Annotated in this window: 239 protein-coding genes and 2 tRNA genes (2 of these 241 cut by a window edge); 173 read left to right on the top strand and 68 right to left on the bottom strand. The window is 70.6% G+C overall.

All coding sequences use genetic code 11. The features are described from left to right. The 6 genes from AB0I67_RS00555 to AB0I67_RS00580 all read left to right on the top strand — a co-directional run. Nucleotides 1–111: the end of an ABC transporter substrate-binding protein gene (locus AB0I67_RS00555; protein ID WP_357915301.1), read on the top strand. The gene continues 1,467 nt to the left of window position 1, outside the view; only the last 111 of its 1,578 coding nucleotides appear in the window; its start codon lies beyond the left edge, outside the window; its stop codon occupies nt 109–111. 2 nt (nt 112–113) lie between these two features. Continuing rightward, on the top strand, nt 114–1,049 hold the full coding sequence (locus tag AB0I67_RS00560; protein WP_357915304.1) for an ABC transporter permease: 936 nt from the start codon (nt 114–116) through the stop codon (nt 1,047–1,049). Next, nucleotides 1,049–2,863: a dipeptide/oligopeptide/nickel ABC transporter permease/ATP-binding protein gene (locus tag AB0I67_RS00565; RefSeq protein WP_357915307.1), complete on the top strand. Its 1,815-nt coding sequence runs from the start codon at nt 1,049–1,051 to the stop codon at nt 2,861–2,863. Before AB0I67_RS00560 ends, AB0I67_RS00565 begins: the two co-directional genes overlap by 1 nt. Next, a complete protein-coding gene (locus AB0I67_RS00570; protein ID WP_357915310.1) occupies nt 2,860–3,555 on the top strand; it encodes an ATP-binding cassette domain-containing protein in 696 nt (231 codons plus the stop codon). Before AB0I67_RS00565 ends, AB0I67_RS00570 begins: the two co-directional genes overlap by 4 nt. A 63-nt stretch (nt 3,556–3,618) precedes the next feature. Continuing rightward, a complete protein-coding gene (locus tag AB0I67_RS00575) occupies nt 3,619–5,223 on the top strand; it encodes a helix-turn-helix domain-containing protein (protein ID WP_357915313.1) in 1,605 nt (534 codons plus the stop codon). Between the two features lie 72 nt (nt 5,224–5,295). Further along, the gene (locus AB0I67_RS00580) at nt 5,296–6,417 is read left to right on the top strand and encodes a serine hydrolase domain-containing protein (protein ID WP_357915317.1); all 1,122 of its coding nucleotides are present in this window, start codon (nt 5,296–5,298) and stop codon (nt 6,415–6,417) included. Nucleotides 6,418–6,464: 47 nt separating this feature from the next. Here AB0I67_RS00580 and AB0I67_RS00585 read toward each other — a convergent pair whose 3' ends face one another. Beyond that, nucleotides 6,465–7,556 (bottom strand): serine hydrolase domain-containing protein, encoded by a 1,092-nt coding sequence (locus AB0I67_RS00585; protein WP_357915320.1) that lies wholly within the window; start codon nt 7,554–7,556, stop codon nt 6,465–6,467. Between the two features lie 107 nt (nt 7,557–7,663). Between AB0I67_RS00585 and AB0I67_RS00590 the strand changes: the two genes are divergently transcribed. Continuing rightward, nucleotides 7,664–8,695, top strand: a complete 1,032-nt coding sequence (locus tag AB0I67_RS00590) for a pyridoxal-phosphate dependent enzyme (RefSeq protein ID WP_357915322.1) — start codon at nt 7,664–7,666, stop codon at nt 8,693–8,695. Between the two features lie 90 nt (nt 8,696–8,785). Then, nucleotides 8,786–10,030: an amidohydrolase family protein gene (locus AB0I67_RS00595; protein ID WP_357915325.1), complete on the top strand. Its 1,245-nt coding sequence runs from the start codon at nt 8,786–8,788 to the stop codon at nt 10,028–10,030. Here the strand turns inward: AB0I67_RS00595 and AB0I67_RS00600 are convergent. Together AB0I67_RS00600 and AB0I67_RS00605 are read right to left on the bottom strand one after the other, a co-directional pair. Continuing rightward, the gene (locus tag AB0I67_RS00600) at nt 10,027–10,776 is read right to left on the bottom strand and encodes a hypothetical protein (RefSeq protein ID WP_357915328.1); all 750 of its coding nucleotides are present in this window, start codon (nt 10,774–10,776) and stop codon (nt 10,027–10,029) included. The genes AB0I67_RS00595 and AB0I67_RS00600 overlap by 4 nt on opposite strands. A 1-nt stretch (nt 10,777) precedes the next feature. Continuing rightward, entirely contained in the window at nt 10,778–11,341 is a 564-nt protein-coding gene (locus tag AB0I67_RS00605) for a papain-like cysteine protease family protein (RefSeq protein WP_357915331.1), read from the bottom strand. A 149-nt stretch (nt 11,342–11,490) separates the two neighbouring features. On the opposite strand from AB0I67_RS00605, the gene AB0I67_RS00610 reads away from it, so the two are divergent. After that, entirely contained in the window at nt 11,491–12,333 is an 843-nt protein-coding gene (locus AB0I67_RS00610; RefSeq protein WP_357915334.1) for a hypothetical protein, read from the top strand. Here AB0I67_RS00610 and AB0I67_RS00615 read toward each other — a convergent pair. Next, the gene (locus AB0I67_RS00615; RefSeq protein WP_357915336.1) at nt 12,254–12,877 is read right to left on the bottom strand and encodes an XRE family transcriptional regulator; all 624 of its coding nucleotides are present in this window, start codon (nt 12,875–12,877) and stop codon (nt 12,254–12,256) included. The two genes, AB0I67_RS00610 and AB0I67_RS00615, sit on opposite strands and share 80 nt — an antisense overlap. Nucleotides 12,878–12,895: 18 nt before the next feature. Here AB0I67_RS00615 and AB0I67_RS00620 point away from each other — a divergent pair, with 18 nt between their 5' ends. Beyond that, complete coding sequence (locus tag AB0I67_RS00620) at nt 12,896–14,089, top strand: benzoate/H(+) symporter BenE family transporter (protein WP_357915339.1); 1,194 nt, start codon at nt 12,896–12,898, stop codon at nt 14,087–14,089. Here the strand turns inward: AB0I67_RS00620 and AB0I67_RS00625 are convergent. Beyond that, on the bottom strand, nt 14,026–14,406 hold the full coding sequence (locus AB0I67_RS00625) for a tetratricopeptide repeat protein (protein ID WP_357915342.1): 381 nt from the start codon (nt 14,404–14,406) through the stop codon (nt 14,026–14,028). The two genes, AB0I67_RS00620 and AB0I67_RS00625, sit on opposite strands and share 64 nt — an antisense overlap. Nucleotides 14,407–14,489: 83 nt before the next feature. Here AB0I67_RS00625 and AB0I67_RS00630 point away from each other — a divergent pair, with 83 nt between their 5' ends. Further along, nucleotides 14,490–15,800: a hypothetical protein gene (locus AB0I67_RS00630; RefSeq protein WP_357915345.1), complete on the top strand. Its 1,311-nt coding sequence runs from the start codon at nt 14,490–14,492 to the stop codon at nt 15,798–15,800. On the opposite strand, the gene AB0I67_RS00635 is transcribed toward AB0I67_RS00630, so the two are convergent. Then, entirely contained in the window at nt 15,790–16,644 is an 855-nt protein-coding gene (locus AB0I67_RS00635) for a hypothetical protein (protein WP_357915347.1), read from the bottom strand. The genes AB0I67_RS00630 and AB0I67_RS00635 overlap by 11 nt on opposite strands. Nucleotides 16,645–16,686: 42 nt before the next feature. On the opposite strand from AB0I67_RS00635, the gene AB0I67_RS00640 reads away from it, so the two are divergent. Continuing rightward, on the top strand, nt 16,687–16,953 hold the full coding sequence (locus AB0I67_RS00640; protein ID WP_357915350.1) for a hypothetical protein: 267 nt from the start codon (nt 16,687–16,689) through the stop codon (nt 16,951–16,953). Here AB0I67_RS00640 and AB0I67_RS00645 read toward each other — a convergent pair. Together AB0I67_RS00645 and AB0I67_RS00650 are read right to left on the bottom strand one after the other, a co-directional pair. Continuing rightward, the gene (locus AB0I67_RS00645; protein WP_357915353.1) at nt 16,926–17,597 is read right to left on the bottom strand and encodes a hypothetical protein; all 672 of its coding nucleotides are present in this window, start codon (nt 17,595–17,597) and stop codon (nt 16,926–16,928) included. The genes AB0I67_RS00640 and AB0I67_RS00645 overlap by 28 nt on opposite strands. A 25-nt stretch (nt 17,598–17,622) precedes the next feature. Further along, on the bottom strand, nt 17,623–18,330 hold the full coding sequence (locus AB0I67_RS00650; RefSeq protein ID WP_357915356.1) for a hypothetical protein: 708 nt from the start codon (nt 18,328–18,330) through the stop codon (nt 17,623–17,625). Between the two features lie 127 nt (nt 18,331–18,457). On the opposite strand from AB0I67_RS00650, the gene AB0I67_RS00655 reads away from it, so the two are divergent. The 4 genes from AB0I67_RS00655 (at nt 18,458) to AB0I67_RS00670 (ending at nt 25,327) form a co-directional block, all read left to right on the top strand. Beyond that, nucleotides 18,458–20,371 (top strand): hypothetical protein, encoded by a 1,914-nt coding sequence (locus AB0I67_RS00655; RefSeq protein WP_357915359.1) that lies wholly within the window; start codon nt 18,458–18,460, stop codon nt 20,369–20,371. A gap of 70 nt (nt 20,372–20,441) precedes the next feature. Further along, on the top strand, nt 20,442–23,327 hold the full coding sequence (locus AB0I67_RS00660; RefSeq protein WP_357915362.1) for an ATP-binding protein: 2,886 nt from the start codon (nt 20,442–20,444) through the stop codon (nt 23,325–23,327). Nucleotides 23,328–23,391: 64 nt separating this feature from the next. Next, complete coding sequence (locus tag AB0I67_RS00665) at nt 23,392–24,621, top strand: MurT ligase domain-containing protein (protein WP_357915365.1); 1,230 nt, start codon at nt 23,392–23,394, stop codon at nt 24,619–24,621. After that, nucleotides 24,611–25,327 (top strand): glutamine amidotransferase, encoded by a 717-nt coding sequence (locus tag AB0I67_RS00670; RefSeq protein WP_357915368.1) that lies wholly within the window; start codon nt 24,611–24,613, stop codon nt 25,325–25,327. Before AB0I67_RS00665 ends, AB0I67_RS00670 begins: the two co-directional genes overlap by 11 nt. Nucleotides 25,328–25,370: 43 nt before the next feature. Here AB0I67_RS00670 and AB0I67_RS00675 read toward each other — a convergent pair whose 3' ends face one another. Beyond that, entirely contained in the window at nt 25,371–25,733 is a 363-nt protein-coding gene (locus tag AB0I67_RS00675) for a DsrE family protein (protein ID WP_357915371.1), read from the bottom strand. Between the two features lie 40 nt (nt 25,734–25,773). Here AB0I67_RS00675 and AB0I67_RS00680 point away from each other — a divergent pair, with 40 nt between their 5' ends. The 5 genes from AB0I67_RS00680 (at nt 25,774) to AB0I67_RS00700 (ending at nt 28,660) form a co-directional block, all read left to right on the top strand. After that, nucleotides 25,774–26,265 carry an FABP family protein gene (locus tag AB0I67_RS00680; protein WP_357915374.1) on the top strand — a complete coding sequence of 164 codons (492 nt, stop codon included), beginning with the start codon at nt 25,774–25,776 and terminating at the stop codon, nt 26,263–26,265. Beyond that, the gene (locus AB0I67_RS00685; protein ID WP_357915377.1) at nt 26,262–26,555 is read left to right on the top strand and encodes a DUF2470 domain-containing protein; all 294 of its coding nucleotides are present in this window, start codon (nt 26,262–26,264) and stop codon (nt 26,553–26,555) included. Before AB0I67_RS00680 ends, AB0I67_RS00685 begins: the two co-directional genes overlap by 4 nt. A 60-nt stretch (nt 26,556–26,615) precedes the next feature. Beyond that, on the top strand, nt 26,616–26,999 hold the full coding sequence (locus AB0I67_RS00690) for a RidA family protein (RefSeq protein ID WP_357915380.1): 384 nt from the start codon (nt 26,616–26,618) through the stop codon (nt 26,997–26,999). 299 nt (nt 27,000–27,298) lie between these two features. After that, nucleotides 27,299–27,712 carry a Fur family transcriptional regulator gene (locus tag AB0I67_RS00695; RefSeq protein ID WP_357915383.1) on the top strand — a complete coding sequence of 138 codons (414 nt, stop codon included), beginning with the start codon at nt 27,299–27,301 and terminating at the stop codon, nt 27,710–27,712. Between the two features lie 9 nt (nt 27,713–27,721). Continuing rightward, nucleotides 27,722–28,660 (top strand): glycine cleavage T C-terminal barrel domain-containing protein, encoded by a 939-nt coding sequence (locus AB0I67_RS00700; protein WP_357915386.1) that lies wholly within the window; start codon nt 27,722–27,724, stop codon nt 28,658–28,660. 430 nt (nt 28,661–29,090) lie between these two features. On the opposite strand, the gene AB0I67_RS00705 is transcribed toward AB0I67_RS00700, so the two are convergent. Next, complete coding sequence (locus tag AB0I67_RS00705) at nt 29,091–29,759, bottom strand: FadR/GntR family transcriptional regulator (RefSeq protein WP_357915389.1); 669 nt, start codon at nt 29,757–29,759, stop codon at nt 29,091–29,093. A gap of 45 nt (nt 29,760–29,804) precedes the next feature. Here AB0I67_RS00705 and AB0I67_RS00710 point away from each other — a divergent pair, with 45 nt between their 5' ends. The 6 genes from AB0I67_RS00710 to AB0I67_RS00735 are packed head-to-tail and all read left to right on the top strand — an operon-like array spanning nt 29,805 to nt 36,012. After that, nucleotides 29,805–30,959: an amidohydrolase gene (locus tag AB0I67_RS00710; protein WP_357915392.1), complete on the top strand. Its 1,155-nt coding sequence runs from the start codon at nt 29,805–29,807 to the stop codon at nt 30,957–30,959. Next, nucleotides 30,956–32,578 (top strand): ABC transporter substrate-binding protein, encoded by a 1,623-nt coding sequence (locus tag AB0I67_RS00715; RefSeq protein ID WP_357915395.1) that lies wholly within the window; start codon nt 30,956–30,958, stop codon nt 32,576–32,578. The genes AB0I67_RS00710 and AB0I67_RS00715 overlap by 4 nt, the downstream gene beginning before the upstream one ends. Then, complete coding sequence (locus AB0I67_RS00720; protein WP_357915398.1) at nt 32,575–33,504, top strand: ABC transporter permease; 930 nt, start codon at nt 32,575–32,577, stop codon at nt 33,502–33,504. Before AB0I67_RS00715 ends, AB0I67_RS00720 begins: the two co-directional genes overlap by 4 nt. 47 nt (nt 33,505–33,551) lie before the next feature. Continuing rightward, a complete protein-coding gene (locus AB0I67_RS00725; protein WP_357915401.1) occupies nt 33,552–34,295 on the top strand; it encodes an ABC transporter permease in 744 nt (247 codons plus the stop codon). Continuing rightward, entirely contained in the window at nt 34,292–35,230 is a 939-nt protein-coding gene (locus AB0I67_RS00730; protein ID WP_357915404.1) for an ABC transporter ATP-binding protein, read from the top strand. The genes AB0I67_RS00725 and AB0I67_RS00730 overlap by 4 nt, the downstream gene beginning before the upstream one ends. Next, nucleotides 35,227–36,012: an ATP-binding cassette domain-containing protein gene (locus tag AB0I67_RS00735; RefSeq protein ID WP_357915407.1), complete on the top strand. Its 786-nt coding sequence runs from the start codon at nt 35,227–35,229 to the stop codon at nt 36,010–36,012. The genes AB0I67_RS00730 and AB0I67_RS00735 overlap by 4 nt, the downstream gene beginning before the upstream one ends. 1 nt (nt 36,013) lies before the next feature. Here the strand turns inward: AB0I67_RS00735 and AB0I67_RS00740 are convergent, their stop codons facing one another. The 3 genes from AB0I67_RS00740 to dtd form a co-directional block, all read right to left on the bottom strand. After that, a complete protein-coding gene (locus tag AB0I67_RS00740; protein WP_357915410.1) occupies nt 36,014–36,412 on the bottom strand; it encodes a hypothetical protein in 399 nt (132 codons plus the stop codon). Nucleotides 36,413–36,502: 90 nt separating this feature from the next. After that, the gene (locus AB0I67_RS00745; RefSeq protein ID WP_357915413.1) at nt 36,503–37,336 is read right to left on the bottom strand and encodes a hypothetical protein; all 834 of its coding nucleotides are present in this window, start codon (nt 37,334–37,336) and stop codon (nt 36,503–36,505) included. A gap of 10 nt (nt 37,337–37,346) precedes the next feature. Continuing rightward, on the bottom strand, nt 37,347–37,772 hold the full coding sequence (gene dtd, locus AB0I67_RS00750; RefSeq protein WP_357915415.1) for a D-aminoacyl-tRNA deacylase: 426 nt from the start codon (nt 37,770–37,772) through the stop codon (nt 37,347–37,349). A 50-nt stretch (nt 37,773–37,822) separates the two neighbouring features. Here dtd and AB0I67_RS00755 point away from each other — a divergent pair, with 50 nt between their 5' ends. Next, nucleotides 37,823–38,734, top strand: coding sequence for an asparaginase (locus tag AB0I67_RS00755; RefSeq protein ID WP_357915418.1), 912 nt, complete (start codon nt 37,823–37,825; stop codon nt 38,732–38,734). Nucleotides 38,735–38,743: 9 nt separating this feature from the next. Here AB0I67_RS00755 and AB0I67_RS00760 read toward each other — a convergent pair whose 3' ends face one another. Both AB0I67_RS00760 and AB0I67_RS00765 read right to left on the bottom strand, forming a co-directional pair. After that, a complete protein-coding gene (locus AB0I67_RS00760) occupies nt 38,744–39,490 on the bottom strand; it encodes an ankyrin repeat domain-containing protein (RefSeq protein WP_357915421.1) in 747 nt (248 codons plus the stop codon). Between the two features lie 15 nt (nt 39,491–39,505). Continuing rightward, the gene (locus AB0I67_RS00765) at nt 39,506–40,015 is read right to left on the bottom strand and encodes a heme-binding protein (protein ID WP_357915424.1); all 510 of its coding nucleotides are present in this window, start codon (nt 40,013–40,015) and stop codon (nt 39,506–39,508) included. A 174-nt stretch (nt 40,016–40,189) separates the two neighbouring features. Between AB0I67_RS00765 and AB0I67_RS00770 the strand changes: the two genes are divergently transcribed. Continuing rightward, nucleotides 40,190–41,227 carry a sensor histidine kinase gene (locus tag AB0I67_RS00770; RefSeq protein ID WP_357915427.1) on the top strand — a complete coding sequence of 346 codons (1,038 nt, stop codon included), beginning with the start codon at nt 40,190–40,192 and terminating at the stop codon, nt 41,225–41,227. Then, nucleotides 41,224–41,844, top strand: a complete 621-nt coding sequence (locus tag AB0I67_RS00775) for a response regulator transcription factor (RefSeq protein WP_357915430.1) — start codon at nt 41,224–41,226, stop codon at nt 41,842–41,844. Before AB0I67_RS00770 ends, AB0I67_RS00775 begins: the two co-directional genes overlap by 4 nt. A 3-nt stretch (nt 41,845–41,847) precedes the next feature. Here the strand turns inward: AB0I67_RS00775 and AB0I67_RS00780 are convergent, their stop codons facing one another. Then, nucleotides 41,848–43,440: a DUF2207 domain-containing protein gene (locus AB0I67_RS00780; protein ID WP_357915433.1), complete on the bottom strand. Its 1,593-nt coding sequence runs from the start codon at nt 43,438–43,440 to the stop codon at nt 41,848–41,850. Nucleotides 43,441–43,470: 30 nt separating this feature from the next. Further along, nucleotides 43,471–44,205, bottom strand: coding sequence for an alanyl-tRNA editing protein (locus tag AB0I67_RS00785; RefSeq protein WP_357915436.1), 735 nt, complete (start codon nt 44,203–44,205; stop codon nt 43,471–43,473). A 135-nt stretch (nt 44,206–44,340) separates the two neighbouring features. Between AB0I67_RS00785 and AB0I67_RS00790 the strand changes: the two genes are divergently transcribed. Genes AB0I67_RS00790 through AB0I67_RS00815 form a run of 6 tightly spaced genes read left to right on the top strand, consistent with a single transcriptional unit; the run spans nt 44,341 to nt 48,432 of the window. After that, the gene (locus AB0I67_RS00790; RefSeq protein WP_357915439.1) at nt 44,341–44,943 is read left to right on the top strand and encodes an SGNH/GDSL hydrolase family protein; all 603 of its coding nucleotides are present in this window, start codon (nt 44,341–44,343) and stop codon (nt 44,941–44,943) included. A 53-nt stretch (nt 44,944–44,996) separates the two neighbouring features. After that, nucleotides 44,997–45,518: a MauE/DoxX family redox-associated membrane protein gene (locus AB0I67_RS00795; RefSeq protein WP_357915442.1), complete on the top strand. Its 522-nt coding sequence runs from the start codon at nt 44,997–44,999 to the stop codon at nt 45,516–45,518. Further along, nucleotides 45,518–46,021: a TlpA disulfide reductase family protein gene (locus tag AB0I67_RS00800; RefSeq protein ID WP_357915445.1), complete on the top strand. Its 504-nt coding sequence runs from the start codon at nt 45,518–45,520 to the stop codon at nt 46,019–46,021. The genes AB0I67_RS00795 and AB0I67_RS00800 overlap by 1 nt, the downstream gene beginning before the upstream one ends. Then, nucleotides 46,018–47,799, top strand: a complete 1,782-nt coding sequence (locus tag AB0I67_RS00805) for an ABC transporter ATP-binding protein (RefSeq protein WP_357915448.1) — start codon at nt 46,018–46,020, stop codon at nt 47,797–47,799. The genes AB0I67_RS00800 and AB0I67_RS00805 overlap by 4 nt, the downstream gene beginning before the upstream one ends. Next, complete coding sequence (locus AB0I67_RS00810) at nt 47,796–48,212, top strand: S26 family signal peptidase (protein ID WP_357915451.1); 417 nt, start codon at nt 47,796–47,798, stop codon at nt 48,210–48,212. Before AB0I67_RS00805 ends, AB0I67_RS00810 begins: the two co-directional genes overlap by 4 nt. Before the next feature lie 25 nt (nt 48,213–48,237). Continuing rightward, nucleotides 48,238–48,432 (top strand): hypothetical protein, encoded by a 195-nt coding sequence (locus AB0I67_RS00815; protein ID WP_357915454.1) that lies wholly within the window; start codon nt 48,238–48,240, stop codon nt 48,430–48,432. Nucleotides 48,433–48,444: 12 nt separating this feature from the next. Here the strand turns inward: AB0I67_RS00815 and AB0I67_RS00820 are convergent, their stop codons facing one another. The 9 genes from AB0I67_RS00820 to AB0I67_RS00860 form a co-directional block, all read right to left on the bottom strand. Then, nucleotides 48,445–49,188, bottom strand: a complete 744-nt coding sequence (locus AB0I67_RS00820) for a BTAD domain-containing putative transcriptional regulator (protein WP_357915457.1) — start codon at nt 49,186–49,188, stop codon at nt 48,445–48,447. 89 nt (nt 49,189–49,277) lie between these two features. Beyond that, on the bottom strand, nt 49,278–49,586 hold the full coding sequence (locus AB0I67_RS00825) for an acyl-CoA thioesterase domain-containing protein (protein ID WP_357915460.1): 309 nt from the start codon (nt 49,584–49,586) through the stop codon (nt 49,278–49,280). Continuing rightward, a complete protein-coding gene (locus AB0I67_RS00830) occupies nt 49,587–49,970 on the bottom strand; it encodes a DUF2516 family protein (protein ID WP_357915463.1) in 384 nt (127 codons plus the stop codon). A 94-nt stretch (nt 49,971–50,064) separates the two neighbouring features. Next, nucleotides 50,065–50,487 (bottom strand): hypothetical protein, encoded by a 423-nt coding sequence (locus AB0I67_RS00835; RefSeq protein WP_357915466.1) that lies wholly within the window; start codon nt 50,485–50,487, stop codon nt 50,065–50,067. Between the two features lie 3 nt (nt 50,488–50,490). After that, nucleotides 50,491–50,952 (bottom strand): helix-turn-helix transcriptional regulator, encoded by a 462-nt coding sequence (locus AB0I67_RS00840; protein ID WP_357915469.1) that lies wholly within the window; start codon nt 50,950–50,952, stop codon nt 50,491–50,493. 61 nt (nt 50,953–51,013) lie between these two features. Next, nucleotides 51,014–51,916: a M56 family metallopeptidase gene (locus tag AB0I67_RS00845; RefSeq protein WP_357915472.1), complete on the bottom strand. Its 903-nt coding sequence runs from the start codon at nt 51,914–51,916 to the stop codon at nt 51,014–51,016. Then, nucleotides 51,913–52,269 (bottom strand): BlaI/MecI/CopY family transcriptional regulator, encoded by a 357-nt coding sequence (locus AB0I67_RS00850; protein WP_357918326.1) that lies wholly within the window; start codon nt 52,267–52,269, stop codon nt 51,913–51,915. Before AB0I67_RS00850 ends, AB0I67_RS00845 begins: the two co-directional genes overlap by 4 nt. 53 nt (nt 52,270–52,322) lie before the next feature. Next, nucleotides 52,323–53,093: a class I SAM-dependent methyltransferase gene (locus AB0I67_RS00855; RefSeq protein WP_357915475.1), complete on the bottom strand. Its 771-nt coding sequence runs from the start codon at nt 53,091–53,093 to the stop codon at nt 52,323–52,325. Continuing rightward, the gene (locus AB0I67_RS00860; protein ID WP_357915478.1) at nt 53,090–53,827 is read right to left on the bottom strand and encodes an SDR family NAD(P)-dependent oxidoreductase; all 738 of its coding nucleotides are present in this window, start codon (nt 53,825–53,827) and stop codon (nt 53,090–53,092) included. The genes AB0I67_RS00855 and AB0I67_RS00860 overlap by 4 nt, the downstream gene beginning before the upstream one ends. 131 nt (nt 53,828–53,958) lie before the next feature. On the opposite strand from AB0I67_RS00860, the gene mshA reads away from it, so the two are divergent. Beyond that, complete coding sequence (gene mshA, locus AB0I67_RS00865) at nt 53,959–55,188, top strand: D-inositol-3-phosphate glycosyltransferase (RefSeq protein ID WP_357915481.1); 1,230 nt, start codon at nt 53,959–53,961, stop codon at nt 55,186–55,188. Beyond that, on the top strand, nt 55,185–55,661 hold the full coding sequence (locus tag AB0I67_RS00870; protein WP_357915484.1) for a YbjN domain-containing protein: 477 nt from the start codon (nt 55,185–55,187) through the stop codon (nt 55,659–55,661). Before mshA ends, AB0I67_RS00870 begins: the two co-directional genes overlap by 4 nt. On the opposite strand, the gene AB0I67_RS00875 is transcribed toward AB0I67_RS00870, so the two are convergent. Beyond that, the gene (locus tag AB0I67_RS00875; protein WP_357915487.1) at nt 55,628–56,947 is read right to left on the bottom strand and encodes an MFS transporter; all 1,320 of its coding nucleotides are present in this window, start codon (nt 56,945–56,947) and stop codon (nt 55,628–55,630) included. The two genes, AB0I67_RS00870 and AB0I67_RS00875, sit on opposite strands and share 34 nt — an antisense overlap. A 60-nt stretch (nt 56,948–57,007) precedes the next feature. On the opposite strand from AB0I67_RS00875, the gene AB0I67_RS00880 reads away from it, so the two are divergent. Genes AB0I67_RS00880 through AB0I67_RS00890 form a run of 3 tightly spaced genes read left to right on the top strand, consistent with a single transcriptional unit; the run spans nt 57,008 to nt 59,035 of the window. Continuing rightward, nucleotides 57,008–57,769, top strand: a complete 762-nt coding sequence (locus AB0I67_RS00880) for an SAM-dependent methyltransferase (protein ID WP_357915490.1) — start codon at nt 57,008–57,010, stop codon at nt 57,767–57,769. A 10-nt stretch (nt 57,770–57,779) separates the two neighbouring features. Further along, a complete protein-coding gene (locus AB0I67_RS00885; RefSeq protein ID WP_357915493.1) occupies nt 57,780–58,523 on the top strand; it encodes a phosphoglyceromutase in 744 nt (247 codons plus the stop codon). 2 nt (nt 58,524–58,525) lie between these two features. Then, nucleotides 58,526–59,035, top strand: coding sequence for a GNAT family protein (locus tag AB0I67_RS00890; RefSeq protein WP_357915496.1), 510 nt, complete (start codon nt 58,526–58,528; stop codon nt 59,033–59,035). Nucleotides 59,036–59,045: 10 nt separating this feature from the next. Here the strand turns inward: AB0I67_RS00890 and phoU are convergent, their stop codons facing one another. Continuing rightward, nucleotides 59,046–59,690 carry a phosphate signaling complex protein PhoU gene (gene phoU, locus AB0I67_RS00895; RefSeq protein WP_357915499.1) on the bottom strand — a complete coding sequence of 215 codons (645 nt, stop codon included), beginning with the start codon at nt 59,688–59,690 and terminating at the stop codon, nt 59,046–59,048. A 114-nt stretch (nt 59,691–59,804) separates the two neighbouring features. Here phoU and AB0I67_RS00900 point away from each other — a divergent pair, with 114 nt between their 5' ends. Then, nucleotides 59,805–60,986, top strand: a complete 1,182-nt coding sequence (locus AB0I67_RS00900) for an ATP-binding protein (protein WP_357915502.1) — start codon at nt 59,805–59,807, stop codon at nt 60,984–60,986. Continuing rightward, on the top strand, nt 60,983–61,672 hold the full coding sequence (locus tag AB0I67_RS00905) for a response regulator transcription factor (RefSeq protein WP_357915505.1): 690 nt from the start codon (nt 60,983–60,985) through the stop codon (nt 61,670–61,672). The genes AB0I67_RS00900 and AB0I67_RS00905 overlap by 4 nt, the downstream gene beginning before the upstream one ends. A 102-nt stretch (nt 61,673–61,774) precedes the next feature. Here the strand turns inward: AB0I67_RS00905 and AB0I67_RS00910 are convergent, their stop codons facing one another. Further along, the gene (locus AB0I67_RS00910) at nt 61,775–62,356 is read right to left on the bottom strand and encodes a copper chaperone PCu(A)C (protein WP_357915508.1); all 582 of its coding nucleotides are present in this window, start codon (nt 62,354–62,356) and stop codon (nt 61,775–61,777) included. Nucleotides 62,357–62,588: 232 nt separating this feature from the next. On the opposite strand from AB0I67_RS00910, the gene AB0I67_RS00915 reads away from it, so the two are divergent. The 4 genes from AB0I67_RS00915 to AB0I67_RS00930 all read left to right on the top strand — a co-directional run bounded on the left by AB0I67_RS00915 (nt 62,589) and on the right by AB0I67_RS00930 (nt 64,409). After that, complete coding sequence (locus AB0I67_RS00915) at nt 62,589–63,071, top strand: CarD family transcriptional regulator (protein WP_181615762.1); 483 nt, start codon at nt 62,589–62,591, stop codon at nt 63,069–63,071. Between the two features lie 17 nt (nt 63,072–63,088). Further along, nucleotides 63,089–63,556 carry a 2-C-methyl-D-erythritol 2,4-cyclodiphosphate synthase gene (gene ispF / locus AB0I67_RS00920; protein ID WP_357915511.1) on the top strand — a complete coding sequence of 156 codons (468 nt, stop codon included), beginning with the start codon at nt 63,089–63,091 and terminating at the stop codon, nt 63,554–63,556. A gap of 203 nt (nt 63,557–63,759) precedes the next feature. Further along, nucleotides 63,760–64,041, top strand: a complete 282-nt coding sequence (locus AB0I67_RS00925; RefSeq protein WP_357915514.1) for a GlsB/YeaQ/YmgE family stress response membrane protein — start codon at nt 63,760–63,762, stop codon at nt 64,039–64,041. A 92-nt stretch (nt 64,042–64,133) separates the two neighbouring features. Next, nucleotides 64,134–64,409 (top strand): GlsB/YeaQ/YmgE family stress response membrane protein, encoded by a 276-nt coding sequence (locus AB0I67_RS00930; RefSeq protein ID WP_357915517.1) that lies wholly within the window; start codon nt 64,134–64,136, stop codon nt 64,407–64,409. A 78-nt stretch (nt 64,410–64,487) separates the two neighbouring features. Here the strand turns inward: AB0I67_RS00930 and AB0I67_RS00935 are convergent, their stop codons facing one another. Continuing rightward, entirely contained in the window at nt 64,488–65,696 is a 1,209-nt protein-coding gene (locus AB0I67_RS00935; RefSeq protein ID WP_357915520.1) for a DUF2637 domain-containing protein, read from the bottom strand. A 54-nt stretch (nt 65,697–65,750) separates the two neighbouring features. Here AB0I67_RS00935 and AB0I67_RS00940 point away from each other — a divergent pair, with 54 nt between their 5' ends. The 4 genes from AB0I67_RS00940 to AB0I67_RS00955 all read left to right on the top strand — a co-directional run bounded on the left by AB0I67_RS00940 (nt 65,751) and on the right by AB0I67_RS00955 (nt 68,719). Further along, nucleotides 65,751–66,137: a PPOX class F420-dependent oxidoreductase gene (locus AB0I67_RS00940; protein WP_357915523.1), complete on the top strand. Its 387-nt coding sequence runs from the start codon at nt 65,751–65,753 to the stop codon at nt 66,135–66,137. A 42-nt stretch (nt 66,138–66,179) separates the two neighbouring features. Continuing rightward, nucleotides 66,180–67,571 carry a cysteine--tRNA ligase gene (cysS, locus tag AB0I67_RS00945; protein ID WP_357915526.1) on the top strand — a complete coding sequence of 464 codons (1,392 nt, stop codon included), beginning with the start codon at nt 66,180–66,182 and terminating at the stop codon, nt 67,569–67,571. A 112-nt stretch (nt 67,572–67,683) separates the two neighbouring features. Beyond that, complete coding sequence (rlmB, locus tag AB0I67_RS00950; RefSeq protein ID WP_357915529.1) at nt 67,684–68,625, top strand: 23S rRNA (guanosine(2251)-2'-O)-methyltransferase RlmB; 942 nt, start codon at nt 67,684–67,686, stop codon at nt 68,623–68,625. A gap of 21 nt (nt 68,626–68,646) precedes the next feature. Beyond that, nucleotides 68,647–68,719, top strand: a tRNA-Thr gene (locus AB0I67_RS00955). Nucleotides 68,720–69,007: 288 nt separating this feature from the next. Here the strand turns inward: AB0I67_RS00955 and AB0I67_RS00960 are convergent. Next, complete coding sequence (locus tag AB0I67_RS00960; protein WP_357915532.1) at nt 69,008–69,526, bottom strand: hypothetical protein; 519 nt, start codon at nt 69,524–69,526, stop codon at nt 69,008–69,010. 444 nt (nt 69,527–69,970) lie between these two features. On the opposite strand from AB0I67_RS00960, the gene AB0I67_RS00965 reads away from it, so the two are divergent. Continuing rightward, complete coding sequence (locus AB0I67_RS00965; RefSeq protein WP_357915535.1) at nt 69,971–70,468, top strand: CPCC family cysteine-rich protein; 498 nt, start codon at nt 69,971–69,973, stop codon at nt 70,466–70,468. A gap of 501 nt (nt 70,469–70,969) precedes the next feature. After that, nucleotides 70,970–71,323, top strand: a complete 354-nt coding sequence (locus tag AB0I67_RS00970) for a hypothetical protein (RefSeq protein WP_357915538.1) — start codon at nt 70,970–70,972, stop codon at nt 71,321–71,323. A gap of 716 nt (nt 71,324–72,039) precedes the next feature. Here AB0I67_RS00970 and AB0I67_RS00975 read toward each other — a convergent pair. Next, the gene (locus AB0I67_RS00975) at nt 72,040–72,750 is read right to left on the bottom strand and encodes an NAD(P)H-binding protein (RefSeq protein ID WP_357915541.1); all 711 of its coding nucleotides are present in this window, start codon (nt 72,748–72,750) and stop codon (nt 72,040–72,042) included. A 476-nt stretch (nt 72,751–73,226) separates the two neighbouring features. Here AB0I67_RS00975 and AB0I67_RS00980 point away from each other — a divergent pair, with 476 nt between their 5' ends. Then, nucleotides 73,227–74,159 carry an AraC family transcriptional regulator gene (locus AB0I67_RS00980; protein WP_357915544.1) on the top strand — a complete coding sequence of 311 codons (933 nt, stop codon included), beginning with the start codon at nt 73,227–73,229 and terminating at the stop codon, nt 74,157–74,159. A 112-nt stretch (nt 74,160–74,271) separates the two neighbouring features. Here the strand turns inward: AB0I67_RS00980 and AB0I67_RS00985 are convergent, their stop codons facing one another. Both AB0I67_RS00985 and AB0I67_RS00990 read right to left on the bottom strand, forming a co-directional pair. Further along, nucleotides 74,272–74,565, bottom strand: coding sequence for a hypothetical protein (locus tag AB0I67_RS00985; protein WP_357915547.1), 294 nt, complete (start codon nt 74,563–74,565; stop codon nt 74,272–74,274). Between the two features lie 14 nt (nt 74,566–74,579). After that, nucleotides 74,580–75,023, bottom strand: a complete 444-nt coding sequence (locus tag AB0I67_RS00990) for a carboxymuconolactone decarboxylase family protein (protein ID WP_357915550.1) — start codon at nt 75,021–75,023, stop codon at nt 74,580–74,582. A 99-nt stretch (nt 75,024–75,122) separates the two neighbouring features. Between AB0I67_RS00990 and AB0I67_RS00995 the strand changes: the two genes are divergently transcribed. From AB0I67_RS00995 to AB0I67_RS01010, 4 genes are all read left to right on the top strand, one after another. Further along, on the top strand, nt 75,123–77,900 hold the full coding sequence (locus tag AB0I67_RS00995; protein WP_357918329.1) for a BTAD domain-containing putative transcriptional regulator: 2,778 nt from the start codon (nt 75,123–75,125) through the stop codon (nt 77,898–77,900). Nucleotides 77,901–77,910: 10 nt separating this feature from the next. Further along, nucleotides 77,911–81,039 (top strand): BTAD domain-containing putative transcriptional regulator, encoded by a 3,129-nt coding sequence (locus AB0I67_RS01000; protein ID WP_357915553.1) that lies wholly within the window; start codon nt 77,911–77,913, stop codon nt 81,037–81,039. Nucleotides 81,040–81,063: 24 nt separating this feature from the next. Then, nucleotides 81,064–82,287, top strand: a complete 1,224-nt coding sequence (locus AB0I67_RS01005; RefSeq protein WP_357915556.1) for an FAD-dependent monooxygenase — start codon at nt 81,064–81,066, stop codon at nt 82,285–82,287. Between the two features lie 91 nt (nt 82,288–82,378). After that, nucleotides 82,379–84,349, top strand: coding sequence for a translation factor GTPase family protein (locus AB0I67_RS01010; protein ID WP_357915559.1), 1,971 nt, complete (start codon nt 82,379–82,381; stop codon nt 84,347–84,349). 235 nt (nt 84,350–84,584) lie between these two features. Here AB0I67_RS01010 and AB0I67_RS01015 read toward each other — a convergent pair whose 3' ends face one another. After that, complete coding sequence (locus AB0I67_RS01015) at nt 84,585–84,944, bottom strand: ClpX C4-type zinc finger protein (protein ID WP_357915561.1); 360 nt, start codon at nt 84,942–84,944, stop codon at nt 84,585–84,587. Continuing rightward, nucleotides 84,937–85,266, bottom strand: coding sequence for a hypothetical protein (locus AB0I67_RS01020; RefSeq protein WP_357915563.1), 330 nt, complete (start codon nt 85,264–85,266; stop codon nt 84,937–84,939). The genes AB0I67_RS01015 and AB0I67_RS01020 overlap by 8 nt, the downstream gene beginning before the upstream one ends. A 318-nt stretch (nt 85,267–85,584) precedes the next feature. On the opposite strand from AB0I67_RS01020, the gene AB0I67_RS01025 reads away from it, so the two are divergent. The 4 genes from AB0I67_RS01025 (at nt 85,585) to AB0I67_RS01040 (ending at nt 89,967) form a co-directional block, all read left to right on the top strand. Then, nucleotides 85,585–87,405: a glycosyltransferase family 2 protein gene (locus AB0I67_RS01025; protein ID WP_357915565.1), complete on the top strand. Its 1,821-nt coding sequence runs from the start codon at nt 85,585–85,587 to the stop codon at nt 87,403–87,405. Nucleotides 87,406–87,478: 73 nt separating this feature from the next. Then, nucleotides 87,479–88,471, top strand: coding sequence for an energy-coupling factor ABC transporter permease (locus AB0I67_RS01030; protein ID WP_357915568.1), 993 nt, complete (start codon nt 87,479–87,481; stop codon nt 88,469–88,471). Between the two features lie 3 nt (nt 88,472–88,474). Beyond that, complete coding sequence (cbiQ, locus tag AB0I67_RS01035) at nt 88,475–89,233, top strand: cobalt ECF transporter T component CbiQ (RefSeq protein ID WP_357915571.1); 759 nt, start codon at nt 88,475–88,477, stop codon at nt 89,231–89,233. Beyond that, the gene (locus AB0I67_RS01040; RefSeq protein ID WP_357915574.1) at nt 89,230–89,967 is read left to right on the top strand and encodes an ABC transporter ATP-binding protein; all 738 of its coding nucleotides are present in this window, start codon (nt 89,230–89,232) and stop codon (nt 89,965–89,967) included. Before cbiQ ends, AB0I67_RS01040 begins: the two co-directional genes overlap by 4 nt. On the opposite strand, the gene AB0I67_RS01045 is transcribed toward AB0I67_RS01040, so the two are convergent. Continuing rightward, nucleotides 89,948–90,943 carry a potassium channel family protein gene (locus AB0I67_RS01045; RefSeq protein ID WP_357915577.1) on the bottom strand — a complete coding sequence of 332 codons (996 nt, stop codon included), beginning with the start codon at nt 90,941–90,943 and terminating at the stop codon, nt 89,948–89,950. The genes AB0I67_RS01040 and AB0I67_RS01045 overlap by 20 nt on opposite strands. A 73-nt stretch (nt 90,944–91,016) precedes the next feature. Here AB0I67_RS01045 and AB0I67_RS01050 point away from each other — a divergent pair, with 73 nt between their 5' ends. From AB0I67_RS01050 to AB0I67_RS01065, 4 genes are all read left to right on the top strand, one after another. After that, nucleotides 91,017–91,355 carry an STAS domain-containing protein gene (locus AB0I67_RS01050; protein WP_357915580.1) on the top strand — a complete coding sequence of 113 codons (339 nt, stop codon included), beginning with the start codon at nt 91,017–91,019 and terminating at the stop codon, nt 91,353–91,355. A 48-nt stretch (nt 91,356–91,403) separates the two neighbouring features. Then, complete coding sequence (locus AB0I67_RS01055; RefSeq protein WP_357915583.1) at nt 91,404–92,177, top strand: SDR family NAD(P)-dependent oxidoreductase; 774 nt, start codon at nt 91,404–91,406, stop codon at nt 92,175–92,177. 9 nt (nt 92,178–92,186) lie between these two features. Further along, entirely contained in the window at nt 92,187–92,951 is a 765-nt protein-coding gene (locus AB0I67_RS01060; RefSeq protein WP_357915586.1) for a crotonase/enoyl-CoA hydratase family protein, read from the top strand. A 114-nt stretch (nt 92,952–93,065) separates the two neighbouring features. Continuing rightward, on the top strand, nt 93,066–93,692 hold the full coding sequence (locus AB0I67_RS01065) for a rhomboid family intramembrane serine protease (protein ID WP_357915589.1): 627 nt from the start codon (nt 93,066–93,068) through the stop codon (nt 93,690–93,692). Here AB0I67_RS01065 and AB0I67_RS01070 read toward each other — a convergent pair. Both AB0I67_RS01070 and serC read right to left on the bottom strand, forming a co-directional pair. After that, on the bottom strand, nt 93,663–94,244 hold the full coding sequence (locus AB0I67_RS01070; protein WP_357915591.1) for a TIGR00645 family protein: 582 nt from the start codon (nt 94,242–94,244) through the stop codon (nt 93,663–93,665). The two genes, AB0I67_RS01065 and AB0I67_RS01070, sit on opposite strands and share 30 nt — an antisense overlap. 64 nt (nt 94,245–94,308) lie before the next feature. Then, nucleotides 94,309–95,418 carry a phosphoserine transaminase gene (serC, locus tag AB0I67_RS01075; RefSeq protein ID WP_357915594.1) on the bottom strand — a complete coding sequence of 370 codons (1,110 nt, stop codon included), beginning with the start codon at nt 95,416–95,418 and terminating at the stop codon, nt 94,309–94,311. Nucleotides 95,419–95,554: 136 nt separating this feature from the next. Between serC and AB0I67_RS01080 the strand changes: the two genes are divergently transcribed. After that, entirely contained in the window at nt 95,555–98,035 is a 2,481-nt protein-coding gene (locus AB0I67_RS01080; RefSeq protein ID WP_357915597.1) for a hypothetical protein, read from the top strand. A gap of 24 nt (nt 98,036–98,059) precedes the next feature. Here the strand turns inward: AB0I67_RS01080 and AB0I67_RS01085 are convergent, their stop codons facing one another. Then, nucleotides 98,060–99,166 carry a citrate synthase 2 gene (locus AB0I67_RS01085; RefSeq protein ID WP_357915600.1) on the bottom strand — a complete coding sequence of 369 codons (1,107 nt, stop codon included), beginning with the start codon at nt 99,164–99,166 and terminating at the stop codon, nt 98,060–98,062. A 248-nt stretch (nt 99,167–99,414) separates the two neighbouring features. On the opposite strand from AB0I67_RS01085, the gene pdxH reads away from it, so the two are divergent. Then, nucleotides 99,415–100,056 carry a pyridoxamine 5'-phosphate oxidase gene (pdxH, locus tag AB0I67_RS01090; protein ID WP_357915603.1) on the top strand — a complete coding sequence of 214 codons (642 nt, stop codon included), beginning with the start codon at nt 99,415–99,417 and terminating at the stop codon, nt 100,054–100,056. A gap of 10 nt (nt 100,057–100,066) precedes the next feature. After that, nucleotides 100,067–101,308, top strand: coding sequence for an MFS transporter (locus tag AB0I67_RS01095; protein WP_357915606.1), 1,242 nt, complete (start codon nt 100,067–100,069; stop codon nt 101,306–101,308). Here AB0I67_RS01095 and AB0I67_RS01100 read toward each other — a convergent pair. Further along, nucleotides 101,277–101,900 carry a UdgX family uracil-DNA binding protein gene (locus AB0I67_RS01100; protein ID WP_357915609.1) on the bottom strand — a complete coding sequence of 208 codons (624 nt, stop codon included), beginning with the start codon at nt 101,898–101,900 and terminating at the stop codon, nt 101,277–101,279. The genes AB0I67_RS01095 and AB0I67_RS01100 overlap by 32 nt on opposite strands. Before the next feature lie 79 nt (nt 101,901–101,979). Here AB0I67_RS01100 and AB0I67_RS01105 point away from each other — a divergent pair, with 79 nt between their 5' ends. The 3 genes from AB0I67_RS01105 (at nt 101,980) to AB0I67_RS01115 (ending at nt 105,839) form a co-directional block, all read left to right on the top strand. Further along, nucleotides 101,980–102,681: a metal-dependent transcriptional regulator gene (locus AB0I67_RS01105; protein WP_357915612.1), complete on the top strand. Its 702-nt coding sequence runs from the start codon at nt 101,980–101,982 to the stop codon at nt 102,679–102,681. Nucleotides 102,682–102,798: 117 nt separating this feature from the next. Further along, complete coding sequence (locus tag AB0I67_RS01110; RefSeq protein WP_357915615.1) at nt 102,799–105,027, top strand: SpoIIE family protein phosphatase; 2,229 nt, start codon at nt 102,799–102,801, stop codon at nt 105,025–105,027. A 17-nt stretch (nt 105,028–105,044) separates the two neighbouring features. Then, nucleotides 105,045–105,839, top strand: a complete 795-nt coding sequence (locus tag AB0I67_RS01115) for an alpha/beta hydrolase (protein ID WP_357915618.1) — start codon at nt 105,045–105,047, stop codon at nt 105,837–105,839. On the opposite strand, the gene AB0I67_RS01120 is transcribed toward AB0I67_RS01115, so the two are convergent. After that, the gene (locus AB0I67_RS01120; RefSeq protein WP_357915620.1) at nt 105,796–105,960 is read right to left on the bottom strand and encodes a hypothetical protein; all 165 of its coding nucleotides are present in this window, start codon (nt 105,958–105,960) and stop codon (nt 105,796–105,798) included. The two genes, AB0I67_RS01115 and AB0I67_RS01120, sit on opposite strands and share 44 nt — an antisense overlap. A gap of 84 nt (nt 105,961–106,044) precedes the next feature. Then, on the bottom strand, nt 106,045–107,190 hold the full coding sequence (locus AB0I67_RS01125; RefSeq protein WP_357915623.1) for an acyl-CoA dehydrogenase family protein: 1,146 nt from the start codon (nt 107,188–107,190) through the stop codon (nt 106,045–106,047). A gap of 167 nt (nt 107,191–107,357) precedes the next feature. Here AB0I67_RS01125 and AB0I67_RS01130 point away from each other — a divergent pair, with 167 nt between their 5' ends. From AB0I67_RS01130 to AB0I67_RS01155, 6 genes are all read left to right on the top strand, one after another. Then, the gene (locus AB0I67_RS01130; RefSeq protein WP_357915626.1) at nt 107,358–108,752 is read left to right on the top strand and encodes a hypothetical protein; all 1,395 of its coding nucleotides are present in this window, start codon (nt 107,358–107,360) and stop codon (nt 108,750–108,752) included. After that, nucleotides 108,749–109,522: a class F sortase gene (locus AB0I67_RS01135; protein ID WP_357915629.1), complete on the top strand. Its 774-nt coding sequence runs from the start codon at nt 108,749–108,751 to the stop codon at nt 109,520–109,522. The genes AB0I67_RS01130 and AB0I67_RS01135 overlap by 4 nt, the downstream gene beginning before the upstream one ends. 152 nt (nt 109,523–109,674) lie before the next feature. Then, the gene (locus AB0I67_RS01140; RefSeq protein ID WP_357915632.1) at nt 109,675–110,964 is read left to right on the top strand and encodes a hypothetical protein; all 1,290 of its coding nucleotides are present in this window, start codon (nt 109,675–109,677) and stop codon (nt 110,962–110,964) included. Further along, complete coding sequence (locus tag AB0I67_RS01145; protein ID WP_357915635.1) at nt 110,961–111,689, top strand: class F sortase; 729 nt, start codon at nt 110,961–110,963, stop codon at nt 111,687–111,689. The genes AB0I67_RS01140 and AB0I67_RS01145 overlap by 4 nt, the downstream gene beginning before the upstream one ends. A 13-nt stretch (nt 111,690–111,702) precedes the next feature. After that, nucleotides 111,703–112,314: a hypothetical protein gene (locus AB0I67_RS01150; RefSeq protein ID WP_357915638.1), complete on the top strand. Its 612-nt coding sequence runs from the start codon at nt 111,703–111,705 to the stop codon at nt 112,312–112,314. Between the two features lie 87 nt (nt 112,315–112,401). After that, nucleotides 112,402–113,547, top strand: a complete 1,146-nt coding sequence (locus AB0I67_RS01155; RefSeq protein ID WP_357915641.1) for an acetyl-CoA C-acetyltransferase — start codon at nt 112,402–112,404, stop codon at nt 113,545–113,547. A gap of 43 nt (nt 113,548–113,590) precedes the next feature. On the opposite strand, the gene AB0I67_RS01160 is transcribed toward AB0I67_RS01155, so the two are convergent. The 6 genes from AB0I67_RS01160 to AB0I67_RS01185 form a co-directional block, all read right to left on the bottom strand. After that, a complete protein-coding gene (locus AB0I67_RS01160) occupies nt 113,591–114,460 on the bottom strand; it encodes a carbohydrate ABC transporter permease (protein WP_357915644.1) in 870 nt (289 codons plus the stop codon). Further along, on the bottom strand, nt 114,439–115,338 hold the full coding sequence (locus AB0I67_RS01165; protein ID WP_357915647.1) for a sugar ABC transporter permease: 900 nt from the start codon (nt 115,336–115,338) through the stop codon (nt 114,439–114,441). The genes AB0I67_RS01160 and AB0I67_RS01165 overlap by 22 nt, the downstream gene beginning before the upstream one ends. A gap of 69 nt (nt 115,339–115,407) precedes the next feature. After that, nucleotides 115,408–116,694 carry an extracellular solute-binding protein gene (locus tag AB0I67_RS01170; protein ID WP_357915650.1) on the bottom strand — a complete coding sequence of 429 codons (1,287 nt, stop codon included), beginning with the start codon at nt 116,692–116,694 and terminating at the stop codon, nt 115,408–115,410. A gap of 186 nt (nt 116,695–116,880) precedes the next feature. Then, entirely contained in the window at nt 116,881–118,743 is a 1,863-nt protein-coding gene (locus AB0I67_RS01175; RefSeq protein ID WP_357915653.1) for an acyl-CoA dehydrogenase family protein, read from the bottom strand. Nucleotides 118,744–118,801: 58 nt separating this feature from the next. Continuing rightward, on the bottom strand, nt 118,802–119,815 hold the full coding sequence (locus tag AB0I67_RS01180; RefSeq protein WP_357915656.1) for a DUF5685 family protein: 1,014 nt from the start codon (nt 119,813–119,815) through the stop codon (nt 118,802–118,804). Nucleotides 119,816–119,888: 73 nt separating this feature from the next. Further along, entirely contained in the window at nt 119,889–120,620 is a 732-nt protein-coding gene (locus AB0I67_RS01185) for a class I SAM-dependent methyltransferase (RefSeq protein WP_357915659.1), read from the bottom strand. A gap of 119 nt (nt 120,621–120,739) precedes the next feature. Here AB0I67_RS01185 and AB0I67_RS01190 point away from each other — a divergent pair, with 119 nt between their 5' ends. Then, a complete protein-coding gene (locus AB0I67_RS01190) occupies nt 120,740–121,279 on the top strand; it encodes an RNA polymerase sigma factor (RefSeq protein WP_357915662.1) in 540 nt (179 codons plus the stop codon). Further along, the gene (locus AB0I67_RS01195) at nt 121,266–121,985 is read left to right on the top strand and encodes a hypothetical protein (protein WP_357915664.1); all 720 of its coding nucleotides are present in this window, start codon (nt 121,266–121,268) and stop codon (nt 121,983–121,985) included. The genes AB0I67_RS01190 and AB0I67_RS01195 overlap by 14 nt, the downstream gene beginning before the upstream one ends. Here the strand turns inward: AB0I67_RS01195 and AB0I67_RS01200 are convergent. Beyond that, nucleotides 121,974–122,993 (bottom strand): adenosine deaminase, encoded by a 1,020-nt coding sequence (locus tag AB0I67_RS01200; RefSeq protein ID WP_357915667.1) that lies wholly within the window; start codon nt 122,991–122,993, stop codon nt 121,974–121,976. The genes AB0I67_RS01195 and AB0I67_RS01200 overlap by 12 nt on opposite strands. A 55-nt stretch (nt 122,994–123,048) precedes the next feature. On the opposite strand from AB0I67_RS01200, the gene AB0I67_RS01205 reads away from it, so the two are divergent. Then, nucleotides 123,049–123,549, top strand: coding sequence for a SigE family RNA polymerase sigma factor (locus tag AB0I67_RS01205; RefSeq protein ID WP_357915669.1), 501 nt, complete (start codon nt 123,049–123,051; stop codon nt 123,547–123,549). Beyond that, nucleotides 123,546–124,427, top strand: a complete 882-nt coding sequence (locus AB0I67_RS01210; RefSeq protein WP_357915672.1) for a PASTA domain-containing protein — start codon at nt 123,546–123,548, stop codon at nt 124,425–124,427. The genes AB0I67_RS01205 and AB0I67_RS01210 overlap by 4 nt, the downstream gene beginning before the upstream one ends. A 74-nt stretch (nt 124,428–124,501) precedes the next feature. Here the strand turns inward: AB0I67_RS01210 and AB0I67_RS01215 are convergent, their stop codons facing one another. After that, on the bottom strand, nt 124,502–125,704 hold the full coding sequence (locus AB0I67_RS01215; RefSeq protein WP_357915675.1) for a pyridoxal phosphate-dependent aminotransferase: 1,203 nt from the start codon (nt 125,702–125,704) through the stop codon (nt 124,502–124,504). 211 nt (nt 125,705–125,915) lie between these two features. Between AB0I67_RS01215 and AB0I67_RS01220 the strand changes: the two genes are divergently transcribed. From AB0I67_RS01220 to AB0I67_RS01245, 6 genes are all read left to right on the top strand, one after another. After that, a tRNA-Trp gene (locus AB0I67_RS01220) sits at nt 125,916–125,988 on the top strand. A gap of 77 nt (nt 125,989–126,065) precedes the next feature. Further along, a complete protein-coding gene (secE, locus tag AB0I67_RS01225; RefSeq protein ID WP_357915678.1) occupies nt 126,066–126,311 on the top strand; it encodes a preprotein translocase subunit SecE in 246 nt (81 codons plus the stop codon). Nucleotides 126,312–126,366: 55 nt separating this feature from the next. Next, nucleotides 126,367–127,137, top strand: a complete 771-nt coding sequence (gene nusG / locus AB0I67_RS01230) for a transcription termination/antitermination protein NusG (protein ID WP_357915681.1) — start codon at nt 126,367–126,369, stop codon at nt 127,135–127,137. A 109-nt stretch (nt 127,138–127,246) separates the two neighbouring features. After that, complete coding sequence (gene rplK / locus AB0I67_RS01235) at nt 127,247–127,678, top strand: 50S ribosomal protein L11 (protein ID WP_357915684.1); 432 nt, start codon at nt 127,247–127,249, stop codon at nt 127,676–127,678. A gap of 70 nt (nt 127,679–127,748) precedes the next feature. After that, complete coding sequence (rplA, locus tag AB0I67_RS01240; RefSeq protein WP_357915687.1) at nt 127,749–128,468, top strand: 50S ribosomal protein L1; 720 nt, start codon at nt 127,749–127,751, stop codon at nt 128,466–128,468. A 116-nt stretch (nt 128,469–128,584) separates the two neighbouring features. Then, on the top strand, nt 128,585–129,556 hold the full coding sequence (locus tag AB0I67_RS01245) for an NAD-dependent epimerase/dehydratase family protein (protein ID WP_357915690.1): 972 nt from the start codon (nt 128,585–128,587) through the stop codon (nt 129,554–129,556). Here the strand turns inward: AB0I67_RS01245 and AB0I67_RS01250 are convergent. Then, a complete protein-coding gene (locus tag AB0I67_RS01250; RefSeq protein WP_357915693.1) occupies nt 129,546–130,088 on the bottom strand; it encodes a MarR family transcriptional regulator in 543 nt (180 codons plus the stop codon). The two genes, AB0I67_RS01245 and AB0I67_RS01250, sit on opposite strands and share 11 nt — an antisense overlap. 116 nt (nt 130,089–130,204) lie before the next feature. On the opposite strand from AB0I67_RS01250, the gene AB0I67_RS01255 reads away from it, so the two are divergent. From AB0I67_RS01255 to AB0I67_RS01330, 16 genes are all read left to right on the top strand, one after another. Beyond that, nucleotides 130,205–131,116, top strand: coding sequence for an LppX_LprAFG lipoprotein (locus AB0I67_RS01255; RefSeq protein ID WP_357915696.1), 912 nt, complete (start codon nt 130,205–130,207; stop codon nt 131,114–131,116). A gap of 273 nt (nt 131,117–131,389) precedes the next feature. Then, nucleotides 131,390–131,914 carry a 50S ribosomal protein L10 gene (gene rplJ, locus AB0I67_RS01260; protein ID WP_357915699.1) on the top strand — a complete coding sequence of 175 codons (525 nt, stop codon included), beginning with the start codon at nt 131,390–131,392 and terminating at the stop codon, nt 131,912–131,914. A 57-nt stretch (nt 131,915–131,971) separates the two neighbouring features. After that, on the top strand, nt 131,972–132,361 hold the full coding sequence (gene rplL, locus AB0I67_RS01265; protein ID WP_357915702.1) for a 50S ribosomal protein L7/L12: 390 nt from the start codon (nt 131,972–131,974) through the stop codon (nt 132,359–132,361). Between the two features lie 84 nt (nt 132,362–132,445). Continuing rightward, nucleotides 132,446–133,060, top strand: coding sequence for a GNAT family N-acetyltransferase (locus AB0I67_RS01270; RefSeq protein WP_357915705.1), 615 nt, complete (start codon nt 132,446–132,448; stop codon nt 133,058–133,060). A 77-nt stretch (nt 133,061–133,137) separates the two neighbouring features. Beyond that, a complete protein-coding gene (locus AB0I67_RS01275) occupies nt 133,138–134,109 on the top strand; it encodes an ABC transporter ATP-binding protein (RefSeq protein ID WP_357915708.1) in 972 nt (323 codons plus the stop codon). Between the two features lie 3 nt (nt 134,110–134,112). Next, nucleotides 134,113–134,859 (top strand): ABC transporter permease, encoded by a 747-nt coding sequence (locus tag AB0I67_RS01280; RefSeq protein ID WP_357915711.1) that lies wholly within the window; start codon nt 134,113–134,115, stop codon nt 134,857–134,859. After that, complete coding sequence (locus tag AB0I67_RS01285; RefSeq protein WP_357915714.1) at nt 134,856–135,638, top strand: ABC transporter permease; 783 nt, start codon at nt 134,856–134,858, stop codon at nt 135,636–135,638. The genes AB0I67_RS01280 and AB0I67_RS01285 overlap by 4 nt, the downstream gene beginning before the upstream one ends. Further along, entirely contained in the window at nt 135,635–136,684 is a 1,050-nt protein-coding gene (locus AB0I67_RS01290; RefSeq protein WP_357915717.1) for an MCE family protein, read from the top strand. The genes AB0I67_RS01285 and AB0I67_RS01290 overlap by 4 nt, the downstream gene beginning before the upstream one ends. Further along, a complete protein-coding gene (locus AB0I67_RS01295) occupies nt 136,681–137,685 on the top strand; it encodes an MCE family protein (RefSeq protein WP_357915720.1) in 1,005 nt (334 codons plus the stop codon). Before AB0I67_RS01290 ends, AB0I67_RS01295 begins: the two co-directional genes overlap by 4 nt. After that, the gene (locus tag AB0I67_RS01300; RefSeq protein WP_357915723.1) at nt 137,670–138,641 is read left to right on the top strand and encodes an MCE family protein; all 972 of its coding nucleotides are present in this window, start codon (nt 137,670–137,672) and stop codon (nt 138,639–138,641) included. The genes AB0I67_RS01295 and AB0I67_RS01300 overlap by 16 nt, the downstream gene beginning before the upstream one ends. Continuing rightward, nucleotides 138,638–139,603, top strand: a complete 966-nt coding sequence (locus tag AB0I67_RS01305; RefSeq protein WP_357915726.1) for an MCE family protein — start codon at nt 138,638–138,640, stop codon at nt 139,601–139,603. The genes AB0I67_RS01300 and AB0I67_RS01305 overlap by 4 nt, the downstream gene beginning before the upstream one ends. After that, nucleotides 139,600–140,727, top strand: a complete 1,128-nt coding sequence (locus AB0I67_RS01310; RefSeq protein WP_357915729.1) for an MlaD family protein — start codon at nt 139,600–139,602, stop codon at nt 140,725–140,727. Before AB0I67_RS01305 ends, AB0I67_RS01310 begins: the two co-directional genes overlap by 4 nt. Next, the gene (locus tag AB0I67_RS01315; protein ID WP_357915732.1) at nt 140,709–141,191 is read left to right on the top strand and encodes a hypothetical protein; all 483 of its coding nucleotides are present in this window, start codon (nt 140,709–140,711) and stop codon (nt 141,189–141,191) included. The genes AB0I67_RS01310 and AB0I67_RS01315 overlap by 19 nt, the downstream gene beginning before the upstream one ends. Beyond that, nucleotides 141,188–141,670 carry a hypothetical protein gene (locus AB0I67_RS01320; protein WP_357915735.1) on the top strand — a complete coding sequence of 161 codons (483 nt, stop codon included), beginning with the start codon at nt 141,188–141,190 and terminating at the stop codon, nt 141,668–141,670. Before AB0I67_RS01315 ends, AB0I67_RS01320 begins: the two co-directional genes overlap by 4 nt. A gap of 424 nt (nt 141,671–142,094) precedes the next feature. Continuing rightward, nucleotides 142,095–145,571, top strand: coding sequence for a DNA-directed RNA polymerase subunit beta (gene rpoB, locus AB0I67_RS01325; protein WP_357915738.1), 3,477 nt, complete (start codon nt 142,095–142,097; stop codon nt 145,569–145,571). 17 nt (nt 145,572–145,588) lie between these two features. Beyond that, nucleotides 145,589–149,464 (top strand): DNA-directed RNA polymerase subunit beta', encoded by a 3,876-nt coding sequence (locus AB0I67_RS01330; protein WP_357915741.1) that lies wholly within the window; start codon nt 145,589–145,591, stop codon nt 149,462–149,464. A 539-nt stretch (nt 149,465–150,003) separates the two neighbouring features. Here AB0I67_RS01330 and AB0I67_RS01335 read toward each other — a convergent pair. After that, entirely contained in the window at nt 150,004–150,864 is an 861-nt protein-coding gene (locus tag AB0I67_RS01335; protein ID WP_357915744.1) for a hypothetical protein, read from the bottom strand. A 556-nt stretch (nt 150,865–151,420) separates the two neighbouring features. Between AB0I67_RS01335 and rpsL the strand changes: the two genes are divergently transcribed. The 40 genes from rpsL (at nt 151,421) to truA (ending at nt 176,229) form a co-directional block, all read left to right on the top strand. Continuing rightward, a complete protein-coding gene (rpsL, locus tag AB0I67_RS01340; RefSeq protein WP_181615864.1) occupies nt 151,421–151,798 on the top strand; it encodes a 30S ribosomal protein S12 in 378 nt (125 codons plus the stop codon). Next, a complete protein-coding gene (rpsG, locus tag AB0I67_RS01345) occupies nt 151,798–152,268 on the top strand; it encodes a 30S ribosomal protein S7 (protein ID WP_181615865.1) in 471 nt (156 codons plus the stop codon). The genes rpsL and rpsG overlap by 1 nt, the downstream gene beginning before the upstream one ends. A gap of 36 nt (nt 152,269–152,304) precedes the next feature. Then, a complete protein-coding gene (fusA, locus tag AB0I67_RS01350; protein WP_357915748.1) occupies nt 152,305–154,404 on the top strand; it encodes an elongation factor G in 2,100 nt (699 codons plus the stop codon). A gap of 160 nt (nt 154,405–154,564) precedes the next feature. After that, a complete protein-coding gene (gene tuf / locus AB0I67_RS01355) occupies nt 154,565–155,758 on the top strand; it encodes an elongation factor Tu (protein ID WP_357915751.1) in 1,194 nt (397 codons plus the stop codon). Nucleotides 155,759–156,077: 319 nt separating this feature from the next. Continuing rightward, on the top strand, nt 156,078–156,386 hold the full coding sequence (gene rpsJ, locus AB0I67_RS01360; protein ID WP_357918332.1) for a 30S ribosomal protein S10: 309 nt from the start codon (nt 156,078–156,080) through the stop codon (nt 156,384–156,386). A gap of 13 nt (nt 156,387–156,399) precedes the next feature. Then, nucleotides 156,400–157,053 (top strand): 50S ribosomal protein L3, encoded by a 654-nt coding sequence (gene rplC, locus AB0I67_RS01365; RefSeq protein WP_357915754.1) that lies wholly within the window; start codon nt 156,400–156,402, stop codon nt 157,051–157,053. Further along, the gene (rplD, locus tag AB0I67_RS01370) at nt 157,050–157,700 is read left to right on the top strand and encodes a 50S ribosomal protein L4 (RefSeq protein WP_357915757.1); all 651 of its coding nucleotides are present in this window, start codon (nt 157,050–157,052) and stop codon (nt 157,698–157,700) included. Before rplC ends, rplD begins: the two co-directional genes overlap by 4 nt. Next, nucleotides 157,700–158,002: a 50S ribosomal protein L23 gene (gene rplW, locus AB0I67_RS01375; protein ID WP_357915760.1), complete on the top strand. Its 303-nt coding sequence runs from the start codon at nt 157,700–157,702 to the stop codon at nt 158,000–158,002. Before rplD ends, rplW begins: the two co-directional genes overlap by 1 nt. 95 nt (nt 158,003–158,097) lie before the next feature. Then, nucleotides 158,098–158,934 carry a 50S ribosomal protein L2 gene (rplB, locus tag AB0I67_RS01380; protein WP_357915763.1) on the top strand — a complete coding sequence of 279 codons (837 nt, stop codon included), beginning with the start codon at nt 158,098–158,100 and terminating at the stop codon, nt 158,932–158,934. Nucleotides 158,935–158,945: 11 nt separating this feature from the next. Beyond that, nucleotides 158,946–159,224, top strand: a complete 279-nt coding sequence (rpsS, locus tag AB0I67_RS01385; protein WP_357915766.1) for a 30S ribosomal protein S19 — start codon at nt 158,946–158,948, stop codon at nt 159,222–159,224. A 24-nt stretch (nt 159,225–159,248) separates the two neighbouring features. Beyond that, the gene (gene rplV / locus AB0I67_RS01390; RefSeq protein WP_357915769.1) at nt 159,249–159,602 is read left to right on the top strand and encodes a 50S ribosomal protein L22; all 354 of its coding nucleotides are present in this window, start codon (nt 159,249–159,251) and stop codon (nt 159,600–159,602) included. Beyond that, a complete protein-coding gene (gene rpsC / locus AB0I67_RS01395) occupies nt 159,602–160,456 on the top strand; it encodes a 30S ribosomal protein S3 (protein ID WP_357915772.1) in 855 nt (284 codons plus the stop codon). Before rplV ends, rpsC begins: the two co-directional genes overlap by 1 nt. Nucleotides 160,457–160,458: 2 nt before the next feature. Continuing rightward, complete coding sequence (gene rplP / locus AB0I67_RS01400) at nt 160,459–160,878, top strand: 50S ribosomal protein L16 (RefSeq protein ID WP_357915775.1); 420 nt, start codon at nt 160,459–160,461, stop codon at nt 160,876–160,878. Beyond that, nucleotides 160,878–161,117, top strand: coding sequence for a 50S ribosomal protein L29 (rpmC, locus tag AB0I67_RS01405; protein WP_357915778.1), 240 nt, complete (start codon nt 160,878–160,880; stop codon nt 161,115–161,117). Before rplP ends, rpmC begins: the two co-directional genes overlap by 1 nt. Further along, the gene (rpsQ, locus tag AB0I67_RS01410; RefSeq protein WP_357915781.1) at nt 161,110–161,385 is read left to right on the top strand and encodes a 30S ribosomal protein S17; all 276 of its coding nucleotides are present in this window, start codon (nt 161,110–161,112) and stop codon (nt 161,383–161,385) included. The genes rpmC and rpsQ overlap by 8 nt, the downstream gene beginning before the upstream one ends. A gap of 293 nt (nt 161,386–161,678) precedes the next feature. Continuing rightward, entirely contained in the window at nt 161,679–162,050 is a 372-nt protein-coding gene (gene rplN / locus AB0I67_RS01415; protein ID WP_132617254.1) for a 50S ribosomal protein L14, read from the top strand. Between the two features lie 11 nt (nt 162,051–162,061). Further along, complete coding sequence (rplX, locus tag AB0I67_RS01420) at nt 162,062–162,343, top strand: 50S ribosomal protein L24 (protein WP_357918335.1); 282 nt, start codon at nt 162,062–162,064, stop codon at nt 162,341–162,343. After that, nucleotides 162,343–162,912, top strand: a complete 570-nt coding sequence (gene rplE, locus AB0I67_RS01425) for a 50S ribosomal protein L5 (protein WP_181615879.1) — start codon at nt 162,343–162,345, stop codon at nt 162,910–162,912. Before rplX ends, rplE begins: the two co-directional genes overlap by 1 nt. A 5-nt stretch (nt 162,913–162,917) precedes the next feature. After that, nucleotides 162,918–163,103 (top strand): type Z 30S ribosomal protein S14, encoded by a 186-nt coding sequence (locus AB0I67_RS01430; protein WP_357915785.1) that lies wholly within the window; start codon nt 162,918–162,920, stop codon nt 163,101–163,103. Nucleotides 163,104–163,293: 190 nt separating this feature from the next. Beyond that, nucleotides 163,294–163,692: a 30S ribosomal protein S8 gene (rpsH, locus tag AB0I67_RS01435; protein ID WP_357915788.1), complete on the top strand. Its 399-nt coding sequence runs from the start codon at nt 163,294–163,296 to the stop codon at nt 163,690–163,692. Between the two features lie 18 nt (nt 163,693–163,710). Continuing rightward, nucleotides 163,711–164,250, top strand: coding sequence for a 50S ribosomal protein L6 (rplF, locus tag AB0I67_RS01440; RefSeq protein WP_357915791.1), 540 nt, complete (start codon nt 163,711–163,713; stop codon nt 164,248–164,250). A 2-nt stretch (nt 164,251–164,252) separates the two neighbouring features. Next, the gene (gene rplR / locus AB0I67_RS01445) at nt 164,253–164,636 is read left to right on the top strand and encodes a 50S ribosomal protein L18 (protein ID WP_357915794.1); all 384 of its coding nucleotides are present in this window, start codon (nt 164,253–164,255) and stop codon (nt 164,634–164,636) included. A gap of 25 nt (nt 164,637–164,661) precedes the next feature. Beyond that, nucleotides 164,662–165,294, top strand: coding sequence for a 30S ribosomal protein S5 (rpsE, locus tag AB0I67_RS01450; protein WP_357915797.1), 633 nt, complete (start codon nt 164,662–164,664; stop codon nt 165,292–165,294). Between the two features lie 2 nt (nt 165,295–165,296). Then, the gene (gene rpmD, locus AB0I67_RS01455; protein ID WP_181615885.1) at nt 165,297–165,479 is read left to right on the top strand and encodes a 50S ribosomal protein L30; all 183 of its coding nucleotides are present in this window, start codon (nt 165,297–165,299) and stop codon (nt 165,477–165,479) included. Nucleotides 165,480–165,481: 2 nt separating this feature from the next. Next, nucleotides 165,482–165,937 (top strand): 50S ribosomal protein L15, encoded by a 456-nt coding sequence (gene rplO / locus AB0I67_RS01460; protein ID WP_357915800.1) that lies wholly within the window; start codon nt 165,482–165,484, stop codon nt 165,935–165,937. A 164-nt stretch (nt 165,938–166,101) separates the two neighbouring features. After that, complete coding sequence (gene secY, locus AB0I67_RS01465; protein WP_357915803.1) at nt 166,102–167,412, top strand: preprotein translocase subunit SecY; 1,311 nt, start codon at nt 166,102–166,104, stop codon at nt 167,410–167,412. Next, nucleotides 167,413–168,063 (top strand): adenylate kinase, encoded by a 651-nt coding sequence (locus AB0I67_RS01470; RefSeq protein WP_357915806.1) that lies wholly within the window; start codon nt 167,413–167,415, stop codon nt 168,061–168,063. It abuts the gene before it with no gap. 118 nt (nt 168,064–168,181) lie between these two features. After that, nucleotides 168,182–168,994: a type I methionyl aminopeptidase gene (gene map, locus AB0I67_RS01475; protein ID WP_357915809.1), complete on the top strand. Its 813-nt coding sequence runs from the start codon at nt 168,182–168,184 to the stop codon at nt 168,992–168,994. A gap of 18 nt (nt 168,995–169,012) precedes the next feature. Further along, on the top strand, nt 169,013–169,441 hold the full coding sequence (locus AB0I67_RS01480) for a DUF1707 domain-containing protein (protein ID WP_357915812.1): 429 nt from the start codon (nt 169,013–169,015) through the stop codon (nt 169,439–169,441). Between the two features lie 112 nt (nt 169,442–169,553). Further along, nucleotides 169,554–169,949, top strand: coding sequence for a hypothetical protein (locus AB0I67_RS01485; RefSeq protein ID WP_357915815.1), 396 nt, complete (start codon nt 169,554–169,556; stop codon nt 169,947–169,949). A gap of 152 nt (nt 169,950–170,101) precedes the next feature. Continuing rightward, nucleotides 170,102–170,635 (top strand): hypothetical protein, encoded by a 534-nt coding sequence (locus AB0I67_RS01490; protein ID WP_357915818.1) that lies wholly within the window; start codon nt 170,102–170,104, stop codon nt 170,633–170,635. Nucleotides 170,636–170,639: 4 nt separating this feature from the next. Then, nucleotides 170,640–171,287 carry a class F sortase gene (locus AB0I67_RS01495; RefSeq protein WP_357915821.1) on the top strand — a complete coding sequence of 216 codons (648 nt, stop codon included), beginning with the start codon at nt 170,640–170,642 and terminating at the stop codon, nt 171,285–171,287. Between the two features lie 219 nt (nt 171,288–171,506). Next, nucleotides 171,507–171,728 (top strand): translation initiation factor IF-1, encoded by a 222-nt coding sequence (gene infA / locus AB0I67_RS01500; protein ID WP_030508344.1) that lies wholly within the window; start codon nt 171,507–171,509, stop codon nt 171,726–171,728. Between the two features lie 20 nt (nt 171,729–171,748). Beyond that, a complete protein-coding gene (gene rpmJ, locus AB0I67_RS01505; protein ID WP_003956441.1) occupies nt 171,749–171,862 on the top strand; it encodes a 50S ribosomal protein L36 in 114 nt (37 codons plus the stop codon). A gap of 188 nt (nt 171,863–172,050) precedes the next feature. Next, nucleotides 172,051–172,431: a 30S ribosomal protein S13 gene (gene rpsM, locus AB0I67_RS01510; protein ID WP_357915824.1), complete on the top strand. Its 381-nt coding sequence runs from the start codon at nt 172,051–172,053 to the stop codon at nt 172,429–172,431. Nucleotides 172,432–172,476: 45 nt separating this feature from the next. Then, nucleotides 172,477–172,881: a 30S ribosomal protein S11 gene (gene rpsK / locus AB0I67_RS01515; RefSeq protein ID WP_020542285.1), complete on the top strand. Its 405-nt coding sequence runs from the start codon at nt 172,477–172,479 to the stop codon at nt 172,879–172,881. 18 nt (nt 172,882–172,899) lie between these two features. Continuing rightward, nucleotides 172,900–173,526, top strand: a complete 627-nt coding sequence (gene rpsD, locus AB0I67_RS01520; protein ID WP_357915827.1) for a 30S ribosomal protein S4 — start codon at nt 172,900–172,902, stop codon at nt 173,524–173,526. 103 nt (nt 173,527–173,629) lie between these two features. Next, nucleotides 173,630–174,646 (top strand): DNA-directed RNA polymerase subunit alpha, encoded by a 1,017-nt coding sequence (locus AB0I67_RS01525; RefSeq protein ID WP_357915830.1) that lies wholly within the window; start codon nt 173,630–173,632, stop codon nt 174,644–174,646. An 86-nt stretch (nt 174,647–174,732) separates the two neighbouring features. Continuing rightward, complete coding sequence (rplQ, locus tag AB0I67_RS01530) at nt 174,733–175,296, top strand: 50S ribosomal protein L17 (protein WP_357915833.1); 564 nt, start codon at nt 174,733–174,735, stop codon at nt 175,294–175,296. A gap of 78 nt (nt 175,297–175,374) precedes the next feature. Next, on the top strand, nt 175,375–176,229 hold the full coding sequence (truA, locus tag AB0I67_RS01535; protein ID WP_357915836.1) for a tRNA pseudouridine(38-40) synthase TruA: 855 nt from the start codon (nt 175,375–175,377) through the stop codon (nt 176,227–176,229). A gap of 38 nt (nt 176,230–176,267) precedes the next feature. Here truA and AB0I67_RS01540 read toward each other — a convergent pair whose 3' ends face one another. The 3 genes from AB0I67_RS01540 to AB0I67_RS01550 form a co-directional block, all read right to left on the bottom strand. Then, entirely contained in the window at nt 176,268–178,829 is a 2,562-nt protein-coding gene (locus AB0I67_RS01540) for a hypothetical protein (protein ID WP_357915839.1), read from the bottom strand. Between the two features lie 1,318 nt (nt 178,830–180,147). Continuing rightward, the gene (locus AB0I67_RS01545; RefSeq protein ID WP_357915842.1) at nt 180,148–180,963 is read right to left on the bottom strand and encodes a hypothetical protein; all 816 of its coding nucleotides are present in this window, start codon (nt 180,961–180,963) and stop codon (nt 180,148–180,150) included. A gap of 376 nt (nt 180,964–181,339) precedes the next feature. After that, entirely contained in the window at nt 181,340–182,101 is a 762-nt protein-coding gene (locus AB0I67_RS01550) for a CAP domain-containing protein (RefSeq protein WP_357915845.1), read from the bottom strand. A gap of 493 nt (nt 182,102–182,594) precedes the next feature. Between AB0I67_RS01550 and rplM the strand changes: the two genes are divergently transcribed. From rplM to AB0I67_RS01580, 6 genes are all read left to right on the top strand, one after another. After that, entirely contained in the window at nt 182,595–183,038 is a 444-nt protein-coding gene (gene rplM / locus AB0I67_RS01555) for a 50S ribosomal protein L13 (protein WP_357915848.1), read from the top strand. A gap of 19 nt (nt 183,039–183,057) precedes the next feature. Further along, entirely contained in the window at nt 183,058–183,582 is a 525-nt protein-coding gene (gene rpsI / locus AB0I67_RS01560; protein WP_357915851.1) for a 30S ribosomal protein S9, read from the top strand. Between the two features lies 1 nt (nt 183,583). Then, on the top strand, nt 183,584–184,984 hold the full coding sequence (gene glmM, locus AB0I67_RS01565) for a phosphoglucosamine mutase (protein WP_357915854.1): 1,401 nt from the start codon (nt 183,584–183,586) through the stop codon (nt 184,982–184,984). A 147-nt stretch (nt 184,985–185,131) separates the two neighbouring features. Further along, nucleotides 185,132–186,226 carry a hypothetical protein gene (locus tag AB0I67_RS01570; RefSeq protein WP_357915857.1) on the top strand — a complete coding sequence of 365 codons (1,095 nt, stop codon included), beginning with the start codon at nt 185,132–185,134 and terminating at the stop codon, nt 186,224–186,226. Then, the gene (locus AB0I67_RS01575) at nt 186,223–187,302 is read left to right on the top strand and encodes a hypothetical protein (RefSeq protein ID WP_357915860.1); all 1,080 of its coding nucleotides are present in this window, start codon (nt 186,223–186,225) and stop codon (nt 187,300–187,302) included. Before AB0I67_RS01570 ends, AB0I67_RS01575 begins: the two co-directional genes overlap by 4 nt. A 2-nt stretch (nt 187,303–187,304) precedes the next feature. Further along, nucleotides 187,305–188,753: a class I adenylate-forming enzyme family protein gene (locus tag AB0I67_RS01580; protein WP_357918338.1), complete on the top strand. Its 1,449-nt coding sequence runs from the start codon at nt 187,305–187,307 to the stop codon at nt 188,751–188,753. On the opposite strand, the gene AB0I67_RS01585 is transcribed toward AB0I67_RS01580, so the two are convergent. From AB0I67_RS01585 to AB0I67_RS01605, 5 genes are read right to left on the bottom strand one after another with little or no spacing between them, the layout of a single operon-like run. Next, complete coding sequence (locus AB0I67_RS01585) at nt 188,737–189,456, bottom strand: ABC transporter permease subunit (RefSeq protein ID WP_357915863.1); 720 nt, start codon at nt 189,454–189,456, stop codon at nt 188,737–188,739. The two genes, AB0I67_RS01580 and AB0I67_RS01585, sit on opposite strands and share 17 nt — an antisense overlap. Further along, nucleotides 189,453–190,370, bottom strand: a complete 918-nt coding sequence (locus AB0I67_RS01590; protein WP_357915866.1) for an ABC transporter ATP-binding protein — start codon at nt 190,368–190,370, stop codon at nt 189,453–189,455. Before AB0I67_RS01590 ends, AB0I67_RS01585 begins: the two co-directional genes overlap by 4 nt. Further along, nucleotides 190,367–191,230 carry an ABC transporter permease gene (locus AB0I67_RS01595; RefSeq protein WP_357915869.1) on the bottom strand — a complete coding sequence of 288 codons (864 nt, stop codon included), beginning with the start codon at nt 191,228–191,230 and terminating at the stop codon, nt 190,367–190,369. The genes AB0I67_RS01590 and AB0I67_RS01595 overlap by 4 nt, the downstream gene beginning before the upstream one ends. Then, entirely contained in the window at nt 191,223–192,131 is a 909-nt protein-coding gene (locus AB0I67_RS01600) for an ABC transporter ATP-binding protein (RefSeq protein ID WP_357915872.1), read from the bottom strand. Before AB0I67_RS01600 ends, AB0I67_RS01595 begins: the two co-directional genes overlap by 8 nt. Before the next feature lie 40 nt (nt 192,132–192,171). After that, nucleotides 192,172–193,107 carry a DUF389 domain-containing protein gene (locus tag AB0I67_RS01605; protein ID WP_357918341.1) on the bottom strand — a complete coding sequence of 312 codons (936 nt, stop codon included), beginning with the start codon at nt 193,105–193,107 and terminating at the stop codon, nt 192,172–192,174. A 73-nt stretch (nt 193,108–193,180) separates the two neighbouring features. Between AB0I67_RS01605 and AB0I67_RS01610 the strand changes: the two genes are divergently transcribed. Beyond that, entirely contained in the window at nt 193,181–193,318 is a 138-nt protein-coding gene (locus tag AB0I67_RS01610) for a hypothetical protein (RefSeq protein WP_357915875.1), read from the top strand. Here the strand turns inward: AB0I67_RS01610 and coaA are convergent. Then, nucleotides 193,290–194,192 carry a type I pantothenate kinase gene (gene coaA, locus AB0I67_RS01615; RefSeq protein WP_357918343.1) on the bottom strand — a complete coding sequence of 301 codons (903 nt, stop codon included), beginning with the start codon at nt 194,190–194,192 and terminating at the stop codon, nt 193,290–193,292. The genes AB0I67_RS01610 and coaA overlap by 29 nt on opposite strands. Before the next feature lie 146 nt (nt 194,193–194,338). Between coaA and AB0I67_RS01620 the strand changes: the two genes are divergently transcribed. The 14 genes from AB0I67_RS01620 to AB0I67_RS01685 all read left to right on the top strand — a co-directional run bounded on the left by AB0I67_RS01620 (nt 194,339) and on the right by AB0I67_RS01685 (nt 206,246). Then, nucleotides 194,339–195,754, top strand: a complete 1,416-nt coding sequence (locus AB0I67_RS01620; RefSeq protein WP_357915878.1) for an alkaline phosphatase PhoX — start codon at nt 194,339–194,341, stop codon at nt 195,752–195,754. Between the two features lie 47 nt (nt 195,755–195,801). After that, the gene (locus tag AB0I67_RS01625; RefSeq protein WP_357915881.1) at nt 195,802–196,152 is read left to right on the top strand and encodes a holo-ACP synthase; all 351 of its coding nucleotides are present in this window, start codon (nt 195,802–195,804) and stop codon (nt 196,150–196,152) included. Nucleotides 196,153–196,162: 10 nt separating this feature from the next. Beyond that, nucleotides 196,163–197,599: an NAD(P)H-hydrate dehydratase gene (locus AB0I67_RS01630; RefSeq protein ID WP_357915883.1), complete on the top strand. Its 1,437-nt coding sequence runs from the start codon at nt 196,163–196,165 to the stop codon at nt 197,597–197,599. A 17-nt stretch (nt 197,600–197,616) separates the two neighbouring features. Then, entirely contained in the window at nt 197,617–198,738 is a 1,122-nt protein-coding gene (alr, locus tag AB0I67_RS01635; RefSeq protein WP_357915886.1) for an alanine racemase, read from the top strand. A gap of 4 nt (nt 198,739–198,742) precedes the next feature. Further along, nucleotides 198,743–199,792 carry an alpha/beta hydrolase gene (locus AB0I67_RS01640; RefSeq protein ID WP_357915889.1) on the top strand — a complete coding sequence of 350 codons (1,050 nt, stop codon included), beginning with the start codon at nt 198,743–198,745 and terminating at the stop codon, nt 199,790–199,792. Continuing rightward, a complete protein-coding gene (gene tsaE / locus AB0I67_RS01645) occupies nt 199,789–200,241 on the top strand; it encodes a tRNA (adenosine(37)-N6)-threonylcarbamoyltransferase complex ATPase subunit type 1 TsaE (RefSeq protein ID WP_357915892.1) in 453 nt (150 codons plus the stop codon). Before AB0I67_RS01640 ends, tsaE begins: the two co-directional genes overlap by 4 nt. Before the next feature lie 175 nt (nt 200,242–200,416). Further along, nucleotides 200,417–201,040, top strand: a complete 624-nt coding sequence (locus tag AB0I67_RS01650; protein WP_357915895.1) for a hypothetical protein — start codon at nt 200,417–200,419, stop codon at nt 201,038–201,040. A 3-nt stretch (nt 201,041–201,043) separates the two neighbouring features. Continuing rightward, complete coding sequence (locus AB0I67_RS01655) at nt 201,044–201,583, top strand: class F sortase (protein ID WP_357915898.1); 540 nt, start codon at nt 201,044–201,046, stop codon at nt 201,581–201,583. Further along, nucleotides 201,580–202,488 (top strand): aminoglycoside phosphotransferase family protein, encoded by a 909-nt coding sequence (locus AB0I67_RS01660; RefSeq protein ID WP_357915901.1) that lies wholly within the window; start codon nt 201,580–201,582, stop codon nt 202,486–202,488. Before AB0I67_RS01655 ends, AB0I67_RS01660 begins: the two co-directional genes overlap by 4 nt. 11 nt (nt 202,489–202,499) lie before the next feature. Next, a complete protein-coding gene (gene tsaB, locus AB0I67_RS01665) occupies nt 202,500–203,138 on the top strand; it encodes a tRNA (adenosine(37)-N6)-threonylcarbamoyltransferase complex dimerization subunit type 1 TsaB (RefSeq protein WP_357915904.1) in 639 nt (212 codons plus the stop codon). An 11-nt stretch (nt 203,139–203,149) separates the two neighbouring features. Next, a complete protein-coding gene (gene rimI, locus AB0I67_RS01670) occupies nt 203,150–203,581 on the top strand; it encodes a ribosomal protein S18-alanine N-acetyltransferase (RefSeq protein ID WP_357918346.1) in 432 nt (143 codons plus the stop codon). After that, nucleotides 203,574–204,605 carry a tRNA (adenosine(37)-N6)-threonylcarbamoyltransferase complex transferase subunit TsaD gene (tsaD, locus tag AB0I67_RS01675; RefSeq protein WP_357915907.1) on the top strand — a complete coding sequence of 344 codons (1,032 nt, stop codon included), beginning with the start codon at nt 203,574–203,576 and terminating at the stop codon, nt 204,603–204,605. The genes rimI and tsaD overlap by 8 nt, the downstream gene beginning before the upstream one ends. A 198-nt stretch (nt 204,606–204,803) precedes the next feature. Continuing rightward, the gene (locus tag AB0I67_RS01680) at nt 204,804–205,121 is read left to right on the top strand and encodes a type II toxin-antitoxin system RelE/ParE family toxin (protein ID WP_357918349.1); all 318 of its coding nucleotides are present in this window, start codon (nt 204,804–204,806) and stop codon (nt 205,119–205,121) included. A 30-nt stretch (nt 205,122–205,151) separates the two neighbouring features. Then, nucleotides 205,152–206,246 (top strand): HigA family addiction module antitoxin, encoded by a 1,095-nt coding sequence (locus AB0I67_RS01685; RefSeq protein WP_357915909.1) that lies wholly within the window; start codon nt 205,152–205,154, stop codon nt 206,244–206,246. A gap of 232 nt (nt 206,247–206,478) precedes the next feature. Here the strand turns inward: AB0I67_RS01685 and AB0I67_RS01690 are convergent, their stop codons facing one another. After that, complete coding sequence (locus AB0I67_RS01690) at nt 206,479–207,087, bottom strand: 1,4-alpha-glucan branching protein (RefSeq protein ID WP_357915912.1); 609 nt, start codon at nt 207,085–207,087, stop codon at nt 206,479–206,481. A 127-nt stretch (nt 207,088–207,214) separates the two neighbouring features. Between AB0I67_RS01690 and AB0I67_RS01695 the strand changes: the two genes are divergently transcribed. Continuing rightward, the gene (locus AB0I67_RS01695; protein WP_357915915.1) at nt 207,215–207,826 is read left to right on the top strand and encodes a DUF998 domain-containing protein; all 612 of its coding nucleotides are present in this window, start codon (nt 207,215–207,217) and stop codon (nt 207,824–207,826) included. Nucleotides 207,827–208,473: 647 nt separating this feature from the next. Here AB0I67_RS01695 and AB0I67_RS01700 read toward each other — a convergent pair. The 3 genes from AB0I67_RS01700 to AB0I67_RS01710 all read right to left on the bottom strand — a co-directional run bounded on the left by AB0I67_RS01700 (nt 208,474) and on the right by AB0I67_RS01710 (nt 212,255). Then, on the bottom strand, nt 208,474–210,321 hold the full coding sequence (locus AB0I67_RS01700; protein WP_357915918.1) for a hypothetical protein: 1,848 nt from the start codon (nt 210,319–210,321) through the stop codon (nt 208,474–208,476). Between the two features lie 212 nt (nt 210,322–210,533). Then, nucleotides 210,534–211,730: a methyltransferase domain-containing protein gene (locus tag AB0I67_RS01705; RefSeq protein ID WP_357915921.1), complete on the bottom strand. Its 1,197-nt coding sequence runs from the start codon at nt 211,728–211,730 to the stop codon at nt 210,534–210,536. A gap of 21 nt (nt 211,731–211,751) precedes the next feature. Continuing rightward, entirely contained in the window at nt 211,752–212,255 is a 504-nt protein-coding gene (locus AB0I67_RS01710) for a MarR family transcriptional regulator (protein WP_357915924.1), read from the bottom strand. A 102-nt stretch (nt 212,256–212,357) separates the two neighbouring features. On the opposite strand from AB0I67_RS01710, the gene AB0I67_RS01715 reads away from it, so the two are divergent. The 5 genes from AB0I67_RS01715 (at nt 212,358) to AB0I67_RS01735 (ending at nt 216,583) form a co-directional block, all read left to right on the top strand. Further along, entirely contained in the window at nt 212,358–213,194 is an 837-nt protein-coding gene (locus tag AB0I67_RS01715; protein WP_357915927.1) for an NAD-dependent epimerase/dehydratase family protein, read from the top strand. A gap of 161 nt (nt 213,195–213,355) precedes the next feature. Then, entirely contained in the window at nt 213,356–213,670 is a 315-nt protein-coding gene (gene groES, locus AB0I67_RS01720) for a co-chaperone GroES (protein ID WP_203953588.1), read from the top strand. 75 nt (nt 213,671–213,745) lie between these two features. Further along, complete coding sequence (groL, locus tag AB0I67_RS01725) at nt 213,746–215,368, top strand: chaperonin GroEL (protein WP_357915930.1); 1,623 nt, start codon at nt 213,746–213,748, stop codon at nt 215,366–215,368. A gap of 379 nt (nt 215,369–215,747) precedes the next feature. Beyond that, entirely contained in the window at nt 215,748–216,383 is a 636-nt protein-coding gene (locus AB0I67_RS01730; RefSeq protein WP_357918353.1) for a sigma-70 family RNA polymerase sigma factor, read from the top strand. Beyond that, entirely contained in the window at nt 216,380–216,583 is a 204-nt protein-coding gene (locus AB0I67_RS01735) for a hypothetical protein (protein WP_357915933.1), read from the top strand. The genes AB0I67_RS01730 and AB0I67_RS01735 overlap by 4 nt, the downstream gene beginning before the upstream one ends. Here AB0I67_RS01735 and AB0I67_RS01740 read toward each other — a convergent pair. Both AB0I67_RS01740 and AB0I67_RS01745 read right to left on the bottom strand, forming a co-directional pair. Then, entirely contained in the window at nt 216,544–216,921 is a 378-nt protein-coding gene (locus AB0I67_RS01740) for a DUF5319 family protein (protein ID WP_357915936.1), read from the bottom strand. The genes AB0I67_RS01735 and AB0I67_RS01740 overlap by 40 nt on opposite strands. A gap of 81 nt (nt 216,922–217,002) precedes the next feature. Beyond that, complete coding sequence (locus AB0I67_RS01745) at nt 217,003–218,037, bottom strand: LuxR C-terminal-related transcriptional regulator (protein WP_357915939.1); 1,035 nt, start codon at nt 218,035–218,037, stop codon at nt 217,003–217,005. A gap of 507 nt (nt 218,038–218,544) precedes the next feature. Here AB0I67_RS01745 and guaB point away from each other — a divergent pair. Continuing rightward, a complete protein-coding gene (guaB, locus tag AB0I67_RS01750) occupies nt 218,545–220,026 on the top strand; it encodes an IMP dehydrogenase (protein WP_357915942.1) in 1,482 nt (493 codons plus the stop codon). Nucleotides 220,027–220,036: 10 nt separating this feature from the next. Then, nucleotides 220,037–220,469, top strand: partial view of a GuaB3 family IMP dehydrogenase-related protein gene (locus tag AB0I67_RS01755; protein WP_357915945.1) — the 5' end (the start) only. It continues 689 nt past the right edge of the window; 433 of the gene's 1,122 nt are visible here — the first part of the coding sequence; it begins with the start codon at nt 220,037–220,039; its stop codon lies off the right edge, out of view.

Here is a 220,469-nt window from a genome sequence, read left to right on the forward strand (position 1 = left end):
GACCTCCTGCCGATCGTCGAGCGGACCGCCCTCATCGCCACGCGAGGCGCGAGCATCCGCTTCGCGGGCGGCGCGCTCGTCCCCTCCAGCATCCGGCTGCTGAAGGGCTGACGATGGCCTTCGTGCTCAGACGGCTCTGCCGCCTGCTGCTCTCCCTCGCGGTGGTGGTCACGGCCTCCTTCGGCATGATGCACCTCATCCCCGGCGACCCGGTGCGGGCCGCGCTCGGCCCCACCGCCTCGCCCGAGCTCATCGAGGCGCGCCGGGCCACGCTCGGGCTCGACCTGCCGCTGCACGAGCAGTTCTGGAACTACCTGACCGGGCTGTTCCGGGGTGAGCTCGGCGTCTCGATCGCGACCGGCGAGCGGGTGTCCGACATCGTGGGGGAGCGGCTGCCCGCCACGCTGGAGCTGGCGTTCGCCGCCGTGCCGCTCACGTTGCTGCTGGCCGTACCGCTGGGCATGTGGCTGGCGGCGCGCACGGAGAACGGCCGGCGGCGCGGCACCGAGCTGGTCTTCACCACGGTGTCCGGGTTCGTGCTGGCGCTGCCGGAGTTCCTGGTGGCGATCGGGCTCGTCGTCGTCTTCTCCGTCACCCTCGGCGTGCTCCCGCCCGCCGGGCGCGGCGACCCGTCCACGTACGTGCTGCCCGTGGCCGCGCTCGTGCTCGGGCCAGCCGCGCTCATCACCCGGCTGATCAGGCTGGAGACGCTGCGGGTGCTCGGCGAGGAGTACGTGCGGGTGGCCAGGGCCAAACGGCTCGCGCCCGCCCGGCTCTACCTGCGGCACGTGCTGCCGAACACGCTCACCGCGACGCTCACCATCGCCGGGCTGCTGCTCGCCGGGCTGATCGCGGGCAGCGTCATCGTCGAGAACGTCTTCGCCTGGCCGGGCGTCGGCTCCCGGGTGGTCCAGGCGATCGTCAGCAAGGACTACCCGGTCGCGCAGGGCATCGTGCTGCTCTACGGAGCGGTCGTGCTGGTCGTCAACATCGGGGTGGACGTGCTGCTCGGCCTCGCCGACCCGCGGTCCCAGATCAGGAGGCACTGATGGCCCGCCGGATCTCGCCCACCGGCCTCCTGGGCGCGGCGCTCATCGCCGTCGTCCTGCTGCTCGCGATCGCCGGCCCGCCGCTCTGGGGCGAGGCCGCCGCGCGGATGGACACCGGCGGCATCAACGCGCCCGCCTCGGCCGAGCACTGGTTCGGGACGGACGCGCTCGGCCGCGACGTGTTCGCGCGCACCATGGTCGCCGCCCGGCTCTCGCTGCTGCTCGCCACCCTCGCCACGCTGCTCGGCGTCGGCGCGGGCATCGTGCTCGGCGCCCTGCCCATGGTGCTCGGCCGGCGGGGCGCCCGCAGCATGACCACCGTCGTCGAACTGCTCGTCGCCTTCCCGGGGCTGCTGCTGGCGATGGCGCTCGCCGTCGTGGTGGGGCTCGGGTCGCGCGGTGCGGTGCTCGGGCTGGGGTGCGCGATGGCGCCGGGGTTCGCCCGGCTCACCCAGACGCTCGCCGCGTCGGTCGCCGGGTCCGACTACCTGGCCGCGGCGAAGGTGCTGGGGGTGGGGCGCCGGCGCAGGCTGACGCACTACGTGCTGCCGAACATCGCCGAACCGCTCATCCTCAACCTCACGGTCTCGCTCGGCCAGTCGTTGCTCGCGCTCGCCGGGCTCTCCTTCCTGGGGCTGGGCGTGCAGGCGCCCGAGTACGACTGGGGCCGGCTGGTCAGCGACGGCATGACCGGGGTGTACATCTCGCCGATGACCACGGTCGGCCCCGCCGCGGCGATCTGCGTGGCGGCGCTGGGGTTCACCCTGTTCGGCGAGAGCCTGTCGCAGGCGGCCTCCGGCCGGCGTGCCGCCCGCGGGCGCTCCGCCGTACGCGAGCACGTGTCGCTGCCTCCGGAACCGGGTGCGGTGCTGCGGGTCGAGGAGCTGACCGTCACCTTCCCCGGCGGCCTGCGGCCGGTCCGGCGCCTGTCCTTCACCGTACGGCAGGGCGAGATCGTCGGCATCGTCGGCGAGTCCGGCTCGGGCAAGAGCCTGACCGCCTCGGCCGTCGCCGGCCTGGTGCCGCACCCGGGCACGGTCACCGCCAAGCGCCTCGAACTGGCCGGGCACGACCTGCTCGGCCTGGGCGAGCGGCAGCGCAGGCACCTGCTCGGCACCGAGCTCGCGATGGTCTTCCAGGACCCGATGAGCGCGCTCAACCCGGCCCTGCGGGTGGGCGCGCAGCTCGCCGAGGTCGCCACCACGCACCGGGGCGCGAGCGCGGCACAGGCCCGTGAGCTCGCCGTGGAACGCCTGGGCGAGGTCGCGCTGCCCGAACCGGCACGGCTGGCCCGGCAGTACCCGCACGAGTACTCGGGCGGCATGCGCCAGCGGGCGGTGATCGCGATGGGGCTCATGGCCGAGCCCGGCCTGATCGTCGCCGACGAGCCCACGACCGCGCTCGACGTGACCGTGCAGCGGCAGATCCTGCGGCTGCTGCGCGAGGTCACCGACGGGCGGGCCGGCGTGCTGATCTCGCACGACCTGGCGGTGGTGGCGCAGCTCTGCTCGCGGGTGCTGGTCATGTACGCGGGACGGATCGTGGAGGAGCTCACCGTCGAGGAACTCCGGGCCGGGCCCGCGCATCCCTACACGCGGGCGCTGCTCGACTCGCTGCCGACCCTCGACAGCGACCGGTCGAAACCGCTGCGCACGATCCCCGGCCGCCAGCCGGGACCGGGCGAGCGCCTGGACGGCTGCCCGTTCGCGCCACGCTGCGAGGCGGCGAGCGACCGGTGCCGGGCAGAACGCCCCTCGCTCACCGGCGGCGTCGCCTGCCACCACCCGCTGAAGACGAAGGAGGCCGTGCGATGACGCTCGTGGTCGAGGGGCTGAGCGTCCGGTACGGGTCCTTCCTGGCCGTCGACGACGTCAGCTTCTCCGTGCCGCCCGGCGGCGTGCTCGGGCTGGTCGGCGAGTCGGGCTCGGGCAAGTCCACCGTCGCCCGGGCCGTGGTCGGTCTCGTCGAGCCGTCGGCGGGCACCATCACCGGCGCCGCGCGCAGGCAGCTCGTCTTCCAGGACCCGTACGCCTCGCTGAACCCCAGGATGACCGTCGGCGCCGCGCTGGCCGAGGCGGCCATGCTGGCCGGGGTGCCGCGCGCCGGGCGTCCGGCGGAGATCGCGCGCCTGCTCGACCTGGTCGCCCTCGAACCCGCCACCGCCGCCAGGCACCCGCGCGAGCTGTCCGGCGGCCAGCGCCAGCGCGTCGCCATCGCCAGAGCCCTCGCCCTCGATCCCGGCGTGCTCATCGCCGACGAGATCACCTCGGCGCTCGACGTGTCCGTGCAGGGCGCGGTGCTCAACCTCGTCCGTGACCTGCGCACCGAGCTGGGATTGTCGATGCTCTTCATCTCGCACAACCTCGCCGTCGTGCGGTACGTGTGCGACGAGGTGGCGGTCATGCGGCGCGGGGCGATCGTCGAACGGGGACCGGTCGCCCAGGTGCTCGCCGCGCCCGCGCACGACTACACCAGAGAGCTCGTCGAGGCCGTTCCCACCCTCTAGGAGGAGCGATTGCGGCCACTAGGAGGACTGGGGATGAACATGGAGGAACCTAGCGTCGAACCTGTGAGCGCCCCGCGTCCCCGGCTGGGGAGGATTCTCGGAGATCTGGGTTCGACCCTGTTCGACAGCGTGATCGGCACCCCCGACCCCACCCGCGAGGTGGGCGGGGTGGTCATCCACGACCCCCAGGACGACCCGTCGAGCTGGCGCGACTCGGTCGTGCTCGGCGTCGGCGTCCACGGCCCCGACCACGTCGCCGAACTCGTCCGCCTGGCGGGCAAGCTCGCGGCGGCGGCGGTCATCGTCCGCTCGCCCGCGCTGCGCCCCGGCCACGCCGACGAGGTGCGCGAGGCCGCCGACCAGGCGGGACTCCCCGTGCTCTCCCTGGTCAGGGGCGCGTCATGGACCCAGGTCGCGGCGCTGCTGCGGACCGTCCTGTGGGTCGACGAGGCGTGGCCGAAACCGGGCGAGTCGCCAGGGGGCATCCCGTCCGGCGACCTGTTCGCCCTCGCCAACGCCGTCGCGGCGCTCATGGACGCGCCCGTCACCATCGAGGACCGCGACAGCAGGGTGCTCGCCTTCTCCCACCGCCAGGACGAGGCCGACTCCTCCCGCATCGCCACCGTGCTCGGGCGGCAGGTGCCGTCCGAGATCAGACGGGTGCTGGAGGCGCAGGGCGTCTTCCGCACCCTCTACCAGAGCGGCGCGCCCCTCTACCTCGACGGGCTCAGCTCCATGCCGCGGGCCGCGATCGCGGTCAGAGCGGGCGACGAGATCCTCGGCTCCGTCTGGGCCGCCGTCTCGGGGCCGCTCTCGCCCGAGCGGGAGAACGCGCTGCGCGACGCGGCCAAGCTCGTCGCCCTCCATCTGCTCAGGTTCAGGGCCGACAGCGACGTCCAGCGCAGGCTGCGGGCCGACCTGCTGGCGACCGCGCTCGAAGGCGGGCCCACCGCCGCGGACGCCGCCGTACGGCTGGGGCTCGACGCGCGCACCTCCTGCTGCGTCCTCGCCCTCGCGCTCACCGGCGACCCGCTCGCCGCCGACCGGGTGGCCGACGAGCAGCGGATGGCCGACGCGCTCGCCGTCCACCTGTCGGCCATGCACCACGGGACCGCCACCGCCCTGCTCGACGGCGTCGTCTACGCCGTACTGCCCAGCCCGCCGGGACGCGTCGACGCCGAACGCCGCGCCCTGCGCATCGCCGAAGGCTTCGTCTCCAGGATCGGCGAGCGCGTGCCGGCCGTCATCGGCGTCGGACGCGCCGCCACCGGACCCGCGGAACTGCCGCTCTCCAAAGCCGGGGCCGACCGCGCCCTGCGCGCCTTACGCAGGGGCAGGCTCCCGCGCCGCGTGGCCTCCTTCGGCGAGGTCTACATGGAGTCGCTCCTCGCCGACCTGGCCGAGCGGGTGAGCGACGAGGAACTGCCCACGCTCGGACCCATCGTCCGGTTGCGCGCCTACGACGCCAGGCACCAGACGCGGCTCACCGAGACCCTCGCCGCCTGGCTCGACGCCTTCGGCGACGTCAACGCCGCCTCCCACGCCGTCAACGTGCACCCCAACACCTTCCGCTACCGGCTGCGCCGGCTCACCGAGGTCGGCGGCATCGACCTCGACGACCCCGACGCCCGCTTCAACGCGATGTTCCAACTGCGCCTGGGGCGCTGACACCAAGGTTCCGCCGTTCCTTCAGCGGCCGCGATGAAGCCCGCAACCGCAGGTCAGAGCGACGATCCAGGCATGAGATCACGCATCGTCGCCACCGCGGCGGCCCTCACACTCCTGACGGTGGCGACCCCCGCGCACGCCGGCCAGACCGACCCCGCAACCCTCCAGCGGGCCGCCGACGAGATCATCGCCCGAGGTGGCGGCTCGACCGTCCTGCAGGTGCTCAACGGCAACCGCCGCACGACCGTCACGTCGGGGATCGGCAACCTCCAGACCGGCGAGCCCATTCCGGCCGGGTCGCTCTTCCGGGTGGGGAGCATCTCCAAGCCGTTCATCGCCGTCACCGTCCTGCAGCTCGTCGGCGAGGGCAGGATCGACCTGGACGCCTCCATCGACCGCTACCTGACCGGGCTGGGCCTGCCGTACTCGTCGGAGGTGACGGTGCGGGGGCTGCTCGACATGAACGCGCGGGTGGCCGACTTCGTACCCGCCTACTGGGCTCTCCACCAGGACGACCTGGCCTGGCTCAAGACCCACCGGTTCCGCTCGTGGAGCACGCAGGAGCTCGTCGACCTCGCCAAGACCCTGCCCAGGCCCGCGGGATACGCCTACTCCAACACCAACTACGTCATCCTCGGGATGCTCATCGAGAAGGTCACCGGCCGGCCGTACCAGCGGGAGGTGGACGAGCGCATCGCCAAGCCGCTCGGCCTGCGCGACACGTACTTCCCCTATGAGGAGGTCGCCATCCGAGGGCCGCACGCCCGGCAGTACGCGATCAGCCCCCAGGACCCCGGCACCCACCACGACATCAGCGACCAGAACACCACCTACCTGGGCGCGGCCGGCGCCCTGGTCAGCACGCCCGCCGACCTGATCACCTTCAACCGGGCCCTGCTGAAGGGCAAGCTCCTCGGCAAGCGGCTCCTGCGGCAGATGATGACCTTCGCCACCGTCGCCGACGATCCCACCAAGAGCATGGGACTCGGCTACATGAGCTGGACGCTGCCGCCCTGCGGCAAGACGATCTACGGCTTCGGCGGGCGGGTGCTCGGCACGTACTCGGCCCTCTTCGGCACCGGCGACGGCAAGGACGAGCAACTGGCCCTCAGCCTCGCCTCGCACGACAGCAATGCCACGGCCCCCCAGAACGCGAGGGTCCGCGAGCTCGTGTACGAGACCTTCTGCGACTGACCGCACGCCAAGAGGCCCTGCCCCGACCGGACAGGGCCTCTTCGGGGTCAGGAGCAGAAGGCCGCGTCGACCATCTTCTGGGCGTTCGCCATGCTGGCCCCCTTGGAGCCGCCGGGGGTGAACGCCACGGCGAACTGACGGCTCCCGTCACGGGTGCCGAACATCATGGAGTAGACCCCGATCGCCGCGCCCGTGTGGCCGAACAGGTCCTTCCCGCAGGACGTCTTCCAGAACTCGATCCCGAGCCCCCACTCGGCGCCCGTGACCATCTGCCGGAGCAGGTGCGCGGGGAGCAGCGCGCCGGAGAGCAGCGCCTGGGTGAAGGCGGCCAGGTCGGCGGGGGTGGAGATCAGCTCGCCCGCCGCGTTGAACGCCGACGGGTTCCAGTCGGTCACGTTGGCGAGCGGCACGTCCGGGCCCACCGGGATGTACGCCTCGGTGTGCGGGCCGACGATCGTCGGGTCGGTGCCCGGGAAGTAGGTGTCGCTCAGCCCGAGCGGACGCAGGACGCGGCGCGTGACCTCCTCGGCGTAGGCGCGTCCCGTGACCCGCTCGATGACGAGGGCGAGCAGCGTGTAGTTGGTGTTGGCGTAGCCGAACGAGCCGAACGGAGGCACGTCGTCGGTGCTCTTCCTCGCCAGCTTGAGCACGTCCCGCAGGGTGTAGGTCGTGTAGCGCACGCGGTCGAGGAGGTCCTGGATGTCCTTGGCGTCCTGGTAGAGCTCGCCGTCGTAGTCGGGGATGCCGGAGGTGTGGTTGAGGAGGTGGCGGATCGTGATGGCGCGGTTCTTGAGCAGCGGGTGCGGGAAGTAGCCGCGCGCGGGCGCGTCGAGGTCGAGGCGGCCCTCGTTCACCAGTTGCAGGACGACGGTGGCGACGAAGCTCTTGGTCGTGCTCCCGACGCGGAAGCGCGCGCGGTCGGGCACGGGCGGCTTGGCGGGGTTCATCGGGTCGGCCACCCCGGCCTTGAAGTCACGGACCTGACCGCCGTCGACGATGCGGGCGGCGAGCCCGCCCACGCCGGCCATCTCGTCCAGCACCTGCTGGATCCGGGTGTCGTCGGGGGTGGCGGCCTCGGCGGTGACGGGGAGCAGCGTCAGGACGGTCGCTGCGGTAGCGAGGATGAGGCGGAGTTTCATGGGTGCATGGTGCGAGCGCCCGCCCGGGCGATACTTCGGCCTGCGCGCCCAAGCCTGCGCGAAAGCGTCGTCCCCGCGCACCAGGGGTGTTGTGCTTGCATCGGCGCATGACACTTCCGAACTACACCTGCGCCTGCGGCCTGTCCCACGAGGTCGTCGCTTCGAGGTGGCGTTGCGACTGCGGCGGGCTGCTGGAACTGCCCGAGCACGAGCTGGTCTGGAAGCCGGGCGGCGAGGGCTCGATGTGGCGCTACGCGGCCGACATCGCCGGCGGCGCGCTCGACTGGGCCGCGCTCAGCCTGGGCGAGGGGCGCACGCCGCTGGTCGAGGAGCGGCCCGGGCTGTTCCTGAAGCTGGAGTACGTGGCGCCCACCGGGTCGTTCAAGGACCGGGGGGCCGTCGTCCTGGTGGCGCTCGCGCGGCTCGCCGGCGCGGACAGGCTGGTCGCCGACAGCAGCGGCAACGCGGGTACGGCTGTCGCCGCCTACGCCGCCCGCGCCGGCATCGAGGCGGAGATCTTCGTGCCCGCCGGCACGAGCGAGAAGAAGCTCACCCAGGTCAGAGGCCACGGCGCGCAGGTCACCGTGGTCCCCGGCACGCGTGAGGACACCGCCGCCGCGGCGATCGAGCGGGTCGAGGAGGGCGGCGCGTTCTACGCCAGCCACGTGTACAACCCGTTCTTCCACGAGGGCACCAAGACCTACGCCTATGAGCTTGTCGAGCAGCTCGGCCGGGCTCCCGGCACCGTCGTGCTGCCCGCGGGGAACGGCACGCTCGTGCTCGGCGCCCACCGCGGGTTCGCCGAGTTGCGGGCCGCCGGGGTGATCGACCGGATGCCGCGCGTCGTGGCCGTGCAGGCCGAGCGGTGCGCGCCGCTCGCCGGGCGGACCGGCTTCCTTCCCACGGTGGCGGAGGGGATCGCGATCGCGGACCCGGCCAGGCGCGAGGGCATCCTGCGGGCGGTCGACGAGGTGGTGACGGTCACGGAGGCGGAGATCGGGGCGGCGCGGGCCGAGCTGGCGCGGCGCGGCCTCTGGGTGGAGCCGACCGGCGCGGTGGCCTATGCGGCGGCCGCGCGGGCACGGCACTACGAGGGGCCCGTGGCCGCGCCGCTCTGCGGCTCGGGGCTCAAGCACTGAGCGCGGGCTGCGCCGGGGCACGGCGGGTGTCCGAATCCTTGGTGCGCCGCGACATCGTCACCGTCGCGCCCGCTTCCTAGCGTGGCGGGCATGAGGACAGTACTGCGGGCGGACCGGGTGTTCGACGCCGAGCGCGGCACCATGCTCACCGGCACGGACGTCGCCGTCGAGTCCGGCCTGATCACGGCGGTCGGCCCCGACCTGGACGGCGGGCAGGTCGTCGAGCTGCCGGGACGGACGCTGCTGCCGGGCTTCTTCGACGTCCACGTGCACCTGACCGGCGTGTGGAGCCACGCCGACGAGGTCAGGGAGCCGGACGGCGACGTGCTGGCGGTGCGGGCCGCGGTGGACTGCGCCAGGCTCCTGGAAGCCGGGTTCACCACGGTCAGGGACTGCGGCTCCATGATCGCGCTCAGCCTGCGCGACCTGGTGGCCGGCGGGACGATCCGCGGCCCCAGGATCGTCGCGGCGGGTCCCGTGCTGTCGCAGACCGGAGGGCACGGCGACCACCACCACCTGCCGCTCGACCGGGCGCGCCTGGTGCGGGGCGCGGCGATCGCCGACGGGCCGTGGGCGTGCCGGAGCGCGGTGCGCGAGGCGGTGCGGGCGGGCGCCGACTTCATCAAGATCTGCACGACCGGCGGGGTCAGCTCCGAGCGCGACCATCCCAAGGACGAGCACTACACGCCCGAGGAGATCGCCGCCATCGTGGCGGAGGCGCACCGGCTCGGGCGCAGGGTCGCCGCGCACGCCCAGGGCCGTGCCGGGGTGCTCAACGCGGTCAGGGCCGGGGTGGACTCGATCGAGCACGGCTACTTCCTCGACGAGGAGTGCGTGCGTGAGATGGCCGCGCGGGGGACCGTGTACGTGCCGACCTTCGACCTGCGGCGCTTCTTCGAGCGCGACGATCCGGCGTTGCCGGAGTGGCGGCGGGCCAAGCAGCGGGAGGCACGGGTGGCCATGCGGCGCTCGCTGCTGCTGGCCTACGAGGCGGGCGTGCTCATCGCCGCGGGGTCCGACTATTACGGCGTGCCGTACCGCGCTCACGGGGACAACGCCGACGAGCCCATCGAGATGGTCAGGGCCGGGCTGCCCCCGGTGGCGGCGTTGCGGGCGTTGACGCTGAACGCGGCGCGTGCCCTCGGGATGGCCGGGGTCACCGGCAGCGTCACCGAGGGCAGGCAGGCCGACCTGGTCGCGGTCGAGGGTGATCCGCTGGCCGACGTCACGGCGCTTCGACGGGTCGCTTTCGTCATGAAGGCCGGAGTCGAGGAGACGGCCGGGCGGAGGCTGGGGTGTCGTCCGGCCGTCTCTGATCGTGGGGCCCGGTTCTAGCGGGTGCCTCTTCTGAGGGCGAAGCCGCCCGCCGTCATCAGGGCGAGGGCCGTTGCCCCGGCGGCCAGCCACAGGGGCCAGCTCGGGGCCGGACCGTCCGGGGTGGGGGCGCCGTAGCCGCCGGCGTAGCCCTCGGCCGCGTAGGACGAGCCGGGCAGCTTGGCGGCGTAGCGCTCGTGGACGAGCCGCTGGTAGTCGGCCACGGGCAGGCCCGCCGCGCCGACCGATGAGGTCGCCTCGCCGTTCAGGGGGACGACCATGCCGTCGCGCAGGGCGTACCAGGCGTTGAGCTGGGGCTCGCGGAAGACGGTGCCGGGTTGCGAGCCGTACTTGTGCTCGTCGTCGCCGCTGGCGATGTTGCTGACCGTCCAGCCGCCGGAGGGGGTGCGGGTGGTCCAGACCGAGGCGAGCTGGCCGTCGGCGGCGCGGGCCCGGGTCGAGAGGAAGGCGAAGCGGGCGATCTGCGGGGCCTGCCCGGCGACGAAGGCCGGGTTGAGGTCGTAGACCGGCACAGGCCGGTCGGCCAGGCGCGAGGAGACGGTGGCGTCGCTCGCCGGTCCGCCCTTGGCGCCGAAGAACCGGCCGAGCGTGGTGCGCGACTTGGCGACGGCGGCCTGGGCGGCGCTGAGGTCGGCCGCGGAGGGCGGGGCGGGGTCGGCGGCGACCGAGGCCGGGTCGGGGTCGGCATGGGCGGTGCCGGAGAAGAGAGCGAGCGCGACGGCGGTGAGCAGGAGGAGTCGCTTCATGTCAGGCCCCGATGTAGTTGAGCGAGTGGGTCCAGAAGAAGGAGCCGTTGGAGACGTAGTAGTTGTACGTCGTCCAGTTGTAGCGGGTGCTCGACGGCCAGGGGTTGCTCCAGTAGACCAGCGACTGGCTCTGGTCGTAGCCGTAGATGATCTCCATGTGGCCGCCGCCCGAGGTCCACTGGATGCGCGTCATGATCGGCCGGTCGGCGTCTATCTCGCGGATGATCGCCGCGTAGGTCAGGTAGTTGTAGACGTAGGTGCCGGGGTTGATGCCGATCTGCCGGAAGGCGTTCTGGTCGTTGGCGAGGGTGGCCTGGTTGTTCGGGCAACTGGAGTTCATCGACCGGTTGAAGGCCAGGTTGCAGAACTGGTTCTGCGAGTAGGAGTAGCCGTACCACGCCGCGATCGAGTTGCCGGTGGCCGCCCAGCACCAGTTGGAGTACTGCTGGGCCTGCTGGGTGAAGTTGAGCCGGCGCCACGTCCACGCGTGCGCGGGTGCGGTGGTGGCGAGCAGGGTGAGCGCGGCCAGGGCGAGCGCCACGGCCAGGCGGAAGAGCCTCCGCATGAAGTGCTCCTTCGGTTGGGGGGTGTTGCCTGGCATGGTGCGCCGGGCCGCGAGAGCCGTACAAGACGGGTCAGAACGGGCGCACGGCTACTGTGAAATTCAGGAGGCCGCGAGCTTGTGGAGCTGTGAACGGGTGGGAAAATTCACCTGTGCCGGAGTTCCACACCACGTTGCGCGCGGCGGTCGAGGCGCGCGGGCTGACCCTGGAGCGGTTACGTCACCGGCTGGAGGAGCGGGGGCTCAAGGTCGGCGTGACCAGCCTGAGCTACTGGCAGTCGGGGCTGCGCCGCCCCGAGCGCGAGGAGTCGATCCGGGCGGTGACGGCGCTGGAGGAGATCCTCGCGCTGCCGCCGACCGCGCTGACCTCGCTGCTGAGACCCCGCCAGCGCGGGCCGGCGCCCTACTCGACGATCATGGAGCCGGCGGCGGCGCTGGCCGGGATGCTGGAGGAGCTCGGCGCCACCGCCGACGACCGGCGGCTGCACATCAGCGGCATGTTCGAGAACGTGCGGATCGGACCCGACCGCAGCATCGCGCGGCGCGAGACGCTGCAGGTGGTGCAGGCGCACGAGGAGCGCGCCGACCGCTACATCATGATCTACCGCGCCGACGCCGGCTGCCGGGTGGACCAGGTCGAGGTGCGGGCGCTGGAGGACTGCCGGGTCGGCCGGGTGCGCCGCGACGGGCCGACCCACCTGGTGGTCGCCGAGCTGCTGTTCGACCGGGCGCTGGCGGTGGGGGAGACGCACGTGCTGCGCTACGAGCTGACCGACGCCAGCGGCGCCGAGGCGCGCGAGTACGAGCGCGGCTTCCGCTTCCCGGCCGGTCACTACACGCTGCGCGTCGCCTTCGACCCGGCCGCGCTACCGGTCAGGATCCGCCGGTACGGCAGGCGCGAGGAGGAGCTGACGCTCAGCGCGCACCGCTCGGCGCATCTGGCGGAGAGCTCGCTGCCGCCCGGCCTGGTCGGTCTGAGCTGGGACTGGCCGTGAGCTCCGCCTGCGGCGCGACGTAACGCATCAGCAGGCTCGCCTCGACGACCTCCTCGCCCAGCGCGGCGTAGGTGTGCGGCTCGTCGGCGGTCCAGGTGAGGTACTCGCCGGGCCCGGCGGTCATCGGCCGCCCGGGAGGACCGGCGCGCAGGGTGCCGCGGAAGACGGTGATGTGCTCGGTGACCCCGGCGTGGTGCGCGGGCGAGGACTGCGTGACGCCGGGCGGGACGCGGATGCGGTAGAGCTCGTAGCTCACCTCGCCGTCGTCGAAGACCTGCAGCAGCTTGGCCTCGACGGCGGTGCCGTACACCTCGCCCTGGCCTTCGAGCAGCGCGGTCAGCGGGACGCCGAACTGGGCGGTGATCGCCCAGAGCGTCTCCAGGGTGGGGTTGCGGGTGCCGTTCTCGATGCCGGACAGGGTGGCCTTGCCCAGGCCGGCCCGGCGGGCGAGCTCGGACAGGGACAGTCCGCGCGCCTCGCGCAGCCGCCGGACGTGCCGGCCGAGTTGTGCGGGATCGGAGGGTCTTCCCGGCTCGCCGGTCATGCGACTAGTGTTCCGTAAATGGAACGCCTGCAGCCGCTCATCGCCGGCCTGGTCACCGCGGTGGTCGGCTTCGCCAGCTCGTTCGCCGTGGTGCTGGCCGGCCTGCGGGCGGCCGGGGCCGACGAGCGCCAGGCGGCCTCCGGCCTGATGGCGTTGTGCGTGTCGGTGGGCGTCGTCGCCATCCTGCTCGGGCTGTGGCTGCGCATGCCCATCAGCATCGCATGGTCCACACCCGGCGCGGCGCTGCTGCTGACCACCCCGAACACCGACTTCGCCGCCGCGGTCGGGGCCTTCGTCGTCTGTGGCGTGCTGATCGTGCTGGCCGGGTTCTTCCCGCCGCTCGGGCGGCTCATCGGGGCCATTCCCAAGCCGATCGCCAGCGCGATGCTCGGCGGGGTGCTGCTCAAGCTCTGCCTGGCGCCGGTCGCCGGACTGACGCAGGCGCCACTGCTCACCGTCCCGGTCATCCTGGTCTGGGCGCTCCTCTACCGCGTCGCCCGCACGCTGGCCGTACCCGGCGCGCTCGTCGCGGCGATCGCCGCCATCGCGCTCACCACCGAGGGACTGGGCACGCTGGACCCCTGGCCGCCGGTCGAGTTCACCGCCCCGGTCTTCGACCTAGCGGCCGTGGCCGGGATCGGGGTGCCGCTCTTCCTGGTCACCATGGCCTCGCAGAACGTGCCGGGCATGGCCGTGCTGTCCGGCTTCGGCTACCACCCGCCGCTGCGGCCGGTGCTGCTGGCCACCGGCGCCGCCTCGGTCGCCGGGGCGGCCTTCGGCGGGCACGCGATCAACCTGGCCGCGATCACCGCGGCGCTGGCGGCCGGGCCGGACGCCTCGCCCGACCCGGGGCGCCGGTGGATCGCCTCCGTGACCGCCGGCGCCTCGATGATCGTGCTCGGGCTGCTGTCGGGGCTGGCCGCGGCGCTCATCGTGCTCTCGCCGCCGGTCCTCATCGAGGCGGTGGCCGGGCTGGCGCTGCTGGGCGCGATGAGCAACGCGGTGCTGGAAGGCTTCCGGCAGGCCGAGGGGCGGGAGGCGGCGGTGGTGACCTTCGTGGTCACCTTCTCCGGGCTGTCCTACCTCGGCATCGGCTCAGCCTTCTGGGGGTTGCTGGCGGGCGGGCTGATGCACCTGCTGCTCCGCCCTCAGCCTGCTTCGGAACCGGCCTCGCCGAGGGAGCGGGTCACGCGCGCGACGGAGTCGGAGTAGTCCGGCTCGGGCGCCATCGCCGCCGCCATCCGCAGATGCGGCAGCGCCTCGCGTGCCCGGCCGGCCCGCTCCAGCGTCCGCCCCAGCAGGAAGCGCGCGTAGTGGTCGCTCGGATCGCGCTCCACCAGCGCGGTCAGTGCCTCGCGGGCGCGGCCGAGCTGGGCGGAGTGGTAGTAGGCGCGGGCGGCCAGGAGCTGGACTCCGTGGTCGTCCCCGTGCTCGTGCAGCAGGGGCTCGAGAAGCCGGAGAGCGCCGAGGGCATCCCGCTGGGCCAGCAGGCGCTCGGCGAAACGGTAACGGTCGACGTGGGTGCTCATGGTTAGTTGAACAATAAACTATCGCCACGGCATTCCCCCTGTTGCGGCTGCGACATATGGGACAGACCGCTACCATTCACGGGATGTCCGGTTCGTCGGGAGTGATGGCACCTCCTCAGCCCGCCCAGCGGATGCCGTCACCGTACTCGCTGCCCCTGCACGCCCTGCGCCTGGCGGGCAAGTGCGCGCTGCCGCTGATCCTGTGGTTCTCCTGCGGGGAGTTCCTCCGCTGGGGCCTGCTCTACCTGGCCACCGAGATCTCCCACGGCGACTACCGCCAGGCCCGCCTGGTCGCCACCGTCACCCTGATGACCTGCATCGTGCTCCTGTCGATGGTCATCACCGCCGGGACCTTCCACGCCCTGCGCGGCGCCATGTGGGAGCACAAGGCGCGGATGGCAGCCGGCGAGGAGGACGAGCGCTTCTGGTCGGTCCTCAACCGCGTCGCGCCCACCTTCGCGGTGATCTACCTGGCCTGGAGCTTCCACGTCACCGACGTGGCCGCCTTCCGCGACATGGACCGCTTCCACAACCTGGACGACAACTTCTGGGTGCCGATCCTCACCAACGTCGCCAACAACAACGACGCCGAGGAGACCACCCTGGCGCGAGGCCTCATGGACCTCGACTGGCGGCTGTCCCTCATCGCCTCGGGCGTCGCCTTCGGCCTGCGCTTCCTGTTCAGCAAGCTGGTCGAGCGCGGCGGCAACAAGTACGCCGGCGTCGGCATGGCCTTCGCCGAGTTCGCCTTCATGTTCTGCGGCCTGAACGCGGTCCTGATCCTCAGCCGGCTCCGCGGCGGCTGGACCGAGCACCGCGCGGTCGTCGCCGGCGCCAAGGACCAGCTCGAACAGGCCAAGTCGACGATTCCCGGCTGGGAGACGGTCTCCGACTTCCTCGCCACCGTCTGGCCGTACGTCATCGAAGCCCTGATGACCCCCTTCGCCTGGCTGGCCCTGGCCATCCTGGCGTACGGCGGAGCCGTGGACGACGCCCGCCGAGCCTTCCGCGGCAGCCGCATCGAAGCCGGCCTCCAGCGCCTCGAAGGCAGCCACGCCCTCACCCAGCGCTCGGCCAACCGGGTGATCGGCGGCTTCCAGGACCGCTGGGTCCCCGTTCTCAACGCCTGGCGCGTCACCAACCGGGGCGGCCTGCCGCTGTTCGGCATGGTCTGCCTGCTCTACGTCGGCCTGCGGGTCGGCGCCGACTACGGCGACCGCGCGGTCCGCACCCTCATCGGCTCGGACGTCGAGTTCATGTGGCTGGTGGTCAGCTACCCGGTCACCTTCGTCAAGGGCCTGCTGCTGACCAGCCTCAGCTTCTGCGTCCTGGCCGCCGCCTACGACATCGCCGCCACCCGGGCCCGGATGCGCGGCGAGGACCTCAGCGCTTGAACAGCAGCAGGTGGTTCTGGAGCTCCATCTCCTCCTCGGTCGCCGGGCGCATGAGCTCCGACGTCGGCGTGTCCGCCCGGTAGGTGCTCGGCCGCAACCGCAGCCGCACCTCGTCGGCCACGTCGGCGGGGACGATCGCCAGCGCCTCGTAGGGGTAGGGCCGGCCGATCTCGTGGTTCTCCAGCGGGACCTTCTTGTCGTCGGAGATCTCCACCTGCCAGCGGCGGCCGCGCAGGTCCTCGAACTGCAGTTCCGGAGGGCCGATCAACTGGGCGCCGTCGGCGTCGACGGCCTTGCGGGTGATCACGGCCTTCAGCCACTGCTTGCCCGGGTCCACGACGGTGCCGGCGGGCGGGACGAAGCGCTCGACGCTGGCCTGCCAGGAGACGTGGTTGAACGTCACCTCGCCGCCCGGCTCGGCGACGTGCACGATGTCGGTGGGCTGGCCGGACTTGTAGAACAGGTACCGGTCGGCGGTGGGGGCGCCGAGGGCGACGACCAGGGCGGCTACGGCTGCGACGCCGTACAGGGCCTTGCGCCTGGGGCGCTCGGGGGTCGGCGCGGCGGGCTCTTCGGCCGCGGGCGGCTCCGGCGGGACCGCGCCCTGACCGCCCTGGCCGCCCTGGCCGCCCTGACCGCTCTGACCGGTCTGCGTGGCGGGGGCGGGCTGCTGGGCCGGGGTGAACAGCGGGCCGGCGCTGGGCAGCGCGGGCATGGGCTGCGTGCTGCTGCCCACGGGCTCCCGGGCGGCCGGGGGCCACACCTGGTGGTCGGGCCGGATGGCGGGCCGCCGGTAGTTCGGCAACTGCTGCGGCGGCGCGGGCCGGGCCGGCCGCTGCGGCAACGGCCCCCCAGGCTGCTGGCCAGGCTGACCGGGCTGCCCAGGATGGCCAGGCTGACCGGGGTGCTGGCCCTGCTGTCCGGGATGGCCAGGCTGGCCGGGATGGCCCTGCTGACCGGGGTGCCCAGGCTGGCCCGGGTGCTGGGGAGGGCCCCAGGCGGGTGGTTGCGGGCGGCGCACGCCCGGCGGGGGACCGGCGGGGTCGGGCTGCGGCTGGGCCGGGTCGGGCTGGGCGGGTCCGCCGGCCGACGGCGCGAACCAACCGCGCTCGGGGTCGTTACTGCTCATCTTCTCTTCTCCGCCAGCGGATAGACGTCCTTGGGCGCCGCGGTGAGCTGCTTGGCCTTCTCCTCGTCGAGCCCCAGGTCGAGCTCGGCCTCGGGGGTCAGCGGCTCACTGTAGATGGCGCTGTTCGGCGCGGAGACGATCACCTTCGAGCCGGGCAGCACCGCGGGCGGCACCTCGAAGACGACCCGGCCCTGCGCCCACCAGCCCGGCTGGATCCACCGGTTGGCCAGGGTGAGCGTCGAGTCGACCCGCTTGGTGGCCGCGAAACGCTTGCCCTCGGCGGTGAGCAGGATCGCGGGTGCCGGGTCCTTGGTCAGCTTGATCGGCTCGTCGGGGACGGTCGCCGAGAGGGTGACCACGAGGAAGATCTGGTCGGTCGCGACGACCCCGTCCGACTGCTGGATGCCCTTGGCGGTCTCGACGTTGTCCACCCGGGCGGAGAACCGGCCGGCGTCGACCTCCTCGCCGCGGTCACCGGTGTAGGTGAGCGGCAGGGCCATGTCGTCGGAGTCGAGCGCGAGCGACTGGATGCCGACGGCCCCGCCGGCGAGGGCGAGGCCGACGAGCACGCCCAGGAACCCGGAGCCGCGCCGCTCGCGCCGCCGGGACCGCGAACGGCGTCCGGCGGGCGCGGCGCTGCGCGGCGCCTCCTGCTGGGTAGCGGTCACTGCGGGACCTCCTGCCGGCTGGCGGTCACTGCTGGACCTCCTGCTTCACCTTGAGCGTCACGGTGGCCACGGAGGAGACCATGTTGTACATCTGCGGCCGGCCGTCCCCGGTCAGCGGAGCGGTGAGGCCCTCGACGGTGAGCGGGTCGGGCTTGGTGACCTGCTCGCCGGCCAGGTCCCAGTAGGCGTGCCCGTCGAACTCGTCCTCGGCCTCCTCGAAGGCGGCCACCTTGAGCGCCACCTGCGCGGGCGGCTGGGCGGCCACGTCGAGCTCGTAGCGGACCACGACGGTGGCGGGCACGTCGGGGAAGAGCTGGCTGGTGCGCTCGGGGTTGTCCACGTACGCCATGACGTCGGTGAGCCCCTGCGGCTCCATCAGCCGCACGGACTCGCCCCAGCCGCTGCCGCGGGTGCTCTCGCTGACCCACGGCTTGCCGACGTACTCGGTGGAGTCGGTCTTGTTGGTGACCTTGACCAGCACGTCCAGGTAGCGGTGGTCCTCGGCGAACTCGTTGGGCGCCTTCTGCAGGACGGACCGCGCGCCCAGGAACTCGGTCTCGAAGCGCACCTGGTCCACCTTCGCCCCCTCGGCCAGCTTCGCCGGAGGGTCGGTCGGCACCTCGGCGAGCCCGCCGAACAGCGCCGTGATGCCGAGTGCGGTGGCGGCCAGGAGGGCCACCACGGGCACCGCAACGGGCCGCTTCGGGGTGGTGCCGCCGTCGGGTTCCGTCATGGGTATGCATGCTAATGGCCACACCCGCCCCATTCATCCCAGACGCTTGGGGAAAAGCTGCGCGATCCATGGCTTAGCTCTTAGGCTGTTGGCCTACTAATGGCATAGGGCCGGCCGGAGGGTTCACGTGGCGGACGTGCATCCCGAGCATGCGCAGCTCCAGGCGGACCGCATCTACCTGGGCTGGCAGTACGTCCTGCTGCACCCCGACCCGGGACCTCCGCCCAAGCGGCCCTCCCCGGTGGAGGAGCAGCCGCCGAGCGACGAGCCCGATCCGGAGCTGCTGCGCCGCGAACGCCTCCAGGAGGACATGCTCAACCGGCCGGTGCGGATCTTCCGCTGGCTGATGGTGCTGCTGGCCGTGCTCATCCTGGGCCTGGGCCTGTCGGGGCTGCTGACCTGGTCGTTCGCCATCATCGGCATGGCCGCCACCGGCGGCGTGGCCGGGATCTGCACCTACGCGCTGCTCCAGGGCGACCGCGCGGTGCGCTACCGGGTGCTGGAGCAGCAGGCCAAGGACGACCGGGTCCGGCAGGAACGTGACAAGGAGCTCTTCCACGCCCAGGAGGAGCACGCGGCCCGCTACCGCGAGTGGCAGGAGAGCAAGGAGCGCCACGAGCAGCAGATGACCTGGTACGCGGTAGCCGTACCGGACGAGATCGACCGGGTGGACGTCGCGGGCGGCACGCTGCCGGGCTGGTCGGCGCTGATCACGCTGCTGGGCGCGACCCGGCTGTACTCGGGCGGCCACCTGACCGTGCTCGACCTGTCGGAGGGCGCGATCGCCACCGACCTGATCGAGCTGGCCCGGCGCGGCGGCGACGACCCGCTGGTGTGGGTGCTGCCGGTGGACCTGCCGCGGCTCGACCTGGGCGCCACGCTCAAGCCCGAGGCCTTCGCCGACGTGCTCGCGCACGTGGTGAGCGTGAGCGAGGAGGACCGCACCGACCTGAGCTTCGACCACGCCATCCTGGAGCGGGTGCTGGAGGTGCTCGGCGAGAACGTGACCATCGCCCAGGTCAACGCCGCCCTGCGCGCGCTGGCGCAGGTCGGCGACCCGCGCGAGGACATCAGGTTCGGCCTGATCAGCCCGGCCCAGCTCGAGAAGCTCAGCACGCTGTTCGGGCGCGGCGTCAGCGACCAGGTCGTCATCAAGCGCGCCTGGGCGCTGGAGTCGCAGCTCCGCAAGCTGGAGAACCTCGGCACCGAGGCGGTACGGCTGCCGCCGGCCCGGCTGCGCGTGGTGAGCATGGACCGCCAGGCCGGGGTGTTCGGCAACCGCGTGCTCGGCACCTACATCGCCACCGCGCTCACCCACATCCTGCGCCAGTCGCCCGCCTCCGACCGGCCGTGGTACCACACGATCATCGTGGCGGGCGCGGACAAGCTCCGCGGCGACGTGCTCGACCGGCTGATGGACGCCTGCGAGACCTCCCGCACCGGCCTGGTGCTCACCTACCGGTCGCTGACCCCGACCGTGCGCGAGCGGCTGGGCCGCGGCCACGCCGCCGTCGCCTTCATGCGCCTGGGCAACGCCGAGGACGCCCGCGTGGCCAGCGAGCACGTCGGCACCGAGCACCGCCTGGAGCTCGCCCAGCTCACCGAGACCATCGGCGCCACGCTGTCCGGCCTGAACGGCGCCTACACCTCGACCATCGCCGACGAGCACCCCGAGGCGACCGGGGAGAACCGCAGGGAGGACCTCAAGGAGGACATCGCCGAGTCGACCGTCTGGGGCCAGACCATCGGCGAGACCGAACGCGTGTTGCAGCGCTCGCGCGAGTTCCTGGTCGAGCCGCACCAGCTCCAGCAGCTCCCCACCACCGCCGTGATCGTCACCGACGCCACCGCGCAGGGCCGGCGGGTCCGGCTGGCCGACGCCAACCCGGCGATCCTGGCCTTCCCCAAGACCACCCTCGGCGAGCTGGAGGACTGCCGCGACGCCGTGCTGGCGCTGGCGCCCAAGGCCGACGCCGACGAGCCCCCGCCCAATCTCGGCCCGCCCCCGCCGCGTCTGGACTGGCGCAAGAACCGGCAATGAGCCCGCCAAGACCGGGGTGGTGACTTGATCATCGGCGGACTTTACTGGGGGACGAACATGGGGGGATGGCATGCATCTGAGCGGACCCTGGTATCGGATCCAGTCGATCGCGGCGGCCTCGCGCGGACCTTCGGCGGAGGGTGACTTCGTCTCGGTCCTGCCCGCCGCCCTCTCGGCGGCCCAGCAGGGCAGGCCCTTCGTCATCGGCTGGTTCTCGCGCGGTTCCGGATCGCCACTGGAGCTGATCACCAACGCCGGGCCGCTCACCCAGCCGCCCCGGCACGCGCCGAAGGCCGCCACCGCCGACCCGCTGCTCTTCCCGGCCGGCGCCCGCGGCACCCTGCTGGCCGAGGAGCGGCTCGCCGACCTGGCCGACCTGGTGTGGGCGCCGTGCCCCGGCCGCCAGGCGCCGGTCTTCGGCCCGCGCGAGCCCGGCGACCCGGGCCAGCCCTCGCTCTTCGAATCCACCCTCGTCACCCTCATGTCCCGGCCGTTCGCCTGGCTCGTCGTCGCCGAGCCGTCCGACCAGCTCGACGCCGAGGTGGCGCACCTGCGCACCCAGCTCACCGTCCTGCGGCAGTACGGCGAAGCCTCGGAGCGCTCACGCTTCGACGCCGAGCGGGCCGAGCGGCGGCTGCAGGAGCTCGACGCCTTCCGCGAGGCGGGCCTGTGGAACGTCCGGGTGCTGGCCGGCGCGGCCACCGCCGAGGAGCTGCGGCGCATCGCGCCCGTCCTGGTGGGCTCGGCCGAGCTCGCCCACCACCCGTACCGGCTGCGCAGCGCGGGCGGGCAGGTGCTGGCGCTGCCCGAGGCGCTGACCGCGGTGCTCCAGGACGCCGGGGACGGCGCCGCCGTACCGTTCGCCGCGACCGCCGGGGCGCTGGCGGCGCTGGCCGGGCTGCCGCGGCGCGAGGTGCCCGGCGTGCGGGTGCTGGAGACCGGGTTCTTCGACGTCACCTCCGAGACGCTCGGCGGCGAGCTCGACCTGGGCGCGATCCTCGACGGCCAGGACCGCGCGGTCGGCGCCTTCCAGGTGCCGCTGGCCACGCTCAACCGGCACGCCTTCGTCGCCGGGGCCACCGGCTCGGGCAAGTCGCAGACCGTTCGGCACCTGCTGGAGCAGCTCACCGGCAGCGGCATCCCGTGGCTGGCCATCGAACCGGCCAAGTCGGAGTACGCCGCGATGGCCGGCCGGGTGGACGCGCCGGTGACCGTCGTGCGGCCCTCGGCGCCGGAAAGCGTGCCGTTCAGCGTCAACCCGCTGGAGCCCGAGCCCGGCTACCCGGTGCAGGCGCACATCGACATGGTCAGGGCGCTGTTCATGGCCGCCTTCGACGCCGAGGAGCCGTTCCCGCAGATCGTCTCGATGGCCCTGCAGCGGCTCTACGAGGCCAACGGCTGGGACGTGGTCACCGGCGGCGCGGCGCCGGGGGCGAGCGTGCCGCCCACCGTGCCGACGTTGGAGCAGCTCCAGCGGCACGCGATGGACGTGATCAAGGAGATCGGCTACGGCCGCGAGGTCCAGGCCGACGTGGAGGGCTTCATCGGCGTGCGGCTGCGCTCGCTGCGGGTCGGCTCGGCCGGGCGGTTCTTCGAGGGCGGCCACCCGGCCGACATCGGCGGGCTGCTGCGGCGCAACGTCGTGCTGGCCATCGAGGACGTGGCCAACGACGAGGACAAGGCCTTCCTCATGGGCACGCTGATCATCCGGATCGTGGAGCACCTGCGGATGCGCGCCCGGGTGGCGAAGACCACCGAGCTGCGGCACGTCATCGTCATCGAGGAGGCCCACCGCCTGCTGCGTGACCGGGGACACGGCCGGGCCGCCACCCACGCCGTCGAGCTGTTCGCCGGCATGCTCGCCGAGATCCGCGCCTACGGCGAAGGGCTGGTGGTGGCCGAGCAGATCCCCACCAAACTCATCCCCGACGTGGTCAAGAACACCGCGCTCAAGATCGTGCACCGGCTGCCCGCCGCCGACGACCGTGAGCTCGTGGGCGCCGCCATGAACCTGGGCGAGGAGCAGTCCCGCCAGGTCGTCTCCTTCCCGCCGGGCATCGCCGCGGTCTTCGCCGACGGCATGGACCGGCCCCTGCGCGTGCGCGTCCCGCTCGGCGAGGACCGCGAGCGCGTCCTGCCCAGCCCGCCGCCACCGGTCCGCGGCCGGCGCTCGGCCGCCTGCGGGAGCGACTGCCGGAGCGGCCAGGCGTGCACGCTGGTCGAACTGCGCGAGGCGGACGTGCTGGCCGACGCGCCGGAGTCGGCCTGGCTGCGGGTCTGGATCGAGACCGTCGTGCTGGCCTACGTCGCCAACCGGCCGCTGCCCGGCGTGCCGCGCTCGCTCGCCACCACCTGGGCCGAGCTGCCCGCCCGGCGGCGTGACTGCCTGCTCGCCACGCTGGTCGACCGTGCCGTGCGCCGCCGTGCCTGGGCGCTGCGCTCGTGGTACGACCCGGCCCTGCTGGTCGAGCAGGCCGCCACCGCCGCCGCGCGGCTGCTGGCCGGCGAGACGGGCGGGGGCGCGCTGCCCGGCCACCCGTGGGTCATCCCCCAGGTGCGCTGGCTGCACGAGGTCGACCGGCTCTTCCCGTACGGCAGGCCCGCCCCCGACCTGCGCAGCCCCGCGCCGCCCCTGGAGTACGCGCTGCTGGCCGCCAACGGCAGCGAGCTGCTCGGCCACCGGGCCCGGTCGTTGCGCCACCACCCGCTGTCCATGGAGGTCGAGCGCAACCGGGAGCTGGCCTGGCGGGCCGTACTCGGGGAGGACGAGGGCGAAGCCCTGCTGGCCGACATCACCACCGTCGCGATCGGCGTGGAGGCGGCCGGCCGGGTGCGGCACGTCGGGCAGACCATGGGCGCCGGATGGCTGGAAAGCGTCCTGGCCTGGCCTCGGCGCTTCGTCCTGCCCTTCGACCACGACGGCGAGCCGGAGCTCGCGTTCGCCGAACCGGGGTGAGCGCGGCACGCGCCTGCGCCCGGTGACCGCTCCCAGGCCCCGCTGGCGACTATGCTCGGTCAACATGACGCAGCTTCCCCTGCGGGCTCAACTCGCCAGCGCGCTGGGCCGCAGCGCCGCCACCCTGTCCCGCCTCACGGGCCGCGGCGACGGATCGGTCATCGGCGGGCGGGTCGGCCTCATGCTCGAACCAGACCTCCTCCGCAAGCTGGCCCAGGACAAGAAGCTCGCCCTCGTCAGCGCGACCAACGGCAAGACCACCACCACCCGGCTGATCACCTCGGCCCTGCTGGAGATGGGCGAGGTCGCCACCAACGCCTTCGGCGCCAACATGCCCGCCGGGCACGTCTCGGCGCTCTCCCAGGGCAAGCACGCCCCGTACGGCGTGCTGGAGGTGGACGAGAAGTACCTCCCCGAGGTGCTCGAGACCACCGGCGCCAGCGTGCTCTGCCTGATGAACCTCAGCCGCGACCAGATGGACCGCGCGGCCGAGATCTGGCTGCTGGCGCAGAAGTGGCGGCGCGCGCTGTCCGGCAAGCCCACCCACGTCATCGCCAATTGCGACGATCCCCTGGTCACCTGGGGCGCCTCCACCGCGGCCAAGGTCACCTGGGTGGCCGGCGGGCAGCGCTGGAAGGAGGACTCCTGGTGCTGCCCCGAGTGCGGCGGACCGCTCGACCGCAAGGGCGACACCTGGGCCTGCCGCGAGTGCACCTTCCACCGGCCCGAGCCGCACTGGGTGCTCGACGACACCATCGCGATCGACCCGGCCGGGCAGCGCTGGCCGCTCGACATCCAGCTCCCCGGCCTGGCCAACCGCTCCAACGCGGTGATGGCGCTGGCCGTCGCCGCCGCCTTCGGCCTGCCGCCCGAGCGGGCGCTGCCCAGGCTGCGCGAGGTCAAGTCGGTCGCCGGCCGCTACACCACGGTCATCCGCGACGGGCGCGAGGCGCGGCTGCTGCTGGCCAAGAACCCGGCGGGCTGGCTGGAGGCGTTCGACGTCTCCGACCCGTCGCAGCCGATCATCCTGTCGGTCAACGCGCAGGGCCCCGACGGGCGCGACACCTCGTGGTTGTGGGACGTCGACTACCGCATCCTGCGCGGGCGGCCGGTCTGCGTCACCGGCGAGCGCCGGCTCGACCTGGCGTTGCGGCTCGACGTCGCCGACGTGCCGTTCACGCTGGCCGACACCTTCAACGACGCGCTGGCGAGCCAGCCGCTCGGCCGGGTGGACGTGATCGCCAACTACACCGCCTTCCAGCAGATCCGACGGGAGTTCGACCGTGCCGTCTGACAGCACCCTGCGCATCGTCTGGATCTACCCCGACCTGCTCAGCACCTACGGCGACCAGGGCAACCTGCTCGTCCTGGAGCAGCGCTCGGCGCGGCGCGGCATCCCGTTCGAGTCGATCCGGGTCCGCTCGGCCGACCCGGTGCCCGAGTCGGGCGACATCTACCTGATCGGCGGCGGCGAGGACCGGCCGCAGATCCTGGCCGCCCAGCGGCTGCGCCGCGACGGCGGCCTGCACCGCGCGCTCGACCGGGGGGCCGCGATGCTCGCCGTCTGCGCCGGTTACCAGATCATGGGCTCGACCTTCGGCGGCGAGGAGGGGCAGCCGGTCGACGGGCTCGGCCTGCTCGACATCGCCAGCGGGCGCGGCAACGTGCGTGGCGTGGGCGAGCTGGTCGCCGAGGTCGACAGCGCGCTCAACCTGCCGACCCTCACCGGGTTCGAGAACCACATGGGCGTCACCCGGCTCGGTCCCGGCGTCAAGCCGCTGGCCAAGACGGTCGTCGGCGTGGGCAACGGAGACGGGTACGAAGGCTGCTACGCCGGGCACGTCGTCGGCACCTACCTGCACGGCCCGGCGCTGGCCCGCAACCCCGCGCTGGCCGACCTGCTGCTGCGCTGGGCCACCGGCGCCGACCAGCTCGCCCCGCTGGACGACTCGCGTTACGAGGCGCTCCGCCGGGAACGCCTCGCCGCCGTCGCTCCCTAGCCTTCCGCCGGGCGCCCACGAGTTGCTGTGGGCGCTCGGGCGGTCAGTAGACGAGGGCCTGGGCGCCCTCGGCGACCGCTTCCTCCACGAACGTGGGCGCACCCGCGATGCGGACCCCGTCGATCACGTCGTCGACGGTGATGTCCCGCCGGGCGGCGCACTGCGTGCAGACCGTCAGGCGCCCGCCCACCAGCACCGCCTGCAGCAGGTCGTCCAGCGGCGCGGCGTGCGGGAGGCTGAACTCCTTGGCCTTGCCCGGCAGCGCGAACCACGAGGCCTCGCCGGTCAGCCACATCGAGACCGGCACCCCGCTGGCCAGCGCGGCCGCGGCCACGGTGAAGGCCTGGTTGCACCGCTCCGGCGCGTCGGCGCCCGCCGTTACTTTGATCACCAGTGATCGAGCCATGCGGTAACCCTACGCCAGCCCCGCGTTAGGGTTGGTGACCATGGAGGCAGCACCTGAGGTACATCCCGACCTGCAGCACCTCTCCTTCCTGCTCGGCCGGTGGGAAGGCGCGGGCGTGGGCGGCTATCCCACGATCGACAGCTTCAACTTCGGCCAGGAGATCGAGTTCGGCCACAACGGCAAACCGTTCCTGACCTACACCAGCCGCACCTGGCTGCTCGACGAGGCCGGCGAGAAGGTCCGCCCGCTGGCCACCGAGACCGGCTACTGGCGCGCCCAGCCCGACCGCCAGGTCGAGGTACTGCTCGCGCACCCCACCGGGATCGTCGAGATCTACGTCGGCGAGGTCGTCTTCCACAAGATCGAGCTCACCACCGACGTGGTCGCCCGCACCACCTCCGCCAAGGAGTACACCGCGGGGCACCGGCTGTACGGTCTGGTCAACGGGAACCTGATGTGGGCCTACGACATGGCCGCCGAAGGCCAGCCGTTGACCTCCCACATGTCGGCCGAGCTGAAGAAGGTGGCATGAGCACTCCGTTCACCCCCGACGTCGTCGCCCAGATCAAGCGGCACATGAACGACGACCACACCGACGACGCCCGGCTCATCGTCCGCGCCCTCGGCGGCCGGCCCGAGGCCGCGGAGGTCACCACCGTCGACGTGGACGGCGAGGCGATCCACTTCCTGGCCGACGGCGAGCCCGTCCGGGTGCCGTGGGGCGAGACCCTCACCGAGCGCCCCCAGGTCCGGGTGGCCGTCGTCCGCCTCTACCAGGAGGCGTGCGCCAAGCTCGGGGTCACGCCGCGCGGCGAGCACTGAGATTCCGGGGACTGAGACCGTGTTGCCCGTCAGGCCGCCGGACCACTAGCGTCCGCGGCCATGACGGAACGACGTGCAATCCTGAGTGGTTCGACCTTCGAGGAGCAGATCGGTTACGCCCGGGCCGTGGTCATGGGCGACCGGGTCTACGTGTCGGGCACCACGGGCTACGACTACACCACGATGACCATCTCCGACGACGTGGTGGAGCAGGCCGAGCAGTGCCTGCGCAACATCGGGGCCGCGCTCGCCGAGGCGGGGTGCGGCTTCGGAGACGTGGTCAGGGTGCGGTACCTGCTGACCGATCCGGCCGACTTCGAGCCGTGCTGGCCGGCGCTCCGCCGTACTTTCCAGGATGTACGGCCGGCGGCGACGATGCTGGTGTGCGGGCTCGCCGACCCCAAGATGAAGATCGAGATCGAGGTCGACGCCCGGAAGGCGTGAACCGGGGCCGAGGCACGGGCCGTGAACCGGGTCGAGGCATGAAAAGAGCCCCGGGTCTGCTCCGTCGAAGACGGGCTGGATGGACCATGAACGGCACTGGTGTGCCGCCCTCCAGCGACCCGGGGCCCCGGTGGCTGTCTCGTATTCGCCTGTCGGAGGCGCGAGACGACTCGCGCCCTTAGCGGACGGCCACCTCGCTAGCCCAACTATGAATCACCATTGTCAGGACCACCTCCTTTCCGCGTACTCCAGAAGCTATGCGAAGCCTCCGAGGTGCGGCAAGCGATTATTCTCGGGGCATGGTCGAGACGTCATGGCACGAGGAACTTCGGGCCAGGGGGTACCGCGTCACCCCCCAGCGGCAGCTAGTTCTCGAAGCGGTCAAGGCGCTTGAGCACGCCACCCCGGAGGAGATCTGCACCCGGGTGCGCGAGACCGCGCGGGGGGTGAATATCTCGACCGTCTACCGCACGCTGGAGCTCCTGGAGGAGCTCGGCATGGTGACGCACACCCACCTCAGCCACGGCGCCCCCACCTACCACCTCACCGCCGACGCCGACCACGTGCACGTGGTCTGCCGCGCCTGCGAGAAGGTCTTCGAGGTCAGCCCGGAGCTGGCCGAAGGGCTGGTCAAGAGCCTGGACGAGCAGTTCGGCTTCACCGCCGACGTGCATCACCTGACCGTCTTCGGCCGCTGTTCCGACTGCCGGTAGCCTGGGGGCATGCGCAGCCCTCTGCTCAATCTCCCCGGAGCCGTGGCGGCCGAGGCCCCCGACTCCGACGTCGCGGCACACTACGGCGACCTGTTCGCCGAACAGCGTGCCCTGCTCAAGGGTGAGGCGATCGTCGACCGCAGCAACCGTGAAGTGGTCCGGATCGCCGGGGCCGACCGGCTGAAATGGCTCAACGACCTGACCTCGCAGAAGCTCGACACGCTCAAGCCCGGCGAGTGGACCCAGACCCTCATCCTCGACCTGCAGGGCCGGGTCGAGCACCACCTGACGCTGGTCGACGACGGCGAGGCCGTGCTGGCGCACGTCGAGCCGGGCACCTCCGAGGCGCTGGTCGGGTACCTCGACCGGATGCGGTTCATGTTGCGGGTGGAGGTGTCGCACGAGCCGGAGCTGGCCGTGCTGTCCAACCGCGACGAGGACTTCGTCGTGCCGCGTGCCGAGCTCGCCGAGCACCTGGGCCGGCCGCTGGCCGGGCTCTGGGCTTTCGAGGCGCTCCGTATCGAGGACCATCGGCCGCGGCTCGGGTTCGAGACCGACCACAAGACGATCCCGCACGAGGTCGGCTGGATCGGCGATGCCGTCCACCTGACCAAGGGCTGTTACCGCGGGCAGGAGACCGTCGCCCGGGTGCACAACCTGGGGCATCCGCCGCGGCGGCTGGTGTTCCTGCACCTCGACGGCAGCGTCGACACCCTGCCCAAGCACGGCGCTCCCGTTGAGCTCGACGGGCAGCAGGTCGGTGAGGTGGGGTCGGCGGCGCGGCACCACGAGCTCGGGCCCATCGCTTTGGCGGTCGTCAAGCGCACCGTCCCGGTGGACGCCACCCTGCTGGCCGGGGGTGTCGCCGCCGCCCAGGAGGTTGTCGTGCCCCCGGACGCCGGACGCAACGTCCAGATCGACCCGGCCTTGCGCCGCCGCATCCGCTGACCTCTTTCGGAGGGACAAGAGACCGCTGCGGCTGAGACTCCTTCCGGCGGCCACCAGACCACCGCCCCGCATCCGCTGACCCTTCCGCGGGGCACCAGACCACCGCCGCCGCACCCGGTGGCCCCCACCGACCACCCCCGCGGCGCCGTCCTCCTGCAGGTGGAGGAAGGTGGACGGGGTGGCGGGCGGTCCTCCTGCAGGTGGAGGAAGGGGGATGTGGGGGCGGCCCTCCTGCAGGTGGAGGAGGGTTGCGGGGGGAGTGCGGCCCTCCTGCAGGTGGAGGGCGAGGTGGCGGAGGGGTGCTCGCCCCCTGGCCGGGCCTCCCGCGGGCCAGGGGGGTCTCCTGCAGGCCGGGTGGGGGTCTCCTGCGGGTCGGGTGGGGGTCTCCTGCGGGTCGGGGGTCTCGGCTGGTCGTGAGATCGGCCAGCGGTCAGAGGTCGCTTTCCTGTTGGTCCAAGATGCCCAGGGCGGCGGCCACTGCGGCGGCCTGGTCGCCGCGTTCGATGGCGGCCAGCAGGTCCTCGTGGCTGCTCTCGCCAGGCCGCACCGCCCGTTCCAGGCAGTGGTCGTCGCGCACGCTCTGCCGGATCGACTGGTGGAGGCTGCGGTAGAGGTCGCCCAGCACCGGGTTGTGCGCGGCATGCGCCACCCGCAGGTGAAAATCCACGTCCGCGTCGGCGAACTCGTCGAGGTCCCCGGCCCGTGAGGCCGCCGCCCGCCGGGCCCCGGCCTCTCGCAGCCCGGCCAGGTCGGCCTCGGTCCGCTTGGCCGCCGCCAGCCGCGCGGCCACCAGGTCCAGGCCCCGCCGTACGTCGATGATGTCGAGTTGCGCGGCGCGTTCGAGCCGCCGGGTGAGCGCCACCTCCGACTCGTCGGTGGCCACCACGTAGGTGCCGTCGCCCTGCCGGGTGGACAGCAGCCCGGAGTGGACCAGCACCCGCACCGCCTCCCGCACGGAGAGCCTGCTCACGCCGAGCGCGGCGGCGAGCTGGTGCTCGGTGGGGATCTTCTCGCCCACCGGCCAGTCACCGCTGTGGATCTTGCCGCGCAGCTCTGCGAGCACGCTGTCCACAATCGACGGCTTCGCAACGCTTCGCATCGATCCCCTTCTCCAAACATCAGATGTCTGATAAATCTAAGCGCCGTGACCCAGGTGCTCTACACAAACGTCCGGCCCCACGACCTGCTCGTCGAGAATGGTCGCATCGCCGACCCCGTTCTGGCACGTCCGGGGGCCGAGACGGTCGACTGCGGCGGCGGGCTGGCCCTGCCGGCGCCGGTCGACGCGCACATCCACCCGGACAAGACCACCTGGGGGCAGCCCTGGCTGAGCCGGGAGCCCGCGACCACCCTGCGCGAGCTCATCGACGGCGACGTGGCCGCCCGGGCGCTCATGACCGCACCGGTCGCCGAGCGCGCCGGCGCGCTCATGGACCACGCCGTCACGCGCGGCGCCCGCGGCTGGCGCGCCCACGTGGACGTCGCCCCGGTCTACGGGCTGGCCAACGTCCACGGCGTACGGCAGGCCGCCGACGCCCGGCGAGACCTGCTGGACGTGCAGATCGTGGCCTTCCCCCAGCTCGGCCTGCTCAGCCGCCCCGGCACCGCGGCCCTGCTGGAGCAGACGCTCGACGAGGGCGCCGACGTGCTCGGCGGCCTCGACCCAGCCGGCGTCGACGGCGACCTGCACGGCCACCTCGACCTGCTCTTCGGCCTGGCCGAGGCCAAGGGCGTGCCGCTGGACATCCACCTGCACGACCGCGGCGAGCCGGGCCTGGCGCAGGTCGCCGAGATCGCTCGCCGTACCAAAGAGAGCGGTCTGCCGGTCACCGTCAGCCACGCCTTCTGCCTGGAGCACCGCGGCGACCTGGGCGAGCTGCTGGCCGAGTCGGGTGTCTCGCTCACCACCTGCGCGCTGGGCGCCGACCCGGTGCTGCCGGTGGCCGAGCTGGTCGCCCGGGGCGTGCTGGTCGGGCTCGGCTCGGACGGCGTCCGTGACCCGTGGACCCCGTTCGGCGACGGCGACATGATCGCCCGCACCCACCTGCTGGCCTACCGCACCGATGCCCGGACCGACGAGGAACTGGCGGCCTGCTGGGCCACCGCGGCGCACGGGGGCGCCGACCTCCTCGGCCTGGAACGTTCCGGCCTGCGGCCCGGCGACCCGGCGGACTTCGTCGTGGTGCCCGGCGAGTCGCTCGCGCAGGTCGTCGTGGACCGTCCGGTCCCCAGCCACGTCGTGCGCGGCGGCCGTGTGGTCGCCCGTGACGGACACCTCCTCGAAAGGACCCCCCGATGATCCGCCGAACCCTCCCGCTCGCGGGCCTGGCCCTGGCGCTGACCGCCTGCGCCGGCGTGCCCCAGCAGCAGCAAGCCCAGCAGCAGGCGCAGCAACCGGCCGCTCTGGACCTGAAGTACACGACTCCGGCCGCGAGCAAGGGCCTGGACGAGATCAAGTGGAACCTGCCCTACGAGCCGGCCACCCTCGACGCGGTCCGCGCCTCCAACTACGCCGAGAACACCGCGCTGGCCAACCAGTGCGAGAGCCTGCTCCGGATGACGCCGGAGATGAAGTCGGAGCCCGGCCTGGCCGAGAAGGCCGACAACCCCGACCCGACCACCTGGGTCTACACGCTGCGCGCCGGCGTGAAGTTCTGGAACGGCAAGGAGGTCACCGCCGAGGACGTGGCGGCCAGCCTCAACCGCAACCTGGTGCCGGAGAACGGCACCCTGTGGGGCGCGTACTACACGCACGTCGAGTCGATCAAGGCGACCGGTCCGCTGCAGGTCACCGTCAAGCTCAAGCAGCCCGACGTGCTCTTCAACCAGGCGATGGCCACCCCGGCCGGCGTGGTCATGGAGAAGGCCTTCCTCGACGCGGCCGGCAAGGACGTCGGCACCGCGGCCAAGGGCGTCATGTGCACCGGGCCGTTCAAGCTGGAGAGCTGGAAGAGCGGCGAGTCGATGACGCTCGTCCGCAACGAGGACTACTGGGGCGCCAAGGCCAAGTCGGCCAAGCTGCGCTTCAGCTTCATCGCCGACGAGACCACCGCGGTCAACGCGCTGCGCGCCGGGGAGGTGGACGGCCAGTACTTCTACCTGCCGCCGGCCGCCGTCGGCCAGCTCATCGACTCGCCCACCGGCTCGGTGACGCTGGGCCAGTCGCTGGTCTTCTGGGCGCTGCTCGGCGCGGCCAAGGAGGGCCCCTACGCCGACCCGCGGGTGCGTGAGGCGCTCTCGCTGGCCCTCGACCGGGCGGCCATCGCCAAGGTCGTGCTCCAGAACACCTCCCAGCCGCAGCGCGCCATGGTCGGCCCCGCGTACTGGACCTACGCTGAAGACGCCTTCAAGCAGGCCTACGAGGCGCTCCCCGCCGAGAAGCAGGACCTCGCCCGGGCCAAGCAGCTCCTGACCGAGGCCGGCTCGCCCACCGAGCCGATCACCATCGCCGTCCAGGGCAGCTCCTCGGTGCACGAGCAGACCGCCAACCTGATCAAGGCCTCCGGCGAGGCGCTCGGCCTCAAGATCGAGCTCAAGGTGGTCCCGGTCGACCAGTACGGCAACCTGTACGGCGCCGACCCCAAGGCCCGCGAGGGCATCGACGCCTTCTTCTCCACCTGGTACGGCAACCTGCCCGACCCGCTGGACGTGTACTCGGTCTTCACCGACGGAGCCCGCACCAACTTCAACGGCTTCCAGGGCGTCTCCGCCGACCTGGCCAAGGCCCGCGCCGAGTACGACGACCAGGCCCGGGCCGGGCTCATCACCGGTATCCAGGAGAAGGTCACCCGGGGCGTGGCCTGGACGCCGATGACCAACCTGTCGGTCGTGCTCTACATGAACGACCGCATCACCGGCGCCGTCCCGTCCTTCGCCTTCCTCTACGCCCCGTGGGCCGTCGAGCTGGGCGCCAAGTGAGGTTCCTCGCCAAGCGGCTGGCAGGACTGGTGACGGTCCTGCTGGTCGCCTCCTTCTCCGTCTACGGGCTGCTCTACCTGGTGCCCGGCGGCCCGCTCGGCGTGCTGCTCGGGCCGCGCACGCCCAGCCCCGAAGTGGTGGCCGCGGTGAAACGGGAATGGCGGCTGGACGAGCCCTTCCTGGTGCGCTACTGGCTGTGGCTGACCGACGCGGTCGGCGGCGACCTCGGCCGCTCGATCGTCTACAAGAGCGAGGTGGCCTCGCTCATCGGCTCGCGGGCCACCACCACCGGCCTGCTCGTGCTGTACGCCATCACGTTGATCGTGCTCGGCGGCGTGCTGGCCGGGACGGTCGCGGCGTTGCGCGGCGGCTGGGTGGACACCGCGCTGTCGGCGCTCTCCTCGGCGGTGCTGGCCGTACCGGCCTTCGTCGTCGGCGTCGTGCTGGTGATCGTCTTCGCGCTCACCCTCGGCTGGTTCCCCGTCTTCGGACCCGGCGACGGGTTCGGCGACCGGATCTACCACCTGACCCTGCCCGCGATCACCCTCGCCCTCGGCATCGGCGGCTACCTGGCCCGCATCACCCGGACCTCGGTCGGCGGCGAGCTGCGCAGCGAGCACGTGGAGACCGCGCGCAGCCGGGGCCTGCGGGAGAGCACGATCGTCCGCCGGCACGTGCTGCGCAACGCCGCCATCCCCGTGGTCACCGTGACCGGCGTCAACGTGGCCGGGCTCATCGCCTCCTCGGTGGTGGTGGAGAACATCTTCGCGCTGGACGGCCTGGGCTCCCTGTTCGTCCGCGCCATCCTCCAGCGCGACTTCGCGATCGTCCAGGGCGTGGTCCTGGTCCTCGTGACCGCCTTCGTCCTCGTCAATCTCCTGGTGGACCTGTGCTGCAAAGCTCTCGATCCGCGCCTTTCGCTCTGACCGGGGGGCGCGCCGGGACCGTCGCGGCCGCCTTCCTGCTGGCGCTGGTGACCGCGACGATCCTGGCCCCGGTCGTGGCCCCGCACGACCCTGACCTGCCCGACCTGTTCAACGCCCTGGGCGGCAGCACGGCCGCGCACCCGCTCGGCGGGGACGCGCTCGGCCGCGACGTCCTGTCCAGGCTCCTGTACGGCGGGCGGACCACCCTGCTCGGCCCCGTCCTGATCATCGCCGTCTCGACGGTGCTCGGCACCGCCCTGGCGATCACCGCCGCCTGGTGGGGCGGCAAGGTGGACGCCGTCGTCTCCCGCGTGCTCGAAGTGCTCTTCGCCGTGCCGGGCATCGTGTTCGCCCTGGTCACCGTGGCGGTGCTCGGGCCGGGCATCCCCGGCGTGGTGACCGGCCTGGCCGTCGCCTACACCCCCTACGTGGCCCGCGTGGTCAGGGGCGCCGCCCTGCGCGAACGCAACCTGCCCTACATCGCCGCCGCCTGGGTCCAGGGCCGCTCCGGCTGGGCGATCTGCACCCGGCATCTGCTGCCCAACCTGCGCCCGCTGATCGTCGCCCAGTCCGTCTCCGGGCTCGGCTTCGCCATGGTGGACCTGGCCGCCATCTCCTTCCTGGGGCTCGGCGTGCAGCCGCCCGAGGCGGACTGGGGGCTCATGGTCAAGAGCGGGCTGGACAGCGCCATGCGCGGCAACCCGATGGAGGCGCTGGGCGCGGGGCTGCTGATCGCCCTCGTCGTGGCCTCGGTCAACGTGCTGGGCGACCGGCTGGGGAGGCAGTCATGACGTTGCTGACCATCTCGGAGCTGAACCTGGCCGTCCCGGCCGGGCGCGGCCAGTGGCGCACCCTCGTCGAGCAGGTCGGCCTGAGCATCGGGCCCGGCGAGGCCGTCGGGCTGGTGGGGGAGTCGGGCTCCGGCAAATCGATGACCGCCCGCGCGGTCATCGGCCTCACCCCGCCCGGCGCCCGGCTGCAAGGCTCGATCCGCTTCGGCGGCGCGGAGATCCTCGGCCTGCGCGGTCGGGCGTTGCGCGAGCTGCGGGCCAGGCGGGTCGCGATGATCTTCCAGGACCCGCGGGCGCACATCAACCCGGTGCGCAGCGTCGGCGACTTCCTCACCGAGGCCATGACCGCCCACCTCGGGCTCACCGCCAAGGCCGCGGCTGCGCGTGCCGTACGGCTGCTCAAAGAGGTCGGCATCGGCGACGGGGAGCGGCGGCTGCGGCAGTACCCGCACGAGCTCTCCGGCGGGCTGCTGCAACGCGTCATGATCGCCTCGGTGCTGGCGGTGGAGCCCGAGCTGATCCTGGCGGACGAGCCGACGACCGCGCTCGACGTGACCACCCAGTCGGAGGTCATGGCCATCCTGGACGAGTCCAGGCGCGAGCGCGGCACGGCCATGCTGCTGATCACCCACGACCTGGAACTGGCCGCGGCCACCTGCGACCGGCTGGCCGTGATGTACGCCGGACGGATCGTCGAGCACTACACCGAGACGCCGCGCCACCCCTACACCGTCGGGCTGCTGCGCTCGCGGCCCGACCTGTTCGTGCGGCCGGACCGGCTGCACGTCATCCCCGGCCGCCCCGTGGCGGCCTTCGAGGCCGGAGCGGGCTGCGCCTTCGCGCCGCGGTGCCCGCACACCCAGCCGGTCTGCCTGGAAGCACGGCCGCCATTGGCCGGCGACGTGGCCTGCGTGCGCGTGGAGGAGCTGGCATGAGCCCGGTCGTGGAGGTCAACGAGCTGCGCAAGGTCTTCGGCCAGGCGGTCGCCGTGGACGGGGTCTCCTTCTCCGTCGCCGAGGGCGAGTCCTTCGCGGTGGTGGGGGAGTCGGGGTCGGGCAAGACCACGGTGGCCCGCATGCTGCTGGGGCTGGAGACGCCGACCGGCGGCACGATCGCGGTCTGCGGCCGGGTCCGGCCGGCCGGTCGGCCCTCCTCGGCCGAGCGCCGGCGGCGGGCCAGGGAGATCCAGATCGTCTTCCAGGACCCCTACTCCTCGCTCGACCGGCTGCAGAAGGTCGGCGAGGTGATCGCCACCAGCCTGGCGCTGCACTTCCCGCTGACCGGCGCCGCGTTGCGCGCCCGCACGCTGGAGCTGCTGGAGTCGGTGGGCCTGGCCGAACGGCACGTCTCGATGCTGCCCGCGCAGTTGTCCGGCGGCCAGCGGCAGCGGGTGGCCATCGCCCGGGCCATCGCGGTCGAGCCGCGGGTGCTGGTGCTGGACGAGGCGGTCGCCGCGCTGGACGTCTCGATCCAGGCGCAGATCCTCAACCTGCTGGCCGACCTGCGCGAACGCACCGGGATGAGCTACGTGTTCATCTCGCACGACCTGGCGGTGGTCAACCAGATCAGCGACACCGCCGTCGTCATGCACCAGGGCCGGGTCGTGGAGCGGGGCCGCACCGCCGACCTGCTGCGCGAGCCCAGGGAGGACTACACCAAGGCCCTGCTGAGCGCGGTGCCGCGACCGGGCTGGAAGCCCGCCCGCCGGCCCGGCTAGCTCAGGCCTCGCCGCAGTCGAGGTCCTTGCAGGTGACCGTGCCCGAGTAGCGGACCTTCGTGCCCGCGGGCACGGTCACGGTGTAGGCCGCGTCGCAGTTCTCGGCGCAGGTGAAGCCGGCGGTCAGCCGGTCGTCCTGCCAGGACTCGTCCTGCTGGCGCGTGCCGGTCCAGCGCAGGGCGCGCTCCACGAAGACCTTGCCGCCGGGGCCGGGCACGACGGAGATGCGCACCGCGCCCTTGGCCTCCAGCGTCAGCTCTTCGCCGGTGAAGTCGTAGACGGCGCTGGTCCGCTCGCTCTCGGCCGTGGGCTCGGGGCCGGGGTCACGGCCGTTGGAGTAGATGAGGCCCGCGGCCCCGGCGAGCACGAGCGCGGGCACAGCCCAGAAGATCTTCCGCATACCCCGACGGTACGGCGGAGCCCCCGCCCGGAGCGATGGCGCAGCGTGCCGACTCCAGGGTGGTGCAAGCTCCACCCCGCCCCCTCCGGCCTACTCGGCCAGCCGCAGGTAGTGCGCCCAGTACCCCTGCCAGGGCCCGTAACGGGCCGCCTCCTTGCGCAGGTCCCGCTCGCTGAACGGCCGCCCGTAGACCCGCTCGGCGGCGGCCATGAGCTGCCGCTCGACCGGCGTCTCGTCCATCCGCCCGAGCCCGCGCACCAGGATGAACGAGGCCGACCACGCCCCCACCCCGGGCAGGTCAAGCAGGAAGCGCTTGACCTCCTCGTAGGGCGCCTCGCGCAGCCAGCTCTCGTCCGCCTCGGCCCAGGCCCGCAGCACCTCGTGCAGCCGGGGCCCCTTGACGCTGTGCCGGACCAGCTCGGCGAGGGTGCCGGCGGACAGCGACAGGAGCTGGTCGAGGTCGGGGAAGGCGGCGTAGGCGTTGCCGACGTGCGCGCTGATCGCCGCCTTGGCCTTGGCCGCGCCCGCCGACCGGGTGCGCTGGACCAGGATCGCCCAGACCAGGGCCTCCAGCGGGGAGGGGAACTTGACCTGGTGGTAGCCGCGCAGGTGCTCGACCACGTCCGCGAAGACCCCGTCGGCCAGCTCGTAGAAGCCGGTCAGGTCGTCGTCGAGGCTGAGGTGGAAGCGCACCCGGTCGGCCGCGGCGGCGACCACCTCCGGCGTCAGCCGGTCCCCCTCCAGCTCGCAGCGCAGCCCGCCGGGCGCCGCCGACACCCGGGCCAGCACGTCCTGCCCGGCGACGCGGAAGCCCTTGACCAGGCTGGAGTCCGTGACCTCCTGCTCGCCAGTCGTGGGCGGGAAGCGGGCGATGAAGCGCAACGCCGGGGCGAAGTCGAACGGCTGGACCGCCTTGAGCAGCATGGACGCCAGCCTAGAGGTCGATGACCAGAGTGATCGGCCCGTCGTTGACCAGCGACACCTTCATGTCCATCCCGAAGCGCCCGGTCTCCACGTGCGCGCCCAGCGCCCGCAGTTCGGCGACCACCGCCTCGACGAGCGGCTCGGCGACCGGGCCGGGGGCGGCGGCCTGCCAGGTGGGCCGGCGGCCCTTGCGGGTGTCGCCGTAGAGGGTGAACTGGCTGATCACCAGGAGCGGCGCCCCGACGTCGGAGCACGACTTCTCCCCGTGCAGGATGCGGAGCCCCCACAACTTGGCCGCCAGCTTCGCGGCCTGCTCGCGGCCGTCGTCGTGCGTCACGCCGACCAGCACCATCAGCCCCGGCTCGGTGATCGCGCCGACGATCGCGCCGTCCACTTCCACCGAGGCCGAACTCACCCGTTGCACCACAGCTCGCATGGGAGCCCATTTTGGCCCACCCATAGACTCACGGTGAAAGGGGACAGGAAATGTCGTTGGTTGTAGAGGTTGTCCGTTCCGGGTTCGTGGAGTCCACGCATCAGGCGAGGATGCTCGCCGTGGGGGCCGACGGCCGCCCGGTGCGCGTGCACGGAGCCGTGGACAGCCTGGTCTCGCCGCGGTCGTCGATGAAGCCGATCCAGGCGCTCGCCATGCTCCGCCACGGGCTCGCCCTGGAGGACGAGCTGCTGGCGCTGGCGTGCGCCTCGCACTCCGGCGAGAGCTTCCACGTGGACGGCGCCCGCAAGATCCTGGCCGGGGCCGGCCTGGACGAGGGCGCGTTGCGCTGCCCCGAGGACTATCCCGAGGACCGCGCGATCAGCGAGAAGGCGCGGATCTTCATGAACTGCTCCGGCAAGCACTCGGCGATGCTCGCCACCTGTGTGGTCAACGGCTGGCCGGTGGAGACCTACCTGGAGCCGACGCATCCGCTGCAGCGGGCCATCCGGGCGACCGTCGAGGAGTTGACCGGCGAGCGGGTCGCCGCGACCGGGGTGGACGGGTGCGGCGCGCCGCTCTTCTTCGTCTCGATGCTCGGCGTCACCCGCGCCTTCCGGACCATCGCGCTGGCCGAGGCGGACTCGCCGGAGGGGCGCATCTTCGGGGCGATGACCGGCTTCCCCGAGTGGACCTCCGGGACCACCCGGCCCGAGGCCAAGCTCATGCGGGCCGTACCGGGACTGCTGGTCAAGGTGGGGGCCGAGGCGTTCGACGCCTTCGCCCACCGCGACGGGCGGGCCGGGGCGGTCAAGATCGAGGACGGCGGCCAGCGGGCCCGGACCCCGGTCACGGTGGCCGCCCTGCGGGCGCTCGGGCTGGACGCGCCCGAGCTGGACGAGCTGGCCACCGGCACGCTGTTCGGCGGCGGCCGTCCCGTCGGCGAGGTCCGGCTGCGGGCCTGACCCGGAGGTTCAGCCGCGCAGGATCGCGGCGACTTCCTTCTGCCCGCGCTGGACGGCGTGCTCCAGCGCGGTCACCCCGTCCTTGTCGGCCAGGCCGCGATCGGCCCCGGCGGCCAGCAGCAGGCGGACGATCTCCTGGTAGGGCGCGGAGCCGTCGCCCAGGATGACCGCCTCCAGCAGGCCGGTCCAGCCCAGGTCGTTGACGTGGTCGACGTTGATGCCGGTCTTCAGCACCTCGCGCACGTAGTCCACGTGCCCGCGCTCGCAGGCCGGGATGAGCGAGATGCCGCCGTAGCGGTTGCGGATGGTGAGGTCGGGCTTGGCCGGCAGCAGGGCGCGCATCATCGCGACGCTGCCGGTCACGCCGGTCACCAGCCACGGGGTGTCGTGCTGGAAGTCCAGCGCGTCCGGGTCGGCCCCGGCGGCGACCAGGATCTGCGCCACCTCCACGTGGTCGGCGGAGGCCGCCAGCAGCAGCGCGGTGCGCCGCTGGCCGTTGCGCGCCTCCAGGTCGGCGCCTTCGTTGACCGCCTCGCGGACGGCAGCCGCGTCACCGGCCGCGGCGGCCTGGAGCAGTTGTTCGTTGAGCACGGTTGATCCTTTCACGGGCCCCGGCGTCGCGCTCGGCGACCCCTGGGCCGTGCCCGGGGCGCCCGGACCCCGCGTGCCGTCCTGGGCGCACCCCGAGGCGCCCGCCAGGATCGCGGCGAGGAGTCCGGACACCAGCACGGTCCGGCGTGTCATCGGGCTGCTCATGGGCGCACCTTACGGTCAGCGGAGCTGCCCGGCGACGGCCTGGAGCCCGGCGTTGGCGATGGCCTCGTCGATGTCGCCGCTGGGCGCGCCGCCGACGCCGATGCCCGCGATGGGGGCGCCGCCCGAGGCGACCGGCACGCCGCCGGCCAGCAGGAGGGTGCCGGGGATGGCGGCCAGCGCCTGGTTCGAGCTGAGCTTGCTGGTGGGCTGGCCGAAGGAGACGGCGGTGAAGGCCTTGCGCTTGGCCGACTCCTCGGTCTGCGGGCCGGCGCCGTCACCCTTCAGGATCAGCCGGGTCGCACCCGAGCGGTCCACGATGGCGACGGTCACACGCTGCTTCTGCTTGACGGCCTCCTTCTGCACCGCCTCGGCGATCTTCAGCGCGGCGTCGGCGGACAGGGTGTTCGTCTGCACGACCGCGGGGCCGTCGGTCTTGGCGGCCATGGCGGGCACCGCCTGGGTGGCGGTCAGGCCGCCGGCGAGGGCGAGACCGGCGACGGCGACGGCGAGCTTGCGAACGTTCATGGTGTTCCTCCAGGTCAGTGCGGTTCTTACGGTCTCCACTCTGCCGTCGGGAAACGCTCGTGCCATCGGGAGAGAGATCGAGCTGTGGGAGAGAATCGGGGGAGGTCAAGCTCAACCGATCGGTTGATGCCCGCCTGCCGTACCTGACCTAGCGTCGCGGGGAGAGGGGGATCTGTGGAGCGAGTCTGGTTGAACCGCGCCATGCACGCCGGCTTCTACCTGCTGCTCGCCGCCTCGGCCTCGCGGCTGGTGGTCCGGCACGAGCTGGACGCCAAGACCGTGCTGAGCCTGGGCGTCGCGGCGGCGCTGGCGGTGGTGTACGGCGTGGGCGTGGTGTGGTGGGAGCGGCTGAGCCACCGCTGGCTGGTGGCCTGGCTGGTCGTGGTGCTGGCCTGCTGGCTGGTGCTGGTGGAGCTGGCGCCGTCCTTCTCGTGGTGCGCGATCCCGCTGCTCTACCTGTGTCTGCGGCTGCTCAGCCTGCGGATGACGGTGGTGGCGGCGGCGGTGCTGACGCTCGCGGTGATCGTGGCGCAGATCGCGCTGAGCGACCGGTTCGACCCCAGCCAGGTCCTCGCGCCGATCGCCGTCGCGGCGATGACCGTGGTGATCTTCTGGGAGCTGAGGAGGGCGGGCATGATCCAGGAACGGGAGCGGCTGTCGCGGGAGATCCACGACACCCTCGCCCAGGGGCTGAGCAGCCAGCGCATGTTGTTGCAGGCCGCGCAGCGGGTCTGGTCGAGCAACCCCGCCCGCGCCCTGGCCTACGTACGGCAGGCCGAGCAGGCCGCGGGCGAGAACCTGGAGGAGGCCCGCCGCTTCGTCCGCGACCTCGGCCCGGCGGTCCTGCACGACCGGTCGCTGCCCGAGGCGCTGCGCCGGCTCACCGACGAGGTCCACGTCGAGGGCGAGGAGTACGCGCTGGGGGAGCAGGTGCAGGCCGTGCTGATCCGGGTCGCGCAGGGCGCGCTGGCCAACGCCCGCGAGCACGCCCGCGCCTCGCGCGTGGTCGTCACCCTGTCCTACCTGCCCGGCGAGGTCACCCTCGACATCGTCGACGACGGCGTCGGCTTCGACAGCGCCGCGCCCGTCCCCGAAGGCCGCGGCTACGGCCTGCGCGCCATGCGGGACCGGCTGGCCGAGGTCGGCGGCACGCTGGTGGTGGAGAGCCTGCCCGGCGAGGGCACGGCCGTGGCTGCGAGGATTCCGGTATGAAGCTCTTCCTGGTCGACGACCACCCGGTGGTCCGCGCCGGCATCAAGGCCCTGCTGGAGGGCGAGGCCGACATGGAGATCGTCGGCGAGGCGGCCAGTGCTGAGGAGGCGGTCCGCGGCGTCGCGCTGCGCGAGCCCGACGTGGTGCTGATGGACCTGCAGCTCGGCGACGGCCCCGACGGCGTGGAGGCGACCAGGCGTGTCCGCGAGTTGCCCGGCGGGCCGAAGGTGCTGGTGCTGACGACGTACGAGACCGACGCCGACATCGTCCGCGCCATCGACGCCGGCGCGACCGGCTACCTGCTCAAGGCCTGCCCGCCGGACGAGCTGTTCCAGGCGATCCGGGCCGCGGCCCGCGGCGAGAGCGTCCTGTCGCCCAAGGTCGCCGCCAAGATGATGCGCCGCATGCGCGACCCCGGCCCGGCGCTGACCGCCCGCGAGATCGAGATCCTCGAACTGCTGGCGCGCGGCGCGGGCAACAAGGAGATCGCCAAGGCGCTGTTCATCACCGAGGCCACCGTCAAGACCCACCTCAACCACGTGTACGGCAAGCTCGGCGTGGACACCAGGACCGCCGCGGTGACGGCGGCGGTCGAGCGCGGCCTCATCCGGCTCTAGCGGCTACAACGAGCGCAACTGCCGGGTGGCCGAGATGGCGCCGGAGGTCGTGGTGGTGAAGGTCCGCATCGACCCGGCGAACTTCGACAGGTCCCACTCGGCCGGCCCGTGGTACCAGTAGAGGTTGTCGCCGCGCTGGGTGATCGAGGCCACCACCCGCGACCAGTGCTCCACGCCGTCGAAGATGACCGCGTAGGGCAGGTAGCGCGAGAACAGCTCCACCCGGTGCTGCTCCGGCACGTTGCCGAGCTCGCCGGAGAACAGGTAGTCGCGGAAGGCCAGCGTGTGCGCGAGCGCGGCCGAGCCCTTGGCGGTCTTGGCCGGCATGTACTGCCCGCCCACCGCGAGCGCGGCCCCGGCGACGATGACGGCCAGGCCGAGCAGCCCGTAGCTGGTGAACCAGGCCAGGGCCACCGTCGCGGCCAGGCCCACGGCGATCAGGATCACGCCGACCGTGGTCCAGCGGGTGCGTTCGGTGTCGGGCCGGCGGGCGAACCAGCCCTGGGTGACCACGTCGGCGTACAGCGCGTCCCGCACCGCGCCGAGGTTCTTGGCGAAGGAGCCGGACAGGTCGGACAGCAGCACCGCGTCGCGGCCGTCGAAGATCGCGTCGTACAGGGCGCGCTCGTAGGGCAGGAGCGCGTTCACCGGCGCGTTGGGCCGCTTGACCAGCATCCAGTCGGGCGCGTCGTAGGCGCCGCGCTCCTGCTCGTCGATGCGCAGGTAGCCGCGCACGGCCAGGTCCACGATGGTGGCCGTCACGTCCACCACGTCGGCCTGCTCGTCGACCAGGGTGCCGATCTGGCCGGGCCGTACGCCGTCGGGCGGGGAGAAGTGCCCGTCCTGGACCGGCTGGACGCTCGCGCCCGCGCCCCGGACCCGGGCGTCGCGCCCGCGCGTCCAGTAGAGCAGCCCGACGCCGCCGAGCAGCACGATGAGCAGTCCGGTGAGCGCGCTCGCGGTCACCCCGTTCAGCGCGAACGCGCCGGCCAGCGAGAAGCGCCGCTCCAGCAGCGGCGTCGCGCCGGTGGCGCCCTTCGGGTAGCCGACCACGACGGTCAGCGCCTCGCCGGCGGCCAGCCCCTGCTGCTCGAAGTCGGCCTGGACGCCGGTATGGTCCATGGAGGCCGCGGTGCAGCCGATGGCCGAGGTGAGCGCGCCGGCGAAGCACGACAGGTTCTGGAGCTGCCCGGGCCCGGTCACCTTGACGGTCGCCTTCTCCACCGGGACGTTCCACCCGCTGACCGCGAACCAGCGCAGCTCCTCGATGTCACCCGCCGGGGCGACCGCGCCCTTCACGTCGTACTCCAGCGTCGCCGGGGCGGTCACGGTCAGCACGTCGCCGTCGAGCTTGCCGCCCTTCACCGCACTGACCTGGTAGAGCCGGTCGTGGTCGTCGTCGAGGCGGGTCCTGGTGAGCAGCGTGCGCTTCAGCTCGCCGCTCCCGGTGAGCTTCTCCGTCACGTGCAGCGTGCCGTCCTTGCGCAGCTCCAGCGTGACCTCGTCGGTGATGGCGCCGTCCGCCGAGGCGGGCGAGGAGATCAGCGCCAGGACCGTGGCCCCCAGGACGGCCAGCGTGAGCCTGATTCCCGTCATGGGGGCAGATCGTATCGGTTCCTCCCGAGATCAGGCGGTGATGGCGATGCGCAACCGGCGGAAGCCCCGGCCCTTGCTCTCGATCTTGGCGACCTTGATCCGGCCGATCTGCCGGGTGGAGCCGACGTGCGTGCCGCCGTCGGCCTGGGTGTCGAGGCCGACGATGTCCACGATCCGCACCAGCTCCACGTCCTCGGGCACGAGGTTGGTGGCGGTGCGGATGATGTCCGGGATGCCGAAGGCCTCCTCGCGCGGCAGAACCTTGATGTCGATGCGCCGGTCGGCGACGATCTCGGCGTTGCACGCCTCCTCGACCGCCTCCTTGAAGCCGGGCGGGATCTCCGGGAGGTTGAAGTCCATGCGCGCGGTCAGCACGTCCATGTTGCCGCCGGTGACCAGCGCGCCGTAGTCGCGGAAGACCACCCCGCACAGCACATGCAGCCCGGAGTGGGTGCGCATCAGCGCGCTGCGCCGCTCGTCGGCGACCGCCCCGGTGACCGTGGTGCCGACCGGCGGCAGCGGGTCGCCCTCGGCGGGCAGCAGGTGGAGGTCGTCGCCCTTGCGCACGCCGACGATGCGGGTCTCCACGCCGAGCCAGAGCAGAACTCCGTGATCCGGTGGCTGGCCGCCGCCTCCCGGATAGAATGCCGACCTGCTCAAGACGATCCCCTCGGGTGACGACTCTAGGACGACCGCCTCGAAGGAACGCACCTTCTGGTCGGCGAGTTCGAGCCGCTGCGTACGCCCGTGGAGATCGAAGCTCATGTCCGGCAGCCTAGAGCCCTCGAGGTGGTCATGCGCGGCCTGTTGCGTCGTCCGTTGAGGACACCGGCCGCGGCAGTCCTGATGATTTGTTGCGCTATTTCGGGATGCGCGGGGGTTGCGGAGGAATCGGCGCCCATGCGAGCTCCGGCCGGGGAGTCGCGCGCCCCGGTCATGATGGCGGTGGGCGACAGCTTCACCGTGGGCTCCGGCCCGGTGCCGGCCTGGCAGAGCTATGCCGCGGCGGCCGCGCGCACGCTGCGGTGGCAGCCGGTCATCGCCGGAGCGGGCGGCACGGGCTTCGTCAGCCGTGGCCGCGTGGGGCGCAACTTCCGCGAATCGTTCGAGGCCGAGCTGGCCTGGCGTCCGGCGCCCGACGTGCTGATCATCTCCGGCGGCCACAACGACCGCCGGTGGAGCACCCAGCACGTCCGGCGGGCGGCCTCCAGCCTGCTCTGGCTGGCCCGGGCCCAGTGGCCGCGGACCAGGATCGTCGTGATCGGGCCGATCTGGCTCGACACCCCTCCGCCCGGGGCCAGCCGGGTGCGTGACGCGCTGGCCGAGGTCGCCGGGCGGGAAGGCGTGACCTTCCTCGACGCGATGGCGCAGCGCTGGATCACCGGCGATCCGGCGGCGGTGATGCTTCCCGACGGCGTCCATCCCACGCGCGGCGGCCACGCCCGCATCGCCGCCTGGCTCGTGGACTCCCTCGCCAAGGCGGGCTTCACCGCCCCGGCCTGACCGCGCTACACCCGCGCTACGTCGGCGCTACCGCCCGATCGCACTGTTGGCGCATGGCTTACGTGCTCGTGGCCTGCCAGGTCCTGCTCGGCGTGGTGTTCGCGGTCTCCGCGATGACCAAGCCGGTGGGCTGGAAGGCGTTTGTCTCATCGCTGCGTTCCCTGCGCCTGCTGCCCGGCGGGCGCGGCGCCGCTGCCGCCGCGGCAGCGGTGGTGGCGGCGGAGGCGGTGTGCGTGGGGGCGGTGGCGGTCTGGCCGCGGCCGGGGTTCGCGCTCGTGGTCCTCATGCTGGTCGCCTTCACCGGCGCGGTGGCGCTTTCGCTGCGTCGCGGCATCCGGACCCCGTGCCGGTGCTTCGGCGCGTCGACCACCCCGCTCGGCCGGGTCCACCTGGTCAGGAACACGTTGCTGGGCGCCGTGGCCCTGACCGGATGGGGGGCGGCATCGCCGCAGGCAGGGACGACGACCGTAGCGGGCGCAGCCGTGGCCGTCCTGGCCGGAGTGGCCGGAGCGGTCGTGCTGATCGCTCTCGATGACCTCGTCGTCCTGTTCGCCGAGCCCGTAAGGAGCGCCTGATGGTGTACCTGACCGCCGCCGTCGTCGTGCTGAGCCTGCTGACCTTACTCAACCTGCTGCTGACCGTCGGGGTGATCCGGCGGCTGCGCGCGGAGGCCGCCTCGCGCCGCGACGAGCTGGGCGGCGTGCGGGTGGGAGCCGTCGTGGGCGAGTTCGCCACGACCGATGTGGACGGCAGGCCGATCTCGCGTGGCCGGCTCAACGAGCGGACGCTCGTCGGCTTCTTCACCCCGGGCTGCGAGCCCTGTGCCGAGCTGTTGCCCCGCTTCGTCGAGCGCGCCGGGCAGGTGCCGTACGACGTGATCGCCGTGGTGTCAGGACCCGCGGAAGACTACGTGCGGGAGCTGGCGCCGGTCGCCGCCGTCGTCGCCGAAGGCTCGACCGGAGCACTCCAGGAGGCCTTCCGCGTCATGGCCTTCCCCTCGGTCTACCTGATCGACGGCAGCGGCACGGTCGTGGCCGAGGGGCTCGACGCCAGCCTCGCCGAGCCCGTCCCGGCATGAGGACCGCGGCCACGGTGGCGTGGCGGTGTGCTCGCCGGCAGGTCGCCGCCTACGCGCTGATGGCACTCGCGCAGGCCGCGGGACCGGTGGCGATGACCTGGCTGACCAAGGCCGTCCTCGACGGCCTCAGCCTGGGCACGGGCTCGCTGGTCGGTCCTGCCGTGGCGCTGGCGGTCGTGGGCGTGGCGACGGCGGCCATGCCGCAGGTCACGGAGTACCTGGGCCGCCAGATCAGCAGGGCCATGACCGCACACATGACCGATCGGCTCTTCGCCGCCACCACCGCCTTCGTGGGTCTGCGCAGGTTCGAGGAGCCGCGCTTCCTCGACGGGCTGCGCCTCGCGCAGGAGGGGGTGACGCAGGCGGGCACGGTGGTGACCGGGGTCTTCGCGCTGGCACGGTCGGCGCTCACGCTCACGGGCTTCACCGTCTCCCTGCTGATCATCAGTCCGGCGATGACGGCGATCGTGCTCGTCTCGGCCGTGCCCGCGTTGCTGGCCTACCTGCGCCTGTCCCGGCGGCGGCTGGCGATGCTCTGGGCCGTCAGTCCCGTCGAGCGACGGCAGTTCTTCTACGCCGAGTTGCTCAGCACGATCGAGGCGGCCAAGGAGATCAGGCTCTTCGGCAGTGGGGGGCTGCTGCGCGAGCGCATGATGACCGACCTGCGCGGCGCGGACCTGGCCCGGCGCGCGGTGGACCGCCGCGAGCTGTCCACCGAGGTGGGGTTGGGGCTGCTGGCCTCGGTCGTCGCCGGCGGCGGGCTGGTCTGGGCCATCGGCGCGGCGACGGCCGGACGGCTCACGCCCGGCGACGTCTCGCTGTTCATCGCGGCGGTCGCGGCCGTGCAGGGCGCGCTGCTCGCGCTGCTGGGCGGCATCGCCGACGCGCATCACGGGTTACGGCTGGTCGGCCACTACGCGCGCGTCCTGCGCGAAGAGCAGGACCTGCCCATCGCCGGAGCCGCCGTGCCGCTGCCGCCGCTCCGGGATGGCATCGAACTTCGCGACGTGTGGTTCCGGTACAGCGACGAGCACCCGTGGATCCTGCGCGGCGTCTCCCTCTACCTGCCGCGCGGACAGGCCGTGGCGCTGGTCGGGAGCAACGGCGCCGGCAAGAGCACCCTGGTCAAGCTGCTGTGCCGCTTCTACGACCCGACCAGGGGGTCGATCCTGTGGGACGGCGTCGATCTGCGTGAGGCCGATCCGGCCGGCCTGCGGGAGCGGATCACCGCGGTCTTCCAGGACTACATGTGCTACGACTTCTCCGCCCGCGACAACATCGCCATCGGCGAGGTCACCGCGATGGCCGACCTGGACCGGATCCGTGCCGCCGCGGGCGAGGCGGGCCTCGATCGAGTGCTGTCGGACCTGCCTCGCGGCTACGACACCCAGCTCACCCGGATGTTCGTGAGCGAGGAGGAGCGCACCGACGCCTCGACAGGTGTGGTCCTGTCGGGCGGCCAGTGGCAGCGCAGCGCGCTGGCTCGGGCGTTCTTCCGTCACGGCCGCGACCTGATGATCCTCGACGAGCCGAGCTCCGGGCTGGACCCGGGGGCGGAGGCCGAGGTTCACGCCCGGGTGCGCCGCTATCGCGAGGGCCGGACCAGCCTGCTCATCTCTCATCGGCTGAACACCGTGCGGGACGCCGACCAGATCGTCGTGCTCGAGGACGGGGTGGTGGCCGAGCAGGGCTCCCACGATGCTCTCCTGGCGCTCGACGGCGTCTACGCCCGGCTCTTCCGCCTGCAGGCCAGGGGGTTCGAGGTGGTGGGGTCGTGATCGCCGCGCTGGCCGCCGTCGCCGCTGTCCTGCTTGCCTGGGTACGGCTGCGCCGTACCTTCACCGTGGTCGTCGTCCAGGGCATCAGCATGGCGCCGACCCTGCGCCGGGGTGATCGGCTGCTGGTGCGCCGGGCCCGTGAGGGCGCCCTGCGCACCGGCCAGATCGCCGTCCTGCGCGACCCCACCGGAAACGGGCACCTGATCAAGCGGATCGCCGCCGTCCACGGCGAGCCGGCTCCAGCGTCGGTGCCCCACGAGGGGCCGGTGCCCAGCGGGGCTCTGGCGGTGCTGGGTGACAACCCCGAGGTGAGCTACGACTCCCGCCACTGCGGCCTCGTCAGGGAGTCGGACGTGCTTGGCGTAGTGATCAGGCCGCTACGCCACGGCCAGAACCGGCCGGAAGGTGCCTGAGGCGTTTCGAAGAAAGGAAAGGTCCATGTCCCGTTTGAGCGCGATCGCCGACCGTCTCGTCGGCCTGCTCGTCCCGACCGTGGAGGCCAAGGCGGCGTGCACCCCGCACTGCGGCGCCTGGAGCACCCCCTCGTGCTCGGGCGGCATCTGCTGCGTCCGCCGCAGGTGCGTGCGGAGTGACTGCAGCACCTGGTACGACAAGCAGTGCTTCGCCGCCTGAGCACTCCTGAGGTCACACCGGCTCGCCCCTGAGGATGCTGCGCTGCAGCAGCACCAGCTCGGGGGCGGGTCCGGTGCCGAGTTCGACGGCCAGCAGCGAGCGGACGCGCGTCCAGGCGGACAGGGCGTCCGCTCGCCGGCCGGATCGGGCCAGCGCGGTGATGAGGAGGCTCCACAGCGCCTCGCGGAAAGGGTGCTCGCTCACCAGCCGTTCGAGGTCGGCGACCACCTGCCGATGCCGGCCGCACCCGAGCTCGGCCTCCAGCCACAGCTCCCGCGCGCACAACATGGTCTCGTGCAGCCGGTCGCGCTCACCGCGGACCAGGTCGATGTCCATGTCGGGCAGCATCGCGCCCCGCCACAGCGCCAGTGCCGCGCCGAGCCGCTCGGAGGCCCGGCAGTGCTCGCCGCGCTCCAGCGCGAGGCTGCCCTGGCCGAGCAGCCGCTCGAACTCCGCCGCGTCGAGCAACCCGGACGGCAGGCAGAGCCGGTAGCCGAATCCGCAGGTGGACAGTCTCAGCCCGGTTCCGGCCAGCGGGCGCAGGTGCCGGCGCAGCCGGTAGACATAGGTGCGCAGGCTCGCCCCCGCCGTGGGCGGCACGGCCTGCGGCCACAGTTCGGTGATCAACTGGTCGGTGCTGACCGGCCGACCGGCGCGCAGCAGCAACATCGCCAGCAGGGCCCGTTGCTTGTGTGCGCCGATATGGACGGAGGAACCGGGAAAGTCGAGCTCAAGATGACCGAGAACGCGAAACACAGCCTCACCTCCACTCGGCGGGAGGCTACGCGGCCGCGCTTTTGATCTACTATGGCGCGGCTACCAGGGCCGTGGACCAAGGTCGCCGCCTAGACCGGCACGCCGAGGTGGGCGGGCAGGGGGACGGTCCGTCCGCCTCGCACGCAGACGTAGGTGACGGTGGCGGCGGCGACCACGTCGGCCGCGCACCGCACCGTGAAGGCGAGCGTGATCGACGTGGTGCCGACGCGCTCCGTGTGCACGGCGATCGTCGCCGGCTCGGGCCGGATCGGCGCGAAGAACTCCCAGCTCGCGGCCCGGACCACCAGGTCGACCGCCGCACGCCGCAGCGCAGAACGCCCGCCCCGGGCGTCGAGCCAGCCGAGGAAGGCTTCCTCGACCAGCTCGCGTAGGGGCATCTACCAGGGCCCGTAGGGGCCCATGTGGCCGCCGCCGCGCCCGCCCATGCCCTTGACCGCGGGCTTCACGTCCACGATGTAGACGGTCGCGGCGATGACCGAGGCGATGGAGAAGATGCTGATCGCGCCGAGCCCGATGAACCCGGACAGCCCGAGCGCCCACATCTGGCGCAGGTCCTGGAAGAAGGCGAAGCCGCCGCCCGCCGACAGCAGGGTGGCCAGGCCAAGGATGAGCAGCCAGATGTTCTTCTTGAGCTTGCCCGCGGCGACGAACGCGTTGGCCGGCACCCGCAGCGCGTGGACGAACGCGTAGGCCGACATGCCGAAGATGGCGATGGCGAGCACCAGGAAGAGGATGTTCAGGCCGCCGCTGATCAGACTCATGTTCGCTCCGCCCTCTAGCTTGACGACCCCCAGACTATACGGGCGGACATGGATGCGGCCCGTCTCGATCGAGACGGGCCGCATCGCGGGAAGGTCAGGCCTTGGTGGTCGGGGAGGCCTTGGTGGTACGGGTCTTCTTGACCGGCTGGACCGGCTCGGCGACGGGCGGCTCGGCGGCGGTGGAGACCTCTTCGAGCTCCAGGGCGGCCTCGCCGCTCACCCGGCTGACGACCTTGCGGCCGCGGTTGACGGAGGCCTCGTAGACCTCGGTCGCCCGGACGCCGATCAGGTCGGCGTAGCCGCGGGCCTTGACCGGCAGGTCGCGGACGATCTCCTCGGCCTTGCCGGCCGCGGTGCGGGTGCGCTCGGGCAGCTCGCGGGCCAGGTCGGCCGAGGACAGCTTCTGGAGCTGGGCCGGGAGCTCGCGGAGCTTCTCGACGACGAAGTCGCCCGCGCCCGCGACGGCGTAGAAGGGCTTGGTCTCGGTGAGCTTCTTGACCTCGGTGGCGAGCGTCATGGGTTAACCTTTCTCGGTTTCCTGGTTGACGTAGCCGTTGCCCGAGAGCCATTCCCCCGGCAGCGGCGGTTCGTCGTCCGATTCGGAGTCCGTCTCCGGCCGCGTCGAGGGCTGCTCTCCCTCGGCGCGGTTCTCCTTGCGGAACGATTCGTAGATGTCGATCAGCACCTGGCGCTGGCGGCCGCTGAGTCCCGCGTCCGCCCTGATCGCGGCGATGACGTCGCTGGGCTGCTCGCGGTCCTCCATCAGGCCGGCCTGCACGTACAGCGCCTGGGCGGAGATGGACAGACCTTTGGCGATCTGGTTGAGGATCTCCGCGCTCGGCTTGCGCAGGCCGCGCTCGATCTGGCTCAGGTAGGGGTTGGAGACCCCCGCCTGTTCGGCGAGCTGGCGCAGCGAGATCTTCGCCTGCTGCCTCTGCTCGCGGATGTATTCGCCGATCGAGCCGACCTTCGGTAGTGCCATGCCTCTAGCATGCCTCGCGGTGCTTGCAATTGCAAACGCGATGGCTAACCCCAGCAAGCGGTCAAGCTGGGATGACCCACAGGAAGGGGGCGGCAGTGGTCAACGTCACAATGAGCGCGAACACCGCATACCGCAACGAACGCGACAAATCGGGAATCGGCTTGATCAGGCGATCGACCCTGGCCATCACGTGGGACTGCATGCCGAGCATGCCGTGCGGGGCGGGCATGGCGCCTGCCGTACCGAAGCGGAGCAGGGCGGTGGCCAGCCGGCGGGCGGAGACGTAGCGGCGGGCCCGGTCGTCGGCGGCCATCTCGACCAGCAGCTCGACCTGCGCCTGCGCCTCGGAGACCGTCTTCGACCAGGGGAGCGCGGCGCGCAGCGCGCCGAAGGGCAGGATCACCAGGTCGTGCCGCTCGCGCACGTGGGCCGCCTCGTGGGCCAGCACCGCGGCCAGCTCGTCCTGCGACAGCAGCGCCATCGTGCCCGCGCTGATGACCACCTCGGAGTTCCAGCCGGGCACGCAGTAGGCCGCCGCGCCCGGATGGTCGAGCACGCGCACGCCGGGGATGCCGGGCTCCTCGCGGGCGATGAGCGACAGCAGGAGCCGGTGCCGCCGCCGGGCCCGCAGGGTCTGCACCCCGGCGGTGGCGGTGACCAGGATCAGGACGGCCAGCAACGACAGCCCGGCGATCATCGCCAGCACGTGCGGCACGTCCCAGGGCTCGTTCGGCCGGACCCCGCGGGCGAAGGCGATCAGCCCGTGGAGCACCCCCCGGTCGTACGGCATGATGGCGAAGGCGAGCAGGGTGCCGATGCTGGCCAGCCCCCAGGTGAGACCGAGCGCCTGCCACAGCAGGATGGCCATGCGGGGGGAGCGATAGGTCCAGCGCGCGGAGGTGAACCGCCAGGCGCCGAGCGCGCAGCCCAACGCCAGCGTCGCCAGCGCGGCCGCGGTGATCACTCTTCCTCCAGCTCCTGAAGCGCTCTGCGCAGGATCTCCGCTTCGTCGCCGGAGACGGCCTTGGCGAAGCGGGCGAGGGCGGCAGAACGGTCGCCCGTCAGATCGAGCGCCTCCAGCATAAGCTCGGCGACGTACGAATCGCGGCTTTCCGCGGGTTCGTAGCGCCAGGCCCGCCCGTCGCGGGTGCGCCGCAGGAAGCCCTTGCGGGTGAGCCGGTCGAGCACGGTCATGACGGTGGTCGGCGCCAGGTCGCGGTCGGCGATCAGCCGGCCGACCTCGCGGGCCGTCAGGGCCGAGGATTCGGCCCAGAGGATGTCCATGATGCTGCGCTCGAGTTCGCCAAGACCCTTCACACTCACCAGCGTAGTACTACGTACTGTCGAGTAAGCAGGTGGGGAGACGAATCTCACTCCCCGTCCACAGCCGACCAGGGCAGCGTCAGCTCGCCCAGCCGCCACCGGGCCCGGCCGCCGAGCGGCGGGTGCGTGAAGATCGGCCAGTGGCCGGACAGCGTCCGCGCCGCCTCCAGCCACCGCTGACGCCGTCCGTGGCTCTCGTACGGCGCGGCCACCGCCCAGGCGCGGTCCCAGTCGCGCAGGAAGGCGTGCACCCGCTCGCCCGGCACGTTGCGGTGGATGAGCGTCTTGGGCAACCGGTCGGCCAGGTCGGAGGGCTTGTCGAAGGCGTCGAAGCGCGCGGCGAAGGTCAGCGTCCGCGGCCCCTCAGCGGTCAGGCCGGCCCAGACCGCCCGGTGGCCGACCTCCGAGCACGTCCCCTCGACCAGGAGCCCGCCGGGCGCCAGCTTGCCGCGCAGCACCTCCCAGTAGTGCCACGCCTCCGCCTCGCCGTACTGCCTGAGCACGTTGAAGGCCCGGATCAGCATCGGCGGCCGTGGCACCGGCAGCTCGAAGCCGCCCAGCGCGAAACGCAGCCCGGGCCGCTCGTACGGCTTGGCCGCGGCCACCCGCGCCGGATCGATCTCCAGCCCGAGCACCTCCACCCCTGGACCCAGCCGGTCGGCCAGCTCCAGCGTGGTGACCGGCGAGGCGCCGTAGCCGAGGTCCACGGCCAGCTCGCCGGGCATCCGGCGGCCGTGCACGGCGACGGTCCACCGGTCGGCCCGCCTGAGCCGGTTGACCCCGGTGGTGCCGCGGGTGATGGCGCCGACCGGCTTCACACGCGGTGCACCTTGTGCTGGGCGGCCTGGGCGCGCGGCCGGATGACCAGCCGGTCCACGTTGACGTGCGAGGGGCGGGTGACCGTCCAGGCGATCGCGTCGGCGATGTCGTCGGCCACCAGCGGGCCGGGCACGCCCTCGTAGACCTTGGCGGCGGCGTCGCCGTCGCCGCGGAAGCGGGTGAGCGCGAACTCCTCGGTCCGCACCATGCCGGGCACGATCTCGATGATGCGCAGCGGCTGGCCCACCAGTTCGAGGCGGAGCGTCTCGGTCATGGAGGTCTGGGCGTGCTTGGCGGCGCAGTAGCCGCCGCCGCCCTCGTAGGAGACGATCCCGGCCACCGAGGTGACCATGACCAGCACCCCGTCACCCGAGTCGATCAGCGCGGGCAGCAGCGCCTGGGTGACCCGCAGCGCGCCGAGCACGTTGATGTCGTACATGCGCTGCCAGTCGTCGAGCCGGCCCTGCGCCACCGGCTCCAGGCCGAGCGCGCCGCCGGCGTTGTTCACCAGCACGTCGCAGCGCTCCAGCGAGGCGGCGAGGGCGTCCACCGACGGCTGGTCGGTCACGTCGAGCGTCACCGGGGTGATCCCCGCCACCTCGGCGGCCAGCTTGTCCAGCCGCTCGCGCCGCCGGGCCGCCGCCACCACCTGGTACCCCTCGGCGGCGAGCCGCCGCGCGGTCGCCTCGCCGATGCCGCTGCTCGCCCCGGTCACCACTGCCGTCTTCGTCATGCGCCTATCCTGCCAGCAGCGCGAAATGTGATCTTTAACCGGGAATGTCATCGCGAAAAGGGTGGTTATAGCCCTTTCGGAGGTGATGCCCGGTGAGGCGACGCCGAGTCGGCCGGGTCGCGACTGTCAGCATGCACACGTCTCCGCTCGATCAGCCGGGAACCGGCGACGCGGGCGGCATGAACGTGTACATCGTCGAATCCGCCAAGCGCCTAGCCCAGGCGGGCGTGGAAGTCGAGATCTTCACCCGGCAGACCGCACGGGACCTGCCGCCGGTGGTCGAGCTGACCCCCGGCGTGCTCGTGCGGCACATCACCGCCGGGCCGTACGAGGAGCTCGACCGCGGCGACATGCCCTCGCAACTGTGCGCGTTCCTGTCGGGCGTGCTGCGGACCGAGGCGATGTACGAGCCGGGCCGCTACGACGTCATCCACTCGCACTACTGGCTGTCCGGCCAGGTGGGCTGGCTGGCCAAGGAACGCTGGGGCGTACCGCTGGTGCACACCATGCACACCATGGCCAAGGTCAAGAACCTGCTGCTGGCCACCGGCGACAAGCCGGAGCCGCAGGCCCGCGTGCTGGGCGAGGAGCAGGTCGTGGAGGTCGCCGACCGCCTGGTCGCCAACACCTCCGACGAGGCCCTGGAGCTCATGGACCTGTACGGCGCGCCGAGCGACCGCGTCGAGGTGGTCAACCCCGGCGTGAACCTCACCGTCTTCCAGCCCGGCTCGCAGGGCGCCGCCCGCCACCGGCTGGGCCTGCCGCAGAACGCGCACGTGCTGCTCTTCGTCGGCCGCATTCAGCCGCTCAAGGCCCCCGACGTGCTGCTGCGCGCGGCCGCCCGGATGCTCATCGAAGACCCCTCGCTGCGCTCCCGGCTGGTCGTCGCCTGCGTCGGCGGCCCCTCCGGCAACGGCCTGTGCCAGCCCAACATCCTCGCCGAGCTCGCCACCGAACTCGGCATCACCGACGTGGTCAGGCTCCTGCCGCCCGCGCCGCAGCACGAGCTGGCCGACTGGTACCGCGCCGCCGACGTCACCGTCGTGCCCTCCTACAACGAGTCCTTCGGCCTGGTCGCCCTGGAGTCGCAGGCCTGCGGCACCCCGGTCGCCGCCGCCTCGGTGGGCGGGCTGCGCACCGCCGTCGCCGACGGCGTCTCCGGCGTCCTGGTCGACAGCCACGACCCGCACGAGTGGGCCCGGGTGCTCCAGCGCTTCGTCGCCAGCCCGCGCTGGCGCGACGGGCTCTCCTCCGGTGCGCGGGCGCACGCCGCGGGCTTCGGCTGGTCGGCGACGGCCGCCAAGCTCATGGACGTGTACGGCGAAGCCGTCGCCAACCGTGCCCTTAAGCTGGCCGTATGAGGCAGATCCTCGAAAGCGCGCTCAAATCGCTCGACGTCGGCTTCGAGGAGCCCCGCCCGGGCGCCTTCCTGGTCAAGCTGCCCGGCACCCACAAGCTCGCCACGATGACCTGGCTGATCGTCAACGACCAGGCGTTGCACGTCGAGGCGTTCTTCTGCCGCCAGCCCGACGAGAACCACGCCGAGTTCTACCGCTGGCTGCTGACCAAGAACGGCGGCATGTACGGCGTGCACTTCGCCCTCGACCCCGTGGGCGACGTCTACCTGGTCGGCCGGATGCCGCTCCAGGCGCTGTCGGAGGAGGAGGTCGACCGCCTGCTCGGCTGCGTGCTCACCTACGCGGACGAGGGCTTCGACAAGGCCCTGGAGCTGGGCTTCGCCTCCTCGATCCGGCGCGAGTGGGCCTGGCGGCTGTCGCGCGGCGAGTCGACCGCCAACCTTCAGGCCTTCGCCAGGTTCGCCGACCCCTCCTGACCCTCGTGCTCGGGGTGCGGCACGACCTTGTTGCGCACCACGAGCCCGAAGGCCACCACGACCAGTCCCAGCGAGCCGGCCACCACGAAGGGCGCGGCCGGGATCCACACGTCGTAGAGCCAGCCGCCCAGCATCGACACGACCATGATCCCCAGTGCCCCGCAGAGCGAGTGCAGCCCGAAGGCCGAGCCGCGCACCGCGGCCGGCACCTGCTGGCCCAGGAGCGGCCCCGCGGTGTTGATCCCGGCGATCTCCCCGACGCCCACCAGGCAGGCCACGATGATCATCGCCGGGCCGAGCGGGTCGGACACCAGCAGCGTCGACAGGTAGGACAGCGCGGCCACCAGTTGCGCCACGATCACCAGGTTCTGCCGCTTGACCCGGTCGCCCAGCCAGCCGAGCAGCGGCGAGACCAGCAGGGCCATGGTGTGCGCGATGCCGACGATCATGCCCGCCCTGGCCAGCGCGGCCGCCTCGGACAGCCCGGCCTCCTGCGCCGCGTGGTTGACCCAGAGCGCCATGAAGCCGGAGACGACCGCCAGGTCCGCACGGGCCACGAAGGCGGCGGCGTAGGCGAGCGCGACGCCCGGGTCCCTGGCCAGCCGGGTGCCGGTGGCGATGAGCTGGGTCAGCGGGATGTGCCGGCTCTGGTCGCTGACCCGCGCCTTCGACAGGCCGGCCCGCATGATCAGCCCGGCGACCACGAGCAGCACCGCCACGGTCAGGAAGCTGGCCCGGGCGGCGTCGGCGGCCGACAGGCCCTGCGCCTCGAAGAGCTTAGGCAGCCGCGCCAGCGCGAACACCGCCAGCAGCCCGCCCAGCCCGGTCGTGACGCCCAGGACGCCGTAGGACTTGCCGCGCGAGGAATTGGTCGCGTAGTCGATGGCGATCGTGCCGAACATGCCGCCCAGCGCGGCGGTGCCGAGCGCCAGCAGCACCCGCAGCGCCACCAGGACGCTCGCGTTGCCGGCGAAGGGGAAGAGCACCGCCCCGAGCGCGCAGATCAGGAAGCCGGCGACGACGATCGGCCGCCGCCCGTGCCGGTCGGCCAGCGCCCCGTACCAGGCGAGGCTGAGCACCATGGTGATCTCGGCCACCGTCCCGAGCAGCCCCACCACGCTGCCCTGGCTCTCCTTGGGCAGGCCGAGCACGGCCGAGAGCAGGTAGGGCTGCATGGTCGGGATGAAGACCACGAACATGGTCGTCGCGAAACCCACCGACCAGGCGGCGATCATGTTCTTCCGGGTCACGCCGGGCGCGAGTTGGACGCCGAGGATTTTGGCCACGATCCTGATCATTTACTAGGAAAAATCATAAGATCAAGTGTTGTGACCTTTGATCCGAAAGTGCCGAATGTTGCCCGGATGTACGACTACTTCCTCGGCGGCAAGGACAACTTCCCGGCGGACCGCGAGGCGGCGGAACAGGTCCTCAAGCACGTCCCGTTCATCCCGGTAGGAGTGCGGGAGAACCGCGCCTTCCTCGGCCGCGCGGTCGAGTACCTCGCCGGCCAGGGCATCCGCCAGTTCCTGGACATCGGCGCCGGCCTGCCCACCCAGCGCAACGTGCACCAGGTCGCCGCCGAGCACGCGCCCGGCGCGAAGACCGTCTACGTGGACAACGACCCGCACGTGCTCAGCCACGCCCGCGCCATCCTCCAGGACAGCCCCGACGTCGCCGTCCTGGAGGGCGACCTGCGCCGCCCCGAGGAGATCCTGGCCGCCGCCCGCGCCGAGCTCGACTTCACCCGGCCCGTCGCCGTGCTCCTGCTGGCCATCGTGCACTTCGTCCAGGAACGCCCGCGCGAGATCCTGGACACCCTGCTGGAGGCGCTCCCGCCCGGCAGCCACCTGGTCCTGTCGCACGTGTGCAACGACATCCAGCCCGAGGCCCAGCCCGGCGTCGAAGCCGTCTACCAGGGCGCCTCCGCCCAATTCACCGCCCGGTCCTCCGCCGAGATCCGCGCCTTCTTCGACGGCCTCGACCTCGTCGAGCCCGGCGTCGTCAACCTGCCCGACTGGCGGCCCGAGATCCCTGAGCTGCAGCCCTTCCGCGACGTCCGCCCCGCTTACTTCCTCTGTGGAGTCGCCCGCAAGAGCCACCCCTAGGATTGGTCCCATGGCGACTTTGGTGCTCGTACGGCACGGCGAGAGCGAATGGAACCTCAAGGGCCTGTTCACCGGCTGGGTGGACGCGCCCCTGTCCCCGCGCGGCGAGGCCGAGGCCCGGCGCGGCGGCGAGCTGCTGATCGAGGCGGGCATCCGGCCCGACGTGGTGCACACCAGCCTGCTCAACCGGGCGATCCGCACCGCCAACCTCGCGCTGGAGGCGGCCGACCTGCAGTGGCTGCCGGTCAAGCGCTCCTGGCGGCTCAACGAGCGCCACTACGGCGCCCTCCAGGGCAAGGACAAGGCCCAGACGCGCGCCGAGTTCGGTGACGAGCAGTTCATGCTCTGGCGGCGCTCCTTCGACGTGCCGCCGCCGCCGATCGCCGACGGCGACGAGTACTCGCAGGCCGGCGACCCGCGCTACGCGTCTCTGCCGCCGGAGCTGATGCCGCGCACCGAGTGCCTCAAGGACGTCATCGACCGCGCCCTGCCGTACTGGTACGACTCGATCGTGCCGGACCTCGCGGCCGGCCGTACCGTCCTGGTGGTGGCGCACGGCAACTCGCTGCGCGCGCTGGTCAAGCACTTCGACGGCATCTCCGACGAGGCCATCGCCGGGCTCAACATCCCCACCGGCATCCCGCTCGTCTACGACCTGGACGAGTCCTACCGTCCGGTGACGCCCGGCGGGCGCTACCTCGACCCGGACGCCGCCCGCGCGGCCATCGAGGCCGTGGCCAACCAGGGTCGCTGACCATGGACCGGGTGCGGCTGCGGCCGGTCGTCGAGAAGGACCTGGTGATCTTCGAGGAGGAGTTCGCCACTCCCGAGGGCACCGGGCCGTTCCAGTGGTTCGGTTTCCGCGACCCGGTGCGGCAGCGCCGCGCCTTCTACGAGACCGGCCTGCTCGGCGACGAGGCCGGCACCCTCACCGTCTGCGCCGACCACGACGTGGCCGGCCGGATCGACTGGTTCAAGGGCTACTGGGGCCCCGGCCCCAGCTCGTGGTGCTGGACCATCGCCATCGCCCTGCGCCCGGCCTTCCAGGGCCGGGGCATCGGCACCGAGGCCCAGCGCCAGCTCGCCGCCTACCTGTTCGCGCACACCCGCGCCCACCGCATCCAGGCCTTCACCGACGTGCGGAACCTCGCCGAGCAGCGCGCCCTGGAGAAGGCCGGCTTCACCCGCGAGGGCGTGGTACGGCAGGCGCAGTGGCGCGACGGCCGCTGGCACGACCAGGTCCTCTACTCGCTGCTGCGCCCCTGACCCCGCGGGGTCAGGCGGGCCTCGAACCGGTCACCAGGTAGACCACGTCCCGCGCGATCCGCACCGCGTGGTCGGCGTAGCGCTCGTAGTAGCGGCCGACGAGGGTGATGTCGATCGCCGGCTCGACGCCGTGCTGCCACTCCTTGGCGAGGATCTCCCGGAACAGCTTCCGGTGCAGCCGGTCCATGGCGTCGTCGTCGCCCTCCAGCTCCAGCGCCGACTCCACGTCGCGGCGCGCGATGCAGCTCCCGGCCTTGGTGACGATGTTCTCCGCGATCTGCCCCATCTCCAGGATGGTCGGCCGCAGCTCGACCGGGATGGCCGAGTCGGGGTGGCGGAGCCGGGCCACCTTGGCCACGTGCTCGGCGAGGTCGCCCATCCGCTCCAGGTCGGTGCCCATCCGCAGCGCGGTGATGATCATACGGAGGTCGACCGCGACCGGCTGCTGGCGCGCCATGAGCTCGAAGATCGACGCCTCGATCTCGGCGAAGAGGCGGTTGACCTCCTCATCGCGGGAGATGACGCTCTCGGCGAGCGGCAGATCGGAGTCGAGGAGCGCGGTGGTCGCCCGGGAGATGGCCGAGCGGACCAGGCGGGTCATCTCGACGAGCTTCACCGTGAGGGCGTCGAGTTCTTCATGGTAGGCGTCACGCATGGCCTCCACGGTATGTTCCGCGCGATGAACGACCCCCTACCGCGAAGTGAACTTTGCGGGAAGCGTCCAGGTCGGGGGTCGGGTGTCCGGAAAAGCCCACCTACCATCGAAGACATGAGTGAGATGGCCATGAGCTTGGCCGCCCTGGCCGGATTCGTGGTCGGCGCGTTCGCGGTGTTGTTCTACCGCAACCAGATCGAGACGCCGAACAGGACCGACGGTTCCGACGATGGCGAGGTGGGGGCCCTGCCGCAGGGGGTCGCCTCGGTGCTCGCCGTACTGCCCAGCAGCGCAGTCGTCCTCGACGCCCACGACCGCGTGCTGCGCGCCAGCTCGGCCGCACGCGCCTTCGGGCTGGTGAAGGGCGACCGGCTGATGGCCGCCGAACTGCTCGCCCTGGCCAGGCAGGTGCGCAGGGACGGCGAGATCCGCGAGAGCGAGATCGAGGTCGCGGGGCACCGCTTCGGCCAGGAGTCGACCAGCTTCGCCGTCCGGGTGGCCCCGCTGGGCTCGCACGGCCAGGTGCTGGTGCTCGCCGAGGACCAGACCGAGCGCCGCCGCGTCGAGGCGGTCCGCCGCGACTTCGTGGCCAACGTCTCGCACGAGCTCAAGACCCCGGTCGGGGCGCTGAGCCTGCTGGCCGAGACGATCCAGGACGCCGCCGACGACCCCGAGGCGGTCACCCGCTTCGCCGGCCGCATGCAACTGGAGTCGGCCCGGCTGACCTACCTGGTGCAGGACCTCATCACCCTCTCCAGGATCCAGGGCGCCGAGCCCATCCCCACCCCCGGCCAGGTGCCGATCGACGAGATCGTGCACGAGGCCATCGACCATTCCACGACGAAGGCCGCGGGCAAGGACATCACCCTGGTCTCCGGCGGCACCGAGGGCCTGCGCGTCTGGGGCGACGACGAGCTGCTGGCGACCGCGCTGCGCAACCTGATCGACAACGCCATCGCCTACAGCCCCGAGCACACCCGGGTCGTGGTCAGCACCCGCCCGGCCGGCGAGTCGGTGGAGATCAGCGTCAGCGACCAGGGCATCGGCATCCCCGAAGAGGCCCTGGAACGCATCTTCGAGCGTTTCTTCCGGGTGGACGCCGCCCGGTCACGCGCCACCGGCGGCACCGGCCTCGGCCTGGCCATCGTCAAGCACGTCGCCGCCACGCACGGCGGCGAGGTGACGGTCTGGAGCAAGGAAGGCTCCGGATCGACCTTCACCCTGCGGCTGCCCGCCTTCGGCGGCACCGCGGTGGCCGTACCTACTGCGAAAACCCTCACGGAGGTTCCCTCATGACCCGAGTTCTCGTGGTGGAGGACGAGGAGTCGTTCTCCGACGCGTTGTCCTACATGCTGCGCAAGGAGGGGTTCGAGGTCTCCGTGGCGTCCACCGGCCCCGAGGCGCTGGAGATCTTCGACCGGAGCGGCGCCGACATGGTGCTGCTCGACCTGATGCTGCCCGGCCTGCCCGGCACCGAGGTCTGCCGCTCGCTGCGGCAGCGCTCCAAGGTGCCGGTGATCATGCTGACCGCCAAGGACAGCGAGATCGACAAGGTCGTGGGGCTCGAACTGGGCGCCGACGACTACGTCACCAAGCCGTTCTCCTCGCGCGAGCTGGTCGCCCGCATCCGCGCGGTGCTGCGCCGCCAGGGGGACGCGCTCGACGAGCCGGAGAGCGCCATCCTGGCCGCCGGGCCGGTGCGCATGGACGTCGACCGGCACATCGTCTCGGTCCGCGGCCAGCAGGTGCAGCTCCCGCTCAAGGAGTTCGAGCTGCTGGAGGTGCTGCTGCGCAACGCCGGCCGGGTGCTGACCCGCGGCCAGCTCATCGACCGGGTCTGGGGCGCCGACTACGTGGGCGACACCAAGACCCTCGACGTGCACGTCAAGCGGCTGCGCGCGAAGGTCGAGGCGGACCCGGCCAACCCGCGCTGCATCCTCACCGTGCGCGGGCTGGGCTACAAGTTCGAGCCCGCCGAGTAGGACCCCGAACGTACCTGAGGGGCGGTACGGCTCGCGCGAGCCGTACCGCCCCTCAGGCGTTGTGCGGGGACCGGCGGTCAGGTGGCCTCGCCGGAAGAGGACTCAGTGGCCGCCGGAAGAGGCCTCAGAGGGCGTAGGAGTGGCCGAGGGCGTCGGGGCGGGGGTGGCGCCCGGCGGCATCGGGTAGGCGGTGTACTCGCGGCTACGGGTCACCACGGGCACGGTCAGGTCGACCTCGCCGGCGGTGGCGAAGCGCAGCTTGATGCGGGCGCTCTCGCCGCCTCGCAGCGCCTTGGTCAGACCGGTGATCATCAACTGCGGCGTGGGCTTGCCGGTGTCGACGAGCTTGCCGGCCGGGAGCTGCACCGGGGCGGTCACCTTGATGGTGCCGAGGTCGCTGGCGGCGTCCTGGAGCGTGTCGCCCGCGTAGGAGAGCAGGTTCAGGTAGAGCGGCGCGGAACCGCCCTGGGTGAGCTGCGCGCCGGAGTCGGGGCCGAGGACGAAGGCCTGCGGGATGCTCAGGCCGCGCGAGCCGTACGCGCTGCCGTCGGCCTCGATGAGGGCGGCGCCTTCGACCGGCTGGTACGGCTTGTTGGTGTTGGCATCGAATCCGGCGGAACAGCCGGCCAGAACCGGGGCTGCCAGGAACGCGGCGGCGGCGATAATCCAGCGTCGGCTGGTCACGGACTCTCCTTACCATGGAGCGGAGTTGGCACCGCCAACCTTATCCATGAGATCCCATGGTCATTTACGCGCCCCTGCAGGTCATTAGCTATGCCAGCCTTTGCGATTCATAGAGTTGTAGGCTTGTCAAGCCCTAATATGCGGCTTTGACCTGCAGTTATGGTGATTTCACTGTTCCGGGAGACTCTGGATGCGTGGTACCCTGGAGTACAGCGGAAGGGGTACTTGTCACATGACTTTCCAGGTCGGCGACACAGTCGTCTACCCCCACCATGGGGCTGCTCGGATCGAAGAAATCACGACCCGAACCATCAAGGGTGTGGAAAAGACCTACCTGGTGCTCAAGGTCGACAAGGGCGACCTTACCGTCCAGGTGCCAGCGGAGAACGCAGAACTCGTCGGTGTGCGCGACGTTGTGGGCCAGGAAGGCCTTGAGCGCGTTTTCGACGTCCTGCGCATGCCTCACACCGAGGAACCGACCAACTGGTCGCGTCGTTACAAGGCCAACCTTGAGAAGCTGGCTTCGGGTGACGTCAACAAGGTCGCCGAGGTGGTTCGCGACCTTTGGCGGAGGGACCGTGAGCGCGGTCTTTCTGCGGGCGAGAAGCGCATGCTGGCTAAGGCACGGCAGATACTGGTAAGCGAGCTCGCGCTCGCCGAGAAGACGAACGAGGATAAGGCGGAAGCGCTTCTCGACGAGGTGCTGAACTCCTGAACGCGAACTTTCCACGGGTGGGCGTCGGTGTCGACGTCCACCCGTTCGCATCTGGGCGTCAACTGCACCTCGCCGGCCTGCACTGGCCGGACGAGACCGGCCTCGAAGGCCACTCCGACGCCGACGTCGTCTGCCACGCGATCTGCAACGCGTTGCTGTCCGCGTCCGGTCTCGGCGACCTGGGCGCGGTCTTCGGCACGTCCGACCCGCGCTGGGCGGGCGCTTCAGGCGCGGACCTGGTCGAGGAGGCCGTCCGCCTCGTCGGCGAGGCCGGCTTCCTGATCGGCAACGTGGCGGTCCAGGTGGTCGGTAACCGGCCCAAGCTGGCTCCCCGGCGCCAGGAGGCCGAGAAGGTCCTCTCGGAGCTCGTGGGGGCCCCTGTGAGCCTCAGCGCGGCCACCACCGACGGGCTCGGCTTCACCGGGCGCGGCGAGGGCCTCGGCGCGATCGCGACCGCACTCGTGGTGAACCGAACCGCCGACTAGCGCGTCTTCTTTGCGGGATGCGTGAGGGTGTCCCGGCGGGCGGTGCCGTAAAGCCCGCCGAGTACGGGGACGGCGGTTCGTCACTGGCGCGGTACGAGCCGCCGTCCCTGCTTTTCCCGGAGAGCGGCATGAGCCGCCGTCCCTGCTTTCGCGGATAATCGCAGGTGAGGCCGGGTAGATCTCTCCTCAGAGGGGGGATTCACATGATCGGTTCCATCATCTGGGCCATCGTCTTCGGCATCGTCATCGGTGCGATCGGCCGGCTCATCGTGCCCGGCAAGCAGAACATCTCGATCGGGATGACCTGGCTCGTCGGCATCGTCGCGGCTCTGCTCGGCACGCTCGTGGCCTATTTGCTGGGCCTGTCCGACACGCGTGGCATCAACTGGTGGGAACACATCATCCAGGTGCTGTTCGCCGTGGTGGGAGTGTGGCTCGTGGTGTCACGGGGATCCGGGACGCGAGGCGCACGTCCTACCGCCTGAGCTGCGCGTTCGTAAAGAACGCGCATAAAAGTGTGGCACGGGGTATGTCGCTCGCCGGGAGAGTGAAGGTGTCACTTTCGCGGGGAGGTTTCATGACCATCCAATCCATTCTCGGTGCGATCGTCATCGGTGCCGTGATCGGTGCCATCGGGCGCCTGCTGCTTCCTGGCAAGCAGGCCATCGGGTGGATCCTGACCATCGTCGTCGGCATCGTCGCCGCGCTGATCGGAACGGCTATCGCCCAGGTCATGAACGTCGAGACGACGGCTGGGATCGACTGGATCGAACTGGTCATGCAGGTCGTCCTGGCGGTTGTCGGTGTCGGCCTGGTGGCCGGCCTGCGGCGCGGTCGAAGCAGCAGGCTGTGACACCCATGACCTTGTGACGGAACGCAGAAGGCAGGGCGCCCTTGGCTGGGGTGCCCTGCCTTCGTTGTTGTGTCCTGCCTATTCGGCGTCCTCGTCCTCCGGTGGGAGGGGGGTGCTGCGGCGCCTGCCCGAGGGGGCCTCGCCGTACGGCTGCCGCCGCCCGTGCGGGGGATCGGCGGCCTCGGGGCCGTGCTCGGGGTCGGGGTTGTCCTTGAACACCCGGACCGGCTGGGTGTCGGCGTCGCGCTCGCTCACCGTCTCGGGGCGGGGGTGGACCAGGACGTCGCTGGGCTCGGGCCTGGTCAGGTCGCCCCAGCGGACGGGGCGACGCTCTTCGGGTGGTTCGGCGGGTGGTTCGGCGGGCGTCTTTGCGGGCTCGGCTGTTACGGCGGGTTCCCGGTTTTCGGCGGGTTCGCGCTTTTCGGCTGGCTCCGGGAGTTCGGCGGGCTCGTGCACCGGCTCCCGCGTTTCGGCGGCCTCGCCGATTTCGGTGGCGTCGCGGTCTTCGGAGGGCGCGGGTGTCTCCGGCGTGTCGGCTGGCTCGGAGCGCTCCAACTCGTGGTCCGCCGCCACCTGGGGCCGAGCAGGCTGGTCCCGGAGGTCTGGAACCTCTTCCCGATCCTCCGGAGCCTCCCGAGGTTCGGGAACGGTCGCCGGGACGAAGACCGGCAGCGGCTCGGTCCGAGCCGTCTCCTTGACGATGGGCAGCGGCGGCGTCTCAGGCGCGGGTGTGGGGCCGACAACCGGGGTGGGCTCGTGTTCGGTGACCTCGAGCTCCTCCCCATCCGCCGGAAGCGGAGGCGGCGCCGCGGCGTCCCGCCGGAACGGCACGAGGTCCTGCTCCGCCGTACTCCTGGAGTCGGCCCGCCGCTCCTGCACATGCTTGATCAGCACGAGCCACATCCACAACGCCACCGCCAGCATGACCCAGGGCGCGACCGCGGCGACGATCGCCGCCTGCCGTACGTCCACCTGGAAACCGGTGGCCGACGCGACGTTGACGACGGCGGCGCCCACGATCAGGAGCACCAGCACGAGCGCGGCCTGGAGCCGCGCGAGCAGCCCCCCCGAGGTCAGCAGGAGCACGCTGACCAGGGCGACGACCAGGAGTGCGTCGAAACCGACCGGGTAGAGAAAGGCTAGTTCGGGGCTGACCCGCGCCTGGAGGGCGAGGTCGCGCAGGTCGTGGAAGGACAGCGCGCAGGCGGTCGCGGTGAGCGCGGCGACGCCGAGCCCGGCGAGGGCCACGCCGAGCCGGCGCAGGGTGGAGGGGGGAGTCACGTCCATGGCGTTTCGAGCCTACAGAAGAATGAGACGTGAAACCGATCAAGGGGAGATGAGATGACCGAGCTGCCCGAGGGCGTGCGGAAGCTGTACGACGCGCCGAACTACGCGACGGTGACCAGCCTCAACCCGGACGGCGGACCCCAGTCCACCGTGGTGTGGGTCAGGACGGACGGGAACGACATCCTGTTCTCGACGGTCAAGGGGCGGCGCAAGCACCGCAACTATCTTCGCGACCCCCGGACCACGCTGCTGGTCATCGACCCGGAGAACCCGTACGTCTACGCGGAGGTCCGTGGCACGGTGACCATGGAGGACGACCCCACCGGGGACCTGATCCAGGAGCTCTCGCGGCAGTACACCGGCCAGCCGTGGCAGGAGCCGGAGGGGAACGAGCGGGTAGTCGTTCGTGTACATCCGGACAAGGTGCTTCTGCGGGGCTGATAAACAACGTGAGACAAGCCCGGAGGCGTTAGCCTTGCCTACGTGAGCCTGCGCCTTTACGACACCAGCACCCGCACCGTTCGCGAGTTCGTCCCGCTCCAGGCGGGACATGTGTCGATCTACCTGTGTGGGGCGACCGTGCAGGCTCCTCCGCACATCGGGCACATCCGCTCGGGCGTCAACTTCGACGTGCTCCGCCGTTGGCTGCTGCGGAACGGCTACGACGTGACGTTCTGCCGCAACGTCACCGACATCGACGACAAGATCATCCGCGTGGCCGCCGCGGACCAGGTCCCCTGGTTCGTGGTGGCCGAACGCAACCAGCGCGCCTTCACCTGGGCCTACGACCAGCTCGGCTGCCTGCCGCCCACCGTCGAACCCCGCGCCACCGGCCACGTGCCCGAGATGATCACGCTCATGGAGCGGCTCATCGAGCGCGGCCACGCCTACGCCTCCGGCGGCGACGTCTACTTCAGCGTCAGCTCCTGGTCCTCGGAGTACGGCAAGCTCTCCAACCAGAAGCTGGAGAACATGCGCGCCGCGGGCGACACCGACGACGAGTCGTGCAAGCGCGACCCGCGCGACTTCGCGCTCTGGAAGGGCGAGAAGCCCGGCGAGCCCACCTGGCCGACCCCTTGGGGCCCCGGCCGGCCCGGCTGGCACCTGGAGTGCTCGGCCATGGTGACCAAGTACCTCGGCCCCACCTTCGACATCCACGGCGGCGGCCTCGACCTCGTCTTCCCGCACCACGAGAACGAGCTGGCCCAGTCCCAGGCGGCCGGCGACGCCTTCGCCCGCTACTGGATGCACAACGGCATGCTCAAGATCGGCTCGGAGAAGATGAGCAAGTCGCTCGGCAACTCCCTGCTCATCCCCGACCTGCTGCAGAAGGTCCGCCCGGTCGAGCTGCGCTACTACCTGGCCACGCCGCACTACCGCTCCTCGATCGACTTCTCCGAGGACTCGCTGCTGGAGGCGGCCGCCGCCTACCAGCGCATCGAGGGTTTCGTCACCCGCGCCGCCGAGGTCATCCACGACGTCGACGCCGACGCCCCGCTGCCCCAGGCCTTCAGCGACGCGCTCGACGACGACCTGAGCACCCCGCAGGCCGTCGCCGTCATCCACGAGGTCGTCCGTGAGGGCAACGTCGCGCTGGGCCGGGGCGGCAAGGAGGCCGTCGCGCGGCTGCTGGCCGAGACCCAGAACATGCTCGACGTCCTGGGCCTCGACCCCCGCTCCCCGCAGTGGCGTACGGCTGGCACCGACCTCACGCCCGTGGTGGACGCCCTGGTCAAGGTCGCCCTTGAGCAGCGCGCCGCTGCCCGGGCCCGCAAGGACTACGCCGCCGCGGACGCCATCCGCGACTCCCTCACCGCGGCGGGCATCACCGTCGAGGACACCCCGCACGGCGCCCGCTGGGAACTCTCCCGCTGACGTCGCGCTCCCTTGATGTACGGCGAGACGGCCCCGCGTAGGGCAGCGGCCACCCCTCGCCGTCGTCCCGGTATGGGGCGAGTCGGATCTGAGGCGCTAGTACCCTGGATGCATGAGGAAACGGGGACCGCTCAAGGGCAGCGGCGGAAAAGTACGTCGCGGCCTGGCCGGCAAGGGCGCGACCCCGCCCGCCGAGGCGCGTCACTGGTACAAGGACAAGGCCAGGGCCGAACGCCTGGCCCGCGAGGAGCGCACCGGCGGCGCCTCACCCTCGCCGCGCCCGGCCCCCCGCCAGCGCCGCTCCGAGGACTCCCCGGAGTACATCGGCGGCCGTAACCCCGTCCTGGAAGCCCTCCAGGCCGGCGTCCCGGCCTCCGCCCTCTACGTCGCCACGCGTATGGAAGCCGACGACCGCGTCCGCTCCTCCCTGCGCGTCGCCGCCGAGACCGGCCTGGCCGTGCTCGAAGTCAGCCGCGACAAGCTCGACCGCCTCACCGAGGGGGCCGTGCACCAGGGCATCGCCCTGCAGATCCCGGCCTACGACTACGCGCACCCCAGCGAGCTCATCGAGATCGCCCAGGACGCCGCCGAGGTCCCGCTCATCGTCGCCCTCGACGGCGTCACCGACCCGCGTAACCTCGGCGCCATCGCCCGTTCCGCCACCGCCTTCGGCGCCCACGGCCTGCTCGTCCCCTCCCGTCGTGCCGCCGGCGTCACCGGCGGCGCCTGGAAGACCTCGGCCGGCACCCTCGCCACCATGCGCGTCGCCCGAGCCTCCAACCTCACCGCCGCCCTCCGTGAGTACCGTGACGCCGGCCTCTTCGTCGTCGGCCTCGACGGCGGCGCCGACGCCACCGACCTCGCCGACGTCACCCTCCTCGAGGAGCCGTTGGTCGTCATCGTCGGCTCCGAGGGCAAGGGCCTGTCCCGCCTCGTCCGCGAACAGTGCGACGCCCTGGCCCGTATCCCCATGCAGGCCGCCGCCGAGTCCCTCAACGCCGGCGTCGCAGCGGGCATCGCGTTGTACGAGGTCGCTCGTCAGCGACGACGCTGAGCGTCTAGACTGGGTGGCTGTGCCGACTTAGCTCAATCGGTAGAGCATCTGTCTTGTAAACAGAAGGTCAGGGGTTCGATTCCCCTAGTCGGCTCTGCTGCTCAAAGGCCCTTCCTGGAGATCCGGGAGGGCCTTTGTGATCTCCGTACAGCAACACCCGCTCCAATGCCCGGGCCGGAGGGATGGACCAGGCGCGTGAACGAGGTCTCGCTTTGTGGATGTAGGCCCCAGCAGGAGCCGGCCAAGGGCTCGGGAACGGAGCGGAAGAGCGGCAGGCCTGCATGGCCGGCAGCTCGATGTGCGAGCGCATATGGAGTCCTTGGACTCGGCTCACAGTCCGATGCGGAGCCTAAGCGCCTCGGTTGACGGCGTCTCGGGCTGATCATGGGCGGATGACGATAGTGCTGATGGTGCCGTTGCCCCAAACCGTGGTGGTCAACATCATGCGCCCGTCCAGGGACGCCATCGTGAACTCGGGCACGAAGCGTTCTGTGAACAGTCCCGCCATGTAGCTGCGCAGCAGATCCACTTCACTTCCGACGAGATCCCACGCATCGAGCAGACGCACTCGAATCCAGGCGATGTCATCGTCTCCGGTGCCAGTTTCCCAGTATTGCGCGTAGCAGACTGAGAGTAAGAACTCGCGGTCTTCATTGAAGAGGCCGTACTCGGTTGCCATCCGGAACCAGCCTGCGTTGACCTTGTCAGGCATGTTTGCATGGTCGACGTCGACTATCTCGTCTGGACGGGAATCGAACCGTCCATGCTCGGGTTCTGCACTCGCCACTGAGTATCCCGGTGGCAGGCGAGGCAAGCGGACGCTCTCTTGGTTCACACGCTTGACGAACAGCAGGCCGACTGGTGCGAGAAGATCGGCCACATCGGTATCGGTGAGCGTCACAGCCATACGGTAGCTCCCGTGGTTGGATCTTGTGAACTACGCATCTGGGGAGGATGACGACGCTTCCTGCGACGGCTGTAGGGGGCGTGCGAGCGAGGCCGTAGCCAGCGGGGTTGCACTTGCGCAAGCGGTCGATGCCATGGGGCAGGAGGAGAAGGTTCACGAAACCAGCCATGGAGTGGGTAGGACGGTTCCTTGCGGTCTCTGTCCGAGCGTGAGCCGTGACCGGAAGCGGGGCCAGGCTTCCGCGTCCATTCCTACCTATTCGTCGCTGGCCCGGTGGCCTGTCCCGGAGAGGACGTGAGCGAAGTGCGGCACTTCCGGCGGGAGTGGGACGAGTGCCGCGACGATGAGAATGCGAGCTGGGGCACGTCCACGTAATATCTAGCGCTCGACGACGAGGGGGACGCATGCGTCCAAGCTGAGGCCTACGCCGACGGCACAGTGACCGCCTACGACATCGAGCACGTGGAGAACTCCTATGGCGGCCTGACGTACGCTCAGCTTGATCTCGAGGAGTTCGCTGCGTACTACGAGGGTGCGAGACGGCCGGAGCACCTGGACCCAGCGAAGGGCGGGAACGCAGGTCGACATCACCCTGTATCACCGGTTCAGGTGATCTATGAGCTGATGAACGGGGACGCTACCTTGCTGTGGGTGACGTTCGTGAACATCACCCACAGCAGGGGCAACGAACCGTATCCGTGTCCGTGCTGTGGGTTGCTCACTCTCGACGAGCAGGGCATGCACGAGATCTGCCCTGTGTGCTTCTGGGAGGATGACGGGCAGGGCGACCATGACGCTGACGAGATTCGTGGTGGTCCCAACCGCGGGTTGAGTCTTACCCGGGGGCGACGAAACCTCGCTGCGTTCGGTGCGAGCCACAAGCGGGATGTCGGCAAGACCCGCGATCCGCTCCCGCACGAGTACGCGATAAAATGATCTTGCTAACAATAGGCCTGAACGGCCGGTTAACCATGGACCGCGAGATCCCGTAGAGCCTGATTGGCCAGGACCGGAGAGCAGCGGTGGACGGTCCTGGAAGGCTCCATTCGGCTGGTGGATGGGAGGTCAGGGATTCGATTCCGCTAGTCGACTCCATGCCAGCGCCCTATGTGGAGACCATTCGGGTGAGGCCTGACGCTTCTCTAGGCAATGATCTTCCTCTGCGGGCTCTGTTATTCCTCGGCCGCTTCTGCGGGCGAGTCTCTCCTCCTGGGGTGGTGAGGTGAAGCCCCGCACTTCTCCTCCGGAGGGCAGGCGGGGCTACTGACTTGCCCCGAGGCTTGCGTTTCGGCAGCATGATCGTCCTAGCAACGGAGGGTGAGATGGCCACATCCCGCAAGCTGGTCATCTTCGGACTCACGCTGGCGCTTCTGGTCTATGGGGTGCTGTCGGTCGTTTACGGGGTGACGCTCGCACCATCAGGACGAAGTGAAACGAGTGAACCCGAACCTTTTTCCTGAGTTACGAGCTGTCGGCGAGGTCGTCTCTGAGTCCAGCACGGAGGGCCACCTCAAAGACAATTTCTACATCGAGTTCGTGACCATCGTGACGCACATCGACGGGGCAGGCGTCGATGTCGCCGAGGAGGCTGCGGACCGCCTAGGCCCAAGTGGGTGGTGCGTCTGGGACGCTCTCGATCAGGGGATCAAGTTGCAGTCGCCCAAGTGGCCTGGCGCCTTTGTCACGGTGGAGCAGCTCGGAGTGTCCCAGAACACAGATCAAGACCTGCGGGAGGCTGCGGCGACGTCGGGTCTGCCAGTAGGCGAGCTTGTGTCAATCACGATCCAGTGATGATGACCCTGCGCCGGATGCGGTGAGGGCGTGAACCGCAAGCCAATCCGTGTTCTGGGCGCCATTCTGGAGCGGATTCGGAACGAGCAGGTCTGTTACCTCGCTGCCAGCCCGCGACGGTGCGGCCCCTCGAGTCGACGCTGGAAGTGCTCTTCCCCAATGAGAGACGGGCGGCTGCTAACGGGCGCGAGGCCCGGCGTAGGAGCGCTGGGTTGACCCGACGAAGGCCAGGGCCGCTCCGCAAGAGGGACGGGCGTTTTCGTCTGGCAGTCGGTCACGTGAGAGGACCAGGCGGTGACCTATTCGGAGGGTCCTCCCAGCCGCCAGTCCTCTTGGGAGCGACAGGGATGGCGCTCAGCCCGTCTTGCCCGAGGGGCCGTGGCATAGATCAAAAATCGCCACTGAAGCGACGCCCCGGACCGGCTCGATCGAGTGGCTCCGCAGCGGGACTTCGACGCAGCCAGCCGGCGGGCCAGCAGATGAATGAGCGCGAGACGCGCTTCGTTGTGCCAGCCCGCGCTTGAGCGGATGGTTCCTGCTCTGGGCCTTCGTCCGTCGGGTTCAGGGGATGGGGCGCACGAGGGTCCGCAGGGTGTCGTGGAGTTCGGTTGGGCAGGGGATGTGGCGGTTGCCGGTGGGGTGGAGGAGGCCGGCCTGTTCGGCGGTGTACAGGGCGGTGAGTTCGGCGGCGAGGGCGGGTGGGAGGCCGCTGTCGATCAGGAGGGTGGTCCAGTCGGACTCCGGGATGGGGAGGACTTCGAGGGGTTTGCCGAGGAGGGCGGAGAGTTCCTTGGCGACCTGGCGTTCGGTGTAGTGAGGGGGTCCAGGGCGAGGATGTCGTCGGCGGGAGAAGGAGTGGTGAGGGCGGCGGCGACGATACGGCCGATGTCGCGGGTGGCGACCATGGGGATGGGGTGGTCGGCGGAGTCGGCGAAGACGGGGTAGATGCCGAGGTCGCGGGCGGTGTCGAGGAGAGTCTCGACCTTTTCCTGGAAGTGGGGGGCGCGGATGGCGGTCAGGGTGACGCCGGTGCGCCGGAGCTGGGTTTCCAGGTGGTGGAGCCAGCGGATGGGGCCGGTGCCGTCGGGGAGTTCGGCGCCGATGGAGGAGAGCATGACGACGTACGGCACGCCGCTGTCAGCAACGGCGCCGGCGATGGAGTCGGCGAGGTGGCGGTGGCCGGCGTCGGGGTCGGGGAAGGACGGGTCGGTGGGCAGCATGACGAAGGCGGCACGGCAGCCGCGGAAGGCGGCGGTGAGGGCGGTCCGGTCGGCGAAGTCGGCGAAGGCGATCTGGGCGCCGGCCTGAGTCCAGGCTTCGGCCTTGGCGGCGGTGCGGATGATGGCGCGGACGGGTTCGCCGTGGGCGAGGAGTTCGCGGGCGGCTGCGCCGCCGACGTGGCCGGTCACTCCGGTGATGGCGTACATGGGGTGCCTCCGGTATGAGGGGTCTGGGTGATGTGGACCCAGAACTTCCCCTGGTATGAGGGTCTGGGTGGTGCGCACCGAGGACTCCGTCCGGTATGAGGGGTCTGGGTGGTGCGGACCGAGGACTCTGTCCGGTATGAGGGGTCTGGGTGGTGCGCGCCCAGGACTCCGTCCGGTATGAGGGGCGGAGTGGTGTGCCCCTGCGTTCCCTCCGGTGCGAGGGGTCTGGATGCACCACCCAGCACTCCCTCTGGTGCAAGGGCCTGGGTGTACACCACCCAGCACTCCCTCTGGTGCAAGGGCCTGGGTGTACACCACCCAGCACTCCCTCTGGTGCAAGGGCCTGGGTGTACACCACCCCGAACTCCCTCAGGTCCAAGGGGTCTGGGTGGTCTGTATCCCAGTGAACGCGGCCCGGCGTAGACGATCCATATTTCGTCCGCTCGATTGCATGTCTGTGCGTCTACACTGGCGGCGTGGACCCGCTGGCTGACCTGCTCGATGGTGTCCGTGCGCGCAGCGCGGCGTTCTGCCAGGCCGTACTGGAACCGCCGTGGTCGTTGCGGATCGCCGACGAGGCGGCGCTGGCGCTGGCGACGGTGTTGCGCGGGCACGCCTGGGTGGTGCCGGATAAAGGGGAGCCGGTGCTGATGAGGGTCGGGGACGTGACCATCGTCAAGGGGCCCGCGCCGTACACGATCTCCGACGATCCGGCGACGCCTCCGGACGTCGTGGTGAAGCCGGGCAACCGGCTGATCAGCATGGACGGCGTGGATGTGACCGAGCAGCTACGGCTGGGGCCGAGGACGAGCGGGTACAGCCCGGACGGGTCCGCGGTGGTGGCCAGCGGGACCTACCAGGTCACCGGGGAGGTGAGCGCGCGGCTGCTCAACGCGCTGCCGGAGGTCGTGCTGGTACCCCGGTCGAGCGTGCAGTCGCCGATCATGGAGCTGTTGGCGCAGGAGGTCAACGGGGAAGGGCCGGGGCAGCAGGTGGTGCTCAACCGGCTGCTGGACCTGGCGTTGATCGCGACGCTGCGGGCGTGGTTCGCCCGGCCTGAGGCGCGGGCGCCGGGCTGGTACCAGGCGCAGAGCGATCCGCTGATCGGGCCGGCGCTGCGGCTCATCCACGGTGACCCGGCGCATCCCTGGACGGTGGGGCTGCTGGCGGACAAGGTGGGGGCTTCACGGGCGGCGTTCGCAAGGCGGTTCGCCACGCTGGTGGGGGAGCCGCCGATGGCCTATCTGACCGGGTGGCGGATGGCGCTGGCGGCGGATCTGCTGCGGTCGTCGAGTGTCACCATCGATGAGGTGGCGCGGCAGGTGGGGTACGCCAATCCTTTCGCGTTGAGCGTGGCTTTCAAGCGGGTGCGGGGCATGTCGCCGAGCCGGCATCGCTCCGGCGGGTGACTCCTGGGGAGTACCGGAGGGGCCGCACCGAGCGTGCGGCCCACGCGGCCGGTAACCCCGAGAAGGCCGAGAAGGCCGATCACCCCGAGAAGGCCAGAAACGGGCCCGAAGGTCAGTGGTTGTCGTCGATGACGGTGCCGTTCTGGGCGGTGGCGTCCTTGGTGAGGGCCATGGTGAGCGGCGCCTCGGGGAAGGTCGGGATGGCCGCCAGCGCGGCGCCCATCTGCGCCCCGCTGGCCCAGTACCAGGTGTCGCTGTAGGTGCCGTCCTCCAGCTTGATCAGGAGGGTGCGGGTGAGGCCGGGGTGGCTGTCGCGGATGGTGCCGATGAGGGAGGCCCGGCGGGCGAGGAACTCCTCGAGGTCGGCCGGGGCGACGGAGTAGGTGTGGGTGCGGACGACGGACATGGAAGGCTCCTCCGTTACCAGGTGCCGGCGATCTGCCGGATCGGGGCGTTGAGACGGTTGAACAGGTTGGTGGTCGCGATCATCAGCAGGATCGCGGCGAGCTGCTGCTCGTCGAAGTGGTCGGCGGCGGCGTCCCAGACCTCGTCGGAGACGTCGGCGGGTCGCTCGGTGACGGCTTCGGCGAGGGCGAGGGCGGCGCGCTCGGCGTCGGTGTAGTACGGGGCGTCGCGCCAGGCGGCCACCAGGCCCATGCGCTCGGTGCTGACGCTGAGCTTGCCGAGCTTCTTCACTCCGGCGTCGACGCAGAAGCTGCAGCCGTTGATCTGGCTGACCCGCAGGTGGACCAGGTCCAGGAGTTCCTCGGAGACGCCCTGGCCCTGGGCGGACTTGGCCAGGCCCATGATGGGCTGCTGCGCCGCGGAGATGACGGTGGCGGGGTTCTTCATCCGTGCTTGCATCGTTTTCGCGCTCCCTGGTCGAGGTGCTGACAAGAACGAGGATGTGTGGGTGGATTGATAGATTCGCGATGCGTTGACGATGGGAGGCGAATCGTGAAGATGCAGTTCGCGCTGCTGGGGCCGGTGCAGGTGCTCGCCGACGGCGAGCCGGTCCAGGGCATGGCGCCGCGGCATCGCGCGGTGCTGGCCTACCTGCTGCTCAACGCGGGCCGGGTGATCAGCATGGAGAAGCTGATCGACGCGATGTGGGGCTACGACCAGCCGGACACCGCCCGCTCGCAGATCCACGCGGCGATGACCGCGCTGCGCAAGAAGGGCGTCGATCTCATCGAGACCCGCGCGGGCGGCTATGTCGCGCAGCCGCAGCCGGGCCAGCTCGACGTGCAGGTGTTCAACGACCTGGTCGGGAAGGGCGAGTTCCGGCAGGCGCTGGAGTTGTGGCGGGGCGACGCGCTGGCCGACGTGAGCGCCGCGTACGCGCCGGGCTCGCGGGCGTTGCTGGACGACCGGCGGCTGACCGCGCTGGAGCGGCTGATGGAGGCCGAGCTGGCCGCCGGCCGCCACCTCGACGTGCTGGACGAGCTGGCCGCCCAGGTCGTGGCCAACCCGCTGCGCGAGCGGCTGGTCGGGCACCTGGTGCTGGCCCTGCACCGCTCCGGACGGCAGGCCGACGCGCTGGCCGCGGCCCGGAGCTACCGTACGGCTCTCGCCGACGAGCAGGGCCTCGACCCCGGCCACGCCTTCACCGAGCTGGAGCGCGCCGTCCTGGCCGACGACCCGAGCCTGCGGCCCGAGCAGCCGGCCGCGACACCCGCGCCGGCCGGGAAGCCGCAGCCCAGGAAGAGCTTCCTGCCCTACGACATCCCCGACTTCGCCGGCCGTACCGGAGAACTGGACAAGCTGGTCGAGCAGAGCCGGCACCCGATCGTGACCATCGACGGCATGGCCGGCATCGGCAAGACGACGCTCGCGGTGCGGGCGGCGCACCGGCTGGCCGACCGCTACCCCGACGGCCAGCTCTTCCTCGACCTGCAGGCGGGTCGCGACCTGTTGCCGGCCGCGGCGGCGCTGGAGGCGCTGCTGCGCCAGCTCGGGCTGACCGACATCCCGGCGACCGAGGCCGAGCGCAGCGCGTTGTGGCGGGCGGAGCTGGCGCAGCGCCGCATCGTCGCGGTGCTGGACAACGCGCAGGACGCCGAGCACGTACGCCCGCTGCTGCCCGGCGTCTCCGAGAGCCTGCTGCTGATCACCAGCCGGCGACGGCTGGTCGGTCTCGACGGCGCGCACGCGTTGTCGGTCGAGGTGCTGCCGGAGAAGGACGCGCTCGCCCTCTTCGCCGGGGTCGTGGGCGAGCGGGCCGCGGCCGAGCCGGAGGCGGTCACCGAGGTGCTGGAGCTGTGCGGCTACCTGCCGCTGGCGTTGCGCATCTCCGCCGCCCGGCTGCAGCACCGGCCCCGGTGGACGGTGTCCTACCTGGCCGGCCGGCTGGCCGACGAGCGGCGGCGGCTGGCCGAGCTGTCCACCTCCGAGCGCAGCGTCGCGGCCGCCTTCACCGTCTCGTACGAGCAGCTCGGCGAGGACGAGCAGCGCATGTTCCGGCTGCTGGGCCTGGCGCCCGGCCGCGACATCGAGCCGCACGCCGCCGCCGCGCTGGCCGGTGTCTCCGTCTTCGAGGCCGAGGACCTGCTGGAGAACCTCCTCGACGCGCACATGCTCCTGCAGCGCGAGCCGGGCCGCTACACCCTGCACGACCTGCTGCGCGAGCACGCCCGCTCGCTGGCCGCCGACGACGACGCGCTGATGCGCCTGCTCGTGCACTACCTGCACCGCTCGCGCTCGGCGGTCAAGCAGCTCTTCCCGCACAGCGTGCCCGACCGGCCGCACATGCCGCCGGTGCTCACCCCGGTGGAGCCCCTGACCGGTACGGCGGAGGCCATCGGCTGGCTCGACGCCGAACGCGCCAACATCATCGCTACCGTGGTGCACGGCCCCAACGTCTGCATCAGCCACCTGGCCTTCGCGATGCGCCCCTACCTCGACCGGCAGGGCCACCACGACGACGCCCTGACCCTGCACTCCATCGCCTTGCAGCGCAGCCTCGCCCTCGGCGAGCGCGCCATGCCGCCCGGCCGGGCCCTCGCCGACCTGGCCTGGACCTACTGGCGGCGCGGCGACTACGAGCAGGCGGAGTCCTTCGCCCAGCGGGTGCTCGACACCTGCGAGGACAACGACGAGCGCTCGCTGGCTCTCAACGCGCTGGGCAACGTGGCGTGGCGTCGCCGGGAGAGCGCCAAGGCCGAGCAGTACCTCAAGCAGTCGCTCGACCTGACCCGCATCGCCGGGGACTGGTCGCGGGAGGGCTTCGTTCTGGCCGACCTCGGCCGTCTGCTCGACCAGATGGGGCGGCCGGACGAGGCTCGCCGTCACCTTGACCTGGCGCTGGCCCTGCACCGCAAGGAGGGCGACCAGCTCGGGGAGGCTCGGGTCCTCAACTACCTCGGCTCGGCGTTGCGCAAGCAGGGGCAGACCGAGCAGGCCATGGCCCGGCACCGGCAGGCCGGTGAGCTTTATCGGGCCATGGGCAACAGCAGTGACGAGGCCGCGGCCTGCAACGGGCTCGGCGAGGCGGAGCTGGCGCTCGGCGATCCCCAGCGGGCTATCGCTGAGCACACGGCCGCGCTGGGGCTGGCCGTACGCAACCGGCCCGAGCAGGCTCGTGCGCACGACGGGCTGGCTCGTGCTCACCGGCGTCTTGGGCAGGACGAGCTCGCCCGTGAGCACGGGGCGCAGGCCCTGCGGCTGTACGAGGAGCTGGGTGTTCCGGAGGCCGACGAGGTTCGCGCCTTCCTGGCCGGTCCGGCTGGACAGGAAGCCTGACCCGCTTCTCATGGCCGAGCTCCCGCAGGATCCGGCGCCGCGGTTCGGCATCCTCGGCCCCACCCGGGCGTGGGGGCCGGACGGCGCCGCGGTGCCGGTCGGGGGGCCGGCGGCGCGGGCTCTGCTCGCGTTGCTGTTGTCCCGGTTCGGTCGTCCAGTGCCACCTGAGGTCCTGATCGACGAGCTGTACGGCGAAGCCGCCCCGCCGGGGGCGGCCCACGCGCTGCAGTCGCAGGTCTCCCGGCTGCGTAAGGCATTGCCTGGAACGACCATCGAGACGGTTCCCGGCGGTTACCGCCTGGCCGTCTCCGCCGACGAGGTGGACGCGGGGCGGTTCGAGGGGCTGGCCGAGCAGGGCGCTCGGGCTCTGCGTGCGGGTGAGCATCGGGCCGCTGCTGCGCTTCTGCGCCAAGCTCTTGCGCTCTGGCGTGGGCCGGCTCTGGCCGATGCGCCGGACAGCGCGGTGGCGTCCCCTCTGGCCACCCGGCTGACCGAGCTCCGGCTGGCCGCGCTGGAGGACCGCATCGAGGCCGACCTGCGGGCGGGTGAGCACCCGGTCGCCGAGCTTCGCGAGCTGGTTGCCGGTCACCCGCTGCGTGAGCGGCTGCATGCCCTGCTGATCCGGGCGCTGGCCGCCGAGGGGCGGCCGGCTGCGGCGTTGGAGGCTTACGAGCAGGTCAGGCGGCTGCTCGTGGCGGAGCTTGGCACGGATCCCGGTCCGGAGTTGGCTGAGCTGCATCTGGCGTTGCTGCGGGCGGAGCGTCCGCGTCCCAGCGGGCCGCCCGCGCAGTTGACCAGCTTCGTCGGCCGCGACGCCGACCTCGACGCCGTCGCGCGACTGCTGAGCCAGGCCAGACTGGTCACCCTCCTCGGCCCGGGTGGCGCCGGCAAAACCCGCCTGGCCGTCGAGGCCGTCACCAGAGCCGCGGCCGAGGTCTGTTTCGTCGAGCTCGCGCCGCTGCGGGAGCCGGACGAGTTGCCCATGGCCCTGTTCACCGCCCTCGGCCTGCGGGAGCGGGGGCTGGGTGGGGTGACCGAGGCGCCGGTGGACCGGCTGGTGCACGCGCTGGCCGAACGCCCGGACACCCTCCTCGCGCTGGACAACTGCGAGCATCTGGTCGGTGCGGTGGCCGAGTTGGTGGCCCGGTTGCTGGCCGGTTGTCCGGAGTTGCGGATCCTGGCGACCAGCCGCGAGCCGCTCGGCCTCACCGGCGAGCACCTGTGGCCGGTTGGCGCGCTCGCGCCGGAGGCGGCGGTCCGGCTCTTCCACGACCGGGCCAGTGCGGTGCGCCCGGGCTTCACGGCCGATCCGGAGGAGGTCGGACGGTTGTGCGCGGCCCTCGACCGGCTGCCGCTGGCGATCGAGTTGGCCGCCGCCCGCGCCCGCACCCACGAGCTCCCCCACCTGGCCGCCCGGCTGTCGGACCGCTTCGGCCTGCTGTCGCGCGGCAGCCGTACGGCGGAGCCCCGCCACCAGACGTTGCGCGCGGTGGTCGCCTGGAGCTGGGACCTGCTGGACGAGCAGGAGCGAGCGACCGCCCGCCGGCTGACCGTCTTCGCCGGCGGCGCGACGGCGGAGGCGGCGCAAGCGGTGTGCGGAGGCTCGGACGAGGTGCTCGACTCGCTGGCCGACAAGTCGTTCGTCGAGGTGACCGGGGGCCGTTACCGCATGCTGGAGACGATCCGCGCCTTCTGCGCCGAGCGCCTGGCCGAGGCGGGCGAGACCGAGGCGGCCAGGCGGGCGCACGCGGAGCATTTCCTGGCCGAGGCCCGGCAGAGCGACCCGCCCTTACGCGGCCCCGAGCAACTGCGGGTGCTCGCCAGGCTGGCCGCCGAGCACGACAACCTGCTGGCCGCGCTGCACCGGCTGACCGAGGCCGGCCGTACGGAACAGGCGGTGCGGTTGCTGGGAGCGCTGGCGCCGTACCTGTGGATGCGCGGGATGCGCGCGGCGGTGGCCGGCCCGGCGACGGTCCTGCTGGACCGGCTCGGCGCGGACCCGGACCCCGGCCTGGGCGACGACTACGTGCTGGTCGCGCTCACCGCCGCCGCCAGCGCCGAGGGCCGGGCGGCCTGGCTGCGGCACCGGCCGGCCGCCGAGCGGCTGGTCCGGCGGCGTGACCCGGCCGCGCGCCGGGCGCTGGTCAGCCTCGCCTGGCCGATGATCAACTCGGGCGAGGGCGACCCGGCCGTCGTGCTCGCCGTCCTGGACCAGGCACATGACGGCGGCGACGCCTGGGAGCAGGGCATCTTCCACTTCGTCCGCGGCTACCCGGCGATGGCCGAGCGCGACTGGGACGCCGCCGAGCGCGAGTTCCGCCGCTCGCTCGCGGTCCTGCGCGAGGTGGGCGACCGTTGGGGCTGCACACTGGCCCTGGACGCCCTCGCCGGGCTGGCCGCGCTCCGCCGGGACTGGGACCGGGCCGTCGAGCTCACCGACGAGGCCATCACGCTCGCCGAGGAGCTCGGCGCGGACGAGGACCTGGCCGACCTGCTGTGCAGCCGGGGCGACTACCTGGCGCGCGGCGGCCGGCCCGGGGCGCGCCGCGACTACCTGCGCGCCGCCGAGACGGCCCGGCGGGCGGGCAGCCCGACGCTCGACGCCGCCGCGTTGCGCGGGCTGGCCGACCTGGCCCGCGAGGCCGGCCGGCTCGGCGAGGCCGACGAGCTCTACACGAGAGCGCTGGAGCGGTTCGACCCGCACTGGATCAGGAACGTGAGCAACCGGGTGAGCGCGCTGATCGGCAAGGGGTTGGTCACCGCCGCGCGGGGCGACCTCGCCGGGGCGCGTGCCGTACTGGTGCAGGCGGTGGAGGCCGCGACCGCGGCCGGCACGCTGCCGGAGAGCGCGCGGGCCGCGGAGGCCCTGGCCGGGCTCGCCCTGACCGGCGGCGACCCCGCCCTGGCCGCCCGGCTGCTCGGCGGGGCCACGACCCTGCGCGGCCTGGACACCGAGCCCGCGCCCGAGGTGGCCGCGACCGCCGCCGCCGCGCAGGCCGCCCTCGGCCCCGCCCGGTACGGCGAAGCCCGGGCCGAGGGCCTGCGCCTGACCCCGGCCGAGGCCCTCCGCCTGCTCGGCGCCGACCCGCGGGTCATCGACCGCCGCCGGGCCGGTGAGGTCGTGGTGAGGGAGCGGTGAGCGCCCCTCGGCATACTCGCCCCCATGACGACCACCAAGCACGTCCTGATCTCGGGCGGCGGCATCGCCGGCCCGGCCCTGGCCTACTGGCTGCACCGGCACGGCTTCGCCGCCACCGTCGTGGAGAAGGCCCCGGCGCCGCGTGACGGCGGCCACGCCGTGGACTTCCGCGGCGAGGTCCACCTGTCCCTGCTGCGGAGCATGGGCCTGCTGGAGGGGATCGAGCGGCTGCGCACCGGCATGGGCCCGATGACCTACGTCGACGCCCGCGGCAAGCGCCTGGTCGACTCGCCCGCCGACCTGTTCTCCGGCGACGTGGAGATCCTGCGCGGCGACCTGGCCGGGCTGCTGCACGAGCGCACCAAGCCCTTCACCGAGTACGTCTTCGGCGACTCGATCACCTCGCTCACCGAGGACGCGACCGGCGTGCACGTCACCTTCGAGCGTGGTGCGCCCCGGCGCTTCGACCTGGTCGTGGGCGCGGACGGCATCCACTCCGGCGTCCGCCGCCTGGTCTTCGGCGAGGAGGCCCGCTTCATCAAGCACCTCGGCCTGCACTACGCGATCTTCACCGTCCCCAACTACCTCGGCCTCGACCACGCCGGCCGGATCTACACCACGCCCGGCAAGCTGGTGTCGTACTACACCGCCCGGCGGAACACCGAGGCCAGGGCGGTCTTCTACTTCGCCGCCGGCGAGCTGCCGCACGCCCGCCGCGACACCGCCGCCCAGCGGGCGGTCCTGCGCGAGCACTTCGCCGGCGTCGGCTGGGAGAGCGACGAGCTGCTGCGCCGCATGGACCAGGCGCCCGAGCTGTTCTTCGACCAGATCGCCCAGGTCAAGCTGGACTCCTGGGCGCGTGGCCGGGTCGTGCTGCTGGGCGACGCCGCCTGCTGCGCCTCGCCGCTGTCGGGGATGGGCACCGGCCTGGCCATGATCGGCGCCTACGTCCTGGCCGGGGAGCTCGCCGAGGCCGGCGGCGACCACCGCACTGCCTTCGCCCGCTACGAGGCCGAGCTGCGCGAGTACGCCGAGGGCTGCCAGAAGTCCGCCGACGGGGTCAGCGGCTTCCTGGTGCCGAAGAGCCGCCGGATGGCGTGGCTGCTGCGCCAGCAGCAGCGCCTGCTGCCGTACCTGCCGGGCAAGAAGCTGATCGCCAAGAGCGTGCGCAAGACCGCCGAGGCCATCACCCTGAAGCCCTACGCCGGAAAACCCGTTGCCCCGGCCGGCCCGCGTCTGGTCGACTGACCGGAGCCGTCCCCTGGAAGGAGCACCGAGATGAGGCAGACGTTCATGTCCCCGCTTATCCCGGTTCGCACCCATCCAGAGGGCATGACGCTTGCAAAGACACCTCAACCTGGGCATTCTGGCCCACGTCGACGCCGGTAAGACCAGCCTGACCGAACGGCTCCTGCTCGACGCGGGAGTCATCGACCGGCTCGGCAGCGTCGACGACGGCGACACCCAGACCGACTCCCTGGCGCTCGAACGGCAACGCGGCATCACCATCAAGTCCGCGGTCGTCTCCTTCGCCGTCGGCGACCTCACCGTCAACCTGATCGACACCCCCGGCCACCCCGACTTCATCGCCGAGGTCGAACGCGTGCTCAGCGTGCTCGACGGCGCGGTGCTGGTCGTCTCCGCGGTGGAGGGGGTGCAGGCGCAGACCCGCATCCTGATGCGCGCCCTGCGGCGGCTGCGCATCCCGACCCTGCTGTTCGCCAACAAGATCGACCGCTCCGGCGCGCGCTCCGGCGGCCTGCTCGACGAGATCGCCGCCAAGCTCACCCCGGCCGTGGTGGCCGCCGGAACCGTGCGCGAGCCCGGCGCCCGCACCGCGAGCTTCCACCCGTACGGCACGCCGTCCGGCGATCCGGCGCGCCTGGCGGAACGGCTGGCTGAGGCGGACGACGCCTTCCTGGCCGCCTACCTCGCCGACGAGCGGGCCGCGCTCGCACCGGACCGGCTGCGCGCCGAGTTCGCCCGGCAGGTCGGCCGGGCCCGGCTGCATCCGCTGTACTTCGGCTCCGCGATCACCGGGGCCGGGGTGGCGGAGCTGACCCGGGCCGTGCGCGAGCTGCTCCCGGCGGGTGGCGGCGACCCGGACGGGCCGCTGTCCGGCACGATCTTCAAGATCGAGCGCGGCCCGGCGGGGGAGAAGGTGGCCTACGTCCGCCTGTTCGGCGGCACGCTCCGCACCCGGGACCGGCTCCTGTTGCAGGGCCGGGAGGCCAAGGTCACTGCCCTGGCCGTGTTCGACCGGGGCTCGGCCGCACCGAGGGGTGAGCTGCCCGCCGGGCGCATCGGCAAGGTGTGGGGGCTGGAGGCGGCGCGGATCGGCGACACCCTCGGCGCGGCCCGCACCACCGAGGCCCGCCACTTCGCGCCGCCCACCCTGGAGACGGTGGTCGTGCCCGGCCGGCAGGCCGAGCGCGGCGCGCTCAACGTCGCGCTCACCCAGCTCGCCGAGCAGGACCCGCTGATCGGCCTGCGCCAGGACGACGTGCGCCAGGAGACCTCCGTCTCGCTCTACGGCGAGGTGCAGAAGGAGGTCATCCAGGCGACCCTTGCCTCCGAGTACGGCCTGGACGTCACCTTCCGCGAGACGACCACCATCTGCGTCGAGCGGCCGGCCGGCACGGGCTCGGCGGTGGAGTTCAACGGCAAGGCGCCCAACCCGTTCCTGGCCACCGTCGGGCTGCGCGTCGATCCGGCGCCGCCGGGCAGCGGGGTGCGCTTCCGGCTCGGCGTCTCGCTGGGGGCCATGCCGTACGCCTTCTTCAAGGCGGTTGAGGACACCGTCCTGGAGACCCTCACCCAGGGCCTGTACGGCTGGCAGGTCGCCGACTGCACGGTGACGATGACGCACAGCGGCTACTCGCCCCGGCAGAGCCACGCGCACGCGCGCTTCGACAAGGCGATGTCCAGCACTGGCGCCGACTTCCGCGGGCTGACCCCGCTGGTGCTGATGGCGGCGCTGCGCCGGGCGGGCACGCGGGTGCACGAGCCGATCCACCGGTTCCGGCTGGAGTTCCCGGCGGACACGTTGGGCGCGGTGCTCCCGGCGCTGGCCAGGGTGCGCGCGGTGCCGTACGGCATGGGCGCCACCGTGCTGGAGGGGGAGATCCCCGCCGGCCGGGTGCACGAGCTGCACCTCGAACTGCCGACGCTGACGCGCGGCGAGGGCGTGCTGGAGAGCGCCTTCGAGCGCTACGAGCCGGTCGCCGGGCCACCCCCGGCCAGGCCGCGCACCGACCACAACCCGCTGGACCGGAAGGAGTATCTGCTGCACGTGCTGCGGCGGGTGTGAGCGAGGCCCCCAACTCCTGCTCCCCGGGGGTGCGTTCCCGGGGAGCAGGAGCCCGTTCATTCGGCGGCGACGAGCCGCTCTGCCTCCTCGTGCAACGCCACGACCAGGAGCATCTCCAGTTGGAGCTCCGCCAGATCGGGCGCCGCGAGGCCGTCGACGACCTGCATGGTGGGCCTCCCTGGTGATAGGACGCCTCTTGAGTCACACAGGTTTACCCGTGGAACGCGGAAATCATTCAGACGGTTTTGAACCGCTCCCAGGCCGACTGCCGCGACATGCTCAGTGCGGCGCCGATGCGCTCCCAGCTCACCTCCCGCTTGCGGAGGGCGCCGACCCAGTCGCGCAGGTTGCTGTCGATCTGGGACTGGACGTTCACGATGTTGGGCAGGTGGTCGAGGATCTGCTCGTCGGTCAGCGACTCCCACATTGGCAGCCGGGGCTCGGAGGTCTCGCGGAGTTCCTCCGAGCTCAGGATGTCGTTGCAGAGACCGACGCAGGCATTGCAAATGTAGACGCCGGGGCCCGCGATCAGCTTCTGGACCTCAGCCGCCGGTCGCTGGCAGAAAGAGCAGTACAGGTGCTCGTTGTCAGGCATGACCTGACACTAGACCGTCAGGCTGACCCTGACAACCCTTCAGGATCGCCAACCGCTCGTCGTTGATGCGGCGGCAGATCGACAGGTAGGCGTTGACGATGCGGCAATAGGCGGCGTGCGCCTCCTCAAGCTGGGACGCGCAGGCGTCGACGCGCGAGGGCTCGCCGTCGATGACCGCCTCCACGTGCAACGCGCGGGCCTGGTTCACGATCTCCTCCGCGCGCAGCCGCGTACGGCGGAGCAGCGCGGAACACTCCTGCAGTTCCTTGAGTCGTGCTGAGGAGACGATGAACTCAGCTTCACGCACGAGATCAGTTCTCATTACCGACACCTCCCCGGTCAAGGTCGCCTAAGCGTAGACGCGCGGCCTTGGCCGCCGGATCACTCCGGAGGCGGAGGGGGTAGAGCACTGTTCCCTGCGGGTTGGATATCTCCCACCGGGAGGAAAAAGCGCAGCCCTGAAGCTCGTTCGGTGTCTGAAGAGCCCCGGTTCGGCCACCGTAGCAGCATTTTTCGGGGCAAGTCGGGAATCTGGGGTTCCAGAAAAAGCCGGTTCAAGAAGACCGCCGAACCCCCTGCACGACTTGAGCTCTGGTCACATACTGAAATCATCGAGAAGCACATAGTGACGGGGCGTGCTGTGTCTGGACTGACGGAGGACTCGACGAACGCGGTGGACGTGAGCGTGATCATCCCTGCGCACGACTGCCGGCCGTACCTGGACAGAAGCCTGACCTCCGCCCTGGTGCAACGGGTGCACAAGGAGATCGTCGTGGTGGACGACGGCTCCACCGACGGCAGCGCCGAGCTCCTGGAGCTGTACGCGACCTATCACCGGGGGACGGTCAAGGTCATCCGCCAGGAGCACTCGGGCGGCGCGGGCCGCCCGCGCAACGTCGGCCTCGACCACGCGACGGGCCGCTACGTCTTCTTCTGCGACGCCGACGACTACCTCGGCGACGAGGCGCTGGAGCGGATGGTCGCGATGGCCGACCGCAACGGCTCCGACATCGTGCTCGGCAAGGTCGTCGGGCACGGCCGCCGCGCGCCCGCCTCGATGTTCCGGCAGAACGCCGAGCGGGTGAGCCTGGCCGACAGCGCGGTCTACAACAGCCTGAGCTGCTGGAAGCTGTTCCGCCGGCAGATGCTGGTCGAGCACGGCATCCGGTTCGGCGAGGACCGGCTGGTCGGCGAGGACCTGCTGTTCACCGTGCACGCCTACTGCCACGCCGAGGTGATCTCGGTGGTGGCCGACTACGACTGCTACCACCTCACCGCGCGCCCGGACGGCACGAGCATCATGCAGCGCCCCGACAGCCGCGACCCGATCGCCTGGCTGCACATGATCCGCGACCCGATCCAGCTCATGGCCGCGCACGTGCCGCCGGGACCGCTGCGCGACCACCTGCTGCGCCGGCACTTCAGACTCGACGCCTTCGCCCAGCTCGGCGAGGCCTTCCTGGCCGCCGACGAGGTGCGGCGCAAGGACATCGCGCAGGAGGTCGCCGCGCTGTGCGACGAGTGGCTGACCCCGGGCGTGGTCGAGCTGCTCAACCCCGCCGACCGGCAGCGGCTGGCCGCCCTGGGCGACGTCGAGCGGCTGGTCCGGCTGGCCGGGATCGAGGCGGCCACCGTGCACCGGCGGCTCACCGACCTGCGCTGGGAGGGCGAGCGGCTGCTGGTCTCCGGGGTGGCCGGGCTGGAGGGCCTCGCCGAGTACGACGGCGTCGCCCTGCTGCTGCGCTCGCGCCAGGATCCGGGGCGCGAGCTCGTCGTGCCCGCCGAGCTCGACGGCCCGGAGTTCACCGCGCGCATCGACGTGGGCGAGCTGTCCTCGGGGGTGTGGGACCTGCTGGTCACCATCGAGCTGGAGGGCGTGCACCGGCAGGGCCGGCTGGGCGCCGAGCGCGACCGCGAGCTGCCCTGCCCGTCGCCCCGGCTGGTGGGGGAGTCGGTGGCGCTGCCGTACTTCACCCGCAGCGGCGGCAACCTCAGCATCGACATCGGCGGGCACGTGCTCAGCGTGCCCGGCTCGGCCCGGCTGACCAGCGCGCGCTGGGCCTTCGGGCACCGGCTGGTGCTGGACGGCCACGTCACCGTCACCGGCGCCGCGCCGGCCGAGAACGCGGTGCGCCGGCTCGTCTGGCGCGAGCGCAACACCGGCGACGAGCGGATCGACCGCGTGGTTGGCCTGCCCGGCGGCGCCTTCGAGGCCAAACCCTCGGTCGGCCGCCTGGTGCCCGGCACCTGGGACGCCTACCTGGAGCTGGAGCTCGGCGGGCCGCCGGCCCGCTTCCGCATCGAGACCACCTCGACCCAGTTGTTCGCCGGCCCGCGCCGGTGGTGGCAGGGCGCGGTGCTGCGCTCGGTGCGGCCCTACGCCACGGCCGGCAAGGGCCGGCTCAGCACGGTGGTCAAGACGCTGACCCCGAAGGCGATCATCAGCCGGCTGTTCCAGTAACTGCCACAAATATGCAGGTGCAAGACAATGTCTTAATGTGAGGTGGTTGGACACCCCTCATGGAGGCCTGGTCGTGCACGTACCCGATGGCTTTTTCAACGTGGCCGTATCCGTCTCCACCGGCGTCGTGGCCGCCGCCGGCGTCGCCGTCTGCCTGCGCGGCGCCAAACGCGAGCTCGACGACCGGACCGCGCCCATGGCCGGCCTGGTCGCGGCCTTCGTCTTCGCCGTGCAGATGCTCAACTTCCCGGTCGTCGCCGGCACCAGCGGGCACCTGCTCGGCGGCGCGCTGGCCGCCATCCTCGTCGGACCCTATACCGGCGTGCTCTGCATCGCCGTCGTGCTGCTGGTCCAGGGCCTGTTCTTCGCCGACGGCGGGCTGACCGCGCTCGGCGTCAACATCACCCTCATGGGCCTGGTCACCGTCCTGGTCGGCTGGGGCCTGTTCCGGCTGGTCACCCGGCTGGCCCGGGGCAAGGCCGCGGTGGTCGCCGCCGCGTTCCTGGCCGCGCTGATCTCCGTCCCCGCCTCGGCGCTCGCCTTCACCCTGCTGTTCTGGCTCGGCGGCACCGTGCCGATCGAGGTCTCCTCCGTCGCCGCCGCGATGGGCGGCGTCCACCTGCTCATCGGCATCGGCGAGGGGCTGATCACCGCCGCCACCGTCAGCGCCGTCCTGGCCGTCCGCCCCGACCTCGTGTACGGCTACCGCGGCCAGGCCCCGGCCCTGGTGGTCAACGGCAAGACCGCCGCGACGACGCCCGCCGCCGAGGCGCCCCGCGGCAACGCCAGGCCGTTCCTGCTCGGCGGCCTCGGCGTCACGCTGATCCTGGCCGGCGTCGTGTCCTTCTTCGCCTCCGCCGACCCCGACGGCCTGGAGTCGGTCGCCGCCGAGCGCGGCTTCGACGTCGGCGTCGACCACCTGTTCGCCTCCTGGGCGCTGGCCGACTACGGCGACGTCGGCGGCATCCCGGTCGGCGTGGCCGGCATCGTCGGCGTCGGGCTGACCCTGCTCATCGCCGGCGGCCTGGCCTACGCCGCGCGCCGCCGCACCACCGTGAGGGCCTGAGCCGTGGGCGCGGGCCACCACCACGACCTCTACCGCCCGGGCGACAGCCCGGTGCACCGGCTGCCGCCGCAGTGCAAGCTGCTCGCGGTGCCGGCCTTCGCGATCGTGGTGGTGGCCACCCCGCGCGAGGCGGTCTGGGCCTTCGCCGGCTACGCGGTGCTGCTGGGTGGAGTCGCGGCGGCCGCGAGGGTGCCGCCGGGCTTCATCCTGCGGCGCATGGTGATCGAGGTGCCCTTCGTGCTGTTCGCCTTCCTCATCCCGGTCATCGGGCTGGGCGAGCGGGTGCAGGTCCTCGGCCTGTCGCTGAGCCTGCCCGGGCTCTGGGCGGCCTGGAACATCCTGGCCAAGGCCACCCTCGGCGTCGTCGCCTCGATCCTGCTGGCCGCGACCACCGAGCCGCGCATGCTGCTCCTGGGCGCGCAGCGGCTGCGGCTGCCGCCGCTGCTGGTGCAGATCGCCATGTTCATGCTGCGCTACCTGGACGTGATCGTCGGGGAGATGCGGCGCATGCGCGTCGCCCGGGAGTCACGCGGCTTCCAGGCGCGCAACCTCCGGCAGGCGCCGGTCATCGCGCGCTCGGCCGGAGCGCTGTTCATCCGCTCCTACGAGCGCGGCGAGCGCGTCCACCTGGCCATGCTCAGCCGTGGCTACACCGGGCGGCTGCCCGTCACGCAGGAGCTGACGGCCTCCGCGCGACAATGGCTGACCGCGGGCGCGCTTCCGGTGCTCGCCCTGGCCGTCCTAGGAATGACCATCGCATGAACTCCCTCGAAGTGCGCGAGCTCGCCTACGCCTACCCCGACGGCACCCAGGCGCTGTTCGGCGTCGACCTGACCATCGCCCGCGGCGAGCGCGTGGCCCTGCTCGGGCCGAACGGCGCCGGCAAGACCACCCTGGTCATGCACCTCAACGGTATCCTCACCCCGGGCCACGGCACCGTGCGCGTGGCCGGCGTCCCGGTCGTCCGCGACCACCTCCAGGAAGTACGGCAACGCGTCGGCCTGGTCTTCCAGGACCCCGACGACCAGCTCTTCATGCCGACTGTCCGCGACGACGTGGCCTTCGGCCCGGCGAACATGGGCGTGCGCGGCGAGGACCTCGAACGCCGGGTCAAGGACGCGCTCGACCGGGTCGGCATGCTGGAGGCCCTCGACCGGCCGCCGCACCACCTGTCCTTCGGCCAGCGCCGCCGCGTCGCGGTCGCCACCGTGCTGGCGATGGAGCCGGAGATCCTCGTGCTGGACGAGCCCTCCTCCAACCTCGACCCGGCCGCCCGCCGGGAACTGGCCGAGATCCTGCGCTCCCTGGAGGTGACCGTGCTCATGGTCACCCACGACCTGCCGTACGCGCTGGAGCTGTGCGAGCGGGCGCTCATCCTGTCCGGCGGCGTGGTCGTCGCCGACGGGCCGACGCGCGAGCTGCTCGCCGACGCCGAACTGCTGGCCCGGCACCGGCTCGAACTGCCCTACGGCTTCGCTATTCCGGAACGTGGATGACGACGAGGCGGTCGCCGCGGTCCAGGACCTCCACGTCGGCGTAGGTGCGGACGCGGCCCTCGCGCACCACGGCGACGACGATCTCGTCGCCGTCGGCCGGCGGGTGGCCCACCTCCGACTCCTTCACCGGCCGCTCGTACAGGTCGAGGCCCTTGCCGTAGACCAGGAAGTCCTCGATCAGCGCGCTGACCGCCGGGCTCTGCGTGGCGACGCCGAGCATGCGGCCGGCCGCGTCCGAGGAGGTGATCACCACGTCGGCGCCGCTCTGCCGTACCAGCGGGTCGTTCTCGGCCTCGCGGACGGCGGCGACGATGGTCGCGGTGGGGTTGAGCTGGCGGCCGGTGAGGGTGACCAGGGCGGTGGTGTCGTCGCGGTTGACCGCGATGATGATCTCGTTGGCCTCCCGCACGCCGGCCCGCTGGAGCACCTCGCTGCGGGTGGCGTCGCCCAGGACGGCGACGAAGCCGTCGTTGTTGGCCTCGCGGACGTTCTCCGGGTTGGGGTCGACGACGACGACCGACTCCTTGGCCCGCTCGTTCTCCAGCAGGGTGCGGACCGCGGCGCGGCCCTTGGTGCCGTATCCGGCGATCACGGTGTGGCCGCGCAACCTGGACCTCCAGCGTCTGATCAGGATCTGGTCGCGGGTGCGCTGGGTGAGCACTTCCAGCGTGGTGCCCACGAGGATGACGAGGAAGATGATCCGCAGCGGCGTGACCGCCACGATGTTGACCAGCCGCGCGGCCGGCGACACGGGGGTGATGTCGCCGTACCCCGTCGTGGAGACGGTGACGGTGGCGTAGTAGAGCGCGTCGAGCAGGCTCACCTTGCCGTCGAAGCTGTCCTTGTACCCGTCGAGGTCCAGCGCTACCAGGAGGAACACCGCCAGCAACGCGGCCCACGCATAAAGGACGCGGCGCAGCACCGCTCTGAACGGGCTGACCGCGATGTGCGGGAGCCGGATTCCGACCTCCTCCATGAAGGTGATCGTAGTTTGTCTGGGTCCGGTAGCTGGGGATGGGAAGTACAGTGGCTCATCGAGGAGGGGCCAAATGAAGCTGCGCCTGAAACGGCACGCGATGGGGGATGCCGTCGTCGTGGTCGTCGAAGGAGAGCTGGACCTGTTCACCGCGCCCTTCCTGAGGGACGAGGTGCGCGACGCCATCAAGCAGGACGGCGCCCGCCTCGTGCTCGACCTCCAGCAGTTGTCCTTCATGGACTCCAGCGGGCTGTCGGTGCTGATCGAGGCGTGGCGGCTGGCGACCGGCGAGGGCGGCGGCGTGTCGCTGGCCGGGCCGCAGGCGCCGGTGGCCAGGATCCTGCGCACCACCGGTCTCGACCGGCGCATCAAGGTCTATCCGGACGTGGACGCCGCCGTGGGTGAGATTTAGCCCACCCGTCGTAGAACTTCATTCGGTTCTCGCGTTAAGGTCCGTGTCATGGACGTCAATGGTGCAGTAGCAATCATCTCCGGCGGGGCGAGCGGCCTGGGTGAGGCCACCGCCCGCGAGCTGGCCTCACACGGCGCGCACGTGGTGATCGCCGACCTGAACGAGGAGCGCGGCAAGGCGATCGCCGACGAGCTCGGCGGGCTCTTCGTCAAGACCGACGTGTCGGACTCCGACCAGGTCCAGGCCGCCGTGGACGCCGCCGTGGCGACCGGCAAGCCGGTGCGAGTGATCGTCAACAGCGCCGGCATCGGCTGGGCCGAGCGGACGGTCAACCGCGAGGGCGCCCCGCACACCGAGGCGACCTACCGCAAGGTCATCGAGGTCAACCTGATCGGCACCTTCAACCTCATGCGCATCGGCGCGGCGGCCATCGCCAAGACCGAGCCGGTGAGCGAGGACGGGCACCGCGGCGTGGTCATCAACACGGCCTCCGTGGCCGCGCTGGAGGGCCAGACCGGGCAGCTCGCCTACTCCGCCTCCAAGGGCGGCATCGTGGGCATGACCGTCCCGGCCGCGCGCGACCTGGCCGCGATCGGCGTCCGCGTCAACACCATCTGCCCCGGCATCATCGACACCCCGATCTACGGCTTCAACCCCAACTCCGCCGAGTTCAAGGCCAAGCTGGTCGCCCCCGTGGTCTTCCCCAAGCGCATGGGCCAGCCCGCCGAGTTCGCCCACCTCGTGCGCTCGCTGATCGAGAACGACTACATGAACGCCGAGACCATCCGCTTCGACGGCGGCATCCGCTTCCAGCCCAAGTAGTGAGGTCCCGTGTCTGACGAAGTTCTCGTCGAAGTCGCGGACGGCGTAGCCGTCATCACCATCAACCGCCCCCAGGCCCGCAACGCCGTCAACGGCGCGGTGGCCAGGGGCATCGCCGGCGCGCTGGACGAGCTCGACGCGCGTGCCGACGTCTCCGCCTACGTCCTGACCGGCGCGGGCGGCTACTTCTCCGCCGGCATGGACCTCAAGGGCTTCCTGACCGGCGACTTCCCGCACGTCGAGGGGCGCGGCTTCGGCGGCATCACCGAGGCGCCGCCGCGCAAGCCGCTGGTCGCCGCGGTCGAGGGCTACGCCCTGGCCGGCGGGTTCGAGCTGGTGCTCTCCTGCGACGTGGTGGTCGCCTCGGCCGAGGCCAAGTTCGGGCTGCCCGAGCCCAAGCGCGGCCTGGTCGCGGGCGCCGGCGGCGTCATCAGGCTGCCCCGGCGCATCCCCTACCACGTGGCCATGGAGATGGCGCTGACCGGCGACCACTACCCGGCCTCGCGGCTGTACGAGCTCGGCCTGGTCAACCGGATCACCGAGCCAGGCCAGGCCCTTGAGGGCGCGCTGGAGCTGGCCCGCAAGATCGCCGCGAACGCCCCGCTGGCGCTGGCGGCGACCAAGAAGGTGATCGTCGAGTCCCAGGACTGGACCCTCGACGAGATGTTCAAGAAGCAGGGCGCGATCATCAACCCGGTCTTCGGGTCGAAGGACGCGATGGAGGGCGCGGCGGCCTTCGCCGAGAAGCGCGCCCCCGTCTGGAAGGGCGAGTAGCCCCGAGGACCTGACGCCCGCCCGCTCTCCCTGGCGGGCGGGCGTCACTTTTAGCCCGCTCATAGGGTTTCCCGCATACTTTGGAGGGGAGAAGCATCCCCCTGGGAGGGCCACATGAGCGGATACTCGACCCCGCCGTCGGGGTGGCGCGCGGTGCTGTCCGGAGCTCTGGGGGCGTTGCTCCTGCTCGGCGGCATGCTCGCGGTGATGTGGGTGCTGGAAGGCATCGACTACGTCCTCGGCGGATCGCTCGACTACTACGGCATCCGCGCCTGGGACGCCGAGGGTCTGGTCGGGATCCTGTTCGCGCCCTTCCTGCACGTGGGCTTCGGGCACCTGATCGCCAACTCGATCCCGCTGCTCGTGCTCGGCTTCCTCGCCGCGGTCCGCGGCCTCGGCGCCTTCCTGTGGGCGACCGTCATCATCATGCTGATCGGCGGCTTCGGCACCTGGCTGACCACCCCGCCCGGGGTCATCGCGGTGGGCGCCAGCGGGCTGATCTTCGGCTACTTCGGCTACGTCCTCGGCCGGGGCCTGTTCAACCGGCAGATCGCCGACATCCTCATCGCCATCGGCGTCGGTGTCGCGTACTACTCGATGCTGTGGGGGCTGCTGCCGAACCAGCCCGGCATCTCCTGGCAGGGCCACCTGTTCGGGCTCATCGGCGGCGTGGTGGCCGCCTGGGCGCTGCGCCGCAGGCGGCCCGCGGCCCTAGTGAGCCCTGACCCGCTCGGCCGGTGAGGACGACAGCAGCCGGTCGATCCACGCCAGGCCGATCGCGGAGACGACGAACGCCAGGTGAATGATCGTCTGCCACATCATCTTGTCGTTGCTCACGTGCTCGGCCTTGATGAAGGTCTGCAGCAGGTGCACCGAGGAGATCCCGATGATCGCCGTCGCCAGCTTCACCTTGAGGACGTTGGCGTTGACGTGCGAGAGCCACTCCGGCTCGTCGGGGTGGCCATCGAGGTTGATGCGCGACACGAAGGTCTCGTAGCCGCCCACGATCACCATGATCAGCAGGTTCGAGATCATCACCACGTCGATGAGTCCCAGCACGCTGAGCATCACCACGATCTCCGGTGAGCTGTTCACGAGGCTCTCGGCCACCGGCGAGTGCGTCATATCGCCGGTGACGACCGCTTGGAGCAGGTGCCATAGCTCGACCAGGAACTGCCAGACATAGACCCCCTGGGCCACGATCAGGCCCAGATAGAGGGGTAGCTGCAGCCACCTGCTGGCGAACATCAGATAGCCGAAGCCCTTCGGCCGGACCCCCGTAACGCTGGACACGTCGTCAACTCCTGTAACTCCGAACGAGAACAGCAGCCAACTCTAGGGGGCCCGGCCGGGCGGGTCAGACGCGCTCGACCACGTAGTCGATGCAGCGGGTGAGCGCCTCGACGTCACTCGGGTCGATCGACGGGAACATCGCGATGCGGAGCTGGTTGCGGCCCAGCTTGCGGTACGGCTCGGTGTCGACGATGCCGTTGGCGCGCAGCACCGCGGCGACCTTGGCCGCGTCGACGGTCTCGGCGAAGTCGATCGTGCCGACGACCTGCGAGCGGAACTCGGGGGCCGCGAACGGGGTGGCGAACTCCGACTTCTCGGCCCAGCCGTACAGGCGGGCGGCGGAGTCGGCGGTGCGGCCGGTGGTGAAGGACAGGCCGCCGCCGGCGTTCATCCAGTCGAGCTGCTCGGCCAGCAGGAACAGCGTCGCCACCGCGGGGGTGTTGTAGGTCTGGTCCTTGGAGGAGTTGTCGATCGCGATCGGCAGGCTGAAGAACTCGGGGACGTAGCGCCCGGAGGCGGCGATCTCCTCGACGCGGGCCAGCGCGCGCGGTGACATGATCGCGATCCACAGGCCGCCGTCGGAGGCGAAGCTCTTCTGCGGCGCGAAGTAGTAGACGTCCGTCTCGCCGATGGAGACGGGCAGGCCGCCGGCGCCGGAGGTGGCGTCGACCAGCACCAGCGCGTCGTCGCCGCCGACGCGGGAGATGGGCATGGCCACACCGGTCGAGGTCTCGTTGTGGGTCAGGGCGTAGACGTCGACGCCCTCCTCGGCGACGGCGACCGGGTGGGTGCCGACCTCGGAGGAGATGATCGTCGGCTCGGCCAGCCACGGCGCCTTCTTGACGACCGCGCCGAACTTCGAGGAGAACTCGCCGAACGACAGGTGCTGGGACTTCTCGCGGACCAGTCCGAAGGCGGCGATGTCCCAGAAGGCGGTGGTGCCGCCGTTGCCCAGGACCACCTGGTAGCCCTCGGGCAGGGAGAACAGGTCGGCCAGCCCGGAGCGCACGCGGCCGACCACGTTCTTCACCGGCTTCTGCCGGTGGGACGTGCCCATGATGCTCGCGCCGGTGGCGGCGAGCGCCGCCAGCTGCTCGGGTCGGATCTTCGAGGGCCCGCAGCCGAACCGGCCGTCGGCGGGCTTGAGGTCAGCGGGAATCACGATGTCAGCCACCTGCCCGAGCCTACCGACCTCGCCGAACGGCTTGACCCCAGGTCCGGATTGTGAGATTCGCCGGACGAGTCCATGATCAGGAGAGAAACTGCACTGGGGATGACTCGGGGGGGTCCGAAGGCGAGGGGGCTGCCGTATGGAGCCGATCGAGTTCATCAGAGCGCTGCGTCGCAGGCCGCGCGGTGGGCACGGGGATCGTGACCTGCCCATCCTGCTGGTGAGCGACCTCACGGGGTTGGCCAGGGAACCGGAGCCGCGCGCCGTCGTCAGCGGGGCCGGCGACGACGTGGCGGGACTGGTCGGGAAGATCGCGAGAGAGCTGCACCGCTCCCGCACCGGCGAGCGTCCGCTGCGGTTCCAGCTCACCACCAAGGCCCTGCGAGTGATCAGTTTCACGCCGAGCCCCGACGGCCACGACCCGGAGGGCGAGGCGCGCAGGCATCTGGCCGCGCCGGGACGGACCGAGTTCGCGCCGCCCGAGCAGGGGGGCGGCTCGGCGCTCGCCAAGTGGCAGGACTTCCAGACGTACGGCTTCGCCACCTTCAGCGGCAGCGCGATCCTCGGCGCCATCGCGACGGCGGGGCGAGTGACCAGCACGCTCGTCTACGGGGTGATCGCCGTGGTCAGCGGTGTGGCGGCGCTGGCGCAACTGGTGTTCAGGGTGCGGGACGCGCCCTGGTATCCGCGCTACCGGTGGTTCACGCGGCAGCCGTACCTGGAGGCGGAGGGCGCCTCGCTGGTGGGCTTCACGGTTTCGGTGGCGAGGGAGGCGCAGGAGACCGACCGGGCCCGGCTGGTGGTGGCGGCGCTCCTGGAGGACCTCGCAAGGGCTTACAGGCGGCCGTGGTGGCGCCGGGTCGGCTGGGCGAGGGTCACCTACCCCATGGTCGTTCTGGAAGACGCCCACGATCCTGCGGGAAGCGGTTTCCTCGCTCTGGTGGAGCAGGTGCGCAACCGGCGTGGCGGTCACGACCCGCTGCTCGTCGTGGCCCGCGCGTCCCTCGGCCCGCCGTCGGGCGACGCCTACACGGGCTTCAGGTCGCGCATGGCGTGGGGCCGCCGGGCCGACGGAGACCACTTCGTCGAGCTGCACCCGGCGGGCACGCACGCACGGCCTTCGCCGCCAGGGCGGACGCGCAGGCCGCGGCTCGCCCACCCGCTCCTGACGTGGATCACCGGCCTGGCGCTGCTCGCCGCGACGGTGACGGTCGTCGCGCTCGACCGTGACCTGCGCTGCGCGCAGACATGGATCCGCAAGGAGGGCGGGCAGTGCGTGGGCTTGATCAACGCCTCGGGCCTCACCCCGGACGGCTTCGTGCACCCGAACCTGCGCGAGATCGTGGGCAGCATCGACCGGCGCAACGTCACCGTCGCCGACCAGCGCAGCTTCGTGACCTTCGGCGTAATGGGCGAGTTCACGCTCGCCGGCGAGCACCGCAGGGACAGCCGCCTCGCCGGGGCCTTCGGCGAGCTGGTCGGCCTGTGGCATCTGCAGATGACCGTGGAGAAGCCGTCGGTCCGCCTGCTCCTGGTGAACGCGGGCGACAACTTCGCCCATGGCGAGCGCGCCGCGAAGCTCGTGGCCGACTACGCCCGCACCGATCCGACGTTCGCCGGGGTGGTCGGTCTCGGCCGCAGCGTGGAGGGCGTGAAGCGGGCGGTCGGCGTGCTCGACGCCGCCAAGATCCCGATGGTGATCACCTCCGCCACCGCCTCCGACGTCGGCGGCACGTCGCGTTACGCCTTCCGGGTGGCGGCCACGAACGAGCGTGAGGGCGCTCTGCTGGCCCGTTACGTCCGTCGCCGGCTGCTCGCCGAGGTGGCGGCTCCGAAGGCCGTCGTAGTGTCCGACAAGGGCCCAGGAGAGGTCTACAGCGGCGATCTGGCGCGCGTGGTCAGCGAGGAGTTCGCGAAGGAGACCGGGGGGAGCAAACCGCTCCACGTCGACTACACCGATCCCGGCCAGCTCACCAGGGCGGCGGGCGCGGCCTGCGACGCTGCGCCCGACGTGTACTTCTTCACCGGGCGGGGCCCTGAGCTGCCCACCTTCCTCAACCGGCTGGGCACCACCACGTGCGGTTCGCCGAAGGGCAGGCTGGTGGTGGCGGGCGACGACGCGTCGAAGGAACTGGCCGACAACCCGAAGCTGGGTCAGGACACCGGGATGACACTGGTGTACGCGACGTTCGGCGAGCGTACGGCGGTGCCGGGCGCACCAGAGTTCGTGAAGATCGCCGAAGACCTCTTCCGCGACAGGAAGATGCCGCTCAGCGTGCGCCCGTCCGGGAGCAACGCGGCGATCGGCTTCGCGGGCGGCACGCTGCTGCACCACGCGGCGAGCCAGGCGAAGACGCCGGACGCCCCTGTCGCGCTCGGCGACGTCCTGTACTACCTGTCGACGGTGCGTGAGGACAGGCCGCTCTACAGCGCGACCGGCATGCTCGCCTACGCGTCGGGAGAGCCGCACGACGGCGTCGACAAGCTCGTCACCGTCGTGAACCTCGAAAACGCCGAGCGGGTGCACTGCGGCAGGGCGCGCAGCCAGACCAAGCTCGAAGCCGACGAGCTCTGCCTCGACCTGCCCGGTTCTTCGGAGACGGCGACGGCGGGCCGGTGAGGGCCCGCCGTCGTCCGGGAGAACCTAGAACTTGCCGGAGACCTCGTCGGCGGCGGCGAGCTCGCTGAGCGGGCGCGAGGCCGGGCCGATGTAGTTCGCGCTGGGGCGGACCAGCCTGCCCGTGCGCTTCTGCTCCAGGATGTGCGCGGCCCAGCCGGCCGTGCGGGCGCAGGTGAACATGGAGGTGAACATGTTCGAGGGAACCTCGGCGAAGTCGAGGACGACAGCCGCCCAGTACTCCACGTTGGTGGCGAGCACGCGGTCGGGCTTGCGCGCGTGCAGCTCCTCCAGAGCGGCCTGCTCCAGCGCCGCGGCGACCTCGTAGCGCGGGGCGCCGAGTTCCTTGGCGGTACGGCGGAGCACGCGGGCCCGGGGGTCTTCGGCGCGGTAGACGCGGTGCCCGAAGCCCATGAGGCGCTGGCCCTTGTCCAGCTCGCCCTGGACGTACTTCTTGGCGTCGCCGAGCTGCTCGACGCCCTCGATCATGTGCAGCACGCGGGCGGGCGCGCCACCGTGCAGCGGGCCGGACATGGCGCCGACCGCACCCGACAGCGCCGCGGCGACGTCGGCGCCGGTGGAGGCGATGACGCGGGCGGTGAAGGTCGAGGCGTTCATGCCGTGCTCGGCGGCGGAGGTCCAGTAGGCGTCGATCGCCTTGACGTGGCGGGGGTCGGGCTCGCCGCGCCAGCGGACCATGAACCGCTCGACGATGCTGGTGGCCTGGGCGACCCGGCTTTCCGGAACCATCGGCAGGCCGAGCCCGCGCGCGGACTGCGCGACGAACGACAGGGCCTGGACCGAGGCGCGGGCGAGCTGGTCGCGGGCCTCCTCGTCGGAGATGTCGAGCAGCGGCTTGAAGCCGTAGGCGGGGGCCAGCTGGGCCAGCGCGCTCTGCACGTCTACGCGGATGTCACCGGAGTGGACAGGAATGGGGTACGGCTCAGCCGCGGGGAGCCCCGGCTGTAGCGCGTTGTCGACCAGCAGGCCCCAGACGTTCCCGAACGGGACGCGGCCGACCAGCTCCTCAATGTCGACGCCCCGGTAACGGAGGGCGCCCCCTTCTTTGTCCGGTTCCGCGATCTCGGTCTCGAAAGCTACTACGCCTTCGAGGCCGGGTTTGAAGTCGGACATTCTCGGCCGCCTCCCTTTCTTGCCGATGGCAATTTCGTGCCTGCTGTCGCGGCCGCCCCGGGCTGTGCTGGCATCGGATCGTGCCTCGCGCCCACAGCCAGAGCTCCTCCGCTTTCTTGATGTCGAGATACCGGCGGGTCAATTTAACCCCCTCCGGCGACATGCTCTGACTCCGGGCACGCCGAACGGGCATCCGCGCTGGTGGGGCGAGTGCGCAAGACCGGAGCAAGCGCGCAACAATACCGCTCGTGGACGCTACCTCGCTTCCGGGTCTCCGCCGCTCCTACGAGGGCCTGCCCCTGCTCGAGTCGGAGATGGCCGCCGACCCCTTCGCGCAGTTCGCCATCTGGTTCCAGGAGGCGCTGGCCGCCGGGCTCCCCGAACCCAACGCCATGGTCGTCGCCACCGCCTCCGCCGGTGGCCGGCCCAGTGCCCGCACCGTCCTGCTCAAGGGCTACGACGAGCGCGGGTTCGTCTTCTACACCAACTACGAGTCGCGCAAGGGCCGCGACCTGACCGAGAACCCCCGGGCCTCGCTGCTGTTCCCCTGGCATCCGATCCGCCGCCAGGTGCGCGTCGAGGGCTCGGTCGTACGGCTGACGCAGGCCGACTCGGCGGAGTACTACAACTCCCGCCCGTACGGCTCGCGCATCGGCGCCTGGGCCTCGCGCCAGTCGGCCGTGGTCCGCTCCCGCGAGGAGCTGGACGAGCGTTACGAGAAGCTGGCCGCCCGCTGGCCGGAGGAGCCGCCGGTGCCCGACTTCTGGGGCGGTTACCGGGTGATCCCCAGCGAGGTGGAGTTCTGGCAGGGCCAGACCGACCGGATGCACGACCGGCTCCGCTACCGGGCGGCGCATCCCGGTTGGGTGTTGGAGAGACTTGCCCCTTAATGTGCTGTAAGTGGCATTCGGGGACATCGTCAAACGTTTTCTGGTCGACACGAGGCCGCTGAAGGTCCCCGCGTACCGGCGGCTCTGGATCGGACAGGTCGTCTCGTCCGTGGGCGTCTCGGTGACCGTGATCGCCGTCTCGCAGCACGTCTGGGAGCTCACCCACTCCTCCTTCTGGGTGGGCATGCTCGGCCTGGCCAACCTGCTGCCGCTGGTCGTCTTCGGGCTGTGGGGCGGCGCCATCGCCGACGCGGTGGACCGGCGCAAGCTCCTGGTGGTCGGCTCGGCCATCGCCTGGGCCAGCGTGCTGTTCATCCTGCTGATCGCGCTGTTCGACGCGGCCAGCGTGCCGATGCTGCTGGCCGCGGTGGCGGTCGGCGCGACCGGGTTCGCGATCAGCTCGCCCACCCGTGGCGCGATCATCCCCAGGCTGCTGCCCGCCGAGCTCGTGCCGGCCGCCAACGCGCTCAACTCGCTGGGCATGATGGGCATCGTCGTCGGCCCGATGATCGGCGGGGTGGCGCTGGCCGTCTCCGGCTACGCCGCCGCCTACGCGGTCGACTTCGTCCTCTTCGCGGCCAGCGTCTACGCCGCGCTCCGGCTGCCGGCGCTGCCGCCGCAGGGGGTCGTCACCCGGCCCGGCGCGCGGGCGATCTGGGAGGGGCTGCGGTTCATCGCGCACACCCCGATCCTGCTGATGTCCTTCGTGGTGGACATCATCGCCATGGTCTTCGCGCTGCCCAGGGCGCTGTTCCCCGAGGTGGTCGACGCGCGCTTCGGCGGCTCGACGATCGCGCTGGGCTGGCTGACCTCCGCCATGGCGATCGGCACCGTGCTGGGCGGGCTGTTCTCCGGCTGGGTCGGCCGGGTGCGGCGCCAGGGGCTGGCGCTGACGATCGTGATCGCGGTGTGGGGGCTGGCGGTGGCCGCCGCCGGGCTGGTGCACGAGCTGTGGCTGGTCGTGGCCTTCATGGCGGTGGGCGGCGTGGCGGACATGGTCTCGTCGGTGTGGCGGCAGTCGATCCTGCAGCTCTACGCGCCCGACGAGATGCGCGGGCGGATGCAGGGCGTCTTCATGGTCGTCGTCGCGGGCGGGCCACGGCTGGGCGACCTGCGGGCCGGCGGCACGTCCGAGGCTTTCGGGCTCACCACGGCGTGGGTGGGCGGGGGACTGGCCTGCGCGGCGGCTGTGCTCGTGGTCGGGCTTGCCGTACCGGGGTTTAGGAACTACCGGCCCCAGCGGCAACCTTGAGGTCGGCGAGCAGGCCCGCGTAGGCCTGCTCCCGGTCGGGCGCGCGCAGGACCGCGGAGGGATGGATGGTCGCCACGGCGAGCGCGTCGTGGAAGGGCAGCACCTGGCCGCGCTGGCGGGTGACGCGGAAGGAGCGCCCGAGCAACGACTGGGCGGCGGTGGCGCCGAGGAGGACGACCACGCTCGGCTGGATCACCGTGAGTTCGGCGTCGAGCCACGGGCGGCAAGCGTCGATTTCCGCCGCGGTCGGTTTCTGATGAATCCGTCTTTTACCTTTCATCGTGAAAGAGAAGTGTTTGACGGCATTAGTGACATAGGTCTCCTCGCGCGCGATGCCCGCCTCTTCCAGCGCGCGGTCGAGCACCCGCCCGGCCGGGCCCACGAAAGGCTCGCCCCGGCGGTCCTCCTGATCGCCCGGCTGCTCGCCGACGAGCACGTAACGAGCCTTCGCCGGCCCCTCGCCGAAGACCGTCTGGATCGCGTCGCGGTAGAGGCCGCAGCCCTCGCAGCGCGCGGCCGCCTCGCGCAACGAGCCGAGATCCGGCTCGCCGGGAAGGAACTGGGCCGCTCCGGTGTTTCCGTCCGTTGCCATCGCCGGTCGTTCTCCCAATAGGGTTTCTCGGGGGAGTCCCCTGCCCGACGACCGGCACAGCATTCAGGAGGGAGGAGCCTTGACCGCACACGGCTTGATCGACACCACGGAGATGTACCTCCGGACGATCTACGAGCTCGAAGAGGAGGGGATTGTTCCCCTTCGTGCGCGTATCGCCGAACGGCTCCAGCAGAGCGGCCCCACCGTGAGCCAGACCGTGGCCCGGATGGAGCGTGACGGGCTGGTCCGCGTCGAGGGCGACCGGCACCTGTCGATGACCGACCTGGGCCGCACCCTGGCCGTCCGGGTCATGCGCAAGCACCGGCTCGCCGAATGCCTGCTCACGCAGGTGATCGGCCTGCCCTGGGAAGAGGTGCACATCGAGGCGTGCCGCTGGGAGCACGTCATGTCGGAGTCGGTGGAGACGAGGCTGGTCTCGCTGCTCGACAACCCCACGGTCTGCCCGCACGGCAACCCGATCCCAGGACTGGCCGAGCTCGGCGCACCCGAGGGACTGGAGGCCGAGAGCGTGCTCCGGTCGATGACCGACGTCGCGGGACCCAGAGATATACCCGTTGTCGTCCGCCGAATTAGCGAACAAGTGCAAAGCGATCCCGCTGTGATGCTTAAACTCAAGCAAGTTGGGATACAACCCGGACGCGAGGTGACGCTCGCGGCGAGCGACGACGGTGTGCGGGTGACAGGTGACGACGAGGCGCAGAATTCTCTCGCGGAGCTTCCGCGTGAGATCGCCGCGCACGTTTTCGTCTCGGCCCGCTGACCGGCGAGGTCGGCGGTCCGATCCCGAAGGGGAGCCCCTCCACTCCCGGAACACGACTGTTGCAGGAGCGCCCGTGGTTCGCTTTGTGCACATGCACCTTCGAGGAGTGGTCTCCGGATGAAACGGTGGGGAGACCTGTCCCAGGACGCGCTGGACCACCTGTCCGCCGCGTCCGTGCTGGACAACGCTGAGATGGCGGTGGTCGTCACCGACCGGTTCAGCAACCTGCTCTACTGGAACCCGTTCGCCGAGAAGCTCTTCGGGCGCTCGGGCCGGCCCTCCGCCCGGGAGCAGTCGGTTCTGTCGCTGGGGATCATGGAGAAGGACCATCCCCTGGCGATCGAACTGGCCAAGCACGTGCTCAAGGGCGGCGTGTGGGAGGGCACCTTCGACGTCCGGCGCGGCGACGGCACGATGATCTACGTCCGGGCTCAGGCGGTGCCCCTGCGGCACTCCTCGGGCTCGGCCACGGGCATCGTGATCATCGCCCGCGAGGCGATGCGCTCCAACGAGCGGGAGAAGGACCGGTTCGGCCTGCTGGAACGGATCGGGGAACGGCTGGCCGGCTCGCTCAACGTCGAGGAGACGTTGAAGCGGGTGGCCGAGATGCTCGTCCCGCAGTTCGCCGACCACTGCTTCATCGAGCTCATGGAGGGCGACCGGCTCGTCCGGCGCGTCTCCCAGCACGTCCAGGGCTGGACCCCGCCGCCCGGCACGTGGAAGCAGGTCGGCTCCGAGATCAGCTACCAGGCCGGCCACTACGCCGACACCGCGATGCGCCGCCAGGAGACCATCCTGGTCGAGGACTTCGCCTCCAGCAGCTTCCCCAGCCCCGGCGAGGGCAGCGCCCGGCTCTGCGGCGAGGTCGGGATGACCTCGGCGATCGTGGCCCCGCTGTGCGTGCGCGGCGAGACGCTCGGCCTGATGTACCTCGGCCTGTCCAACCTCACCGACCGGCGCAGCCCCCACTACGACGCCTTCGACCGCGACTTCGTCGGCGCCATCGCCACCCGCGTGGCGCTGGCCATCGACAACGCGCTGCTGTTCGAGGAGGAGCGGCACACCGCCGAGTCCTTCCAGAAGCACCTGCTGCCCCGCGCCCTGCCGCAGCTCGACGGCCTCGACATCGCCGTCCGCTACTACCCGGCCGCGCCGCTGGCCTCGCACGGGCAGGGCATCCAGACCCAGGTGGGCGGCGACTGGTACGACGTGATCCCGCTCTCGGCGGGCCGGGTCGGCATCGTCATCGGCGACGTCGAGGGCCGTGGCGCCAAGGCCGCGGCGATCATGGGGCAGCTCCGCGCCGCGCTGCGCGCCTTCGCCCAGGACGACAAGCCGCCGGCCGACATCCTGGCCAAGCTGGACGAGTGGACCCGGGTCATCTCCACCCCGGAGTACGACGAGAGCGGCGCCGAGATCAGCGTCCCGCCGATCGTGACCTGCCAGTACCTCGTCTACGACGCCTGGTCGCGCGAGCTGTCCTTCGCCAACGCCGGGCACGCCCCGCCGCTCGTGCTGCGGGACGGCGCCTGCGAGGAGCTGGAGATCAAGGAGGTCGGCCAGCCGCTCGGCGTCCGCGCCAAGGGCATGCACGCCGACCTGGTCTACAAGGAGGAGACGCTCACCCTGCCGTCCGGCTCGGCGCTGCTGCTCTACACCGACGGCCTGGTGGACCGCCGTCCCGGCCGCGAGTCCGGCGGCCGCATGCCGAGCGACGAGGAGACGCTGGGCGTGCTCTGCGAGCAGCTCGCCAAGGTCGCCGACGCCCCGGTCGAGCGGATCGCCGACGCGGCCACCATCGCCGTGCCCGGCGAGATCGACGACGACATGGCGATCCTGGTGATCCGCTCCAGCGACACCGACCTGCACGTCGAGCAGCGCACCTTCCCCGCCCAGCCGATCATGGTCGGCGAGGCGCGGCGGATGGCCGCCGACGCCTTCACCGAGTGGAACGTCCCCGAGGAGCGCGCCGAGCTGGCCTGCCTCCTGGTCTCCGAGGTCGTCACCAACGTCGTGCTCCACGCCGCCAGCGCCAGCATCCCGCGCCGCGAACTGGTCATGGAAGGCCCGCCGCTGCCCTTCGAGGAGTCGTGGGACGTGCCCGGCTTCGAGGAGGAGGCCATCGGCGAGAAGGAGTTCACCCTCCGCATCCGGCGCGGCGAGGAATCGGTGTGGGTCGAGGTCTTCGACCAGGACCTCCGCCTGCCGCGCATCCGCAGCGCGGGGGAGAACGACGAGGGCGGGCGCGGCCTCTACCTCGTCGACCAGCTCGCCAAGCGTTGGGGCTCGCGTCCGACCAAGGAAGGCAAAGCCGTCTGGTTCGAGATTCCCACCCGTAGCCGCTGAGTGGTTCACTCGACGGCATGGAGCTGGCATTCGAGCGCCGCGGATCCGGACCGGCGCTGATCCTCGTCCACGGCATCGGCCACCACTGGCAGGCCTGGCGGCCGGTCCTCGACCGGCTCGCCGAGCACCACGACGTCATCGCGGTCGACCTGCCGGGGTTCGGGCGCTCGCCCGGGTTGCCGGCGGGCGTGCCGTACACCGCCGAGAGCCTGGCCGACGCGGTCGAATCCTTCTGCGCGCTGCTCGGCGTCCGCGAGCCGCACGTGGCGGGCAACTCGCTCGGCGGCTACATCGCGCTGGAGCTGGCCTCCAGGGGTGGAGTCAGTACGGCTACCGCCCTGTCGCCGGCCGGGTTCTGGTCGCGCGCCGAACTGGTGTGGGCGCAGTCGGTGCTGCGGGCGATGCGCGCCTCGGCCCGATCCACCGATCCCCGGCTCGCCGGCCGGCTGGCCGAGAACCCGGCGGGACGGGCGCTGTCATCCGGGTTGCTGGTGGCGCATCCTGCCCGGCTCACGCCCACCGCGCTGGCCGAGGCCACGCAGGCGCTCGCGGAGTCGACCGGCTTCGACCGGACGCTCGCCTCCTTCGGCGGGCTGCTGCCGCCCGCGCCACCGAAGTCGCCGATCACCATCGCGTGGGGCGAGCACGACCGGCTGCTGCTGCGCCGCCAGGCCGTACGGGCGGCCAAGTGGTCGGGGCAGCGGGTCAAGCTGCTCAAGGGCTGCGGGCACGTGCCGATGAGCGACGATCCCGCGCTGGTGGCCGGGGTCATCCTCGAAGCGTCTGCCCCCAGATCAGCAGCATGGCGATGATGAAGACGATCATCACGCCCGCGTAGCCGACCGGGCCCAGCCGCAGGGCCCGCCGCACGCGGTTGAGGCCCCAGGCGAACAGTAAGGCCAGGAAAACCAGGAGGATCAGGCCGCCGTCCATATTCTCCAGTTTGTCAGAGAATCCGGCGCGGCGGCCTGCTGCCGGGGGTCAGAGATTTCGGTGCGGCTCTTTTGGCGTCGGCGGTCAGAGGTTCAGGGACCGGCCGATGATCTCCTTCATGATCTCCGTCGTCCCGCCGTAGATGGTCTGGACCCGGCCGTCCAGCCACGCCTTGGCCACCGGGTACTCCAGCATGTAGCCGTAACCGCCGTGCAGTTGCAGGCAGCGGTCGATGACCTTGTTCTGCAGCTCCGTGGTCCACCACTTGGCCTTGGCCGCGTCCACCACCGTGAGCTCCTTGGCGTTGAGCGCCACGATGCACTTGTCCACGTAGTGCCGGGCGATCTCCACCTCGGTGGCCAGCTCGGCCAGCACGAACCGGGTGTTCTGGAACTTGCCCAGCGTGCGGCCGAAGGCCTGCCGGGTCCGGCAGTACTCCAGCGTCATCTCCAGCACCGCCTCGGCCGCCGCCACCGCGACCACCGCGATCGACAACCGCTCCTGCGGCAGGTTGTTCATCAGGTGGAAGAAGCCCTCGCCCTCGTTCGGGCCCAGCCGGTTGGCCACCGGCACCCGGACGTTCTCGAAGAACAACTCCGCGGTGTCCTGCGCCTTCAGCCCGACCTTCTCCAGGTTGCGGCCCCGGGTGAAACCCTCCATCCCGCGCTCCACCACCAGCAGCGTGATGCCCCTCGCGCCCTCCGCCGGATCCGTCTTGGCGACCACGACGACCAGGTCGGAGTTGATGCCGTTGGTGATGAAGGTCTTCTGGCCGTTGACCACGTAGTGGTCCCCGTCGCGGATCGCCGTCGTCCTGACCCCCTGCAGGTCGCTGCCCGCACCCGGCTCCGTCATCGCGATCGCCGTGATCAGCTCGCCGCTGGCGAAACCCGGCAGCCACCGCTGCTTCTGCTCCTCGTCGGTCAGCTCCACCAGGTACGGCGCGACCACATCGTTGTGCAGCCCCCAGCCCAGACCCGAGGCGCCACTCCGGATGATCTCCTCGATGATCACCGTGTTGTAGCGGAAGTCGGTGATCCCGGCCCCGCCGTACTCCTCGGGCACCGAGAACCCGAACATCCCGACCTCGCCGGCCTTCTTCCACACCTCGCGCGGGATGATGCCGTCCTTCTCCCACTGGTCGTGGTGAGGGGTGACCTCGCGCGCCATGAACTCCCGCACGGTCTCCCTGAACAGCAGGTGCTCTTCCTCGAAGAGGTCTCTCCGCATCGCTCGCCTCCAGGCCGGGATCAGTTGGTTCAGAATATCGTTCTGGTGCTTCCCGGGCCGAGACACGGGTTCATCACAAGTCGTGGAGAGGGTCCTGTTTGGTTTCGTTTCGGCCTCTAAGATCTACCTTTGGTTTACTGGTGTGATCGGAGTGTTCCGTGAGTCGCATGCGTCTGGCATTGGCCGCCTCCGCAGTCGGGCTTTCCGCGGCCACCGCGCTGGTCGTGGCGTCGGCTCCCGCGCAGTCCGAGGCGTCGCTCATCTTCAAGTACCACTGCACCGGCGGCGTCGCCGGCGCTCAGGGTGTGACCGTCGAGGCGGCGATGACACCCAAGGTCACCAACGGCACCCTGGCCGTGGAGTGGGCGCTCACCTACGCCGACGGGCGCCGCTTCGGCTCGCCCGACTACTTCCGTCCCGGCGCCCGCCTCGACCTGCTCGGCTCGGTCAACATCACCGGCGCCTGGGACGGCATCCTCCGCCCCCGCGGCGGCGTGACCCACGACAAGGTGCTGGTGCCCGGCGACTACCTCGACGCGCCCACCGGGCTGTCCGACTCGGGGATCTTCACCCGCTTCGGCAAGGTACGGCTGGAGCCCAAGGGCCTGGAGGTCAAGTTCACCCCCGCCGAAGGGGAGGTGATGATCAACAGCAAGTACGAAGAGGACTACTTCGCCCAGGTCGAGTTCCCCGGCGGAGTCTGGGACTGGAAGTACACGCCGCAGTCCGAGGGTGACCACCTCAGCGACGTCCACTACACCAACGGCATGGGCGCCAAGGCCAAGCTGACCTTCCGCGGCACGCAGGTGTCCTACATCGCCCGCCGCGCCCCGGGTCTCGGCCCCGTCAAGCTGTACCTCGACGGCAAGCTGGTCACCGACCCCGCGGTGGAGCCCGGACGTGACACCAACGGCGTCCCCATGACCGGGCTCAAGTCCAAGGAAGTCCTCTGGACCTCGCCCGTCTTCCCGTACGGCGAGCACACGCTTGAGGTCGAGAACCAGGAGAACAAGCTGGCGTACCTCGACGCTTTCCGGGTCATCACCGGCAAGATCGAGACGCCCCCCGACTACCTCAAGGCGACCTGTGTCCCGGTCGGCGTGCCCGGGGCGATCGAGCTGAACATCGGCAACCCCACCCAGCCGCCCACCAGCCCGCCCCCCACCTCGCCGAGCCCGACCAACACCCAGACCACCCCGCCCCCCACCAGCACGACCACCCCGCCCCCCAACCCGGGCAACCCCGACGACGACGACGACCACGATCACCACCAGAACCCGTACCCGATCATCCAGCTCCCCGAGCGGGCGGTCGGGCAGCGGCAGGGGACGACGACCACCACCACCCCGACGCCCACGCCCAAGCCCACGAAGACCACCTATGTCAAGGCCCAGGTGCTCAAGACCCCCAAGGGCGGCGTGGCCTCGGGTGAGGCGCCCGATCCGGGCAGCGAGCCGTACTACCTGCTCCTGGGCGGGAGCGTGCTCCTGGTCGGCAGTACGGCAGGCGGACTGATGATGCGACGGCGCCGCGTGGCGCTCCCGAAGGGGATCCAGGCATGAGCAAGAAGCTGCTTCCCGGCCTGATGGTGGCCGGTTCGCTGGCCGGTGTCGGCGCGATCATGGCCGGGCTCCTGATGCTCGTGCCGCCGGTGGACGACGGTTCGCGGGTCTCGCCCCTGGCCGCGCAGGGCGTGGTCAAGGTCGACGTCCAGAACGCGGGCGCGTTCCAGCTCCCGGCGTCGGTCGGCCCGGGCGGGCTCGGCACGGACGGCCAGCCGCTCCCGCTGACCGCCGCCCAGCTCCAGGCGCCGCCGCCGCCTGCCGCGGACCCGAAGAAGATCACCAAGCCCTTCGCCACCACCGCGCGGGGCAAGGTGCGTCCGCTCCGGATCCGCATCCCCAAGATCAAGGTCAACGCGCCCGTCGGCCGGGTCAGCGTGAACGAGAAGGGCGACCTCGGCGTGCCCTCGCTCGCCAAGCCGAACCTCACCGCCTGGTACCGCTTCAGCCCGGTCCCCGGCGCGGTCGGCCCCGCGATCATCAACGGCCACGTCAACACCCGCAAGGGCGCCGCGGTCTTCAACCGGCTGCGGGAACTGTCCAAGGGCGACAACATCTACGTGTCGCGTTCCGACGGCAAGGTCGTGCGCTTCACCGTCAGCGGGATCGAGCAGGTCAGCAAGTCGTCCTTCCCGACCGACCGGGTCTACGGGAACACCTCCGACTCGCAGCTCCGGCTGATCACCTGCGGCGGCGTGTACAACGCCGCCGACCACAGCTACACGGACAACATCATCGTTTACGCGACGTTGTCACTGAAGAAAGGTTGATGCCGGGTACATCTGGTGACCTTGTGACGGTTTTTGCGGTTTCCGGGCAATTCCCAGGGACAGTTCGTAGGATCTCAACCTAACTGTGACCCACGACTGGAATCCTGGATCGCCTGTTGAACCGGTCATCTGTGCTGAAACGGAGATTGACAGTGTTGACGTCCAAGGCGTGGCTTCGCCGCTTCGCCCGCAAGAGTTCCGCCTTGGGCATCGCGAGTGTGCTTGGACTCTTCGCCGGCTCCACCTTCGCTCTCCCAGCGCAGGCCAGCTCTGCGGCCCTGGTAAAGGAGGCGACGTTCACCTACTCGTGCGCGGCGGGCCTCCTCCAGGCGCAGACCACCATCGAGGTCAAGATCAGCACGCCCGACACCGTCTCCGGCACTGCGACGGTCACTTGGTCGCTGCCTGCGCTCACTCTCGCCCAGGCACCGGCGGCCGGCAGCAACGCGCATCTGAAGGTGTCCGGCAAGCTTGCGGCCACTCAGGGCGGCACCCCCGCCGACCTGGCCTACACCGGCACCGCTGCCATCACCACGACAGCGGTGGCGGCGACCACGATGACCAGCACCGTAACCGTGTCAGGCACCAGTGGCAGCAACCTGATCCTCAAGCCGCACACGGACCCGCTCATCCTGTCCCTCAGCACGACGGGCGCGCCGACGTCGAACTGCACCACGACTGACACGGACACGCTCACCGTTCCGATCGGCACTGGTGGCGGGACCGGGGGAGCGGAGAACGAGGTCTGGTACAAGTGCACCGGCGTCAACACCGGTGACGAGGACGTCGAGCTCAACGTCACTCTGACCATGCCGACCTCCGCCAAGGCCAACGAGGAGACCTCGATCGGCTGGAGTGCCACGAACGCCACGACGGACGGCGGTCAGCTCAAGGCGCCGACGGGCATGACAGGCGCGCAGAAGGTGTTCGTCGAGCTCTCCGTCGTCGGTGCCGGACTGTCGACCGGCACAGGTGAAGGGTCGATCACGGCCGTCACCGCGGGTTCGCCGATCACGCTGCCGAGTGTCTCGGTCAAGGTGAAGCCGACGACCACGGGCACGGTGACGGTGAAGCCCGGCCCGCTGAAGATCGGCACGTCCGCGACGGCGGCGACGATCAACTGCGCGCTGGACACCGCACAGACCAACCTGAAGTCCTACACCTTCACCGTGGCGGCGGGCACCGGCGGCGGCAGCACCACGACCCCGACTCCCACTCCCACCACCCCCCGCCCCACCACGACCAAGACCGTGGTGGTGACGGAGACGCCCAAGACGCCGATCGGGAAGGTCACCAAGACGCCGAAGGCTGGGGCCGAGACCGGTGGCGGTGGGGAGATGGGGCCGGATGGGCGGAACTTCGTGATGGCGGGCACCGCGATGATCCTGGCGGCCGGGGTCGGTGGGCTGATGATGCGGCGTCGCCGTAGCGTCCGAGGGTGACCGTGGAGACCAGCAGCAAGGTACTCAGGTCGACGCTGATCTTCGCGGCGGTCCTGGGCGTGGTGACGGTGGTCGTCGGGCTTCTGATCATGGTGATGAACCCGGCGGAGTACGGCCTGGCCAGCGAGCGCGACTCGCTGAGCGTGGACGCTCAGCCGCAGCCCCAGGCCGAGGGCCAGGGCCCGGCGAAGCAGGTGTTGTGGTCGGCCCCGCCCACGGCCCCGCCGCCGCTGCCGCAGGTGGTGCCCGCACCGCCGATGCAGCCGAGCACGCCCAAGCGTCTGATCATCAAGCGGCTGGGCGTGAACGCCCCGATCCGCGACGTCGGCATCGACAAGAACGGCGCGATCGAGACCCCGCCGGCTGACAACACGAACCTGGTGGGCTGGTACCGGCACGGTCCGACCGCCGGGCAGAACGGTCCGGCGGTGATGCTGGGCCACAAGGACACCAGGACGAAGAGCGCGGTGTTCAGCCGGGTCGGGGAGATCCGCAACGGTGACATCATCGAGGTGCAGCGCTACGACGGCACCACCGCGGTGTTCACGGTGGGCGGCGTGGAGCAGATCGGCAAGACGGTGTTCCCGACGGAACGCGTGTACGGGGATCAGGAGAACGCGCAACTGCACCTGATCACCTGCGGCGGCACGTACAACAGGAAGACCGGGCACTACACGGACAACATCATCGTCTACGCGACGATGACGAGCTCTTATAGGTCGTGAGGGAGAGGCCGGCATGGGCTGGTTGGCGAAACGACGTATCAAGACCGGCCCTACTGCGATATTTCCGAAAAAGCCGGAAAAATCGCAGCTCCTGGCCCTGATCCTCCTGGCCGACCCCGAAGCCAGGCAGGACCGCGACGACATCCTGGCCGCCGACTGCCGCATCCACGCCCCGGTCGAGGTCGAGCCGGAGCTGACCGGCGGCGAGTTCGACACCCCGTGGGCCTGCCGGGTCGAGGCCGAGGGCCCGCTCCCGCTGGACTTCTTCGACCGCTACCTGGCCGAGGGCCTGGCCCTGCGCCTGGAGGGCCTGACGGTCTGCCGCGGCGAGGTGGTGGACCCGGCCGACGAGGACGAGAAGTTCCTGGTCCTGCTCCCGGTCCGCCCCGAGCCCGAGGAGCTGGAAGAGCTGCTCGGCGAGGCCGAGGACCGCGACTACGGCGTCGTGGAGTACAAGGACGCCGTGCTGATCCCGGCCGCCGACCCCTCGCCGGCGGGCCGTACGCTCGAGCCGTACAGCTCCGAACCCTGCCGCATCGAGCTGGAGGACCGGGAGGTCGCGCTGGCCCTGGCCGAGCGCTTCCAGGGCATCGCCGTCGACCGCTGGCGCTTCCGCATCGACTGACCCGCGGGGCCGAGGCCCGTGCGCAACTAGAACGTCGCTCTGGGGGAGTGTAGGCTGCCACTTACCGAATGAAGTTCTGGAGGCATCGTGGCAGAGGCGTACATCGTCGGAGCGGTCCGTACCCCGGTCGGCAAGAAGAAGGGCGGGCTGTCCACCGTCCACCCGGTCGACCTCGCCGCTCACACGCTGAAGGCGCTCATGGACCGCACCGGCGTCGACCCGGCCGCGGTCGAGGACGTCATCATGGGCTGCGTCATGCAGTTCGGCCCGCAGAGCATGGACATCGCGCGCAACGCCTGGCTGTCGGCCGGCCTGCCCGAGACGACCGCAGGTGTGACCATCGACCGGCAGTGCGGTTCCTCGCAGCAGTCGATCCACTTCGCCGCCCAGGGTGTCCTGTCCGGCACCCAGGACCTGGTGGTGGCCGCGGGTGTGGAGTCGATGAGCATCGTCCCCATGGGCTCCTCGATCACCGCCGCGCTGGAGAAGGGCATGCCCTTCCCGTTCGGTGACGGCTGGGTGGAGCGGTACGGCAAGCAGGAGATCTCCCAGTTCCGCGGCGCGGACCTGATGAGCCAGAAGTGGGGCCTGGAGCGCCCCGAGCTGGAGCGCTTCGCCTACGAGAGCCACCAGCGCGCCGCCAAGGCGATCGCCAACGGCTACTTCAAGGACCAGATCGCCCCGATCAACGGCGTCGAGGACGACGAGGGCCCCCGCCCGGACAGCACGCTGGAGAAGATGGCCGAGCTCCAGCCCGTCCCCAACCGCACGCACATCACCGCGGCGACCGCCTCGCAGATCTCCGACGGCTCCGGCGCGGTGCTGATCGCCTCGGAGCAGGCGGTGCGCGAGCACAACCTGACCCCGCGGGCCCGGATCGTGCAGCTCGCGCTGATGGGCGACGACCCGGTCTACATGCTCACCGCGCCCATCCCCGCCACCCAGCGGGCGCTGAGCAAGGCGGGCCTGAGCATCGGCGACATCGACGTCACCGAGATCAACGAGGCTTTCGCGCAGGTCCCGCTCGCCTGGATCAAGGAGCTCGGTGCCGACCCGGCCAAGGTCAACCCGAACGGCGGCGCCATCGCGCTGGGCCACCCGCTGGGCGCCACCGGCGCGATCCTGATGACCAAGCTGCTGCACGAGCTGGAGCGCACCAGCGGCCGCTACGGCCTGCAGACGATGTGCGAGGGCGGCGGCCAGGCCAACGTCACCATCATCGAGCGCCTTTAGAAAGCAAAAAAAGAGGGGCCCCCTGATCCAGGGGGCCCCTCTTCTACTTGATGGAGCCCGCGGTCAGCCCGCCGACGACCTTCCGCTCGATGAGCGCGAAGAGGATGATCACCGGAATGGTGGCGATCACCGAGCCGGCGAACAGGTGCTGCCAGTCCACCTGGTACTGACCGATGAAGGAGTTCAGCGCCACGGTCAGCGGCTGGTTCTCCTTCGAGGTGGCCAGGACGAGGGCGACCACGAACTCGTTCCACGCGGCGATGAAGGTGAAGATGAGCGCGGTGATGACGCCCGGCATCGCCAGCGGGAGCGTCACCCGGAACAGCGCGCCGAAGCGCCCGTTGCCGTCGATGAAGGCGGCCTCCTCCAGCTCGCGCGGGATGGAGGAGAAGTAGGCGTTCAGGATCCAGACCGCGAACGCCAGGTTGAACCCGCCGTTGACCAGGATCAGCGACCACACCGAGTCGACCAGCCCGAACTGGAAGAACTCCCGGTAGATGCCGACGAGCATCGCGGTCGGCTGGAACATCTGGGTGATCAGCACCAGGATCAGGAAGCCGGTGCGGAAGCGGAAGTTGTGCCGCGCGGTGTAGTAGGCCGCGGGCAGGGCCACCAGCAGCACCAGCACGGTCGAGCCGCCGGCCACCTGGAGGGTGACGACGAGGTTGTCGACCAGGCCGCTGGTGAAGAAGTCGGTCAGGTTGCCCCACTCCCACACCGGGGGCAGGATCGTCGCCTCGCGCAGCGACTCCTGGGAGCGCAGCGAGGTGAGCAACATGATCACGTACGGGAAGATGAAGATCAGCGCGATCACGTAGGCGACCGCGGCGACGATCACCGTCTTGATCTTGGGCAGTTGCCGCCGCGGGCGGTGGCTCAGCGCGTGGGCCATCACGCGACCTCCGTCTTCCACTTGGAGACCTTCAGGAAGATGACGGTCAGCACGATCACCATGCCGAAGTTGACCACCGACATCGCGGCCGACTCGCCCAGGTCGGAGCCCTTGAGCACGTACATGAAGATCGTCGAGGTCGCCGTCTGGTAGCTGGGCCCGCCGCCGGTCATCGACCAGATGATCGGGAAGCTGTTGAAGACGTTCATGACGTTGATCAGCGCCGCCACGGTGAGCGCCGGGCGCAGCAGCGGCAGCGTGATCGACCAGTAGATGCGCGGCTTGCTCGCCCCGTCCATGCGCGCGGCCTCGTAGATGTCCGAGGGGATCGTGGCCAGGCCGGCGATCAGCGCATAGGTGGTGAAGGGCACCGAGACGAAGACCGCGACGAAGATCAACCACGGCATCGCCGTCGAGGGGTCGCCGAGCAGGTCGGCCTCGGCGCCGCCCATCGCGGGCAGGAAGCCGAGCTTGACGCGGATGATGTTGATCAGCCCGACCTCGGGGTCGAGCATCCAGCGGAAGATGATCGAGGTCATCAGCACCGAGGCCGCCCACGGCGCGATGAGCGCCCAGCGGGCCACCTTGCGGCCGGGGAAGCGCTGGTTGAAGAGCTGGGCGAGAGCCAGCGAGACGAGCACGGTGAGGCTGACGACGGCCACGACCCAGACCACGCTGCGCCCCATGATCGGCCAGAAGTTGGGGTCGTCGAACAGCTTCTCGTAGTTCTTCGTGCCGTTGCCGCCCGAGACCACACCGAACTTGCTGATCTTCAGGAAGGACGACCTGACCATTTCGATGATCGGCCAGATGACGACCAGCGCGATCAGCACGACCGCCGGTCCGACCCAGGCCAGGGGCTCGAGGGCGCGCAACCCCTTCGCTCTACGCTGCATCATTCTGCTTCCTTCGTGCGAGAAGGCACGGCAGGCGGAGTCGTGCCTCCGCCTGCCGTACCTTCACCAGGGTCAGCTACCGTCGGCGATCTTCTGCAGGTTGTCCAGGGTCCCGTTCGGGTCCTTGACGATGTTGCCGATCGTCTGCTGGGTCTGGGTCTTGACCTCTTCCCACTTGGGGTCGGTGAAGGGGTAGAAGGTGGCGTTCGGGAGCACGTCGAGGAAGGGCTTGAGCTTCTCGTCGCTGCTCAGCGCGGTGGCCGCGGACTGCGTCACCGGCGTGAACTTGTAGGTGTCGATGATCTTCTTGGAGGCGTCGGGGGTGCCGTAGAAGAAGTCGAAGAACTTCTTGATCTCTTCCTTGTGGCCGTTCTTGTTGAAGGCCATCATCCAGTCCGCGACACCGAGGGTGGTGGTCAGCGGGCCGGACTTGCCGGGGGTCACGGTCACGCCGTACTTGCCGTTGACGGCGCCCTTGTCGAAGCCGGGCATCGCCATGGGGCCGCCGTTGACCATGCCGATCTTGCCGGCGGCGAAGTCGGCCCAGACGTCCTTGCGGTTCTTGGTGCCGGGGTTCGGGGTGGTGAGCCCGGCGTCCACGAGGCCCTTCAGGAAGGTGAAGGCCTCCTTGTTCTGCGCGGAGTTGATGGCCCACTTGCCGGAGGCGTCGGTGTAGCCGCCGCCGTTGCCCATCATCCACAGGAAGGACTCGGCCTGCGCCTCCTCCTGGCCCAGCGGGAGACCGTACGGCTGGCTGACGCCGGCGGCCTTGAGCTTCTCGGCCGCGGCCTTCAGCTCGTCCCAGGTCTTCGGCGGCTCGGCGATGCCGGCCTTCTCGAAGAGCTCCTTGTTGTAGAACAGCGCGCGCGCCGAGGAGATGAACGGCACGCCGTACATCTTGCCGTCGGCCTCGCCGAGCTTGGCGAAGCTGGGCAGGATGTCGCTCTTGACGTTCGGCGACATGACGTCGTCGATCGGATAGAGCAGCCCCTCCTTGACGTAGCCGGCGTAGCCGCCGAGCTGCAGGATGTCGGGGACCTGGCCGTTCTGGATCAGGGTGGCGACCGCGTCGTCGATGCCGGTCCAGCTCAGGACCTTGACGTCGACCTTGATGTTCGGGTTGGCCTTGGTGAAGGCCTCGGAGATGCCCTTCCAGAAGGTCTCGCTGGAGTTGGGCGCGCCCGGGCCGTCGCCGTACTCGGCCGCCACCAGGCTCAGGGTCACGGGCTCGCCGCCCGCGGCCTTGGTCTCGCCGCCGCCTGCCGGGGCGGTTCCGGAGCCGGAGCCGGAGCCGCAGCTGGCGAGGGTGAGCACTGCGGCGAGGGCCAGAGCCGCCCCGCCTACGAACTTCTTGTTCACCGTCTAAACCGCCTTCTCGTCGGGCGCGCGTCTGGTCTATACCACCGCGGGAAGCCGCCCAGGGATGGGGTCGCGAGAGCCACTGCTCCACGCGTTTGCGTCAGCGTAGGCCGCTGTTCAACACGCGGTCTATACCGGTGCATATCGGTTTGAAAACGGAAGAGCAAAACCGGTCTAGACCGCCACTTACGTGACGGATCGCCGCACGTTCTCCCCGCCGGTCGGCGCGCCGATCCACGGGCCGTCCGTGGAGGGGTCGAGAATGCCCTCCTCCAGGAAGGCGTAACGGCCCTCCAGCACGTACCGCGCCAGCCGTACCTCCTGCTTGTCGCTGTTGTCCCACAGCCGGGCGAGCAGCGCGTCCACCCGGCGCCTGGCCTGGAAGCAGAAGGTGTCCGCCAGCTCGTACGGCCGGCGGCCCAGCTCGCGGGCGTCCTCCTCGGCCTTGACGATGACCGCGGTCATGGCGAACAGCTCGGCCCCGATGTCGACGACCCGCCCGAGGAACCCCTGCCGGTGCTCCAGCCGCCCCTGCCAGCGCGACATCCCGTAGAAGGTGGACCGGGCCAGCTTGCGACTGGTCCGCTCCACGAACCGCAGGTGCCGGGCGAGCGGCCCGAAGTCGCCGTACCCGGTGGGCAACTGGCCCGCGCCGGTGAGCAGGGAGGGCAGCCAGCGCGCGTAGAAGGCGCCGGCCCGCTTGAGCGCGCGGGCCCGCTCCTGGCGGCCGGCGTCCGGCTGGATCAGCTCGCCCGCGGCGGCCAGGTGCGCGTCCACGGCCTCCCGGGTGATCAGCAGCTTCATGATCTCCGACGAGCCCTCGAAGATGCGGTTGATCCGCAGGTCACGCAGGATCTGCTCGGCCGGCACGCCCCGTTCGCCGCGCGCCGCCAGCGACTCGGCGGTCTCGTAACCGCGCCCGCCCCTGATCTGGACCAGCTCGTCCACCGCCTGCCAGGCCATCTCGCTGGCGTAGAGCTTGGCCAGCGCCGCCTCGATCCGGATGTCGTTGGCGGCGTCGTCGGCCATCCGGCTGGTCAGCTCGCAGATCGCCTCCAGGGCGTAGGCGGTGGCCGCGATGAAGGCGATCTTCTTGGCGACCGCCTCGTGCTCGCCGACCTGGCGTCCCCACTGCACGCGGGCAGTGCTCCACTCGCGGGCGACCTTGACCGCCCACTTCGCGTTGCCCGCGCAGGTCGCCGGGAGCGCCAGCCGCCCGGTGTTGAGCGTGGTCAAGGCGATGCGCAGGCCGTCGCCCTCGCGGCCGATCAGGTTGCGCGCCGGCACGCGCACGTCCTCGAAGGTGGTCACGCCGTTCTCGATGCCGCGCAGGCCCATGAACTGGTTGCGCCGCTGCACGGTGATGCCGGGGGAGCCGGCCTCGACCACGAAGGCGCTGATCCGCTCGCCGGTGCGGGCCATCACGACCAGCAGGTCGGCGATCACGCCGTTGGTCGTCCACAGCTTGACGCCGTTGAGGACGTAGTCGTCGCCGTCGCGCACCGCCGTGGTGGACAGCCGCGCCGGGTCGGAGCCGACGTCCGGCTCGGTCAGCAGGAACGCCGAGATCTCGCCGCGGGCGCAGCGGGGCAGGAACTCCCGCTTCTGCTCCTCGGTGCCGAACAGCTTCAGCGGCTGCGGCACGCCGATCGACTGGTGCGCGGAGAGCATGGTCGCCAGCGCCGGGCTGTAGGAGCCGACCAGCATCAGCGCCCGGCAGTAGTAGAGGTACGGCAGGCCGAGCCCGCCGTACTCCTCGCTCGTGGTGATCCCGAAGGCGCCGAGCTCGGCCAGCCCGCGGACCACCTCGTCGGGCACCAGCGCATCCCGCTCGATGCGGGCCGGGTCCACCTTCGTGTCGAGGAACCTGCGGACCGCCCGGACGAACTCCTCACCCCGCTTGGCCGCCTCCTCCGGCAGCGCGGGCGCCGGATGCACCAGCCCGAGCTGGAAGTCCCCGAGGAACAGTTGCTTGGCGAAGCTCGGCCGCCGCCACTCCTTCTCCCTGGCTTGCTCGCCGAGCTCTCTTGCCTTGGCGTACTCGCTCATGGCGTCCTCCCGCCGACGTTACCTCTCGGGCCGGAAGGCGACTACCCGCATCTCCGCGCTAGTTGCACCCGCAGTCGCAGCCGTTGCAGCAGCCGTCGCCGTCGGAGTCGCCGCAGCACTTGCAGCAGTCACAGCACTGGCAGCAGTCGCAGATGCCGTCGCAGTGGGAGCTCTGCTGCTTGTTCGGGTCCTGCTCCTGCTTGGCCGAGGCCACGTGCCGGATGCCCGCCGCGCCGTCCATGGCGTGGGTGGCGGCGCGGGCCACCTCGCGGACCAGCAGCGTGCGCGCCAGGGCGGGCCGGGCCAGGTCGAGCTCGGCGAAGGCCACCTCGATGCCGTAGCAGGCGTCCTCGCACAGCCGCCGGGCCTCGGCCAGGCCGGTGCCGGTGGCCAGGAGCGGGTTGAAGGCGCCGCGGCGGCGGTCCTCGGCCAGGTCCTCGGCGGCGTCCACGAGATGCACGATCCGGCCGAAGAAGCGGCCGATGTCGCCCAGCGCGGCGGCGTTGTGCGGCTTGCCGGCCAGGACCGCGGTGTGCGCGAAGGCGGCGGCGACCGCGGTCTCGGTGGGTTCGGTGAGCTCCAGCAGGCCGCGGGTGGGGTCGGCTTCGAGCGCGGCCTGCCGTGCGACGGCGTCGGTCAGGACGGAGGTGTCGAAACCGACCGCCGAGCCGCCCCGCGCGCCGGCGGCGTCCCAGCGCGTGGCCATCCGCGCGGCCGAGGCGGTGACCAGCCGCCGGCCGTCACCGTCGGCGGCGTGGTCGCGAGCCTTGGCGGCGGCCAGCACGAGCGAGACGGCCGCGGCCAGCCGCGCGCCCTCGTCGTGCGCGCTGAGCACGTCGGCGCCCTTGAACCCGCGCAACGCGCAGGCCATCGCGCGGCGGCGGGGCGAGACCTCGGGGCGCTGCGCCTCGACGAGGACCGAGATGAGCAGCCCGTCGTAGTTGGTGACGAGCCGGCTGAGGTGGCCGTGCTCGTCACGCAGGGTCAGGCAGAGTCCGCACAGGTGGGACATCCACTCGCGATGGAGGTTGCCGCAGAGGCGATGACGGCACGGGCGGACAATTCCGAACATTCCCGGTATTTAACCGGGAATGTCGGTCCGGCAGAAGGGCGGATGTCCGATTCAGCGAGGAACGCGGGCGACTTCAACGGGGGACGCGGGCCACGCAGAACACCGTCTGGCCGAACGGCGGCCGGATGAAGCGCTCGATCAACCGGGTCGCGGGCACCACCGTGCGGTCGTAGATCTTGACCAGCCTCGGGTCGGGATAGCCCACGCCGCCCCGGCGCACCGCCGCCCACCAGGCGATGCCGCCCAGGAAGTTGATCGGCTTGAGCACGTCGATGTCGAGCCCGGCCTTGGCGACCGTGGAACGCAGCGTCTTGGGCGTGTACCGCTGCACGTGGCCGACCTTGCGGTCGAAGTCGCCGTAGAGCTGCATGTAGCCCGGCACCCAGATGACGATCCGGCCGCCCGGCTGGGTGACGCGCGCCAGCGAGCGCAACGCCTCGGCGTCGTCCTCGATGTGCTCCAGGACGTTCATCATCACGACCGTGTCGACCTTGTCCTCCAGCGGGATGTCGGTCGGCAGCCCGAACTGCAGCACCCCCACGTCGGGGTTGTCGGCGAAGCGCTTGCGGAGCTGCTCCACGCAGTAGGGGTCGAAGTCGCTGACCACGAGCCGGTCGAGGCGCGGCAGGAACTGCTCGGCGAAGTGCCCCAGGCCCGAGCCGATCTCCAGCAGCGAGCGGCCCACGTGCGGCGCGACCATGTCGAACTCGTACTGCCGGTAGTTCTTGGCCTCGTCGCCACCCAGGTGGTTCTCCAAGGCCTCGTCACCGGCGGCCGGTTGTACTACGCGGTCGTAGCCAGACATGCGTTACGGTCCTTCGCGAGAGGTCACGGATTGCCAGAGTCTAATGCCCGGGACCGACCCCGGTTCACCAAAAGCCCTTCCCCCAAGCCTGCCCCATGCGATGGAATCCTGTCGCTGCCATGGACGACGAAGAGGCCGTTGCCCGCTCGCTCGCCGGCGACCTGGGCGCCTACGAGGCGCTGGTCGCCCGCTACAGCGCGCTCGCCCATCGCACCGCCGCCATGCTCGGCGCCGGCGACGAGGCCGAGGACGTGGTGCAGGAGGCCTTCGTGAAGGCCTACCGCCACCTGGCCGGCTTCCGCCGCGACGCGCCCTTCCGCCCGTGGTTGCTGCGCATCGTCGCCAACGAGACCCACAACCTCACCCGCTCGCGCGGCCGCCGCTCCGACCTGACCGTACGGCTCGGCGCCCAGGCCCCGGTGACCGCGCCCGACGACCCCGAGGGCAGCGCGGTGGCCGCCGACCGCCGCACCCGCCTGCTGGAGGCGGTGCGCCGGCTGCCGGAACGGGAACGCGAAGCCGTGGTGTGCCGGTACTTCCTGCAGTTGTCCGAAGCCGAGACCGCCCAGGTGCTGGACTGCCCGGTGGGCAGCGTCAAGTCCCGCACGCATCGCGGGCTGGCCCGGTTGCGGGAGGAGGTGGGCCATGACCTCGCGTGACGATCGCGACCTGGAGGCCGAGCTGCTCGCGCTCGGCGACCTGCTCGACGTGCCCGCCCCGCCGCCCGCCGAGACGGCGGCAGCCGTACGAGCCCGGCTGGAGCGGCCGGAGCCCGAGCCCCGCCCGGCCGGCCGCGTGCCCGCGCGACGCCGGTGGGGACTGATCGCGGTGATCGTCGCGGTCGTGCTCGCGCTGGCCGCCGCCGCGACGATCTGGGTGGTGCGCTCCACCGGCGTGGAGATCCGCGTCGGCGACCCCGGCCGGACCCCGACCGCCACCGCGAGCCTGCCGGCCGAGCGCGAGGCCACCCTGGAAGAGGCCCGCCGCGTCGCGCCCTTCCCGCTGCGCCTGCCCGCCGAGCTCGGCCCGCCCGCCCGGGTCCGGGTCGCCGAGTGGGGCCGCATCGTCACCATGACCTGGCCGGACGGCGTCCGGCTCGACCAGTTCGCCGGCGGGATCAGCCCGATGTTCCTCAAGCGGATGGGCGGCGCCGACTGGCCGGAGGAACTCGTCATCGGCGGCGGCAGCGGCTGGTGGATCGCCAAACCGCACGTGTTGTCCTACCTGACCCGCCAGGACGGCCGCGAGGTGCCGCTCCGGGTGGCCGACGCGACGCTCGTGTGGGGCGAGGGCGAGGTCGGCCACCGCCTGGAGGGCGTCAAGGACCGGGACCGCGCCCTGGAGGTCGCCCGCTCACTGCGGTGAGACGAGCCAGTCGTCGATCTCCTTCAGCACGTGCTTGCGCATCGACTCCGGCGCGGCCGACGACCTGATCGACTGCCGCGCCAGCTCGGCCAGCTCCGCGTCGCGGAAGCCGTACACGTGCCTGGCCAGCTCGTACTGCGGCAGCAGCCGCGCACCGAACAGCAGCGGGTCGTCGGCCCCGAGCGCCAGCGGCACCCCGGCGTCGAACAGCCGCCGCACCGGCACGTCGGCCGCCTGCTCGACCACGCCCAGGCCGATGTTGGAGGTCGGGCAGACCTCGCAGCAGATCTGCCGGTCGGCCAGCCGTTCCATCAGCCGCGCCGACTCCGCCGCCCGCACGCCGTGCCCCACCCGGTCGGCGCGCAGGTCGTCGACGCACTGCTCGACGCTGCGCGGCCCGAGCAGTTCACCCCCGTGCGGTACGGCCAGCAGCCCGCCCCGCCTGGCGATGCGGAAGGCCGCCTCGAAGTCACGCGCCTGCGCCCGCCGCTCGTCGTTCGACAACCCGAACCCCACCACCCCCTTGTCCACGTACTGCGTGGCCAGCCGGGCGAGGGTGCGGGCGTCGAGCGGGTGCCGGGTGCGGTTGGCCGCGACGATCACGCCCATGCCGATCCCGGCCGCGCGCGCCGCCTGCTCGGTGGCGTCGAGGACCAGCTCCAGCGTGGCGGTCAGCCCGCCGAACCGCTGGGCGTAGCCGGACGGGTCCACCTGGATCTCCAGCCAGCGCGACCCCTCGGCCGCCTCGTCCTCGGCCGCCTCGCGCAGCAGCCGGTAGACGTCCTCGGGGCGGCGCAGGACCGAGCGGGCGATGTCGTAGAGCCGCTGGAAGCGGAACCAGCCGCGCTCGTCGGTGGCCCGCAACTTGGGCGGCCAGTCCTCTTCCAGCGCGTCGGGAAGGTGGATGCCCTGCTCGCGGGCGAGCTCGATCAGCGTGGAGTGCCGCATCGAGCCGGTGAAGTGCAGGTGCAGATGGGCCTTGGGCAACGTGTGCAACGGTCGTTCCATATTGCCTCTCAACCTTATGCCCTGCGGCCGCGTTGGGAGGGCGAAAGGGGAGTCCATGACCGATGAAGACGAGGCGGCCTTCGACGAGTTCGTCGCCGCCAGAAGCACCTCCCTGCTCCGGACCGCGGTCCTGGTCTGCGGCGCTTCCGTCCACGACGCCGAGGACCTGGTGCAGCACGCGCTGGAGAAGGTCTACCGGCACTGGGCGCGCATCCGCGAGGACAACCCCGAGGCGTACGCCCGCCGGGTCGTGGTCAACGCGGCCATCTCGCGCTCGCGCCGGCGCCGGGTGATCCAGGAGATCACCTTCGCCCGGCTGCCCGACACCCCCGCCCTCGGAGCCGATCCCGACCTGCGCGACTCCCTGCTCGGGGAGCTGCGCCGCCTGCCGCCGCGGATGCGCGCGGTGCTGGTGCTGCGCTACTGGGAGGACCGTTCCGAAGCCGACACGGCCGCGTACCTCGGGTGCTCGGTCGGCACCGTGAAGAGCCAGGCCGCACGGGGGCTCGCCCGCCTCCGCGAGCGCGTCCTCGACCTGGAAGGAGCACTGCGATGAGCACCGTGGAAGACCTGCTGCGCGAGGCGATGAGCCGGGAGGTGGAGGACGTGCGCGGCCCCGAGGGCCTGGCCGCGGCGGTACGGCGCGGCAGCCGTGCCCGCCGGCTGCGCGCCCGCGCGGTCGGCGCGGCCCTGGTGGTCGCCGCCTTCGGCGGGGGCGCGGCGTTCCTCCTGGTCGAACCGGAGCCGGCGGGCAAGAACGCCGCCACCTCGGCCAGCGTCGTCACCGAGGTGGCCGTCCCCGACGTCGTCAAGATGCCCCCCGAGCAGGCGTCCGCCAGGCTGGAGCAGGCCGGGCTCAAGCCGGTCCTGCGCACCGATCCCGGCGAGGTCACGAGTCAGGACCCGGCGGCCGGCACCCTGGTCAAGCCCGGCACCGAGATCCAGCTCTACTCCGCGCGGAAGCGGGCCCAGCACCTCGGCGACCTCGGCGACGGCCGCGCCTTCGGCGGGATCCGGCTGACCTACCTGCCCGACGACCTCAGGTGGGGGAGGTGGTCGGTCAAGGACACCTTCGGCGTCACCAGCTACTCGACCACCTACGACGAGCCGGGCCACCCGCAGGGCTACTACGGTCTCCAGGTCTTCGTCTTCGAGGGGAAGGCCACCGAGGACCCGGCGAAGCTCCTGGAGAAGATGGACGACCGGGTCGACGTGGGCTCGGCCGAGGGCGGGATCGCCAGCGTCCACGAGACCGGCAGCCTGCACGACCTCGGCGTCACCGGCGAGCTCCAGACGCCGACCGTGGTGTGGCCGCTCGGCGACCTGTGGGTCCAGATCAAGATGAGCCCCGACCGCGCCGCCAAGCTGGGCGGCACCGACGCGGTCAAGGAGGAGCTCCTCAAGGTCGCCAGGGGAGTGGAGCGGACCGGCTGACCGGCGGACACGCGAACGCCCCGGCCGGTATGGACCGGCCGGGGCGCACGTCGTGTCCGCGAAACCGCGTGCGGCTAGCGGGCCTCGGAGAGCAGCTTGGCCAGCCGGCTGACGCCCTCGGCCAGGTCGTCGTCGCCCAGCGCGTAGGACAGCCGGAAGTAGCCCGGCGTGCCGAACGCCTCGCCCGGCACCACCGCGACCTCGGCCTCCTCCAGCACCAGCTCGGCCAGCTCGGCGCTGGTCTGCGGGCGGCGGCCGCGCAGCTCCTTGCCGAGCAGCGCCTTGACCGACGGGTAGACGTAGAAGGCGCCCTCGGGCTCGGGGCACAACACGCCCGGGATCTCGTTGAGCATCCGGACCATCGTCCTGCGGCGGCGGTCGAAGGCGGTCTTCATCTCCTCGACCGCGTCCAGGTCGCCCCTCACCGCGGCCAGCGCGGCCACCTGGGCCACGTTGGAGACGTTGGAGGTGGCGTGGGACTGCAGGTTGGTGGCCGCCTTGACGACGTCCTTCGGGCCGATCAGCCAGCCCACCCGCCAGCCGGTCATCGCGTAGGTCTTGGCCACGCCGTTCAGGATCACCACGTGGTCGGCCGGGACGTGGTGCGCGATGCTGGTGAACTCGGCGTCGCCGTACACGAGGTGCTCGTAGATCTCGTCGGTGACGACCCACAGCCCGTGCTCGGTGGCCCAGCGGCCGATCGCCTCGACCTGCTCGCGCGAGTAGACCGCGCCGGTCGGGTTGGAGGGCGAGACGAACAGCAGCACCTTGGTGCGCTCGGTGCGGGCCGCCTCGAGCTGCTCGACCGTGGCCAGGTAGCCGCTGGTCTCGTCGGTGACCACGTCCACCTGCACGCCGCCGGCGAGCTTGATCGCCTCGGGGTAGGTGGTCCAGTACGGGGCCACCACCAGCACCTCGTCGCCCGGGTCGAGCAGCGTCGCGAAGGCCTCGTAGACCGCCTGCTTGCCGCCGTTGGTGACCAGCACCTGGTCGGCGGTGACCTCGACGCCGGAGTCGCGGCGCGTCTTGTCGGCGATCGCCTGCTTCAGCTCGGGCAGGCCGCCGGCCGGCGTGTACTTGTGGTTCTTGGGATCCTGCGCCGCCGCGACGGCCGCCTCGACGATGTAGCCGGGCGTGGGGAAATCGGGCTCGCCGGCGCCGAAACCGATGACCGGCCGGCCTGCGGCCTTCATGGCCTTGGCCTTGGCGTCCACGGCCAGGGTCGCGGACTCCGAGATCGCGGAGATTCGTGCTGAGACACGGGGTCGGGTGGACATGCGCCCATGCTTTCACAGGCGGCTCCGCGGCTTTCACAGGCGGCTCGGCTGCTTTCACAGGCGGCTCCGCGCCCGATGAGCAGGGCGATCAGGTTCTGGTTCGACGTTTCGGTCAATCACCCGTACACTTTGGCCTCGGCTGAGCGTTCGCATGTCGTGACGCGCGAAGGTTCGGTCAGCGGCGGCAACCGGGTAGGCTGGTTGACGACATAGGGCAATGGCGCAATTGGTAGCGCTCCGGTCTCCAAAACCGGCGGTTGGGGGTTCGAGTCCCTCTTGCCCTGCGAGTTGCGGTCCGCGCATGAAGGCGTGAAAGCGCGCCGCGATGTGCTGGATACGACGACAGATTCAGGTGAGGACTGTGGCGATCGACACTCGCGGCGAGACCGCAGACAAGCCGAGTGGTGAGAAGAAGTCCAGGACTACTCCCGCGCTCTTCTACCGGCAGGTCGTCAACGAGCTCCGTAAGGTCATCTGGCCGACACGCAGAGACCTCGTCACCTACACGACGGTCGTTCTGGTATTCGTTCTGATCATGGTCGGGATCGTCTACGGGCTCGACTGGCTCTTCGGTGAGGGTGTCCTGCGCATCTTCGGCGGGAAGTGATCCCAGCACCGAACTGGTGCCGACATTCGCATTCGACGGAAGAGGAAGAGTCATCGTGTCCGAGTCTTCATTGCCGGCCGACGAGTCCCGGGAAGAGTGGGACGAGGAGACCGTCTCGGAAGAGACCACCGAGGACGCCGAGCTCTCCGCCGAGGATGCGGACGAGGACGTTTCCGAGGACGAGACCGACGCCGTTTCCGAGGACGAGGCTGACGCCGAGGACGAGGAAGAGGTCGAGGTCGACCCCGTCGAGGAGTTCAAGCAGTCGCTGCGCGGCCAGCCTGGTGAGTGGTACGTCATCCACTCCTACGCGGGTTACGAGAACCGGGTGAAGTCCAACATCGAGACCCGGACCGTCTCCCTCAACATGGAGGACTACATCTTCCAGACCGAGGTGCCGACGCAGACCCGCGACGAGTTCAAGAGCGGCAAGAAGGTCCCGGTCCGCGAGCGCGTGCTGCCCGGCTACGTCCTGGTCCGCATGGAGCTGACCGACGAGTCCTGGGCCGCCGTCCGCAACACCCCGGGCGTCACCGGCTTCGTCGGCCTGTCCAACAAGCCCAGCCCGCTGAGCCTCGACGACGTCGCCAAGCTGCTGGCTCCCGAGCCGAGTGCCGAGGTCAAGCAGGCCAAGGCCAAGGCCGCCGGCCCCTCGGTCGAGTTCGAGATCGGCGAGTCCGTCACCGTCATGGACGGCCCCTTCGCCACGCTTCCCGCGACGGTCAACGAGATCAGCCCCGAGTCGCAGAAGCTCAAGGTGCTGGTGTCGATCTTCGGTCGCGAGACCCCGGTCGAGCTTTCGTTTAACCAGGTCTCCAAGATCTGACATACACTAAGTCGTTCGGTCCCCGTCCCTCGCGAAGGGCGGGGTTCCGACATGTCTGGCCACATCCGTGGTACGGACTGCATCACCCAATCAGGACCCGGAGTAGGAAATGCCTCCGAAGAAGAAGATTGCCGCTCTGGTCAAGGTCCAGCTTCCCGCTGGCCAGGCCACCCCGGCGCCCCCCGTCGGTACCGCCCTCGGTCCGCACGGTGTCAACATCATGGACTTCGTCAAGCAGTACAACGCTGCGACGGAGGCCCAGCGGGGCAACATCATCCCCGTTGAGATCACCATCTACGAAGACCGCAGCTTCACCTTCGTCACCAAGACGCCGCCCGCGCCCAGGCTCATCCTGAAGGCGCTCGGCATCGACAAGGGCAGCGCGGTCCCGCACAAGGACAAGGTCGGCAAGCTCTCCCAGGAGCAGCTCACCCAGATCGCCGAGACCAAGATGCCCGACCTCAATGCCAACGACATCGAGGCCGCCAAGAAGATCATCGCCGGCACCGCCCGGTCGATGGGCATCACCGTCGCCGAGTAAGACCTGTCCGACCCCGTGGGAGGGCCACGCGCTGGCCCGGCACCACAGACTCCTCTTTCTGGAGATTCACATGAAGCGCAGCAAGGCGCACAAGGACGCGGCGGCCAAGGTCGACCGCAACAAGCTGTACTCGCCGGCCGAGGCCGCGAAGCTGGCCAAGGACACGGCCACCACCAAGTTCGACTCCACCGTGGAGGTCGCCCTCCGCCTCGGCGTCGACCCTCGCAAGGCGGACCAGATCGTGCGTGGCACGGTCAACCTTCCGCACGGCACCGGTAAGACCGCCCGGGTCCTGGTCTTCGCGACCGGTGACCGTGCCGAGGCCGCCCGCGAGGCGGGCGCCGACATCATCGGCGCCGACGAGCTGATCGACGAGATCGCCAAGGGCAACCGGCTCAACGAGTTCGACGCCGTCGTGGCCACCCCGGACCTCATGGGCAAGGTCGGCCGTCTCGGCCGCGTCCTCGGCCCGCGTGGTCTGATGCCGAACCCCAAGACCGGCACGGTGACCCCCGACGTGGCGAAGGCCGTCACCGAGATCAAGGGCGGAAAGATCGAGTTCCGCACCGACCGGCAGGCGAACCTTCACTTCATCATCGGCAAGACCTCCTTCGACGAGCGTCAGCTGATCGAGAACTACGCCGCCGCCCTCGACGAGGTGCTGCGTCTCAAGCCGTCCGCGGCGAAGGGGCGTTACCTGAAGAAGGTCACCTTCTCGACCACCATGGGCCCTGGCGTCCCGGTCGACCCCAACCTGGTGCGCGGCCTCACCGCCGAGCTCGAGGTCTGAGACCGCTAGGTCGTTTCACGAACCGCCCCGCCGGAGTCCTCCGGCGGGGCGGTTCTGTTTTGCGCTGGAAGTGAAGCGGCTGTGGGGTTCGCCCCCGGGTGGACGAGGATGAGGGCATGCGGACGCTTGTTCTAGGCGGTACCAGGTTCTTGTCCAGGGAGATCGCGCGGCAGGCTCGCGAGCGCGGTCACGAGGTGGTGTGCGCGGCTCGCGGGATGGCGGGGGATCCGCCGGCCGACGTCGAGTTCGTCCGGGTGGACCGGAGTCTCGACGACGGCCTCGCCGCGGTGCGGGGTGACTTCGACCTGGTGGTCGACGTCGCTCGCCAGCCGAGCCACGTACGGCGGGCCGTCACCGAGCTGGCCGGCCGGGTGGGGCACTGGACGTTCATCTCCTCCGCCAGCGTCTACCGCGACTTCGGCGTCGCCGACCAGAACGTCTTCGAGCCGCTGGCCGCCGACGCCGACGAGGCGGACCCGGCCAACTACGGCCCTGCCAAGGTGGCCTGCGAGCAGCTCTTCGGGCCGGGCGCGTTGCTGGTGCGAGCCGGGCTGATCGTGGGGCCGGAAGACCTCTCCGACCGGTTCACCTACTGGGTCGAGCGGCTGGCGCGCGGAGGGCCCGTCCTGGCTCCGGGCTCGCCCGGCGATCTCGTGCAGCTCGTGGACGTGCGTGACCTGGCCGCCTGGTCGCTCGACGCCGCGCAGGCGGGGCTGGCCGGGCCGTACGACGGGATGTCGATGCCCTTCACGCGCGGGGAGCTGCTCGCGCAGATCGCCGCCGGGGTGGGGGTCGAGCCCGAGCTGGTGTGGGCCGACCAGGAGTTCCTGGTCGAGCAGAAGGTGGAGGCGTGGATGGGGCCGCGGTCGCTGCCGATGTGGGTGCCGCTGCCGGAGTACGCGGGCTTCATGGCTCGTGACACCTCGGCGACCATCGACGCCGGGCTGCGCATCCGGCCGGTCGCCGACAGCGCGCGCGACACCCTGACCTGGCTGCGTGAGTCGGGCCACGTGGTCAGCCGCTCGGGACTGACCGCCGAGGAGGAGGCCGAGCTGCTGTCCCTCCTCGGCGGCCGGGCTACCGGCTGAGGTGCTCGGCGAGGCGTTGCTGGTTGGCGGCCAGGCGCAGGCACAGGTCGCGGAAGGCGGTCAGCTCGTCGGGGGAGAAGCCCTGGAAGAGCGCGCGCATGGCGAGCTGCGCGGGCTTGCGGAAGGCGGCGATCCACTCCTGGCCGGCCGGGGTGATCTCGGCGAGCACCGCCCGCCGGTCGGCCGGGTCACCGGTACGGCGGGCCAGCCCGTCGCGCTCAAGGGTGTCGACCAGGCCGGTCACGTTGCGCGAGCTCACCCCGGCGGCGCGGGCCAGCTCACCGATGCCGACGCCACGGCCGGCCGTGTTGAGCCGTACCAGCAGGTCGAGTGCGCCGGCGCTGACCCCGCGGCCTTCCGAGCCGCGCGCGCGCAACCGTTCCACCGCGTGGTAGGCGGTGCGCACGGCTCCGCTGGTCTCCAAAGCGAGCAGGTCGGCGGGGGAGTCGGCGAGCCGGCTCATGGCCTCGCGGACGCGGGGGTCGAAGAGGGTGCCGTCGGGATCGCGGTCAAAAGTAGTTACGTCATTCATGGTAAGAAAACATATTAGTACGTGCTTCACGATCTACCCAGGGGTGACCCTGGGGTTTCCCTGAGATCCAGTCGGGCAGACGCCGAAAAGTGAATCCTCCACGTAGGGTCGAAAACATGGTGAAGCGCAGGATCATTCTCGCTGCCGCCGCGACAGGCGCTGCCGCGCTGTTCGCGGTGGCGGGTTGCGGTACGGCCACCCAGCCGCTCCAGGTGAACCTGGCGGCTTCGGAGGTGTTGCAGCAGGCCGCGCAGAAGACGCAGCAGGTGTCGAGCTACACGGTCGACGCCGTGGTGAACGTCACGCATCCGCAGCAGGGCGCCGGCAAGGTTCAGGGCCGGATGCTCTACCAGAGCCAGCCCGAGCTGGCCGTGGACGTGACCCTGGACACCGTGGACTTCGGCGGGCAGCAACTGCCCGGTGGGGTGCGCGCCGTCCTCAAGGGCGACACGGTCTACATCAAGGTCGAAGCCCTGAAGCAGATCATCAACTCGTCGAAGCCCTGGATCCAGGTCAAGCTGAACGAGGTCGGCCCGGCCGCCGAGGTGCAGAAGTACCTCGACCAGGTGCGCCAGTTCGATCTCGCCACGGTGACCAAGCTGGTGACGGCTTCCAAGGACGTGAAGTCGGTCGGCACGGAGACCGTCGACAACGTCGAGACCACGCACTACAGCGGCACGTTCCCGGTCGAGCTCGCGGTGCTGACGCTCCCCGCCGACCAGCAGGAGCGCGCGCGCCAGAACCTGGCCGAGCTGAAGGACGTGAAGTTCGACATCTGGGTCGGCGCTGACGGGCTGCCGCGCAAGCTGGCGCTCAACGGCTCGAAGGAGGGCGGGACGCTCGACGCCACGCTCTTCTTCAAGGGCTTCAACGAGCCGGTGACGATCACCCCGCCGCCGGCCGACCAGGTCGGTGACCTGCCGCAGGGCGGCCCCGCGACGGGCACCCCGGCGCCGGCCTCGCCCGACACCTCGGCTCCGCCGGCCCCGGAGACCTCGGCGGTTCCGTCGCCGAGCGCCACCGGCTGACCGGTCCCGACAGGGCGGTAGCAAGGCGAACCAGTTCGGCGTCCGGCCTCGGCCGGGCGCCGATTTGGTTTCTTGACAGTCCTGCCCTATTCTGACTTGTGCCAAAGACCGCCGGTCGTCTTTCAGGTGTGTCCTGAGAGACCGAAGGTTCCACGTCAGGTGGACGGCCCGCGTAGGTGTGATGTGAGATTCCGCCCGGATTCCGGGTCGAGCCCCGCTGCGCCTGCGCACGGGGCGTTTTTCATGTCCGGCGGCACATCTGGAAGGAGGCCCATGGCGAGGGCGGATAAGGCGACAGCCGTTGCCGAGCTCAAGAGCGAGTTCGAGGGCAGCAGCGCCGCCGTTCTGACCGAGTACCGCGGTCTCACCGTCGCACAGCTCAAGCAGCTTCGTGTGGCGCTCGGTGGGAACGCGAAGTTCGCCGTGGCGAAGAACACTCTGACCAAGATCGCCGCCTCTGAGGCCGGCGTGACTGGTCTGGACGACCTCCTGGTCGGCCCGACCGCCGTCACCTTCGTTACCGGTGACGTCGTCGAGGCGGCCAAGGGTCTGCGCGACTTCGCCAAGGCCAATCCCCTTCTGGTGATCAAGGGCGGCTTCATGGAGGGCAAGGCCCTCAACGCCGCGGAGATCACCAAGCTCGCTGACCTTGAGTCCCGTGAGGTTCTCCTCGCGAAGCTGGCCGGTGCGATGAAGGCGAAGCAGTCCGCTGCTGCCGCCATGTTCGCCGCGCTGCCCACGCAGATGGCTCAGCTCGCGGACGCGCTGCGCGCCAAGCGCGAGCAGTCCGGCGAGTAATCCCCGGGGATTGCTGCAACTTTCACCCTTTAGTTAGTTCATTACGGAGGAAACATCATGGCGAAGCTCAGCACCGACGAGCTGCTCGACACTTTCAAGGAGATGACCCTCCTTGAGCTGTCCGAGTTCGTGAAGCTCTTCGAGGAGACCTTCGACGTCAAGGCTGCCGCCCCGGTCGCCGTCGCCGCCGCTGCCGGCCCCGCGGGCCCCGCTGCCGAAGAGGCCGCCGAGCAGGACGAGTTCGACGTCATCCTCGAGGCCGCCGGCGACAAGAAGATCCAGGTCATCAAGGAGATCCGCGCGCTGACCTCCCTCGGCCTGAAGGAGGCCAAGGACCTGGTCGACGGCGCTCCGAAGCCGGTCTTCGACGGCAAGGTTAACAAGGAGCAGGCGGAGAAGGCCAAGGCTGCCCTCGAGGGCGCCGGCGCGACCGTCTCCGTGAAGTAGTCCTTACTTCGCTTCGGAAAGGGAGCGGCCACACCCAGGTGCCGGGTGTGCCGCTCCTTTTTCATGTTTGTACGCTGTCGCGTCATGAATGAACTGGTGCGCGACTGGGTGATGGGCTGGGCGGCGTCGCGGTCGACCGAGACGCCGGTGGCGGAGCCGTGGGGCTGGCTCATGGAGGTGGGCGCGCCCGGGCAGGTGCGCCGGTTCGTGGTCACGGACCTGCCCTGGCTGGCCGAGCTGGTGCCGGGGGTGGACGAGCCCGGGACGTGGCTGAAGATGTTTGTGCCCGAGGCGGAGGCTGTGCCGTACCTGGTGCCGGGGTGGGAGGTCGCGCCGGCGGGCTACATGATGAGCACCCCGCTGGAGCGGGTGCCGGTGGCCGCGCGCGAGGGGTACGAGGTCGAGATCGAGGACGCCGGGGCGGCCACGTTCGTGCGGGTGACGCACGGCGGCGAGCCCGCCGCCCGCGGGCAGTTCGGGCTGGCCGGCCCGGTCGCGGTGATGGACAAGGTCGAGACCGACCCCGCCCACCAGCGGCGCGGCCTCGGGACGCTGGTGATGCGCACGCTGCAGAACCACGCGATCGAGCGGGGCGCCCGCAAGGCGGTCCTGGGCGGCACCGAGGACGGCCGCGCGCTGTACGAGACGCTGGGCTGGCGAGTGGAGTCCCCGCTGACCTCGATCGTCTACAAGGGCTGAACCGATTCGCCGGATTTCCGCGGGACGGGGACGGTAGTGTGCTGGCCACGTTACCCCCTGTGAGTGGAAGGTGACCGGTGGGCGTCGAAGTCGTCGTGGAAGGGCTGACCAAGTCGTTCGGCCGGCAGGTCATCTGGTCGGACGTCTCGCTCACCCTTCCCACCGGGGAGATCTCGGTGCTCCTCGGGCCGTCCGGCACCGGCAAGTCGGTCTTCCTCAAGACGCTGGTCGGGCTGCTGCGCCCCGACCGCGGGCACATCTGGATCGACGGGCACGACCTGGCCGCCTGCGGCGAGAGGAAGCTGTACGAGCTGCGCCGGCTGTTCGGGGTGCTGTTCCAGGACGGCGCGCTGTTCGGCTCGATGACCCTCTACGACAACATCGCCTTCCCGCTGCGCGAGCACACCCGCAAGAGCGAGGCGCAGATCCGCCGGATGGTGCTGGACAAGATCGAGCTGGTCGGCCTGATCGGCGCGGAGAACAAGCTGCCCGGTGAGATCTCCGGCGGGATGCGCAAGCGGGCCGGGCTGGCCCGGGCGCTGGTGCTCGATCCGGAGATCATCCTCTTCGACGAGCCCGACTCGGGGCTGGACCCGGTCCGCACCGCCTACCTGAACCAGCTCATCGTCGACCTCAACGCCGAGACCGGGGCGACCTTCCTGATCGTCACGCACGACATCAACACCGCCCGGACCGTGCCCGACGCCATCGGCCTGCTGTTCCGCCGCGAGCTGGTCATGTTCGGTCCGCGCGAGCAGCTCCTGTCCAGCCAGGAGCCGGCCGTACGGCAGTTCCTCAACGCGCGGCGGCATGGCCCGATCGGCATGTCGGAGGAGAAGGACGTCGCCGAACTGGCCGCGGAGGCCGAGCAGGGCCACGAGCCCGGCCCGCTGCCGCCGATCCCGCCGCAGCTCATGCCCACCGGAGGCCGGGTACGGCAGAGCATGCGAGCCCCGGGCGCGTGGCTGGCCGCCAACGGGATCGCCGCCCCGCCCGGCTCGTTCGTGGACGAGCGCGGGCGCAACTGGCTGCTGGACGGGGTCCACTAGCCCATGAGAGCCGTGCTGGTCGTCGGCGAGTTCGTCGCGCTCTCCCTCGACACCGCCAGAGCCGGGCTCAAGCGCCCGTTCCACTGGCGCGAGACGCTGCACCAGGCGTGGTTCATCGTCACGGTCAGCGCGTTGCCGACCGCGCTGGTGGCCATCCCGTTCGGCGCGGTCCTGGCCCTGCAGGCGGGCAACCTGATCCGCCAGTTCGGCGCCCAGTCCTTCACCGGCGCGACGGCCGTGCTCGGCATCGTCCGCGAGGCGGGACCGGTGGTGACCGCCCTGATGGTCGCCGGCGCGGCGGGCAGCGCCATCTGCGCCGACCTGGGCGCGCGCAAGATCCGGGAGGAGATCGACGCGCTGGAGGTGCTGGGCGTCGACCCGCTGCACCGGCTCGCCGTCCCCAGGGTGGTGGCCTGTGCGCTGGTCGCGCCCCTGCTCAACGGCCTGGTCACCACGGTCGGGTTGGTGGCCAGCTACCTGTTCAACGTCGTCGCGCAGGGCGGCTCGCCCGGCGCCTACCTGCAGTCCTTCACCGCGCTCGCCGAGCCCTCGGACCTGTGGGTCGCCGAGCTCAAGGCGCTGGTCTTCGGCGCGAGCGCCGGGCTGATCGCCACCTACAAGGGCCTGACCGCCAAGGGCGGCCCGAAAGGCGTCGGCGAGGCGGTCAACCAGACGGTGGTCTTCTCGGCGCTGGTGCTGTTCGCGGAGAACTTCCTGATCAGCGCGATCCACGCCCGGACGGCGGCATGAACGAGCTGAGCCGGCAGGGCGAGTTCTACGCACGGGCGCTGGCCGGCCTCCCGGCGTCCGCGCGCTACCGCAAGGAGGTCGTGCGGCTCCTGGCCGAGGTGAGCCTGGGCACCGGCGGGCTGGCGGTGGTCGGCGGCACGGTGACGATCGTCGCCTTCATGACCTTCTTCACCGGCACCGAGGTCGGCCTGCAGGGGTATGCCGCGCTCGACCAGATCGGCACCGCCGCCTTCACCGGCTTCCTGTCCAGCTACGTCAACACCCGCGAGATCGCCCCGCTGGTCGCCGCGATCGGGCTGTCGGCCACGGTCGGCTCGGGCTTCACCGCGCAGCTCGGCGCGATGCGGATCAGCGACGAGATCGACGCGCTGGAGGTGATGGGCGTGCCCGCCCGGCCCTTCCTGGTGGGCACCCGGCTGATCGCCGGATTCGCCGCGATCATCCCGCTGTACGTGCTGGGCCTGCTGGCGTCCTACACCGCGACCAAGCTGATCGCGACCCGCTTCCACGACCAGTCGGCCGGCACCTACGAGCACTACTTCGGGCTCTTCCTCGTGCCCTACGACGTGCTGTGGTCCTTCGGCAAGGTGCTGATCTTCTCGGTGCTGGTCATCCTGATCCACTGCTACTACGGCTTCCACGCCTCCGGCGGCCCGGCCGGCGTGGGGGTGGCGGTGGGGCGGGCCGTACGGACCGCGCTGGTGGCGGTGAACGTGGCCAACGTCCTGCTCGGGCTGGCCATCTGGGGGACCACCACGACCGTGCGGGTGGCCGGATGAGACAGCACGTGTACGGCATCGCGCTGGCGACCGTCATCGCGGCCTTCGCCACCGGCACGATCGCGGTGTACGGCAAGGCCTTCTCCTCGGCGACCGAGGTGGTCCTCCGCACGCCGCGCGCCGGGCTGCAACTGGGCCCCCGGGCGGACGTGAAGGTCAGGGGCGTGCTGGTCGGCGAGGTGAGCGCGGTCACCGCCACCCCCGACGGCGCCGACCTGGTGCTCGCGCTCGACCACCCGGTGGACCGCGCCTCCACGGCGAGCCTGCGGCCCAAGACGTTGTTCGGCGAGAAGTACGTCGAGCTCACCCCGCCCGGCCGCCCGACCCGGCCGCTTCGCGAGGGCGAGACGATCACCGCCGCGAGCGCGCCCGTCGAGACCGGCCAGGTCCTCGACCGGCTCCTGCCGCTGCTGCGCGAGATCCACCCCGAACGGCTCAACGCCGCGCTCACCTCGCTGGCCACCGCGCTCGACAACCGGGGCGCACGGATCGGCGGCACGCTCGACCAGGCCGACGGCTACCTCCAGACCCTCGCGCCGCACCTCCCGGTGCTCCAGCGCGACCTCAGTCTGCTGGCCGACGTGGTCGGGCAGTACGGCGACGCCGCCCCCGACCTGCTGCGTTCCCTCGCCCACGGGGCGAAGCTGAGCGACGTGCTGACCGCGAACGAGGCGCAGCTCGACCGGCTCGGCACCGGCCTGACCCGCACCACGGGCAAGCTCGACCGGCTGCTCACCGAGAACGAGACCGGCCTGGCCGGGTTGCAGCACGTGTGGCGGCCGACGCTGGCGCTCGCGGCCCGTCACGCGGTCACCGTGCCCTGCGTCTTCCAGGGCATCGAGCGGCTGCAGCCGCGCCTCGACCGGGCCTTCGCCGGCGGGCGGCTGCGGGCGGTCATCGAGCTCGTCCGGCCGCGCCCGCCGTACCGGCCGGGGCGGGACGAGCCGCAGTACGCCGACCGGCGCGCGCCGAGCTGCCACGGCCTGCCGGGACGGGTGCCGGTGCCCTTCCCCGAACCGCGCTTCGCCGACGGGAGCCGGCGGTGAACCGGGCGGGCGGCACGCTCGCCGTGGCGCTGAAGCTGGGGCTGTTCGTGATGCTGACCGGCGCCTGCGTGGCGACGCTCGCGGTCACCATCTCGGGCGTGCGGTTCGTGGCCGCCACGACCTACCGCGCGGTGTTCACCGACGCGGGCGGCATCGCGCCGGGGGACGAGGTGCGCATCGCCGGTGTGCGGGTCGGCCGCGTCGAGACCGTCGCACTCGACGCGCGGGCCCGCGCCGAGGTCGCCTTCACCGTCCAGGAACGTCACCGGCTGCCCAGCGGGGTGGTCGCCGCGATCCGCTGGCGCGACCTGGCCGGCGGGCGCTACCTGGCCCTGTCCACCGGCCGGGGCGGACCCGGCCACCTCCCGCCGGAACGGCCGATCACCGACACCCGGCCCGCGCTGGACGTGCACGCGCTGTTCAACGGCTTCCGCCCGCTCCTGCGCGCGGTCGACCCCACGCAGGTCAACCGGCTGAGCTGGGAGATCGTCCAGGTGCTGCAGGGCGAGGGCGGGACGGTGGAGAGCCTGCTCGGCCACATCGGCTCGCTCACCGGCACGCTGGCCGACCGCGACGCCGTCATCGGCCGCGTGATCGACAACCTGACCGTCGTGCTGGGCGAGGTCGCCGGCCGGGAGCAGCAGTACGGCAAGCTCGTCGACGACCTGCACGCGCTGGTCGACGGCCTGGCCGGCGACCGGAAGGCGATCGGCGGCGCGCTGGAGTCGCTCGACCGGCTCACCGGGGTCACCGCGGGCTTCCTCGGCCGGGCCCGGCCCGACGTAAAGGCCGGTCTCGCGCACGCCGGGAACGTCCTGGAGCGGCTCGACGCCGACAGCGAGCTGGTCGAGCGGGCCATCCAGGAGCTGCCATTGCGGCTCAACCAGCTCACCCGGGCCTCCGCCTACGGCTCGTGGTTCAACTTCTACCTCTGCTCGCTCCAGGCCCCGCCGGCCGGAGTGCGGGCCGGGAACGCGAGCGCCCGATGTTCCGCCGGCTGAACCCGCGCCCGCTCGGCCTGGCCGCGCTCGCCGTCGCGGCGGCGCTGGTGGCGGCGGCACTCGGGCTCGGGAACTGGGCGGGCGGCTCGCCGTACACCGCCTACTTCGCCGAGTCGGCGGGGCTCAGGGCAGGGGAGCCGGTGCTGGTCGCCGGGGTGCGGGTGGGCTCGGTGCGCGCGGTCGAGCTCGACGGGGCGCGGGTGCGGGTGGACTTCCGCGCCGAGGGGGTGCGGCTGGGGTCGCTGACCCGGGCGCACATCCGGCCGGTCACGTTGCTCGGCGCGCACGCGCTGGTCCTCGAACCCGCCGGGCCCGGAGGGCTGGCCGCGCCCATCCCGATCGCGCGTACCAGCGTGCCGTACGAGCTGATGCCGGCGGTCGGCGACCTGGCCCGCACGGCCGCGAAGATCGACCCGGTGGCGCTGGAACGGGCCATGCGAGCGGTCAGCCAGACCCTCGACGGCTCCTCGGCCGAGATCGCCGCCGCGCTGAGCGGCCTGAGCCGCCTGTCCCGCACGGTCGCCGAGCGCGACGACCGGCTGCGGGAGCTGGTACGGCGAGGCCGCACGGTCACGAGCCTGGCCGCCGGGCGCACCGACCGGCTGCGCGACCTGGCCCGCGACGGCGACCTGCTGCTGCGCGAGCTCACCCACCGGCGCGCGGTCATCCACAGCCTGTTGACGAACACGCTCGCCCTGGCCGAGGAGGTGGACGGCCTGATCGCCGACAACCGGGCCGAACTCGCGCCCGCGCTGCGCGACCTGCGCCGCCTGGCCGCGCTGCTGCGCCGCAACGAGGCCGACCTCGACCGCTCGCTGAAGCTGCTGGTGCCCTTCACCCGGCAGTTCACCGACGTGACCGGCAACGGGCCGTGGTTCGACGCGATCATCCAGAACCTCGTGCCGTTGCCGGTCGCGCTGGAGCCGGACGCGACGCTCGGCGGACTGGTGCGATGAGGGCGGCCCTGGCGCTGGCGGCGCTCCTGACCGCCGCCGGCTGCGGATTCCAGGGCGTGGCGTCGCTGCCGCTGCCCGGCGGGGCCGACCTGGGCCCTAGGCCCCGCGAGGTCACGATCGAGTTCGCCGACGCCCTGGACCTGGTGCCGCGCTCCTCGTGCAAGGTCAACGACGTCACCGTGGGCGAGGTCGTCTCGGTCGAGCTGTCGGCGAGCTGGCACGCCGAGGTGGTCTGCGCGGTGCGCGGCGAGGTCGGCCTGCCCGTCGACAGCACCGCGGCCATCGCCCAGACCAGCCTGCTGGGTGAGAAGTACGTCCGCCTGGAGCCCGCGGGCCAGGGGCCGCCCGCCACCCGCATCCCGCTGGCGGCCACGACCGCCACCGCCGAGGTCGAGCAGGTGCTCGCCGCCGCCTCGACGGTGCTCAACGGCGGCGGGCTGGAGCAGCTCGCGACCATCAACGCCGAGCTGAACCAGGTGCTCGGCGGGCGCGCCACCCGGGTGCGCGGGCTGCTGCGGCGGCTCGACACCTTCGCCGCCGCGCTCGACGGCTCGAAGGGGGAGATCGTCCGGCTGCTCGACGGGCTCGACCGGCTGGCGGCCACGCTCGCCGCGCAGAAGCGGACGATCGCCGACGTGGCCACCCGCATCGGCCCGGCCGTGTCGCAGCTCCGGCGGCAGCGCGCCGAGCTCACCGGCCTGTTGCGCGGCCTCGACCGGCTTGGCCGGACCGCCACGCGGGTGCTGGAACGCTCGCACAAGGACACCCTGGCCAACCTCCGTGACCTGCGCACCGTGCTGGCCGACCTCGACCGCGCCGGGAGCAGCCTGGCCCGGGGGCTCGGGACGGCGCTCACCTTCCCGTTCCCGCCGTCGGCGACCGGCCTGCTCAGGGGCGACTACGGGAACGTGGACGTCACCCTCGACCTCTCGCCCGGCACCACCCTGGAGAACATCCGATGAACCGGCTCAAGCTGCTGCTCCTGGCGCTCGTCACGGTGGCGGCGGGCGCGTACACCGCGGTGGAGTACGCCGAGCTGGTGCCTCGCGGCTACCGGGTGGGGGTGGAGCTCGCCGAGGCGGGCGGGCTGTACGAGCGGGCCGAGGTGACCTACCGGGGGGTTCCGGTCGGGCGGGTGGAGGCGCTGGAGGTGACCGCAGACGGGGTGCGCGCGACGCTGCGGCTGGAGGCGCCGGTGCCGAAGGCGGGCGTGCGGGCGGTCGTCGCCAACCGGTCGGGGGTGGGGGAGCAGTACCTCGACCTGCAGCCCACGGGGGCGGCTCCGCCGTACCTGGAGGAGGGGGCGGTGATCGGGCGCGAGCGCACGCGGCTTCCGGTCAGCACCGCGAAGCTGCTGGGCGACGCCGAGGCGCTGCTGGCGTCGGTGGATCCGCACGACGTCGGCACGGTCGTCACCGAGCTGGAGCGGGCGATCGGCGGGCCGGAGCTGAGGCGGCTGATCGAGGCGGGTTCGGAGGTGGTGGACGCGGCGGCGGAGGTGGCGCCGGAGACGGTCGCGCTGATCCGCGACGGCGAGACGGTGCTGGAGACGCAGCGGGGTTTCGGCTGGAAAGAGTTCTCGCGTGACCTGGCCGAATTCACCGAGGCGGTGGAAACCGGAGCGGTGAATCGCGTCATTGATGGCGCTGTGTTGGTTTCTCCGCCGGTGGGTGGAATGGTGGACGACGTGCAGCCATTCTTGCGGCCTTTGGTGCGGAATGCGGTGATCGGTGGGCAGGTGTTTTCTGCCCGGGAGAGTGCTTTGCGGCAATTGTTGCTCGGGTATCCGGCGGGGGTCGCCGGCGCCTTCACCGTCGTCGGCGAGGACGGGCTGCATTTCGGTCTCAACCTGAACCTCAACGTGCCCCCGCCGTGCAAGGAGGGGTACGGCACGCCGTGGCGCCGCCCCCAGGACCTCTCGGTACGGCCTGCCGTACCCGACAGCCACTGCCGGGCGCCGGCGGGTGGGGCGACCGGGGTGCGTGGTGCGAGGAATGTGCCCGAAGCGGGCCCCACGCCCGGGATTCCAGGGTTGCGGGAGTGGCTGGGCGATTATGATCCCGTGACATGGCCCGACGGCTCCTGATCCCCGTGCTGGCGGTGCTGGTCGCGCTGCTGGGCGGAGCCGCGCTCTGGATCGGCGGGCAGGCGCGCGAGGCCCACGCCCGCGCCGACGACCGGCAGGCCGCGCTCGACGCGGCGGGCACGCACGCCATGAACCTGCTGGCGCTCAACCACTCGACCATCGACGCCGACATCAAGCGCATCCTGGACACCTCGACCGGAGCGGCCCGCACGGAGTTCTCGGCCAACGCGGCCCGGCTGAAGGAGACCACGCTGGCCAACAAGGTGGTGCAGACCGGGGTGCTCCGGGCGAGCGGCGTGGAGACCATCACCTCCGGTGAAGCCTCGGTCCTGGTGGTGGCGGACGCCGACATCCGCTGGGAGGGCTCCAAAGCCCCGCCGGAGAAGCGGCGCTTCCGCTGGGCCATGCAGCTCACGAAGATCGGCTCGGGCTGGCTGGTCTCCAAGGTGGTGCAGGTCTTGTGAGATGGGTCCTCACGGGGGTGCTCGGGCTGGCCGCGCTGGCGCTGGCCGCGGCGGTGCTGGTCATGGGCCTCGACCTGCGGCGGCTCGACCAGGCGGAGGCGGCGGGCAAGGAGGCGCTCGCCGCCGCGCGGGCGGTCGCACCGGACCTGCTGTCCTACAACTACCGGACCATCGAGCAGGATCTGGAGCGCGCCGCCGAGCACACCACGGGCGAGCTCACCAAGCACTACCGCGAGCTGCGCAACGGGCCCTTCGCCGGCCAGCGGCGCGCCGAGCAGAAGGTCCAGCAGACGACCGTCGTGCGCGCCGCCGTGGAGCGCGCCGGGCCCGACCGGGTGGAGGTGCTCGTCTTCGTGGACATGGGCATCGCGACCGGAGGCCGCCAGGAGTTCCGACAGAACCGGGCGCGGCTGGTCATGGTGCGCGAGGACGCCCGCTGGCTGGTCGCGGAGCTGTCCACGCTGATCGGCAAGGCCTGAGACACGGGCGCGTCGCGTACTGCAATTGTTATTAAAATCGAGGTTTGGCGAAGCCTTCGCCGCGGGTAGATCAGTCACAGTTCCACCGGGGTTCCACCTTGGGTGTGACGCTGCGTTAGCCGACTCCGATCGCGGGTATCGTCTGGGGCCTGACGGTAGGCGTAGTGTCACTCAGGGAAGAAATCCCAGCGTCCAGGGCATGAAACACGCGAAAGTCGGGCTCACGGGCTTGACGTTTGCGCCCGGACGGGCGATGCTGCGAGCAACGTGGAGCATGCAGCGAGAGTGGACTGGACAGGCGTGTGCCGATCGGCTACACTGCCCCTTTGCGCTGCCCTTTGACGACCCGCCTGCTTTGCTCACAGAGCGAGGTTGTCTGGCGTGCGTGTAGTCAGTCCGCCGCGAGCCCTCGGAAGGACATCTGTTGGCAGCCTCGCGCAACGCCTCCGCCGTATCCGGTCCCCGTCGCGTCACCTTTGCGCGCATCCAGGAGCCCCTTGGGGTTCCCGACCTTCTGGCCCTGCAAACCGAATCGTTCGACTGGTTGCTTGGCAACGAGAAGTGGAAGGCCCGGGTCGAGGCGGCTCGCCAGGCCGGGCGAAAGGACGTCCCGACCCAGTCGGGTCTCGAAGAGATTTTCGAAGAGATCAGTCCCATCGAGGACTTCTCGGGGACCATGTCCTTGTCGTTCCGCGACCACCGGTTCGAGCCGCCGAAGTACTCCGTTGAGGAGTGCAAAGACAAGGACATGACCTACTCCGCCCCCATGTTCGTCACGGCGGAGTTCATCAACAACGAGACAGGTGAGATCAAGAGCCAGACGGTGTTCATGGGCGACTTCCCGCTCATGACCCCGAAGGGCACCTTCATCATCAACGGCACCGAGCGTGTCGTGGTTTCCCAGCTGGTCCGCTCGCCGGGCGTCTACTTCGACCGCAGCGTCGACAAGACCTCCGACAAGGACCTGTTCGGCTGCCGGGTCATCCCCTCGCGCGGGGCCTGGCTCGAGTTCGAGATCGACAAGCGCGACAGCGTCGGTGTGCGCATCGACCGCAAGCGCAAGCAGGCCGTCACCGTGCTTCTCAAGGCACTGGGATGGACCAACGAGCAGATTCTCGAGCGCTTCGGCCAGTACGAGTCCATGCGCGCCACCCTGGAGAAGGACCACACGGCCGGCCAGGAAGACGCGCTGCTCGACATCTACCGCAAGCTGCGCCCGGGCGAGCCGCCGACCAAGGAGTCGGCGCAGACCCTGCTGGAGAACCTCTACTTCAACCCGAAGCGGTACGACCTGGCCAAGGTCGGTCGTTACAAGATCAACAAGAAGCTCGGGGTCGACTCCGAGATCACCCAGGGCACGCTGACCGAAGAGGACATCGTCGCCACCATCGAGTACATCGTCCGCCTCCACGCGGGCGAGGAGTCGATGCAGGGCGCCGAGGGCCGTGACGTCATCGTCGAGACCGACGACATCGACCACTTCGGCAACCGTCGTCTCCGCAGCGTCGGCGAGCTCATCCAGAACCAGGTCCGCCTGGGCCTGGCCCGTATGGAGCGCGTCGTCCGCGAGCGGATGACCACGCAGGACGTCGAGGCCATCACGCCGCAGACCCTGATCAACATCCGCCCGGTCGTGGCGTCGATCAAGGAGTTCTTCGGCACCTCCCAGCTCTCCCAGTTCATGGACCAGACCAACCCGCTGGCCGGCCTGACGCACAAGCGGCGTCTGTCCGCGCTGGGCCCCGGCGGTCTGTCCCGTGAGCGGGCCGGCTTCGAGGTCCGAGACGTGCACCCCTCGCACTACGGCCGCATGTGCCCGATCGAGACGCCGGAAGGCCCGAACATCGGTCTGATCGGCTCGCTCGCCTCCTACGGGCGGATCAACGCCTTCGGCTTCGTCGAGACGCCGTACCGCAAGGTCGTCGACGGCAAGGTGACCGACCAGATCGACTACCTCACCGCCGACGAGGAGGACCGCTTCGTCAAGGCGCAGGCCAACACGGTGCTCAACGCCGACGGCACCTTCGCCGAGGACCGCGTCCTCGTCCGCACCAAGGGCGGCGAGACCGAACTCGCCCGCGCCTCCGAGGTGGACTACATCGACGTGTCGCCGCGCCAGATGGTGTCGGTCGCCACGGCGATGATCCCCTTCCTCGAGCACGACGACGCCAACCGCGCGCTCATGGGCTCCAACATGCAGCGCCAGTCGGTCCCGCTGCTTCGCAGCGAGGCCCCGCTGGTCGGCACCGGCATGGAGTACCGCGCCGCCACCGACGCCGGTGACGTCATCACCGCGGAGAAGGCCGGCGTGGTCGAGGAGGTCTCCGCCGACTACGTCACCGTGATGAACGACGACGGCACCCGGATCACCTACCGCGTCGCCAAGTTCAAGCGCTCCAACCAGGGCACCTCGTTCAACCAGAAGCCCATCGTCGCCGAGGGCGACCGCATCGAGGTCGGTCAGGTCGTCGCCGACGGCCCCTGCACCGACATGGGCGAGATGGCGCTCGGCAAGAACCTTCTCGTGGCGTTCATGCCGTGGGAGGGCCACAACTACGAGGACGCGATCATCCTCTCCCAGCGTCTGGTGCAGGACGACGTCCTCTCCTCGATCCACATCGAGGAGCACGAGGTCGACGCCCGCGACACCAAGCTGGGCCCCGAGGAGATCACCCGCGACATCCCCAACGTCTCGGAGGAGGTCCTCGCCGACCTCGACGAGCGCGGCATCATCCGGATCGGCGCCGAGGTCGTGCCCGGCGACATCCTGGTCGGCAAGGTCACGCCCAAGGGCGAGACCGAGCTGACCCCGGAGGAGCGCCTGCTCCGTGCGATCTTCGGCGAGAAGGCCCGCGAGGTCCGCGACACCTCCCTGAAGGTGCCGCACGGCGAGTCCGGCAAGGTCATCGGCGTGCGCGTCTTCAGCCGCGAGGAGGGCGACGAGCTTCCCCCCGGTGTCAACGAGCTGGTCCGCGTCTACGTGGCCCAGAAGCGTAAGATCACCGACGGTGACAAGCTCGCCGGCCGTCACGGCAACAAGGGCGTCATCTCCAAGATCCTGCCCGTCGAGGACATGCCGTTCCTCGAGGACGGCACGCCGGTCGACATCATCCTCAACCCGCTCGGTGTGCCCGGCCGTATGAACGTCGGCCAGGTTCTCGAGACCCACCTCGGCTGGATCGCGGCCCGGGGCTGGGACGTCACGGGGATCAAGGAGGCGTGGGCCGAGCGGCTCACCGAGGCCGGCTTCGGCGAGATCGAGCCCTTCACCAACGTGGCCACGCCCGTCTTCGACGGCGCCCACGAGGAGGAGATCGTCGGTCTGCTCAAGAACACCCTGCCCAACCGCGACGGCGACCGCATGGTCCAGGAGACCGGTAAGGCCAAGCTGTTCGACGGCCGCTCCGGCGAGCCGTTCCCGTACCCGATCTCGGTCGGCTACATCTACATCCTCAAGCTGCTGCACCTGGTCGACGACAAGATCCACGCGCGTTCGACCGGCCCGTACTCGATGATCACCCAGCAGCCGCTGGGCGGTAAGGCGCAGTTCGGTGGCCAGCGCTTCGGTGAGATGGAGGTGTGGGCGCTCGAGGCGTACGGCGCGGCCTACGCGCTGCAGGAGCTGCTCACCATCAAGTCCGACGACGTCCTCGGCCGCGTGAAGGTCTACGAGGCCATCGTCAAGGGCGAGAACATCCCCGAGCCCGGCATCCCCGAGTCCTTCAAGGTCCTCATCAAGGAAATGCAGTCGCTGTGCCTGAACGTCGAGGTGCTCTCCAGCGACGGCATGTCCATCGAGATGCGGGACACGGACGAGGATGTCTTCCGCGCAGCGGAAGAGCTCGGCATCGATCTGGCAAGGCGTCCCAATGAGGGCGCGATGTCCGTCGACGAGGTCTGATCAAAAAGGGGAATCAAGTGCTCGACGTCAATTTCTTCGACGAGCTACGCATTGGCCTCGCCACTGCCGACGACATCCGCCAGTGGTCGCACGGCGAGGTGAAGAAGCCGGAGACCATCAACTACCGGACTCTCAAGCCGGAAAAGGACGGACTCTTCTGCGAGAAGATCTTCGGCCCGACCCGCGACTGGGAGTGCTACTGCGGCAAGTACAAGCGCGTCCGCTTCAAGGGCATCATCTGTGAGCGCTGCGGCGTCGAGGTCACTCGCGCCAAGGTGCGTCGTGAGCGGATGGGCCACATCGAGCTGGCCGCGCCCGTCACGCACATCTGGTACTTCAAGGGCGTGCCCTCGCGCTTGGGCTACCTGCTCGACCTGGCCCCGAAGGACCTCGAGAAGGTCATCTACTTCGCGGCCTACATGATCACGCAGGTCGACACCGAGATGCGTGAGCGTGACCTGCCCTCGCTGGAGGCCAAGGTCTCCGTCGAGCGGCAGCACATCGAGCAGCGCCGTGACGCCGACATCGAGTCGCGCCAGAAGAAGCTCGAGTCCGACCTGGCCGAGCTCGAGGCGGCCGGCGCCAAGGGCGACCAGCGCCGCAAGGTGCGTGAGGGCGCCGAGCGCGAGATGCGTCAGCTTCGCGACCGCGCCCAGCGTGAGCTCGACCGCCTCGACGAGGTGTGGAGCCGGTTCAAGAACCTCAAGGTCCAGGACCTCGAGGGCGACGAGATGCTCTACCGCGAGATGCGCGACCGCTTCGGCCGCTACTTCAAGGGCGGCATGGGCGCGCAGGCGATCCAGGAGCGTCTGGTCAGCTTCGACCTCGACGCCGAGGCCGAGAACCTGCGCGAGACCATCCGCTCGGGCAAGGGCCAGAAGAAGGCCCGCGCCCTCAAGCGGCTCAAGGTCGTGTCGGCGTTCCTGAACACCACCAACTCGCCCAAGGGCATGGTGCTCGACTGCATCCCGGTCATCCCGCCGGACCTGCGCCCGATGGTGCAGCTCGACGGTGGCCGGTTCGCGACCTCCGACCTCAACGACCTCTACCGTCGTGTGATCAACCGGAACAACCGTCTCAAGCGTCTCCTCGACCTCGGCGCGCCCGAGATCATCGTGAACAACGAGAAGCGGATGCTCCAGGAGGCCGTCGACTCCCTGTTCGACAACGGCCGTCGTGGCCGCCCGGTGACGGGCCCCGGCAACCGGCCGCTGAAGTCCCTCAGCGACATGCTGAAGGGCAAGCAGGGCCGGTTCCGCCAGAACCTGCTGGGCAAGCGAGTCGACTACTCCGGTCGTTCGGTCATCGTCGTCGGCCCGCAGCTCAAGCTGCACCAGTGCGGTCTGCCCAAGCAGATGGCGCTGGAGCTGTTCAAGCCGTTCGTGATGAAGCGTCTGGTCGACCTCAACCACGCCCAGAACATCAAGTCGGCCAAGCGGATGGTCGAGCGGGCCAAGCCGGTCGTGTGGGACGTCCTCGAAGAGGTCATCACCGAGCACCCGGTGCTGCTCAACCGTGCGCCCACGCTGCACCGTCTGGGCATCCAGGCGTTCGAGCCGCAGCTCGTCGAGGGCAAGGCCATCCAGATCCACCCGCTCGTCTGCACCGCGTTCAACGCGGACTTCGACGGTGACCAGATGGCCGTGCACCTGCCGCTGTCGGCCGAGGCCCAGGCCGAGGCCCGCATCCTGATGCTCTCGACCAACAACATCCTCAAGCCGGCCGACGGCAAGCCCGTGACGATGCCCACCCAGGACATGGTCATCGGCCTCTACTGGCTGACCACGCAGAAGGACGGCGCGATCGGCGAGGGCCGCGTGTTCGGCTCGGTGGCCGAGGCGCAGATGGCCTTCGACCGGCGCGAGCTGGAGATCCAGGCCAAGATCCAGATCCGGATGAAGGACGTCCTGCCCCCGCGCGAGTGGGTGGCCCCGGACGGCTGGGAGCCCGGTGACCCGATCCGCCTGGAGACGACCTTCGGACGCCTGCTGTTCAACGACACGCTCCCGGCGTCCTACCCGTACGTCAACTTCCAGATCGGCAAGAAGCAGCTCTCCTCGATCGTGAACGAGCTGGCCGAGACCTACCCCAAGGTCGAAGTGGCCACCGCGCTCGACGCGCTCAAGGACGCAGGCTTCCGCTGGGCCACCCGTTCGGGTGTCACGATCTCCATCGAGGACGTCGTGGCGCCGCCGAACAAGGCCCAGATCATGGAGAACTACGAGCGCCGGGCGGACAAGGTCCAGCGCGAGTACGAGCGTGGTCTGATCACCGACGAGGAGCGCCGTCAGGAGCTCATCGAGATCTGGACCCACGCCACCGCGGACGTCGAGACCGACATGGTCAACGCGTTCCCGGCCACCAACCCCGTGTGGATGATGGTCAACTCCGGTGCGCGTGGTAACAAGATGCAGGTGCGGCAGATCGCCGGTATCCGTGGTCTGGTGTCCAACACCAAGGGTGAGACCATCCCGCGGCCGATCAAGGCCTCCTTCCGCGAGGGCCTGTCGGTGCTGGAGTACTTCATCTCCACCCACGGTCAGCGAAAGGGTCTGGCCGACACCGCGCTCCGTACCGCCGACTCGGGTTACCTGACCCGTCGTCTGGTGGACGTGGCGCAGGACGTCATCGTGCGTGAGATCGACTGCGGCACCGACCGCGCGGTCCCGCTGCACGTCGGCGAGCGGGACGTGTCCGGCAACCTGGTCAAGGCGGAGAACGCCGAGTCCAACGTGCACGGCCGCATCCTCGCCGAGGACGTCGAGGTCGACGGCAAGGTCATCGTGCCGGCCGGTGTCGACATCAACGACAACCACGTCACCGCGCTGGTCGAGGCGGGCATCGAGACCGTCCGCACCCGCTCCGCGCTGGTGTGCGAGGCCAAGATCGGTGTCTGCGCGACCTGCTACGGCCGCTCGCTGGCCACCGGCAAGCTCGTCGACGTCGGCGAGGCGGTCGGCATCATCGCCGCCCAGTCGATCGGTGAGCCTGGCACCCAGCTGACGATGCGGACCTTCCACACCGGTGGTGTGGCGGGCGCCGACATCACCCACGGTCTGCCCCGTGTCCAGGAGCTCTTCGAGGCGCGTATCCCCAAGGGTGTCGCGCCGATCTCGGAGGCCTCCGGCCGCGTGCGGATCGACGAGACCGACAAGACCCGCAAGGTCGTCATCACTCCCGACGACGGCTCCGAAGAGGTCGCCTACCCGGTCTCGATGCGGTCGCGGCTGCTCGTCTCCGAGGGTCAGCCCGTCCAGGTGGGCCAGCAGCTCATCGCCGGTGCGGTCAACCCCAACGAGGTGCTGCGCATCCTCGGCCCGCGTGCGGTCCAGCTCCACCTGGTCGCCGAGGTCCAGCAGGTGTACCGCTCGCAGGGTGTGTCGATCCACGACAAGCACATCGAGATCATCGTTCGGCAGATGCTGAAGCGGGTCAACGTGCTGGAGTCGGGTGACACCGACCTCCTGCCCGGTGAGCTGGTCGAGCGTCCGCGCTTCGAGCAGATGAACCGCGAGACCGTCGCCGAGGGTGGCTCGCCCGCCTCCGGCCGTCCGGTGCTCATGGGTATCACCAAGGCGTCGCTGGCCACCGAGTCGTGGCTGTCGGCGGCCTCCTTCCAGGAGACCACCAGGGTCCTGACCGACGCGGCGATCCACGCCAAGTCGGACTCGCTCCTGGGCCTGAAGGAGAACGTGATCATCGGTAAGCTCATCCCGGCCGGTACGGGCATGCCCCAGTACCGCAACGTGCGGGTCGAGCCGACCGAGGAGGCCAAGGCGGCCATGTACACCGTCGGCGGGTACGACGGGTCCGCGGCCGACTACACCTTCGGCACCGGCAGCGGCGAGGCCGTTCCGCTGGAGGAGTACGACTTCGGGCAGTACAACCGGTAGGTCTGATCGGCTGGGGTTCCGGCTGACAGCTTTGAAGAGCGCCCAAGGGGTTTCCCTTGGGCGCTCTTCCGTTTTCTGCTGTCAACGGCGTGGTCCCTCGCCCTGCGGGCTCGGGCTCCGCCTTGTGGGGGGCCGCCTTCGTCGTCCCCCCACACCCCCCGATGGGAGGGGCCTACCGGCCCCTCGCGCTCCCCGGGAGTGGGGCTGCTTCGGGAGGAGGGGCAGTGGGGCTCGTCAGGATCGGAGCCGTTGAGACGGCCTGTGCGGAGCCGCCAGAGGGGACACCGGCCTGCCTAGGACGGGGCGCCTCAGAGTTGCCTGGCCTGGCCACGAGCTACGGGGAAAGGCGTGGCCGTGCTCACCGCCCAAGTGGGGGCCTAAACCGGCACGCGGCGCAACTCGGCGGGGGCCATCGAGGCCACCAGGCCCCATGCGGGACGGCCGCATAAGGATGACGGCGGGGACGGCGTGGCGGTTGGGGAGCCACGCCGTCCCCGGTGGGAGGGGGTGGGTGCTGAGCCGTACTCGAAGAGAGGGGGTCAGCGGAGGATGGGCTTCTCGCGGGGGAACGGGCGGGGCCTCAGGGCGGCGCGGGGCTTGGTGGCCTCGGTTTCGGCGCGGCCGGTGCGGGGGCGGGGGCGGACGGGGGTCTCCCGGGGCGGCTTGACGGAGGGCGGGCGGACCGAGGGCGGGGTGGGCGGGGTGAAGACCCGGGTGGGACGCGGCAGGAGGTAGCCCTGGCAGTCGCTACGGCCGCCGCTGGTGAGCCAGTAGCTGCCGGCACTGGCGGCGCCGATGTCGAGCTTGGGGTCGATGGTGGTCCAGTCCGGGCAGCGCAGGCCGGGGTAGGTCTGGGCGTCACGGACGGGGGCGCCGGCGGGACGGCCCTCGGTGACGCACCAGACGAACCGGGCGCTCCGGGCACGGGTGTCCGGGGTGCGGTAGTCGGCCAGGGTGCTGACCACGTACGCCAGCCGGGCCTGGTCACGGGCGGACAGCGCCTGACGGGCCCCGGCCGAGCCGGCGGGGACGAGCGGGGCCTCGCCACAGGCGTCAAGGTCGTGGTTGAGGCAGAAGACCCACGTGGGGGCGACGGGCTTGCCGTCGGGCCCCAGGTGCGTGGCGCACATGGGGGTGCCGCGGAATGAGCCCTGGGCGGGCGGCGGGGCGGCCAGGTACGGGTTGACGACGCCCTCGTTGTTGGTGATCAACGCCAGCTTGCCGCCGCTCAGCCAGGCCGGGTCGATGCGCACGGTGGGCGGGGTGCCGGGGCGCGTGGTGTCGGAGTCGCAGGCCACGACGGTGTACGGCGCGCGGGCCGCGGGCCCGCCGGGCACGAGGTCCGTCAGGTCACCGAAGGTCGGTACGGCAAGCAGGGCCGCCAGCACAATCTTGCTCATGGTGGGCATGGTGGCACCGACGGTGACGACCGCGGGCCGATCAGACGGTATGCGGAGGGCGCCTGGGGCAGTTCATGACCCGTCGCGGCCCGAAGCCCCTGACGAGGTGCCCGCCGGGAGGCCCGATTTCCTCGGTGAAAACCGGTCGGGAGATGTCGAGGGTACGGGTAGACTGGGCGAGGGTCTCATAGCGGCCGGGTTAAGCGCCGGTCGCCCCACACGACACGAAGTTGCGGCCGTCCCGGCGGCGGTCGAGGAAACGCGGCCGTTTTGACGTGCCGCGCTGGGCTGGGTAGTCTTGCCCTTCGTGCCCGTGGGTTCATGGGCCTTCACGCATGCGCGCTGAACATCTCGTGAGAGATGGGGGCCGCGGCGTGGTCCTCCCCCGGTTGATCGACCGCGAGGGGTGTGGCTCTGAAGAGCGCGACACGCCCGACCGCGTGGGTCGAAGCGGGGGAGAAAACAGCAGGTCATGACACCGGCAGTGCCTGCGAAATGCTCGACCAGCGAAAGCTGGACATTCGTATTACCGGCCAAAGCACGAAATGGAGTGGCAGTGCCCACTATCCAGCAGTTGGTCCGAAAGGGCCGGCAGGACAAGGTCTCCAAGACCAAGACTCCTGCCCTCAAGGGGAGTCCGCAGCGACGCGGCGTCTGCCAGCGCGTCTACACGACCACGCCCAAGAAGCCGAACTCGGCTCTGCGCAAGGTGGCTCGTGTTCGCCTCACCAACGGCATCGAGGTCACGGCTTACATCCCCGGTGTGGGTCACAACCTCCAGGAGCACTCGATCGTGCTCGTGCGTGGCGGTCGTGTGAAGGACCTGCCGGGTGTTCGCTACAAGATCATCCGCGGCACGCTCGACACCCAGGGTGTCAAGAACCGCAAGCAGGCTCGTTCCCGTTACGGCGCGAAGTTGGAGAAGAAGAAGTAATGCCTCGTAAGGGTTCTCCTGGCCGCCGCCAGCTCATGGCCGACCCGGTCTACAGCTCGCCGCTGGTCACCGCGCTGATCAACAAGGTCCTGCTCGACGGCAAGCGCTCGATCGCTCAGTCGATCGTCTACGGCGCCCTCGAGGGCTGCCGTGACAAGACCGGCAACGACCCGGTCGTCACGCTGAAGCGCGCGCTCGACAACGTCAAGCCGACCCTCGAGGTCCGCAGCCGCCGTGTCGGTGGCGCGACCTACCAGGTCCCGGTCGAGGTTCGCGCCTCCCGCAGCACCACTCTGGCGCTGCGCTGGCTGGTGCAGTACTCCCGGGCCCGCCGCGAGAAGACCATGACCGAGCGCCTCATGAACGAGCTCCTCGACGCCAGCAACGGCCTCGGGGCGAGCGTCAAGAAGCGCGAGGACACCCACAAGATGGCCGAGTCCAACAAGGCCTTCGCCCACTACCGCTGGTAACAGCGGTTACGACGAGACGACGAGGACGCGAGAGAAGTGGCCAGCACAGCTGCCCTTGACCTGGCCAAGATCCGCAACATCGGGATCATGGCCCACATCGACGCGGGCAAGACCACCACGACCGAGCGCATCCTGTTCTACACCGGTATCAACTACAAGATCGGTGAAGTCCACGACGGCGCTGCCACGATGGACTGGATGGAGCAGGAGCAGGAGCGCGGCATCACGATCACGTCGGCCGCGACGACCTGTGAGTGGCTCGGTCACACCATCAACATCATCGACACCCCGGGTCACGTCGACTTCACCATCGAGGTGGAGCGTTCGCTCCGCGTCCTCGACGGCGCTGTCGCCGTGTTCGACGGTGTCGCCGGTGTCGAGCCGCAGTCGGAGACGGTGTGGCGTCAGGCTGACCGCTACGGCGTGCCCCGCATCTGCTTCGTGAACAAGATGGACCGGGTCGGCGCGGAGTTCCACCGCTGCGTCGACATGATGATCAGCCGTCTGGGTGCGACCCCGGCTGTCATCCAGCTCCCCTGGGGCGTTGAGGCCGGCTTCAAGGGCGTCATCGACCTGGTGAAGATGAAGGGTCTGCTCTGGCCGGAAGAGGCGGCCAAGGGCGAGATGTACGAGACCGTCGACATCCCCGCCGACCACGCCGAGACCGCCCGTGAGTGGCGCGACAAGCTGGTCGAGACCGTCGCCGAGAACGACGACGAGCTGATGGAGCTCTTCCTCGAGGGCACCGAGCCCACCGAGGAGCAGCTGGTCGCGGCGATCCGCCGCGCGACGCTGTCCAGCGCCATCAACCCGGTTCTCACCGGCACCGCGTTCAAGAACAAGGGCGTCCAGCCCCTGCTCGACGCGATCGTGGCCTACCTGCCCGCGCCGCTCGACATCCCGGCCTTCAAGGGTCACGCTGTCGGCGACGAGGACGAGGTCATCGAGCGTCACGCGGACGTCAGCGAGCCCTTCTCCGCGCTTGCCTTCAAGATCATGAGCGACCCGCACCTGGGCCGTCTGACCTACATCCGCATCTACTCGGGCACGCTCGAGACCGGCACCGCGGTGATCAACTCGGTGAAGGGCAAGAAGGAGCGGATCGGCAAGATCTACCAGATGCACGCGAACAAGCGCGAAGAGCGCCCGGTCGCGCACGCTGGTTCGATCGTCGCCGTCATGGGCCTGAAGGACACCACGACCGGTGACACGCTGAGTGACCCGGCCAACCAGGTCGTCCTCGAGTCGATGACGTTCCCGGCCCCGGTCATCAACGTGGCCATCGAGCCGAAGACCAAGGGCGACCAGGAGAAGCTGTCCACCGCCATCCAGCGTCTGGCCGAGGAGGACCCGTCCTTCCAGGTCCGCCGCGACGAGGAGACCGGTCAGACGGTCATCTGGGGCATGGGCGAGCTTCACCTGGAGATCCTCGTCGACCGTATGCGTCGCGAGTTCAAGGTCGAGGCCAACGTCGGCCGCCCGCAGGTCGCCTACCGCGAGACCATCCGCCGCAAGGTGGAGAAGGTCGACTACACCCACAAGAAGCAGACCGGTGGTTCCGGTCAGTTCGCGCGGGTCATCATCGACCTGGAGCCGCTGGGCGAGGGCAACGACGGCTACGAGTTCCAGAACAAGGTCTCGGGTGGTCGTGTCCCGAGGGAGTACATCCCCTCGGTCGACGCGGGCGCCCAGGAGGCGGCCGAGTTCGGCGTGCTGGCCGGCTACCCGATGGTGGGCGTGAAGGTTACGCTGACCGACGGTGCCGCGCACGACGTCGACTCCTCGGAAATGGCCTTCAAGATCGCCGGATCGATGGCCTTCAAGGAGGCCGCTCGTAAGGCGGACGCTGTGCTCCTTGAGCCGATGATGGCCGTCGAGGTCACCACGCCCGAGGACTACATGGGTGACGTCATCGGTGACCTCAACGGTCGCCGCGGGCAGATCCAGTCGATGGACGAGCGCGCCGGCGCCCGTGTCATCGCGGCGCTCGTGCCGCTCTCTGAGATGTTCGGCTACGTGGGTGACCTGCGTAGCAAGACGCAGGGACGCGCGAGCTACAGCATGCAGTTCGACTCCTACTCGGAGGTGCCGCCCGGCATCGCCAAGGAGATCGTCGCGAAGGCCCGGGGCGAATAGTCCTGGTGATCCGGCGGGCCATCCGCCCGCCGGGCATCGGGACCACCACCCTGGTCCCTGACGGAGGTCCCGCGAGGGATCTCCGTCGCTCAGGGGTTCGGGATCACCCGGGCCCGAGTGTGAAGACGAAAGTCAGTCAGATTCTCTAAGGAGAGAACCAGTGGCTAAGGCCAAGTTCGAGCGGACTAAGCCGCACGTGAACATCGGCACCATTGGGCACATCGACCACGGCAAGACCACTCTGACCGCGGCGATCACCCAGGTGCTCCACAAGCGCTACCCGAACCTCAACGAGGCGACCCCGTTCGACAAGATCGACAAGGCGCCCGAGGAGAAGGCTCGTGGTATCACGATCTCCATCGCGCACGTCGAGTACCAGACCGAGAAGCGCCACTACGCTCACGTGGACTGCCCCGGTCACGCCGACTACGTGAAGAACATGATCACCGGTGCGGCGCAGATGGACGGCGCGATCCTCGTGGTCGCCGCCACCGACGGCCCGATGCCGCAGACCAAGGAGCACGTGCTCCTGGCCCGCCAGGTCGGCGTCCCCTACATCGTCGTGGCTCTGAACAAGTCCGACATGGTGGACGACGAGGAGATCCTGGAGCTCGTCGAGCTCGAGGTCCGTGAGCTGCTCTCGGCTCAGGAGTTCCCCGGCGACGACCTGCCCGTCGTCCGCGTCTCCGCGCTCAAGGCTCTTGAGGGCGACGAGAAGTGGGAAGACAGCATCATCGAGCTGATGACCGCTGTCGACGACAACGTTCCCGAGCCGGTCCGTGAGACCGACAAGCCGTTCCTGATGCCGGTCGAGGACGTCTTCTCGATCACCGGCCGCGGCACCGTCGTCACCGGCCGTATCGAGCGTGGCATCGTCAAGGTCTCCGAGACCGTCGACATCATCGGCATCCGCCCGGAGAAGACCACCACCACGGTCACCGGCGTCGAGATGTTCCGCAAGCTGCTCGACGAGGGCCAGGCGGGCGACAACGTCGGTCTGCTCCTCCGTGGCATCAAGCGCGAGGACGTCGAGCGCGGCCAGTGCATCATCAAGCCGGGCACCACGACCCCGCACACCGAGTTCGAGGCCCAGGTCTACATCCTGAGCAAGGACGAGGGCGGCCGTCACACGCCGTTCTTCAACAACTACCGTCCTCAGTTCTACTTCCGTACGACTGACGTGACCGGTGTGGTGAACCTCCCCGAGGGCACCGAGATGGTCATGCCTGGCGACAACACTGAGATGCGCGTCGAGCTCATCCAGCCCATCGCCATGGAGGACGGCCTCAAGTTCGCCATCCGTGAGGGTGGTCGGACCGTCGGCGCCGGCCGAGTCACCAAGATCATCAAGTAGTTGGGAAGCGGCCGGTTCCACCAGGGGCCGGCCGCCTCTCACTGTGCGAGGCCCGTCGTCCGGTACGGCAGGCCTCGCGGCACAGACCTCGCATGAGGGCCGTGATCCAGCAGTTAGCTCGGTCACATCGACCGAGATGACTGCCGGATCACGGAAGAAACGACAGATCAACGACGTCTGTCATGTGGGGTCAACCAGGGTGACGCGAACCTGGCCGGAGCACCTGCTCACAGCGGGTAATCTGGTAGGTCGACTCACCCACGCGGCATCCTGCCGCTCGTTACTTTTTCAGACGACAGTGAAGGACACCGAGGCCATTATGGCGGGACAGAAGATCCGCATTCGGCTCAAGGCCTATGACCACGAGGTCATCGACATCTCGGCTAAGAAGATCGTCGAGACTGTGACGCGGACTGGCGCGAAGGTCGCGGGCCCGGTGCCGCTGCCGACCGAGAAGAACGTGTACTGCGTCATCCGCTCGCCGCACAAGTACAAGGACAGCCGCGAGCACTTTGAGATGCGCACGCACAAGCGGCTGATTGACATCATCGACCCGACGCCCAAGACCGTCGACTCGCTCATGCGTCTCGACCTTCCGGCTGGCGTCGACATCTCGATCAAGCTCTGAGGGACACACTGACATGGCTAAGACGATCAAGGGCGTCCTGGGCAAGAAGCTCGGCATGACCCAGGTCTTCGACGCGGACAACCGGCTGGTTCCGGTCACCGTGGTCGAGGCCGGTCCGTGTGTGGTGACCCGCATCCGCAACGCTGAGAAGGACGGCTACTCGGCCATCCAGCTCGGCTTCGGCCAGGTCGACCCCCGGAAGGTCAACAAGCCGCTCGGCGACTACCTGCGTAAGCACGACATCACCCCGCGCCGCTACTTCGCGGAGATCCGCACGGACGACGCGGGCGACTACACCCTGGGCCAGGAGCTCCTGGCCGACACCTTCGAGGCCGGCCAGTACGTCGACGTGACTGGCAAGTCCAAGGGCAAGGGTTTCGCGGGTGTCATGAAGCGCCACGGTTTCGGTGGCCTGGGTGCCTCGCACGGCACGCAGCGCAAGCACCGCTCGCCGGGTTCCATCGGTGGCTGCGCCACCCCGGGACGCGTTTTCAAGGGTCTGCGCATGGCCGGTCGGATGGGTAACGTCCGCACCACCGTGCAGAGCCTCAAGGTTCACGCCGTCGACGCCGAGAAGGGTCTCATCCTGATCAAGGGTGCGATTCCCGGCGCGAACGGCAGCCTGGTCCTCGTCCGCACCGCTGCCAAGAAGGGGGCTGCCAAGTGACCAGCATTGACGTCCTCGACGCCAGCGGCGCCAAGGCCGGCTCCGTCGACCTGCCCGAAGACATCTTCGGTGCCAAGGTCAACGTTCCGCTCATCCACCAGGTGGTCGTGGCCCAGCTCGCCGCTCGCCGGCAGGGCACGCACAAGGCCAAGACCCGTGGTGAGGTCCGTGGTGGTGGCAAGAAGCCGTACCGCCAGAAGGGCACCGGCCGCGCCCGTCAGGGTTCGACCCGTGCGCCGCAGTTCACCGGCGGCGGCGTCGTCCACGGCCCGGTTCCCCGCGACTACTCGCAGCGGACCCCCAAGAAGATGAAGGCCGCCGCTCTCCGCGGCGCGCTGTCGGACCGCGCGTCCGGCGGCCGCGTGCACGTGGTGAGCACCCTGGTCACGGGCGAGACGCCCAAGACCAAGGCGGCCCTCGACGCACTGCGCAAGATCACCCAGGGCCAGCGGGTCCTCGTCGTGGTTGACGAGACCGACCAGCTCACCTGGCTGAGCCTGCGCAACGCTCCCGAGGTCCACCTGCTGGACGCCGGGCAGCTCAACACCTACGACGTGCTCTGCAGCGACGACGTGGTCTTCACCCAGGTGGCGTACGACCAGGTCGTGGCTCGGCTGAGCCAGGGCGCCGGGAAGGAAGACGCCTGATGGAGAAGATCGCCGACCCGCGCGACATCATCATCAAGCCCGTGGTCTCCGAGAAGAGCTACGGCCTGATCGATGAGCACAACAAGTACACGTTCCTGGTGCGGACGACCGCGAACAAGACCGCGATCAAGATCGCGATCGAGAAGATCTTCGAGGTTAAGGTCACCAGCGTGAACACCATCAACCGGACGGGCAAGCGCAAGCGCACCCGCACCGGTTACGGCAAGCGTCCCGACACCAAGCGCGCGGTTGTGAGCTTGGCCGAGGGCGACCGCATCGACATCTTCGGTGCTGTCGGTTAATTCCGCGCCTGCCGTACATAGCTAGGAACGGGCGAACCGCCGCACGAGAGTGCGGCGGGTTCACCCATGTAACCGACAAAGGATGAACGAAAAAGATGGGCATCCGTAAGTACAAGCCGACGACCCCGGGTCGCCGCGGCTCGAGTGTCTCGGACTTTTCCGAGATCACCCGCAGCACGCCGGAGAAGTCGCTGCTTGCTCCCCTTCACAGCAAGGGCGGCCGTAACGCTCACGGCCGAGTCACCGCCCGCCACCAGGGCGGCGGTCACAAGCGCGCCTACCGGATCATCGACTTCCGGCGGCACGACAAGGACGGCATCCCGGCCAAGGTCGCTCACATCGAGTACGACCCCAACCGCACCGCCAACATTGCTCTGCTGCACTACGCCGACGGCGAGAAGCGCTACATCATCGCGCCGACCGGCCTCAAGCAGGGCGACCGCATCGAGAACGGCCCCGGCGCCGACATCAAGCCGGGCAACTGCCTCCCGCTGCGCAACATCCCGACCGGTACCTTCATCCACGCGGTGGAGCTCCGTCCGGGCGGTGGCGCGAAGCTGGGCCGGTCCGCGGGCGCTCAGATCCAGCTGCTCGCGAAGGAAGGCCAGTACGCCACCCTGCGTATGCCCTCCGGCGAAATGCGTATGGTCGACGTCCGCTGCCGCGCTGCGGTCGGCCAGGTCGGCAACGCCGAGCAGGGCAACATCAACTGGGGCAAGGCCGGCCGTATGCGGTGGAAGGGCAAGCGCCCGACCGTCCGTGGTGTCGCGATGAACCCCGTCGACCACCCGCACGGTGGTGGTGAGGGCAAGACCTCCGGTGGTCGCCACCCGGTCAACCCCAAGGGCAAGCCCGAGGGTCGTACCCGTCAGGCGAACAAGGCCAGCGACAGGCTGATCATCCGCCGTCGGTCCAAGAGGAAGAAGCGGTAGGAGCAGCCAGAATGCCACGTAGCCTTAAGAAGGGTCCCTTCGTGGACGAGCACCTTCAGAAGAAGGTGGACGCCCAGAACGAGAAGGGCACCAAGAACGTCATCAAGACGTGGTCGCGGCGCTCCATGATCGTGCCGGCCATGATCGGCCACACGATCGCCGTCCACGACGGCCGCAAGCACGTGCCGGTGTTCGTCACCGACTCGATGATCGGTCACAAGCTGGGCGAGTTCGCGCCCACGCGCACGTTCCGCAGCCACGTCAAGGAAGACCGCCGCAGCCGGCGGTAAGCGTCTCGGAAGTAGGAGAAAGCGATGGAAGCCAGGGCTCAGGCGCGGTTCGTCCGTGTCACGCCCCAGAAGGCCCGCCGCGTGGTGGACCTCATTCGCGGGCTGCCCGCTTCGGAGGCGCAGGCCGTGCTGCAGTTCGCTCCCCAGTCGGCGAGCGAGCCGATCTACAAGGTGCTCAGCAGCGCCGTGGCGAACGCGGAGCACAACTTCGACCTCGACCCGGCCACGCTCGTCGTGAGCCGCGCGTGGGTCGACGAGGGCCCGACGCTGAAGCGGTTCCGTCCGCGCGCCCAGGGTCGTGCCTACCGGATCAACAAGCGGACCAGCCACATCACTGTGATCGTGGAATCCCGCGAGCCGAAGGGAAGGACCCGATAGTGGGCCAGAAGGTTAACCCGCACGGGTTCCGCCTCGGCATCACGACCGACTTCAAGAGCCGGTGGTACGCCGACAAGCTCTACAAGTCGTATGTCGCTGAGGATGTCGCCATCCGCCGCATGCTCCAGAAGGGCATGGAGCGGGCCGGCATCTCCAAGGTCGAGATCGAGCGCACGACGGACCGCGTCCAGGTGGACATCCACACCGCGCGTCCCGGCATCGTCATCGGCCGCCGCGGCGCCGAGGCGGACCGTATCCGTGGCGACCTCGAGAAGCTGACCAAGAAGCAGGTCCAGCTCAACATCCTCGAGGTGAAGAACCCGGAGATCGACGCTCAGCTCGTCGCTCAGGGTGTCGCCGAGCAGCTGTCGAGCCGCGTCTCGTTCCGCCGTGCCATGCGCAAGGCGATGCAGTCGGCCATGAAGTCCGGCGCCAAGGGCATCCGTGTCCAGTGCTCCGGTCGTCTGGGCGGCGCCGAGATGTCCCGCTCGGAGTTCTACCGCGAGGGCCGCGTGCCCCTGCACACGCTCCGCGCGGAGATCGACTACGGCTTCTACGAGGCCCGCACGACCTTCGGCCGCATCGGCGTGAAGGTCTGGATCTACAAGGGTGAGGCTCCCACCAGCCGCGCCGAGCGCGAGGCGGCTGCCGCCGGTGCTCGTGCCGGTCAGCGTCGCGAGCGCGACGACCGTCGCGGTGGCGGCGGCGACCGTCCGCGTCGTGGTGGTGGCGACCGTCCGCGCCGTGGTGGCGCTGCCGGTGGCCGCGGAGACCGCGCCCCCCGTACCGAGGCGGCCTCCCAGGCTGCCCCCGAGACCGGCCCGGCCACGCAGCCGGGTGCTGAAGGGAGCTGACCATGCTGATCCCTCGCAGGGTCAAGCACCGCAAGCAGCACCGGCCTGACCGGAGCGGCGCCGCCAAGGGCGGCACCAGGGTCACGTTCGGCGAGTTCGGCATTCAGGCGATTGAGCACTCCTACGTGACCAACCGCCAGATCGAGTCCGCTCGTATCGCGATGACCCGGCACATCCGCCGTGGCGGAAAGGTCTGGATCAACATCTACCCGGACCGTCCGCTGACCAAGAAGCCGGCCGAGACCCGCATGGGTTCCGGTAAGGGTTCGCCGGAGTGGTGGATCGCCAACGTCAAGCCCGGGCGCGTCATGTTCGAGCTGTCCGGTGTCGCCGAGCCGATCGCCCGTGAGGCGCTCAAGCGGGCGATCCACAAGCTCCCGATGAAGTGCAAGATCGTTAAGCGTGAAGTGGGTGAGGCGTGATGGCTAAGGGTCTGACCGCCGGTGATCTGCGTGAAGAGGACCAGGACTCCCTGGTCACGAAGCTGAAGGAAGCCAAGGAGGAGCTCTTCAACCTCCGCTTCCAGGCTGCCACCGGTCAGCTTGAGAGCCACGGGCGGCTCCGGGCTGTCCGTCGAGAGATCGCCCGAATCTACACCGTGATGCGCGAGCGTGAGCTCGGGATCGTCACGGTTGTCGAGAAGGAGTCGAGCGATGTCTGAGGCCACCGAGACCACCGCGCGTAACTACCGCAAGACCCGTGAGGGCCTGGTCGTCAGCGACAAGATGGACAAGACCGTGGTCGTGTCCGTCGAGGACCGCGTCAAGCACCCGCTGTACGGCAAGGTTATCCGCAGGACGAAGAAGTACAAGGCGCACGACGAGCAGAACACCTGCGGCGTCGGCGACCGCGTCCTTCTGATGGAGACCCGTCCGATGTCCGCCACCAAGCGGTGGCGCGTCGTGGAGATCCTCGAGAAGGCCAAGTAGTCCGTTGAGCCGGTGTGCTTGTGGTATAGAGCACGCCGGCTCTACCGGTAAGCTGGGCATTCGCGCCTCCGTGGCGGGCTAGCCCCCGGGGAGGCGCATCGCGCCTGCGTGGGGGCCTTCCCCATGGAGGCGTCCAAGGGCGGAGCCGCTGGCTCCGCCGCCTGCGGGGCGATCCGCTTCCGGTACGGCATGCCGTACGGGAAGAGGGGTTGTCGCCGGAGGACCAAGACCATGAAGTTCCGCAAGGCTCGCGCCCAGGCGCCGAGAACCGGCGGAGACCAACAGGAGAAGACGTGATCCAGCAGGAGTCACGACTCAAGGTTGCCGACAACACCGGTGCGAAGGAAATCCTCTGCATCCGTGTCCTCGGCGGCTCGGGTCGGCGCTACGCGGGTATCGGCGACATCATCGTCGCCACGGTCAAGGACGCCCTCCCCGGTTCGACCGGTGTGAAGAAGGGTGACGTCGTCAAGGCGGTCGTCGTGCGCACGACCAAGGAGCGCCGTCGTCCCGACGGTTCCTACATTCGCTTCGACGAGAACGCCGCCGTCATCATCAAGGACAGCGGCGACCCCCGCGGCACCCGCATCTTCGGCCCGGTGGGCCGCGAGCTGCGCGACAAGAAGTTCATGCGCATCATCTCGCTCGCTCCGGAGGTGCTGTGATGCCGAAGTCCCTGCACGTGAAGAAGGGTGACCTGGTTCAGGTCATCGCCGGCAAGGACAAGGGCGTCAAGGGCCGTGTCATCGCCACCAACCCGCGCGAGGACCGCGTGGTTGTCGAGGGCGTCAACATGGTGACCAAGCACGCCAAGGAGAACTTCCAGGGCCCGCGCGGCGCCAAGCAGGGCGGCGTGCAGCGGATGGAGGCTCCGATCCACGTGAGCAACGTCAAGAAGCTCAAGGACGAAAAGCCTGCCGACAAGAAGAAGGACGAGTCGGAAGGTGAGGACAAGTAATGACTGAGACGACTGTCGAGCGTCCCACCCCTCGCCTGAAGACGAAGTACCGCGAGGAGATCATCGCCAAGCTCCGCGAGGAGTTCGGCATCGAGAACGTCATGCTCGTCCCGGGCCTGACCAAGATCAAGGTCAACATGGGTGTCGGCGAGGCCGCTCGCGACTCCAAGCTGATCGAGGGCGCCGTCCGCGACCTCACCGTCATCACCGGCCAGAAGCCGGCTGTCGTCCGCGCCCGCAAGTCCATCGCGCAGTTCAAGCTGCGCGAGGGCATGCCGATCGGCGCGCACGTCACGCTGCGTGGCGACCGCATGTGGGAGTTCCTCGACAGGCTGCTGTCGCTGGCCCTCCCGCGTATCCGCGACTTCCGCGGCCTGTCGCCCAAGCAGTTCGACGGCAACGGGAACTACACCTTCGGTCTGACCGAGCAGGTCATGTTCCACGAGGTCGACCAGGACAAGGTCGACCGGCCCCGCGGTATGGACATCACGCTGGTGACCACCGCGAAGACCGACGACCAGGGCCGGGCGCTGCTCAAGCACCTCGGTTTCCCGTTCAAGGAGGCCTGATCTAGATGGCTAAGACGTCTCTGAAGGTGAAGGCCGCGCGGAAGGCGAAGTTCGCCGTGCGCGCCTACACCCGGTGCTCCCGCTGCGGCCGTCCGCGCGCCGTTTACAAGAAGTTCGGCCTGTGCCGCGTGTGCTTCCGTGAGATGGCGCACCGCGGCGAGCTGCCGGGCATCACCAAGTCCAGCTGGTGACCTTCCCTTCGGGGAGGTGACCGCTTCCGCCCCGGGACCTCGTGTCCCGGGGCATATGCCCGGAGGGTTCGCCCGCCGGGACGCTATGTAAATCAGGTCGCCCGCCGGGCGACCGTGACCACGCTGTAGGTCCCCTCGGCAGAGTTTCACTCGGCTGGGACGGAAACCGCCGCGAGGAAGGCCGTTGGCCATGACGATGACCGACCCGATCGCAGACATGCTGACTCGTCTGCGGAATGCGAATTCGGCATATCACGACTCCGTGTCGATGCCGTATTCCAAGATCAAGGCGCACATCGCCGAGATCCTCCAGCAGGAGGGCTACATCCAGTCTTGGACCGTCGAGGACGCCAAGCCTGCGAAGCAGCTCGTTCTGGAGCTCAAGTTCGGGCCGAGCCGTGAGCGTTCGCTCGCGGGGCTGCGCCGGGTTTCCAAGCCCGGGCTGCGTGTTTATGCAAAGAAGGACAACCTGCCGCGGGTTCTGGGTGGGCTGGGCGTCGCGATCATCTCGACGTCGGCCGGGCTCATGACCGACAAGCAGGCCGGCAAGCGTGGCGTGGGCGGGGAAGTCCTCGCCTACGTCTGGTAACGAGGGGAGGAACACAGCATGTCGCGTATCGGACGACTGCCGATCCCCGTGCCAGGCGGAGTCGAGATCAAGATCGACGGCCAGCTCGTCGAGGTGAAGGGTCCGAAGGGCAAGCTCAACCACAACGTGGCGGAGCCCATCACCGTGGCCCAGGAGGACGGCAGCGTTACCGTCTCCCGCCCGAACGACGAGAACAAGGTCCGCGCTCTGCACGGCCTGTCTCGCACGCTGATCGCCAACATGGTGACCGGCGTCACGCAGGGTTACACCAAGACGCTCGAGATCGTGGGTGTCGGTTACCGTGTCGCGGCCAAGGGCCCGACGCAACTGGAGTTCGCTCTGGGCTTCAGCCACCCCGTGATCGTGGACGCCCCCGAGGGCATCACCTTCCGGGTCGAGAAGCCGACTCTCTTCCACGTCGACGGCATCGACAAGCAGAAGGTCGGCGAGGTCGCCGCGAACATCCGCAAGCTCCGCAAGCCCGACCCGTACAAGGGCAAGGGCGTGCGGTACCAGGGTGAGCAGATCCGCCGCAAGGTCGGAAAGGCTGGTAAGTAGCGATGGCTGGCAAGATCGCGCACGGCAAGCACACGGCTGGTCGCGCCGTCTCGCGGGCCCGTCGGCACAGCCGGATCCGCAAGAAGGTCTTCGGTACGGCGGAGCGTCCTCGCCTCGTCGTCAACCGCTCGACCCGTCACCTGTTCGTCCAGATCGTGGACGACAACGCCGGCCACACGCTGGTGAGCGCCTCCACCATGGACGCCTCCCTGCGCACGGCCGAGGGCGACAAGACGGCGAAGGCCAAGAAGGTCGGCGAGCTCCTCGCTCAGCGGGCCAAGGAGGCCGGTATCAGCTCGGTCGTTTTCGACCGTGGCGGTAACCGGTACGCCGGTCGCATCGCGGCCCTGGCGGACAGCGCTCGCGAAGGCGGGCTCGAGTTCTGATGGCAACTGAGAAGAGGAACCACTGATGGCTGCAGCTCCGCGTCGCGGTGGCGGCACCGGTGGCGAGCGGCGGGACCGTCGTGACGATCGCCGCGGTGGCGCCGCTGACAAGGGCGTCTCGTACATCGAGCGTGTAGTGAAGATCAACCGAGTGGCCAAGGTCGTGAAGGGTGGTCGTCGCTTCAGCTTCACCGCCCTGGTTGTCGTCGGTGACGGCAACGGCCTGGTCGGCGTCGGTTACGGCAAGGCCAAGGAAGTCCCCGCGGCCATCGCCAAGGGTGTCGAGGAGGCGAAGAAGCACTTCTTCCGCGTCCCGCGCATCCAGGGCACCATCCCGCACACCGTGCAGGGTGAGGAGGCGGCCGGCGTCGTCTTCCTGCGTCCGGCCTCGCCCGGTACCGGCGTCATCGCCGGTGGTCCGGTGCGCGCCGTGCTGGAGTGCGCCGGGATCCACGACGTGCTGTCCAAGTCGCTCGGCTCGGACAACCCGATCAACATCGTCCACGCCACCGTGGCGGCGCTGAAGGGTCTGTCGACCCCCGAGGCGATCGCTGCCCGTCGTGGCCTGGCGATCGAGGACGTCGCGCCCAAGGCCATGCTCAAGGCTCGCGCCGAGGGCATCGCCGAGGCTGCCGCGTTGGCGAAGGCGGTGAGCTAGTCATGGGTCGCCTGAAGATCACTCAGGTCCGTTCCAAGATCGGTGGCAAGCAGGACCAGCGTGACTCGCTGCGTTCGCTTGGCCTGAAGCGAATCGGCGACGTCGTGGTCAAGGAGGACCGCCCGGAGATCCGCGGCATGGTCCACAAGGTCACGCACCTCGTCGACGTGGAAGAGGTCGACTAGTCATGACTGACAAGGCTCCGCTCAAGATTCACGACCTCCGTCCCGCCCCCGGCGCCAACAAGGCCAAGGTCCGCAAGGGCCGTGGCGAGGCGTCCAAGGGTAAGACGGCCGGTCGCGGCACCAAGGGCTCGCGGGCCCGTACCACGGTTCCCCTCGGTTTCGAGGGTGGCCAGGTGCCGCTGCAGCGTCGCCTGCCGAAGCTCAAGGGCTTCAGCAACGCGCTGTTCAAGACGACCTACCAGGTCGTCAACCTGGACAAGCTCGGCGAGGCGTTCCCCCAGGGTGGCGAGGTCACCGTTGAGGGGCTCATCGCCAAGGGCCTGGTCCGCAAGAACCAGCCGGTCAAGGTCCTCGGCACTGGCGACATCTCGGTCGCGGTGAACGTGACGGCGCATGCCTTCTCGTCCTCCGCGAAGGAGAAGATCGCCGCTGCCGGTGGTTCCGCTACCGAGCTGTAACAGCTATTACGAGGCGCGAGGGTTCGTCAATGGGCCCTCGCGCCCGTAGTGCGTTAGAGTTCGCCGAGACGGTAGTAATGCCGTCTGTCTGACCCGAGATTTCAGATGGCAGACCCCCGCACCATCGCAGACTCATATCGCCTGAAAGGCGCGCAGGAGGGACCGTGCTGACCGCGTTTACCCGGGCGTTCCGGACGCCGGACCTGCGCAAGAAGTTGCTCTTCACGCTGGGCATCATCGCGCTGTTCCGACTCGGCTCGGTTCTCCCGACTCCGGGTGTCGACGTAAACAACATTGCAAAGTGCTACGAGGTCGTCCGTCAGGGCGACGCCAGCAACATCTACGGCATGGTGCAGTTGTTCAGCGGCGGCGCTCTCCTGAAGCTGTCGGTGTTCGCGCTGGGCATCATGCCTTACATCACCGCGAGCATCATTCTCCAGTTGCTCGTGGTCGTGATTCCGCGGCTCGAGGCCCTCAAGAAGGAGGGACAGTCCGGCCAGGCGAAGATCACGCAGTACACGCGTTATCTGACCATCGGTCTGGCGATCCTCCAGTCCACCGCCTTCATCGCGCTGGCCCGTAGCGGCCAGCTCTTCCAGGGCTGCAACGAGGAAGTCCTCCTCGATCCCGACAACGTCTTCAGCATCGTCACCATGGTGATCATCATGACGGCCGGCACCTCGGTCATCATGTGGCTGGGCGAGCTCATCACCGACCGTGGCGTCGGCAACGGCATGTCCATCCTGATCTTCACCCAGGTCATCGCGGTGTTCCCGTCGGAGCTGGCCAGCATCTTCCAGAAGAGCCCGTTCACCTTCTCCGCGGTTCTGGTGGTCGGCGTCTTCATGATCGCGGCGGTGGTCTTCGTCGAGCAGGCGCAGCGCCGGATCCCGGTGCAGTACGCCAAGCGGATGGTGGGTCGCCGGATGTACGGCGGCACGTCCACCTACATCCCGCTGAAGGTGAACCAGGCCGGCATCATCCCGGTCATCTTCGCCTCCTCGCTGCTGTACCTGCCGCAGCTGCTGACCTCGTTGTTCGCCAACACCGAAGACCCGAACGTGGTCATCCAGTGGATCGCGACCAACCTGGCCACCGGCACCGGCCCGTGGTACATGGGCATCTTCTTCGCACTGATCATCTTCTTCACCTACTTCTACGTGTCCATCACCTTCAACCCCGTTGAAGTGGCGGACAACATGAAGAAGTACGGTGGGTTCATCCCGGGCATCCGCCCGGGTCGGCCGACAGCCGAATATCTGGGCTACGTGCTCAACCGCCTGACCGCCCCGGGTTCGCTCTACCTGGGTCTGATCTCCATGGTCCCGATCATCGCGCTGTCGATCGCGGGCGCGAGCCAGAACTTCCCGTTCGGAGGGACGAGCATCCTGATCATGGTCGGTGTTGGACTTGACACGGTGAAGCAGATCGAAAGCCAGCTCCAGCAGCGCAACTACGAAGGTTTCCTGCGGTAGATGCGTCTGGTTCTGGTCGGGCCCCCCGGAGCGGGTAAGGGGACACAGGCCCAGTACATCGCCTCTAACCTGTCGATCCCGAAAATCTCGACAGGCGACATCTTCCGTGCCAATGTGTCGGGCGGCACGGAGCTCGGCAAGCTTGCCAAGTCCTACATGGACCGTGGTGACCTCGTGCCCGACGAGGTCACCGTCGCCATGGTTCGCGACCGGCTCTCCGAGGACGACGCGCAGGACGGTTTCCTGCTCGACGGCTTCCCCAGGAACGTGCCCCAGGCCGAGATCCTGAAGAAGATGCTCCTCGACTGGGGTCATTCGCTGGACATCGTCCTCAACCTGATCGTCGACGACGACGAGGTGGTCCGCCGGCTCGCCGGCCGGCGCACCTGCAGCCAGTGCGGTCGCATCTGGCACGTCGAGTTCGACGACAAGCAGGACGACAAGTGCGACGCGTGCGGGGGCGCGCTGTTCCAGCGGGACGATGACAAGGAGGAGACCGTCAGGCACCGCCTGGAGGTCTACCAGGAGCAGACCGCTCCGCTCATCGAGTTCTACGCCGACGAGGGCATCCTGGTCGGGGTCGACGCCACCGGCCCGGTGGAGGAGATCACCCGCCGCGCGATGGATGCGCTGCGGCCCTACGCGGACTGATTTTGCTGCCTTGAGAGGTCCCTCGCGGTATCCGCGGGGGACCTTTCCTTTGGTGCCGCTTCGGTGGGGACTCGCCGTTATTGTTGGGGGAATTAGCCCGTTGGGGGGTGGCCGCAAGGTGTTCAAGAAGAACAGACACGGAATCCAGATCAAGTCGCCCGAGCAGCTCGACAAGATGCGGGCGGCCGGGCTGGTCGTCGGGCGCACGCTCCAGCTCCTGAAGGAGTCGGTCCAGCCGGGCATGACCCCGCTCGACCTGGACGCGATCGCGGAGAAGGCGATCCGCGAGGAGGGCGCGATCCCGTCCTTCAAGGGCTACCAGGGCTTCCCGGCCACGATCTGCGCGTCGGTCAACGACGAGGTCGTGCACGGCATCCCGGGTAGCGCGCGCAAGCTGCAGGAGGGGGACATCATCTCCATCGACTGCGGCGCGATCCTGGACGGCTGGCACGGCGACTCGGCGATCACCGTCCCGGTCGGGGAGGTCGACCCGGCGCTGACCGAGCTGATGCGGGTGACCGAGGAGTCGATGTGGCGGGGCATCGCCGCGCTGACCCCGGGGCGCCACCTGTCCGACATCGGGTATGAGATCGAGAAGTACGTGCGTTCGCAGGGCAAGTTCGGCATCCCTCAGGAGTACGGCGGGCACGGCATCGGCACCGAGATGCACATGGACCCGTGGGTGGCCAACCACGGCCGGCCGGGTCGCGGCCCGGTGCTGGAGGAGGGCATGTGCCTGGCCATCGAGCCCATGGTCAACCTCGGCACGCACCGCACTCGGGTGCTGGCCGACGACTGGACCGTGGTCACCATCGACGGCAAGGCCTCCGCGCACTTCGAGCACAGCGTCGCCGTGACACATAATGGTCCTTGGGTGCTAACTGCCATAGACGGTGGCAAGGAGCGCCTTTCGCACCCGCAGAAGAGCTGACCCCCGGGAGTGGTAGCGATGGCGCAGAGCCCCGAGATGCGAGCTTCCGACGTCGATCGTGATCGGGTGGCCGCGGTCCTGCGCGAGCACACCGCTCAGGGCCGGATCACCGTCGAGGAGTTCAACGAGCGGCTCGAACAGGTCTACGACAGCAAGACGTACGGCGAGTTGGCCCGGGTGACCTCCGACCTGCCGGACGTGGACCTGCGCGCCCAGCCGGCCCGGTTGCCGGCCGCCGCCTCGGCCAAGCCGGCCGTGCACAACGGCATGAAGGCGGCGTGGGCCGCCTGGGCCGCCGCCAGCGCGGTCAACTGGGTGATCTGGCTGATCATCAGCCTGTCGACCGGCGACTTCATCTACCCGTGGCCGTTGTGGGTCATGGGCCCGTGGGGCGCGATCCTGCTGGTCAGCACCCTGTTCGGCGGGGAGCAGCACAAGCGGGGTTAGCCGCGAAGGTGCACAAATACGATCTGTGCATTCGTGCGCAGAAGGTTCGGCGCCGGCTCCGTAGCTTGGGCGATGTCAGGGCGCACCACCCGACATCACCCAGGAGGATCAAGTGCGTAAGTTTCTCGCCGCCGCCGCTCTCGCCGGTTCGGTACTGACCGGGCTCGCGGTCGCCGCTCCCGCCCAGGCCGCCACCGAATCCGCTTCCGCCGGTGGCTGGGGCAAGCATTTCTCCAGCGACGGCAAGGCCTACACGTTCGGGACCACGTTCAAGGCCCACGGCAAGGTCTACACCCACTGGTACGGCGTCGACCGTCCCGGCGGCAAGCACGGCTACGTGTGGTTCTGGTACTTCAAGAACGGCCACTGGAACAAGAAGGTCTACCAGTGGGACGGCAAGACCGGGAAGAACGCGTGGTCCGGTCACGGGATCAAGAAGATGTACAGCTACACCTGCTGGGGCGGCAAGTTCGACAACTGCGGCAAGAAGCACTGGATCTACAAGTGAGTTAGCCGCTCGCCAGCCCCGCCACGGCCCGCCTCCACGAGGCGGGCCGTTCTCGTGTCTGGCTATAGACGCACTCTTTACCGCTCGTCGTAGTTGGTGGAGATCGGTCCGGGTAGACGATCTTTGTTGGCAACCGTCGTATGGGGGGAACGATGGGCGCAGTCGTTCGCGTCGCGCTGGGTGTGGTGGCAGGGGCCACGTTCGCGACGGGAGCCGCAGCGGCCGCCGAGTCCCGGGTGACGATCTACCCGCCCAACGCCCGGGCGGGTGACCAGGTCAGCATCTACGTCAGTGAGTGCGGCGCCGCGACCGGGGGCGTCACCGCTTCTTCGATGGCCTTCGAGGGCCGGCACGTACGGCTGACGCGATCGAGCCAGGGCGGGTGGACCGGACGCGTGGAGATCGACGACCGGGCTCGGGCGAGCGCGCACGAGGTGGTCGTGCGGTGCGCCGACGGGCTGGTCAAGGCCTACCTCAGCGTCGACGGGCGGGGCCGGCCGTACCCTCGGGTGGGGCCGGACACCGGGGGCGGCGGGCTCGCGGTGCGCGCCGAGCCATGGGAGCGGGCCGAGGAGCCCGGCGGCGCGGGGCGGGCGTTGTGGCTGGCCGGGGCGGTGGGCGTGCTGGCGCTGACCGCGGGCGCGGGCGTCGTGGCCGTGCGGCGCCGGCGCGGATCGGGCCAGTAGCGCGGTGCGCCGGCTCGGCTGGGCGGCAGGTGCGCTGGTGCTCGCCGCGGCGACGGGCTGCCTGCCCGGCGGGTACGGCATGCGCGCCGTACCGGAAGAAGCGGCGGTGCTGCCCGCGCGGGTCGCCGGGACGGGCGGCTGGCCGGTGCCGTACGGGGGAGAGCTGGGGCGGGCGGAGCCGAACCGGGTGCTGATCCCGCGGCTGAAGGTGGACGCGCCGCTCGTTGTGCTCGGGATGGCCGAGGACGGGACGCTGGCCGTGCCGCCGCTGGAGCACGCGAACGTGGCGGGCTGGTTCGGCGGCGGGCCGACGCCGGGGGAGAAGGGCTCGGCGGTCCTGGCCGGGCACCTGGACACGCGCACCGGACCGGCGGTCTTCGCCCGGCTGGGCGAGCTGGTCAGGGGCGACGTGGTCGGCGTGGTGCGCGGGGACGGTACGGTGACAGTGTTCGCGGTCGAGCGGCTGGAGCGGGCGCCGAAGACGGACTTCCCGGCCGATCGGGTCTACGGGCCCTCCGAGCGGCGCGAGCTGCGGCTGGTGACCTGTGGCGGCGCGTTCGACCAGGCCAGGCACTCCTACCGCGACAACGTGATCGTCCACACGGTGTTCAGGGCGGCGTATCTCGCCAGGGACTTCCGCCAAGTGAAGTGAACAACCCGCAGCGTGGGGTAGCCTTAGACATGGTTGTGTCGGGACACCTGGCGCGCGTTTCGCGTTTTTCACCAGAGTGTCGTACACTCCTTAGTCGGCTCACTATGACCATTGTGCGCAAGTGACTGTGGCACGTCACCGCTCTCTGAACGAAGCGCATGGTCGCGGCTGCTAGTGATCCGATGCCTCAGACGACCGATCAGTGAAACGCGAGGGATTTTGGCCAAGAAAGACGGCGCCATCGAGATCGAGGGCACTGTTATCGAGTCGCTCCCGAACGCCATGTTCCGGGTGCAGCTCGACAACGGCCATAAGGTCCTGGCCCACATCAGCGGACGGATGCGGATGCACTACATCCGGATTCTGCCCGACGACAGGGTTGTCGTGGAGCTGAGCCCCTACGACCTCAGTCGTGGGCGGATCGTCTACCGGTACAAGTAAGTCTGAGGATACGAAGGACTATGAAGGTCAAGCCGAGCGTCAAGAAGATCTGCGACAAGTGCAAGGTGATCCGCCGGCACGGTCGCGTCATGGTGATCTGCGACAACCTGCGCCACAAGCAGCGTCAGGGCTAAGTCGCTTTCCAAGGCTTCTTCGGAGTCCGCTCTTCGTAGCGGGCTCTACGCATGAGGAAGCCTGACTGTTGTCACGCGTCACACCACTTCGGTGGACACCCCCGGTCGGAGGCCGGGGCCCTCACCCCGGGCATGGGGAGGGGAGTGAGGCGTAGGACCTCCGCCGAAACGAAGGAGAATGCCCGACCATGGCTCGCCTGGTTGGCGTCGACCTCCCCCGCGAAAAGCGGCTGGAGATCGCTCTCACCTACATTTACGGCATCGGCCGTACCCGCGCCCTGGAGATCCTCCAGGCCACCGGCATCAGCGGCGACCTCCGGGTCCACCAGCTGAGCGACACCGAGCTCGTCCCGATGCGTGACTACATCGAGGCGAACTTCAAGATCGAGGGTGACCTGCGCCGAGAGGTTCAGGCCGACATCCGTCGCAAGATCGAAATCGGTTGTTACCAGGGCATCCGGCACCGGAAGGGTCTTCCCGTCCACGGCCAGCGCACCCAGACCAACGCGCGTACCCGTAAGGGCAAGAAGAAGACCGTCGCCGGCAAGAAGAAGCCCGGTAAGAAGTAGTCCACGCAGCCGCGGGACCGACAACCTCAGGAGTGAAGGCAAAGAATGCCTCCTAAGAGCCGTCAGGGCGCACCGAAGAAGGTGCGTCGCAAGGAAAAGAAGAACGTCGCTCACGGGCACGCCCACATCAAGAGCACGTTCAACAACACGATCGTTTCGATCACCGACCCGAACGGGAACGTGATCTCCTGGGCCTCGGCCGGCCACGTGGGTTTCAAGGGCTCTCGTAAGTCCACCCCGTTCGCCGCGCAGATGGCTGCCGAGAACGCCGCCCGCCGCGCCATGGAGCACGGCATGCGCAAGGTCGACGTGTTCGTCAAGGGTCCCGGCTCCGGCCGTGAGACCGCGATCCGTTCGCTGCAGGCGACCGGCCTCGAGGTTGGCTCCATCCAGGACGTCACCCCCGTGCCGCACAACGGCTGCCGCCCGCCCAAGCGCCGCCGCGTCTGACCCAGGAGAAATTGAGAAATGGCTCGTTACACGGGTGCGGACTGCAAGCTCTGCCGCCGGGAGAAGACCAAGCTCTTCCTCAAGGGCAAGAAGTGCGAATCCGCCAAGTGCCCCATCGAGATCCGTCCTTACCCCCCGGGTGAGCACGGTCGCGGTCGTCCGAAGGAGTCTGAGTACCAGCTCCAGCTTCGTGAGAAGCAGAAGACCCGCCGCATCTACGGCATCCTCGAGAAGCAGTTCCGCAACTACTACGAGGAAGCCAACAAGAAGGGCGGCAAGACCGGCGAGAACCTTCTCCAGATCCTGGAGAGCCGTCTCGACAACGTGGTCTTCCGCGCCGGCTTCGCCGAGTCCCGCGACGCCGCTCGCCAGCAGGTCCGTCACGGCCACATCCTGGTGAACGGCAAGAAGGTCGACATCCCGTCGTACCGCGTTCGCGAGCACGACATCGTCGAGGTTCGTGAGAAGTCGCGCAACCTGCTGCCCTACGAGGTCGCCCGCGCGACCGCCGGCGACCGCGGCATCCCCGCGTGGCTCGGCGTCGTGCCGGACAAGATGCGCATCCTGGTGCACCAGCTGCCGGTCCGTCAGCAGATCGACACGCAGGTCCAGGAGCAGCTGATCGTCGAGCTCTACTCCAAGTAGCAGCTCGCTCTGAATGGGGTACGGCATGCCGTACCCCATTTAGGCTGTCTATCGGAGTGGCGTCATATAGCGGGCGTCACCTGACCAAGGGGAGAACCCAACCATGCTGATCGCTCAGCGCCCGACTCTTCTCGAGGAGTCGATCGACGAGTTCCGCTCCCGGTTCGTGATCGAGCCGCTGGAGCCGGGCTTCGGCTACACCATCGGCAACTCGCTGCGGCGCACGCTGCTGTCGTCCATTCCGGGCGCGGCCGTGACCTCCATCCGCATCGAGGGCGTGCTGCACGAGTTCTCGACCGTTCCGGGCGTCAAGGAAGATGTCACCGACATCATCCTCAACCTGAAGGAACTGGTCGTCTCCTCCGAGCACGACGAGCCGGTCGTGATGTACCTGCGCAAGCAGGGCCCGGGCGAGGTCACCGCCGCCGACATCGCGCCTCCGGCCGGTGTCGAGGTGCACAACCCCGACCTCAAGATCGCCACGCTGAACGGCAAGGCGAAGCTGGAGATGGAGCTGACCGTCGAGCGCGGTCGCGGCTACGTCTCCGCCGCCCAGAACAAGCAGCCCGGCCAGGAGATCGGCCGCATCCCGATCGACTCGATCTACTCCCCGGTGCTCAAGGTCACCTACAAGGTCGAGGCCACCCGAGTCGAGCAGCGCACCGACTTCGACCGCCTCATCCTGGACGTCGAGACCAAGCCGGCCATGAAGCCCCGCGACGCGGTGGCCTCCGCCGGTAAGACCCTCGTCGAGCTGTTCGGTCTCGCCCGCGAGCTGAACGTCGAGGCCGAGGGCATCGACATCGGCCCGTCGCCGACGGACGCGGCCCTGGCCGCCGACCTGGCGCTGCCGATCGAGGAGCTGAACCTCACGGTTCGTTCCTACAACTGCCTCAAGCGCGAGGGCATCCACACCGTGGGTGAGCTCGTCGCCCGCAGCGAGCAGGACCTGCTGGACATCCGCAACTTCGGTGCGAAGTCCATCGAAGAGGTCAAGCAGAAGCTGCACGAGATGACTCTGGCCCTCAAGGACTCCCCGCCCGGGTTCGACCCGAGCGCGGTGGCCGGCGGCGGCTACGACGACGACGACTCCGCTTACGTGGAGACGGAGCAGTACTGATCACCAATGGGAGCTCCGTCCGGAGCTCCCAGCCCGACCTGAGTACCTAAAACGGCTCAGGCGGGTTCACTCTCAAGGAGAACGAAATGCCCAGGCCCACCAAGGGTGCTCGTCTCGGCGGCAGCCCGGCGCACGAGCGGCTCATCCTGGCGAACCTCGCCACCGAGCTCTTCAAGCACGGGAAGATCCGCACCACCGAGGCCAAGGCCAAGCGCCTTCGCCCGCTGGCCGAGAAGCTGATCACCAAGGCCCGCAAGGGCGACATGCACAACCGTCGCCAGGTGCTGACCGTGGTCAAGGACAAGGGCGTCGTCCACCACCTCTTCACCGCGATCGCCGAGCAGATGGCGGAGCGTCCCGGTGGCTACACCCGCATCACGAAGATCGGTCCGCGTAAGGGCGACAACGCCCCGATGGCGGTCATCGAGCTCGTGAGCGAGGCGCTCAACCCGGTTCGCGTTTCCAAGGCCGCTCCGGCTGCCGCGGCTCCGGCCGCCGCCGAGACCGAGACCGAGGAGACCACCGAGGCCCCCGCGGCCGAGGAGGCCAAGGCTGAGGACACCGCTTCGGCTTCGGCCGAGGAGTCGGCTCCGGCTTCGGCCGAGGAGTCCGCTGAGGACAAGGCTGAGGACAAGAAGGACCAGGCCTGATCCGTCAGGCTCGGTGACACTGGCCCGGTGCCCCCTTCGTGGGGTGCCGGGCTTTTGTTCGCTCTTGAGAGGAATCACGTGGTACGGCTCCGCCTCGATCTGGCCTACGACGGCACCGACTTCTCCGGCTGGGCCCGGCAGCCCGGCCGGCGCACCGTGCAGGGGGTGCTGGAGGAAGGGCTAGGGCGCATCCTGCGGCTCGGCGACGGGGTCGACCTGACCGTGGCCGGCCGTACTGACGCGGGGGTGCACGCGCGGGGGCAGGTGGCGCACGTCGACGTGGAGGTCGAGGCGCTGGAGGCCGTGGTGGGCAACCGGGCGGCGAGCTTCCCGCCCGGCATCGATGAGCGGCTCGCTGCGCTCGTCCGGCGGCTGGGTGGGGTCCTTGACCCGGATGTACGGGTTTACTCGGTCAGCGTGGCTCCTGAGGGCTTTGACGCCCGGTTCTCGGCGATGTCGCGGCGGTACGCCTACCGGGTTTGCGACGCGCCCGGCGGGGTGGACCCGCTGCGGCGGCGTGAGGTGCTCTGGTACACCCGGCCGCTCGACGTCGGGCGGCTCAACGCCGCCGCGGAGCGGTTGCTGGGGGAGCACGACTTCGCCGCCTTCTGCAAGCGGCGGGAGGGCGCCACGACCATCCGGGAGCTGCAGCGGCTCGACTGGGTGCGGGGCGAGGACGGCGTGCTCGTGGCGACCGTGGTGGCGGACGCGTTCTGCCACTCGATGGTGCGGGCGCTCGTCGGGTCGCTGCTGGCGGTGGGCGAGGGGCGGATGCCGGTGGACTGGCCCGGCGAGGTGCTCACGCGTGCCGTACGGGACTCGGGGGTGCATGTCGCGCCCGCACACGGGCTGTGCCTGGAGCACGTGGCCTACCCGCCGGACGAGGAGCTCGCCCGGCGGGCCGCGATGACCCGCCGGGTGCGCACGCTCTAGCTTCCCCGCGTTTCCGCCTTCTAGGAGCCGAGTGACTTCTAGGAGCCGGTGACGCGGCGCTCCAGGACCAGCGCGGTGTGGTCGCGGAAGGCGCCGCTCACCGTGCTCAGGCCCTTCTCCTCCGGCTTCGGCGTGTGCCCGTCGGCGTAGGTGGCGTAGCTGAACACGATGTAGCGACCCCACACCATGCCCGCCGCGTACCCGCCCGCGATGTGCACGCGCTCGCCCCCCGACCCCGACGGGCCGGGCAGTGCCCGGAACCACAGGTTGCGGCCCAGATCCTTGGCCTGGTCGGCCTGGAGCGCGGCGTCCTTGGTCGGGAGTACGGCGAGGCCGGTCGTGACCGCGTACCGCCGTTTCGCGTCCACGTACGTCGCGCGCAACACGCGGGTGCACTGCTGGTCGCGCAACGCGTCGGCGAACGGGCCGGAGGCCGCCTTCGAGCAGTCCTGGGACAGCTCGGTCTTCACCCGGGTGTAGACCGTCTTGCCGACCTTGATCTTCTTGGCCGGGAAGGCCTCGCTCAGGGCCATCGCGCGGGGGTCGGTGTCCTCGGAGTTGAGGACCGTCGTGCCCTCCGGCTCTGACGTGGCGGACGGCGTCGGGGTGGACGAGACGGCCAGCGTCGGGGTCGGCTGGGCGACGACCGCGCCGGAGGCCTCGTTCGGGGTGTTCATCGAGCGGTACACGAAGAACCCGCCCGTTGCCACGCCCACCACGATCAGCACCCCGAGCCCGGCGAACAGCAACCGCTTCGTCTTGCCCGGCGGTGTGGGCGGTGGGGGCGCCCACTGCGGCGTGGCGAACCCCTGCTCGGTCGGGGGCTCCGGTGGGGGGAAGCCGTGGGGTGGCGTGGAGACGTTGTCCTGCTTCGGCCCCCACACGTCGGAACTGAACGGGAGATCGGGCAGCCGCTGCGGCTCCTCGGTGGGGGGCGGTTGCAGCGGGGGCCACACCGGCACGTCACTCGGCTCAGCCGGCCGTACCACCTGCGCGGTTACGGACGGGTCCTGGGCCTTGGCGGCATTCTCTTCCCGGTGGGCGGCCGCGTCGGCTTCGGCGTCACCCTCTCCTCGGGGGTGGGTGTCACCGTCCCCGTCTTCGTGGTCGTCCTCGCCTGGGCGTGCGGCGTCTCCGCCAAGGGAGCCGCCGCCTCCGGGCGTCAGGCCCACGCCGCGAGCGACCTCGTCGCCAACGCTGGCCCCCTCGACCGCCTCAGCGGCCGACTCTGCTGCGCCGTGGTCCGCCCAGCGGCCGGTGGGCGACTGCTCGCCGTCCTCGTGGCTGGGGTTGGCCGGGGGCAGGGCGAGGCGCCCCGGCTGGGTGACGTTCGGATCCAACTCGTCCGCGTGGGGGGCGGACCAGGTGGATTCGGCGGATCCGGTGGGGTCGGTGGGGTCGGTGGTCCAGGGGGATTCGGCGGACCCGGCGGGGTCACCGGACCACGTGGAGTCGCCGGAGCTGGTGGGGTGGGCCGACCTGGTCGCGTCGGCGGATCCGGTGGGGTCGGACGGGTGCTCTTGGAAGCCCTCGTTACCGCCCGCGTGCTCGGTGCTGGCCGCGCGGGCCGCCTCCGTCACCGACTCACCGGTCGCCGCCGGCCAGGGTGGCATGGCCGGACTGTCCGACACCGGTGCCGGCCACACCCGCAGCCCTGCCGCCGCGGCGGTGAAGCCGGTCGGGGGCTGCCAGCCGGCCTGTGCGTCCACCGGGTCGGCGAACCAGTCGTACGGCGGCGCGTCGGCCCCGGCGACCTCCCATGGGTAGGCCGGCGCCTCGCCCTCGCCCTGGGGTTCCCCGAAGGCGGGGTTGTGGGCGGGGAACTGGGGACGGAGGTCGCGGGTCTCGTGAGCTTCGAGGGTGTCGCCTGGGCCGTGGTCGGCCCACTCACTCACGGGATGGTGAGCGGTCTGCTCGGCCCCGGAGTGGGTGGGCTGCCCGGGGTCGGGGTGCCGCGAGGACTGCTCGTCCTCGGGGCCGTGGGCGGCTTGCTCGCCGCCGGCGTGGTGCACGGGCTGGTCGCCGCCATGGCGGAAGGACCGGTCGCCCTCGGGGCGATGGCCAGGCTGGTCATCGCTGGAGGGGGGTGCGGTCGGGTCGCCGTGGGGTGTGGACGGGCCACCGTGGTGCGCCGGCCAGTTGCCGTCGTCCTGGGGGACCGGCGGTCGGCCCCTGAGGTCCCGCGTCTCGTACGCGGCCTCCGGGTCGCCACCCATGTCGTCGCCACCCGGCTCCGACTGGAAGTCCCGCCGGTCCGGTGAGGACGGGGCGGAGGACTGGTTGGCCAGGGCGGCCAGCACGTCCGGACGGAAGTTGCGGGTCTCCTCCGGGGAGACCGCCTCGTCCTGTCCGGACGGCGGCTCGTCCAGCAGGTCGCCGCCATGCCCGGCCGGTGGGCGGAAGTCGCTCAACGGGCGCGGGTCCACCGGCGGCGTGAAGTCGTGCGCGGCGTGGGGGCTAGTCGGCTGAGCGAAGTCGTTCAGCGGCTGCGGGTCGGCGGGTGGCCTGAAGTCGTGCAGCGGGCGCGCGCCTTGCGGGGGCGGCGGGAAGGGACGGGGACCGGCCGGCCAGTGGGGCACCTCGCCGAAGTCGCCTGCCACGGGAGGGGCGGGGTGCTCCGCTCCTGGGGGTGGCGGGGGGGATCCGGCGCCAGGGGGTGGGAACTCGTCCCCGGACGGGGATGAGAAGCCTTCGCCTGTCGCCGACGGGAACCCGTCACGCGGAGGGGGCGGGAAGCCGCTCCCAGATGGGGGCGGGAAACCCTCACTGGGAGGTGGGGGGAAGCCGTCCCCGGCGGGTGGCGTGCCCCAGGCAGCCGCAGGGGGCGGGACCGGGAAGTCGGGGCCAGGGGGTGGGGGCGGGAAGCCGTCCGTGGAGGGCGGCGGTGGGTAGCCGGCCTCCGGGTGTGGCGGGTGGGGGGCGCCTGCGGCCGGGGGTGCCGGGAAGTCGCCGCCTGGTGGGACGGGGAAGTCGCGTGGGGGGAGGACCGGCTCCGACACGGGTGGGTAGCCCTGGCCGTTGATCGGCTCGCCGTACGCCTGCTGCTGTCCGGGGCCGGGGTGGCCGGGGAACGGGGGCTGCTGGTCGGCGGGGGGGAAGCCTTGGCCCGCACGAGGGAAGCCGTGGTCGGGTGGGTGGACTGGCGGCGGGAAGCCGTGGTCGGGCACGACTGGGCCGCCGGAGTGGGCGTCGGTGACCGAGGGGTGGTCGGACAGGACGTCGTCCGGCTGGGGGAGGCCCGGGGGCGGGCCCTGGTAGATGGGGATCGGCGGGCGCTGGTCTGCCGCGCCGAACGGGGGAGCCCAGGCGGGCTCACCTCCGGGCGCGGCGAACGCGGTGGGCGGCTCTGCAGGCGGGTAGCCGGGCTCTGCGCCCGTTCCAGAAAAACCTGGGGTGGGCTCTGCGGCCGAGTAGCCGGAGGACGGCTCCGGCCCTGCGCCGGGGAACCCGTGATGGGGCTCTGCCCCAGCGCCGGGGAACCCGTGATCGGGCTCTGCCCCAGTGCCGGGGAGCCCGTGACTGGGCTCTGCCCCAGTGCCAGAGAGCCCGTGACTGGGCTCGGCTCCCCCGTGGAGCGAGGCCGGAAAGGGCTCTTCGCCTGAGGTGGGGGAGCTTGGTGGGGGGTCGGTGACGGGGAAGGGGGGTGGGGGGTCGGTCCCGGGGGTGGAGAAGCCGGGAGACGGCTCGGACCGGGGCGGGAGTTGGCCGAAGCTCGGCGGTGGCGTCGCCGGTGCGGCCGAGCCGTCGGTCACGTCACGCTCGTGCTCAGACCCAGATTCCTGGCCACGCATAAACGGGAGCCTAGCGAGAGTCAGAAGATCGTCATGCCGGTATGACTGTTCCCGGTGGAATCAGTCGTCCCGTTCATGCCGGTTTCTGGGGAAAAAGTGGTCGGGTCGGCCGGGGCAAGTGGGCGGGTCAGCCGGGGTAGCCGGTGAGCGAACGGGACTGCATCGCCTTGAAAACGGTGGCGTTGGTGATGTCGGTGGCCGCCTGGAAGAGCTGGGCGGTGCCCTTCTTGTCCGGCTTGCTGCCGTCCTTGAACTGGAACCAGACGAGCACGGCGTAGTGGCCGTGGACCCAGACCTTGGCGCCGGCCTCGCCGGAACCGAGGAACTTGGTGACCTCGTCCTTGCCGGGCAGCGGCTTGATGTAGTCCTCGCGCGCGCCCTTGCCGCTGGTGGCGGCGACGACCTTCTCGGAGGCCTTGGTGTTGAGCAGGTTGGCCACGCCGACGGTGCCGATGACCTTGCCCTTGGCGTCACGGAAGCTGGCCCGGATGATCATGTTGCACTTGCCGGACTTGAGGGCCTTCTCCAGCTTCTTGCCCTCGACGGCCTCGGCGCACTTGGTGTCCTTGCGCGAGGTGGTCATGGAGTAGGTGCGGCCCTCGTGGGTGATCTTCTTGGCCGGGAAGAGCTCCTTGACGGTGAGCGCCTTGGGGTCGGTCTCACGGGCCTCGGCGAAGGCGAAGGTGCCGCCGGGAGCGGTCGGCAGCGGGGCGGAGCTGGGGCGGGTTTCCGAAGCGGCCGGGGTGGGGGCGTCGGCGTTGAACATGATGACCAGCACGGTGGCGAGCAGGCCCAGGACGCCTACGCCGCCGATGATGAACCAGAACGGGCCACGGGTGCGGGGGCCCTCGTCGTAGGGGCTCCACATCTGCCGCTGGGACTGCTTCTGCTGCTGCCCTTCCTGCGGCGGGGACTGTGGCTGCGACGGCTGCATCGGGTGCATCGGCTGCATGGGGTGCGGCTGCTGCGGCTGTGGCTGTCCCGGCTCTGAGCTGGATTCACGTTTCTTGGGAAAACCCATGCGGAGAGATTAGCCGGTCGGGGGGGTCGGCAGGCTTCCCTCGTGGGCTGAAGGGCGGGGATCTTCGGGGCCCCTGGCGGGGACGGAGGTCCTGCGGGGGCCGGAAGGGGCGGTCGGAAGGGGTGGTCGGTAGGTCAGGGGGATCTGCGGGGCCCGATCGGAGGGGTCGGAACCTCCCGGCTGGCCCGGCCGGGGAGAAGCCGGAGGGGCTGAGAACCTTCCGGCTGGCTCGGCGGGAGACGCCGGAGGGCCTGGGATCCTCCCGGCTGGCTTAGCTGGGGAGGCCGGCGGGGCGGGGTTACTTGTAGCCGAAGTCCTGGGTCCACCAGGGGCCGCCGGCGCCTAAGGCGACGCCGACGCCGATGGCGGCGATCTCGCAGTTGAGGATGTGCTTGCGGTGGTCGGCGCTGGCCATCCAGCCGCGCATGGCCTCCTCGGCGCTGGTGTAGCCCTGGCCGATGTTCTCGGCGGCGCCGGCGTCGTAGCCGGCGCGGCCCATGCGGTCCCAGGGGGAGGTGCCGTCGGGGGAGGCGTGCGAGAACTGCCCGGAACGACCCATCTCCAGGGAGTGCTCCTGGGCCGAGCGGGTGAGGCGGCGGTCGATGCGGAGGGGCGCGCAGCCGCGGCGCTCGCGGGCGTTGTTGGTGAGCCTCACGACCTGGGCGGCCAGGGGCGCTGAGAGCTCCAGGTCGGCGGCGCCGTACATGCCGGCGGGGTGGTCGGTCTCGTAGGCGCCGGGGAACTGGTTGGGGTCCTGGGTGGGGACCGGGGAGGTGGGGCGCGCGGCGGCGGAGGCGGTGCCGAGGGGCTGTTCCCGGGCGATCTTCTCGACCGCCTGGGCGGGCGGGCGGGGGCTCGGGGAGGTGGTGGCCTTGCCGGCGGCGGCGGGCGGGGCGGTGTTGTTGAGGTAGATCTGCGGGGCGTCCTCGCCGGCCCGGGTGGTGAGCCGGCCGATCAGCACGCCGACGAACAGGACCGTCAGCAGGCAGAGCAACGGGCCCAGGAAGCTTCGGCGCCTGGCGCGCGTCCTGGTCAGCCGGGTGTGAGGAGGCTGCCACATACCGCAGTCAACGATAGGGAAGGGGGAGGGTGGGAAAGAAGGGATTGCAGGGAACCGAAATCGAACCGTTCTGTCGGGCTGCGACGCCCCTCGCCCGGCCGCCCCGCAGGAGGCGGCCAAGGCGGGCGGCCGAGGGCGGTGAGAGGGCGGCCGGGAGGCGGCCAACGGGGCGGCCGAGGGCGGTCGAGGGGACGGTCGGGTGGCGGTCGAGAGGGGCGGCCGGGAGGGGATCCGGGTGGCGGGCGTCGCCGGTTCCGGTCCGTCCTTCGCGGGGTTTCGTCGGTTCGTTTTGACCTGGGTCAACTGCGGAGGTAACCTGGCTGACGTTGTGTGCATAGGTCCCGCGTGACCGATGCGCGGCGCGTCCGGCGTCATCTCCCATCATTCTCTCAGGGAGACGGAAGGTCCGGGCTGTCGTGCGCCCGCACCGACCGAACTCAAGCTGTCAGTTCCCGACAGCGCCGTAGACGCAAGCAAGATAAGGCTTACGACCGTGCGCACGTACTCAACTAAGCCCGCCGACGTCGAACGTCAGTGGTTCGTCATCGACGCGACCGACGTCATCCTCGGCCGGCTGGCCAGCCATGTCGCGGCCCTGCTCCGCGGCAAGCACAAGCCGATCTTCGCCCCGCACGTTGACACCGGTGACTTCGTCATCATCATCAACGCGGACAAGATCGCGCTGAGCGGCAACAAGCTCGAGCAGAAGAAGGCCTACCGTCACTCCGGCTACCCGGGCGGTCTGCGCTCGGTGACCTATGGCGAGCTCATGGCCAAGCGCCCCGACAAGGCGGTCGAGAAGGCCGTCAAGGGCATGCTGCCCAAGAACTCCCTCGGTCGCCAGATGGCCAAGAAGCTGAAGGTCTACGCCGGGTCCGAGCACCCGCACCAGGCCCAGAAGCCCGTGCCGTTCGAGATCACCCAGATCGCCCAGTAGAAGGATTTGAGGAATAACCGTGGCTGAGACCACCGGTATCGAGACGGCCGTCGAGGCCGCCGAAGTGGAGGACTTCTCCGGCGAGGAGTTCCCGTCCGAGTACACCACCGAGTCCAGTGCGCTGGCCGACGCCCCCGTGCGTCGCCCGGTGACGACCGGCAACTCGTACGGCACCGGCCGCCGCAAGGAGGCCATCGCCCGCGTGCGCATCGTTCCGGGCACCGGCAAGTGGACGATCAACGGTCGTTCGCTTGACGTGTACTTCCCGAACAAGGTGCACCAGCAGATCGTCAACGAGCCCTTCGTGGTGCTCGGCGCCGAAGGTGCGTTCGACGTCATCGCCCGCATCGACGGTGGCGGCGTGACCGGCCAGGCCGGTGCGCTCCGCATGGGCCTGTCCCGCGCGCTGGCGATCCTCGACGTCGAGAACAACCGCCCGCCGCTGAAGAAGGCCGGCTTCCTCACCCGTGACGCCCGCGCCACGGAGCGGAAGAAGTACGGCCTCAAGAAGGCCCGTAAGGCTCCGCAGTACAGCAAGCGCTAAATTGGGGCGCCTTTTCGGCACCGACGGCGTCCGTGGGGTCGCGGGTCGCGACCTCACGGCGGAGCTCGCCATGGACCTGTCCGTGGCGGCCGCTCACGTTCTCGGCGAGATCGGCATCGGGGTGGACCTCGGTGCCGACTCGCCCGCACGCCGTCGGCATGCAGGCGCAGCCACCGCGACGGGCCTGAAGAGGCCTGTCGCGGTCGTAGGCCGGGACCCCCGGGCTTCAGGAGAATTCCTGGAGGCCGCGGTGGTCGCCGGCCTCGCGTCGTCCGGGGTGGATGTGCTCCGCCTGGGTGTGTTGCCCACGCCCGCGGTGGCGTACCTGACCGGAGCGCTCGGCGCCGACCTCGGCGTCATGCTCTCCGCCTCGCACAATCCCGCCCCTGACAACGGCATCAAGTTCCTCGCCCGCGGGGGGCTCAAGCTCTCCGACTCGGTCGAGGACGAGATCGAGGCCCGCCTGCGCGAGCCCTGGGAGCGCCCGGTGGGTTCCCAGGTCGGTCGCGTCCGGGAGGCGTACGGCGAGGCCGACCGCTACATCTCGCACGTCCTGGCGACCATCGAGGGCAGCCTCGAAGGTCTCAAGGTCGTGGTGGACTGCGCGCACGGCGCCGCCCACATGGTCGCGCCGGAGGCCCTGGTGCGTGCCGGGGCGACCGTCGAGGCGATCGGCGCGCGTCCGGACGGGCTCAACATCAACTCCGGTGTCGGCTCGACCCACCTGGACAAGCTCCAGCAGGTCGTGGTGTCGCGCGGCGCCGATCTGGGCCTGGCCTACGACGGCGACGCCGACCGCTGCCTGGCCGTCACGCACGACGGGCAGGTGGTCGACGGCGACCAGATCATGGCGATCCTGGCGCTCGACCTGCATTCGCGGGGCGAGCTGGCCAGGGACACCGTGGTCGCGACGGTCATGTCCAACCTGGGCTTCAAGCTGGCCATGCGCGAGGCCGGGATCACCGTGGTCGAGACCGCGGTGGGCGACCGGTACGTGCTGGAGCGGATGAAGGCCGACGGCTTCAACCTCGGTGGTGAGCAGTCGGGGCATGTGATCATGCTCGACCACGCGACCACCGGTGACGGCCTGCTCACCTCGCTGCACCTGGCTTCGGTGGTGGCGCGGTCGGGCAAGTCGCTGGCCGAGCTGGCGTCGGTGATGACGTTGCTGCCGCAGGTCCTGATCAACGTCAGGGACGTCGACCGGGGCAAGGCGGGGGTGGCCGAGCTGGCGCGGGCGGTGTCGGAGGCCGAGGACGAGCTGGGCGAGAGTGGCCGCGTGCTGCTCCGGCCGAGCGGCACCGAGCCGATGATCAGGGTCATGGTCGAGGCGGCGTCGGAGGAGCAGGCGACCAAGGTCGCCGAGCGGCTCGCCGACGTGGTCCGCGTGGCCTGCGTCTGACCGGCCGGGCTCCGGCTCGCGGTTGACCGGGTTTTTCGCAAAGGGGTACGGCAAGCTCGCCGTACCCCTTTCGCGTGGGTACGGCAGGCTGCCGTACCCCTTTCGCGTGCAAGCGGGCGACAAGCCGGTGGATCTAGGGTGGGCGGCATGAGTCGGCTGCGGGGCACCACGGTGCTGATCACCGGGGGCCGGGCGCCGGTGGCGCTCGATCTGGCGCGGAAGTTCGCCGCGTGCGGTTCGCGGGTGCTGGTCGCCGAGAGCGCGCCGGCGGATCTGTGCCGCCGGTCGAAGGCGGTGGCGGCGACGTTCCGCGTGCCGCCGCCGAACCGGGCGCCGGGGGCGTTCGCCGAGGCGCTGGCGGGGATCGCCAAGCGGGAGGCGGTGGATCTGCTGGTGCCGACCTGCGAGGAGATCTTCTGGGTCGCGCGCGCGCTGGACGTGCTGGAGCCGCACTGCCGGGTGCTGGCCGAGCCGCTCGAGCGGCTGCGCGGGCTGCACAGCAAGTGGGAGTTCGTCCGGCAGGCCGAGGCGTTCGGGTTGCCGGTGCCGCGGACGGTGCGGGGGGCCGGGTTGCGCCTGCCGTACGTGGTGAAGCCGGTCTTCTCGCGGTTCGCGACGAAGGTCCGGGTGGTCACGGCGGAGGAGCCGGCGCCGGACGAGGCGTGGGTGGCTCAGGAGTTGCTGACCGGGCGGCAGGTCTGCACGTATTCGGTGGCCGCGGCGGGCAGGCTGGTGGCGCACGCCGCCTACGAGGTGGAGTTCACCGCCTCGGGGGCGTGCGTGAACTTCGCGCCGATCGACGATCACCCCATCGAGCAGTGGGTCACGAAATTTCTGGAAAAGTCGGGCTTCACGGGGCAGATCGCGTTCGACTTCATCGACGGCCTCCCGCTGGAGTGCAATCCGCGCGCGACCAGCGGCATCCACCTGTTCGGCCCGGAACTGGCCGAGGTGCTGTACGGCTGCGCCACCGGCGTCCTGCCCGGCCAGCCGCTGCGCCCCGACCCGGAACGGCGGGCGATGCTCGGCCTGGCCATGCTCGGTTTCGGACTCGGGCAACACGGCCTGGCCCGCTGGTGGCGCGTGCTGCGCGAGTCGGCGGACGTGATCGCCGTCCCCGGCGACCGAGGCCCGTTCCGGTCGCAGCTCGACGTGCTCTGGCACACCTGGCTGCGCTCGCTGTGGACCCGGCGGTCGATGATCGAGTGCTCGACCTACGACATCCAGTGGGACGGCCGGTGAGGGTCGAGCTGCACACCCGGGACGTGCCCTGGCCGGACACGCCGGACGGCGCCTTCGCCCGCGCCTACCTCGAACCGCTGCTCGCCGGGCCGGTCGAGGCGTTCGTCCACAACGTGTGGACGGAGGTGGCCGTGCTCATCGTCGACGGGCGCACCGTCCTGCCGATCACCGTCAACGACGACGAGCGCGGCAACGCCTGGGTCTGCTCGCCGTACACGCACTATGTGACGTATGCGAAGGAGGAGCTCTACCTCCTCGACAGCCGCGCCACGAGGGCGGTGCTCGGCGTGGCGCTGGACGCGCTCGGACTGCTGGCCCGGTTCTCGCGGCTCGACCGGGTGGTGACGGTGAACAACTGGCTGCTGTCCACCAACCTCTACCCGGCTCTCGAACCCGGACAGATCGCCGCGGTCGTCGCGTTCCTCCGCGAGCGTTTCCCAAGTCACGCGATCGTCTTCCCGTCGGTCAACGAGCCGTTCGCCGAGGGCGGCCTGCTGCACGTGCCGGGCCGGCAGGTCTACCTGATCGACCCGGGCCGCAAGGCCGGCCGCTCGCGCAAGCGGTGGCGGTACGACCTGCGGTTGATCGAGCGGCACGGCTACGAGGTAATCGAGCCGGACGACCCCAAACGGGTGGTCGAGCTCTACAACCTGCTCTACCTGGACAAGTACTCCCGCAACAACCCGCAGTTCACCGAGCGCTTCGTCGGCGAGCTGCCCTTCACGCTGCGCGGCCTGGCGAAGGACGGGCGGCTGGACGCGGTGCTCGGCTACTACGAGCGCGACGGGGTGATCACCACGCCGATCTTCGGCTACGACACCGCGCTCCCGCGCGAGCTCGGGCTCTACCGGATGCTCAGCGCGCTGCTCTACCAGATCGCCGTGGAGCACGGCTGGCAGGTGAACGACAGCGCGGGCGCGGGGGAGTTCAAGCGGTTGCGCGGCGCCGAGCCGTGCATCGAGTACCGCGCGGTGGGTCTCGACCACCTGCCGTGGCGGCGGCGGGTGGCGTGGGTGGGGCTGGAGCAGGTGCTTCGCCGGGTGGCGGTGCCGATGATGCGCGAGAAGGGACTGTGAGCATGGATCTGGTCGCCGAGGTGCTGGCCTCGTGCGCCCGCACGCCGCGGGCGACGGCGATCATCGATCCGCGGGGCCGTGAGCTGAGCTTCGGCGCGTTGCGCGAGCGCGTGCTGCGCATCCGCGACCGGCTGGCGGGCGCGGGCTTCGAGCCCGGCCAGAGCGTGCTGTACGCGGTGCAGCCCTCGCCCGACGCCATCGCGGTCGCGCTGGGCGCGGTCGCGGCGGGCGGCACGCTGGTCTTCGCCGACCCGGGCCTGGCGCCGGGCGTGCTGGAGGCCCGGCTGCGGCTGGCCCGGCCGGGCTGGGTGGTCGCCGAGTCCTTCCTCTACGCGATCACCGCGACCGCCGCCGGCCGCGCGCTGGTCCGCCGCCGCGGCGTGCTGCTGCCCGCCCTGTCCCAGGCCGCGGTACGGCATGCGTACACCGGACGATGGCTGCCCGGCGTGCCCTCCGGGGCGGTCCGGCTGCACGGCCTCGACGCCCCCTTCGACGCCGCGCTCGGCGAGGCCGACCTGGACGCGCCCGCGGCGGTCATCTTCACCTCCGGCACCACCGCCCACCCGAGAGCGGTCGTGCACACCCGGCGCTCGCTGGCCGCCGGGCTCCAGATCTTCATGGACCGCTTCCCGCTCGGCCCCGGCGACGTCGTGCACACCGACGGGCTGATGCTGGGCCTGCCCGCGCTGATCGGCGGGGCGACCTGGTCGATGCCCGGCTCCCTCGACGGCCGGGGCGTCACGCACCTGTACCAGGTGCCGGTCGAGGCGGCCCGGCTCACCGAGCTGCCCGGCACGGTCCGGCACCTGTTGCTCGGCTCGGCGCCCGCGCCGCCTGCCGTACTGCGCAGGTGCCTGGAGATCTGCCCCGGCGAGGTCCACAGCGTCTACGCGATGACCGAGGCCCTGCCGATCGCGCTGGCCAGTGCGGAGGAGAAGCTGGCCTACTCCGGCGGCGATCTGCTGGGCGAGCCGCTGCCGGGGGTGGGCGTGCGCTTCACGGCCGATCGGGAACTCGTGGTCAGCGGCCCGCACGTCGCCCGCGGCTACCTGGGCGAGCCGCCGGTGACCGAGGTGCCGACCGGTGACCTGGCGCGCCTGGACGAGCAAGGGCGGCTGGTGCTGCTCGGCCGCAAGAAGGACATGTTGCTGCGCGAGGGCTTCAACATCTACCCGAGCCTCTACGAGCCGTCGATCGCCGCGCTGCCCGGGGTGCGGGAGGCGGCGCTGATCGGGCTGCCCGATCCCGCGACCGGCGACGAGGAGGTCGTGCTGGCGCTGGTGCCCGGCGACGGCTTTGAGGAGCAGGCGGTCCGGCGCCGGTTGCCCGAGGTGATGGACGCGGGCGCCCTGCCCGACCGGATCCAGGTCTTTCCCGACTTCCCGCGAGCCGGCCGCTCGCACAAGCTCGACCGGCCGGCCCTGCGGGATCAGCTCACTCGTCCCCGGTGAGGGAGAAGGACCGCAGCCGCTGGCCGGCCCAGACGACCGCGCCGACGATGACGACGAGCAGCGCCGGCACGGCGAAGCCCAGACTGACGTCGGCCTTCAGGAACGGCGAGGCGGAGATCTGGTCGGCGATGGTCTGCGCCCACTGCTGGATGGAGAAGGTGCGCGCGCCGGGCAGGAAGTTGCCCACCACGCCCTCCCACAGCAGCGCGTAGAGCACGCCGATCGCCACCGAGTGCCGGGTGACGACGCCGAGGAACAGGAACACCGCGGCGTAGGCGATCCCGGCGACCAGCGCGCCGGCCGCGAAGCCGACGGCGATGTCGTCCTCGTTCCCGACCAGGATCCAGGCCGCCAGGTAGGTGGGCAGCGCCGCGAACAGGGCGAGCAGCGAGGCGGCGACCACGAACTTGGTCTGCGTGATCACCGGCCGCGCGATCGGCTTGGACAGCAGGTGGATGATGGTGCCGTCGTCGATCTCGGGGGCGATCACGCCGGTGCCCGCGATCAGGCCCAGCAGCGGCAGCAGGGTGCCGATGGCGAAGGTCCGCATGAGCAGGACGGCCGTGCGCTGGTCGTCGCTGCCGAGCACGCGCAGCAGGACGGCCAGGCCGAGCAGGGCGACCGGGAGCAGGATGAGCAGGATGAGCCGCCGCCGGCCGAGGATGGCCCGGTAGGTGATCCCTGCGACCACGGTGTTCATCATCGGGAGCTCCGGGTGATCAGGTAGGCGAAGACGCTCTCCAGATCCTCGTCGGCCGGCGAGACCTGGTGCAGGTGGATGCCGTTGGCGCGGGCGACGCGCGGCAGCAGCCAGGTGAAGCGGCGGAACTCGGCCGCCTGGACCTCCAGGCCGTCGGGGCCGAGGGTGACGCCCCCGGCGCTGCTGTCCACGATGAGCGCGGCGGCGAGCTTGCGGTCGTCGCTGGAGCGGATCCGGAACAGGTGCGGCCGGTCGGTCATCAGCCGGCGGATCTCGCGGAAGTCGCCCGAGGCGGCGTTGCGCCCGGCGACCAGCACCTCGATGTGCTGCGCGACGCGCTCGACCTCTTCGAGGATGTGCGAGCTGAACAGGATGGTCTTGCCGGCCGCGCCCATCTGCCGGATCAGGTCCATCAGGTGCATGCGCTGGCGCGGGTCCATGCCGTTGAACGGCTCGTCCAGCAGGAGCACCTGCGGGTCGTGCACCAGCGCGGCGGCGACCTTGACGCGCTGCTTCATGCCCTTGGAGTAGGTCTCGACGCGGCGGTCCTTGGCGGCTTCCATGTCCACCGTGGCCAGCGCCTTCTGGGCGGCGCCCGCCGGGTCGGACAGGCCGTGCAGCCGGGCGGCGGACAGCACGAACTGCCAGCCGGTCAGGAAGCCGTAGACGCCCTCGCGCTCGGGGACCAGCCCGATGCTGCGGTAGATCTGGTGGTTCTTCCAGATCTTCGCGCCGTCCAGGGTCACCGATCCGTTCGACGGCGCCAGGAAGCCGGCCATCATGTGCAGCAGCGTGGACTTCCCCGCGCCGTTGGGGCCCAGCAGGCCGGTGACACCCGGCCCGATGGTCATGGTGACGTCGTTGACCGCCACCACGTTGCCGTACCAGCGCGAGACCTGGGCGAGCTCCAGCTTCATCGGGCGGCCGCCTTCCGGTAGCGCAGGGCGAGCCCGCCGACCAGCACCACGATCAGCGCGAGCGCGATCAGCGCCGGCCCGGGGCCGTCGGGATAGGTCATGCCGGCCGTGCCGCCGCCGAACAGCCACACCCGCACCGCGTCCACCAGGCTGACCGGGTTGACCAGCACCGCCCAGGAGGCGGCGGTCATCCGGCCGAGAGACTCGAAGGCGCCGTAGAGCGCGACCGCGACCGCCGAGGTGAGCAGGTAGACCGCGATGACCGAGGCCACGCCGAGCCCCCGGCGCGGGGTGAGCGAGGCCAGCAGCAGCCCCAGCGCGGCCAGCAGCACGCTCAGCAGCAGGCCGCTGACCATGGCCGCGACGTACTGCATCGTCTCCGGCGGCCCCGGCAGGTCCACCAGCAGCTCTCCCACGTACATCAGCGTCAGCGGCACGCCGATCAGCAGGAAGAGCGCCAGCGTCATGGCCGCCAGCTTCGCCACCACGTACTGCACCACGGTGACCGGGCGCGACAGGTAGAGCGGCAGCACCTTGTAGCGCAGGTCGGGCGCGACCACCGTGGGCGACTGCGAGGCCAGGAAGATCGCCAGCACCGGCTGCATGAAGACCGCGAGCTGGGTGTACTCCATCGTGCGTTGCTTGACCATCGCGAGGATGGCGATGGAGACCACGGCCGGGAGCAGCATCACCAGCGCGAGGAAGATCGGGATGACCTTGCTGCGCGCCGGCCGGCCGAGGCCGAAGATCCCGCGCAGGCTGTAGGCGAACAAGGCCCGGGTCGCGTAGCCGGAACCCAGCCGCGGCCCGTCGTAGTGGCGGTATCCGATGTCGTGGATGACGCCCGCGGACTCAGACACCGGCCACCTCCTCCCTGAAGACGTCCTCGATGCGGTGCCGGCCCTGCTCCAGCCGGATCAGGCAGAGCTCCAGGTCGGCGGCGGCGTCGCGGATCGTGTCGTAGGTCTGCGGGCCGCGCACCCGCACCAGCAGCACCCGGCCCTGCGGCGTGACGTGCTCGCCCGCCTCGGCCAGCCGGGCGGCCAGCGCCTCGGTGCCCTCGTCGACCTCGACGGTGAGGACCTGCGTGGCCTGGGTGAAGTCGGTGATCGCGCTGGAGCGCAGCAGCCGCCCGGCGTCGATGACGATGACGTGGTCGCAGATGCGTTCGAGCTCGCCGAGCAGGTGCGAGGTGACCACCACGCTGATCCCGAACTCGGTGCCGATCCGGCGGATCAGCGCGAGCATGTCGTCGCGGCCCTGCGGGTCGAGGCCGTTGGTGGGCTCGTCGAGGAAGACCAGCCGCGGGTCCTGCACGAGCGCCTGCGCCAGCTTGACGCGTTGCTTCATGCCGGTGGAGTAGCCGCCGATCGGGCGGTAGCGCTCCTCGTAGAGGCCCACGTGCCGCAGGGTGTCGGCCGCCCGCTCCCGGGCGGCGGCCCGGGGCAGCCCGGACATCTGGGCGAAGTGGATGACCAGCTCGGTGGCGGAGACGTCGGGCGGGAGGCAGTCGTGCTCGGGCATGTACCCGACCAGGCGCCGGATGTCGGCGCCGCGGGTGGCCACGTCGAGGTCGAGCACCTGGGCGGTGCCGGCGGTGGGCGGGAGCAGGCCGAGCAGCATCTTGATCAGCGTCGACTTGCCCGCACCGTTCGCGCCCACCAGGCCGGTGACGCCGGGGCCGGCGCTCACCGTCAGCCGGTCGAGCGCGGTGACCCCGGGAAAGCTCTTGGTCAGCCCCTCGGTCGCGAGGATGTGCATGATCCGGACACTATCCCCCGGACCGGTGGCAGAGCCTCGTTCACACGGAGGATTTCCGAGCTCGTCCTGCGGTTTGACCCACCTGGGGCCAGAAGGTCCGCTGGAGGAGGAGAGTGACCACCCCCGCGATGATCATTCCCGCGATGTTGACCGCGAGCTGGGCCGCCGCGCCGCCCACCGCGCCCCACTCGCCGAGCGCCAGCGCCACCGCGGCGTAGCCGGCCGCCGGGATGGTGGTGACCGAGATGAAGACGCCGACCAGCGCCGACGACTTGCCCGCGGTGATCGAGAGCACCCCGGCCGTGCCCGCCAGCAGCGCGACGATGAAGGAGAACTTGTCCGGCAGCACGATGAAGCGGACCTCGTTGTTGATCTCCAGCATGTGCCGGTCCACCCAGCCGAGCAGCTTGGAGACGAAGGCGCAGGCGAAGGTGACCGCGATGCTCAGCGAGAAGCCCACGACCAGCGTGCGCACCGATTCGGCGATCAGCCGGACCCTGCCGCGCAGCAGGCCGAAGCAGACCGCCGCCACCGCGCCGAACTCCGGGCCGAGCACCATCGCGCCGACGATCAGGATCGGCGAGTTGAGCAGCACGCCGATCGCCGCGAGCTGGGTGGCGATGGCGAAGAAGACCAGGTAGGCCCAGGTGATCCTGGAGTCGGCGTGCACCCGCTGGGCGAGATCGGCCCAGATGACGGTGTCGTCCCCGTCGCCCGGCGCCTCCTCCTCGGCCTTCTCCGCCACCCGCGACAGCGACAGGTCCACCTGCTCGATGGCGATCGAGCCGCACTCCTCCAGCCACTTCAGCCGGCCGATCACGATGTTGGCCGACTCGCGGGCGAGGTCGCAGAAGACCAGGTCGCCCGCCGGCCGGACGGCGACGCCGGGCAGCACCGCGACGTTCGTGACGCCCGTGCACTCGTCCAGCGCCGCCAGCACCTCGGCCGTGCGGTCGGCCGGGCTGACCAGTCTCATGTGCAACACGGCGACCATTCTCGTCCATCGCTCGTTGAGGGAACGTTGACGGCCCTCGGCGAGGCTGCCGGGCATGACGAAGCACCGTTGCCACGCCGAGGGCGAGCCGTGCTGGTTCGCCGACATAGACGACCGCGAGTGCCTGGGGCGCTTCGCCGCCTACGTCTTCGCGGAGACCGGGTTCAGGTACGGCGAAGCCGTACCCGCCTGATCGAGTGGTCGGCGCCCTTGCGCAGCACGAGCTGGGCCCGGGCGCGGGTCGGGGCGATGTTCTCCACGAGGTTGCGCTCGTTGATGTCGCGCCAGACGTTCCTGGCGAACTCGGTCGCCTCCTCGTGCGACAGGTCGGCGATGAAGCGGAAGTAGGACTTGGGGTCCTCGAAGGCGGTGCGCCGCAGCTTGTGGAAGCGGTCGACGTACCAGTCGCGGATGTGCTCGACCTTGGCGTCGACGTAGATCGAGTAGTCGAAGTAGTCGCAGACCGCCAGCGAGGTGGGCGGCGCGGGCTGCAGGACGTTGAGCCCCTCGACGATGAGGATGTCCGGGTTCTTCACCACCTGCTGCTCGCCGGGGACGATGTCGTACTCCAGGTGGCTGTAGACGGGCGCGCGCACCTCGGCCGCGCCCGACTTCACCTCGGCCACGAACCGCACCAGCGCGCGCCGGTCGTAGCTCTCCGGGAAGCCCTTGCGGTGCATGATGCCGCGCTCTTCGAGCACGGCGTTGGGGTAGAGGAAGTTGTCGGTGGTCAGCAGCGCCACCTGCGGGTGCTCCGGCCATCTGGCCAGCAGCGTGTGCAGCAGCCGCGCGGTGGTCGACTTGCCCACCGCCACGCTGCCGGCCACCCCCAGGATGTACGGCACGCGCCGCTCCGGTTCGCCGAGGAAGGCGTTGAGCGTGCTGGCCCGCTGCCGGGAGCCGGTGAAGTGCAGGTTGAGCAGCCGGGTGAGGGGGAGGTAGATGTCGGTGACCTCGGCGAGGTCGATGGGGTCGTCGAGGCCGCGCAGGGCCTCCAGCTCGTCAGCGGTGAGAGTCAAGGGCGTGTTCTTGCGGAGTTCGCTCCACTGCTCCCTGCTCAGGTCCACGTAGCCGTTGTTCACCCCGGAAGCCTAACCACGGTGCCGGAGTGCGCCCGCAGCCAGGTTTGGCGAATTACGACATATGGCGATCTGTAGGGGGCGGATTAACGTTCGGTGAACAGCCCCGAGCTGCTCACCCGAAAGGTTGGCGCATGGATCGTCGCAACTTTCTCACCGGAGCCGGTGTCTCCCTTCTGGCCGTCGCCGGACCCTTCGCGGGCGTCGCCCAGGCCGGCGTGAACGGCGGGACCCGGCCCGGTCCCGGCTACGGGCCGCTCCGGCCGGTCGCCGACGAGCGGGACGGCGTGGTGCGGCTGCACCTGCCCGACGGATTCCGGTACCGCTCGTTCAACGCCGCGGGGGAGCCCTTCACCGAGGGCGGCCTCACCCCGGGCCGGCACGACGGCATGGCCGCCTTCCACGGGCGGCGTGGCCACGCCGTACTCGTGCGCAACCACGAGGTCAACGGCCCGGTCGGCGCGTTCGGCGACCCGGCCAAGGCCTACGACCCGGCGGCGGGCGGCGGCACGGCGACCCTGGAGGTGACGCGCTACGGCGAGGTCGTGCGCAGCGGGCCGTCGCTGACCGGCACCATGATGAACTGCTCCGGCGGCCCGATGCCGTGGGGCTCCTGGGTGACCTGCGAGGAGACGGTCAACGGGCCGGACGTGGGCAACGACTTCTCGGGCGGCGACAACTCCAAGCTGACCCAGAAGCACGGCTACATCTTCGAGGTGCCCACCCGAGGCGCCGCCTCGGCGCAGCCGATCCGCTCGGCCGGGCGCTTCGCGCACGAGTCGGTCGCCTTCGACCCGCTGTCCGGCGCGCTCTTCCTCACCGAGGACAACTTCGCCTTCCCCAGCGGCTTCTACCGCTACCAGCCGCCGCGCAACCCGCTCGCGGCGCGGCGCCTCCTCGACGGCGGCAAGCTGCAGATGCTGGCCGTACGCGACGAGCCGGGCAAGGACCTGTCGGTCGGGTTGCCGGTCGGCAGCACCTTCCGGGCGACCTGGGTCGACGTGGACGACCCCGATCCCACCTTCACCGGCACGCCCAGCAACGACACCGCCATCCAGGCCGTCGGCAACCAGGGACGGGCCAAGGGCGCGGCGCTGTTCTCCCGGCTGGAGGGGGCGATCTACCACCACGGCACGGTCTACTTCGTCTCCACCCAGGGCGGCGCGACCGCGCCCGGCGACACCCCGCCCTCGGGCTTCGGCAAGGGCCGCGGCCAGATCTGGGCCTACGAGACGTGGTCCTCCACGCTCAAGCTGGTCTACGAGTCGCCCGGCTCGGCCGTGCTCGACCTGCCCGACAACATCACCACCAGCAACCGCGGCACCCTCGTGCTGTGCGAGGACGGCGGCGCGGACAACTACCTGCGCGGCCTCACCCGGCGCGGCGAGATCTTCGACTTCTCCCGCCTGGTGCCTGTCGCCGGGGACAGCGGCGCCGAGTTCGCCGGCTCCACCTTCGGGCCCGGCGGCCACACGCTCTACGTGAACGTGCAGTCCAGCAAGGGCGTCTCCTTCGCGATCTGGGGCCCCTGGCACCGCGGCGGCTTCTGACCGGCCCGCGCGGCCTCCCGCGGTCAGGCGTTGGTTACGCTGGGTCGATGATCCTCGGCATTGGGGTGGACCTGGTGGACGTCGCCCGGTTGGAGGCCGCGCTGGGGCGGACGCCGGGACTGCGCGAGCGGTTGTTCACCGAGATCGAGCGCGACCTGCCGGCGCGGTCGCTGGCCGCGCGGTTCGCCGCGAAGGAGGCGGTGGCCAAGGCGCTCGGCGCGCCCGAGGGGCTCGGCCACCTGGAGGCCGAGATCCGCTGCGACGAGGCCGGCCGGCCGCACCTGTCGGTGTCGGGCCGGGCCGCCGAGGTGGCCAGGGACCTGGGCGTCAAGCGCTGGCACGTGTCGCTGACGCACGACGGCGGGCTGGCCATGGCCTACGTGATCGCCGAGGGTTAGGTTCGATCCCATGCGCACCGCCTACCGAGCCGACCAGATCCGGGCCGCCGAGCAGGCGCTCATGGCCACGCTGCCCGAGGGCACGCTCATGGATCGCGCCGCCGCGGGCCTGGCCGCCGGTTGCGCCGGCCTGCTGGGCCGGGTGTACGGCTCGCGGGTGCTCCTGCTGGTGGGCAGCGGCGACAACGGCGGCGACGCGTTGTTCGCCGGGGCGCGGCTGGCCCGCCGGGGCGCCCGGGTGACGGCGGTGCTCGCCGGCTCCAAGACGCACGAGGCCGGGCTCCACGCCTTCCGCGCGGCCGGCGGCCGGGTGGGCGACCGGGTGGAGGCGGCCGACCTGGTGCTTGACGGCCTGGTCGGCATCGGCGGCTCGGGGCCGTTGCGCGAGCCGTACGCCAGGCTGGCCGCGGAGGCCGCGCACGCGGGCCGGGTGGTGGCCGTGGACGTGCCGAGCGGCGTGGACGCGAGCACCGGCCAGGCCCACGGAGCGGCGGTCAGGGCCGAGGTCACGGTCACGATGGGCGCCTACAAGACCGGCCTGCTGATCGATCCGGGCGCGGCCTTCGCCGGCCGCGTCGAGCTGGTCGACATCGGCCTGGGCCGCTACCTGCCCGACCCCGACGTGGCGGCGCTGACCGGCGCGGACGTCGCCGACCTGCTGCCCTCGCCGGGCGTGGAGTCGGACAAGTACCGCAGGGGCGTGGTCGGCATCGCCGCGGGCAGCGACGCCTACACCGGCGCGGCCGTGCTCGCCGTGGGCGGCGCGTTGCGGGCGGGCGCCGGGATGGTGCGGTACGTCGGCCGCGAGGCCCCGGTAGCGCAGGTGCGCGCGCACTGGCCCGAAGCGGTGATCACCGAGCTGGAGCGGCCCGCGCTCGACGGGGTGGGCCGGGTGCAGGCGTGGGTGCTCGGCCCCGGCCTCGGCACCGACGAGTGGGCGCACGAGCTGGCCGCCCGCGTGCTGGCCTCGGACGTGCCCGTGCTGATCGACGCCGACGCGATCTCGCTGGTCGCCCGCGACCGGTCCCTGCTGCTGCGCAGCGCGCCGGTGCTGCTCACCCCGCACGCGGGGGAACTGGGCCGGCTCCTGCGGGTCGCCCGCGAACCGATCGAGGCCGCGCGCCTGGAGCACGCCCGGCGGGCGGCGGCCGAGCTGGGCGCGACGGTGCTGCTCAAGGGCTCGACCACGGTGGTCGCCGAGGAGGAGCGGCCGGCCCGGGTCAACACCACCGGCTCGGCGTGGCTGGCCACCGGCGGCACCGGCGACGTGCTCTCCGGGATCGGCGGCGCGCTGCTGGCCCAGGGGCTGAGCTGCTACGACGCCGGATCCTGCGCCGCCTACCTGCACGGTCGCGCCGCGCGGCTGGCCGGCGGGCCGCTGACCGCCTCCGACGTGGCCGCCGCGATCCCGCGGGCGCGGCGATCCCTGGGACGAGCACCGGACTGAGCTGCCAGACTGGAAAGATGCATTTCCCAGCCGAGGCACGCGTCGATCTCAGCGCGATCAGGGCGAACGTCGCGCTGCTCAAGGAGTACGCGGGCGGCGTAGAGCTGATGGGCGCGGTCAAGGCCGACGCCTACGGGCACGGGCTCGTGCCCGCCGCCCAGGCCGTCGTCGCGGGCGGGGCCTCCCGGCTCGGGACGGCCTACCTGCGCGAAGCCCTGGCGCTGCGCGCCGCCGGGGTGAGCGTGCCGGTGCTGTCGTGGATCCTCACCCCGGGCGAGCCGCTGGAGGAGGCGCTGCGGCAGGACATCGAGCTGTCGGCCTCCGACGAGTCGCGGCTCGGCGAGATCGCCGGGGCGGCCCGCCGTACCGGCGTGCAGGCGCGGGTGCACCTGGAGGCCGACACCGGGATGAGCCGCGGCGGCTCCCCGCTGGCCGCCTGGCCGGGGCTCCTGCGCCAGGCGGCCCGGCTGCAAGCCGAGGGCGTCATCGAGCTGGTCGGCCTGTGGTCGCACTTCGCCTGCGCCGACCTGCCCGGCCACCCGTCGGTCGAGGCGCAGATCGAGGCCTACGAGCAGGCGCTCAAGCTGGCCGAGCAGGCCGGGCTGGCCGGCTCGCAGGTGATCCGGCACCTGGCCAACTCGGCGGCCATCGTGACCCTGCCGCGCACCCGCTTCGACCTGGTCCGTCCCGGCATCGCGATGTACGGCCTGTCACCCATCCCCGAGCAGGGCGACTTCGGGCTGCGCCCGGCGATGACGCTGGTGGCGCAGCTCGCCCTCGCCAAGCGCGTGCCCGGCAAGTCGGGAGTGTCCTACGGGCAGCTCTACGTGACCGAAGCGGAGAGCACGCTTGGGCTCGTCCCCCTCGGGTACGCCGATGGCATCCTCCGGCACGCAACGGGGCGGGTGGAGGTTCTGGTCGGCGGAGTACGGCGCGGCATAGCGGGCCGGGTCTGCATGGACCAGTTCATGATCGACGTGGGTGACTCCCCGCTCCGCGACGGCGACGAGGTCGTGCTGTTCGGCCCTGGGACGGGGGGCGAGCCCACCGCACAGGAATGGGCGGATAACCTCGGCACGATCACGCATGAGATCGTGACGAGAATCGGGTCACGGGTGCGCCGGGTGTACGTGGAGTGAGGTCATGACGACGACAGCTCGGAGGAAGGTCGGCATCGCCGGCGCGATCGTCGGCGCCGCCTCCGCCGGCGTGGCCGCGGTGGCGCTGGCCAAGCGGTACGCGGTGGGCCGCATCAGGCTCCGCCCCGACCCCGCCGCCAGCGAGCCCCTCGGTGAGCTGCGCGGGCGCGAGCGCACGCTGATCACCTCCGACGGCATCGCGCTGCACGTGGAGATCGACGGGCCGGAGGACGCGCCGCTGACCCTCGTCTTCTCGCACGGCTACTGCCTCAACCTGGAGTCGTGGCACTACCAGCGGCGCGAGCTGCGCGAGAACCACCGCATCGTGCTCTGGGACCAGCGCTCGCACGGCCTGTCCCAGCGGGCCCCGGCCGAGGACTGCACGATCGACCGGCTCGGCGACGACCTGGCCGAGGTGCTCGACGCCTTCGTGCCCGGGCCGTGCGTGCTGATCGGCCACTCCATGGGCGGCATGACCATGATGGCGCTGGCCGACCGGCGCCCGGAGCTGTTCGGCGAGCGGATCAGGGGCGCGGCTCTGCTGGCCACGTCCGCCGGCAAGCTGGCGGAGCTGACGCTCGGCCTGCCCGCGCTGCTGTCCAAGGCGGTGCACAAGGTCGCGCCGCCGACGGTCTCCCTGCTCGGCCGGCGCGGCAGCCTGGTCGACAAGACCCGGCACGCCGGCAGCGACATCGCCTTCCTGATCACCCGCTACATCGGCTTCGGCGACTCCAAGAACGTCAGCCCGACGATCGTCGACTTCGCCGAGTCGATGATCAGGGCGACGCCCACCGAGGTCGTGGCCAACTTCTACTCGGCGCTGATGAACCACGACAAGCTCTCGGCGCTGTCGGTACTCGACGACGTGCCCACCGCGATCATGGTCGGGGATCGCGACTGGCTGACCCCGCCCGACCACAGCAAGGCGATCGCCGCCGCGCTGCCGAAGGCCCAGCTGACCGAGGTGCCCGACACCTCGCACCTGATCCAGTTGGAGCGGCCGGACGTGGTGAACGACGCGCTCAAGGAACTGGTGAAACGGGTGGAAGCATGAAGGTGGCGACCGCGGAGGACATGAGGTCTTTCGGAGTACGGCTGGCCGCGCGGCTGCGCGCGGGCGACCTGCTGGTGTTGTCCGGGCCGCTCGGCGCGGGCAAGACCACCCTGGTCCAGGGCATCGCGGAGGGGCTGAAGGTCCGCGGCCCGATCACCTCGCCCACCTTCGTCATCTCCCGCGTGCACCCGTCGCTGTGCGGGGGCCCGGCGCTGGTGCACGTGGACGCCTACCGGCTCGGCGGCGACCTGGAGGTGGACGACCTCGACCTCGACGCCTCGCTGGAGGACTCGGTCACCGTCGTCGAGTGGGGCGAGGGCAAGGTCGAGAACCTCGCGGAGGACCGCCTGGAGGTGCACATCTCCCGCGAGAGCGACGAGCGCGAGATCAGCCTCCGTGGCGTGGGGGACCGGTGGGCCGACACGCCGTCTGATCCGCGGCAAGGGTAAAAGCCGGGTTATCCGCTGCTCACCCTGGCACCATATGGATCATGGGTTGCCCGGGCACTTTCTGGGCATAACGTGAGGCATTTCACCGACTTTCGGTAGATGCTGGGGTCAAACGGCGGAGTGGGGTGCGGTGGTGCACAGGAGCCGGCAAGTCGCGTACGCGGGTGCCATCCTCATGCTGGGATTAGTCGGCTGCGCGGCGGAAGCGTCGCCCAGCCCGACAGAGACACCGACCGGGGGCGCGACGGGGACGCCCTCCGCGACCGTCAGCCGGCAGAACATCCCCATCCAGCTCAACCCGGACAACGTGACCGAGGGGGACACCTCCAAGGTCTGGATCCTCGCCAACTGCCCGCTGCCGCAGGGCGGCCCCGCGCACACCGGCCGAGCGACCTCCGACGCCTTCGTCTCCGCGGTGACACTCCAGTCGGCCCCCGCCACCAGCCCGACCGCGAACCCCACCGCCACGCCCGCCCTGCCGTGGGTGCGCGGCCAGGCCGAGGTCGCCCGCACCGCCAAGCCCGGCACCTACACGGTCGACGTCAAGTGCGAGGGCACCAACGACACCGGCCGCGCGACGCTCCGCGTCATCCGTGACACCCCCGCCACCACGCGCCCGCCGGCGACCACCCGCCCGCCCACCGCGCGGCCCACCCGCATCGGCGCCGGCGGCGGCGGCACCTACGGCAAGGACATCGACGACGACCAGGGCGGCTTCCCGCTCGGGCCGGCCGGGATCGTTCTCGGCCTCGCGCTGGCCGGCGGCATCGGGCTGGCGGTCAGGCGTCGTCGCGCCTGAGCCATGGCAAAGTTCAGCAGGGTGGTACTGGCGGGGGCGGCCACCGGCCTGGTCATGGTCGCCTTCGGCAAGGTGGTCCAGGACCAGTCGCCGGCGGTCGCCGCCGTCGTGCCGCAGAGCATCGGCATCCCCTCGCTCGACCTGGAGGCGCCGCTGATGAAGCTCGGCACCACCAAGACGGGCGAGATGGAGCTGCCGCCGTACGAGAAGCCCAAGCTCGCGGGCTGGTTCAAGGGCAGCGCCGTGCCCGGCGACAAGGGCGCCTCGATCATCGTCGGGCACGTGGACACCAAGACCGAGCCGGCCGTCTTCTACAAGCTGCGCAAGCTGAAGAAGGGCGACCTGGTCGAGATCGAGCGCAGCGACGGGAAGGTGGCGAAGTACAAGGTCACCTCCATGGAGCAGGTGGACAAGGACGAGTTCCCGGCCGAGCGCGTCTACGAGCAGGACGGGCTGAAGCTGGTGACCTGCGGGGGCACCTTCGACTTCGACCGGAACGAGTACGACGACAACGTGATCGTCTATGCCACCCTGGTGAAATGAGCGACAATCCGCCCGCGTCGGGCGTCCGCGTCCCCTGGGAACAGGTGCCCGCCCGGGTCCGTGCCGAGGTCGAACGGGTGCTCGGCGCCCCGGTGGCCGAGGCGGTCACCCAGACCGGCGGCTTCTCCCCGGCCGCCGCGGTCCGGATCCGGCTGGCCGACGGCTCCCGGGCCTTCGTCAAGGCGATCGGGCCGGAGCCCAACCCCGACTCGGTCGAGATCTACCGGGCCGAGGCGCGGGTGGCCGCGATGTTGCCCGCCGAGACGCCCATGCCCCGGATGCTGCACACCTTCGAGCTCGACGGCTGGGTGACCCTCGTCTTCGAGGACGTCGACGGCCGGCATCCGGCCCTGCCCTGGCGCGCGGACGAGCTGGAGCGGGTCCGTGACGTCCTCGAAGAGCTCGGCAAGATCACCGCGCCGGCCGGGCTGCCGACCGTGGCGGCCGAGTACGGCGGCAAGTTCCGCGGCTGGCGGCTGCTGCAGGGCGAGGACCTGACCGGACTGGACCCGTGGGCGCTGGCCAACCTCGACCGGCTGGCCGAGCTGGAGTCCGGCTGGGCCGAGGCGGCCGCGGGCGGCACGCTGATCCACGCCGACACGCGCGCCGACAACGTCCTGCTCACCGACGACCGGGTCTACCTCGTCGACTGGCCCTACGCCTGCGTCGGCGCGGCCTGGTTCGACTGGCTGTGCATGCTGCCCTCGGTGCGGATGCAGGGCGGGCCGCCGCCGCAGGACCTGCTGCCCGACCCGAGCCTCCCCGTGGTGTCCGCGCTGGCCGGCTACCTCGTCCGGCAGAGCCGCCTGCCCGCCCCGCCCGGGCTGCCCACGGTCCGCTCGTTCCAGCGCGCGCAGGGCGCCGTCACGCTCGACTGGCTGAAGCACTGCCTCCACGGCCAGTAAGCTCTTTCTTCGTGCTGCTTCTGGCCTTTGACACCGCGACGCCCGCGGTCACCGCTGCCCTGCACGACGGGGAGCGGGTGCTCGCCGAGTCCACCACGGTCGACGCGCGGCGCCACGGGGAACTGCTGGTCCCGATCATCGAACAGGTCCTGACCCAGGCGGGCGCCTCGATCCGCGACGTCACCACGCTGGTCGCGGGCACCGGCCCCGGCCCGTACACCGGGTTGCGGGTCGGGCTGATGACCGCGCAGGGGCTGTCCACCACGCTCGGTGTCCCGGCGTACGGCGTGTGCACGCTCGACGCGCTGGCCTACGGGAGCGGGCTGGAGCGGGAGTTCCTGGTCGCCACCGACGCGCGGCGGCGGGAGGTGTTCTGGGCCCGGTACGCGGGGTTCCGCGAGCGGCTGGACGGGCCGTTCGTCGACCGGCCCGCCGACGTGCCGGTCAAGGGGCTGCCCGTGGTGGGGCCGGGGATGTTCCCCGACGTGCTCGGCGAATCGGTGGCTCCGCCGTACCCCTTCGGAGGGCACCTGGCCGCCCTGGCGGCCACGCGGCTGGCGGCGGGTGAGCAGCTCGACCAGCCCCGCCCGATCTACCTGCGCCGGCCCGACGCGGTGGAGCCGGCGGCGCCCAAGAAGGTGACGCAGTGAACCTGCGCCCGATGACCCGGGACGATCTGCCCGCGGTCATGGCGATCGAGCGGGAGACCTTCCCGCTCGACGCGTGGAGCGAGGCGATGATGCGCGGCGAGCTCGACGAGCAGCCGCGCACCCGGCACTACGTCGTCGCCCTGGAGGGCGGCGAGATCGTCGGCTACGCCGGCCTGGCCGCCGCGGCCGACCAGGCCGACGTGCAGACCATCGCGGTGCTCGAAGCGCACCGCGGCAGGGGCATCGGCAGCGCGATGCTCACCGAACTGCTCGACGAGGCCTTCCGCCGGGGGGCGATCGAGGTCTTCCTCGAAGTGCGGGCGGACAATCCCGGCGCCCGGGCCGTCTACGAGCGCTTCGGGTTCGTGGAGATCGGCGTGCGCCGGCGCTACTACGACGACGGCACCGACGCGATCGTGATGAAGAGGAAGCTGGATGGCTGACGAACCGCTGGTCCTGGGTATCGAGACCTCCTGCGACGAGACCGGCGTCGGGATCGTCCGCGGGCACACGTTGCTGGCCAACACCATCGCCTCCTCCGTGGAGGAGCACGCCCGCTTCGGCGGCGTGGTGCCCGAGGTCGCCTCGCGCGCCCACCTGGAGGCGATGACCCCGACGGTCGAGCGGGCGCTGGCCGACGCGGGGCTGAAGTTCTCCGACATCGACGCCATCGCCGTCACCGCCGGCCCCGGCCTGGCCGGGGCGCTGCTCGTCGGCGTCGCCGCGGCCAAGTCCTACGCCCTCGGCCTGGGCGTGCCGCTCTACGGCGTCAACCACCTCGCCGCGCACGTGGCCGTCGACCAGCTGGAGCACGGCCCGCTGCCCAAGCCCTGCATCGCGCTGCTGGTCTCCGGCGGGCACTCCTCGCTGCTGCTCGTCCCCGACGTGGCCGACGAGGTCATCTCGCTCGGCTCCACCGTCGACGACGCCGCCGGCGAGGCCTTCGACAAGGTCGCCCGCGTGCTCGGCCTGCCCTTCCCCGGCGGCCCGTACATCGACCGCGCCGCGACCTCAGGTTCTGGTACGGCTATCGCCTTCCCGCGCGGCAAGCTCGACGACGGGACGCTCGACTTCTCCTTCTCCGGGCTCAAGACCGCGGTCGCCCGCTGGGTCGAGGCCCGCACCACGGCCGGCGAGTCCATCCACGTGCCCGACGTCGCCGCCTCCTTCCAGGAGGCCGTGGTCGACGTGCTGACCCGCAAGGCGCTGCAGGCGTGCAAGAAGTACGACGTGCACGACCTGCTCATCGGCGGCGGCGTCGCGGCCAACTCCCGGCTGCGCGCGCTGGCCCAGGAGCGCTGCGACGCCGCCGGCGTCCGCCTGCGCGTGCCCCGGCCGGGGCTCTGCACGGACAACGGGGCCATGGTGGCGGCGCTGGGCTCGAACCTCGTGGCGGCGGGGATCACGCCGTCGCTGCTCGACCTGCCGGCCGACTCGTCCATGCCGATCACCACGGTGCACGTCTGACCCTGCACCTCGGCTGACCGTCCTCAGTCCCGCGGAGCGGCTTCTGCGCGCTCCGCGGGACTTCTTGCTTCTCGGGGCTCTGTGTGTCCGCCCAGAGCAAACTCCGGTTCCGCCTGCCCGAGGAACGCTAACGTGGCCTCGTTGGAAGCTGACTCGTTTACCAGATTGGTTAATCTAGGGAGGTCGGCCTAGTTGGAGGTGTTCTATGCGGACAACCGCCTCGAACTCCTCTGCCACTCCGCACGGGACCTGGTCAAGCGGTACGGCCAGGAGGGAGCCCGGAAGGTGGGGCAGCGGCTGCAGGCCCTACGGGTCGCGGACTGTCTTGACGATCTTTTCGCGATGCCCGGCCGGTGCCACCCGCTGCACGGGAAGTACGGTGGCTGCTATGCCATGGACCTCCATCAGGGCTGGCGCCTGGTGTTCAGACTGATGAGCGCGGAGGAGAAAGCCGCCAAAGGCTTGGCGGAAGACGAGGCGGCGCTCGTCATCGAGATCGTCGACTACCACGGATGACGAGACGAGCAGGAAGGAGCGTGACCACTGATGTCCGCGATCGACTTCACCTCGCCCGGCGTTCCTGACTACGCCGTGCCGCCCGGCGAGACCATCCGCGAGTATCTCGATGAGCTGGGAATGACACAGCGCGAACTCGCCACCCGGCTCGACCTCAGTCCCAAGCACGTCAATCGTCTGGTCCAAGGGCTGGTGCCGCTGAGCGCCGAGATAGCGCAGCGGCTCGAACTCGTCACCGGCATGCCTTCCCGGCTATGGAACCGGCTGGAGGCGGACTACCAGTCCACGCAGCAGCGCCTGCGGCTTCAGGAGGAACTGACCGAAGCTCTTCCCTGGTTGCAGGAGATGCCGCTACGCGAACTGATCAGGCGTGGCGCTCTACCGGAGGAGCCGAAGGACCGGATCTCGAGGATTCAGCAACTGCTCGGCTTCTTCGGGGTGGCGCACCTTTCCACCTGGCGAGACCTGTATGAACGCCCGAGCGCCGCCTTCCGCCAGACGAAATCCTTCGAGGCCGTCCCCGGCGCGGTCGCAAGCTGGCTCAGACTGGGAGAACTCGCCGCGCGCGACATCGAATGCCGCGCCTTCGATCCGGGCGGGCTGAGAAGTGCGCTGCCCCGGCTCCGCCAGCTCACTCTCCAGCCTCCGGAACTCATCGTGCCGATCATGCGTGACATCTGCGCGCAGTCCGGTGTCGCGGTGGTCTTCATGTCAGAGGTGAAGGGGACCCGGGCAAGTGGCGCTACTCGATGGCTGGCGACCGACAAGGTGATGCTGCTCCTCAGCCTCCGGTATCGCACTGATGATCATTTCTGGTTCACGTTCTTCCATGAGATCGGGCACATCCTGCTGCATGGGAAGGGTGAAACGTGGATCGATGACGAAGTGGCCGGTGGCGATCCGATGGAGGCCGAGGCCAATCGCTTCGCCTGTGATCTCCTCATTCCAGACAGCCAGGCGGACCGGCTGAGAAACCTGAAATCTCTGGAATCTGTACGCGCCTTCGCGCGAGAGCTCGGTATCGCTCCCGGCATCGTCGTCGGACGGTTGCAGCACGACGGGATATGGCCTCGCAGGCAGGGTAACGGGCTCCGGAAGAAGGTGACCCTGGCCAGCGATCTGTGATGGGCATTGTCCGCCTGGTGTGAGCGACGGTGCGACGTCGCACGAGTTGTACACCGGTCCTGCTGAGTTGCGGTGTTCGGCCGGTTGACCTGGCTCTCGGCGGTGCGCGACCCGGATTGTGCTCGCAGGCGGGCGCCCGCGAGCGTTCAAGCCCGAAGCCCGAGCCGCGCCGCCCATCCGAGTTCCGCAGGTAAGCCAGGGAGTCGCGCCCAGGAAGCTATGCGCTGGTGAGTTAGCGCGCTACAACCAAGGGGCCTCGAGCGTGGGTCCCGGTCGTCGTCCGCCACGAACAGACGACGTGGCCCGTCGCCTCCGGCGCGGCGTGCAGGACCCGGTTCAGCCGCAATGCCCCGGCCAGTTCGGTGCCGTTCTGGTCGTCGGCCGCGCCCGCGGCGAGGTCGGCCTCGGAGAGAGCCGCGCCGGAGCTCGCGACATCCCGGTCAGGAGTGTCGCTGACGTCCTGGGCCTGTGCCTCGGCTCGTCCCTCGATCAACGCCACCAACTGCGCCACCAGCACCGGGTCGTGGCACCCGTCGTACACCCACCGCTTGCCCAGCACCCCGTGCTCCATGGTCCCGACCAGGGCGTCCTCGGCCCCGTCGAGCGGCGCTCCCCGGTAGGTGAGCGGCACCAGGTAGGTGACCGGCTGGTCGCCGGCGGCGTCGGTGACGATGAGGAACTCGATCCCGACCTCGCCCTCCGGGTCGTCGAGCCGGAAGCCGCCCGCCTTGGCCAGTTCCGGCGCTCCCGAGCCGCCCCGATACCAGAGCCGGGTAGGGAGCCATTCGGTCAGCAGTTCCAGCTTGGTGGGCTTCGCGGTGGTGTGGTGAATCTCCGCCATGCCGCCCATTGTGTACCGCACCTGTCGAAGGCGCACACGCACCTCACGGCCTCACAACTTCTGCGGTAGTCGCCAGCCTCCCCACGGATGACGCCGGGCCATCCACCTGCTCCCTAACGTCATCCCCATGAAGAACACAGTGATCGCCGGTGCCGCACTCGGAGCCCTCGCCTTCGCCGCCTCGGACGTGGTCAACACCGAGATGAGCGTCGTCGCCGAAACAGTGAGCCGTTTCGTCAACACCGACGCCGGCTGGCTGGTCACCGCCGGACTCCTGAGCATCGCCGCCGGCTCCGCGGCCCTCACCTGGCTGGTGGCCCGCAGCGGCGTCAGCCGCCTTGGCACCTGGCTTCTGGGCCTCTGGTCGGTGGGCATCCTCTTGGCCGCGATCTTCCCCGCCGACCCGCCCGGCCAGTGGGACAACCCCTCGGTCTCCGAGACCGTCCACGGATTGGCCGCCTGGGTCGCCCTGCTGTCCTTCGTGATCGCCAGCGTGGTGCTCGGCCGGGCCTTGCCGCGTGACCCCTTGTTCACCGCCACCACCGTGGTCGTCGTGGTGGGCCTGGTGCTCTTCATGGTCACCCTGGTCGACGCCATGGCCACCCGCTCCCTGCCCGCGGTCCTGGGCGTCACCGAGCGCATCGCGATCGGCGCCGACCTCCTGTGGATGGCTCTGTGCGCCCTCCGCCTCTCCCCGGTACGGCAGGCAGTCCGGCCCTCCGCGGCGGCTCAGCGCTGAGCAGGCCGCCGGGAACAGGCCTCTTGGGTACAGGTGCCGGCTACCCGCCAGCCGCGCCCCAGGTGGCCCCGCCGCGCTCATCCCCAACCACGCCGCACCACCAGGCCCGGGAGCAGTTACTCCCGGGCCCCACACCCTTCCGGGCGCCACACCGGCAGGCCCACCGACCCTCCAGGCTTTGGTGTCTCAGGCCGTCAACGATTGGCCACCAACCCCAGAAGCCTCCTCCCTCTCAAGACGACCCCAAAGACGCGGGAACCAGCCGCATCACCCGCCGCCGCAGGAAACCGCGTGGGTTAACGGGCACCGAAGGGCACCGGTAGGCCCTTGGAAGGGCGAGTCCAAGCAGTGAGGCGCAAAGCGCTCTCGGAGCGAAGACCGGTCCCGCGAGTAGGGACGGGTGAGAGCTCACCGGAGTCGAGATGAGACCACGTGGTCAACGGGGGTCGAAGGGGGCCGGGAGGCCCCCTGGGAAAGCGAGCCCGAGCCCCCTGGCGCGAAGCGCCCTCCGAGACGAAGGCCCGTGCGGTTGCGGGGTGGAGATCGCGTGGTCAACGGGGGTCGAAGGGGGCCGGGAGGCCCCCTGGGAAAGCGAGCCCGAGCCCCCCGGCGCGAAGCGCCCCCGGAACGAAGGCCCGAGCAGTGGGTCAGTCCTTGGGGCGGGACGGGCGGAGGAGGGCTTCGGCCAAGGCGAGCATGGTCTCCTCCAGGGCGCTGAGGCGCTTGGTGAGGTCGGTGGTGGCCGGCTCGATGATGCCGGTGACCGTACCCGTGAGTTCGTCCCGGTCCGGCCGGGCCTGGATGACCTCGGTGAGGGTGGTGGCCGCCGTGGCGAGGCGCTCGTCGAGGGCGTCGAGCCGCTTGACGTGCTCGATGGTGACGCCGTCGAGGAGTTCGCCGACCTGCTGGCTGACGGCGAGGACGGCGGGGAGCTGGCCGATGCGCTGGTTGACCGCCTCGACGTGGTCGTCGACGGTTTCGAGCTGTTCGCGGGTGGTGTCGGCGCGGGTGTCGAGGGCGTCGAAGCGGGTGGCGACGTGCTCGTCGAGGGCGCCGAGGCCGGCGTCGAGGCTGTTGAAGCGGGCCTCGTGGCGGGTGTCGGCGGTGGCGAGGCGCTCGTCCAGGGTGGTGAAGCGCTCGTCGAGGGTGGTGAAGCGGCTGTCGACGCGGCCGTCGAGGGTGTCGAAGCGGTCGTCGTGGCGGCGCAGGTGGCCGTCGATGGCGGTGAGGCGCTTGTCGGTGGCGACGGCGCGGGTGTCGAGGTCGCCGAGGTGGGTGTCGACGCCGTCGAGGCGGGTGTCGATGTCGGCCAGGCAGGCGTCGGCGGTTTCGATGCGCTTGTCGATGTTGCCGAGGCGGTTGTCGACGGCGATGAGGCGGCCGTCCACGCGCTCGACGCGGCTGCCGAGGCCTTCGAGGCGGCCGGCGAGGGCGTTCTCGGCGTGGTCGACCTGGGTGCTGATGTCCTCGACGCGGGTGCCGACCTGCTCGACCGCGCTGGAGAGGAGTTCGGTGGCGGCGGTGAGGTTGCCTTCGAGGCGCTCGCCGGTCGTCGCCAGCTTGTCGTCGAAGCGGCCGGCCAGCTCGGCGTGGCTGGTCTCGATGCGGCCCGCCAACCCGGCCTGGCCGGTCTCGAAGCGGCTCGAAAGCTCCGCGTGGGTGCTGTCGAAGCGGGTGGTCAGCTCGGTGTGGCCGGTGTCGATGCGGGCGGTCAGCTCCGCGTGGTCGGCCTCCAAGCGGCCGGCCAGCTCGGTCAGGCCGGTTTCCACCTGGCCGGAGACCTCCGTGAGCCTGGTCTCGAAGCGCCCGGACAGCTCGGTGAACCGCGTGTCGAGACGCCCGGACAGGTCGGTGAACCGCCCGTCGAGACGTCCGGACACGTCGGTCAGCTTGTCGTCCAGGCGGAGCGACAGGTCGGCGAGCTTGTCGTCGATCCCGTCGGACAGGTCGGCCACGCCGCCCTCGACGCGGTCGAGCCGCGCGGTGAGGTCGGACAGGGTCTTGTCGAGCCGGGTGAAGCGGTTGGCGGCGGCCTCCATGTGCCCGCCGAGCTGCCCCAGCTTGCCGGTGACGTCGGTGAGGCGCTTGGCGATGCCCTCGGTGCCCTCGATGACCGAGTGGAGCCGTTTGAGGGCCTCGTCGACGTTCTCGCCGACGGTGCCGACGTCGGCCCAGAGGCTGGGCAGTTCGGCGACAGGGGTGACGCGTTCGCCGACCACGCCGACTCGGTCGCCGACGACGTCGACGTGGTCGCGGACCGCCTCGACGTGCTGGGCGAGGCTCTCGGCCCAGGACGGCGGCCGGGTGGTGATGTCGTCGAGCCGCCCGCTGACGGTGTCGAGCACGCCGCTGAGGCCGCCGAGCTCGCGCTCGCGGACCTCGCGCAGCAGCCACTCCATGCCTTCGAGGCGCTGGCGGATCTCGTCGAGGACGGCGCCCTGGGTGCGCTGCTCGTAGACGTGGTCCTGGGCGGCGCGGGCGAGCAGCTCCCGCATTCGGTCGGAAACGGCCTGGCTGCTACTGCCTGGCTGAAGAAGGGCGACGTGGTTGGAATGATCCACCGAAAACTCCTTGCACTCGCCTACGGCATTTCAGCGCGGCGGTAGGATTGGTCCGGTTTGCCTAGGGGGAAAACTCCCGCGCGCCCACCCTAGCCTTTGGATCAAGGTTTCTTCTGTCGCTCGATAAAAGAGGGCGATTATCCGGTTTACGCAGGTGGATGCGGTGATCCGAGCAGCATGAAAGGCTTGTCCGCAATGCGGGTCAGGATAACGGTGGCGGTATTCGGGCCGGAAAGCCGGAGGTCCGCGCGCAGGCGCTCGATATCCACGGCGGAGCCCCGCTTTTTGATGGTGACATTTCCGACTTGGCGCTCACGGAGCACGGCGCGGAGGCGTTTCAGGGAGAAAGGCAGGGTGTCGTGAATCTCGTACCTTGCCGCCCATGGGCTGTCCACGGCCACGTCTGAGGTGATGTAGGCGATCATCGGGTCGATCAGGTGCCCGCCGACCAGGTCGGCGACCTCCGCCACCAGGTGGGCCCGCACGGCGGCGCCGTCGGGCTCGTAGAGGTACTTCGCCACCGGGCCGCTCGCCGCCACCGCGCCGGTGGGGGTCAGCGTGTGGCCGCCGGGCAGCAGCGTCGCCCGCCGCCGCGCGTGCTCCTCCAGCCCGGGCGGGGTGGGGTCGTGCCCGGCCAGGGGGCCGGTCCACAGGGCCGCCTCCTTGACCTCGCCGCGGTAGGAGACCCATTCCGCCTCCGCGTCCTCCGGAATCAGCTCGTACGGCAGGCCGGGCGCGACCTTCACGCACGCCGCCCGAGCTCTGGCCAGCAGGTCGAGGACGACGGGCCACGGCGGGGAGTAGGCGTTGGGGTCGAAGGTCCGCCCTCGGGCGGTCCGCCGGGCCGGGTCGGCGAAGAGGGCGTCGTACCCCGCCGGGTCGATCGATGCGGCGTCAGCCGTACGGACGGAGATCAGGTCGCCGAGCCCCAGCGCGTCGGCGTTGGCCTGCGCGACCGCGACGGTGAGCGGGTCGAGGTCGCACGCGTCGACGCGGCAGCCGGCGCGGGCCAGGGCCAGCAGGTCGCCGCCGACGCCGCAGCAGACGTCCACGACGTGCAGCCCGGCCAGCCGCCGGGCGCGGTGCGCGGCGACGTCGGCCCGGGTGGCCTGTTCGAGGCCGTGCGGGGTGAAGTACATGCGGGCCGCGTCCGCCCCGAACTTGGCCTGCGCGCGGGCGCGGAGGCCGGCCTGGGTGAGAGCGGCCGAGGTCAGGGCGGCGTCGTAGGTCTTCCGCAGCCGGGTGGCGGCGGCGACGGGGTCGGCGCCGGTGAGTTCGACCGCCTCGGCGAGGGCCGCCTGGCCGCGCGGGGTATGCAGGGCGAGGAAGGCGTCGAGGTCCACGTGTTCCGACGGTAGTGCACCTCACTCGGGGTCCGGCACGTCTCCCATCGAGATCAGCAGCTTGCGGAGCAGCCCGGCGAGCTGGTCCTGCTCGTCGTCGGTGAGCCCGGCGAGCATGCGGCGCTTGTTGGCGATGTGGCCGTCGAGCAGGCTGCGGGTCAGCCGCGCGCCCTCCTCGGTCAGCGTGACCAGGACCATGCGCCGGTTGCCGGGGGCGGGCCCGCGCTCGACCAGGCCGCGGGCGACCAGGCGGTCCATGCGGTTGGTGAGCGCCCCGGAGCTGAGCAGGGAGGCCGAGGCGAGGTCCTTCATGCACATCGTGTGCTCGGCGTTGCTGCGCAGCAGGGTCGCGAGGGTGTCGAACTCCCAGGTCTCCAGGTCCTCGCGGGCGAAGTGCTCCTTCATGCCCAGTTCGAGGCGGCGGGCGGCGCGGGTGAGGCGGGCGACGACGTTGGCGGGGGAGACGTCCAGGCCGGGGCTGGCGGCGACGCACTGACCGAGGAAGCGGTCCACGGAGTCTTCCATGCGTCCATCATATCGAAAACTTCGATGTTGAAATGTTCGCCGGAGTGAGCTAACGTCCTGGCTCGACGAAAGCTTTGATGTCGAAGTGTTTGAGGTGGAGACATGAAGATCCTGCTGGCGGGCGCGACCGGATACATCGGCGGCGTGGTGGCCCAGAAGCTGTTGGAGCGCGGGCACGAGGTGGTCGCCCTGGTACGGCAAGCAGGCCGCCTGCCGTACGAAGAGCGGGTGGCGGACCTGGCCGACCCGGTGGCGGTGGCCGCGGCGGTCACCCCCGACGTGGACGCGGTGGTGCACGCCGCCCAGCTCACCGGCGACCCGGAGGTGGACCTGGCGACGGTGACCGCGCTGGCCGCCAGGCCGGTGCACTACCTCAGCGGCGTCTGGGTGCTCGGCGAGACGCGTGACGGCACGGAGGACAGCCCGGTCGACCCGTACCCGATCGTCGCCCACCGCCCGGAGATCGAGCAGCTCGTCCTCGGCGCGGGCGGCTCGGTGGTCCGCCCGGGCGTGGTGCACGGTCGCGGGCAGGGCATCGTCGCCCTGCTCAAGTCCGTGGCCGCCGAGCGCGGCACGGGCGTCTACGTGAGCGCGGACGGGCAGGCGCCGACCTGGACCTTCGTGAACGTGGACGATCTGGCCGACCTGGTCGTGCTGGCCGCCGAGCGGGGTGTCTCGGGGGAGATCCTGCACGCGATCGCCGAGGAGGCGGTGCCGGTCGAGGAGGTGGCCGTGGCGGCGGCGCGCGCGGCCGGGGTGAAGCCCGAGGCCAGGCCGTGGCCGCTCGCGGAGGCCGCGCAGATGCTCGGCGAGCCCTTCGCCGGGGCGCTCGCGAGGAGCCAGCGTGTCAGCTCCGCGCGAACACGACAGGCTCACGGGTGGGTACCGACCCGTCTGGGCGTCCTGTCCGACCTGGTGGAAGGCTCGTACGCGCCCTGAAGCCGTTCGTGTTGACTGTCAAGCCCCGCTTGCATATGTTTCCTGTTGGCACTCTCCCCTTGAGAGTGCCAAACACAAAAGCGACGAGGCAGGTCTGACACCCGCGACGGCAGGCCGCTGGTCGCCTCTTCTAGATCAGTCAAATCTGAAGGGGAGGTCCGATCGTGACGACCGCCACCAAGGTTCCCGTTAAGCCGCTCGGCGACCGCATCGTGGTTCAGCCGCTCGAGGCTGAGCAGACGACCGCTTCCGGCCTTGTCATCCCTGACACTGCCAAGGAGAAGCCGCAGGAGGGCAGGGTCCTCGCTGTGGGCCCGGGCAACTGGGACGAGGACGGCGACAAGCGGATTCCGCTTGACGTCAAGGAGGGCGACATCGTCCTCTACAGCAAGTACGGCGGCACCGAGGTCAAGTACGGCGGCGAGGAGTACCTGGTGCTCTCCGCCCGCGACGTTCTCGCGATCATCGAGAAGTAAGTCGGATATGTCGAAGCCCCGGGTCCAGTCCTTCTGTGCCCGGGGCTTTCGACGCAGGAGAGGACTCAGCTAGCAATGCCGAAGATTCTGGAGTTCGACGAGTCGGCCCGTCGCTCGCTCGAGCGCGGTGTCAACGCGCTCGCGGACGCCGTGAAGGTGACCCTCGGCCCGCGTGGCCGCAACGTGGTCATCGACAAGAAGTTCGGTGCGCCGACCATCACCAACGACGGTGTCACCATCGCCCGTGAGGTCGAGCTCACCGACAAGTACGAGAACCTTGGCGCCCAGCTCGCCAAGGAGGTCGCCACCAAGACCAACGACATCGCCGGTGACGGCACCACCACCGCGACCGTGCTGGCCCAGGCCATGGTCAAGGAGGGCCTGCGCAACGTGGCCGCCGGGGCCAACCCGATGGACCTCAAGCGCGGCATCGACAAGGCCGCCCGCGCCGTCAGCGAGAAGCTGCTGGCCAGCGCCAAGCCGGTCGAGGACAAGAAGTCCATCGCCAGCGTGGCCACCATCTCGGCCCAGGACGCCAAGATCGGCGAGCTCATCGCCGAGGCCTTCGACAAGGTCGGCAAGGACGGCGTCCTGACCGTCGAAGAGTCCAACGCCATGGGTATGGAGCTCGAGTTCACCGAGGGCCTGCAGTTCGACAAGGGCTACCTGTCGGCCTACATGGTCACCGACGCGGACCGGATGGAGGCCGTCCTGGAGGACGCCTACATCCTGCTCACCCAGAGCAAGGTCTCCTCCATCGCGGAGTTCCTGCCGCTGCTGGAGAAGGTCGCCCAGACCAAGAAGCCGCTCTTCGTGGTCGCCGAGGACGTCGAGGGCGAGGCCCTGGCCGTCCTGGTCACCAACAAGATCCGCGGCACCTTCACCTCGGTCGCCGTCAAGGCTCCGGGCTTCGGCGACCGCCGCAAGGCGATGCTCCAGGACATGGCGATCCTCACCGGCGGCCAGGTCGTCAGCGAGGAGATCGGCCTCAAGCTGGAGAACGTCGGCCTCGAGGTGCTGGGCCAGGCCCGCCGCATCGTCGTCACCAAGGACACCACCACGATCGTGGACGGTGCCGGTGACGAGGCGGCCATCGAGGACCGCGTCAAGGAGATCAAGCTCGCCATCGAGCAGTCCGACTCCGACTGGGACCGCGAGAAGCTCCAGGAGCGTCTCGCCAAGCTCGCCGGCGGCGTGTGCGTGCTCCGCGTGGGTGCGGCCACCGAGGTCGAGCTCAAGGAGAAGAAGCACCGTCTCGAGGACGCGATCTCCGCGACGCGCGCCGCGATCGAGGAGGGCATCGTCTCCGGCGGCGGCTCCGCGCTGATCCACGTCGGCAAGGAGCTCGACGACCTCGGCCTGACCGGCGACGAGGCCACCGGTGTCGGCGTCGTGCGCCGCGCGCTGGTCGAGCCGGCCCGCTGGATCGCCGAGAACGCCGGCCAGGAGGGTTACGTCGTCACCGCCAAGGTGTCCGACCTGACCACCGGTCACGGCTACAACGCCGCTTCCGGCGAGTACGGCGACCTGATCGCCCAGGGCGTCATCGACCCGGTCAAGGTCACCCGCTCGGCCGTCCAGAACGCCGCTTCCATCGCGGGCATGCTGCTCACGACCGAGGCGCTCGTCGTGGACAAGCCCGAGGAGGAGGCCCCGGCCGCCGGTGGTCACGGCCACGGTCACGGCCACGGCCACTGAGCCTCCGGCTCACCGCACCATGTACGGCCCGCCCTCCGGGGCGGGCCGTTCGCGTTTCCGGCACAGGGTGCTTCCCGGGTACGGCATGGCAGTCCGGTGCGGTCTGGGATGTAACGCCCGCCCGCCTCAGGAGGATTGACCGGCAGATGGCGGCAAGCATCACAGGAAGGATGAAAAGTATTTCCTGCGTAAACCAACAGCCCCACTAAAGCGTCGCGCCCCATCTGCCAATTACTGCGCATTTCGGGTTATCTGGTGAAATATTCAGAGCACCCGAAAGGCTTAGTGTGGTCAATTGATTACGCGCGGTTATCGTCGCCTCAATGTGACCAATCCGTAGCCGTTCGCTATGACGACAGGGCGGATCAGCGCGGGCATCATGCCTATCGTGAGCGAGGGAAGCGTCGCCGACGCCAAAATTGGGGTAAGGCTCGCGTCGAGACTTCCGGCACGAACGGATGACTCCGAGCTTAGAGAACTGACGAGCCTGGCCGTGCAGGGGGATCGCGGCGCGATCGAATCCCTGCTCGGGGAACTGCGGCCGATGGTGGTGCGCTATTGCCGCGCCAGGCTGGGCCGGGTTTCCGGGCAATATCACATAGCCGATGATGTGGCACAAGAGGTCTGCATCGCCGTATTGTCCGCTTTGCCCAGATATAGGGATATGGGCAGGCCGTTCGCCTCCTTCGTCTTCGGTATCGCGGCGCACAAGGTCGCCGACGCGTTGCGGAGTTCGATCCGCTCCGCCGTACCGACGCAGGATCTCCCCGACGGGCCGGACGAAGGGCCGGGGCCGGAGGAGACCGTGGTCCGCTACATCGAGGTCGAGCACGCCAGGATGCTGCTGTCCCGGCTGCCCGACAACCAGCGCGAGCTGCTCCTGCTGCGGGTGGTCTCGGGGCTGTCGGCCGAGGAGACCGGTAATGTTCTGGGCATGTCACCGGGAGCGGTTCGCGTCGCCCAGCATCGAGCGCTGGCCAGACTGCGGCAGATGGTTGAGCTGGAGTCGGCTTGACGCCGGAGCTCTGGGGCTCGAAAGGGCCTGGCGGGGAGGTCGCGCACCTCGGTGAGGTGGCGGCGACCGACGAACTGCTCACCGCCCTGTCTCGTGGTGAGGCGCCGGATCCGCACGATCCGGCGGCGCGGCTGCTGGCCCTCCTGGTGGAGGACGTCGGTCAGCGGCGCTCTTCGGTGTCGATGACGCCGTCCACGTAGCCCCTGGCGTACTCCCAGCTCACGTAGTTGGCCGGGTCGGGGTGGAAGGCCGGCTCGTGCACCTGCGGCCGGCCGTCGTCGATCATCTGGCGCAGGTTGCCGCGGAGCAGTTCCCAGTCGAAGTAGTGCTGCTCGCTGCACTCCGGGCAGTCGAGGACGAGCCCGACCACGCCCTGTGGCTCGAGAAGCGTGCGGAAGACGTCGACGTCGGCCAGGTCGGTGATCGCCTCGTCGCGTTCGGCCGCCGTCAGCGGCACGGGGTCGTCGAGCTCGCCCATCGCCGAGGCGGGATCGTCGGGGTCGTCCGCGAACGGGTCGCGGGGGACGTCGTCCAGCACCCTCCCACCATAGTGACCGAAACCGTCGAGAGCACCCATGGGCGCAGCGGGATGCCGAGGTGGTGGGTGATCACCCGCCCATCAGGAGCTGAGCCACCCCCGGCGCGCGGCCTCGACGCCGGCGTGGAAACGGGACTGGGCGCCGAGCTCGGTCATCGCGTCGGCGAAGCGGGCCCGCACCGTGCGCACCGAGATGCCGAGCTGGCGGGCGATCGACTCGTCGCACATGCCCTGCGCGGCCAGCCGGATCACCTGCGTCATGCCGTCGGCCCGGCGGCCCCACGGCAGCGGCACCGCGCGGCCCCACAGCTCGGCGAACAGCGCGCGCAGCACGCCGACCACGATGTGCGCCCGGACCAGGTAGAAGTTGTAGGCGTGGTCGGGCAGGTTGCCGCCCCACTGCGCGGGCAGCCCCGCGACGCCCTGACCGGCGGTCATGAACCAGCTCGGCAGCCGGTCGAGGGTGCGGACCTGGCCACCGGTCTCGATGAGGCGCATCGCCTGCTCGCGCACGCCGGGCTGCGAGAGCGTGGCCACGGGGATGATCGCGTTGACCGTGAGCAGCCCGCGCTCCTGGGCATCGACCCACAGATCCGCAAATTTCTGGACAAAGTCGTCCATGGTGCGCTCGTCCGGCATGACGGTGCGCACCTCCATCGACGGCGACTGGACCGCCATCCCCACCACGCTCTCGTAGAGGATGTCCGCCCCGCTCACCGCCTCGACCGCGATCGGACCGTCCTGGAAGTCGCGCCCGGCGTCGTAGTCGCGGATCAGGCTGCGGATGGAGCTGAGGGCCGAGTCGATGCGCCGGCTCTCCTCGGCCAGCCGGTCGAGCCGCTCGGCGATCAGCCGGCCGAGCGCGGCGGCGGGGTGCCGGGCGAGGTACTGGCCCGACCGCTCGTCGATCACGCCCAGCCGGACCAGCTCGTCGAGCTGGCGGCCGACCGCGTCGACCGGCCCGTCCATGGCCTGGGCCAGTTCGCGGACCGTGGCGCGGTGCAGGCGCAACGCCGCGGTGTACAGGGCGGCCTGGGCCGGGTCGAGGCCCAGGGTCTCCAGCGGGTCGCCCGCCTCGCCGAGCACGGGAGGCGGTGAGGAGGTCTCGTAGCGCATGTGCGGGCTCCGTAGGGGGGTCGCGGCTGACGGAGGTGTCCGGCGTGCCGCGAGGATAACCCGGAAGCCCGCTCCTGTCCGGGGGTTGCGCGGACTCGGGCGCGGGGCGTGCAACTTCGTGCAATTGCACTTTTTGACATTGCGTGCGCATCTACCAGTAACGCAGTCTTAACCCAGCGTCGGCACCAGGACGCGAGTGGCGTGGCCATCAGGACGCGGAGGGGGGTTCGGTGGCCCGAGCGCGCCCCGCGCGGTGCCGGTGGCTGGGGGATCGGTCGGATCACCGGCCGGCCGATCCCCTGGCGCTTTCGCGTGCCGGGACGGACGACGGTCCAGGGGGAGGACCTCGGGTCGTCCCCTCGTGGGGGTCGTCGTCCTCCCGGCCGCTGACCTCGCGGCCATGACCCCTGTGACGCCTTCCGGGCCGGGGTTCCCCGCCGGGCACAGCCGATTTTGGCCCACCCCCTAGACTGATACCACCGTCAGCGCTGGGGAGGGGTCCGCCGCATGTCCAAATTCACCGAAACCGGTCTCACGTTCGATGACGTGCTACTGGTGCCCGCGTATTCGGACATGCAACCGGGTGAGGCCTCGACCGCGTCGCGCCTGACCCGGGGGATCACGCTCAACGTCCCGTTGCTGTCCGCCGCGATGGACACCGTGACCGAGGCCCGCATGGCCGTCGCGATGGCCCGGCAGGGCGGCATCGGCATCCTGCACCGCAACCTGTCGATCGAGGAGCAGGCCACCCAGGCCGACCTGGTCAAGCGCTCCGAGGCCGGGATGGTCACCAACCCGGTCACCTGCACCCCCGACGACACCCTCGCCGACGTCGAGCGCCTGTGCGCCACCTACCGCATCTCGGGCGTCCCGGTCACCTCCGCCGACGGCACCCTGGTCGGCATCGTCACCAACCGCGACATGCGCTTCGAGACCGACCACGCGCGCCCGGTCCGCGAGGTCATGACCCCGATGCCGCTGGTCACCGCCCCGGTCGGCGTCTCCAGCGACGACGCCTTCGCGCTGCTCAAGCAGAACAAGATCGAGAAGCTGCCCCTGGTCGACGCCGACGGCCGGCTGCGCGGGCTCATCACGGTCAAGGACTTCACCAAGAGCGAGCAGTACCCGCTGTCCACCAAGGACGCCGACGGCCGCCTCATGGTCGGCGCGGCGATCGGCGTGGCCGGTGACGCCGAGGAGCGCGCCAAGGCCCTGATCGACGCGGGCGTCGACGTGATCGTCGTGGACGTCGCCCAGGGTCACTCCAAGGGCCTGGCCGACATGATCGGCAAGCTCAAGGCCAACAGCAAGGTCCAGGTCATCGGCGGCAACATCGCCACCCGCGCGGGCGCGCAGATGATCGTCGACGCCGGCGCCGACGCGGTCAAGGTCGGCGTGGGCCCCGGATCGATCTGCACCACCCGCGTGGTCGCCGGGGTCGGCGCCCCGCAGATCACCGCGATCCACCAGGCCTCGCTCGCCTGCGCCCCGGCCGGGGTTCCGGTCGTCGGCGACGGCGGCCTCCAGTACTCCGGCGACATCGCCAAGGCGATCGCCGCCGGCGCCGACACCGTCATGCTCGGCTCGCTGCTGGCCGGCTGCGAGGAGTCGCCCGGCCAGCTCATCTTCATCAACGGCAAGCAGTTCAAGTCCTACCGGGGCATGGGCTCGCTGGGCGCGGTCCGCAACCGCGAGCGCGGCGGCGCCTCCTTCTCCAAGGACCGGTACGGCCAGGCCGACGTGTCCACCGAGGAGAAGTACATCCCCGAGGGCATCGAGGGCCAGGTCCCCTACCGCGGCCCGGTCGCGGCGGTCGTGCACCAGCTCGTCGGCGGCCTCCACCAGGGCATGTGGTACACCGGCTCCCGGACGATCGCCGAGCTGCACGAGAAGGGCCAGCTCATGCCGATCACGTCGGCGGGACTCAAGGAGAGCCACCCGCACGACATCCAGATGACGGTCGAGGCCCCGAACTACCACGGAAGATAAGGCAATACAGATGACCCAGCAGGTGGAGATCGGCCGCGGCAAGTCCGGTCGCCGTGCCTACGCGCTCGACGAGATCGGCCTGGTGCCCTCGCGCCGCACCCGCGACCCCGAAGAGGTCTCGATCGCCTGGCAGATCGACGCCTACCGCTTCGAGTCGCCGCTCGTCGTGGCGCCCATGGACAGCGTGGTCTCGCCGGCCACCGCCGTCGAGATCGGCCGCCTCGGCGGCCTGGCCCCGCTCGACCTCGAAGGGCTCTGGACGCGGTACGAGGACCCGCTGCCGCTCCTGGAGGAGTGCTCGACGCTCGACGACGCGGCGGCCACCCGCCGGCTCCAGGAGATCTACACGGAGCCGATCAAGGAGGAGCTGATCGGCCGCCGGATCGAGGAGATCCGCGCCGCCGGCGTCACCACCGCGGTACGGCTGTCGCCGCAGAAGACGG

Origin of the sequence: Nonomuraea sp. NPDC050310 (assembly GCF_040655795.1) — a bacterium.
In the GTDB taxonomy this organism is placed as follows: Bacteria; Actinomycetota; Actinomycetes; order Streptosporangiales; family Streptosporangiaceae; genus Nonomuraea.

Coding starts and splice junctions, on each gene's coding strand:
- AB0I67_RS00560 (WP_357915304.1), top strand. CDS start 114: ATGGCCTTCGTGCTCAGACGGCTCTGCCGCCTGCTGCTCTCCCTCGCG.
- AB0I67_RS00565 (WP_357915307.1), top strand. CDS start 1,049: ATGGCCCGCCGGATCTCGCCCACCGGCCTCCTGGGCGCGGCGCTCATC.
- AB0I67_RS00570 (WP_357915310.1), top strand. CDS start 2,860: ATGACGCTCGTGGTCGAGGGGCTGAGCGTCCGGTACGGGTCCTTCCTG.
- AB0I67_RS00580 (WP_357915317.1), top strand. CDS start 5,296: ATGAGATCACGCATCGTCGCCACCGCGGCGGCCCTCACACTCCTGACG.
- AB0I67_RS00585 (WP_357915320.1), bottom strand. CDS start 7,556: ATGAAACTCCGCCTCATCCTCGCTACCGCAGCGACCGTCCTGACGCTG.
- AB0I67_RS00590 (WP_357915322.1), top strand. CDS start 7,664: ATGACACTTCCGAACTACACCTGCGCCTGCGGCCTGTCCCACGAGGTC.
- AB0I67_RS00595 (WP_357915325.1), top strand. CDS start 8,786: ATGAGGACAGTACTGCGGGCGGACCGGGTGTTCGACGCCGAGCGCGGC.
- AB0I67_RS00600 (WP_357915328.1), bottom strand. CDS start 10,776: ATGAAGCGACTCCTCCTGCTCACCGCCGTCGCGCTCGCTCTCTTCTCC.
- AB0I67_RS00605 (WP_357915331.1), bottom strand. CDS start 11,341: ATGCGGAGGCTCTTCCGCCTGGCCGTGGCGCTCGCCCTGGCCGCGCTC.
- AB0I67_RS00615 (WP_357915336.1), bottom strand. CDS start 12,877: ATGACCGGCGAGCCGGGAAGACCCTCCGATCCCGCACAACTCGGCCGG.
- AB0I67_RS00620 (WP_357915339.1), top strand. CDS start 12,896: ATGGAACGCCTGCAGCCGCTCATCGCCGGCCTGGTCACCGCGGTGGTC.
- AB0I67_RS00625 (WP_357915342.1), bottom strand. CDS start 14,406: ATGAGCACCCACGTCGACCGTTACCGTTTCGCCGAGCGCCTGCTGGCC.
- AB0I67_RS00630 (WP_357915345.1), top strand. CDS start 14,490: ATGTCCGGTTCGTCGGGAGTGATGGCACCTCCTCAGCCCGCCCAGCGG.
- AB0I67_RS00640 (WP_357915350.1), top strand. CDS start 16,687: ATGGCCAGGCTGACCGGGGTGCTGGCCCTGCTGTCCGGGATGGCCAGG.
- AB0I67_RS00650 (WP_357915356.1), bottom strand. CDS start 18,330: ATGACGGAACCCGACGGCGGCACCACCCCGAAGCGGCCCGTTGCGGTG.
- AB0I67_RS00660 (WP_357915362.1), top strand. CDS start 20,442: ATGCATCTGAGCGGACCCTGGTATCGGATCCAGTCGATCGCGGCGGCC.
- AB0I67_RS00665 (WP_357915365.1), top strand. CDS start 23,392: ATGACGCAGCTTCCCCTGCGGGCTCAACTCGCCAGCGCGCTGGGCCGC.
- AB0I67_RS00675 (WP_357915371.1), bottom strand. CDS start 25,733: ATGGCTCGATCACTGGTGATCAAAGTAACGGCGGGCGCCGACGCGCCG.
- AB0I67_RS00680 (WP_357915374.1), top strand. CDS start 25,774: ATGGAGGCAGCACCTGAGGTACATCCCGACCTGCAGCACCTCTCCTTC.
- AB0I67_RS00685 (WP_357915377.1), top strand. CDS start 26,262: ATGAGCACTCCGTTCACCCCCGACGTCGTCGCCCAGATCAAGCGGCAC.
- AB0I67_RS00690 (WP_357915380.1), top strand. CDS start 26,616: ATGACGGAACGACGTGCAATCCTGAGTGGTTCGACCTTCGAGGAGCAG.
- AB0I67_RS00695 (WP_357915383.1), top strand. CDS start 27,299: ATGGTCGAGACGTCATGGCACGAGGAACTTCGGGCCAGGGGGTACCGC.
- AB0I67_RS00700 (WP_357915386.1), top strand. CDS start 27,722: ATGCGCAGCCCTCTGCTCAATCTCCCCGGAGCCGTGGCGGCCGAGGCC.
- AB0I67_RS00705 (WP_357915389.1), bottom strand. CDS start 29,759: ATGCGAAGCGTTGCGAAGCCGTCGATTGTGGACAGCGTGCTCGCAGAG.
- AB0I67_RS00715 (WP_357915395.1), top strand. CDS start 30,956: ATGATCCGCCGAACCCTCCCGCTCGCGGGCCTGGCCCTGGCGCTGACC.
- AB0I67_RS00730 (WP_357915404.1), top strand. CDS start 34,292: ATGACGTTGCTGACCATCTCGGAGCTGAACCTGGCCGTCCCGGCCGGG.
- AB0I67_RS00735 (WP_357915407.1), top strand. CDS start 35,227: ATGAGCCCGGTCGTGGAGGTCAACGAGCTGCGCAAGGTCTTCGGCCAG.
- AB0I67_RS00740 (WP_357915410.1), bottom strand. CDS start 36,412: ATGCGGAAGATCTTCTGGGCTGTGCCCGCGCTCGTGCTCGCCGGGGCC.
- AB0I67_RS00745 (WP_357915413.1), bottom strand. CDS start 37,336: ATGCTGCTCAAGGCGGTCCAGCCGTTCGACTTCGCCCCGGCGTTGCGC.
- dtd (WP_357915415.1), bottom strand. CDS start 37,772: ATGCGAGCTGTGGTGCAACGGGTGAGTTCGGCCTCGGTGGAAGTGGAC.
- AB0I67_RS00755 (WP_357915418.1), top strand. CDS start 37,823: ATGTCGTTGGTTGTAGAGGTTGTCCGTTCCGGGTTCGTGGAGTCCACG.
- AB0I67_RS00760 (WP_357915421.1), bottom strand. CDS start 39,490: ATGAGCAGCCCGATGACACGCCGGACCGTGCTGGTGTCCGGACTCCTC.
- AB0I67_RS00765 (WP_357915424.1), bottom strand. CDS start 40,015: ATGAACGTTCGCAAGCTCGCCGTCGCCGTCGCCGGTCTCGCCCTCGCC.
- AB0I67_RS00775 (WP_357915430.1), top strand. CDS start 41,224: ATGAAGCTCTTCCTGGTCGACGACCACCCGGTGGTCCGCGCCGGCATC.
- AB0I67_RS00780 (WP_357915433.1), bottom strand. CDS start 43,440: ATGACGGGAATCAGGCTCACGCTGGCCGTCCTGGGGGCCACGGTCCTG.
- AB0I67_RS00785 (WP_357915436.1), bottom strand. CDS start 44,205: ATGAGCTTCGATCTCCACGGGCGTACGCAGCGGCTCGAACTCGCCGAC.
- AB0I67_RS00790 (WP_357915439.1), top strand. CDS start 44,341: ATGCGAGCTCCGGCCGGGGAGTCGCGCGCCCCGGTCATGATGGCGGTG.
- AB0I67_RS00795 (WP_357915442.1), top strand. CDS start 44,997: ATGGCTTACGTGCTCGTGGCCTGCCAGGTCCTGCTCGGCGTGGTGTTC.
- AB0I67_RS00800 (WP_357915445.1), top strand. CDS start 45,518: ATGGTGTACCTGACCGCCGCCGTCGTCGTGCTGAGCCTGCTGACCTTA.
- AB0I67_RS00805 (WP_357915448.1), top strand. CDS start 46,018: ATGAGGACCGCGGCCACGGTGGCGTGGCGGTGTGCTCGCCGGCAGGTC.
- AB0I67_RS00815 (WP_357915454.1), top strand. CDS start 48,238: ATGTCCCGTTTGAGCGCGATCGCCGACCGTCTCGTCGGCCTGCTCGTC.
- AB0I67_RS00825 (WP_357915460.1), bottom strand. CDS start 49,586: ATGCCCCTACGCGAGCTGGTCGAGGAAGCCTTCCTCGGCTGGCTCGAC.
- AB0I67_RS00830 (WP_357915463.1), bottom strand. CDS start 49,970: ATGAGTCTGATCAGCGGCGGCCTGAACATCCTCTTCCTGGTGCTCGCC.
- AB0I67_RS00835 (WP_357915466.1), bottom strand. CDS start 50,487: ATGACGCTCGCCACCGAGGTCAAGAAGCTCACCGAGACCAAGCCCTTC.
- AB0I67_RS00840 (WP_357915469.1), bottom strand. CDS start 50,952: ATGGCACTACCGAAGGTCGGCTCGATCGGCGAATACATCCGCGAGCAG.
- AB0I67_RS00860 (WP_357915478.1), bottom strand. CDS start 53,827: ATGACGAAGACGGCAGTGGTGACCGGGGCGAGCAGCGGCATCGGCGAG.
- mshA (WP_357915481.1), top strand. CDS start 53,959: ATGCACACGTCTCCGCTCGATCAGCCGGGAACCGGCGACGCGGGCGGC.
- AB0I67_RS00870 (WP_357915484.1), top strand. CDS start 55,185: ATGAGGCAGATCCTCGAAAGCGCGCTCAAATCGCTCGACGTCGGCTTC.
- AB0I67_RS00885 (WP_357915493.1), top strand. CDS start 57,780: ATGGCGACTTTGGTGCTCGTACGGCACGGCGAGAGCGAATGGAACCTC.
- AB0I67_RS00890 (WP_357915496.1), top strand. CDS start 58,526: ATGGACCGGGTGCGGCTGCGGCCGGTCGTCGAGAAGGACCTGGTGATC.
- phoU (WP_357915499.1), bottom strand. CDS start 59,690: ATGCGTGACGCCTACCATGAAGAACTCGACGCCCTCACGGTGAAGCTC.
- AB0I67_RS00900 (WP_357915502.1), top strand. CDS start 59,805: ATGAGTGAGATGGCCATGAGCTTGGCCGCCCTGGCCGGATTCGTGGTC.
- AB0I67_RS00905 (WP_357915505.1), top strand. CDS start 60,983: ATGACCCGAGTTCTCGTGGTGGAGGACGAGGAGTCGTTCTCCGACGCG.
- AB0I67_RS00915 (WP_181615762.1), top strand. CDS start 62,589: ATGACTTTCCAGGTCGGCGACACAGTCGTCTACCCCCACCATGGGGCT.
- AB0I67_RS00925 (WP_357915514.1), top strand. CDS start 63,760: ATGATCGGTTCCATCATCTGGGCCATCGTCTTCGGCATCGTCATCGGT.
- AB0I67_RS00930 (WP_357915517.1), top strand. CDS start 64,134: ATGACCATCCAATCCATTCTCGGTGCGATCGTCATCGGTGCCGTGATC.
- AB0I67_RS00935 (WP_357915520.1), bottom strand. CDS start 65,696: ATGGACGTGACTCCCCCCTCCACCCTGCGCCGGCTCGGCGTGGCCCTC.
- AB0I67_RS00940 (WP_357915523.1), top strand. CDS start 65,751: ATGACCGAGCTGCCCGAGGGCGTGCGGAAGCTGTACGACGCGCCGAAC.
- rlmB (WP_357915529.1), top strand. CDS start 67,684: ATGAGGAAACGGGGACCGCTCAAGGGCAGCGGCGGAAAAGTACGTCGC.
- AB0I67_RS00975 (WP_357915541.1), bottom strand. CDS start 72,750: ATGTACGCCATCACCGGAGTGACCGGCCACGTCGGCGGCGCAGCCGCC.
- AB0I67_RS00985 (WP_357915547.1), bottom strand. CDS start 74,565: ATGTCCGTCGTCCGCACCCACACCTACTCCGTCGCCCCGGCCGACCTC.
- AB0I67_RS00990 (WP_357915550.1), bottom strand. CDS start 75,023: ATGCAAGCACGGATGAAGAACCCCGCCACCGTCATCTCCGCGGCGCAG.
- AB0I67_RS00995 (WP_357918329.1), top strand. CDS start 75,123: ATGCAGTTCGCGCTGCTGGGGCCGGTGCAGGTGCTCGCCGACGGCGAG.
- AB0I67_RS01000 (WP_357915553.1), top strand. CDS start 77,911: ATGGCCGAGCTCCCGCAGGATCCGGCGCCGCGGTTCGGCATCCTCGGC.
- AB0I67_RS01005 (WP_357915556.1), top strand. CDS start 81,064: ATGACGACCACCAAGCACGTCCTGATCTCGGGCGGCGGCATCGCCGGC.
- AB0I67_RS01015 (WP_357915561.1), bottom strand. CDS start 84,944: ATGCCTGACAACGAGCACCTGTACTGCTCTTTCTGCCAGCGACCGGCG.
- AB0I67_RS01020 (WP_357915563.1), bottom strand. CDS start 85,266: ATGAGAACTGATCTCGTGCGTGAAGCTGAGTTCATCGTCTCCTCAGCA.
- AB0I67_RS01040 (WP_357915574.1), top strand. CDS start 89,230: ATGAACTCCCTCGAAGTGCGCGAGCTCGCCTACGCCTACCCCGACGGC.
- AB0I67_RS01045 (WP_357915577.1), bottom strand. CDS start 90,943: ATGGAGGAGGTCGGAATCCGGCTCCCGCACATCGCGGTCAGCCCGTTC.
- AB0I67_RS01050 (WP_357915580.1), top strand. CDS start 91,017: ATGAAGCTGCGCCTGAAACGGCACGCGATGGGGGATGCCGTCGTCGTG.
- AB0I67_RS01055 (WP_357915583.1), top strand. CDS start 91,404: ATGGACGTCAATGGTGCAGTAGCAATCATCTCCGGCGGGGCGAGCGGC.
- AB0I67_RS01065 (WP_357915589.1), top strand. CDS start 93,066: ATGAGCGGATACTCGACCCCGCCGTCGGGGTGGCGCGCGGTGCTGTCC.
- AB0I67_RS01080 (WP_357915597.1), top strand. CDS start 95,555: ATGGAGCCGATCGAGTTCATCAGAGCGCTGCGTCGCAGGCCGCGCGGT.
- AB0I67_RS01085 (WP_357915600.1), bottom strand. CDS start 99,166: ATGTCCGACTTCAAACCCGGCCTCGAAGGCGTAGTAGCTTTCGAGACC.
- AB0I67_RS01100 (WP_357915609.1), bottom strand. CDS start 101,900: ATGGCAACGGACGGAAACACCGGAGCGGCCCAGTTCCTTCCCGGCGAG.
- AB0I67_RS01110 (WP_357915615.1), top strand. CDS start 102,799: ATGAAACGGTGGGGAGACCTGTCCCAGGACGCGCTGGACCACCTGTCC.
- AB0I67_RS01115 (WP_357915618.1), top strand. CDS start 105,045: ATGGAGCTGGCATTCGAGCGCCGCGGATCCGGACCGGCGCTGATCCTC.
- AB0I67_RS01120 (WP_357915620.1), bottom strand. CDS start 105,960: ATGGACGGCGGCCTGATCCTCCTGGTTTTCCTGGCCTTACTGTTCGCC.
- AB0I67_RS01125 (WP_357915623.1), bottom strand. CDS start 107,190: ATGCGGAGAGACCTCTTCGAGGAAGAGCACCTGCTGTTCAGGGAGACC.
- AB0I67_RS01130 (WP_357915626.1), top strand. CDS start 107,358: ATGCGTCTGGCATTGGCCGCCTCCGCAGTCGGGCTTTCCGCGGCCACC.
- AB0I67_RS01135 (WP_357915629.1), top strand. CDS start 108,749: ATGAGCAAGAAGCTGCTTCCCGGCCTGATGGTGGCCGGTTCGCTGGCC.
- AB0I67_RS01150 (WP_357915638.1), top strand. CDS start 111,703: ATGGGCTGGTTGGCGAAACGACGTATCAAGACCGGCCCTACTGCGATA.
- AB0I67_RS01165 (WP_357915647.1), bottom strand. CDS start 115,338: ATGATGCAGCGTAGAGCGAAGGGGTTGCGCGCCCTCGAGCCCCTGGCC.
- AB0I67_RS01175 (WP_357915653.1), bottom strand. CDS start 118,743: ATGAGCGAGTACGCCAAGGCAAGAGAGCTCGGCGAGCAAGCCAGGGAG.
- AB0I67_RS01180 (WP_357915656.1), bottom strand. CDS start 119,815: ATGTTCGGAATTGTCCGCCCGTGCCGTCATCGCCTCTGCGGCAACCTC.
- AB0I67_RS01185 (WP_357915659.1), bottom strand. CDS start 120,620: ATGTCTGGCTACGACCGCGTAGTACAACCGGCCGCCGGTGACGAGGCC.
- AB0I67_RS01190 (WP_357915662.1), top strand. CDS start 120,740: ATGGACGACGAAGAGGCCGTTGCCCGCTCGCTCGCCGGCGACCTGGGC.
- AB0I67_RS01195 (WP_357915664.1), top strand. CDS start 121,266: ATGACCTCGCGTGACGATCGCGACCTGGAGGCCGAGCTGCTCGCGCTC.
- AB0I67_RS01200 (WP_357915667.1), bottom strand. CDS start 122,993: ATGGAACGACCGTTGCACACGTTGCCCAAGGCCCATCTGCACCTGCAC.
- AB0I67_RS01205 (WP_357915669.1), top strand. CDS start 123,049: ATGACCGATGAAGACGAGGCGGCCTTCGACGAGTTCGTCGCCGCCAGA.
- AB0I67_RS01210 (WP_357915672.1), top strand. CDS start 123,546: ATGAGCACCGTGGAAGACCTGCTGCGCGAGGCGATGAGCCGGGAGGTG.
- AB0I67_RS01215 (WP_357915675.1), bottom strand. CDS start 125,704: ATGTCCACCCGACCCCGTGTCTCAGCACGAATCTCCGCGATCTCGGAG.
- rplK (WP_357915684.1), top strand. CDS start 127,247: ATGCCTCCGAAGAAGAAGATTGCCGCTCTGGTCAAGGTCCAGCTTCCC.
- rplA (WP_357915687.1), top strand. CDS start 127,749: ATGAAGCGCAGCAAGGCGCACAAGGACGCGGCGGCCAAGGTCGACCGC.
- AB0I67_RS01245 (WP_357915690.1), top strand. CDS start 128,585: ATGCGGACGCTTGTTCTAGGCGGTACCAGGTTCTTGTCCAGGGAGATC.
- AB0I67_RS01250 (WP_357915693.1), bottom strand. CDS start 130,088: ATGAATGACGTAACTACTTTTGACCGCGATCCCGACGGCACCCTCTTC.
- AB0I67_RS01255 (WP_357915696.1), top strand. CDS start 130,205: ATGGTGAAGCGCAGGATCATTCTCGCTGCCGCCGCGACAGGCGCTGCC.
- rplJ (WP_357915699.1), top strand. CDS start 131,390: ATGGCGAGGGCGGATAAGGCGACAGCCGTTGCCGAGCTCAAGAGCGAG.
- rplL (WP_357915702.1), top strand. CDS start 131,972: ATGGCGAAGCTCAGCACCGACGAGCTGCTCGACACTTTCAAGGAGATG.
- AB0I67_RS01270 (WP_357915705.1), top strand. CDS start 132,446: ATGAATGAACTGGTGCGCGACTGGGTGATGGGCTGGGCGGCGTCGCGG.
- AB0I67_RS01280 (WP_357915711.1), top strand. CDS start 134,113: ATGAGAGCCGTGCTGGTCGTCGGCGAGTTCGTCGCGCTCTCCCTCGAC.
- AB0I67_RS01285 (WP_357915714.1), top strand. CDS start 134,856: ATGAACGAGCTGAGCCGGCAGGGCGAGTTCTACGCACGGGCGCTGGCC.
- AB0I67_RS01290 (WP_357915717.1), top strand. CDS start 135,635: ATGAGACAGCACGTGTACGGCATCGCGCTGGCGACCGTCATCGCGGCC.
- AB0I67_RS01300 (WP_357915723.1), top strand. CDS start 137,670: ATGTTCCGCCGGCTGAACCCGCGCCCGCTCGGCCTGGCCGCGCTCGCC.
- AB0I67_RS01305 (WP_357915726.1), top strand. CDS start 138,638: ATGAGGGCGGCCCTGGCGCTGGCGGCGCTCCTGACCGCCGCCGGCTGC.
- AB0I67_RS01310 (WP_357915729.1), top strand. CDS start 139,600: ATGAACCGGCTCAAGCTGCTGCTCCTGGCGCTCGTCACGGTGGCGGCG.
- AB0I67_RS01315 (WP_357915732.1), top strand. CDS start 140,709: ATGGCCCGACGGCTCCTGATCCCCGTGCTGGCGGTGCTGGTCGCGCTG.
- AB0I67_RS01335 (WP_357915744.1), bottom strand. CDS start 150,864: ATGAGCAAGATTGTGCTGGCGGCCCTGCTTGCCGTACCGACCTTCGGT.
- rpsG (WP_181615865.1), top strand. CDS start 151,798: ATGCCTCGTAAGGGTTCTCCTGGCCGCCGCCAGCTCATGGCCGACCCG.
- rpsJ (WP_357918332.1), top strand. CDS start 156,078: ATGGCGGGACAGAAGATCCGCATTCGGCTCAAGGCCTATGACCACGAG.
- rplC (WP_357915754.1), top strand. CDS start 156,400: ATGGCTAAGACGATCAAGGGCGTCCTGGGCAAGAAGCTCGGCATGACC.
- rplW (WP_357915760.1), top strand. CDS start 157,700: ATGGAGAAGATCGCCGACCCGCGCGACATCATCATCAAGCCCGTGGTC.
- rplB (WP_357915763.1), top strand. CDS start 158,098: ATGGGCATCCGTAAGTACAAGCCGACGACCCCGGGTCGCCGCGGCTCG.
- rpsS (WP_357915766.1), top strand. CDS start 158,946: ATGCCACGTAGCCTTAAGAAGGGTCCCTTCGTGGACGAGCACCTTCAG.
- rplV (WP_357915769.1), top strand. CDS start 159,249: ATGGAAGCCAGGGCTCAGGCGCGGTTCGTCCGTGTCACGCCCCAGAAG.
- rplP (WP_357915775.1), top strand. CDS start 160,459: ATGCTGATCCCTCGCAGGGTCAAGCACCGCAAGCAGCACCGGCCTGAC.
- rpmC (WP_357915778.1), top strand. CDS start 160,878: ATGGCTAAGGGTCTGACCGCCGGTGATCTGCGTGAAGAGGACCAGGAC.
- rpsQ (WP_357915781.1), top strand. CDS start 161,110: ATGTCTGAGGCCACCGAGACCACCGCGCGTAACTACCGCAAGACCCGT.
- rplE (WP_181615879.1), top strand. CDS start 162,343: ATGACTGAGACGACTGTCGAGCGTCCCACCCCTCGCCTGAAGACGAAG.
- AB0I67_RS01430 (WP_357915785.1), top strand. CDS start 162,918: ATGGCTAAGACGTCTCTGAAGGTGAAGGCCGCGCGGAAGGCGAAGTTC.
- rpsH (WP_357915788.1), top strand. CDS start 163,294: ATGACGATGACCGACCCGATCGCAGACATGCTGACTCGTCTGCGGAAT.
- rplF (WP_357915791.1), top strand. CDS start 163,711: ATGTCGCGTATCGGACGACTGCCGATCCCCGTGCCAGGCGGAGTCGAG.
- rplR (WP_357915794.1), top strand. CDS start 164,253: ATGGCTGGCAAGATCGCGCACGGCAAGCACACGGCTGGTCGCGCCGTC.
- rpsE (WP_357915797.1), top strand. CDS start 164,662: ATGGCTGCAGCTCCGCGTCGCGGTGGCGGCACCGGTGGCGAGCGGCGG.
- rpmD (WP_181615885.1), top strand. CDS start 165,297: ATGGGTCGCCTGAAGATCACTCAGGTCCGTTCCAAGATCGGTGGCAAG.
- rplO (WP_357915800.1), top strand. CDS start 165,482: ATGACTGACAAGGCTCCGCTCAAGATTCACGACCTCCGTCCCGCCCCC.
- AB0I67_RS01470 (WP_357915806.1), top strand. CDS start 167,413: ATGCGTCTGGTTCTGGTCGGGCCCCCCGGAGCGGGTAAGGGGACACAG.
- AB0I67_RS01480 (WP_357915812.1), top strand. CDS start 169,013: ATGGCGCAGAGCCCCGAGATGCGAGCTTCCGACGTCGATCGTGATCGG.
- AB0I67_RS01490 (WP_357915818.1), top strand. CDS start 170,102: ATGGGCGCAGTCGTTCGCGTCGCGCTGGGTGTGGTGGCAGGGGCCACG.
- rpmJ (WP_003956441.1), top strand. CDS start 171,749: ATGAAGGTCAAGCCGAGCGTCAAGAAGATCTGCGACAAGTGCAAGGTG.
- rpsM (WP_357915824.1), top strand. CDS start 172,051: ATGGCTCGCCTGGTTGGCGTCGACCTCCCCCGCGAAAAGCGGCTGGAG.
- rpsK (WP_020542285.1), top strand. CDS start 172,477: ATGCCTCCTAAGAGCCGTCAGGGCGCACCGAAGAAGGTGCGTCGCAAG.
- rpsD (WP_357915827.1), top strand. CDS start 172,900: ATGGCTCGTTACACGGGTGCGGACTGCAAGCTCTGCCGCCGGGAGAAG.
- AB0I67_RS01525 (WP_357915830.1), top strand. CDS start 173,630: ATGCTGATCGCTCAGCGCCCGACTCTTCTCGAGGAGTCGATCGACGAG.
- rplQ (WP_357915833.1), top strand. CDS start 174,733: ATGCCCAGGCCCACCAAGGGTGCTCGTCTCGGCGGCAGCCCGGCGCAC.
- AB0I67_RS01545 (WP_357915842.1), bottom strand. CDS start 180,963: ATGCACCCGATGCAGCCGTCGCAGCCACAGTCCCCGCCGCAGGAAGGG.
- AB0I67_RS01550 (WP_357915845.1), bottom strand. CDS start 182,101: ATGTGGCAGCCTCCTCACACCCGGCTGACCAGGACGCGCGCCAGGCGC.
- AB0I67_RS01570 (WP_357915857.1), top strand. CDS start 185,132: ATGAGTCGGCTGCGGGGCACCACGGTGCTGATCACCGGGGGCCGGGCG.
- AB0I67_RS01580 (WP_357918338.1), top strand. CDS start 187,305: ATGGATCTGGTCGCCGAGGTGCTGGCCTCGTGCGCCCGCACGCCGCGG.
- AB0I67_RS01585 (WP_357915863.1), bottom strand. CDS start 189,456: ATGATGAACACCGTGGTCGCAGGGATCACCTACCGGGCCATCCTCGGC.
- AB0I67_RS01590 (WP_357915866.1), bottom strand. CDS start 190,370: ATGAAGCTGGAGCTCGCCCAGGTCTCGCGCTGGTACGGCAACGTGGTG.
- AB0I67_RS01600 (WP_357915872.1), bottom strand. CDS start 192,131: ATGCACATCCTCGCGACCGAGGGGCTGACCAAGAGCTTTCCCGGGGTC.
- AB0I67_RS01605 (WP_357918341.1), bottom strand. CDS start 193,107: ATGAGACTGGTCAGCCCGGCCGACCGCACGGCCGAGGTGCTGGCGGCG.
- AB0I67_RS01610 (WP_357915875.1), top strand. CDS start 193,181: ATGACGAAGCACCGTTGCCACGCCGAGGGCGAGCCGTGCTGGTTCGCC.
- AB0I67_RS01620 (WP_357915878.1), top strand. CDS start 194,339: ATGGATCGTCGCAACTTTCTCACCGGAGCCGGTGTCTCCCTTCTGGCC.
- AB0I67_RS01625 (WP_357915881.1), top strand. CDS start 195,802: ATGATCCTCGGCATTGGGGTGGACCTGGTGGACGTCGCCCGGTTGGAG.
- AB0I67_RS01630 (WP_357915883.1), top strand. CDS start 196,163: ATGCGCACCGCCTACCGAGCCGACCAGATCCGGGCCGCCGAGCAGGCG.
- alr (WP_357915886.1), top strand. CDS start 197,617: ATGCATTTCCCAGCCGAGGCACGCGTCGATCTCAGCGCGATCAGGGCG.
- AB0I67_RS01640 (WP_357915889.1), top strand. CDS start 198,743: ATGACGACGACAGCTCGGAGGAAGGTCGGCATCGCCGGCGCGATCGTC.
- tsaE (WP_357915892.1), top strand. CDS start 199,789: ATGAAGGTGGCGACCGCGGAGGACATGAGGTCTTTCGGAGTACGGCTG.
- AB0I67_RS01650 (WP_357915895.1), top strand. CDS start 200,417: ATGCTGGGATTAGTCGGCTGCGCGGCGGAAGCGTCGCCCAGCCCGACA.
- AB0I67_RS01655 (WP_357915898.1), top strand. CDS start 201,044: ATGGCAAAGTTCAGCAGGGTGGTACTGGCGGGGGCGGCCACCGGCCTG.
- AB0I67_RS01660 (WP_357915901.1), top strand. CDS start 201,580: ATGAGCGACAATCCGCCCGCGTCGGGCGTCCGCGTCCCCTGGGAACAG.
- rimI (WP_357918346.1), top strand. CDS start 203,150: ATGACCCGGGACGATCTGCCCGCGGTCATGGCGATCGAGCGGGAGACC.
- tsaD (WP_357915907.1), top strand. CDS start 203,574: ATGGCTGACGAACCGCTGGTCCTGGGTATCGAGACCTCCTGCGACGAG.
- AB0I67_RS01685 (WP_357915909.1), top strand. CDS start 205,152: ATGTCCGCGATCGACTTCACCTCGCCCGGCGTTCCTGACTACGCCGTG.
- AB0I67_RS01690 (WP_357915912.1), bottom strand. CDS start 207,087: ATGGCGGAGATTCACCACACCACCGCGAAGCCCACCAAGCTGGAACTG.
- AB0I67_RS01695 (WP_357915915.1), top strand. CDS start 207,215: ATGAAGAACACAGTGATCGCCGGTGCCGCACTCGGAGCCCTCGCCTTC.
- AB0I67_RS01700 (WP_357915918.1), bottom strand. CDS start 210,321: ATGCGGGAGCTGCTCGCCCGCGCCGCCCAGGACCACGTCTACGAGCAG.
- AB0I67_RS01710 (WP_357915924.1), bottom strand. CDS start 212,255: ATGGAAGACTCCGTGGACCGCTTCCTCGGTCAGTGCGTCGCCGCCAGC.
- AB0I67_RS01715 (WP_357915927.1), top strand. CDS start 212,358: ATGAAGATCCTGCTGGCGGGCGCGACCGGATACATCGGCGGCGTGGTG.
- groL (WP_357915930.1), top strand. CDS start 213,746: ATGCCGAAGATTCTGGAGTTCGACGAGTCGGCCCGTCGCTCGCTCGAG.
- AB0I67_RS01730 (WP_357918353.1), top strand. CDS start 215,748: ATGCCTATCGTGAGCGAGGGAAGCGTCGCCGACGCCAAAATTGGGGTA.
- AB0I67_RS01745 (WP_357915939.1), bottom strand. CDS start 218,037: ATGCGCTACGAGACCTCCTCACCGCCTCCCGTGCTCGGCGAGGCGGGC.
- guaB (WP_357915942.1), top strand. CDS start 218,545: ATGTCCAAATTCACCGAAACCGGTCTCACGTTCGATGACGTGCTACTG.